The organism is Bacillus sp. FSL R5-0443 (assembly GCF_038608285.1).
Classification (GTDB): Bacteria; Bacillota; Bacilli; order Bacillales; family Bacillaceae; genus Bacillus; species Bacillus velezensis.
On the sequence record NZ_CP152013.1, the window covers coordinates 1,339,541 to 1,570,226 of the forward strand.

Here is a 230,686-nt window from a genome sequence, read left to right on the forward strand (position 1 = left end):
GCTCCTGGGGAATCAAGGGACAAACTATTTATTTGAATATGCGCCGGAGGTTTTGGAATCATTTCCGAATAAACACGTGAACCGTGATTATTTCGTTAAATTCAACTGCCCGGAATTTACGTCGCTTTGCCCGAAAACGGGACAGCCGGATTTTGCAACCATCTACATCAGCTATATTCCGGACGAAAAAATGGTGGAAAGCAAATCGCTGAAGCTGTATCTTTTCAGCTTCCGCAACCACGGAGATTTCCACGAGGACTGCATGAACATCATCATGAATGATTTGATCGAATTAATGGACCCCCGCTACATTGAAGTATGGGGCAAATTCACGCCAAGAGGCGGAATCTCGATTGACCCGTATACAAACTACGGCAGACCGGGAACAAAATATGAAAAAATGGCCGAACATCGGATGATGAATCATGATATGTACCCGGAGACGATTGATAATCGGTAATTATTCCGTTGTGTGATACGGAGTGTGAAACGAAGTGGAGTCACACTAAAAGTGGGAAAAGTCACACCTGAAAATGGCTCTACTCATGGGAATTGTATTAAAAAGTGTGACCTGAGGTGCAACCTGAACTGTAACTTTTATGCAGTGAAAAATTGATAGTACACAAGCAGATTAAGGCGTACAATTTGTACGTCTTTTCTTTTTTATCCCAAAAGAAAAAATGCCTATCTAGAGATCATAGGCATTAAATATTATTATCAATATCTTCATTTATTTTTTGTCTAAGTTTCGAACCTTCTCTTTAACATTTGAAACAGCTCTTTTTTGAATTTCATCAAAGTTCTCCGCCCATGCCACTTCTGATTAGAACTTCACTTTCAAAATTGAATATCTCATTTATTTCTGACTGTTCTTCATCTGTGAGGTGATGGTATTGAAGTTGTTTAGCATTTACTTCAGCAGCTACATCAATTCTAACTTTAGTTGTTCTGGTTGTACAATTTCATATTCACCTTCTGCATACTCTTGTTCCGCATAATGGACTCCCCATTGACAGAGTTCCTGCAAGATAGGTTTAAGTGATTCTCCAAGTTCAGTGGATGAATATTCAACCTTCGGCGGTACTTGATTATACATCTTTCTGGTCACAAGTCCACTGGCCTCAAGCTCTCTAAGTGTTTGAATCAGCATTTTCTGAGTTATATTTGGGATAATGCGCTTTAATTCACTCGTTCTCTTTGGTCCATTCATTAAAAAGTATAATACAAGGCCTTTCCATTTTCCGCCAATCACTTCCTTTGTCACTTCAAACCCGCAGCTGAATTTTTTCATGTCTAAAGCTCTCCATTCCACATTTATTACTTTTTAGTTACTATATCACAAAAAAGTGGGTACTTCCGATAATGTGCTTACTGAAGGATACTATATCTTGTAGGTTGTTCTTCAAGTACTTAAAGGTACTAGACATAAAATAAAATCAATTCTAAAGGAGTGTTAAGTATGGGTAAATTTGAAGGTAAAATAGCGCTTGTAACGGGTGGAACAAGTGGGATTGGTCTTGCTGCAGCACAAAAATTTGTAAACGAAGGTGCATATGTTTATATCACGGGACGTAGACAAAACGAACTTGATAAAGCTGTTAACCAAATTGGCAAGAACGTAACCGGTGTTCAAGGTGATATTTCTAAGCTTGAAGACTTAGACAAACTATATGACATGATAAAGCAGGAAAAAGGTAAGTTGGACATTCTTTTTGCTAATGCAGGCACCGGCAACTTCCTTCCATTAGGTGAAATTACTGAAGAGCAGGTTGATAGAACGTTCGACATTAACGTTAAAGGAACCATCTTTACTGTTCAAAAAGCGTTATCACTATTCCCGGACAAAGTAGGTTCTATTATTGTAACGGGCTCTACTGCTGGATCAATTGGCAACCCAGCGTTTAGTGTATATGGAGCATCTAAAGCAGCATTAAGAGCACTAGTTCGCAACTGGATTCTTGACCTAAAAGGTACTGAAATCCGTGTAAATGTGGTGAGTCCAGGAGTTATTCTTACACCTGCATACGATGAGCTTTTTGGTGATGCACTTGAAGGAGCAATGGAAAATGCCAGAAATACTGTTCCAGCTGGAAAAGTTGGGACCCCTGAAGAAGTAGCAAACGCTGTATCTTTCCTTGCTTCAGACGAAAGCAGTTACTTGACGGGTGTTGAATTGTTCGTAGATGGCGGGCTAGCACAGGTATAATTTCACTGCGCAGAGATTACAAATAGTCCCCAAAAAAGGTTAAAATCAATCGTTTGGTAAGGTGTGAAATTGGTGTGACTTCATGATTAATGCTAGAGCAAGTACTTATGGGACAAGACTTTGACCTGCCTTTTCTTCCACGAGGACTGCATGAACATCATCATGAATGACTTGATCGAATTAATGGACCTCCGCTACATTGAAGTATGGGGTAAATTCACGCCTAGAGGCGGAATCTCGATTGACCCGTATACAAACTACGGCAGACCGGGAACAAAATATGAAAAAATGGCCGAACATCGGATGATGAATCATGATATGTATCCGGAGACGATTGACAACCGTTAATTTTCAGACGGGGTACGGTCTTGGGATATAACCAAATACCCCCGCCTTTTAAGCGGGGGTATTTTTCGTCTGTGCCGCGCCGCCAAAAAGGTGCATGATATTTGCACAGAACTTCTATAAGGAAAAGAGAAAAGAAAAAGACGAGTAAACCCGGGGGGAGTGTACTCGCCGCTTCAATACGTGACGGGTGCTGGATGGCAGCTCGTCTGTTTCATTATAAAATAGGGAACATACGTTTGTAAAGGCCTGCGCAGTTTTTTCTCATTCGGAGCGGATCAATTGTAAAGGAATGGTCAGCATGATAGCATGTCCTGTAAAAAGAAGGAGTGTTCGTTATGGAGCCGTTAGAGTTAAACGGTGTAAGGCTGAAAATGTATGATTGTAAAGAAAGTGCGGGCAAAAACGGCCGCATGATTTCATTCGTATTGAAGGTGACATCTGAAACGTATCATGATATTGCCGTCCTTTTGTATGAAAAAACATTTGACATCAAGGCGCCCGAGCGTGGACTTGAATTCCGCGGTAAAATAACCAACTACTATACATCCGTCACAAATCTTTACAATAAAGGTGAGACCGGTGATTTTTTTGTAGAAATGACCGAGATCTGAATTCATTTGAAAAAGCTGCCGGGCGGCAGCTTTTGTGCGGGATATGTAAATGGTTCGGATTGTTCGGGGGGTTTAATAGGAGTCTCTGATGATTTTATAATTCTTATGGTTGACGACAGTGAGGGAATCTAATTCAAGGTCACGATAATTATCCATGATGGTTACATCAACGATGACGGAGTTTTCATTTACTTTTTCAACAATACCGGTTAATCCGTTTTTAAATTCAATGACGTTTCCAACCTTAGCAATTTTCACGAGCTTCCTCTCCTTTATCATAAATCCTGTTTGAAAATATTTTGCAGTATTTTCTTTAAGAAGTAAAGCGATATGGGTATCAGCCCGCTCAATCATTGTCCCGGCGGGGGAAAGATGGTATATTGATTTTCGGGAAAAAGCCGAGAAAAGGAGGCTGTGTTCGTTGCTGCCTGAGGAAATTTCAGAATGTATCAACCAAATGCGCACCGGGGAAGTCAAAGAATTCAGGGTGCAGAAAGAACATTTTCTTGCATTTCGAGCAGTTTTATCGAAGCAGGAAGATTTTAAGCATTTCCGCGGTATTGCACAGCAGGGCGGAGATGTTGTTTTCCAGTATTTAGAACAGCCAAGAAGCTGACGGCTCCTCGCACTTGAGGAGTCTTTTTTTGTTTCTTAGTTTCTCATTTCATCTGGCTGTAACAGATGTAAACAAAATGTAAAATCCCTCCGATGGATACTTTTACTGCTATTTGGTTAATGTTGTGAAAATGACGGCTGTTTTCCTGCCAATAACAAGGCTGTTAACGAACTTCTTCCATCATAAAAGCTGATTGGGAGCACTGGAAAATCTTTAACCGTGAATTTGCGCACAGCTCTTGTTAAGGTAGTGAAGTATTTAAGGAGGAAATCGTATGACGACAAAATTTGCTGCCTTGGCTGTCTTTTTTCTATGTTTTATGCCTGCATCAAAAATTGAACATACAGAAGCTCTGTTTACTTTTGCGAAGAAGCCAAAGCAAGAACCCAGCACACTGGTTGCTGATTTAAATAAAAAAAGCTCGGTTCCGAAGCTTTCAAAAACGGATCATAAGCATTCTATCCAACCGATAAAGCTGTCATCTCACCAAGAGAAGAAAGCAGAACCGGAAGAGACGGCTTATCAGCCGCCGAAAAAAACGTATTCCCGCGCTGACAGACAACTTCTGTCACGTCTCGTTCACGCAGAAGCGAAAGGTGAATCTTATAAAGGGAAGGTTGCGGTAGCCAGCGTAGTGCTGAACCGCACTGAAAAAAACGGCTTCCCGGATACCATTCGGGGCGTGATCTATCAAAGGAATGCATTTGAACCGGTAGCAAACGGAAGTATTAATCAAAAGCCGGATAAGGATTCCATCGCCGCCGCAAATGAGGCGCTTGACCATCCGGGCAGAGAAACGGACGCGTTGTTTTTCTACAATCCGAAAACGGCATCTGACCACTGGATCCGTTCCCGGAAAATTATCGAACGGATCGGCAGACACGTATTTGCGATGTAAGCATAGCGGGATCAAAAATATCCCGGCTATGCTTTTTTCAATTTTGAGAAATCGAAAATATTTTCAGAACTTGTCTCATATGATGATGGAAGAACGAGAGACAAGGAGAGACACCATGAATCGATTTGTGAAAGGGATCATTCTTTTATCCATCGCCGCCTTTTTCGCGGAATGTCTGGAATTTGTCGTGAATATGATACTGGCGCGGGAGCTTGGCGAGCATGGGATGGGACTTTACATGAGCATTCTGCCCACCATTTTTTTAATTATCGTCATCGCCAGTCTGGAGCTTCCGATCTCCATTTCAAAATTCATCGCGGAATCCAATCAGAAGCTGCATGAAAGCATGCTCCGGCATGCCTTCAGAATGACCGCCGTTTTTACCGCGTTTTCAACCGCGGCCGCAAGCATCGCGCTGCCGTTCATTCCTGTATTCGATACGTATCACCCGTTTATTAAAGGGATTGTCATCGGGCTGATTCCAGTCGTCGCTTTTACATCCATCGCCAGAGGTTATTTTATGGGTGTGCAGCAAATGGGAAAAATCGCGGTTGCGAATGTCATGAAAAAAATCATTCAAGTGCTTTGTCTGTTTATCTTTTTTCAATGGTATTCTTTTGAAATTGATATGGCCGTGCTCATTTCATTATTTGTGCTGGTCGCAAGCGATGTCGTGGTGTTCGTTTACTTGTATACGCAGTTTATTTTGGCGCGGAGGGCGCTTTCCGGCCATCAGCACATTCATCTTCGCGGGAAAGACGTGCGGAAACGCCTCCTGGCCGTATCCATCCCGACAACGGGACTTCGTATATTTCATGCGGTGACAAACGCCATTGAACCCTTTTTAGTGAAAGGAGCGCTGCTGGCGTCCGGGGCAGCCGGGACAGCCGCGATTGATCAATACGGCATGCTTGCCGGTGTAGCGATGACAATCGGTTCGTTTCCCGCGTTTATCGCCCATTCGCTGATGGTCGTCATGATTCCCAGCATTTCAGAAGCGTATGCGCTGTCCCAATATGATATTGTGCTGAAACGGCTGAGACAAGCGATTTTTATTACATTCGGCTACGGCATTCCGGCAGTCTGGGTCATGTTTCAGTTCGCGGGCCCGCTGACCCATTTGTTTTTTCAGTCTCCGGAAGCGCAGTATTATTTGCAGCTTTTGTGGCCGTTTTTTCTTTTTCACCTGTTTGTGATGCCGCTTCAGGCCTGTCTGATCGGTATCGGCCACGTGAAAACGGCGTTTTATCATAACGTATGGAGCAGCATTGTAGGGCTTTCGATGATGTATGTGCTCGGTTCTATGCCGGAATTGCAAATGCTCGGCATTATACTCGGCATGAATACCGGCATGATTCTTCTGACAAGTTTACATTACGCGACGATCTGCAAAGACCTCGGTGTCTCCGTGTTTTTGACGGGCGGCGGAAGAACAGCGCCCCGGATCGAAAGCTGAAAAGGCTGATACATTTCAATAAGGAAGGGCAAGCTATCCGAAACGCGTGAAAGGAAGATCATATGCATAAAAACCGCCTAATTGTATGTGCAGTCCTTTTGATAGCTGCCGCCGTCTGGATGCCTGAAGCAAAAGCCTCATCAGAAAAACAGGCAGTTCCCGCCGTGTTTCTGATGAAGACGATTGAAGGAGACGAGATATCGATTCCGAATAAAGGGCAGAAAACGATTTTGCATTTTTGGACATCGTGGTGTCCGCCGTGCAAAAAAGAACTGCCTCAGTTCCAAACGTATTATGAACAGCATCAGTCCGATGATGTAAGCCTTGTAACGGTAAATTTGATGAATGCCGAGCGAAACAAAAATACCGTTCAAAACTTTGTCAGTCAGCACCATCTCACTTTCCCGATTGTTCTTGACACGAAAGGCGAGCTTATGAAGGAATACGATGTCATGACGATTCCCACGTCATTTCTGCTGAATGAAAAAGGAGAAATCGAAAAAAAGATCGTCGGTCCGATGACCGCCTCACAATTAAAAGAATGGTCAGAGAAATAAAAAGGTGCTGGAGGAATTCCTCCCGCACCTTTTTTGCATATAATGAACAGCTGAAGAAACACTAATGATAATTATTATCAAAAAGAAATTAAAACAATTATAATTGAAATCTTCCGCCGGCATGCTATAATAAAGAAAACACTGCGATAACACTGTGAAAATGCTGCCTGTCAGGCGGCTGTTTTGCTTTTATCGGGGAATTGAAGATGATTTGCGTTCTCAATTAGAGAGGAGATTCATAATGAATGAACAAGTGATGACACAAACCCATTCACAACAGCACATACAAGAAGAGCGGGCCGGAAAAAAGTGGCTCCAGCATGCAGAACTCATTGCGGCGCTCGTATCCGGCGTCCTTATTCTTGCGGCCTGGTTTTTTACCGAAACAAAAGGCCTGTCCGTCACTTTGTATATCCTTGCCTTCCTGATCGGGGGATTTGCAAAAGCGAAAGAGGGAATTGAGGATACCATTGAGACGAAGGCGTTAAATGTGGAACTGCTGATGATTTTTGCGGCTGTCGGCTCCGCCCTGATCGGTTATTGGGCTGAAGGCGCTGTTCTTATCTTTATTTTTTCGTTAAGCGGCGCGCTCGAAACATATACGATGAATAAAAGCAGCCGTGATTTAACATCTTTAATGAAACTGGAGCCGGAGGAAGCGACACTGCTTGCGGACGGACGGGAAAAGCGGGTGCCGGCTGCTGAACTTAAGATCGGTGACATGATCGTCATTAAGCCGGGCGAACGCGTAGCAGCAGACGGGATCATTGAGTCTGGCGTGACGAGCCTCGATGAATCGGCGCTTACGGGTGAAGCGATGCCGGCGGAAAAAACAGCCGGAGATTCTGTGTTTACAGGAACGGTAAATGGAAACGGCTCCTTAACGGTTCGTGTGACGAAAACAAATGAACAGTCTTTATTCAGAAAAATCATCCGGCTGGTGGAATCAGCCCAAAACAGCGTGTCACCGGCTCAGGCATTTATTGAGCGGTTCGAAAGTGTCTATGTCAAAGGCGTGCTGTTAGCCGTGGCTTTGCTTTTATTCATTCCTCATTTCGCTTTAGGCTGGAGCTGGAGTGAAACCTTTTACCGGGCGATGGTGTTTATGGTGGTCGCCTCCCCGTGCGCGCTTGTCGCTTCTATTATGCCCGCTGCGCTTTCCCTTATCTCAAATGGGGCCCGCAACGGATTATTGGTTAAAGGAAGTGTGTTTTTAGAGCAGCTGGGAAGCGTACGGATGATCGCATTTGACAAAACCGGCACGGTCACAAAGGGACAGCCGGCAGTCGCGACATTTCAAGCTGCGGAACATGTGAGTGAAGATGAGATCATGCAGGCGGTGTATGCGATAGAAAAGCAATCAAGCCACCCGCTTGCAAAAGCGATAGCTGAATTTGCCGAAAGCCGGGGCGCCGCGCCCGCAGGACATCTATCGATTGAGGAGACGTCCGGATTCGGTGTTCAGGCTGAAATAGAAGGCGTCAAATGGATGGTCGGAAAAGCGGGGTTTGCAGGTGAAGATGCGGCAGATGCTTTTTTGCAAACATCGGGAAAAGAATTAAAGGATAAAGGTTTTACACTGGTCTTTGTTAAAAAAGATGACCGGATTGCGGGCTGCTTTGCCTTAAAGGATCAAATCCGACCTGAAGCCAAAGCCGTGATGGCTGAGCTTGAATCACTGGGTATTAAAACAGCCATGCTCACCGGCGATCAGTCTGAAACTGCGGCTGCCATTGCAAAAGAGGCGGGCATGACGACGGTTGTTGCCGATTGTCTGCCGGACCAAAAGGCAAAAGAAGTGAAGAAGCTGAAAGAAACGTACGGCACAATCGCCATGGTGGGGGACGGCATTAATGACGCGCCCGCTCTGAAAACCGCTGACGTCGGTATTGCGATGGGCGGGGGAACGGACGTGGCCCTTGAAACGGCTGACTTAGTCCTTATGAAAAATGATCTTCACAAGCTTGTGAAAATGTGCAGACTCTCAAGGAAAATGAACCGAATTATTAAGCAGAATATTGTTTTCTCGCTCTCGGTCATCTGCCTTTTGATCTGCGCTAACTTTCTGCAGGTGATGGAACTGCCGTTTGGCGTGATCGGGCATGAGGGGAGCACGATTCTGGTCATTCTGAACGGACTGAGATTATTAAAATAAACATGACAGCCGCACATCGGGCGGCTGTTTTTTTAATGTTCGTTCACAGCATAAACGCCGGAAAACTGATAGAATGAATAAAGAGTCACTTTGGTAAGGAGGAAAAGCAAAAAATGAACAGATTAGAACGTGTTTCATCTTGGCTGAAAAAAGAAGGACATGATGCGGCATTTATACATACAAAGGAAAACGTATTTTATTTAACTGATTTTTACACGGATCCGCATGAGCGGTTAATGGGATTGTTCCTGTTTCAGGAACAGGAGCCGTTTTTCGTTTGTCCGGGAATGGAAGCCGGACAAGCCCGCAGCGCCGGGTGGGAGCATGGTATTATCGGCTACGGCGATCACGAAGATCCGTGGGAGCTGATCAAAGCCGAGCTCACAAAACGAAATGTGCGGCTTGATTCCATCGCGGTTGAAAAGGATTCGATCTCTCTTTCCCGCTCAGAACAGCTCAAACAAGCTTCAGGGGGCGCGGCATTTGTTTCGGCAGAAGAAACGCTCAACCAATTCCGTCTCGTGAAAGATGAGAAGGAAATCAGCATTCTCAGGGAAGCGGCAAAACTCGCGGATTACGGAGTTGAAGTCGGTGTCGCGGCGCTTAAAGAGGGTGTGAGTGAAACCGAAGTACTCGCGCAGATTGAGTTTGAGCTGAAGAAAAAAGGTGTGCAGGGCATGTCATTTTCAACGATGGTGCTGTTCGGGGAAAAATCAGGCCAGCCCCATGGAAATCCGGGTGCAGACCGGTTGAAAAAAGGCGATTTCGTTCTGTTTGATCTGGGCGTTATTCTTGATGGCTACTGTTCAGACATTACGAGGACATTCGCATACCAATCAATCAGCCCGAAACAGGAAGAGATTTACGAAACGGTGCTTAAAGCTGAACAGGCGGCGCTTCAATTAAGCAAACCAGGCGTCAGAATCGGCGATCTCGATTTAAAAGCCCGCGGCATTATTGAAAAAGCCGGATACGGAGACTATTTCCCGCACCGCCTCGGCCACGGACTCGGGATTTCGGTTCACGAATATCCATCAATGAGCAGCGCGAACGACACACTCCTCAAAGAAGGCATGGTGTACACGATAGAACCGGGGATTTACGTGCCGGATGTCGGCGGCGTGCGCATTGAAGACGATGTGTTCGTCACAAAAGACGGCGCCGAAGCATTAACGCAGTATCCGAAAGAATTAACGATTCTGAAATAGAAAGCTTTGTGATAAAAAAGGACGGTTCTGGAACGCAGCGTCCTTTTTTATCACCTTTTAAATGAAAAAATCATCAAAATGCTGAAATGGTTTGATGTCATGCTTTTCATTCAGGGGCCGCATGGCAAGGTAACTGCCGCCGACTATGGCCAGACACAAACCGATTAAGCAAAGAATCCCCATCGCTGTTCTTCTCCTTTCAAACGAATAGGCTGTTTCTGTTTCTAGCTTACTGTATGAAACGCATTCCAGATCAAGGGAAAAAGAAAGGGGGACGCCATGGCTACGATCAGAGACATTGCCGGCGCTGCCGGGGTTTCCGTTACAACGGTATCAAGAGTATTAAACGATCATCCTTATGTAAGTAAGGACAAAAGAGAAAGAGTGAAAAAAGCGATGCAATCGCTCGGATATACGCGCAACATTCATGCTGTACATTTATCCAAAGGTTTTTCCGATATGATCGGCGTTGTGCTTCCGTCGGTGAATCTGCCGTATTTTGCAGACCTTGTTGCAGGTATTGCCGAGGCTGCCGAAGCGTCAGGCGTGCATCTTTCTTTATACCAGACAGATTATCAGCAGCAAAAAGAACGTTTTGCTTTATCACAATTACAGGAGCGCCAAGTGGACGGCCTGATTATCTGCTCTAAAGCAATTCCTGATGAACATCTGCTTACCGTGAAAGAACCGCTCATCCTCTGCCAGTACACTGATGCGGCAGGGCTTTCCTCCATCAGTAATCCGCATCGGGAAGCATTTCGGCACGGTCTGGATTATCTGATAGAAAAAGGACACCGGAAAATAGCGATCAGCCTGGCCAGAAAAAAGGGAAAAAACAGTCAAGTCCGCATCGCCGCATACAAAGAAGCGCTCAAGAAGGTCGGGCAGCCTTACAGGGAAGAGCTGGTTGTGGAAAAGGCGCTGACGCTGCTTGACGGGAAAGCCCTTTTTCATAGATGGAAGAGCTGGGATGACAAACCGACTGCGCTGTTTGCGGCGAATGATCAAGTATCCGCAGGTCTTTACCTTGAAGCCAAGGCAAACGGGACGCGCATCCCGGAAGAGCTTGCGATTTTGAGCATCGACAATCATGATATCAGCAAGATGTTAGGTATTTCCACAATAGATATACAAACAAAAGAAATGGGAAAGCAGGCTTTTCACATGCTTGAGAACCGGATCAGCGGCGGGCCTCCGGCAAGGAAAGTTCTTGATTACCGCCTTATTGAACGATCAACCGTCTAAAAAAAGAATTGACGCGCTTTCCGTTCGTTTTGTACGATATGAGGTATTGAATGACAAAGGAGCTGAGGATCATGAAGGGGTCCTTTACAGTTGAAAAGGTATTAAATAACAATGTGCTCATCGCAACACATGATAGATACAGTGAGGTCGTCTTAATCGGAAAAGGGATCGGCTTTGGAAAAAAACAAGCGGATGTCATTGAAGATAAAGGGTATGACAAGATGTTCATCTTAAAGGATGAAAAAGAACAAAAACAATTTAAAAAGCTCCTCGGTTATGTGGACGAGACACTTGTCGACATCTCCAATGACGTCATTTATCATATCAAGAAGCGGACAAGCCAACCGTTAAATGAGCATATCCATATTGCGCTGACTGACCATATCGCCTTTGCGGTTAAGCGGCTGCAGCAGGGTTTTGACATTAAAAACCCGTTTCTCATGGAAACCGAAACGCTTTATCCGGAAGAATTCCAAATTGCCCGTGAAGTCGTCGGCATGATTAATGAAAAGACGGGAATCTGCCTTCCGGAAGGAGAGATCGGCTTTATCGCTCTGCATATCCACTCCGCCCTGACGAATCGGCCCCTTTCAGAGGTCAATCAGCATTCACAGCTGATGTCCCGGCTCGTTCAGGTGATTGAGGAATCTTTCCAGATGAAAGTGAATAAAGAAAGCGTCCACTATTTGCGGCTGATCCGGCATATCAGATTTACCATAGACAGGATTAATCGGGAAGAGCAGACAAAAGAACCAGAAAAGTTAATGTTATTATTGAAAAATGAATACCCGCTATGCTACAATACTGCTTGGAAACTGATAAAAATCTTGCAGCAAATACTGAAAAAACCAGTTCATGAGGCGGAAGCGGTTTATCTCACGCTTCATTTGTACCGATTAACCAATAAAATTTCATAATTTCAGTTGAAACCTTAAAAACGTGTCACTGATTCGATCAGGCATGAGTGATTGAGGGTAAAAAACGGGAAGAACGGTCCCGTTATTTTGCACACCCTTTTTACTCATGCCTTTTTTGTTGTGTAAAAGGGCAAATGTAAACGGTTAAACTGAAGACTTGCGCCAGTGAATTCGTTGTCATGAATTTTCGCTGTAAGGTCACACTAGCTAACAGAGGAGGTACATCTTTTATGTTTAAAGCATTATTCGGCGTTCTCCAGAAAATCGGCCGTGCTCTTATGCTTCCGGTTGCGATTTTACCGGCTGCGGGGATCTTGCTTGCGTTAGGGAATGCCATGCAGAACAAAGATATGATTCAAGTCATGCACTTCTTAAGCAATGATAACGTTCAGCTTGTAGCGAATGTCATGGAAAGCGCCGGCCAAATCGTATTTGACAACCTGCCGCTTCTTTTTGCAGTAGGGGTTGCGATCGGTCTTGCCAACGGAGACGGTGTTGCCGGAATCGCGGCTATTATCGGATACTTGGTCATGAACGTATCCATGAGCGCCGTGCTTATGGCAAACGGCAGTATTCCGTCTGACAAAATTGAACGGGCAAAGTTTTTTGCGGAAAACCATCCGGCCTATATTAACATGCTGGGGATACCCACTTTGGCGACGGGCGTGTTCGGCGGTATTATCGTCGGGGTTCTGGCCGCGTTATTGTTCAACAAGTTTTATAAAATTGAACTTCCGCAGTACCTCGGATTCTTTGCGGGTAAGCGGTTCGTCCCGATTATCACATCAATTTCCGCATTAATTCTCGGTCTTATTATGTTAGTGATCTGGCCTCCGATCCAGCACGGTCTGAATTCTTTCTCCACGGGTCTTGTGGAAGCGAATCCAACCTTGGCGGCCTTTATTTTCGGGATGATTGAGCGGTCATTGATTCCGTTCGGTCTTCATCACATTTTCTACTCGCCGTTCTGGTATGAATTTTTCAGCTATAAAGATGCGGCCGGAGACATCATCCGCGGAGATCAGCGGATTTTCATGGCTCAGATCAAAGACGGCGTACAGCTGACGGCGGGAACATTTATGACGGGGAAATATCCGTTTATGATGTTCGGTCTTCCGGCGGCAGCGCTTGCAATCTATCATGAAGCGAAGCCTGAAAAGAAAAAACTTGTAGCCGGAATCATGGGTTCTGCCGCTCTGACAAGTTTCTTAACGGGAATTACCGAGCCGCTTGAATTCTCATTCTTGTTTGTGGCTCCTATCCTGTTTGCGATTCACTGCGTATTCGCGGGGCTTTCCTTTATGGTTATGCAGCTGCTGCATGTAAAAATCGGTATGACCTTCTCAGGCGGTCTGATTGACTACTTCCTGTTCGGAATTCTGCCTAACCGGACGGCTTGGTGGCTTGTCATTCCGGTCGGCTTAGGATTAGCCGTCATTTACTACTTCGGTTTCCGGTTTGCGATCAGAAAGTTCAATCTGAAAACGCCGGGCCGTGAAGAAGAGGCTGCGGATGAAGGTGCGGGCGCCTCAGGCGAAGCCGGCGACCTTCCTTATGAAATCCTGCAGGCAATGGGTGATCAGGAAAACATTAAGCACCTTGACGCTTGTATCACGAGACTTCGCGTTACGGTCAACGACCAGAAGAAAGTGGATAAGGCCCGTCTGAAACAGCTTGGCGCCTCAGGCGTTCTTGAAGTCGGAAACAACATTCAGGCCATTTTCGGCCCGCGTTCTGACGGTTTAAAAACACAGATGCAGGATATTATCGCCGGACGCACGCCGCGCCCTGAACCGAAAGTATCCGCGCAAGAAGAAGTCAGCCAGCAGGTTGAAGAGGTTATCGCAGATCCGCTCCGAAACGAGCAGGGTGAAGAAGTGTTCGCTTCTCCGATCACCGGCGAAATCCATCCGATTACCGATGTGCCTGACCAGGTGTTCTCAGGAAAAATGATGGGTGACGGTTTTGCGATTCTTCCTGAAGAAGGAATCGTCGTATCGCCTGTCCGCGGAAAAGTGCTGAATGTTTTCCCGACAAAACATGCGATCGGCCTTCAGTCTGACGGCGGAAGAGAGATCCTGATTCATTTCGGAATCGACACAGTCAGTCTGAAAGGCGAAGGATTCACTTCTTTTGTTTCTGAGGGTGACCGGGTTGAACCGGGGCAAAAGCTGCTTGAAGTTGATCTTGAAGCGGTTAAACCTCATGTTCCTTCATTAATGACACCGATTGTCTTTACAAATCTTGCCGAGGGTGAAGCGATTTCGCTTTCGGCCGAAGGTACCGTAAAACGGGAACAAAAAGATATTGTGAAAATCGGAAAATAAGCATATAAATACGCCGTGCTTGTCAGATGACAAGTACGGCTGTATGATATAATATTGTGTAGTAAAATAGCTTTAATTTAAAGGAGAATGATAATCATGGCACAAAAAACATTTAAAGTAACAGCAGATTCCGGAATCCACGCTCGTCCTGCGACAGTTCTTGTACAGACTGCAAGCAAATACGATGCTGACGTAAACTTAGAATATAACGGCAAAACAGTAAACCTTAAGTCAATCATGGGCGTTATGTCTCTAGGTATTGCTAAAGGCGCTGAAATCACAATTTCCGCTTCAGGCGCTGACGAAAACGATGCTCTTAACGCTTTAGAAGAAACAATGAAAAGCGAAGGACTCGGCGAGTAATGCAAGAATTAAAAGGAATAGGCGCTTCAGCCGGAATTGCGATTGCGAAAGCATACCGGCTTGAAGAGCCGGACTTAACGGTTGAAAAGAAAAACATTGCTGATGCTGCGGCTGAAGTAAGCCGTTTTGATGAAGCGATTGTACGTTCTAAAGAAGAGCTTGAAAAAATTAAAGAGCATGCTTTAAAAGAACTGGGACAAGACAAAGCTGACATTTTCTCCGCGCACCTTTTAGTTCTGAGTGATCCTGAGCTGTTGAACCCGGTAAAGGAGAAAATCAGCACAGATTCAGTCAATGCTGAATTCGCTTTGAAAGAAACAGCTTCCATGTTCGTTACTATGTTTGAATCAATGGATAACGAATACATGAAAGAGCGTGCGGCGGATATCCGTGACGTAACAAAACGTGTGACGGGGCACCTGCTGGGCGTGGAAATTCCGAACCCGAGCATGATCTCAGAAGAGGTTGTTATCGTGGCTGAAGATTTGACACCGTCTGATACGGCGCAATTAAACCGCCAGTTTGTAAAAGGTTTTACAACTGATATCGGCGGACGCACTTCACACTCCGCGATCATGGCCCGTTCGCTTGAAATTCCGGCTGTTGTCGGCACAAAAGCGGCTACAGGGACAATTGAAAACGGTGTTACGGTAATCGTAGACGGCATCGATGGTGATGTGATCATCGATCCTTCCAGTGAAACGTTAAAGAAATATGAAGAAAAGCACAGTGCTTACCTGGCGCAAAAAGCTGAGTGGGCGAAGCTCGTCAATGAACCGACTGTTTCTAAAGACGGCCATCATGTAGAGCTTGCCGCAAATATCGGCACACCTGACGATGTAAAAGGCGTTCTTGAAAACGGAGGAGAAGCTGTAGGGCTTTACCGTACGGAATTCCTTTACATGGGACGCGACCAGCTTCCGACGGAAGACGAGCAGTTTGACGCTTATAAAACGGTTCTTGAGCGTATGGAAGGAAAGTCAGTTGTCGTGCGGACATTGGATATCGGCGGCGACAAAGAGCTTCCTTACCTGCAGCTACCTAAAGAAATGAACCCGTTCTTAGGCTACAGAGCCATCCGCCTTTGCCTTGAAGAGCAAGAAATCTTCAGAACTCAGCTTCGTGCGCTGCTTCGTGCAAGTACATACGGAAACTTAAAAATCATGTTCCCGATGATTGCGACAGTAAACGAGTTTAAACAGGCGAAAGCGATTCTTCTCGAAGAAAAAGAAAAACTCGTCGAAGCCGGCGTAGCGGTTTCTGACGATATTGAAGTCGGTATGATGGTAGAGATTCCGTCTACAGCCGTGATCGCAGATCAGTTTGCCGCAGAAGTTGACTTCTTCAGTATCGGAACAAATGACTTGATCCAATACACGATGGCTGCTGACCGCATGAACGAGCGCGTAGCTTATCTGTATCAGCCATACAATCCGGCGATTCTCCGTCTGATCACCCTTGTTATTGAAGCCGCTCACAAAGAGGGCAAATGGGTCGGCATGTGCGGAGAAATGGCGGGAGACGAAATTGCGATTCCGATTCTTCTCGGCTTAGGCTTAGATGAGTTCTCGATGAGCGCTACATCCATCCTTCCGGCAAGAACGCAGATCAGCAAGCTTTCTAAAAAAGAAGCTGAATCATTCAAAGAAACAATCTTGTCTATGAGCACGACAGAAGAGGTTGTCGCATTCGTTAAAGAAACATTCAATAAGTAATACAAAAGCCAGACGGTGTAAGCCGTCTGGTTTTTTTCATATTCGGAAAAAAGGGGGGAACAATAACTTTCAACAGGAGGGATTATTATGACAAAATCATTTGCAGCGGGGGATACGGTCTATGTGATTTACCGCAATCCGCATGCGGCCAATGTTGCCCATATTAAAGAGGCGGAGATCGTCCATCATCCGTATCATGAGGGAGAACTGTCTCTGTTTTTATACGAAACCTATCATCCGCTGGCCGAAGATGACGCGGTCTTTTCGACATATGAGGAAGCGGAAGCGCTTTACAGCGAGCTTTTTGAAGAAGACCGGTATCATTGATCAAAGGAAATGTTTACAACGCATATTCACTCTCTTTTAAACGGAAAGTAACAACATGAGAATATGTAAAGGGAGTGTCTGTCTATGTTGAAGCCGTTTGTGCCCCAGCTTGTTTATATTGAACCGAGAGCGCTCGAATACCCGTTAGGAAAAGAGCTGAAGAATAAGTTTGAAAACATGGGGCTTGAGATCAGAGAAACGACATCGCATAATCAAGTCCGGAATATTCCGGGAAAAAATCATTTGCAGCAATACCGGAACGCGAAATCAACATTGGTAATCGGCGTCCGGAAAACACTGAAATTCGATTCTTCAAAGCCGTCCGCCGAATATGCCATTCCATTTGCGACGGGCTGTATGGGGCATTGCCACTATTGCTACCTGCAGACGACGATGGGGTCAAAGCCCTACATTCGGACATATGTCAATGTGGAAGAGATTCTGGATCAGGCTGATGAGTATATGAAAGAACGGGCGCCGGAATTTACAAGATTTGAAGCCTCTTGTACGTCTGATATCGTAGGAATCGATCATCTGACACATACATTAAAAAGAGCCATTGAACATTTCGGACAAAGCGAATTGGGACAGCTCAGATTCGTGACTAAATTTCACCACGTCGATCATTTGCTTGATGCAAAACATAACGGAAAGACTAGGTTCAGATTCAGCATCAATGCGGATTATGTCATTAAAAACTTTGAACCGGGAACTTCTCCGCTCGACAAACGGATAGAAGCCGCCGTCAAAGTCGCTAAAGCGGGCTATCCGCTCGGTTTCATCGTGGCGCCGATTTATATTCACGATGGCTGGGAGGAAGGCTATAAGGAACTGTTTGAGAAACTTGATGCGGCGCTTGATGAAGACGTTCGGCATGACATCACATTTGAACTGATCCAGCACCGTTTTACAAAACCGGCCAAGCGGGTGATTGAGAAGAACTATCCGAAAACAAAGCTTGAGCTTGATGAAGAAAAGCGCAGATACAAATGGGGACGCTACGGAATCGGCAAGTATATATACCAAAAGGACGAAGAACATGACTTAAGGGAAACACTCGAATCTTATATCGAAACCTATTTCCCGAAAGCGAAAATCGAATATTTTACGTAAGGCGGAGCTGTCGGTACGACAGCTCTTTTTTTGCTGCGCCAAATGGCGGAAATTTTTGATATTTATTTCAAGGTTTATTCATTTTCTTAGCCGAAAGACCGATATAACTCTCAGGAGGGGATGGTTATGTTTAAAAAAATGCACATCAAAATTGCTGTGTTTGTATCGGCAATGCTTATCGTAACGGTTGTTTTTTTAACGGTTTCTTCATATTTGACATTAAAGCCGATGATGACGGAGGAAGCAAAACGTACGACAGAGAATGTCACCAATTCACTCGGTCAGAACATTGAGCTTCAGCTGAAAAATGATGAGACCGTATTAATGAGATTAGCAGGCGGTGAATTGTCCCGGTCTTTTTTATCAGATGGGAACAAAGAAACCGCGCGGCTTTTTAATGATGAGTTAAAACAGATCGGACAGAATGACAAATATGTCGCGCTTGCGTATGTCGGAACCGCAAACAAACAAATGTTTACATATCCAAAGGCCGACTTTGCCAAAGACTATGATCCGACAAATAGAACGTGGTATAAGATGGCGGCCGAAAAACCCGATAAGGTTGTCTGGACTGACCCTTACAAAGATGCAGTGACGGGAGACATGATCGTGACGGCGTCAAAAGCCATTCAAAACAGCGGAACCGTCGTCGGAGTGGCGAGCTTAGATCTGAAGCTGTCCTCCATTCAGAGCATGGTCAACGAGCAAAAGGTACCGTATAAAGGATTTGCGTTTTTGGCGGATGAAAACGGCTCTCTTCTGGCGCATCCGGAAAAACAGGGAAAAAATATTTCGGAAGATCAGACGTTAAAAGACCTCACTGCGGATAAAGAAGGCATCAAAGAGCTGCAGGGGAACATGGTCGTCTACCAAACGGTAAAAGAAACAGGGTGGAAAGTCGGAACGCAGTTTGAAAAAGATCAGCTGATGGGAGTAGCCGATAAAATGAACACGGTGAGCATTTTTATGTCACTGATTGCTCTTGTGATTACGATCGGCCTCAGTTATTTCCTCGCAAAAACGATAACCGGGCCGATTCAGCAGCTGATTGCCAAAACAAATTCAGTCTCAGCGGGAGATTTAACCGTCCGCGCTCAGACGAAATCAAAAGATGAAGTAGGCGAGTTAACAAAAGACTTTAACCAAATGGTTGAAAATATGAAAGAGATGGTCGAACAGGTTAAGGCCTCCTCAGAAAATGTGTCTGATACATCTGAGCAGCTAACCGTCATTTCACAAGAAACAAATGAAACGAGCGGACAAATCGCAAAAGCGATAGAGGAAGTCGCCGCCGGAGCGACAGAGCAAGCGTCAGAGGTTGAGACGATCAATGAAAAATCAGAAAATCTCTCAGTCAAAATAAAAGGAATCGCAGATCGCGCAGGCAGCATAAAACAACTCTCAAAATCTTCAGAGGATGCCAGCTACAAAGGATTGGACGCGCTCGGGCAGCTGCTGATGAAGTCAAACGAAGCCAATTCAGAAACGAAAAAAGTAGAGGCAATGCTGAATGACCTGGAAGAACAAACGAAAAACATAGAAGAAGTCGTGACGGCAATATCCGCAATTTCAGACCAGACGAACCTCTTGGCGCTGAATGCGAGCATTGAAGCCGCAAGAGCGGGAGAAAGCGGCCGGGGCTTTGCCGTCGTCGCGGAAGAAGTCCGCAAGCTTGCTGAACAATCAGCTCTTTCTTCCGGCCATATCAGTGAGACGGTCCGTCTGATTCAATCTGAGACAAAAGAAGCGTCACACGCGATGATTGAGGCAAGCAGAATGAATGATGAACAAAACAGCGCCATTCATGAAACGGGTGAGGTCCTCAATCTGATTACGACGGAAATGCAGTCTCTCGTTCAAGGTATAGATCATATTTACAATGACATTCAAAAAATGAGTGAAGAACAAGCCGCGATTCAAGAAGCGATTCAAAGCATCTCTGCCATTTCTCAAGAATCTGCGGCAGCGGCGGAAGAAGTGAATGCTTCTACTGATGAACAGCTCGTTACGCTTGAAAAAGTGAAGCAATCGACTGATATGTTAAAGAGCTCAAGCGAAGATCTGATCAGCGCCATTTCTAAATTCACTTTGTAATGCGGTCTCTATCAGCCTATAATATGGTAATATAGACATGAAAGAGTGATATATGAATCGCATCAGGGGAGGAAAGCGCAGTGAACAAAACGGTCGGATTTATCGGTTTGGGCGTCATGGGAAACAGTATGGCAGCGCACATTTTAGAAGCGGGCTATCCTGTTTTAGTCTACACGCGGACGAAACAAAAAGCGGAAGAGATTCTGAATAAGGGAGCGGTCTGGCAGGAGACGGTCAAAGACCTTTCAGAGAAAGCTGACATTATTATTACTATGGTCGGCTATCCGAGTGATGTCGAGGACATCTATCTCGGCGAAAACGGCATTCTCCGGCACGCAAAAGAAGGGGCGTTTGTCATTGATATGACGACATCAAAACCGTCTCTGGCGAAAAAGATTGCGGAGCAGGCCAAAGAAAAGTCCATTCTTGCCTTGGATGCACCCGTTTCCGGCGGAGACATCGGCGCGAGGAACGGAACGCTTGCCATTATGGCCGGAGGAGAAAAAGAAGCGTTTGAAGCATGCCTGCCGCTTTTCTCCGTTATGGGGGAAAACATTCAGTATCAAGGTCCGGCCGGCAGCGGCCAGCATACGAAAATGTGCAATCAGATCGCGATTGCAGCGGGAATGGTCGGAGTGGCTGAAGCGATGGCTTACGCTGAAAAATCCGGTCTGAACCCGGAACAAGTGCTGAAAAGCATTACAACCGGAGCTGCCGGAAGCTGGTCATTGTCCAACCTAGCTCCCCGTATGCTGAAAGGCGATTTTGCACCAGGATTCTACGTGAAACACTTTATTAAAGACATGGGAATCGCCCTTGAAGAAGCGGAGCTGATGGGAGAAGAAATGCCCGGATTAGCGCTTGCCAAATCATTATACGACAAGCTTTCCGCGCAAGGTGAAGAAAACAGCGGAACTCAAAGCATTTATAAGCTTTGGGTGAAATAAAAAAGATTGCCCGAACGCGATATTTTATGGATACGAGGAAGCGAAGGCTTACGGTATTGTTGATAGTATTTTGTAAACAATGATCTGCAAACCTTGATTCTTAGAGCCTTTAATGAAGACAGGAACTTGGCAGGGTAATGTATTAACATGTATCCGTTTATAGTATTCTACTGTTTGGAATCCCCCTCGTTTGTTTGATGCAGGCTGTCTATTATAAATCAAAAGGGGGATTTCCGAATAATGATTAGGATTAATACAACTTTCCAACAGTAGGATGTATCATGTTTGATTCAACTATGAATTCGAGTAACCCAAATGTACATAGCAATAAATCGAGTTGATTCCCGCAATTAAAACCTAATAATTCGGCATCCGAAACTCTACAGATTAGCTTTCTAGCAAAACTGAAAAATAAAAGAGGATGTATCGTAAAAAATCCAAGAGATTTACGAAAACATCCTCGATCCAGAGATTTTATCATTACATGTTGTTTTTTGAGAATTCCAGATAAAATCAACGTTAAATCCATTTGTTAGCAATATAAATTTTAATGTTGTACAGTAATATAGTGTTTCAGTTCTCCTATATGGGTTTGAGTTCCCCAGGTCAATGCTACTTGCACATCATACTTGCCTGCTGGAATATTTTTCGTCAAAAAGCTTACTTTAAAATTGCGAACATTATGTCTATCAACAACTATATATTTGACTATATCTCCTTTTTTATTTTCAAGAAAAACTGTAACACCCCAGTTTACCTCATATTTTGAAGGCACAGTACCTGTTACGACAATAGAAGTAGCGTGTTTGGAGTAAGTATTAGCATCTGTTTGGAATTTAATTGCTCCTTTTGAAGTCATGGCTAACGCTTCTGAACTGTTTGAGAAAATCCCGAATGTCAAAAGAGCAACTGTGAATAGTGTCATTACAATTTTTTTCAATTGAAACTTCCTTTCTCCATTTATTTAGAAATCCATTCAATATATTACTAAATTTTGAAAAAATATTCAACAGAAAATAGGTAAATTCTACTTTTTATTAAATAAAGTATTACTAAAGAAGCAAAGGCTAACAAAACCAATTTAATCATCACGTTTAAGATTTTACAAAAAAGCTCCCAGCACTTATGTGCCGGGAGCTTCAAAAGTTTATAAATTTATAAAGTGTCAGGCCCTTCTTCGCCCGTACGGATGTTGATTGTGTTGTGAATTTCAAAAATAAAGATTTTCCCGTCTCCGGGATTACGGGTTTTGAGCACTTTTTGCACCGTCTCAGTCACTTTTTCGACAAGCAAAAGATTGCCCGCAGGGGCAATCTTTTTTATTATTTATTTTCCGATAAATTGCTGTGTCCAGATGTTTCCTGATTCTACGTAACCGACACCGATTTGAGTGAACTCAGGATTCATGATGTTCTTTCTGTGGCCTTCACTGTTCATCCAAGCTTTGACAACGGCTTCAGGAGTCGGCTGGCCTTTGGCGATATTTTCACCGGCGGTTTTATAAGTGATTCCGAAAGATTTCATCATATCGAAAGGTGAGCCGTAAGTAGGGCTTTGGTGATCGAAATAGTTTTTGTCTTTCATATCTTGTGATTTTGCGTGAGCTGATTTGCTTAGTTTATCATCAATCTGCAGAGGTTTTAAACCTTGCTTTTGTCTCTCTGCATTTGTCAATTCAACGACTTTCTTTTCGTACGCACTGACAGAAGAAGGAGTTTTCTCGCTGCTGTTGTTTGTGTTATCTGTCTGCTTTGCATTGTCAGCAGCCTGGTTTTGCTGGTTTTGATCGGCTTTCGGTTTTTCGGCAGCTGCCGGTGCCGTTTTTGCCGGTGTTTCTTTTTGAACGTCTTTAACTGTCATATCAGAATGCTTTGCGTGTTTTTGCAGCTGCTGTTTCAGTTCTTTCTCATTTTTAACGTTTAGCTTTTTCACGCTCGTTTTCATATGTAGTTTTTCAACAGCCTCTTGAAGAGTCAGATGCTGTACGGTGTTTCCTTTTTTCACGGTAACGACGTGCTGGCATGACAGCTCTTTGGCAGATGCCTGCTGAATGCCTCCGAATGTAATCAAACTGACTGCCGCGGCGGCAGATAAGAGAAATGCTTTTTTCATAGTTAGTAGCCTCCCAGAGAAGTTTTTTTCTACATGAAAAATCTTATCACAGCTTTTTTGTCATAATGCAGGCAGCCATTTCCTTTGACAACAAACGTTTGTCATAATTGTAATTGAGCGCAGAAAAATGGCTCTATACCGGGAAAAACGATCTGTATTTATTTTTTAAAATCCGTTACATCTCTTCAAATTATTTGAAGTGTTAGATATATTTTAAGATAATTTGATCTTGACAGTTTTTTTTACCCGTTTTCGCTGTAACAACTTTTACAAAAATGTTACAATTAAAATCTGTTTATGTAAATATATTCAATGATTTGAGAGGTGTAACAGAAAGTGGCTGAAGTCGCGCGCGAACCAAAGAAAAAAACGAAACGTTACAGAGCGCTGAGAATGAATCTCTATTTTTTGATTGTTTTTCTTCTCTTTACGGCACTGATTTTTAAACTCGGCATCGTCCAGATTGTCGAAGGGGATAAACACCGCCAGGATGCGGAGAAGGCAAATGCAAAAACCGCCTATTATCCGACACCGCGGGGAAAGATGTATGACAAGCGGAACAGAGTGGCGGTTGATAACCAGGCTGTGCCTGAAATTGTATATGTTTCTACCTCAAAAACCTCGGCAAAGGACAAATTGAAAACGGCAAAAAATCTCGCCGCACTGATTCATATTGATACTGAATTTATGAAGGATCGAAATATCATTGATTACTGGCTTGCCGCACATCCGAAGAAGGCGGAAAAGCTTATGAAGGATTCAGAAAACAGCCTGAAATCCCAAGAAGTGTACAAACGCCAGATTGAACGCGTCCCGAAGCAGGAGATTGATGCGATCAAACAAAATAAAAAAGAGCTGGAAATCGCGGCGATTTATACGCGTTTTTCAAGCGGCAACGCCTATCAGCCGCAAGTCGTTAAATCAATGGACCCGAATAAGCTGAACGGAAACGGAAACAGCGGTTCACTGCTTGACGAGCATGAAAACAACAAGCAAAAACCAAAAAGCGACCTGACATATGAAGAAGTTTCCGTCGTATCCGAGCACCTGAAAGAGCTCCCCGGCATTGACGTAATCAATGACTGGACGCGGAAATATCCGTACGATAAAACGCTGTACTCTCTGTTCGGCGGTGTGACGACCCCGGAACAGGGATTGTTGGGCGAACGGAAAGATTATTATGTCACAAGAGGCTACTCACTGAATGACCGGGTGGGAAAAAGCTACATTGAATATCAGTATGAAGACTATTTAAACGCACATAAAGAAAAAGTAGAGTATGTGGAAAACAGCAAAGGTGAAGTCGTCAGCCAAAAGCCCGTCGATGAAGGCAGCAGAGGCTACGATCTGCAGCTCTCGCTCGATATGGAATTACAGTCGAAAGTCGAAAAAGTCATTGAAAAAGAGCTGAGAAGAAGCCGCGCTGCAGGCAACTATATGGTTGACAGAGGATTTGCCGTCATGATGGACCCGAACAACGGGGATATTCTCTCAATGGCGGGGAAACGCATCGATCTCGAAACAAATAAAACACAGGATTTTGCGATCGGAGCATTTACGACCCAATATGAGATGGGCTCTTCTGTTAAAGGAGCGACTGTTCTCGCGGGTTACCAAAGCGGCCTCCCGCATTATAAAACGTTTGTCGATGCACCGCTTGTATTTAAAGGCGACACGAAAAAACAATCGTGGACACAAATGGGAGCCATTACTGAGCTGACTGCGCTGCAAAGAAGTTCAAACGTGTATATGTTTCATGTGGCCATGCATATCGCCGGCATTACTTACGTCCCGCACGGTACGCTGCCTGCCGGATTAGACGATATTAAAAAAATGCGCAACTACTACGCCCAATTCGGTTTGGGTGTGAAGACCGGGATTGATCTTCCACAGGAATCAGCGGGCATGCAGTCAAATCCGCAATTGGTCGGGGGATTGCTGCTGGATTTTGCGATCGGACAGTTTGATACGTATACGCCGCTTCAAATGGCTCAATATATTTCAGCCATCGCAAACGGCGGGTATCGCGTCCAGCCGCGGATCGTCACAAGCATTCATGAACCGGACAGCAAAAACAAGATTGGAAAAGCGATTGAACAGCGAGATATTAAAATTTTGAACAAAGTAAATAACAGTCCGAGCGATTTTGACCAAGTTCATAAAGGAATGAAGTTGGTTACAAGCTCACCTCAAGGAACGGCTTATTCAACATTCCAAGGTTCCGGCGCTGATGTTTCCGGAAAAACGGGAACCGCGCAGACGCACTATTACGGCACGAACAAAAACTGGTGGGGGAAAGAGACGTATAACCTGACCTTTGTCGGCTATTATCCGTCAGAACATCCAAGAGTGGCATTCAGCGTCGTCGTTCCGTCTGTTCAGGATGATCACGATCATGTCAGCAAAAACATTGCCAAGGGAGCAGTTGACGCTTACAAAGAGCTTGAAAAGAAATACAATAAAAAATAACAAATGAAAGGGCGGCCGAACATCTCGTGCGCCCTTTCTTTCATTCAGGAAAATTGACGTTCACAATAAGAATAGAAGGAGAATGCTCATTTTTTAGCGAATCAATCTAGTGGAATTTCTTTTTATATCAGTCCGTGTCCAGCCTGCAGTGCGAGTATAATGCAAAGGAGGGATTCTGTGGAACAGGATACTCAGCATGTCAAACAGTTTCAATCGAAAACCGATCTTCATGCCGTTTTGACGTCTAACGGGCGTATTATGTATATTTCTGCAAACTGCAAATCGTACTTCAGTTATTCTCAGGAAGAGATGATCGGGTCATTTCTCAAAACGTTCCTGCATGAAGAAGATCAATTTTTGGTTGAAAGTTACTTCTATAATGAGCATCATTTGATGCCTTGCACCTTTCGTCTTATTAAAAAAGATCATACCATCGTATGGCTTGAAGCGGGTGTGGAAATTGTCACACCGCAAATGGAGGGGACGGATCGGGAAATCATCCTCAAAATCAAGGTGCTTGAGGAGAAGACGCCCCGCCGGCCTTATATGTATGAACAAAAGAAGCAAAAGGCAGAACAACAGTCGGAAGATGCGGCTGGAAACGGCGAATTCGAGCGTCTTGTCGAAATGCTGCCGAATCCTTTATATGTCAGCATCAACGGCACAATCGCCTACGCCAACAACGCGATGCTTGCCATGCTGGGAGCCGAAAGCAAAGACGAGGTAATCGGCAGGCGCTCTTATGAGTTTATTGAAGAAGAGTATCACGACATTGTGAAAAACCGAATTGTGCGGATGCAAAAAGGAATGGAAGTCGGAATGATCGAACAGACGTGGAGAAGGCTCGACGGCACGCCCGTTCATTTAGAAGTGAAGGCGGCACCGACGACATATAAAAATCAGCGGGCGGAATTGCTGCTTCTGATTGATATTTCTTCACGGAAAAAATTCCAAACGATTCTGCAAAAAAGCAGAGAGCGTTATCAGCTCCTCATTCAGAATTCAATTGACACGATCGCCGTGATTCACAATGATAAATGGGTATTCATGAATGAGTCGGGCATTTCGCTGTTTGAGGCTGAAACCTATGAAGATTTAATCGGGAAAAACGTCTATGATCAGCTTCATCCCTGCGATCATGACGGCGTAAAACAGCGGATCCAAAATATTATCGACCGAAAGACCGAGTCAGAAATCATTAAGCAGTCGTGGTTTACCTTTAAAAACCGGCTGATCTACACGGAAATGGTCTGCATTCCGACGACGTTTTTCGGAGAAACGGCCGTGCAGGTCATTCTGCGTGACATTTCTGAGCGGAAGCAGACTGAGGAATTAATGCTGAAGTCGGAGAAGCTGTCTATCGCAGGGCAGCTGGCGGCGGGAATCGCTCACGAAATCCGCAATCCGCTGACGGCGATCAAAGGATTTTTACAGCTCATGAAGCCGACGATGGAGGAAAACGAACATTACTTTGAAATTGTGTTTTCTGAACTGAGCAGAATCGAATTGATTTTAAGTGAGCTTTTAATGCTTGCCAAACCTCAGCAAAACGCCGTGAAAGAGCGTGTAAACTTAAAGAAAATTATAAGTGAAGTGACCGCTCTTTTAGAGACGCAGGCAAATCTTAAAGGGATTTTTATCAAAACGGATTATGAACATGACAGCATGTATATTAACGGTGATCAAAATCAGCTGAAACAGGTGTTTATCAATCTGATTAAAAATGCCGTTGAGTCGATGCCGGATGGGGGAACGGTTCACATCATCATGACAGAAGATGAGTATTCCGTTAATGTGACGGTGAAAGACGAGGGTGACGGGATACCGGAAAACGTGCTGAAACGAATAGGCGAACCGTTTTTGACAACGAAAGAAAAAGGAACCGGCCTGGGACTGATGGTCACATTCAACCTTATTAAAAACCACCAGGGAGCCATCCAAGTAGACAGCAAACCGGATAGAGGCACGGCCTTTCACATTACATTCCCGAAACAATAAAAAACAACGGCGTTATGCCGTTGTTTAAATAGTCTGCATGGATTCTCTCGTTTTTAAAATAAATGCTTCCAGCCGGTCCAAGCCTTCTCTCAATGTATCCAGTGAATATGCGAATGACAGCCTCACATACCCTTCACCCAACTTTGAAAACGAGCTGCCGGGCACAAGAGCCACACCTGCATCCTCTAAAAGAGCCATACTAAAATCAAACGATGACATTCCGAATGACTTAATGGAAGGGAAGATATAAAATGCGCCTGACGGCTTTACGACGTCAAGCCCCATTGAAACAAGACGGTCATATACATAGTCAAGCCGCTTTTTATACTGTTCTCTCATAATAAGCGCATCATCAACACCGTTTGTCACCGCTTCAAGAGCCGCTTTCTGAGAGATTGAAGACGCGCATGTCACACTGTATTGGTGAACTTTTAAGATGTGCTTGGCAATTTCTTTCGGTGCGAAAATGAAACCGATTCTCCAGCCCGTCATGCTGTGTGATTTTGACAGGCCGTTGATGACGATCGTCTGGTCTCTCAAATAAGACGCGATCGAATAATGCGGTCTGTCATAGGTTAATTCGCTGTAAATCTCATCAGACAGGACAAAAACATTTCTGCCCTTCAGGACGGCTGCGATGTTTTGCAGCTCTTCCTCAGACAATGTCACTCCGGTCGGGTTTGACGGATAAGGAAGAATGACGCATTTTGTTTTTGGTGTCAGCGATTCTTCAATGAGCCGCGCCGTCAGCTTAAATCCGTGTGTCGTCGTATCCACATGGACCGGAACGGCGCCCGACATGCGGATGATCGGTTCGTAGCCCGGATATATCGGTCCGGGGAGAATAACTTCATCGCCCGGAGATAAAATCGTCCGCAAAGCCGCGTCAATCGCTTGGCTTGCCCCGGTTGTGACGATGATTTCAGTTTCAGCTTCATAATTCAAATCAGCTTTTTTCTTCATATAAAGCTGTACGGCCTGTCTCAGCTCAAGGCCGCCCGCATTCGGAGTATATGCCGTTGCGTTCTCGTCGATTGCCTTTTTGGCAGCCGCTTTGACATGGTGCGGCGTGAAGAAATCCGGCTGACCGATCGTAAGCGAAATGACATTGTCGTGCTGAGCTACAAGATTTGAGAATTTGCGAATTCCTGAAATTTCAATTTCTTTTACATTCGGATTAAGCAAATGTTCCATAATTCATCACCTTATACTATATATTGAGTTTATCCTATTTTACCACTAGCTGAGCATTTGTCATCTTTTTATTGAACTATCCCGAGTATATGTCCGATATGTGAAAACATACCTTCTTTCAGAAAAAAATAAGACAACCAGCTGAAATGATTGTCTTCATTGTATCATGATCTATCTATTGTGATATGTGGCGAATGTCATTAATACCCGTATTCAAAGCTGACGTCTTCCCGCCATAAGATGTATGGATCGGGCTTGTCGGGACGCTCTTTCGCCTCTTTTTTCATTTGCAGGTAAGCCGTTTTGCTGATATCTTCTAACACCGTCATTTGATCTTGGTCGAATATGACTACTGTACCCATTTATTACACCCTTCTTCCTGAAAAATCCTTGACTATTTTACCACTCGATGTCAAAAAGTCAATGGGATATCAGAAAAAAGCATTTTTTTATAAAGAGTTCATGGCCAGTTGGACCGAATACATTCACTTTTTCCGTTTCCAGCCGATATATACAGTACAATACTGAATGCGGATAGCGAGGGATTGAATTGTCTTTACAACAATACGATATTTTATTGGATTCAGGCACAAACGAATTAGAAATCGTCAAATTTGAAGTAGGTGTCAATACATTTGGCATAAATGTGATGAAAGTCCGGGAAATCATTCAGCCGGTAGATGTCACATCTGTGCCTCAGTCTCATAAAGACGTAGAAGGGATGATTAAGCTGAGAGGCGAAATTCTTCCCGTCATCAGTCTGTATACCTTTTTCGGCGTTGATGCCGAAGGAGCAAAAGACGATAAATATATCGTAACGGAATTCAACAAGCGGAAAATCGTCTTTCACGTCGGTTCCGTTTCACAAATCCACAGGGTGTCCTGGGAGGCGATTGAAAAGCCGACTTCCTTGAACCAGGGGATGGAGCGGCATTTAACGGGAATCATCAAACTGGAAGAGACGATGATCTTTCTGCCTGATTATGAAAAGATCATTTACGATATTGAATCGGCATCCGGAGTTGAGACTTATCATGTCCATCAGGAAGGATTTGATGAAAGACGGGCGGGTAAAAAACTGATCATCGTTGAAGATTCGCCGCTTCTGATGCGTCTTTTGACGGATGAGCTGACTGAGGCGGGGTACAGTGAAATCGTTACGTTTGAAAACGGAAAAGAAGCGTATGATTACGTCGTGGAACTGACGGATAACGGAGCAAACCTGTCAGACCATATTGACATGATTATCAGTGACATTGAGATGCCGAAAATGGACGGGCATCGTTTGACGAAGCTCCTTAAGGATAACCCGCAAAGCTCTGATGTGCCGATTATGATTTTCTCGTCCCTGATTACGGACGACCTGCGCCACCGGGGCGAAGTAGTCGGAGCGGATGAACAGATCAGCAAGCCTGAAATCAGCGAGCTCATTAAAAAAGTGGATACGTACGTGATTGAATAGAAAAAGCCGATGCATAACGCATCGGCTTTTTTGCGGCGGAATTAAAAATAACTCTCACCAAGTTTTTTAAATACGGGTTTATGATAAGCGGGCTGCTGCCTGTTGGCGGCAAGCGGTTTTTCCTTTAAGCCCACATATTTTTGCAATACGTTTTTCGCTTTTGTCAAAGACATTTGTGCTTTAGGATTGCGGTACGATTGATTTAACGTACCTAAATGCGGAAGATGCTGGAAGTCTTCTTTTGTTGGAGGCATGTGAAAATAGTAGTCTCCGATAGAGATAAGTACGTCTGACTGCTGTTGGCTAAACCTGGGATTATTTGAAAAGTGAAGCCCTATTTTTTTCCCTTTGCCTTCTTTCACAAGCTTTTGTAATGCCCGTTTTTTCAGCAGATAAAGGTATTTAGGGTTGGGGGCGGTTTTTGCATGGCGGTTCACAGTATAAACAGCTTTTGAAAGATTCTCGATGGTTGGCTGCAGCTCTTTCGAATAAGCGTGGTCGTCCATTATTTCTCTCCTTTGCATTGATCAAGTTCATATATAGATTATACTTTTTTAGCGTTGAAATGCAAATATTGATTATAAAAATACGCCTTTTTCTGATGAAAAGGGCGCATCTTTTTCCTTTATTAGACAGGTTTCGCATGTTTTTCAGAATCAGCCTTTAATGATTGCTGCACATCGATCTCTGCTGCCTCGGCGCTGTATTTCGGAAGAGCGATAAAATAGAACACAAATACCGCTAAAATCACGATTCCCATGCCGTAATAAAGGTAATCAATATTGGTAACGAATTTCGGAAACAACAGGGCGACCAGTCCGAGTGTAATTGATTGGGCAAACATCATAAAAGGATCCTGCCAGCCGCTGACCCGGCCCATTATTTTCGGATGAACGATTTTCGGCATCCAGCCGCCGATGGCGATATTGACAGGGCCGATGCACATGCCGAGGACGAAAGCCGCCGCATAATAAATCCACAGCTTATCCGTATAGCCGAGGACAAAAATGAGCAGTCCGGCTGCCAAAATAGGAATCGACATCAAATGATGCGGTTTGACTTTTTTTGCGATCATCGTTCCGATCACACTTCCTGCAAGCAGGCCGAAGCCGAGTGCGACGGTGAAGATGGAAGTATGTGATTCGTAATGATCAGGCGCAAGTCCGTATTTCATCGTAAACATCGGCAGTACGGCAAAGCCGCCGTTGACAAAACCAAAGATAAAAAAGCCGAAAATAAGGGAAGCAAGCAATTTGTTTTTAACAATATATACGATCCCTTCCTTAAAATCAGCGACCGAGTCTTTCAGAAACGAATCTCCCCATTTAAAAGGGCCGTTCGGCTGACGGGCTTCTTTCGGAATGCGGCACGCGCGGATCAGAAAGCCTGATACAATAAAGCTGACAAAATCAAGGATAATGGCTCCGTGAATACCGATCGTTTTATACATAAACGCGCCTATACCGACGCCGAATACCATGAAGATGCTGAACAGGATCTGGTTAAGTCCCGCCGCTTTCGCGTAATGCTCCTTAGGCAGAATAGCTTGTACAAGGCTGGCTTCCGCCGGGAAAAAGAACTTGGTCACGGCGCTTCTGATGAACAAAATACAGAATACGAGAGGGATGCTCCCGGTGTATAATGCGGCAAACAATACGATCGTCAGTCCGGCTCTGATCCAGTCACAATTCTCTGCGACCTTTTTCCTGTCAAGCCGGTCAGCTGCGACACCGACAATCAGAAATACGAAAACTGTCGGCAGTGAATACATCAGCTCAGCCAAAGTCGTGTATGCCGGCTGGTTTGAAAAATGGTCCAGCAAGTAAAAAGCGAAAGCCATATTACCTACAGTCGTTCCCATTTGAGAAGCGAGTGCTGCGAAAAAGAGACGGACAAAATTGCGATTTTTAAATATATCCATAAACACGCTCCTTACCCTAAAGGTCCCACTGTAATATATTATCATCAGCTCGTTCCATTAACAAATAAGATCTTTCTATCTTATAATAGTCACCCTTGTTCCATTAGGAACGGTAGCGGCAAGTTCAGTGACGTCCTGATTATACATCCGGATGCATCCTTTTGATACCGCTTTGCCGATGGAGGAAGGATTATTTGTTCCGTGAATGCCGTAATGAATTTTAGAGAGGCTGAGCCAATAGGCGCCGAACGGGCCGCCGGGCTTAGGCTGGCGGTTCACGATGTAAAATTCTCCGGTCGGCGTGGTCGTCAATATTTTTCCGACTGCGATGGGATACGTACGGATGAGCCTGCCAAGGCGGTATAACTCCAGTTTCTTCGCTCCGATATACACGATGATGGAGTAGGGAATGGTGGATGGGTCGGGAAGATTCGGTATGATAATATGCTGTCCCGCGTATATGACCGATTGGATTGAGGGATTTGCCTGAAGGAGAGCAGCAGTGCTTATTCTGAAGTCTTGCGCAATGCTTGAGATGGTTTCTCCTTGTTTCACTTGATATGTCAGCAGTTTCATCACCCTCCTTTTTGCTCTTTTCCATATACATATTACGGAGGGGGTGTCTGTGCATCAGGATAAAAGTCTTATTTTTGCTCGGTTTTCAATGTGAACAGCGTGATTTCCGGTCTGGCTAAAAATCGATACGGCAGTCTTGTCGTACCGAGCCCGCGATTGACGTAAACGGCTGTGTCATGCAGTGTATACATGCCGTCGGTATACGTTTTTCCGTAAGGAGGCGTAATGAGAGGGCCGAAAAACGGGAGCTGGACCTGGCCGCCGTGAGTGTGTCCCGACAGCTGGAGGTTTACGGGATATCCGCCTATCTTAAGAGCGGCATCAGGCTCGTGGACGATTAAAATGGAAAACGCATCTTCGGAAAGGCGTGACAGGGTGCCTTCATAATCTGGTTTTCCGAGTATTACATCATCCAAAAACGCGAATTCAATCCGGCTTCCGTCTGTCAGCTGCACCTGACGGTAGCCGTTTCGAAGCACTTGAAAATCAGCCGCTTCCATCAGAGCCTTGTACGTGTTCGTACCGTAGCCTCCATGGTCATGGTTTCCGTAAACACAAAGTTTGCCGAAGGGAGCTTCAAGATTTTGCAGCACGGCGAGTGCATGCTGGTGATCATTAAATAAATGCGGCTTATCAATTAAATCTCCCGTAAAGATGAGCAGATCGGGTTTCAGCTGATTGATCTTTTCCGCTGCTTTATTCAAGTCACCGGATGTAAACACATCACTGAGATGCGTATCGCTGAATTGAACGATTTTAAAATTGTCAAAACCGCGGGGGATCAGGCGGCTGGTGATTGTATGCCGGGTGATCTCAATCATGCGCGGTTCAATATACCGGGCATAGCCGTAACCTCCGCAAGCCATTGCGAGAGCTGCACCCAAAATGCCGAATCCTCTTTTTAAAAATGTTCTTCTGGTCATTTTCTCCATATGTAAAACCAACCTTTGTCAGAGTTGTTCTATTATATCATCCGCCTGGCTGAAAAATCCCTTCTCAGCATGTAATGACGCGGATAGACATCTGTGATAAAATTATGAATGATTATTCATTCAATAAAAAGGGGTGGGTTTGTTATGGATAAGAAAGCGGTAATCATTACAGGCGGTTCAAGCGGCATGGGAAAAGCAATGGCGAAAAAACAGGCTGAATTAGGATGGCACGTCATGGTGACAGGGAGGAACCATGAAGCACTTGAGGAAACAAAAAAAGAAATTGAGACCTTTGAGGGACAGGTCGCCTGTTTTCAAATGGATGTCCGTTCTGATTCCGCCGCTTCAGACATGATTACAGAAGCGAAAAAAGTCTTTGGCCGGCTCGATGCGCTGATTAACAATGCGGCCGGCAACTTTATTTGCCCGGCAGAGAAGCTGACGCCCAATGGATGGAAAGCTGTTATTGAGATTGTTTTAAACGGCACATTTTTCTGCAGCCAAGCAGCGGCAAGGCATTGGATCGAGCAGGAGCAGAAGGGCGTCATCTTGAATATGGCCGCTACATACGCATGGGGAGCGGGAGCGGGTGTCGTTCATTCCGCTGCAGCCAAAGCGGGGGTATTGTCACTGACAAGAACGCTGGCCGTTGAATGGGGGAGCAAATACGGCATCCGCACAAACGCGATAGCCCCAGGCCCGATTGAACGGACAGGCGGTGCGGAGAAGCTGTTTGAATCGGAAAAAGCGGTGTCCCGCACTATGAACAGTGTGCCGCTCGGCCGGCTGGGCACACCGGAGGAAATCGCCGCGTTGGCAGCGTTTTTGCTATCTGATGAAGCGTCCTACATAAACGGGGACTGTATCACAATGGACGGGGGGCAATGGCTGAATCCTTATCCGTTTTAATTTTTCATATATTGATTATTTTGCGAAACAAGCGAACGTTAAAGCCGCCGTTCGCTTGTTTTATTTTCTATTCAAAATTATGATATAATTTTGAAAGATTAAGGGGCGATTAATTGAAGAAATTATGAAAATGGTTCGTTGTACTATTTGTAAGCAGTTTCGTTATCATCTTTAATATTTGGTACTTTATTATTTGTGCTTTTACTCCGGAGTATTATCAAAATACCAATCTTACATCTGATGAAATAATCAGATTTGAAAAGCTATTTCACATAGATTTTCCTGATGAAACGAAATTTATTAAAGCCAGGGAGTATTTGAGTGGGCTCGGAGGCGATACATCGGCTGTATTATATGTGTCTCTGCCAACCAAGCTGGCGGAACGATTTTATCTGATTATACGTATATGCCAATAAATCATACTGATCATGCCGGTTCAATGTATGGAGTTGACGTTTCCGAGAGTGTTGGCGGGTTAACAACTCTTACATGTGGCACTTTAGATAAAAAAGGAACTTTCTTTCAGTTGAAACATGATGATGATTGGATATATAACAGCACTGATTGGAGCCATTATTTTGGATAGATGCCGGTTATAATGCTCTTATATTTATCCTTTTATTTGTGATTGTGAAACAAATGAATAACGTCCTTAATTAACCGGTCTGAAGAGTGATCTTAAAAATGTCCCCCTTTTATTTAAAGCTGCGGCCATACTGCCTCCTTTTCCCCTAATCTAAACATTTGTGGTGCTGATATAATTGTGTATAATCAGACAAAGATAGAGAAGCAGGTGATAACATGTTGGACCCACTTGATATACTGACGAATATTGATGATGTCATTCCGTATTACCAAGCGATTTTTAACGCTGAGGAACAAAGAGTCGTAGGCTACGAAGTGCTTGGGCGGATTTTGGCAGATGCGGAGATTGAGAGCCTCGGGCCGTTTTTCTTAGATTCCGGCATTCCGGAAGAATATAAGCTTGAGGTCGATGACAGAGTCATCAGGCAGGCGCTGGAGCGGTTTAAAGAAGCTGACCGTGATCTGTTGATTTTTATCAATCAGGATGCGAATGTATTGATGCTTGACCACGGCGAAAGTTTTCTTGAGCTTTTGAAAGAATACGAAGAGCAGGGCATTGAATTGAACCGTATTGTGCTTGAGATCACCGAGCACAATTTCGAAGGCGACATTGAACAGCTGTACCATATGCTTGCCTACTATCGTACATACGGCATTAAAATCGCGGTGGACAATATAGGTAAGGAGAGCAGCAACCTGGACAGAATCGCGCTCCTTTCACCGGACCTTCTGAAAATAGATTTGCAGGCGCTGAAGGTATCTCAGCCGTCACCATCATATGAGCATGTGCTGTACAGCATTTCATTGCTGGCGAGAAAAATCGGCGCCGCGCTGCTGTATGAAGATATAGAAGCTGATTTCCAGCTCCAGTACGCATGGAGAAACGGAGGCCGATTTTTTCAAGGCTATTATCTGCAGGCGCCGAGCGGGGATTTTATAGACCGGAGCCTGTTAAAAGCACGCTTGAAAACGGAGTTTCAGCAATTTATCACGAGAGAAAAAAAGAAGCTGGAAACGGTATATGAACACTCTGAGAATTTTTATAAGCGGGTCAATCAGGCAGTTTCCGAACTGAAGAAAACCCATCAGGCGGACGATGAGTTTATTAAAAAACTGGCGGAAAACCTGACGGACTGCTGTTTCAGAATTTATATGTGTGATGAAGAAGGCTATCAGCTGACGGGAAATGTGTTCAAGCAGTCCGGCGAATGGCTTTATCAGCCTGAATACATGGAGAAAAACTGGAGCTGGCGTCCGTACTTTTTAGAAAACATCATGAAGATGCGGAATTCAAGAAAAGGTTTTTTCAGTGACCTGTACAGTGATATTGAGACAGGTGAGATGATCAGAACCTTTTCATACCCGATGGATGACAATATGTATTTATTTATCGATCTGCCTTACTCTTATTTATATGAACAGGACGGGTTACTTTAAAGCGGCTGCTGTATGCCGCTTTTTTTGTTCATTTGAAAAAAGTTTTAAAAAACGATTGACAATGATACTGATAATCATTATCATTTAGTTATAGAGAGAAGTTACTCTCTGTTCCCCAACCCCTCTATCAGATCAAGATCCGAAAAAACTTGGCGCTACCCCCGCCAAGTTTTTTTATGCTGTCTCCTCATAAAAGGGCTTCTCCTTACATACATCTGATAAGGCGGCTCAAAAAGCGAAAAATTATTTTTGAAAGGTGTATGACATTCCGAAAAAAGCTTCAAACTATTCGAAAACACGGTTTTTCCCGTTTATTTCTTTTTGAAAATCCAGCGGGAAAATGCCATCCCGGTCTACTTTATGGTATGATGCTCTGTAGAACTTGTATTATAATAAATACTTGTTGATTTGAAGTTGTTTTTTGAAAGGAGTCTTTTTTTAGAATGTCACAATTAATGGGTATCATCACGCGGCTGCAAAGTCTGCAAGAAACAGCGGAAGCGGCTAACGAGCCGATGCAGCGTTATTTTGAAGTTAACGGCGAAAAAATTTGCAGTGTTAAATATTTCGAAAAAAATCAAACGTTTGAACTGACGGTTTTCCAAAAAGGTGAAAAACCTAACACATATCCGTTTGATAACATTGACATGATTTCTATTGAAATTTTTGAGCTCCTTCAGTAATTTGATTTGATTTTTCAGGCTGACCAAGCTTCCGGTCTTCCGCAAGCGGAGCTTTATTAAATTATGCAAAGGAACGTGCTTGTTCGTTTGGTTGTAGACTCTGGAAAGAGGAGTGTCCGTACATGGCTGATTCTTTTCTGTTTTATAATCTTTCTGAGGCACAGATGACCTTTCAAGACGTGACGGAGCGGCTGAAACGCTTTGTCAATAAAGACCCCCGTTCAGCATACGTGCTGTCTGTAGGGACTGATTCACAAGTTTACCGCGACTTCACAAAGTTTATTACGGCTATACACTTGCACCGTACAGGCAAGGGAGCTTGGGGCTGTTTGAAAAATCACGATCTTGCAAGACCGATACATAGCCTTCGCGAAAAAATTTCGCTGGAAACCGCGTTCAGCCAGGAGATGGCTGCGCATATCCTCGACGGCCGTCTTATGGAACTGACAGATTTGCTCTTGCCTTTTGCGGATGAAGGGGCGGATCTTTCATTTGAAGTGCATCTGGATATCGGTCAAAAAGGGCTGACAAAAGAATTGATACAAGAAATGACCGGCCGCATTACCTCGATGGGCATTGAAGCGAAAATCAAGCCCGATTCCTGCACAGCATTCAGTTATGCCAATCGTTACACAAAATAATATTTCATACAGAATCCGCAAAATGTCGAATTATGCGGTTGACGATTTTTTTCTGTTTACTTATTCTAGCGGTAGAGCTGAAAGCAAATTTCACGTTGCTTTCGGAGGTATTCAGTTAAAAATAGGGGGCCTGATTACGTATGAGTCTTATCGGTGAACGATTTACGGAAGAAGAACAGAAACTTCTGCTGAATATCCTGATCAATCAAGAATATGCCATTGAGCTTTTGACCAGCGAAATCAACGATATAGAAGCAGGGTCAAAAAGCGTCGATGGAACCACTTATAAAAAACTCGTAACGCTCTATGACCGTTTTCGGAATGAAAATTAATCAGCGGCCTATAAATTGATACTCGATTGCAAAGAGTATCTTTTTTATTGACGGAAACTTTTCGACAAAAAATGATAATGTTTATATTATTGCAATATAGGGAATACATGCTTTGATGAAAAATGTAAAGGGGTCGAAGTGACATGATTAGCTTACAATCAGATCAGCTTCTTGATGCAACAGTCGGACAATTTATGATCGAGGCGGATAAAGTGGCGCACGTTCAAGTCGGAAACAACCTTGAGCATGCTCTATTAGTGCTGACGAAAACCGGCTATACCGCCATTCCCGTCCTTGACGCTTCGTACCGTCTGCACGGTTTGATCGGGACAAATATGATTATGAACAGCATTTTCGGACTTGAACGGATCGAGTTTGAGAAGCTGGATCAAATTACGGTTGAGGAAGTCATGCTGAAAGACATTCCCCGTCTCCACATCAATGATCCGATTATCAAAGGGTTCAGCATGGTCATTAACAACGGCTTTGTCTGCGTTGAAAATGATGAAGGCGTCTTTGAAGGCATTTTCACGAGAAGAGTCGTATTAAAGCAGTTGAGCAGCCATATCAGATCATTGAATAAGTAGGCTCGCACGATCAGCCTATTTGTTCTTTTGCATGCCGGAAAAAGAAAACGCATACATATGAGTGGCGCTTGCCTCGGCAGCCTTTATTTTATTAGAATGGTAGATAAGAAATACGAAAAGGCATTGAAAAGGAGGACGACATGCAGCTTCAAGAGCTTCATATGCTCGTAGTTTTAGCTGAGGAATTAAACATGAGGAAGGCTGCCGAACGATTATTCGTGTCACAGCCGGCTCTGTCCCAGCGATTGCAGACCATTGAAAAAGCCTGGGGAACAAAGATCTTTCTTAGATCTCAAAAAGGACTTACGGTAACGCCGGCAGGAGAAAAAATCATACAATTTGCAAATGACGTCACGGATCGGCAAGAAAGAATCAGAGAAAACATTGATGAACTTGAGGGTGAGATTCACGGCACATTAAAGCTTGCCGTCGCCTCGATTATCGGGCAGCACTGGCTTCCGAAAGTGTTAAAAACATATGTGGAACGATATCCGAATGCAAAGGTCTCTCTCATTACAGGGTGGAGCAGCGAAATGCTGAAAAGTCTGTATGAAGATCAGGTACATATCGGCATTATCCGGGGAAATCCGGAATGGAAAGGCCGGAAAGATTATTTAATGACCGATCATTTATATTTGGTTGATACGGAAATTTCCTGTATTGATGATATTGCCCATACCGACCGGCCGTTCATCCAATTCAAAAGTGACAGTACATATTTTCAGGAAATTCAGCATTGGTGGCATCAAAAATTCAAAACCTCGCCGAAACAGACCATCCTTGTCGATCAGATTGAAACGTGCAAGCAGATGGCGCTGCACGGGATCGGTTATGCCATTCTGCCGTCAGTCACCTTAGAAGAGGAAGATAAAGTAAATAAAATGCCTCTGCTTGATACAAAGGACCATCCGATCGGCCGTGACACATGGCTGCTCGGTTATGAGCCGGCATTTGAATTAAAACAGGTGCAGGCTTTTGTTTCTGTCATTAAAGATATGCTGAAGCAGGAACGCCCATTTTAGAAAGACAGCAATCATGCTGTCTTTTTTTTATTTTTTATTGACAATGAAAATCATTATCATTTAAAGTGTTATATATGTTAATGAAAATCATTATCAATTACGAGGTGGTCATATGCAGAAAGCATTAATGATATACGCAAGCATGTCGGGGAATACAGAGGATATTGCCGGCATTATAAAAGAAACACTGAGCGGGCATCAGATAGCAGTTGACTGTCTTGACATGGACGAAGCAGATGCGGATTCTCTCGAAGCATATGATTATGTTTTTGTCGGCACGTACACATGGGGGGACGGTGATCTTCCTTACGAAGCGGAAGATTTTTACGAAGATATTCTGCACAGCCAGCTCAACGGACTGAAAACGGCCTGTTTCGGTTCAGGCGATCACGCCTACCCGAAGTTTTGCGAAGCGGTCACGCTGTTTTGCGATGCGTTTGAACAGGCCGGAGCCAATTTATATCCGGAAACGCTGAAAATTGAGCTGGCGCCCGAGACGGCTGAGGATCAGGAATGCTGCAAAGAATTTGTCCGCGGTTTTCTTGCATGGGCCGCTCACCACGGAGACCGGTGCCATGTTTCATAAAGGCGCGACGGCTGTGATGGCATCAGTATCTTCGGGATTTTTTGTGGCTGTGAAAGGCGAAGGTATTTTTCATTTTTCGGCGGAAGAAGGCTGGAAAAGACTGTTCCGAGTGAAAAGCAGAATTCATGTGCTGACTTACATAGGGCCCTACATATTCGCGGCTGGAGAAAAAGGCGCCGTCCTCAGATCAGCCGATCAGGGAAAGACCTGGACGGCCTCCCGGTTTCCGACCAGCGCCTCCGTATGGGCCGTTGCCGGGCGGAATGACGGGTTTGTCTGTGCGCACGGCACATACTGCCTCTACTTATCTGATGATTTCGGCGTCACTTGGCATGTGGCTAAGCCCTTTTCACAATTAAAGGAGCCGCCTGTCATCCGTTCGCTTTGTTTACACGGTCAGACGATTTATATCGGCACCCGGATTCATATGAATCATGGCGGCATTTGGGCGTATGATCTGACGGAAGAACGCATCCGGCGTATAAGCCGCGAAAGGCAGCGCATGACGGCTTCAATGATGATGTATCAGAATGACTGGCTCATTGCAGCAAAGGGCGCGGCAAAGGGAGAACGGGGGGAGGTTGCCGTCCGAAACGTGCGGACGCAAGAGGAGTTTGCCATTACAGCAGGACCCGCCGTACGGGAAAAATCATTTCTCGACGTTTCTGAGGATAACGGGATTATTTATGTCACATCGACACAGGACGAAAACGGATTTTCGCGTATTTATCAAGCTGATCTCGCCGCCGGTGAATTAAAGTGGTTTGATACGATCCGCGGTCACGGATGGCGGGTGGCCAACCGGGAAGAAAACTTTTTTTGCGCGGGCCTTTACGAAAGTAAGTTTGTCAGACCGTATGAGGCGGTTCGGCTCGCACATTAGTTTTTATGCATAAAGGAGAGACGAAGATGGGGAATGTATTGCTTGTTTACGCCACAATGTCAGGAAACACCGAGGCGATGGCGGATTTAATTGAAAAAGGGCTGATCGAAGCACAAGCATCCGTAGACAGATATGAAGCGATGGATATTCATGCCGAACTTTTTAATGATTACGAGTATATTTTATTAGGCACATATACGTGGGGAGACGGGGATCTTCCTGATGAAATGCTCGATATTGCTGAAGATATGGAAAACCTGGAGTTTACGGGAAAAACATTTGCTTTGTTCGGTTCCGGAGATACGTCCTATGAGTTTTTTTGCGGGGCGGTTGACGAATTGGAAAAAGTAATCACGGCCCGCGGCGGGCGGGTGGTGCTGCCGTCGGTCAAAATTGAAAACAACCCTGAGGGCAGTGAGGAAGAAGAGCTCCGGGAATTCGGAAGACAGTTTGCCGCGCTGTGCAGCCAGCCGGCAGAATAAAGGCTTGTTCCTTTTTTTCTTGTCTTTGTATCCTTCCTTTGTTACAGTAATGAGGTAGAAAATCAGAGGAGGACAATACATATGAAAATGATGGATGCAAATGAAATTATTTCATTTATTCAAAATAGTACAAAATCAACGCCTGTAAAAGTGTATGTAAAAGGCGATCTTGAAGGAATCAGCTTTGGCGATTCCGCTAAAACATTCCTGAACGGCCAATCCGGCGTCGTTTTTGGCGAGTGGGCTGAAATTAAAAGCGTAATCGAAGAAAACAAAGACAAAATTGAGGATTACGTCATTGAAAATGACCGCCGCAACTCTGCGATCCCGATGCTTGATTTAAAAGATGTTAAAGCGAGAATCGAGCCCGGCGCTATTATCCGCGACCAAGTCGAAATCGGCGACAATGCCGTTATCATGATGGGGGCATCTATTAATATCGGTTCAGTCATCGGCGAAGGTACGATGATTGATATGAACGTTGTTCTCGGCGGACGCGCGACTGTCGGCAAAAACTGCCACATCGGAGCGGGTTCTGTATTAGCGGGCGTTATTGAGCCGCCTAGCGCTAAGCCTGTTGTCGTGGAAGACGACGTTGTGATCGGCGCAAATGCGGTTGTGCTTGAAGGCGTAACAATCGGTAAAGGTGCGGTTGTCGCTGCTGGAGCCATCGTTGTAAATGACGTCGAGCCATATACCGTTGTAGCGGGAACACCTGCGAAAAAAATCAAAGATATCGATGAAAAAACAAAAGGCAAAACAGAAATCAAACAGGAATTACGCCAGCTGTAAGGAATGGTTTGATAGAATGGGCGTGGATGATAAAATCCACGCCTTATTCTTATCTCAAGGAGGAATACATATGGAAAAAGAGCGGCTCATTGCCATCCGAAGAGATCTGCACCGCATTCCGGAGATCGGGTTTCAGGAATATAAAACCCAACAGTACCTGCTGAATCTATTGAACCAATATCCGGAGGAAAGAATTGAAATTGAAACTTGGAGAACCGGCACCTTTGTCAAAGTCAACGGCACGGCTCCGGAAAAAATGCTCGCCTACAGAGCGGATATAGACGCTCTGTCGATTGAAGAGCAGACGGGGCTTCCGTTTGCATCTGAACACCCCGGTTTTATGCACGCATGCGGCCACGATATGCACATGACCATCGCGCTCGGCATTATTGATCATTTTGTCCATCATCCCGTCAAACATGATCTGCTCTTTTTATTCCAGCCGGCTGAAGAAGGACCGGGCGGAGCGGAACCGATGCTTGAAAGCGATGTGCTGAAAAAATGGACGCCGGATTTGATTACCGCTCTCCATATAGCACCTGAGCTTCCTGTAGGCACAATCTCCACCAAAAGCGGCTTGCTGTTTGCCAATACGAGCGAACTCGTCATCGATCTCGAGGGGAAAGGCGGGCATGCGGCATATCCGCATACAGCAGACGACATGGTCGTCGCCGCGAGCACGCTTGTCACGCAGCTGCAGACGGTCATATCCAGAAATACGGATCCGCTTGACAGCGCTGTGATCACTGTCGGAACGATTACCGGGGGCACGGCGCAAAATATCATCGCAGAGCATGCTCATCTGGAGGGAACCATCCGGACGCTTTCCGAGGAATCAATGCGTATGGTGAAAAAGCGGATTGAAGAGCTTGTCAAAGGAATTGAAATCGGCTTCCGATGCAAAGGAAAAGTCACGTATCCGTCCGTTTATCATCAAGTTTATAATACAAGCGGCCTGACCGAAGAATTTATGCAATTTGTCAGCGATCATCAGCTTGCTGACGTGAGAACGGCGAAAGAAGCGATGACCGGAGAAGATTTCGGATATATGCTGAAAAAATATCCCGGCTTTATGTTCTGGCTGGGGGCCGATTCATCCCACGGGCTTCATCACGCCAAGCTGAACCCGGATGAAGATGCGATGGAAACCGCGGTAAATGTCATGGTCGGATATTTTTCGAAGTATGCCAATTAAATCCGAAAAGAAGAATAATCTAACAAAAATTGAGCATTCTACATAACGGAGGTGTTCAATATGACGAAAAAAATTGGAATTGAACAATCTTTATCGGATGTAGAACAGGCGTTAAAACAAAAAGGATATGACGTAGTGATGATGAAGACTCCTGAGGATGCGAAGAATTGTGACTGCTGTGTTGTAACCGGACTTGACAGCAATGTCCAAGGAATTGCCGATACGTCAACTCAGGCTCCCGTCATTACGGCTTCCGGAATGACCGCCGACGAAATCTGCAGCGAAGTGGAAAAAAAATTTCATTAAAAAGAAAAAACCGAAGCTTACGCTTCGGTTTTTCTATTCGGCGGAAGCGGCGTTTTTAAAACGGTCGAGCGCGATTTTTATTTCTCTCCGCAGTACGCGTTCAACCCGCCATTGCTCCATATTTTCTGTTTTGGCAATGATTCTGATTACCATTTCTGACGTGCTTAAATCCTGAACCCCGATGACGTCCGGCCCTTCCTTAATCTGCGGGAACTCAGCGGCTGCTTTGTCACACGCGGTTTGCAGGATTTGAATGGTTTCATCAAGATTTTTTTCAAGCGGCACTTTAATATCGACAAGCGCCTGCATCGTTCCGCGGGAATGGTTGCTCACATTCGTAATGCCCCGGTTGGGAAGATAGTGAAGCGTGCCGTCAAAGCTCCGGATTTGTGTCGTACGGAGACCGACCTGCTCGACAATGCCGCTGTAGCCGGCAACCGTAATATAATCGCCGACGTCGATCTGTTTTTCCAAAAGGATAAAAAATCCGGTGACGATGTCACTGACAAGCCCCTGAGCCCCGAAGCCGACTGCGAGACCGACCACGCCGGCGCCGGCAATGAGAGCGCTCGGATTGTAGTGAAATAAATCCAAAATCATTACGATAAAAACGAAAATCAGGATGTATCCATATACATTAAGCGCGAGGCTTCGCAAAGTATAAGCGCGGCCTGTGGAGAGGTTGTTTTGTTGCTCGAATTTCTGAAACAGATGCTTGATCAGCTTTTTTCCTGCCGCCCGGAAAATAAAGTACGCTAAAATAATGAGAGCCAGCTTTATGATGAAAATCCCGGCAGATGTGAGAAGCCCGGCCCAGTCAAAGTGTTTTAAATCAATCATAGTGATGTCTTCCTTTCAAGTCTTTTGCGGAAAAAGCTAAAAGTGATATACCCGTTTTTAAAAAAAATAAACCTTTTAATAGAAACCAGTTATTTCATTTATGATTTGTTCATATTGCCCGGTTTCAATATCATCATTTTTGTGAAGATATGAACTAAGGAATCGCCACACTCATTTTAACATGGTGATTCAGCCAAATCATATCCTTTGGAGGGAAAACAGGAGAACGTTGCCCGGCGAAACTGAAAGCCCCGGCAAAAAACCTTTTTCATAAGGAGGGAAATAAGATGAAATTACGTCAGCAAATGCCTGAATTGACAGGCGCTAAAGCATGGATTAACAGAGAAGTCACGAAGGAACAGCTGGTCGGCGGAAAGCCGGCACTGATTCACTTCTGGTCCGCCAGCTGCCGCATGTGTAAAGAAGCGATGCCTGAGATGAACGAATTTCGTGATAAATATAAAGATCAGCTGAATGTGATGGCCGTTCACATGCCCCGTTCCGAAGACGATCTTGACCTTGAGAAAATCAAGGAAACAGCGGCTGAACACGATATCTCTCAGCCGATTTACGTCGACAGCGATCATACGCTGACTGAAGCATTTGAAAATGAATATGTGCCGGCTTATTACCTTTTCGATAAAACCGGACAGCTCCGCCATTTTCAAGCGGGAGGAAGCGGGATGAAAATGCTTGAAAAACGCGTCAGCCGAGTACTTTCAGAAACGGAGCGGGCTTCTGAGTAATCGGGACAATCTCCGTCGGACTATTGTCTCGGTTCTGCAAACCCTTTGCCGTTTAGGTAACAGGGTTTTTTTGTGCCTATTGGATAAAAAATTCCAATATGACATGAGCGGCTTTAAAAATAAGAGAAACAGCCGTAAACACGCTGTACCGCTTGTTTTATCGATATCATTATCTTTTACATATTATAGTCGAAAATTGTAGATATCACGCTAATTTTCATTAAACAAGTAATTTCAAGTTATATTTTGAAATGGTTGAATAAATTGGAACTTTGTCCAGAATCCCCTATATGACAAGGGATTTTTGTATATAAAGTACCATTTTCAGAAAATAAGCAATTTTTCATAGAGTAAATAAAATAGTAAAATGATAAAATAATAGTTGATAAAATTACTTTTGTAATCTAATATCTTAATAAAAGCGTTTAAATTTTTGACAGGGGGTTTTACACATGTTTAATGAAAGAGAAGCGCTACGCTTACGTTTAGAACAATTGAACGAAGCAGAGGTAAAAGTCATTCGTGAATATCAAATAGAACGTGATAAAATATATGCAAAACTGAGAGAATTAGACAATACAGGCAGCCTGTCCGATACAAAAAAAGAGTTTCGTCCGGAGAAAAAAAGTGACTCTCTCCCTGTGCTTGCAGAGCTTGCAGCACAGGAAATGAGAAGCTATCAAAAGCCGCAGGCACAGCCTCAATCCTCCCAGCCGCAGATGCAGTCTATTACGTCTCTTCCCGCCGGCATTCCAGACGGTTCTACAAGAAGAAGAAGAGGGACGGCGAGACCGGGATCAAAAGCGGCAAAACTGCGCGAAGCAGCGATTAAAACATTGAAACGCCACAATGCAGCGATCAAAAGTTCCGAACTGCAAAAGGAAATTGAAAAGGAAAGCGGCCTTGAAATTCCTAATATGACAACATTTATGCAAAGCTTAATTAAAATGTATCCGGAAGTGAAAAAACCATACCGCGGCCAATATATTCTTGAGGGAGAAATTTCTCAGGAAACAGCAGAAACGGCAAATGATACGGCTGCTGAATAATAAAACAGTAAAAACTGCTTGCGTTACTCAAGCAGTTTTTTTGCGTTTTCCCGCTTATTCTGCGGAAGTGACGCCTCTTTTCCAGGCTTTTTTTCAAGCTTGACGACATATTTTTGGAAAGGCTTTTCGCCGTCAGCACGTTCTTTCAACGCATCCAGTTTTTCATCAAACGACTGATCGCGTGACTCTGATTGTACAAATTGTTTTTGCAGGGAGATGACTTGTTCGGTAACGGCTTTAAGCAAGTCTTCTGCCTGAACAGTCTCTTTGGAAACAGAAGGGATTTCCAGAGCTTGTTCCGCCGGTTCCGCCGTGCGGCTGTCAATATCAGCAAAATGGCCGGCAATCCAAGCATCACTTTCGTCCAGCTGCCGTTTATACGAAAGAATGGTTTCTTGAAATAACTTTTCTTTCGTTTTTTCTATTTCTACAAGCCGTTCTTTTGTTTCTAGTATTCGATCTCTCATATGATTAATTTCTATTTTAATATGTTTGAGCTGGTATTCTTTTTCTATCATTTGTGTTTGAAGCCGGGTATTTTCGTCTGCAGCGGCATGATAACGCTGTTTCATATCTTCGTGAGAAGTCCGTTCAGTTTGAATGGCGGTCTCAAGTGAGCGGATGCGGGTATGTAAGTTTTTATTTTCTTCTTCAAATTTTACATTTGTAAGATGCAGACGGTGCTTTTCTTCCATCTCATTTTTCCGCCGAAACGTTTCCTGCTGAAGTAGTTCTTGCAAAATGACGATTTTATCGAGCAGCCCGGCTCTGATTTCATGCAAAGAACGTTCCGTGTCACTTGTCTGTTTGTGTTTTTGAGCCATGGCTTCCAATTCGTCAGAAAGCTTGTGAAGCCGCTCTTTAATATTGGCGTTTTCCTCCTGAAGCTTATTATTTTTCTGATGGAAGTAGCTTGCTTCAAATTCTGAAATTAATTTTCTGCATCTGGAAAGTTCGGATTTCAAGTAAAGGTTCTCTTGAGAAGTGTCGTGGAAAAACGGACCGGATATTTTCATAAGAACCATCTCCCTCATGATGTTAACACTACAATATGGGAAAGGATCAACGGCTATTCCTCTTAATTAAACAGACAAGCACCGTAATATTGTATTTCGGCTGAGGCGTTTGCTATGCTTTTATATAGAATGGGAGAGAGATGACATGAAACGGGTGAATGTAATATTAGCAGGGGGAGCTTCCCGAAGATTCGGAGAACCGAAAGCTTTTGCAAAGTGGAAGGGCGGCATGTTTTATGAACAGGCGAAAAAAGCCTTCGGCGGCGGAGAAACGGTAATTATCAGCCGCCCTGAGCATATAAAAAAGTTCTTATCAAACAGGGAGCGGCATGTTTTGGCCGATGAGCCGCGGTTTCGGGGAATGGGCCCGCTTGCCGGCATCTATACGGCAATGAAACAAACGGAAGGCGAAATATATACGGTCATATCCTGTGACACGCCGCTCGTGACAAGAAAAACGATGGCTGCGCTTGAAATGAAGCTGACCGGAAACCTGGACGCTGTCATACCGGTTTGTGAAAACAGAGAGCAGCCCCTCTTGGCGGTTTACCATAAACGGGTGCAGGATGTGCTTTTTGATCAGCTGACACAAAACAAACTGAAAATGACAGACACGCTGAAACGGCTGTCTGTCTGTTATGTGCAGGCTGAAGACATCGGCGCCGGGCCGGAGGAGTTCGCTAATATCAACACACAGGACGATTACACCAGACTTTTGGCGCATGTCGAGTCTTCAAATCAAGACTGATCGGGAAGAAACATGGTATGATGGAAATAAAAATGCAAGGGGACAACACAGATGGAAGAGCGCTATTCGCGGCAGACAAGATTTAAGCCGATAGGGGAAAAAGGGCAGCAGGCGCTGGCTGACAGCAGTGTCCTGATTGTCGGAGCCGGAGCCCTCGGAACAGCCGCGGCAGAGGGCCTGGCAAGAGCCGGAGCGGGCCGTATGGCGATTATTGACCGGGATTATGTGGAATGGAGCAATTTACAAAGACAGCAGCTGTATACAGAAGAAGACGCGAGACAGCGCCTGCCGAAAGCAATGGCGGCTAAGGCGCGTCTTTTGGCGGTAAACAGTGATATACATATCGATGCTTACGCGGCGGAAGGTACGGCGGAAACGCTCGAACCGCTGATCGAACAAGCGGATTGCATCGTGGATGCGACAGATAATTTTGAAACGAGAATGGTCATCAATGATCTGGCGCTGAAAACGAAAACACCTTGGATTTACGGTGCCTGTGTCAGCAGTCAGGGAATGTGCATGACGATTATTCCGGGGGTTACGCCGTGTTTATCCTGCCTGTTTGAGCAAATGCCCGTGGGCGGAGCGACATGTGATACAGCAGGTATCATACCTCCGGCGGTTCATATCGTCTCCGCTTATCAGCAGGCTGAGGCGCTGAAATTGCTGACAGGAAATCATGCGGCGGTAAATCGGCGCTTTTTCACGTTTGACGTGTGGAATAACACCAATATGAGCATAAATGTGGATCAGATCAAACGGGATCATTGCCCTTCCTGCGGCGCGGAGCCCGTATATCCGTATCTGCAGCCTGAAAACAGGCCGAAAGCAAGCGTGCTGTGCGGAAGAGACACCGTTCAAATCAGATCGGAAGCCTTAAAGAGGCTGGATAAAGAAGAACTTGTCAAACGTCTGAAGCAGATCGGTAAAGTGGAAGCAAATGAATTTCTGCTGCACATGGCGTATGAGCGCTTCAGAATCGTTATTTTTCAGGACGGACGGGCTTTGATTCACGGTACAAACGATATAAAAGAAGCAAATTCAGTTCTGGCCAGGGTGATCGGCCTGTAGGAAGGGGAGATATTGCTATGCTTGAAAAAAGAACGCCGATTCAGGTGGACGAAGCAGTCCGCCGGGTGAGCCGGTATAAAAAACAGGGGGATACCGAATGGGTGGCGCTTGAGGACAGTCTCCACCGCTATTTGGCGGAGGATGTTAAGGCGGATCATGATGTGCCGGCCTTTAACCGTTCCCCGTATGACGGGTTTGCCATCAGGGCGAGCGATTCAAAAACGGCTTCCCGTGACAATGCCGTCACCTTTGAAGTCATTGACCATATCGGGGCCGGCGCCGTGTCAGAAAAAGAACTCGGGCCTTATGAAGCGGTCCGCATTATGACGGGGGCGCAGATTCCAAAAGGCGCGGATGCCGTAGTGATGCTTGAGCTGACAAGAACGTTTTCTGAAAACGGGACGAATTACATGTCAGTGAAACGCCCTTTCCATGCGGGCGATAATATTTCATATCAAGGAGAAGATGCGAAAAAGGGCAGCCCGCTATTAAAAAAAGGGACGAAAATCACGCCGGGCGTAACCGCTCTTTTAGCAACCTTCGGCTATGCTTCCGTTCCCGTGGTCAGAAAGCCGGTTGTCGGCATTATCGCAACGGGGACCGAGCTTCTTCATGTCAGCGATCCGCTTGAGCCGGGGAAAATCCGCAACAGCAACGCTGCGATGGTGTATGCCCAGGTCATTGAAGCGGGCGCGGTGCCGCTGAACTTAGGGAAAATTTCCGATGATTTTGATGACAGCTATGATGCGGTGAAGGAAGCTATGAAAAAAGCTGATTTTCTGATCACGACCGGCGGCGTGTCAGTCGGCGATTTTGATTTTCTTCCAGACATTTATAATAAGCTCGGAGCGGAAGTTCTTTTTAACAAAGTGGCAATGCGCCCGGGGAGCGTGACAACTGTCGCCCGGGCCGATGACATGCTGCTGTTCGGCCTTTCAGGCAATCCGTCCGCATGTTATGTCGGATTCACCCTGTTTGTCAAACCGATGATTCAGACGTGGCTTCTGAATGAAAAACCTCATTCCGGATGGGCGGAAGCCGTGTTAATAAACGACTTTCCGAAGCCGAATCCGTTTACGAGATTTGTGAGGGCGTTTGTTTATCATAAGGACGGAAAGATGATGGCGTCACCGGTCGGCCTCGACAAATCAAGCTCAGTCACATCTCTAGCCGAAGCAAACGCGTTTATCCTTCTGCCGGGAGGAACGAGGGGATATGAAGCGGGCCGGACGGTTCACGCGCTCCTCATCCGTGATGAGAATGGAAGTGAATGGCCGTGGTCAATTCTTTCCCGATCGTCCAGATCGTAGGTTTTCAAAACAGCGGTAAAACAACGTTTATTGAACGTGTGCTGAAAGCGGCGCCGAAAGAGTGCGATATTGGATGTTTAAAACATCACGGACATGGCGGAGAGCCGGAACCTTTTTCTGACGGAAAAGACTCGGAGCGTTTTTCAAAAGCCGGGGCCGCGGTTACGGCAGTAGAAGGGGACGGCGTCCTGCAGCTTACGGCGCGAAAAAAATGGGATCTGGCGGGTTTAATCAGTCTGTATGAACGTCTGGGAATTGACGGTCTTCTCATAGAGGGATTTAAACATGCGCCGCATCCGAAAATCATTATGATCAAAGACAGCGAAGATTGGCAAAAGCTGAAGCATTTGGAGCGCGTGATCGCGGTTGTCAGCAGAAATACGGAGCATATGCCGGCAGATGCAGGCATGCCCGTATTCCATGCGGACGATCCGGCTGCCATGATGTTTGTGCTTTCGCAGCTGAAAGGGGAATCTGCATAAATGGAACGTTTTCAAATTACAAGGGAACCTATCATTGCGGAAAATATCGTAAAAAAAGTTGAAAAGCGTGAAGCCGGCGCCATCACAACGTTTATCGGCACGGTCAGAGAGTGGACTGCAGGACGGCGGACGGTGCGTCTCGAATATGAAGCGTATGAACCGATGGCTGTTCAAATGCTTTCTCAAATCGGCAGTGAAATCAGCGCGAAATGGGAAGGAGCCGAAGCTGCAATCACTCACCGTGTCGGCGTCCTTGATATCGGAGAAGCCGCGGTCGTAATCGCCGTGTCTTCTCCGCACAGAAAGGCGGCATATGAGGCGAATGAATATGCAATTGAACGGATAAAACAGATTGTGCCGATATGGAAAAAAGAAATCTGGGAAGACGGAGAAGAATGGATAGGCGATCAGCTGGAAACAACGCCCTATCCGAACGGAAAACCGGATTTGGATAAAGGGGAATCGCGATGATTAAAGTATTATTGTTTGCCGGGCTTGCGGAGCAGGCGGGAACACCGGTCATTGAACTTGACGAAAAAGAGACGGCGGCGTCTGCTGTAAAAACGCTGCTAAAGGAACGGTACGGCCTTCAGACGATTGACAATGCCATGATCGCAATCAATGAAACATATGTAAAAGACAACAGCATCGTAACAGAAGGTGATACCATTGCCTTTATCCCTCCTGTAAGCGGAGGGTGAAAAAAGAGCCGGATGTGCATCATTGCCATCCGGCTTTTTTGTATATAGGCGCTGAATTCCAGAGAATATCTAAATGGGATTTAAAGGGATTTGCGATTGAGCTGGTTTTGACTGCATGAATAGGCTGAAGACAGTGCCTTCACAAGGCTTTGAGCCTCCCGTCATACCGGTCTGACAATGCTTTTTTTTACATAATTATGGAACGTAAAGCTGAGAATTTGTGTTACAATTTAGCATAAATACGCAAACGGCAAAAAAATTGAAACTTCTCTCAGCCTAAAGCGTACGTATAAACAGAATAATACATAGGAGGCATCAGCAATATGGAACCAAACCTGGAAAAAGGCAATACGGCAGTAACGGAAAAGCCGTCAATTTTCGGCGTCATTACAAGTCCTGTTGTGCAGTTTAAAAGATTAAAAGAAAAGCCGGTCATCGGCATTCCTCTCCTGATTGTCATCATTCTCATCGCGGCCGGCAGTATTTTGCGCGGACTGGGGATGAATTATGAAGAAGTGCTGAACAGCCCATCTCTTGACGGTTTGACGGATGATCAGATTGAAATGACCAAAACCTTCGCTAAATTCGGCACGATGTTCGGAGGAATCTTCGGGGGCATTATCGCTCTGTTTATCGTTCCGCTCATTTACTGGCTGTGCGTCAAAATTTCAGGCGGCGTGACAACTTACAAAAAAATGCTCTCACTCAGCCTGTTTACGGCATTTATTACCAATATCGGCTTAGTTATTAACGGTCTTGTTACTTATTTTACCGGTGCGGGCTCATTGTATGCCGTAACATCTTTGGCGAGTGTCATACCGGCCGGAGACGGCGTCGCGGTCTTTTTAAGCGCGTTCGACATTTTCAGCATCTGGAGCTATATTCTGCTCGCTTTGGGACTTCGCTATACAGGCGGCATTTCGAAAAAAGCGGCCTGGACTTCCGCGATTGTCCTGTTTGTTATTATGCTTTTAGTTTCAGCAGTCGGAGGACTGTTAAGTTCAGTGACAGCAGGTGTATAACATGAAAAAAATTTGGATCGGAATCGGCATCGCCGTAATTGTTGCAGTATTCATCGGTATCAATATTTATAAGTCTGCCGCTCCCGCGGGCGGCAGCGCCGGGAAAAAAATCGAAACCGGAACCATTGAAAATAGAGAAATCTCCTCTACGGTTATGGTTCCGGGAACACTTAAATTCTCTAAAGAACAGTATGTTTTTTATGAAGCGGATAAAGGAACTCTTGATAAAGTGAAAGTAAAAGAAGGCGACAAAGTAAAAAAAGGATCGTCGTTAGTCACGTATACAAATGAGCAGCTCAATCTTGATAAAGAACAAAACGAGTTGACAGAACAATCAAAACGGATGCAAATCGAACAAGTTGAAGAAAAACTCAGAGCATTAAACAGCAAGGAACAAGATCTGGCAAAACAAGTGGGAGAAGCGGAAGCCAAAAAACAAATTGAATCCGAACGGACTGATCTGCAGCTTCAGCAAAAAACGGCGGAAATCGAATTAAAGCAATCTGATTTGCAAAAGCAGTCTCTTGAAAATCAGGTGGCGAATCTCAATGTTAAGAGTGAGATGGACGGGACGGTAATCTCGGTAAATCAAGAAGCGGCTTCTAAAAAATCGGATATTCAAGAACCGGTTATACATATAGGAGACCCGGAACACCTGATCGTTGCCGGCAATTTGTCCGAATACGACACGCTGAAAGTGAAAAAGGGACAAAGCGTTACGATTACCTCAGACGCCATCCCCGGTAAAACGTGGAAAGGGAGAGTGGCGGCTGTCGGCCTCGTTCCTGATCAAAAGTCAAGCGCTGCTTCGGGGGAAAGCACGGAACAGGCTGTGCAGTATCCGTTTCAGGTTAAGCTGATCGGAAACCTTCCGGAGGGCAAGCCGGGGTTTAAATTAATTATGAACATTGAAACCGACAAACGGAAAGCCGATACGCTGCCGTCCTCCGCGGTCAAAAAAGACGGAGATGAGCACTGGGTCTTTACGGTAAAAGACGGGAAGGCCAAACGCGTGAAAGTTAAAGTCGGCGATACCGCAAATCAGCTTACGGAGATAAAAGAGGGGCTTTCAAAGGATGATAAAGTCATTCTGAATCCGGCTGACGGTTTGACTGACGGAACGGATGTGAAAGCATAGATGATTCAGCTTTCAAAGGTGAAAAAAAGCTATCAGATCGGCAAGGAGACGTTTGATGTTCTCCGTTCAATCGACTTGACGATTGAAGAAGGAGAATATGTGTCAATTATGGGACCGTCGGGATCGGGAAAATCTACGATCATGAATATCATCGGCTGTCTGGACAGACCGACGTCCGGCAGTTACAGGCTTGCGGGCGAAGATGTTTCTTCATGCACCGAAAAAGAGCTTGCGGCGGTCCGGAACAAATCAATCGGATTTGTCTTTCAGCAATTTCAGCTGCTGCCGCGATTGAATGCAAGAAAAAATGTCGAACTCCCCATGATCTACGCCGGTATCGGCAAAAAAGAGCGTGAGGAACGGGCTGAGCATGCGCTGGAAAAAGTCGGTTTGGCGGATCGGATGCGTCACATGCCGAATGAGCTGTCCGGCGGCCAGAAGCAGCGTGTCGCGATTGCAAGAGCCATTGTGAACGAACCGAAGCTCATTTTAGCTGATGAACCGACCGGCGCGCTGGATACGAAAACAAGCATTTCCATTATGGAGCAGTTCACAGAGCTTAATGCAGAGGGCGTGACCGTGGTGCTTGTGACTCATGAGCCTGAAGTGGCGGACTGTACAAACAGAGTGATTTTCGTCCGTGACGGCATGATCGTTTCCCGCGATGCTGAGCAGAGGAGAGTGGGGGAATGAGCCTGTCAGAAAATCTCCGGATGGCCCTCAGTTCCGTAAGAGCTCACAAGCTGAGATCGATTCTGACAATGCTCGGAATCATTATCGGCGTCGGTTCAGTAATCGTTGTTGTGGCTGTCGGCCAGGGCGGAGAGCAAATGCTGAAGCAATCCATCAGCGGGCCGGGCAATACGATTGAATTGTTTTACATGCCCAGTGATGAAGAATTAACAGCCAATCCGAACGCCTTACAGGAAGCGAGTTTTACAGAAGAAGATATTAATGGATTAAAAGGAGTGGACGGCGTAAAGCAGGTTGTCGCTTCCGCGGTAAAATCCATGACGGCCCGTTACCATGAAGAAGACACGGATATTACGCTGAACGGCATTAACAGCGGCTACATGGACGTAAAAAAGCTGGACGTTCAAGATGGACGGACATTTACGGACAATGATTTTCTTTCCGGGAAAAGAGCAGGAATCATCTCGAAAAAAATGGCTGAAAAGCTGTTCGGGAAAACGTCTCCGCTCGGAAAAATCGTCTGGGCCGGCGGACAGCCCGTAGAAGTAATCGGCGTACTGAAAGAAGAGAGCGGCTTTTTATCGTTAGGACTCAGTGAAATGTATGTGCCGTTCAACATGCTGAAAACGTCTTTCGGTACTAACGACTACAGCAACGTTTCCGTTCAGACGGAGTCCGCTGATCAAATCAAATCAACAGGAAAAGAAGCGGCCCGTCTCTTAAATGACAATCACGGTACAAAAGAGGCCTATCAAGTCATGAATATGGAAGAAATCGCGGCGGGCATCGGTCAGGTCACGACCGTCATGACGACGATCATCGGTTCGATCGCCGGTATTTCTCTCGTTGTCGGCGGGATCGGGGTCATGAATATTATGCTCGTATCAGTGACGGAACGGACAAGAGAAATCGGCATCCGCAAATCGCTCGGTGCCACGAGAGGACAGATTCTGACACAATTCTTAATTGAATCTGTTGTGCTTACATTAATCGGCGGCTTAATCGGAATCTGTCTCGGCTACGGGGGAGCATCACTCGTTTCCCTTATCGCAGGCTGGCCGTCGCTCGTTTCCTGGCAGGTGGTTTGTATCGGTGTGCTGTTCAGTATGCTGATCGGTGTCATTTTCGGCATGCTGCCCGCCAACAAAGCATCTCGCTTAGATCCGATTGAAGCGTTACGGTATGAATAACCCGTACCCCATGCAGTCTGCATGGGGTTTTTTGTGTTTTAATGATTGAATGAATATAATAGACTTTTTTCATTTATGATAAAAAGAAAATGTCATACAATTGTCCCCCTTTTTGTCGAATTTACAGTTTACAAACCCTATGTACATACGTTAATATGAACAAATGTGAAAGATTTTGATAGTTATTGAATGAATTTGAGTGATTTTAGTTGCTAGAAGTAAAAAAAGCGTTTACAATTATCTTGCAGCCGAAATGAATACGTTTCCAAAGGAGGCGGAATATGCTCACTCCTGAAAGGTATCAGCTGATTATGGATCAGATTGAAAAGCGTGATGTGGTGAAGATTCAAGAGCTGATAAGCATGACAAATGCTTCTGAATCAACGATCAGAAGAGATTTATCAACACTTGAAGAGCGCGGATTTTTAAAGCGCGTTCACGGCGGGGCGTCTAAACTTTCCAACAGCAGGCAAGAACCCGATATGCTTGAAAAATCCTCCAAAAACCTTCAGGATAAACTGAAGATCGCAGAAGAAGCGGCATCTTTATTAGAAGAAGGTGACTGTATTTATCTTGATGCGGGAACAACTACATTGCACATGATTGATTTTATAGATCCATCTAAGGACATTGTGGTTGTCACAAACGGAGTTATGCATATCGACGCTTTAATAAGGAAAGGGATCCCCTTTTATCTTCTCGGAGGATATGTGAAGCATAGAACAGGTGCGATGATCGGCGGCGCCTCATTAACGGCGGTCAGCCAGTACCGTTTTGACAAAAGCTTCCTCGGGGTGAACGGCGTGCACATTGAAGCCGGCTTTACAACACCCGATCCGGATGAGGCTCTTCTGAAGACAAAGGCTGTGAGACAGGCGAAAAATGCGTATGTTTTAGCCGATCCTTCTAAATTCGGCGAGATTTCTTTCGCAGCGTTCGCCGCCTTGGGCGATGCCGCTATCATTACCACTGAAGCTGAAGAACTTGCATTCGATAATTACCAAGAAAAAACTGTCGTAAAGGTAGTGAAACCATGATTTACACTGTAACCCTCAATCCGTCTGTTGACTATATCGTTCACGTTGAAGATTTTGCCGTAGGCGGTTTAAACCGTTCCAGCTATGACACGAAGTACCCCGGCGGAAAAGGCATCAACGTTTCGAGATTACTGAAAAGACACCATGTGCCGTCAAAAGCATTGGGGTTTGTCGGCGGATTTACCGGAAATTATATCACGTCATTTTTGCAGCAGGAAGGTCTGGAAACGGCTTTTTCTGAGGTGGATGAAGACACGCGTATAAATGTAAAACTGAAAACGGGCGATGAAACGGAAATTAACGGACAGGGCCCGACGATTTCAGACGAAGTGTTCAATGCCTTTTTAGAACAGTTCTCCGCTCTGGAAGAGGGAGACATCGTCGTTTTAGCGGGAAGCATTCCTTCTTCCCTGCCGCATAACACGTATGAAAAAATTGCTGAGGCATGCAGAAAGCAGAATGCCCGGGTAGTGGTGGACATCTCCGGTGAAGCGCTGATGAAAGCGACAGAAATGAAACCGTTTTTGATGAAGCCGAATCATCATGAGCTTGGGGAAATGTTCAATACGGTCATTGATTCAGCCGAAGCTGCCGTTCCTTACGGTAAAAAATTGATTGAACAAGGCGCTGAACATGCGATTGTTTCGATGGCTGGCGACGGTGCGCTTTTATTTACGAAAGAGGCGGTTTTCCTCGCCAATGTTCCTAAAGGAAAGCTTGTCAATTCGGTAGGCGCGGGTGATTCCGTCGTCGCGGGATTCCTTGCGGGAATTTCAAAACAGCTGCCTTTGGAAGATGCGTTCCGTTTAGGAGTTGCTTCCGGAAGCGCGACGGCATTTTCTGAAGAACTCGGAACTGAAGAGTTTGTACAGCAGCTTCTTCCTGAAGTTAAAGTCACACGTCTATAGAGGAGGAAAGAAAAGTGAAGATAACTGAGCTGTTAACAAGAGATACAATTCATCTCAATATAGAAAGCAAAGAGAAAGAAAACGTTATCGATGAAATGGTGACAGTGCTTGACAAAGCCGGCAGATTAAATGACAGAGAGGCTTACAAAGCAGCCATTTTAAATCGTGAAAGCCAAAGCTCAACGGGAATCGGCGAAGGCATTGCCATCCCTCATGCGAAGACGGCGAGCGTCATTAACCCGGCCATCGCATTCGGCCGTTCAAAAGATGGTGTGGATTATGAATCATTAGACGGTCAGCCGGCACACCTGGTCTTTATGATTGCGGCAACCGAAGGAGCGAATAATACGCACCTTGAGGCATTATCAAGACTTTCAACGCTTCTCATGCGTGAGGAAATCCGCAAACAGCTTCTTGAAGCTGAATCAGAAGATGCGATCATTGACATCATCAATCAGCATGACAAAGATGACGATGAGGAAGAAGAAGAGCAGGAAGAACAGGCAGCGCCGTCAGGAAAGGGCAAAATCCTTGCCGTTACGGCATGTCCGACAGGTATCGCCCATACGTTCATGGCAGCTGACGCACTGAAGGAAAAAGCGAAAGAGCTCGGCGTTGACATTAAAGTCGAGACAAACGGCTCAAGCGGTATCAAACATAAGCTGACGGCTCAAGAAATTGAAGACGCGCCTGCGATTATCGTGGCGGCTGATAAACAGGTTGAAATGGAACGCTTTAAAGGCAAACATGTTCTTCAAGTGCCTGTAACTGCCGGTATCAGACGTCCTCAGGAACTGATTGAAAAAGCTGTTAACCAAGATGCGCCGATTTACGAGGGCAGCGGCGGAGGATCTTCCGCTTCAGATGAAGACGGCCCGAAACAGAAATCAGGCACAAGCATCGGAAGTACTTTCTATAAACACTTAATGAGCGGTGTCAGCAACATGCTGCCATTTGTCGTCGGCGGCGGAATTCTCGTTGCGATTTCATTCTTCTGGGGAATTCATTCAGCTGATCCGAAAGACCCGACATACAACACGTTTGCCGCAGCGCTGAACTTTATCGGCGGCGATAATGCGTTAAAGCTGATTGTTGCAGTTCTTGCCGGATTCATCGCAATGAGTATTGCGGACCGTCCGGGATTTGCGCCGGGTATGGTCGGCGGATTTATGGCTACGCAGGCGAATGCCGGATTCTTGGGCGGACTGATTGCCGGATTCTTAGCAGGTTATGTCGTAGTCCTTTTGAAAAAGCTGTTTGTCTTTATTCCTCAGACTCTTGACGGATTAAAACCTGTATTGATTTATCCGCTGCTCGGTATTTTTATCACCGGTGTCCTGATGCAGTTTGTCATAAACACACCTGTCGCAGCGTTTATGAATTTCTTAACAAATTGGCTTGAAAGCCTTGGAACTGGAAACCTTGTCTTAATGGGTATTATTTTAGGCGGTATGATGGCTATCGACATGGGCGGCCCGCTCAATAAAGCGGCGTTCACTTTCGGTATCGCGATGATCGGGGCCGGAAACTATGCGCCGCATGCGGCCATCATGGCGGGCGGAATGGCTCCGCCGCTTGGAATCGCACTGGCGACAACATTCTTTAAACACAAATTCTCTAAACGTGACCGTGAAGCCGGTATTACGTGCTACTTCATGGGAGCAGCTTTCGTTACAGAAGGCGCCATCCCGTTTGCAGCGGCTGATCCGCTTCGCGTCATCCCTGCAGCCGTTGTCGGTTCTGCGGTAGCGGGCGGACTGACAGAGTTTTTCCGGGTAACGCTTCCTGCACCGCACGGAGGAATATTCGTTGCATTCATTACGAACCATCCGCTGCTTTACTTAATGAGCATCGTGATCGGAGCGATTGTAACGGCGGTTATCTTGGGAATCGTCAAAAAACCGGTAGTAGAGAAATAAGCAAAAAGCGTCCATTACGGGCGCTTTTTTCAATCATGTGCGCATAGAAGCGTTATGTATTTTATGATGAGTTATGATAAAGTAAAGATGGTACATGAACTGATAACAGTGATCGTCTAGGAGGAACCACGTTGACTGAAGAACAAAAACCTACTTCTGAAAAATCGGTAAAAAGAAAATCCAACACATATTGGGAATGGGGAAAGGCCATCATTATAGCGGTTGCACTTGCGCTGTTAATCCGCCATTTCCTGTTTGAACCGTACTTAGTGGAAGGATCATCAATGTACCCGACATTACATGACGGTGAAAGGCTGTTTGTCAACAAAAGCGTCAATTATATCGGAGAAATCGAGCGGGGAGACATCGTCATTATTAACGGCGATACGTCGAAAGTCCATTATGTAAAGCGGCTCATCGGAAAACCTGGAGAAACGGTGGAAATGAAAAATGACACGCTTTATATAAACGGCAAAAAAATCGCAGAACCGTACCTCGCGAGCAATAAAAAAGAAGCGAAAAAACTGGGAGTCAACCTGACGGGAGATTTCGGCCCCGTAAAGGTTCCGAAAGGCAAATACTTCGTCATGGGCGACAATCGGCTGAACTCAATGGACAGCCGGAACGGACTCGGTTTAATTGCCGAAAACCGGATCGTCGGCACCTCGAAGTTTGTGTTCTTCCCGTTTCATGATATGCGTCAGACAAAATAAAAACGCCGCGCTGCCCGATTCGGACGGCCGGCGTTTTTTATTTGGCAAACGAGGCGGCGATGGCGATGAACATTACCGTGGCCAGCACTGATCCGACAATGGCCAGAACACTGAAAAAAAGATTCACCTGCTGCTTCTCTTTGCCGCGTTTTTCAAGCATCCGTTTTGAAAAGAGATGTGAAAACGTATAAATGAGGGCGATTCCGACGTACAAGCCGATGTCACGTGCGGTAAAGCCTGTGACGGCCAGAAAAACCCCGGTAAAGAAAATCATAAGACAATATTCTGTGAGTGTTAAAAGCTTCAACTTGTTCCTCCGTGATGAATATGTATATATATCTATTGTATCACAGCGCTCCGGGTTTGACGCCTGCATCTTTTCAAACCCGTATATTCGCAGGGAAACATTTCTCTTCCCCTTTATTCATGGTATACTTTTAATGATGATAGACACGATGGAGGATTCTAAATGATTGCTGTAAATAATGTGAGCTTGCGTTTTGCGGATCGCAAGTTATTTGAAGATGTCAATATTAAATTTACGCCGGGCAACTGCTACGGATTAATAGGCGCAAACGGTGCCGGAAAATCAACATTTTTGAAAATTTTATCCGGTGAGCTGGAGCCGCAGACCGGCGATGTCCATATGAGCCCGGGCGAACGTCTTGCCATTCTGAAGCAGAACCACTTTGAATATGAAGACTTCGAAGTGCTGAAAGTCGTCATTATGGGACATAAACGTTTATACGAAGTCATGCAGGAAAAAGACGCGATTTATATGAAGCCTGATTTTTCAGATGAAGACGGCATCCGCGCCGCTGAGCTTGAAGGAGAGTTTGCGGAATTAAACGGATGGGAAGCTGAAAGTGAAGCCGCTATTTTGTTAAAGGGCCTGGGCATCTCTGAAGACCTGCATACGAAGAAAATGGCGGACTTAGGCGGTTCAGAAAAGGTGAAAGTGCTTTTGGCGCAGGCGCTGTTCGGCAAGCCGGACGTTCTGTTGCTTGATGAACCGACCAACCACTTGGATCTGAAAGCGATTCAGTGGCTGGAAGAGTTTTTAATCAACTTTGAGAACACAGTCATCGTCGTATCCCATGACCGTCACTTTTTAAATAAAGTGTGCACGCACATCGCCGATCTTGATTTTAATAAAATTCAAGTGTACGTCGGCAACTATGATTTCTGGTATGAATCCAGCCAGCTTGCTTTAAAGCTTTCTCAGGAAGCCAACAAGAAAAAAGAAGAGCAGATTAAACAGCTTCAGGAGTTCGTGGCCAGATTCAGCGCCAACGCCTCTAAATCAAAGCAGGCGACATCAAGAAAGAAACTCCTTGATAAAATCACGCTTGATGATATCAAACCGTCATCACGCCGTTATCCTTATGTCAATTTCACGCCGGAACGTGAGATCGGAAATGACGTGCTGCGGGTTGAAGGCTTAACAAAAACGATTGACGGGGTTAAGGTGCTTGATAACGTCAGCTTTATTATGAACAGAGAAGATAAAATCGCTTTTACGGGACGCAACGAACTTGCCGTTACGACATTGTTTAAAATCATTTCCGGGGAAATGGAAGCAGACAGCGGCACATTTAAATGGGGCGTGACCACTTCCCAGGCGTACTTCCCTAAAGACAACAGCGAATATTTTGACGGCAGCGATGCGAACCTTGTTGACTGGCTCCGCCAATACTCGCCGCATGACCAAAGCGAAAGCTTTCTGCGCGGTTTCTTAGGACGCATGCTGTTCTCAGGAGAAGAAGTCAACAAAAAATCAAACGTCCTTTCCGGAGGAGAAAAAGTGCGCTGCATGCTTTCAAAAGCGATGCTTTCCGGCGCGAACATTTTAATTCTGGATGAACCGACCAACCACTTAGATTTGGAATCCATTACGGCGCTTAACAACGGCTTAATCAGCTTTAAAGGCGCTATGCTGTTTTCATCTCATGACCATCAGTTTGTACAGACAATTGCCAACCGCATTATTGAATTAACGCCTAAAGGCATTGTTGACAAACAAATGTCTTATGACGAATTTCTTGAAAACGCGGATGTGCAGAAAAAGCTTGAAGAGCTATACGCGTAATAAAGAAGCAGGGGAGACTCTGCTTTTTTATTTATGAAAAAAGTTTTCAATCTTCTGACTTCCCGTTACAATAAATGAATACATAACTTGAAAAGAGACGGAGGAATGCATCATGAAGTTTTTAGTTGTCGGAGCTGGGGGAGTGGGCGGATATATCGGCGCGCGTCTTGCAGAAAAGGGAAATGACGTGACGTTTCTCGTTCGCAAGAAACGGGCGGAGCAATTACAAGAGACGGGATTGACCGTCAAAAGTGAAAAAGGTGATGTTTCAATCAAGCCGAAATTAATCATGGCGGGCGAAGAAGGAGCATTTGACGCGGTTATCATCGCTTCAAAAGCGTATTCTTTGCAGGACGTCATTCGGGATGTCAAACCGTTTGTCCAACCTTCGTCGGTCATCATTCCTTTTTTAAACGGATACAGGCACTATAACCAGCTGTTTGAAGCTTTTTCAAAACGGCAGGTGCTGGGCGGCCTCTGCTTTATTGAGAGCGCCCTTAACGACAAAGGGGACATTCTTCATACGAGCGCTGCCCATCGCTTTGTTTTCGGTGAATGGAGCGGGGAACGCACGGAACGTATGAATGAGCTGGAAAACGCATTTGCAGGTGTGAAAGCGGATGTCATCATCAGCCGGGATATTGAAAAGGACATTTGGAAAAAATATATGTTTATTGCCGCGCAGGCGGGAGTGACCACTCTGTTTCAACAGCCGGTCGGACCGATTTTAGAAACAGAAGGCGGCCGCAACACGGCAAAGCGCCTCTTTGCTGAAATCGGTGCCATTTTCAAGGCTGCCGGCATCCCGAAAGATCCTGGTCTGGAAGAAGAGAGTTATCGCACATTGACAAGCATGTCTTACCATATGAAATCGTCGATGCTGAGAGATATGGAAAAGGGCAGGGTGACGGAAGGTGATCATTTACACGGATTTTTGCTTGAGAAAGCGAAAGGCTTGTCAGTTGATACACCTGTTTTGGAAACCGTCTGCGCCAACTTGCAAATGTATGAAGCGAAATAAAAAAAGGAGGCCTGATCGCCTCCTTTTTTTATTAAAATGCCCAGTTTCCGTTTCTGAAGATCGGTTCTCTTTTGCCGTCCGCAGTAATGCCGTCGATATTCATATCTTTGGAACCGACCATAAAATCTACGTGTGTAATGCTTTCATTTAAGCCCTCTTTGACAAGCTCTTCCCGTGTCATTTGTTTGCCGCCCTCAATATTAAAGGCATACGCACTGCCGATCGCCAAGTGGTTAGAGGCGTTTTCATCGTACAGTGTGTTGTAAAATAAAATATTTGATTGTGAAATCGGTGAATCGTACGGCACTAAGGCCACTTCACCGAGATAGTGTGAGCCTTCATCGGTTTCGACGATGCCTTTTAAAATCTCCTCGCCTTTTTCAGCTTTCACATCAACAATGCGGCCGTTTTCAAAGGTAAGAGTGAAGTTATCAATAATGTTGCCGCCGTAGCTCAGCGGTTTCGTGCTGGAAACCGTGCCGTTCACCCCGTCACGCTGCGGGAGGGTGAAAACCTCTTCTGTCGGCATGTTGGCCATGAATTCGTGCCCGCTCTCATTCACGCTTCCCGCGCCTGCCCATACATGTTTTTTAGGCAGTTCAATGGTTAAGTCTGTTCCTTCAGCCTGATAATGCAGGGCGCTGTAATGTTTTTTGTTTAAGTGTTCCACTTTTTCATGAAGGTTTTGATCATGTTTTTTCCATGCTTCCACAGGGTTTTCTTCATTTACGCGGGTCGTTTTGAAAATTTCTTCCCATAAAAGCTGAACGGCTGTTTCTTCCGGCTGATCCGGGAACACTTTTTTCGCCCAGCCTGTTGAAGCGGCTCCGATCACCGTCCAGCTGACCTTATCTGATTGAATATATTGTCTGTATGTATGCAATGCTTTTCCGGCGGCTTTTTGGAACGCTGCAATCCGTTTGCCGTCAGTGCCTTTTAACAGGTCGGGGTCGGATGAGACGACAGAAATAAACGCAGCCCCTTTTTTCGCGAGCTCTTCTTTGCCTTTTGCTTCCCATTCAGGATACTCTTCAAACGCTTCAAAAGGTGCCATCTCGTATTTTAATCTGGACAGTTCATCGTCCTGCCAATTTACGGTGACGTTTTTTGCGCCTTTTTCATAAGAATGTTTGGCAAGCAGTCTGACAAGTTCCCGGACATCAGTTGAGGCATTGATTACGACATGCTGTCCTTTTTGGACATTGACGCCGACTTCTACCGCCAGCTGAGCATATGTATGTAACTTTTCAGTAAACGAACTCATCGTTCATTCCTCCTCATCGGTTTTTCTCATCATATCAAATATCGCCTCATAAAGGAAAGAAAGGAGCACAAACGAAAAAGACACAGCTTTTGCTGCGTCTTTACGGGTGATTCAGTTTTACGGCGCCGCCGGCCGGAGAATGGGGCATATTGGCCAGTGATATGCTCATACCCCCCAAAATAATTCCGCTTAAAATGACGGCTACTGCTACGCGTCTTCCCACATCTCTAAGCATATGCTTCCTCCTTAATGTTTCTCCAGTTCTCACAATATGAGCCGGCCGGAGAAAAAAGAAGCACAATCTTATTATTTAATCGCTTTTTGCAGCTTGTCGATGACGTCTAATGAACGTCCCGTGCCGATAGCCACTGATTCAAGCGGATTTGCCGCCAAATGAACGGGAACGACGATTTCATCTGTCAGCCATTCTTTCATCCCGTTTAAAAGGGAGCCTCCGCCGGTTAACACGACGCCGCGGTCAACGATATCACCGCTGAGCTCCGGCGGACAATCTTCAAGTGTCGCTCTGATCGCTTCAAGAATATGCAGGAGCGACTCACGCATCGCGTGCTGAATTTCATTAGATTGCAGTCTGATTGTCTTCGGCAGACCGGTTACAAGGTCACGCCCGCGGATTTCCATCGTTTCCGGCACATGTTCGATCAATGCAAAACCGATTTCCATTTTCACTTGTTCTGCCGTACGTTCCCCGATCAGCAGGTTGTATTTTTTTCTGACGAACGAGGCGATATCTTCATCAAGCTGGTCGCCGCCGATTCTGATCGAATGGCAGGATACGACGCCCCCGAATGAGATGATGGCGACTTCAGTCGTACCGCCGCCGATATCTACGACGACGTTTGCGACCGGCTCGTCAACAGGGAGGTCGGCCCCGATTGCAGCGGCTACGGGTTCTTCAATCAAGTGAACGTTTTTCGCTCCGCAGTTTTTGACAGCGTCACTGATGGCGCGTCGTTCAACGGCTGTTGAGCCTGAAGGCGTGCAGACGACGACATTCGGTTTGCGGAAAGTCATTCCGATTTTTTTTCCGGCTTTTTTCATAATGTGTTTTAATAAGTCAGTTGTCATATCATAATCAGCAATGACACCGTCTTTCATCGGCCGAACGGCGACGATTTTCCCCGGCGTCTTTCCGATCATGCTTTTGGCATCCGTTCCGATGGCAAGCACCGCTTTCGTTGTTGTATCTACAGCGACAACGGAAGGCTCGTTTAAAATAATTCCTTTATTTTTACTGTAAACAAGTATATTAGCGGTTCCTAAGTCGATTCCGATCTCAGTTGATTGAAACATGTTTTCACCCAATCCCTATCCTGATTTAATTGATTCTACATTTAAAGTTTCTGAGAAAAACCACGATTTTTGGGGGTTTCCGCCGGGAATGAAATGTTTTTGTAAAAAAGGAGGGAAAGTCTGTATCCCATATTTCAAAAGGATTTTCTTTTGTAAAAAAACATTCAGTTCCGGATGCTGAGAAACTTTTGCTCCGTTCCTTTCGTCTACGTTTATGAAGGATTTTCCTTGGACATAAAGAAGAGACATTAAAGGAAGTAGGGGATTTCTATGAAATCAATTGGTGTAGTAAGAAAAGTAGACGAACTCGGGCGTATTGTCATGCCGATTGAATTGAGAAGAGCATTGGATATCGCTATTAAAGATAGTATTGAATTTTTCGTTGACGGAGACAAAATTGTCTTGAAAAAATACAAGCCGCACGGCATTTGCTTAATGACGGGGGAAATTACTCCCGAAAATCAGGAGTACGGCAACGGCAAAATTATTTTAAGTCCTGAAGGAGCGAAAATGCTGCTTGAGGAAATCGAGGAAGCGTTAAAAGATAGATCATAATCAGCAAAAAGGGCGGAGCATCATTCCGTCCTTTTATTATGAACTTGTGCAAAAACTCACGGGAAAAGTAAGCGAACCTGCTCAATTAATTGGGAATAGTTATCATTTTTTAGTCAATAATGCAGTCAACAATGTTACAATATATGTAGAAATGCTAGCGGCAGGTGGGACTATGGGAAAATATCAAGCGCGTATCATTTCCTTAATCTTGGCAATGATTTTTATTATGTTTTGGGATTATTTATTTTATATGATTGAACGGAATCCGATTAACTGGCCCGTTGACATCACCTTTACCGCCGTCACATTAATCAGCGTCTGGCTGCTGGCTTATTATGTGGATAATAAAAAGCAGCTGCTGGCGGAGCTGAAGGACAGCGAGCAGAAAGCAAAGGCGCTTTCAGATGAGAAAAACCGGATCATGGACAATCTGCAGGAAATCGTTTTTCAGACGGATGCACAAGGGAATATTACATATTTGAATCAGGCCTGGACGGCGATTACGGGCCACTCCATCAGCGAATGTATGGGCACGATGTATAATGATTATTTTATAAAAGAAAAACATATCATTGATTATATTATCTCCCAAATCAAGCAGCAGTCCCCGTCAGGAATGTTTACGGCCAAATATATTAAAAGAGACGGCTCGATCTTTTGGGGAGAAGTCCATTATAAGCTGTATTATGACCGCAGACAGAAATTTGTCGGAAGCCTGGGGACGATGTCTGATATCAGTGAACGGAAAAAAGCGGTCGACGAGCTTCTGGAAACGAACGAACGCCTTGCCATGCAATCTCAAAAGCTGGCCATTGCCGGGGAGCTTGCGGCAGGAATCGCCCATGAAGTAAGAAATCCTTTAACGTCAGTCAGCGGCTTTCTCCAGCTGATGAAAGCCCAGTATCCGGAAAGAACGGATTATTTTGATATTATTTTTTCGGAGATTAAAAGGATTGACCTTGTGCTGGGGGAGCTGCTTCTGCTCGCCAAGCCGCAGACCGTGACGTTTACCGCTCATCATCTCAACCATATTTTACGGCAGGTGGCAACGCTTCTTGACACGAACGCGGTGCTGTCGAACACTGTAATTGAGAAGGATTTCAGGCAGACTGAGTCCTGTATGGTCAACGGTGACGAAAACCAGCTGAAACAGGTATTTATTAATATTATTAAAAATGCGATTGAAGCGATGCCTGACGGCGGGAATATTCATATTTATACAAAACGGGATGAAGAATACGCGGTGATCAGCATACAGGATGAAGGAAACGGCATGTCGAAAGAAAAGCTTGAAAACATCGGGAAACCGTTTTTCTCAACAAAAGATCAGGGAACGGGTCTCGGTCTTCCGATTTGTTTACGAATTCTGAAGGAGCATAATGGTAAACTTAACATTAAGAGCAAAAATGGAGAAGGCAGTACGTTTCAGGTGATTCTGCCGTTAGAAGCGGCTGCTGTCCAAAAGGAGGAAAAATAACTTGCTTCTTTTTGTATACGGTTTGTTACGGAAGCGTGAAGAAAACCATGAACTGCTGAAAGGCGCTCCGTGTGTGTGCGAGCAGGCTGCGATAAACGGCGTGCTGTACGAAACGGATAAAGGTCAGCCTGCGGCGTCTTTAGCAGAAACAGCTTTTGTGTACGGGGAATTGTATGAAACAGATCATCAAATGATCCGTAAGCTGGATGCGTATTATGCTGATTTTGATCGAAAAGAGGTTGCCGTGACGACGGATACCGGGAATAAAACCGCCTTCGCATATGTCGTAAAGCCCGACCAGTGTGCTTCATTCAGCCGTATCAAAAGCGGAGACTGGAAAGAATACCGTTTTATGAAACGGGAGGATGACAGTCCGGTTTATTATTTCGCTTACGGCTCCTGTATGGACAATGCCCGGTTTAAACAGGCGGGGGTCGACCACTTTTTTGCCGAGCCGGTCGGAGGGGCGGTTGTTGAAGGGTATTCGACGAGATTCACATTAAGGCGTCCTGACGGTTCCAGAGCCGATCTTGTTGAAGACGGGGGACGAACTGAAGGCGTGCTGTACAAGCTCCCGTTTGAAGCGGCAACCTATCTGTACAAAAGAGAAGGTGTTGATAACCACACATACCGTCCCGCGTTCATAGAAGTGTGTGCCGGCGGCCGTGTATACAGAGGCGTCCTGACGTTTCTCGTTCTTGATAAAGCTGAGGAAATTGCGCCTCCGGGTCACTATCAGGAAGAAATCGAACGCGGAGCGGACCTGTATTTATCGCCCGCCTTTTCAGAAAAGCTTAAACGCTATATGAACTCATTGCCGAAAATGTGATACTATTCCTATTAGAGATATTGTTTAAAGGAGTACTGTTATGAGAAAAGAGTTTGCCGTTATCGGTCTCGGACGCTTCGGCGGAAGTATTTGCAAAGCATTAAGTGAAGAAGGCCTTGAGGTCATGGCGATGGATATTGATGAAGATAAAGTAAATGAATACGCCAAAATCGCATCACACGCGGTCATCGGCGATTCAACCGATGAATCGGTGCTGAAAAACTTAGGGCTGCGCAACTTTGACCACGTCATTGTGGCAATCGGCGAAAATATACAGGCGAGCATTTTAACGACGCTGATCTTAAAGGAACTCGGCGTGAACACGATCACTGTTAAAGCGCAGAACGATTATCATGAGAAAGTGCTTGCGAAAATCGGGGCCGATCACATCGTCCACCCTGAACGTGACATGGCAAAACGCATCGCCCACAACATCGTATCAAATAATGTGCTTGATTATTTGGAGCTGTCCGACGAACACAGCATTGTGGAGATCGTGGCCAACAGCAGGCTTGCGGGCAACACACTGCTTGATCTGGACATCCGGGCGAAGTACGGCATTAATATCGTGGCCATCAAGAGAGAAAAAGAAGTGATCGTATCTCCGCTGGCGACTGAAATGATCCAAAAAGAAGATATTCTCATCGTTATCGGCTCTCTTACGGACATTTCCCGATTTGAAAAAAGAGTGCTTCACACAAAGTGAAAAGCCGTCCGTAAAAGGACGGTCTTTTATTATGTCAGAATAGAAAGACATTTATCATGTAAGCGGTATTTTCTGCAATTTTTATTGACTATGATCAGGCGATCCGATAGCATATTGTACCATATACAGAAAAAGAGGAGGCCTCATTTTGAACAAAGAAACACTGGCTGAACGGCTGAATGCATCAGCCGGCAGACAAAAAGCCGATACCGTCATTAAAAACGGAAAAATCATGGATGTATTTAACCAGGAATGGATTTCTGCAGATATCGCCATTACGGGCGGAGTGATCGTCGGGCTGGGCGAATATGAAGGGGAAGAAGTCATTGATGCAGAAGGTCAAATGATCGTTCCAGGCTTTATTGACGGACATGTTCATATCGAGTCCTCTATGGTTACTCCGATTGAATTTGCTAAAGCCGTCCTCCCACACGGAGTGACTACTGTCATTACTGATCCTCACGAAATTGCGAACGTTTCCGGAGCAAAAGGCATTTCTTTTATGATAGAGCAGGCGAAAAAGGCGCCGCTGAACATCCGTTTCATGCTTCCTTCCTGTGTTCCCGCCGCTAGCTTTGAACGCTCAGGAGCCGTATTAAAAGCCGAGGATTTAAAGCCTTTTTATCAGGAGAAAGAGGTGCTCGGACTTGCGGAAGTAATGGATTATGTGTCTGTTGCGGAAGGTGAAGAGGATATGCTTCAGAAACTGCTTGATGCCAAGCGTCACGGAAAACGGATCGACGGGCATTTAGCCGGACTGTCTTCAGATATCATCAATATATACAGAACCGCAATGGTGTCAAATGATCATGAAGTGACGACAAAAGAAGAAGCGCTGGACAGAATCAGACGGGGAATGTATGTCATGCTGCGCGAAGGATCGGTGGCAAAAAATACGCTCAATGTGCTGCCGGCGGTGAATGAAAAAAACGCGCGGCGCTTTTTCTTTTGCACGGATGATAAGCATGTAGATGATCTGCTTTCAGAAGGAAGTGTGAACCACCAAGTCAAAATGGCGATAAAGGCGGGACTTGATCCATTCCTTGCGTATCAGCTCGCCAGTTTAAATGCGGCTGAGTGCTACGGTCTTGAAACAAAAGGGGCGGTAGCGCCGGGTTTTGACGCAGATCTGCTGTTTATTTCAGATGTACGGGAGGCTGTCGTCACGAAGACCATGGTCGCCGGCCGGACCGTTGCCGAGAACGGACGCACGGTTTATGAACAGTCTGCCGGTTCCTATTCGCCGGACCAGGCGCTGTTGGATACAGTGCGGCTGAAAGCGCCGCTGACTGAATCGGATTTTCATATACCGATTCAAGAGGGTAAGAAAATGAATGTAATCGAAATGATACCGAATCATTTGGAGACGAGAAAAAAAGAAGTGCCTGCACCGTCTGCTGACGCGTTTTGTCCTGATACAGAAAATGATTTATTAAAAATCGCCGTCGCAGAGCGGCACAGCGGCGAAAAAATGATAGGACTCGGGATTGTACAAGGGTTCGGGTTAAAAGAAGGCGCCATCGCCACAACCATTTCTCACGATTCCCATAATATCATCGCCGTCGGTACAAACGATGCCGATTTGGCAAAAGCAATCAACAGGCTCCGTGACACCGGAGGAGGATTAACAGCCGTGAAAAACGGAGAATTGCTTCATTCCGTTCCGCTTCCGATCGCCGGGCTTTTGTCTGATAAGTCGGCGGAATGGGTCAATGACAGCTTGGGCGTGCTTCATGAAAAGCTTCCTCTGCTCGGATTCACCGGTGATTTCAATCCGTTTCTCACATTATCGTTTTTAGCGCTTCCGGTGATTCCGGATATTAAAATGACAGCGGCCGGTCTGTTTGATGTCAAAGCCTTTCAGCATATTCCGCTGCAATAAAAAAACTGCACTCATTACGAGTGCAGTTTTTTTAGACCTCCATAATGATCGGAAGGATCATCGGGCGGCGTTTTGTTTTTTCGTATAGGAACGGAGCAAGCGTATCGGTAATTTCGTTTTTAATTTCGGACCACTGCGTTGTTTTCCGATCCATTACTTTCTCCAGATGATTCGAAATCAGCTGCTGCGCGTCATTGATCAAATCACCGGATTCTCTCATGTATACAAAACCTCTTGAGATTAAATCAGGCCCCGCCGAAACCTTAAAGTCGTCCATATTGATGCTCACAACAACGATAACAAGGCCTTCTTCTGAAAGAATGCGGCGGTCGCGGAGCACGATATTGCCGATATCACCGATTCCACTTCCGTCAATGTAAACGGAGCCGGACGGAATTTTGCCTGCCACAGCGGCTTCTTCGCCTTTGAGGGCCAGCACTTCGCCATTATCCATGATAAAGCAGTTTTCTTCGGGTATGCCGCAATCAGTCGCGAGTTTGACGTGCATTTTCTGCATTCTGTACTCACCGTGAATCGGCATAAAGAACTTCGGTTTGATCAGGCGGAGCATTAATTTCTGCTCTTCCTGTCCGCCGTGTCCGGATGTATGAATGTCATTCAATGAACCGTGAATGACTTCTGCGCCCGCACGGTACAGCTGGTTGATGGTGCGGCTTACGCTGATTGTGTTTCCGGGAATCGGAGAGGAAGAAAAGACGACCGTATCTCCGGGATTAATGGAAATCTGCCGGTGCGTCCCGTTAGCGATGCGTGATAACGCCGCCATCGGTTCACCTTGGCTTCCCGTACATAAAATCGTTACCTTATTGGCAGGCATACGATTGATTTCGTTATGCTCAATAAACGTATTTTTAGGACAGGTAATGTAACCGAGATTTTGTCCGATTTCAATAGCCGATTCCATACTGCGTCCGAATACGGCAACTTTTCTGCCGTTTAAAACGGCTGCTTCAATCACCTGCTGAAGACGGTGTATATTCGAAGCGAATGTCGCAAATATAATTCTGCCGTCCACTTTTCGGAAAATATCGTGAATGCTTTCGCCTACGCGGCGTTCTGACATGGTGAAATCAGGAACCTCACTGTTTGTACTGTCAGAAAGCAGGCACAGAACGCCTTCTTTCCCGATTTCAGCCATCTTTGTCAAGTTTGCCGGTTCGCCTACCGGTGTGAAATCGAACTTAAAGTCCCCGGTATGTACGATATTGCCCGGCGGTGTTTTGACGACGATTCCGTATGAATCCGGAATGCTGTGTGTCGTTCTGAAGAAGGATACTGACGTCTTGCGGAACTTCACGATGTCGTCTTCACCGATGATGTTTAATTTGGTCTGTCTTAACAGCCCGTGCTCTTCAAGTTTATTCCGAAGTAAGCCGATCGCGAGTTTACCGCCGTAAACGGGAATATTTACTTGTCTGAGCAGGTACGGAATACCGCCGATATGGTCTTCGTGACCGTGGGTGATAAACAGACCTTTAATTTTATCTTCATTTTTTACTAAATACGTGTAATCGGGGATTACGTAATCAATGCCGAGAAGTTCATCTTCCGGGAACTTGATTCCCGCATCAATCAGTACAATTTCATCCTGAAACTGCACCCCGTACGTATTTTTTCCGATCTCGCCCAATCCGCCGAGGGCGAAAACGGCAGTCTGGTCATTTTTTACAAATTTCATTCCGCTCATAACTCCAATACTTTAAAATTTTCGCTCTGCTTCTCATATTCTAAAAAAGCACCGTCCACAGGCTGAACAAATTCAATGTTGTATTTCTGATCTTTCAGTTTCGTTCTGACGTCCCGTTCTGAAACGCCCTCAATGTAAAGTGAATCTGTTTTTTCCCGAACAGGTACTTCGTCAGCCTTCTCTTGATAAAATACCTTATAAATCATCCAAATCTCTCCTTAAATGCCGTATGTTAGACTCGCTTATTCTATTATATTCGAAAACGGATTATAAGGAAAGTCTCGAGCAAAAAAGGGACTTTCAAAAACCGAAAGATCCCTTCTACGCGATGACTTTTTTCCGGAGCATTCCGCCCCACTGTCTTCTGAGTTTCTTCCGTAATCGGCGCAGCATCGTATACCTCCTTTAAAGCCCTTTATAGCAGTAGTATGCGGAAAAAATGAATTTGTTTTCGTGGGTAAAACTGGAATTTCATCAAGGCGGTTTTCCGGAAGAAAAACTTTCTGTATGATGATATTGAAAAAGACACGACTGATAAACGGGAAAAAGGAGAAATTGACATGAAACCAAAATTGATCTTTTTTGATATTGACGGCACGATCTATGACCATGATAAACATATTCCCGATAGCGCAAGAAACGCCGTGAAGGCGCTTAAAGAGGCTGGCCATCACGTTTTTATCGCCAGCGGAAGGTCCCCGTTTATGGTAAAACCGATTCTGGAAGAGCTTGAGATTGAATCATTTATTTCATACAACGGCCAGTATGTCGTATTTGAAGGTGAGGTCATTTATAAAAATCCGCTTCCTGAAGATGCGGTTGCGCGTTTATTAAAGCAGGCGGCAGAAGGGGAGCACCCCGTCGTATTTATGGCGGAAGACACGATGAAAACGACCGTCCCCGGACATCCGCACGTCTCGGAAGGAATCGGCAGTCTGAAAGCGCCTTATCCCGAAGTTGATGAAACATTTTATAAAGGAAAAGAAATTTATCAGCTGCTTTTATTCTGCCGCGGACATGAAGAAAAAGCATATGCCGCTTTTCCGGAGTTTGATTACGTCCGCTGGCATGAATTGTCAACGGATGTGCTTCCGAAAGGCGGTTCAAAAGCGGAAGGCATTAAAAGAGTGCTTGAGCGGCTTCCGTACGGCATAAGTGACACTTATGCATTCGGCGACGGACTAAATGATCTTGAGATGATTCGTTTTGTCGGCACCGGGGTGGCGATGGGAAATGCGGTTCCGGAATTAAAAGCTGCCGCTGATTTCGTCACAAAGCCGGTGGATGAGGAAGGAATCAGCTGGGCCGTCAAAGAACTGGGCCTTTTGAAATAAAGAAAACCGGCACTTTGGGAAGTGCCGGTTATTTTTAACGGTCAATGGCAATGGCGTTTTCAGGTTCTTTGAACGGATTTTCTTTATCAATATGGTCGTAAAACATCACGCCGTTCAGATGATCGATTTCGTGCTGAAACACGATGGCCGGAAAACCTTTGAGGCGGATGTCAATCTGTTCTCCTTCAAGCGTCACCGCCTTTACGCGGATGCGGGCGTAGCGCGGCACATAGCCGGGAATGGGTTCGTCTACCGACAGGCAGCCTTCTCCGCTCGTCAAGTAGCTTTTTTCCACTGAGTGGCTGACGATCTTAGGGTTAAAAAGAGCATAGCTGTATAAAGTGCCTTTCGCATCTTCTGCATGGACGGCGATCATCCGTTTTTTTACGTCTGTTTGGGGAGCGGCAAGACCGACGCCCGGACGAAGCTTGTATTTCTCGGCTAATTCAGGATTTTGGCTGTTTTTCACAAACTCAATCATATCAGCAAGATGCTGTTTTTCTTCGTCAGAAGCGGGAAGCTGAACCTCTTCAGCGATCTCTCTGAGCGCGGGATGTCCGTCGCGTACAATATTTTCCATAGTAATCAAGAAACTTCACTCCTAAAGCTTAATATGTAAATTATAGCGAATTTCTTTATCGCGGCGCAACGAAACAATTGGCCGGCCATAGCAGGCCGGCCGATGTTCATGGTGTATAATGTCAGCAGCCGCAGCCTAAATAAGCGGCACCGACGATGATTAATAAGATAAACAATACGACGATTAATGCGAATGTGCGGCCGTATCCGCCGCCGCAGCCGTAACCGTAACCGCCGCCATAACCATATCCGCCGCCGCAACAACCGCCGCCAAATCCGCCGCCAAATCCATATCCGTACATAAAAAAACCTCCTCTTTTAATTACGCTGACCCTCTGTCAGCAGGGCCGGCGTCTACTATAAACTATGTAAAAGCCAAAAAGATGTATGGTCATCCGCCCTGTTTTCTCAATTTTTTACGCAAGTATTCTTTGAAAGCACCGTAAGCGTCTTTACACGGTCATGCCAATTACAGCTCAGCTATTGTCAAAAAGCGTTCGGGCTTCTATAGTGGAAATTGTCAAGATTGGGGGATTTTAAGTGAATATGATTCAAAAAAAGGTATTAGCAGGAATCGGAGCGCTCGGCGCCGCAAGTATGCTGCTTGCCGGCTGCGGGGGAAAAGATCCGGTTGAATCGCTTCATGACTCGATGGAAAAAGCCGTTCAAGCGGAAAAACCGTTTCAAAAAGAGCAGAAAACATTAGAAAAATTGGAGAAAAAAGAGCATAAGCTATACGACAGCGCGGTTAAACTGAATATGGATGATTACCAGAAAATTGTCACACTGTCTGATCAGGCTCTGAGCAATGCAAATCAGCGAAAAAAACATCTGAAAGCAGAAAAAGACAGTATTGATGATTCAAAAAAAGCGTTTGAATCCGCAAAAAAAACTTCTCAAGAAATAAAGGATAAGAAAGTAAAAGAAAAAGCCGGGCATGCTGTCGCTTTAATGGAGAAAAGGTATGCATCTTATGATCTTTTGTACAAAAAGTACGAAAAAGCCATTTCACTTGATAAGGACCTTTATAAACTGATTAAAGATAAAAAGCTCACATTAGCGCAGCTGGAAGAGCAAATCAGCAAAGTAAACTCAGTTTACGAAAAGGTGCATAAACAAGCAGATGAGTTCAATCAATTTACTAAAGACTACAACAAAGAGAAAGAACTATTATTCCGCAAATAGTATAGTGAAGGCATATCGGCATGGGCTGATGAACTGATAACAACCGAGTTCAGCCGCCTGTAAAAAGGCGGCTGAAGAATTGGTATATACGTGTGTTTCCCATTGACAACAAGTAAATCATGGTATAGTATTTATTTAGGGAAATATTCACATAAAACCAATCGTTGTTTCGGCACGTTGGAATGTTTTTATTATATTGATATATATATATAACAGAATGAAAATGTGATTTTAATTATCGGAAAATTCCGTTTATTTATATTTACGGCGATATGATATTTGTACATGCTTTTTGCTTTTAAACCTTTATCCGGCATAAAGGTTTTTTTATTTTGCTTCGTAATGCTTATTAAGTAAGGGTGCTGAGAGTAAACGACAATTTTAAAATTGAAGTGAAAAACGTTAATCAAAATCGGAACGAAAAGAAACGGCAGAAATACGGAACAGGAGGAAAACAAATGCTTGCTTACGTCTTTCCCGGACAGGGAGCGCAGTTTAAAGGAATGGGCAGAGACTTATTCGATGAATTCAGTGAGCTCATTAAAAAGGCAGATCATATTTTAGGATACTCCATAAAGGATTTATGCCTTTCAGATGAAAAAGAGAGGCTGACTGATACGAAGTATACACAACCTGCAATTTATACAGTGAGCGCACTGCAATATTTAAAGGGTTTAAAAGAAGGTCATACACGCCCTGATGCTGTTGCAGGACATAGTCTGGGTGAATATACTGCGCTTTTTGCGGCCGGCGTTTTTAATTTTGAAACAGGTCTCCGGCTGGTTGCTAAAAGAGGCGAGTTAATGAGTGAGGCTTCCGAAGGCGGAATGGCTGCCGTGATCGGACTGGATGAGCATCACATAAAAAAAATACTTCAAAAGTATGAACTCGGCCAAATAGATATCGCCAATTACAATACATCTTCACAAATTGTGATAGCAGGGGCTTCAGAAGAGATAAAACGGGCAGCCTCTTTTTTTGAAAAAGAAGGGGCGAAAGCTTATATCGTATTACAAGTCGGCGGAGCTTTTCATTCTCGTTTCATGGAAAGTGCACAGCGCGAATTTGCGGAATTTATCGAGGAGTTTCATTTTTCTGAATTGAATTTCCCGGTCATTTCTAACTATACGGCAAGACCTTATAAACAAGAAGATATCAAACGGAATTTAATTGAACAAATAACAAACTCGGTAAAATGGACTGAAAGCATCAGGTATTTAATGGGACAAGGCGTCACTCTGTTTGAAGAGATCGGTCCTGGAAACATTCTGACTAAATTAATTCAAACCATACAAAGAGATGAAGAACCGCTTACTATCAGTGCGCCGGAAGACAGTCTCTTTTTTTCTGAAGGGAACACGGACAATTCGGAAAGCGGGAAAGAGCATAGCCTCTTGGCCGAAAATATAGAGAGCGGTGCAGCTTCACCGGTGTCCCGATTGGGTGATCAATCTTTCAAAGAAGATTACGGTTTGACATACGCGTATTTGGCAGGTGCGATGCATAGAGGGATTTCTTCCGCTGAAATGCTGATCCGCCTCGGGAAGAAAGGAATGCTGGGGTTCTTTGGCACAGCGGGTTTACCTATAAGGGAAATTGAACAGGCCCTTATTTCTATTAAGAAGACACTCAAAAATGGCCAGCCCTACGGAATGAATCTGCGATTTGAGCCGGATCATCAAGATAGAGAAAAGGAATTGATAGATTTATATATCAAGCATGACGTACGAGTAATAGAAGCGTCTTCGTATTTTTCCGTCAGCGCGCCATTAATTTATTACAAAGCGCATCAGTTGAAGATAGACAAAAGCGGCACGGTCATACCTCATAATCGGATCATTGCCAAAGTTTCACGGCCGGAAGTTGCGGCCGCATTTCTGAGTCCGCCTCCTCAAAGTATCGTAAAGAGAATGTGTCAGCACGGTATGCTGACGGAAGAGCAGGCGGAGTGGCTCAGCCGTATTCCGGCAGCAGACGATATCATTATTGAAGCAGATTGCGGAAGTAATACTGAACAGGGCTCATTGCCAGCGATGCTGCCGTTTTTTGTTAACCTGCGGGATGAAATGATGGAAACACACAAATACGCAAGGAAGATAAGGATCGGGGCTGCGGGAGGAATCGGGACTCCCGAGTCTGCCGCGTCTGCTTTTTTAATGGGCGCTGATTTTATTATGACGGGATCCATTAATCAATGTACAGTTGAAGCCGAAACAAGCGGTTTTGTTAAAGAAATGCTGAGTGAGACAGGAATATGCGATACTGCTTATGCGCCTTCGGAGACTCTGTTTGAGTTCGGAACAAAAGTTCAGGTGCTGAAAAAGGGCACGCTGTTTCCGGTCAGGGCAAATAAATTATTTCAAATCTACCAACAATATGAGTCTTTGAGTGAGATAGATGAAAAGACAAAGATTCAGCTCGAAAATGATTATTTTAACAAAACTTTTGATGAAATCTACGAAAGCTTAATAGAAAAACAGCCGAACCTCGCCCAAAAAGCTGAGCGCAATCAAAAATATAAGATGCTGTTACTATTTAAGTGGTATTTGCAGAGAGGATGTCTGCTTGCTTTGGAAGGGCAGGAAGAACAAGAGGTGAATTTCCAAGTTCATTGCGGCCCGTCTTTAGGCGCTTTTAATCATTGGGTAAAGGGCACGGATTTGGAATCATGGAGAAACAGACATGTCGATGACATTGGTGAAAAATTGATGAATGAGACCGAAAGTCTGCTAAGGCGCAGATTGGATACGTTATTTCTACACTAAAGAAGGGGCGGGTGGAGGCCAATGGTTCATTTGAATAAACAGAGTGCGGATATCGCGATAATCGGGGTTGCTTGCAGATTCCCCGATGCAGATCATTATCATGAATTCTGGGAAAACATAAATAGCGGCAAAGATTCCATCCGGGAAGTGCCGATTGAACGGTGGGATCCCGATCTTTATTATTCAGCTGATATCAGTATACCGAACAAAACAATCAGCAAGTGGGGAGGTTTTATTCATAAAGCTGACCATTTCGACCATAAGTTTTTTAATATCTCTCCCCGGGAAGCGAAAAACATGGATCCTGAGCAAAGAATCCTCTTAGAAGAAACTTGGCGGTGCATCGAAGATTCCGGGGTTTCTTTGCAGGATCTCCAGCGTAAAACCACTTCTGTTTTTGCGGGTATTATGAATTCTGACTACCGGCAGACAGGTCATGCTGAATCGGAAATCGACAGTTATGCCTGTTTAGGAAGTTTCGAAGCTATGCTTTCCAACCGGCTTTCATACACATTCGGTTTGACCGGAAAAAGCATGTCTGTAAATGCCGCTTGTGCATCATCGCTTGTTGCTTTACATGAAGCGGTTAAGTCATTGCGGACAAAAGAAAGCGATTATGCAATCGCATCGGGAGTAAACTTGAATTTCCAACCCGGAAAATATATTTCTTTTTCCAAAGCCAGAATGCTGAGTCCTGACGGCAAATGTAAAACCTTTGACGCAGCAGCGAACGGGTACGTTCCCGGAGAAGGGGCAGGCGTTGTATTGCTGCAGCGCCTTGGTGATGCAGTAAAAGCCGGTCACCATATATACGGGATCATAAAAGGGACAGCTGTTAATCATGGCGGTAAATCCCGTTCCATAACCGCTCCCAGAGCAGAAGCGCAGTGCCGGGTCATCTCAGAAGCTTTACACAACGCTGCTGTCGATGCTGCGACGGTTTCTTATGTAGAAGCACATGGCACAGGTACATCTCTGGGCGATCCGATAGAAATAGAAGCATTGACAAAAGCGTATCGGCAATATACTGAGGATACTCAATATTGCAGGATCGGAAGTGTGAAAACAAATATCGGTCATACAGAAGCAGCGGCGGGAATGGCCGGATTGATAAAAGTTCTAATGATGATGAAACACCGGAGGGTGCCGAAAAGCCTGAATGTACATACGGTAAACCCAATTATACAGTTTGAAAAAACACCGTTTAGGCCGGCGCTTGATTCAAGTGATTGGAAGGCGGCAGACGGGGCTCCGCTCAGGGCGGGAATCAGCTCCTTCGGTTTTGGGGGTGTCAACTCTCACGTCATCATCGAAGAATTTATACATACAAAAGACGAATCTGACAGGAAAGGAAGGGTACCCTTCCTTTTTTCCGCTAAAAGTGAAGAAAGCATGAAACAAATGATACATCATTGGAGAACCTTTGCTGACGATTCTGAGGAATTTTGCAAAATATCAAATGAAGTGATCAGCAGCACCCTTTTAACGGGGAGGACATCGTTTGATTACAGGGCTGGTTTATTGGCAGGCAGCAAGGAGGAATTTAAAAATCAGCTTAAAGAGGGATTGAGTTTTCGGAGGAAACAAGATTCTGAATGGGCGCTTGCCATCGGTGACTTCAAATGGGAAAGTTATAAACAATTTGCCGTTTTGAAACGGGTGTTCCCTGATTTAGAAAAGAACGTAAGGCCGGTGCTGAAGGGTATACCAACATTGCACAGTTCATTTAAAAGAAAATGGACGCCTGAGAAAATCCGCTTGTATTCTTTAGTTATCAATACGGAAATCATAAAAAGTATCCTGGCATCCGGTTTTAAGCCAAGCCTCATTACAGGCGCCGGAGACGGATATTACGTCGCTCTTGCAGCAGCGGATATCATCAAAATTGAAAAGGCCATTTCTGTCATCACAGGCGCTGAAAAACCTTCGCATTTATCCTGTGAGCCGCCTTCCATGCCATTTGTCAATCCGTACACTTCAAAAACGTACCCGCCGGTTCGATTAAATGAAGAATATGTAAGGATGCTGCTGAACGGTCTGAGCTTCCCGGCTGATTTTGCAGACCGCCTGTACGGGAAAACACGGCTGCTTCTTGAGCACCAATATACGTTTAAAGGGTTTTTAGAAGAGTGGGATAAAGCGGGAAAGACTCAGGAAATCGAGATTTTATCTTATATTGTGAATCGCACGGCGGATAAAAGAAACGCATTGCCGGCTGATGAGGAAGCGGCGATCATGGCTATCCTTGCCTCTATGAGAAGACTGTATAAGAGATGGGATTTAACAGATTATGATGGATTCTTTAATAATGATTATGTACTGGAAATATTAAATTTACTGGATGAAGGAATCTTGTCTAAAGAACTTTTTCTGAGCATGTTATTGAAAAAGCAAGACGGAATTAAACAGGCTGTTGCTTGTATTAATGAGCAGCCGGCAGGTTTTTATGATAAAACTCGTTTTCCGTTGATGACAGAATACAATCAAATGGATGCCGTGTCTCAGGAGATAGCTGACCATATGCCGCTTCACACGGAAGAAAAGGGAACGGAGCCGGATGTAAATATTTCTGATTTTTCAGTTTTTCAATTCGGATCGCTCCCTCCATCAGCAAAACTAAACAAAGCGGCTGCTTTTGAAGCGGACAAACCAGCCGATGAGGCTCTATATCATTCATTTATGCAAATGTGGCTTTCAGGAGAAGAGATTGAATGGGCGAAACTAGGTGATTATCATAAAAGAAAAGCACCGCTTCCGCCTTATCCGTTTGAGCGCTCTCAATTTTCTTTAAACCCTCAGCCGGTAAAATCAGACGCGGCTTTTTCAGAAAAGAAGAATCAGGCACTTTATACGCCGGTATGGAAAGAAACCGCACTTGAGAATGAAGCGGGCAGCCGACAAGCCTGTACTATTTTGTTGTTCTCCGGGAATAAAGACTATTTTGAAGAGCTGAAAAAAAGAGAGAATACGTCCGCATATCTTATTATGCCCGGTGACCGTTTAGAGCAGATAAGCGACAGTGTTTTCACGATCAACAGGCAGCGTCCCGAAGATTATCAAGGTGTCATTCGTCTGTTGAAGGAAAAAGGCGCAGCGCCCGATGCAATTTTGCATACGTGGTCTGAAAAACAGCCTGAACTGGAAGAAACACTCGAATCAGGAATTTATTCCGTGTTTTATCTGACTAAGGCTTTAATCAGCGAGAACCTTATAAACAAAGTAACGTTCATTTATACATTCAGCGCAGATCAAAAAGAAAAATTGCCGTATTTTGAAGGTGTGAACGGTTTTTTAAAATCGGTAAAACAAGAATACCCGCAGCTGCATTGTAAGACGGTTTGCTTTGAACATGATTCTGCATCCGTTTCATTTTCAGAAAGGGCTGACATTCTTTATAAAGAAATAAACACAGCGCCTGATCGGCATATTCATATCACTTACAGAGGCTGCGTAAGATATGCACGGATGTTAGTGAAGCAGAGAGAAACAAACAGAAAGACCATTCAATACCCTGAAAAGGATAAAGTGTATTTAATTACAGGGGGATTCGGGGGGATTGGCAGTAAAGTCGCTGAATATTGCGCGAAAACTGAAAGATCCACCATTATCCTATCGGGGCGATCTGTTTTAAACGAAGATAAGCAGAAACATTTAGAATACCTGAACAGCTTTAAAGCCAAGGTTTATTATATACAGGCGAATATATCCGATAAAGAAGCGGTAAAAAAAATGATTGACGGTATTACCGATCAGCATGCAGGTCTTCATGGCGTCATTCATTGTGCAGGAGTTATCAGAGACTCGCTGCTTTTTCGAAAAACAAAGCATGAACTTTCAGAGGTGATGGCTCCGAAAGTTCATGGTGCATTGAATCTTGATCATGCAACGAGGTCGCTCGAATTGGATTTTTTCGCCGTTTTTTCTTCAGTCGTCTCTATTGCAGGGAACGAAGGCCAATGTGATTATGCATATGCAAACGGCTTTTTAGATCATTTTGCCGAATATCGGGAACAGAAACGGCAAAATTCTCTGCGCAGCGGCCGCACGCTGACAATCAATTGGCCTTTATGGCAAGACATCGGAATGGGGGCGAACCTGTCAGGTCAAGGGCGGACGTCTCTTTTTCATGATTCCGGGCTCGAAGAACTTCCTGCTGAAGACGGAACGGAATGGTTTTCGCGGATTGTAACTTCGGGTCAGCTGCATAATATTGCAGTCTGCGGTGATCATGAGCGCTTTGAACAATTTATGCGGCAGAGATTTTTGACGAACGAAACAGAGACAGGCAGTGCCATTCCTTTGGCTCAAGGCGATATTTTGGATCAGACAGTTTTGTTTTTAACCAATATCATCTCCTCTGAGATCGGTGCAGAACGGGAAGAGATCGATCAAGATGTGCATCTGGCTGAATATGGAATGGATTCGGTTATGATTCATCAATGCAACACAAAGCTGGAGCAGTCACTGGGAGCAATTTCGAAAACGCTTTTATTTGAATTTCATACAATCAGAGATTTAGCAGATCATCTTGTAAAGGAATATCCGGATCGGCTGGGGCGTTTATTTTCACGGGAGGAAAAAGGAAAACAGATTCAGAGCATTACCCCCGCCAGACCGGAACAAAACATCACTGCACCTGCGGCGGAGGAAAAAGAACATCTTGACGGGATAGCGGTAATCGGTATCAGCGGCCGTTATCCCGGGGCTGAAAATATCGAAGAATTGTGGGAGCTTCTATCAAAAGAGAGAACCGCAATCACAGAAATTCCGAAAGAACGATGGAATTATGAGACCTACTATGATCCAGACCCCGCTAAAGCGCATGAGGGGAAAATTTATTGTAAATGGGGCGGATTTTTAAAGAATGCTGAATCATTTGATTCTTTGTTTTTCCAAATATCGCCGAGAGAAGCAGAAGCGATGGATCCTCAGGAACGAATATTTCTCGAAACCGTGTGGAAAGCATTTGAAGATTCGGGATATACCATTGAAGGGTTGAGAAAGCAGACCGAAAAACATGTCGGTGTATTTGCGGGAGTGACGACCAATTCTTACAAGCTGCTCGGCGAAAGAATACCGACGGACAAAAACGATGTACTTCCAAATTCGTTCCCATGGTCTCTCGCGAACAGAGTGTCTTACACATTTGACTTTACAGGTCCCAGTGTCCCTGTAGATACGGCTTGTTCTTCATCCTTAACGGCAATTCACATGGCTTGCCAAAGTTTAACAAAGGGTGAGTGCTCGGTTGCGGTTGCGGGAGGAGTAAATTTGTATCTTCATCCTTCTGACTATTTATACCGATGTCAGATGGGAATGCTTTCAAAATCGGGAAAATGCAGAAGTTTTGGAGAAGGCGGCGACGGTTTCGTGCCCGGGGAAGGTGTCGGGGCTGTTATTCTTAAACCGCTTAAAGATGCCATACGTGATAATGATACTGTGTACGCCGTCATTAAAGGAACGGCAATTAATCATGGCGGAAAGACAAATGGCTATACGGTGCCTAATCCTGCCGCACAGGCGGATTTAATTCAAGGAGCTCTTAAAGCGGCCGGTTGGAGCGCCAGAAGTGTCAGCTTTATTGAAGCCCACGGCACGGGAACGCCGCTGGGTGACCCGATTGAAGTCCGAGGCCTGACCAAGGCGTTTAGAGCTTATACCGAAGATGTTTCATATTGCTCTCTCGGATCGATTAAATCTAACATCGGCCACCTGGAAGCGGCCGCGGGTATTGCCGGCCTGACAAAGATTATCTTACAAATGAAGTATAAAAAAATAGCCGCAACACTGCATGCTGAACGGGTGCATCCGGATCTTTATCTGGAAGAGACACCTTTTTGCCTCCAGCAGGAAACCGCCGACTGGATAAAACCCGCGAATGAAAAACATTCTGACAGCAAATATCCGCGGCGTGCGGGATTAAGTTCTTTCGGAGCGGGCGGGGCAAATGCTCATATCCTTGTGGAAGAGTATGAGTCTGCTGCTGACTGTCATACGAGGCGTGAGGAAAGTGAGGAACTTATCGTACTCTCAGCCAAGCATTCACTGAGTTTACGGGAATCAGCAAAACAGCTGGAGGAATATCTTCAAAAGGCCCGTCATAAGCAGGGCGAGTTTTTACAGCAAGCGGGAACAAACAAGCCGCTTCACCTTTCTGATATTGCGTATACCCTTCTTGAAGGGCGTGAAGCCATGCCGGAAAGGCTTGCTGTCATTTCAAATAATATCGATGATCTGATGTTGAAATTAAATCACTTTTATAATGGAATTGATGATCACGAAATATTTAGAGGGAAAAAACCGAATCATAAACGCAGACAGCAGCAATCGGAGCTTCCGCTCAAATCCGGCAGCACCACATTAGCCGAAATGGCTGAATTCTGGGTATCAGGAGGCAATTTAAGCTGGGATGACTTCCGCACCGGCAGAAAACCGGCAAAAATTGCCCTGCCGACTTACCCTTTCTTAAAAAACAGACTGTGGGTGTCAAATAAGGCACAAACAACATCAGCAGCTGATAAAGCTCCTTTATTTGATTTTTCAGCAGGTGAGTGCCGATTTTATAAAACGCTTTCTGATTCTGAATATTATGTAAAAGACCATGTTGTACATGGGAAAACGGTTCTGCCCGGAGCGGCAATCATCGAAGCGGCCAGAGAAGCGGGAGAGAGGCTGTACGGAAAATCAGTCATAAAACTGAGTCAGGTTGTATGGGCGGTTCCGATAACCGTTGAAAAAGAAAAGACGATAATGATAGATCTGCTGCCGAACCAAAAAGACGGCAGATTTGTGGTGAAAACCGATATGCAACCTGAAGCGGCAGTTCACTGCCAAGGAAACATTATCACATGCGGAGATCAAGATGCCTCTCATACAGAGCATTTTCAATTGGACAGCTGGTTAACCGGACAGAAAAGATTAATCAGCGGCGCTGAGTGTTACAGGGATTTCCGGCAGAGCGGTTTGGACTATGGAACCAGTTTTCAGGTAATAAAACAGCTGTTTATCCATGAAAATGCTGTTCTTGCACGAATATCACTTCCTGAGAGCATTCATAAAAAATCCGGCACGCTGCTGGAACCGTGTTTATTGGATGGCATTTTTCAATCCACAACAGGGTTTACGTTCGGTCAGCAAGACGATCACACCGCATATTTGCCTTTTGAATTAGGTGAGCTGGAGATTCTTCAGGCACCTTCGGCAAACGGCTATGCTTACATTACAGCTGCCGATGAAAGACAACATGATGATGTCAAAAGGTTTCATATACTATTTATGGATGAAAACGGATCTGTAAGTCTTAAAATAAAAAACTTAGCGTTGAAGGCATTAAGGGCTGCACCGCAGACTCAGGATGAGCGGCATTCAGTTAATTATTACACTGATATGTGGAAGCGGGCCCCTCTGCTTCATCAGCCTGAAGCCAGCGGTTTAAACAGCTGCCTTGTGATTTCGCTCCGTCGGGATATATCAGAACCGCTGATCCGCCAGGCATATAAAGATATCGGCCTGAACATGATCTTTGTCCGCCATGGCGGCAGTTTTCAAGAAAAAGAAGCTGATTCCTTTGAATTGAACAGCGTCAAACTTGACGGCTATCAGAAATTGCTGGCGATTCTTAAAGAAAGACAAGTGACAATTGACCGCGTCATTTTAATCGGGATGAGCCCTGAAACGGGAATTGAGCAGAACGTTCGTGAAAAGCTGGAAGAGGCTGTTTTGCCGGTTTTCAATGTAACGAAAGCTCTGTTAGCAACAATCCCAAGACATAAAATCCTGATATCACATGTATTTTTCACAAGGGAAAATCAAATCTTACCTTATCAAATGGCAATCAGCGGCTTTTTTAAGTCGCTTCATTTAGAACATCCTATGTTGTCCGGTAAAAATATTGAAATACACAGCGACGAAATTCAGTTACAGCTGAACACCGGTCTGCCTGAATTAAAAAACCTTGTGAAAGAAACAATCATCAGCGATGATACTTCAGAAATCAGATACAGAGATGGAATCAGGCAGGTAAAGCACTCTGCAGAAATTGAAAGTGCCGAGCCCCCCGAAAAGATGGAAGTAAAAGAAGGGGGAGTTTACCTCATTACAGGAGGAACAGGCGGTCTGGGACTGATTTTCGCCAGACATCTTGTGCGAAAAGGGAGAATAAAACTTGTCCTTATCGGCAGGTCAGAGCTTTCTGAGGAAGCCGTAAGCAATGTAAAAGAGCTCGAAAAAAACGGATCAGAGGTTTTTTATGTAAGAACCGATATTTCTGATAAGGAAAATGTCAATAACCTGATAAAACTCGTCAAAAACAAATTAGGTCCTGTTAAAGGAATTATTCACAGCGCCGGTGTGATAAAAGATTCATTACTCATCAATAAGCGTGAAGAGGATCTCGATTCAGTCTTGGCCAGCAAGGTTTACGGAACGATATGGCTTGACCGGTATACAGACAGTGAACCTCTGGACTTTTTTGTTATGTTTTCATCTATCAGCGCAATAATCGGGAATGCCGGACAAACTGACTATGCTTATGCAAACCGGTTTATGGATTATTTTGCGGAAATGAGAGCGGCGGAAAATAAACCTGGAAAAACAGTCTCGATTAATTGGCCTTTATGGAAAGAAGGCGGTATGCAAATTGATATTCATTCAGAGAAGTTCCTTTATGACCGTTTCGGAATGCTGCCTCTGGGAAAACGGGAAGGCCTTGCAGCATTTGATCAAGCAATGACAGGGTGTGAACATCAAATAATGGTATTTAGCGGTAATGAATTAAAGCTGGAACGAATGATAACGATTGACAGCGGAAAAAGTGATCCGGCAATCGCCGACGAAAATCACGAACCGAAAGAGCTGTCAATAACTGAATCTTTAAAAAGCACTTTGACGCGCATCATCACCGGCGTATTAAAAATTGAAGAACGGGAATTTGATTTTGAACTGCCGATAAGTGAATACGGATTTGATTCAATTATGTTTACAATGCTGGGCAACGAATTAAACGAAACTTTAGGAATATCAATGATGCCGTCAGATTTTTTCGGTCTTACTGATTTTAATGAACTTCTTGAGTTTTTAAAGAGTGAGTATTCCGAGGAGCTTCATCTCTGCGGTTCTTTTTCTTCAGATGAATCTGCGGCGAAAGACCGGAGAGAAAATCTGATTGAGGGCATCGCAAAGATGATGTCAAGCATTTTGAAGATTGACAGAAAGGAAATAGAAGAAGAGACTTCATTCGGCGAGTACGGATTTGATTCGATTACGTTTACCAGACTCGGAAATGAAATCAATCAACAATATGGTACGGAATTATTGCCGTCCATTTTCTTTGAATGCAATTCACTGGCTGAAATGACTGATTATGTAATCGAGCAATACGGAGAAATCCTTTTTGCTGAGACAGAATCTTTTTCTGCAGCTGACGAAAAAACATTGTACAGCACGCCTCCGCCGGAATCTTATGAACATTCCCCTGAGCCTGAAAACAAAACTTGGCAAGAGGAAAGACATATGAATGAGCCGGTTGCAATAGTGGGAATAAGCGGCCGTTTCCCCCAAACAGATACGCTGGAAGACTTTTGGGAAGGAATTGAAAAAGGGCGGGATATGATTACAGACATTCCTGAAGACCGTTGGAACTGGAAAGAGTTTGACGGCGATCCGATCAGGGACGTCAATAGAACAAAAATAAAAAAAGGCGGATTTATCAAAGGCGCGGACAGTTTTGATCCGTTGTTTTTCGGGATTTCTCCCGCCGAAGCAGAATTAATGGATCCCCAGCAAAGAATTTTTATGGAGACTGTATGGAAAACAATAGAAGATGCGGGCTATAAGCCATCTGATTTGGCAGGGACGAAAACCGCGGTGTTTGCAGGGGTCGCCACAACGGATTATGCTGAACGTCTGAATGAAAATGGCGTCTCTGTTCAGGCGCAGACCGCAACCGGTTTAAATCATTGTATATTGGCAAATCGTATTTCTTACCAGCTGAACCTGACGGGTCCGAGCGAACCGATTGACACTGCCTGTTCAAGTTCGTTAGTTGCACTCCATCGTGCGGCTGAGGGGATTCAAAGAGGCGATTTTGAAATGGCGATTGCAGGCGGAGTGCATATTATGACAAGCCCTACTCTGTTTATAGCTTTTGATAAAGCAGGTATGCTTTCCAAAGACGGAAAGTGCAAAACGTTCGATAAAAGCGCTGACGGCTATGTAAGGAGTGAAGGGGCGGCTGCAGTATTGCTTAAGCCGCTCAGCAAAGCACAGGCAGACGGTGATCATATATATGGTTTGATTAAAGGGTCAGCTGTAAATCACGGCGGCCGCGCCAATTCTTTGACAGCTCCGAATCCGAACGCACAGGCGGACTTATTAACCGAAGCTTGGCGGAAGGCGGGGGTCAGCCCTGCCACTGCGGGATATATAGAAGCGCATGGCACAGGGACAAGTCTTGGCGATCCGATTGAAGTAAACAGCATCATAAAGGCATTTAAAACGTTATATCAAGAATGGGACATTCCTTTTGCGAAACAGAAATGCTGCGGAATCGGGTCTGTGAAAACAAACATCGGCCATCTCGAAACCGCTGCCGGAATAGCCGGAGTGATGAAAGTGTTACTGGCATTTAAATATCGCAAACTTCCGGGACTCGCCCATTTTTCAGAACTCAATCCATACATCAAACTGGAAAATACACCATTTTATATCACAGAAACCGCTCAAAAGTGGAATCCGATAAAAGATGAAGAGAACAACGATCTGCCGAGGAGAGCGGGTGTCAGCTCATTCGGATTCGGCGGTGTGAACGCGCATATTGTTTTAGAGGAATATAGGGAACCTCAAAAAGAAGTGCCGGAAAACAACGGTAACACACATATTTTTGTTTTATCTGCGAAAACCAAAGATCAATTACTTGAGTATATCCGGCTTATGCTTCAGTACTTGGATCGCGTGATTGCCGGTGACATGACCGTTAATGCCAGTGACATGGAATTTACATTGCAAAACGGCCGGGAAGCAATGAACGAAAGAATTGCCGTATGTGCAGCGAGTCTGACTGAGCTGAGAGATAAATACGTCAGCTTTCTTGATGACAGCAAGGTGCAAAAAGGCGTATTTATAAGCGAAAACACTGAAGAGCCCACAGCTGTTTCTGAATATATGATTGAGGAGGCTCTTCAAAGCGGAAAAGAGGAGCTGCTCGCACAATGGTGGGCCAATGGAGCCGAGTTTGAATGGAAGACAATCGGCAATAAGAAATTGAATAGAGTGCCGCTGCCAACTTATCCGTTTGCAAAAGAGAGTTATTGGTTCACCCCGAAAAAGAACAAAAGTGAGGTTAAGGTTAATAGCAAAAGTCTTCACCCATTAATCAGCGAGAATGTCTCAACATTAAAGAAACAAGCATTTAAAACTGTTATTTCCGGAACTGAATTTTTCGTCACTGATCATCTTGTTTCAGGAGACTATGTGCTGCCGGGAGCCGCTTCGCTTGAAATGGCTCTTGTTTGTGCGGAAATAAGCGGAGAAAGTAAAGTATATAAAATAAAAGACGTGATGTGGAACAGACCTATATTATATAAAGGAAAAACGCTGCACATTTATACCGACTTGGAAATGAAACAAGATAAGTTGAACGTAACGATATGTAAAGAGGGTCCGGATGGCGTGCAGCAAATCTGCACACAAAGTGAAACAGTATTCGGAGACATAAACAGAAATGCTGAGTATGTCGATATTGATAAGTTCAAACGCAGCAGTAAGGCTGTCATAAGCCGGGAAGAGTGTTATCACCGCTTCAGTCGTATGGGCCTGACATATCATAGCAGTTTTCAAACGTTGAAAGCCGTATACCGCGGTGATATGGAGTTAATGGCAGAATTGGAGCTTCCGGCTCATTTAGCGAACGGGTTTTCACATTTTACACTTCATCCTTCATTAATTGACGGCGGTTTTCAAGCGGCGGCATTTTTGTTAAGAGATAATGAGAAAGACGGCTTATTTGTTCCATATTCACTTAGAGAGCTTCATATTAAGAGGGCGCTTACTGCCCGATGCCATGTCTCGGTGAGAGAAACCGGTTTTTATACGTATAACATTGATTTTATTAACGAGAGCGGCGAAATAGCCGTGAGCATGAAAGACTTTTCTGTCAGAAAAGTGACCGGGGGAGAATTAACCGCAGGACGTAAAAATGAAGATCAGGAAATTCTCTTCTTATTAGAACAATTGAAAAACGGTGAACTTTCTGCTGACCAAGTTTATCAGCTGCTGGAGGGAAAATAGTGCAGATCAAACAAATACTTTCCTTAATTGAAGAACAGCAAATGTCTCCTGATGCAGGACTGGAGCTAATTCGCACTTACAGAAAAGAACAAATGGAAAAAAAGGCGGAGCCGGAATCACAAGCTCCGTCCCCAACCATTTTTTTTAAGAACGATTGGGTAAGGACAAATAACATTGATATGCCGAATCAGCAGGCACCGGGGAATATGCTGATTTTTGATCAGGATAACCGTCTGTTTCAGCATGCCGAGATGATGAATGGAGATCATAACCGTGTCATTCTCGTAACGCCCGATTCTGATTATAGAATTGAACGGAATAGATGCACAATCAATCCTTCTGATGAAAATCATGTCGAAATGCTGCTGTCTGATTTGGCTGTAAACGGATTTACACCTGATGTCGTGCTTTATTTATGGAACGAAGAAATCAGAGAATTCACTGAAGAATCCGTTAATGAAACTCTTCGCAGAGGGATCAACTCGCTCTTTTTATTATCAAAAGCTTTAATGCGGAGAAACGAACCTGTTACATTATTGCATATTTATTGGACAAGCGGTCTGAATCAGCCGTTTCAGGAAGCTGTCGGAGGGTTCATGAAAACGGTAAACATGGAAAGCTCCAAGCTTCAAGCGAAAACCATACAGATTCGCCATGAGGATTCTGACAAAAATCCTCCGGTTTCCGAGATGTGGGATGCTGCAATCAGTGAAATACAGCGCTTTCAAACGGATGAATGTGAGATTTTAATAGACTCACATACCCGTTATGTGAAAGGGCTGCAGCATATTGATAATCCGGAACACGATAACGGATCTGTAACGTATCAAAAAGGCGGTATATATATCATTACCGGAGGAGCGGGAAAACTCGGGCTGCTGTTTGCGGAACACATCGCTAAAGAAAACCAAGCCGTGATTATACTTACAGGCCGTTCTTTTTTAACCGCTGATCAAAAAGAACGGATCAGTAAGCTTAATGAGAGCGGCTCTATTGTTGAATATCAGCGGACGGACATCACAGATCGAACAGAGGCAGAGCGATTCATTTTCGGCGTTAAACAGCGGTACGGCAGCATAAACGGGATCATTCATGCTGCCGGCATCCTTCGTGACTCATTTCTTGTAAATAAAAGTCTCAGTGATTTTACGGACGTACTGAAACCGAAAGTTTACGGGACAATCTGGCTGGATGAGCTGACAAAAGACGAAGATCTTGATTTTTTTGTTCTCTTTTCTTCTTTTTCCGCTTATGGAAATGCCGGCCAAAGTGACTATGCGTACGCAAATCATTTTATGGACAGTTTTGCAGTGCTTCGATCCCAGCTCTCCCGAAACGGAAAAACCCTTTCAATCAATTGGCCGTTATTGAAAGATGGGGGGATGAGTCTCGACAGCAATGGAATCAACCAAATAAAAGAAAAATACGGAATGACTCCAATGCGAACTTCCTCTGTTTTCGAAGCGTTTCTAAAAATGCTGCGGTCTTCATTTACCAGCTTAATGCCTGCAGAAGGAAAGCGGGATAAAATGATAAAAGCGCTTTCTATTCAAAGAAATACAGCTGCAGCAGATCAAGATACACTCACGGCGGAACACGATGAAGAAGAGGAATATGCTGCGAAAGAAAAAGTCAATGACTATTTAATCAAGATCATCAGCGGTGTCTTGAAAATCCAAGCTCATAAAATAAATGCGAAGGACTCTTTTGAGAAATTCGGAATCAACTCACTTATGATCATGTCACTTATTTCAAAGCTTGAAGATACTTTCGGGGATCTTCCAAAAACAATCTTTTTTGAATATCAGAACATTGAAGAGCTTTCAAACTTCTTCCTAACATCTTTTAAAGAAAAAGTGCTTAAGGCCGCAGGGGCAGCTCCGGTAACAAGAGTGCCGAAGAAAAGAGAAAATCTGAGTAAAAAACAGCACCGGCAGCAGAGGGTTGCATCTGCACCGAGCATGGTTCAGCCGGGTGAGGATATTGCCATTATCGGTGTGAGCGGAAGATATCCGAATTCCGATACTCTTGAGGAGTTCTGGGAAAACATTGCCGGAGGGAAAAACTGTATTATTGAAATCCCCGAGGAACGTTGGGATTTCAGATCGAATTACAGTCCCGACAGAATGGAGAAGGGGAAAATCAACAGTAAGTGGGGCGGTTTTATCAGCGGTGTTGATCAATTCGATCCGCTGTTTTTCCACATTTCTCATAAAGAAGCTGAGCTGATGGACCCTCAGGAGCGAATTTTTCTCGAAACCTCCTGGCATACGTTTGAAGATTCAGGATATACAAAAGAGAAGCTTAACGGTATGAAAGCCGGTGTGTTTGTCGGAGCCATGTACGGACAATATCAATTATTCGGCGCAGAAGAAACTGCGCGGGGCAATCCGATTGCGCTCAGTTCCTTCTTTTCATCTATTGCGAACAGGGTTTCATACTTTTTTAATCTCTCCGGCCCGAGCATTGCACTGGATACGATGTGTTCATCATCGCTGACGGCCATTCACTTGGCATGTGAGAGCATTAAAAGAGGGGAAAGTGAAATTGCGCTTGCGGGCGGCGTTAATGTGTCCATACACCCCAGCAAATACCTTTGGCTGAGTCAAGGTAATTTTGTTTCCACCGAAGGATTGTGCAGAAGTTTCGGAGAGGGCGGAGACGGCTATGTCCCGGGAGAAGGTTCAGGAGCCGTCCTTTTGAAACCTTTGGAAAAAGCAATTGCTGATCAGGATCATATATACGGAGTGATTAAAGGAACATCTGTAAATCATGGCGGAAAAACCAATGGATTTACGGTTCCGAATCCGAATGCACAAGCTGAGCTGATTGCTGAAAATTTCAAGAAATCGGGCATCAGTCCGCGATCCGTCAGCTACTTGGAAGCACACGGAACGGGTACCTCGCTCGGAGATCCGATTGAGATTGCAGGATTGACAAAAGCGTTTGAGAAATTTACGGACGATAAACAATTTTGTGCCATAGGTTCAGTGAAGTCTAATATCGGACATCTGGAGTCTGCCGCAGGTATAGCAGCCCTTACAAAAGTTCTTTTACAATTTAAGCATCAGAAATTGGCGCCATCCATTCACTCGGAACAGCTGAACCAAAATATCCGATTTGAAAAGACGCCTTTTTACGTTCAGCAGAAAGAAGAAGAGTGGCGGAAAGAATCAGGCGCCTCCAACAGGAGAGCAGCAATCAGTTCGTTCGGAGCGGGCGGAGCAAATGCCCATGTCATTGTGGAAGAATATCAAAACCATGCGGACACACAAACAATAAGCGGTCCGTTTGCCGCAGTTCTCTCTGCCAAAAATGAAGACAGACTGAAAGAATACGCTCGGCGCCTTCTGCAATTCACAGAGCGGGAGACAAAGGCCTCGGCAGCTGATATCGCTTTTACATTGCAGACATGCAGGGAACCGATGGAAGACAGACTTGCTGTTGTAGCTTCCGATTTGCCGGAACTAAAGGAGAAACTGAGAACTTTCTGTACTGAAGGAACAATTGGGGAGGGCGTATACAAAGGGAATGTTACGAAAGATTTTGATAAAGTCTTTATCTTTCATGATCAAAAGATGAAAGATAAATTCCTCGAGGTGATGATGGAGACAAAGGACTTGAATCTTCTTGCAAAATTATGGTCTTTCGGGGCTGATATTCAATGGAGAGAGTTATATGAAGAATATACCCCGCAAAAGGTCAAGCTTCCTTTATATCCATTTGCTGAGGAGTCTTACTGGGTGCCTCGAAACCAAAGTGCAACATTTCCGGAAATATTGCCGCGGCAGTCTTCACTGCACCCGCTTCTGGATTCGAATGAATCTACTCTGGAACAGCAGTTTTTTAAAACGACATTAAGAGAAAAAGAGATTTGGTTAAAAGACCACATCGTAAAAAACAAGAGCATTCTCCCGGCAGCTGCTTTTCTTGAAATGGCATGTGCAGCGGGAACGCGGTCATATCGAAAGAAAAAGGTCACTCGTTTAAAAAACGTGATATTTGCCAGACCGGCCATGCTTTTGAAAGAGAGCCTGACCATTTACACTCACATTTCCGTAAAAGACGGCAGCATATTATTTAACATGTCACCTGACGAGGATGCTGCTGTAAGGACTGGATTTGTGACGGGGGAATTAGATTATGATCATCATTACAGTGATGATGATATAGAGAACATCGACAGACAAGAGATGATAAACAGAAGTGCTTTTGTCCGTGAACAAGATGAATGTTACGAGTATTTTCGGGAAAACGGGTTCCTGTATGGGCGCGCTTTTCAGCCGATTCAACGTTTATGGGGCGGAAAAACAGAAGCGGTTGCACACTTATTGCTGCCAAAAGAAGCCGAATATGCTCTTGGACATTATACATTGCATCCGTCTTTAATTGATGGGGCTCTGCAATCTTTGTTCGGAATTACCGACGGAAGAGAAGAGGCATCTGTTTATGTTCCTTTTTCAATAGGAGAGGTTACGGTTCGGAAAAAGGTTTCAGCAGAATGCTGGGTTTATGCGCGTAAAACAGGCCAAAAAGGTCAATCCGAGCTTATTTACGATATTCAGCTGCTTAATGAACAAGGAGAAAGACTTGCAGGTTTGAAGGATGTAACCATTCGTAAAAAAGAAACGTTTTCCGCGGAGGCACAGACTCGTGCAACAGCGGATTCCAATGGAAAGAACGAGAGAGTAAAAGAGCTCCTCAGACAATTAAAAGCGGGCGAACTGACTGCGGAGGAAGCAGATTATGCGCTGGAGCGTATGCAGGATTAGTTTATCATTTTGCGGCAGTGCCATTTGTAAAGGGGATGAAGATTTTTATGAAAGAAGCCCGTCATATTAGAAAAAAAGTACTTTCTGACATAGAAAGCGGCAACATTTCTTTGGAAGAAGGAGTAAAGCGGATACAGCAGCTTGGTTCTCATTCCGCAGGGGGTAACGGACAGGCGATATATTATCAGACGGTCTGGCAGCGGACAGATCTCAGCATTCATGTAAAAGGCGGCCGACGTGAGGGCAGCCTTTTATTATTTGATAAAAATGAAGATGTGAGTAAAGAACTTGCTGCATTGCATGATACAAGGGTTATCTTGGTTAAGCCGGGGAAAGAGTTTCGAAAAACCGGGGACGGTGTATTTGAAATCGACCCCCGCTCTGAAAGAGATTACATAAACCTGTTAGGATGGCTTATAGAAGAAGAGAAGTCAGATATACGGGAAGCGGTGCATTTGTGGTCAGACATGCCGTTTGAAAAGACAGAGAGAGCGATTCGTGAACAATGCGACAGCGGAGTCTATTCTTTGTTTTTATTACAACAGGCGCTCTTCAAAAATAACTGCCGCAAACCGATCAAACTGTTATATGGATATTTTTCACATCTTTCTGGAGAACAGCCTCTTTACGCGGCGGCAAGCGGATTTTTGCGGACATTGCAGCTGGAAAATCCGTTAATCTCAGCAAAAAGCATTGAGATGGAGCAGTCAATAGCAGCTGTTCACGCAGCTGATATCATACGCAATGAGCTGAGTGATTTCCAGCCTTCAGATGTAGAGATTCGTTATAAAGACATGCAGCGTTATGTCAAACAGCTCAAAACGTATGAACCCGAAAAAAATTCCGGAAGCGGAGATGTGCCGCTGAGAGAAAATGGAGTATATATTATCGCAGGAGGCGCGGGCGGATTAGGATTTACCTTTGCGGAATATTTGGCTTTTCAAACAAAATGCTGCCTTGTTTTAACGGGGAGATCTCCGCTTTCAGATCATATAAGAAAAAAGCTGAGACGATTAGAGGATGCCGGTTCTTCAGCTGTTTATGTTCAGGCTGATATTACCAATAAGGAAGAAGCCGAATATGTAGTCAAAAAAGCCAAAACTTCTTATGGAAAAGTAAACGGGGTCATTCAGGGCGCGGGAATCATCCGTGACTCTTTCCTTCTTAACAAGTCACGAGAGGAATTTGATCAGGTAATCAGACCGAAAGTATTGGGTACGATGTGGCTGAATGATGCTGTTGAGAAAGAAAATCCTGACTTTTTCATTTGCTTCTCCTCTACTTCCGCAGTGTTGGGAAATGTCGGGCAATCTGATTACGCGTTCGGAAACAGTTATATGGATCATTTCATGAATATGCGTTCTGCCCAGGATTCTGATACGATTTCTCTCTCTCTGAACTGGCCGCTGTGGAAAGAAGTCGGCATGCAAGTGGATGAGCGCACGGTAGAGACAATGAAAAAGGCGGGTTTTTATCCTTTAGAAAAAGAGGAAGGTAAAGAAGCGTTTGCAGTCGCATTGTCCTCCGGTTTTTCGCAATTTACTGTATTTTACGGAGATGAGCAAATTGACAATCATGTTCAGCAATTATATGAACGAAAAGACAATATTCAGGCAGATGAAGGAACAGGGAGAAATATCGAATCATTTGATTCAGAGAAACTGAAAGCTGAAACATCTGATTTCATCATAAAAGTGATTGCTGCAGAATTCAGGATGCCTGCGGACAAAATAGATGCAGAAGAGGCATTGGAAAAATACGGACTTGATTCCGTTATGATTATCAATATGACGAATGAGCTTGAAAAACATTTCGGCGCGCTCTCAAAAACGCTGTTATTCGAATATCAGACTGCGGCAGAATTGTCACAGTATTTCGTTGAGGAGCACAGGGATACTCTTCTTCATAAACTCCGGTTAGGAGAAAACGGGAGCAGCACCCCATCACAGAAGAAAAAAGATCATGAACAGACAGCCGATGTTAACGGGAAACAGAAAATCCAGATGAAAAATCAGGTGCAGCAGGAGAAGTATCATGACAATGATATCGCGATTATCGGTATCAGCGGACGTTACCCGATGGCAAATGATCTTGATACTCTGTGGGAAAACTTATTGAACGGTAAGGACTGTATAACTGAGATACCTGAGGATCGGTGGGATTCGGGGCTGCACTATCAGCCTGCGGCGGGCGACGAAGTAAAAAACCAAAGCAAATGGGGGGGATTTATTGACGATGTGTATCATTTTGATCCGTTGTTCTTTAATATTTCTCCTGCCGAAGCTGAATTAATTGATCCGCAGGAGAGACTGTTTTTAGAGACGGTTTGGCACACCATAGAAGATGCGGGGTACGCAAAGAAAACGCTTGAAAGAAAAAACGTCGGTGTTTTTGCAGGGGTTATGTACGGCCAATATCAGCTGTACAGCGTTGGTCACGAAGCGGCCGTTTCTTCCTCATATGCATCAATCGCCAACCGGGTATCGTACTTTTTTAATTTCAGCGGGCCAAGTATTGCTTTGGACACGATGTGTTCCTCATCATTAACGGCTGTTCATTTTGCCTGTGAAAGTTTAATCAGGAATGAATGTGAAATTGCAATTGCAGGAGGCGTCAATTTATCCATTCATCCTCATAAATATGAACTCCTGACTCAAGGCGGATTTTTATCCAGTGATGGCCGGTGCAGAAGCTTCGGTTCAGGAGGGGACGGCTATGTGCCGGGAGAAGGGACAGGTGCCGTGCTGCTGAAACCTGTAAAAAAGGCTATTGCGGACGGTGATCAGATTTATTCAGTTATTAAGGCAACAGCCATCAACCACGGTGCTAAGACGAATGGATATACCGTGCCAAATCCCAAAGCTCAAAGTGAGGTCATTACGAGAGCCTTAAAAAAAGGATTTATTGATCCAAAAAGCATCAGCTATATAGAAGCTCACGGAACAGGCACCGCCTTAGGGGATCCGATTGAAATCACCGGTCTGACCAGAGCATTTTCAGGTGCCGAACGCGATAAGAAAACATGCGCGATCGGGTCGATTAAATCAAATATCGGACATCTTGAGGCTGCTGCAGGCATAGCGGGCATTACGAAAGTTATTCTTCAAATGAAACATAAAACGATTGTTCCGTCACTGACTCATTCTGCTGAATTGAATGAAAATATACCGTTTCAAAAAACACCTTTTTATGTACCGGACAGTGCCGAAAAATGGGAGTCATCCGTTCCCAGGCGTGCCGGAATCAGTTCTTTCGGGGCAGGAGGAGCTAATGCCCATGTTATTTTAGAAGAATTTGCGGATGAAGCTATCTCTCCTCTCGCGGCTGAAGAACCTGAACAGCTTTTATTTGTTTTTTCTGCAAAAAATGCCGACAGGCTGGCAGAGTATGCAAGACGCGCAAAAGAACATATAGCAGCCAGAGATTATTCATTAGAAACACTTAGAAATACAGCATTTACTTTACAAACCGGCAGAGAAGAAATGCCGCACAGATTGGCTGTTATTGCCTCCACAAGAGATGAATTGCTTAAAAGACTGACAGACTATATTTTCGGAAACGCGACGGATCATATTTTTACAAGCGGCAAAGACACAACAGAAGCTCAAAGGATGAATAAAGTTGAAATTGAAGAAGCAGCCGCAAACAGGGATCTTTTGAAGATTGCTGAATACTGGGTTGGCGGTAACGGGGTTGATTGGCCGTCACTTTATAAAGATGCCACTCTGAGACGGGTATCAGCACCCGGATATCCATTTGCCAAAGAGCTGTGCAGAATAGATGCGCAAAATATGGGAAGCCGCCGGATGAACGTTAATAACGATCTGCATCCTTACATTTCATGCAATATATCTGATTTTAAAGCACAGAAGTTTCTTATCAATGTAAGCGATACCGGTTTGTATATAAAAACAAAGTATCAAGACAAGGAAATGTTTCCGTTTCTCAGCCAGATTGAAATGGCGAGAGCTGCCGGAGCGATGGCTTCAGGGAATCCGATTATTAAATTAACAGAGCTCTCCTTTAGAGAACCGATGTTACAAAGCGGAAGCAATGAGCAGATCCGGATTGTATTAACCCCGGATAATCAGGGTGCATCGTATTCTATAGAAAAACAGAGCGACTCATCCATTTATTCCTCAGGGCGGCTCGAATTAGAAGGCGGGGCGTACGAGAACGGAAATGTTCATCTTGAGCCGTTTCTGTCTCAGCGCGCAGACCGCATACCGTACGAAGCGTTTTATCAGCGGCTTGCCGAATTCGGATACAGCTGCAGTGACAGTCTGAAAGCGGCAGAGTACTGCGTCAGCAGGAACGGACAGGTACTTTTAAAAATAAAAGCAAAGGCCGGGCCGAAAGGGTGCATAATCAAACCGGAAGTTATTGAGAGCGTATATCAAGCCGTCATATACCTTGCGGGGGAAAATGCCGGAGAGCTCCCGGAAAACATTAAAGAATGTACGATTTTTGATCATGAGACTGAACCCGTTTATGTATATGCAGAACAAACTGGAGAAAGCGATTCGGCTTATGATGTGTATGTATTAGACAATGCCGGCGGGATTTTGATGGAACTGAGCGGGCTGGTTTTTGGCGAAAAGCCTAATAAAAATGTACGTTTTTATGAGCATAAGTGGAATCAAAAAAACCCTCTGATTGAAATCAAAGATAGGGAGCCAAAAACAATTCTGGTCTTTGCAAAAGATGAAGTATTGGCTGGAGCTCTGAAAAATCAATCAGACAGCCGTGTCATTCTCGTCACGCCGGATCAGCGGCAGACCGATCAGGACCTGCTGACATTCTATGTAAACCCGGAAGTGACGTCAGATTACATTCGTTTATTCGAAGAATTAGAGAAAAAGGGGTTTTCTCCTGATGTCATCTTGCACACGGGAGAAACATTTTACGCGGGTGACCACCTTCTTAGCGGCCTGGAATCAATTTTTTATTTATTAAAAGCCCTGAGCGCCCGCAGTGACGCCTCTCTTTATCTTCATTCTTTGCTTCTTGTTCACTCTTTTAAAGAAGGCGTGAATGATCCGTATACGGGCGCTCTTGCAGGCTGTTTAAAAACGGCAAATATGTTGGTGCCATCCGCAGAGAATGTGAAGTCAATCGGTTTTTCAGAACGTATATCAATTGAAAAAATGGCTGAATTTTGTCTTAACGAAATGGTTTCAGTCATGGAACGGCAGGCGGAAGAAGTTAAATATATAAAGAACAAGAGGTATGTTAAGACATTAAAGGAGTATGTGTTCAATCATACAGAGCACTCTCATCAGCTGAAACAGGAAGGGATTTACCTCATAACGGGCGGTTTGGGCGGTCTGGGCCTGATTTTCGCAAAATATTTGGCCTCTCAATATCAAGCAAAATTAGTATTGACGGGAAGGTCACCGTTAACTGCTGATAAACGCCATAACATTGACCGGCTGCAGGCGCTTGGAGGAGATGCGGTATATTATCAAGCTGATGCCGCAGATCAAAAGACGATGGGGCGGGTCATAGAAGAAACGAAACGGACTTGGGGCTCCATTCAAGGCGTTATTCATTCAGCTGGTCATGCCGATGATCGGTTATTTACAGAGATGAATCTGGCTGATTTTTCAGATGGCATGACTGCTAAAATTGAAGGCACGGTATGTTTAGATGAATTAACGAAAGATGAGCCGCTTGATTTCTTTATCGTATTTTCTTCTATTTCTTCGGTCTTCGGAGATTTTGGACAGGTTAACTATGCGTTGGGCAATTATTTTCAAGATCAATATATAAATTGGAGATCCGAACAGAGCCGCCGGCAAGAGAGACAAGGCAAGAGCATTTCGATTAACTGGCCGTTGTGGCGTAAAGGCGGAATGCATTTAAACAAAGAAGCTGAAGAAGCATATCTTTCCGCATCCGGGTTTGATTATTTGGAAACGGAAGAAGGGATAGCGGCTTTTGAGACGATTTTGGCAAGTGACTGTCCGCAAATTTCGGTTGTTACCGGGGATGCCGAAACGACACCAGCAAGAAAAGATCTGCCGCATCAAAAAGTAAATACGCTTCCGGTTCGTCAAGAGGAAATTTCTTATACAGCACCGGCTTATACAGACAATGTCCTGGAAGAACTGAAGCAAATGGTATCGGAATTATTGAAAATTAACATTGAACAGCTGGATACGGCAGAGAATTTCGGCAATCTCGGCTTTGATTCTATCAGTTTGAAAACATTAGCTGTCCGACTGAATAAAAAATACAAACTTAAGCTGACACCTGCCGTTTTCTTTACTTACAGCCATATTAAGTCTCTTTCAGAATTTCTAAACAGTGAACTGCGTACTGTTGCAAAAGGGAATACAGATGCAGAAAAAAACATTTCTGAAAAAAGGAAAGTAGTGCACGCTGGGGAAACCACCGGGAAAACCGTGAAGCCGCCGCGAAGTTTTCCGTTTGAAAAAAAGACAACAAGACAGGCTGACCATCATCCAGAGAAGCAGCCAGTTGCCATTATCGGGATGAGTTGTGTTTTTCCGGGATCAAAAAATGCAGATGAGTTTTGGATCAATTTAATCAATGAAAAAGATTTGATTCAGGAAATTCCCCCGGATCGCTGGGATTGGAAAAAATACGCCGAAGGCAAAGGAAGCAGCGAAGTACATTCGAAATGGGGCGGCTTTATCACAGATGCCGATAAATTCGATGAGGCGTTTTTCAATATTAATCCGCGGGAAGCAGAACTCATGGATCCTCAGCACAGAATTTATTTGCAGGAAACCTGGAAAGCGATAGAAGATGCGGGTTACAAAGCTTCAAAGCTGTCTGGCAAAAATATCGGGGTGTTTACGGGCATTCAATTTAATGATTACCGCCAGCTGCTGATGAGGCATTCGGACGGGGCGCACGCGTTTGCGGGAACCGGAAACAGCCAGGCGCTCATCAGCAATCGTGTATCCCACTATTTTAATTTCAGAGGTCCGAGTGAGTCCATTGATACAGCCTGCTCAAGCAGTCTTGTAGCAATCCACAGAGCTGTGCGCTCGATTCAAAATGGTGAAAGTGAGCTGGCGGTAGCAGGCGGGGTTTCGCTGCTCTTAGATCCAGTCACGCATATGTATACTGATAAACTCGGTATTTTGTCTAGGGACGGCCGGTGTAAGACGTTTGATAAACTTGCCGACGGTTATGTCCGCGGTGAAGGTGCAGCTGTTCTGTTATTGAAACCATTGCAAGCGGCAATGAATGACAGAGACAATATTTACGGGGTCCTGAGAGGAACTGGAGAAAATCACGGAGGAAGATCTGCTTCATTGACCGCTCCGAACCCGGAAGCTCAGGCAGAACTGTTAACGTCTGTTTACAAAAATGCCGATATTCCTGTTGATACGATATCTTACATTGAAGCACACGGAACCGGGACAGAACTGGGAGATCCGATTGAGATTGAAGGCTTGAAAAAAGCGTTTGGATCTTTTGAGCCGCGTTCAGGAAAGAATCATGATCAATATTGCGGCATCGGTTCAGTAAAAACGAATATCGGTCATTTAGAGCCCGCCTCTGGAATGCCGGGGCTGATTAAAGTATTACTATCCATGAAGTATAAAACACTGCCTGCCACACTACATGTCAAGGAACTGAACCCTTACATTCAATTAAGCGGAACACCGTTTCATATTGTCAATAAAACTATGAAGTGGGCCAGATTAAAAGATCGAAAAGGAAATGAAATTCCGCGCCGTGCCGGAGTCAGTTCCTTTGGATTCGGCGGGGCAAATGCTCATGTCATCGTGGAAGAATTTGAATACGGACAAGATAAAGCAGTAACTGGCGAGCGGGAACAAATCATTGTTCTATCGGCCAAAACAAAGGAAAGACTGATGGTTAAAGCCAAAGAGTTAACAACGTTTTTACATGAAGAACTATCAGTTCAATTCAGTCAGCAAGAGGTACAGGAACGTGATTTGCAAGAGGCGGTTCGGGAAGCGGCAGCGGGTATCCTGCGTTTAGATACCGCAGATATAGATGCAAAGACACCTCTATCGGAATTCGGATTTGATCCGTTGGCTTATTCCGAATTAATCTCTTTTATAAACCAAATGTACGACACAGAAATATCACTTGACATATTTCAGGAATTAAAGACACTGAGCGAGCTGTGCCGCTATATCAGCAGCATCCGGAATCGATCAGCTGATAAACCGTATAACAGCAATTTTAGAGAAAAGTCCGGATTCGGTCTTGAAGAAATAGCATATACGCTGCAAACTGGAAGGGAACCATTTGAATGCCGCCTTGCGATCACTTGCTCGAATACAGGTGATCTTCTTGAAAAATTAAACGGTTACATTCAGGGGAGCAGGCTGCAAGGTGTTTATGAAGGAAATGTAACGGATTTTGATAGTCTGTACGCTCCTTTATTCGGCGGCCCCGAAGGTCATGCATATGTTCAATCACTAATTCAGCAAAACAAGCCGGCCAAACTGGCTCAGTTGTGGACGATTGGTTGTGAAATCAGCTGGGAAGACTTGTATGAGGAGGAACTCAAACCGGTTAAACTGTCTCTTCCTCTTTATCCTTTCAGCAAGAACAGACATTGGATTCATTTAAATAAAGATGAAGCGCAGAAGGCTGAGGCTTTCTCGAACACTGAGCTTCACAACTCAAATAAAGATTCAGCAGATGGAGAAATCATGTCGCTTCTTGAAAAAGCACAAACAGGTGAGATGAATACGAAAGAGACGTCAGAGCTGATAGAGGAGTTGCTTTTCCATGAATGAAAAAACGATGCAAATTGAGCAAATCGTGAAAAAGGTGAAAGAATGCAGCCTGACGCCTGAAGAAGGGCTGGAATTAATTAAGAGCTTGGGGACAACCCATCTATATGAAATGGTATGGGATAGACATGAATTTAAAGGCAGTAAAAAATTCCCGCATACGAAAGAGCCAATTTTATTTTTTTGCGAAGACGACAGCATGTATACCGTAATGAAGAGACAGCTTGAAGGTTATGAGGCGCCTTTCATTTACGTGACTTCCGGCGAGCGTTTCGAAGATTGCCGGAACGGTCGTTTTACAATGAACTTTGCAAAAGGTGAGGATTATGATGCGTTATGCGGGGTTCTGCGTTCTCAAAATATAAGACCCCGCCATATTATTCATTTTTTGGCTGCCGGGCTCTTCAAAAATACAGAAGATGCAATGAGAAAGCAGCTCAATAAAAGTCTGTATTCCTTGTTTCAAATGTTTCAGGCCTTCATGGCGAACAAACTTTGTCCGAAAGCAGAAATTTTGTATCTGTATGAAAATGCCGAGGGCGAGGTTCAGCCGATTTATAACGCGGTTGAAAGTTTTCTTAAGACCGTACAGGCCGAAAATCCGAATTTCACATGTAAGGCTGCAGAGCTGAAATCAATGTTTGACGAGCCGTTTACAAAGCAGCATATTGCAGATGTCATCTCTTTTGAATGGAACAACCAATGTAAAACGGACCACTTTACCTGCTATGAGCCGAGGCATTATTATAAAAGGCAGCTTCAAAGAGTAAAAAAAGAAGATGGGGAGAAACATAGTTTCAGTGTAAAAAAGAACGGTGTGTATTTAATTACGGGAGGAGCCGGCGGTCTCGGGTATCTGTTTGCTGAATATCTGGCGAAACAGGCAGAAGTCAAGCTGATATTAACCGGGCGTTCCCCGGCCTCCCGTGAAACGGCGCAAAAATTGAGCGCTCTTGAAAATCTCGGCGCTGAAGCCTTATATGTCCCGGCAGATATTTCAAAGGAAAAAGAGACGGACGCTTTGATTAAGCACATTAAGCAGACATTCGGAGAATTAAACGGAATTTTGCACAGTGCCGGACTTGTTAAGGATGCATTTATCATAAAAAAAACGAAAGAAAGCATAGAAGAAGTTATAGCGCCTAAAGTATTCGGAACCGTTTGGCTGGATAAAGCAGCTGAAGAAGAGCCTCTAGATTTCTTCGTTATGTTTTCATCCCTTTCGGCCGTTCTGCCTAATGCGGGTCAAAGCGACTACGCCTTCGCTAACGGATGTATGGACGGATTCACCCAGTATCGAAGCATTAAGGGACGTCCCGGGAAAACACTTTCTATTAATTGGCCGTTATGGGATGCGGGCAATATGACAGTCGGGCCGGGAGAGCTGCAGGCTTTAAGACATGCAGGGCTGGAACTTTTATCCGTCCAAGCAGGGCTTGCCGCTTTTCAGGACAGTATGAGCCGCTCTGCTTCTCAGCTGGCTGTTATCAGCGGAGACAAAGATAGAATAAGTGAATTACTCTCAACTGACCATAAAAAGATAGAGACTGTGCCTGAAAACAACAGTAACCTGCCGCAATTACATGAAAAAGATCTGAAAAAGCAAACGGTCCGTCTTTTGACAGAGATCGTCGGAGCGGAAACGGGAAGACCGGCGGACAGTATTTTACCCGAGGATACGTTTGACCGTTACGGAATTGATTCTCTAACGATTTTAGGTCTTAACTCCCGTCTGGAAAAATATTTTGGAAGAGTGTCTAAGACTCTTTTCTTTGAATACAGCAGTGTTGAAGAGCTGTCAGAGTATTTTCTTGAACACTATCAGCATGAGTTGCAGAAGGCGTTTTTACCGGCAGCCGAACAGCGAATTGATCATTCGGCTCCGGCGAAACGGGAGAAGCTTTCCGTTTCCCGCATACCATCCGCACCTTCCGAGGAAGATATTGCGATTATCGGTATAGCCGGCCGCTACCCGATGGCGAAGGATGTGGAAGAGTTTTGGGAAAATATTTCTTCCGGAAAAGATTGTATAACGGAAATACCGAAAGAGCGCTGGGATTTTCGGAAATATTATCACACAGGTGACAATGCCCGTCATGACAGCAAATGGGGAGGTTTTATAAAAGACGCTGATAAATTCGATCCGCTGTTCTTCTCAATTTCGCCTCGTGATGCCGAGTTAATTGATCCTCAGGAACGGTTATTTTTAGAGACGGCATGGCACACGTTTGAAGATGCGGGTTACACAAAGAAAAAGTTGAAACGGCATAAGACAGGTGTATTTGTCGGTGTCACCTACAGCCACTATCAGTTATTTGCAGCCGGTGCTTCAGATGATGAGGAACGTCAGGCGCTCTTGTCTTCTTATTCGTCTATCGCAAACCGGGTGTCATATTTCTTTGACCTGCACGGACCCAGCCTTGCAATTGATACAATGTGTTCTTCTTCACTTTCTGCTGTTCATTTTGCATGTGAAAGTATAAAAAGAGGAGAATCCACCCTCGCTATTGCCGGAGGCGTGAATTTATCTTTACACCCGGATAAATATACTTTACTTTCCCAAAATCATTTTGTTTCAAGCGATGGGCGCTGCAGAAGCTTTGGAGCGGGAGGAGACGGATATGTGCCGGGAGAAGGAGTCGGGGCCGTTCTTTTGAAATCGCTTTCTGCCGCGAAGGCTGACGGGGACAGGATTTACGGTGTGATTAAGGGAACATCTGTAAATCACGGCGGAAAAACAAACGGATACACTGTGCCAAATCCGGGCGAGCAGGCAAACGTCATCAGTGAAACTCTTGATAAGGCGGGGATTGATGCAGACAGCATTAGTTATATTGAAGCGCATGGCACCGGGACATCTTTGGGAGACCCGATTGAAATTTCAGGTTTAACCAAAGCTTTGCACAGCTCGAAAAGCGATTATCGTTGTGCAATTGGTTCGGTTAAGTCAAATATCGGACACCTAGAAGCTGCGGCGGGAATTGCTTCTATTACAAAAGTGCTGATGCAAATGAAGTATAAACAGCTTGCTCCTTCCCTTCATTCCGATAACTTAAATCCTAATATTGATTTTGAGGAAACACCGTTTTACGTGCAGTCTGAACTGACCGATTGGGAGACGCCGCAAAATCAAGCCAGAAGGTCAGGCATCAGTTCTTTCGGCGCTGGAGGATCTAATGCCCACATTATCATCGAAGAGTATAAGAATGAAGAAAAGATGGAAACGGTAAAGAGCAACAGGACGCAAATTATTCTGCTTTCTGCCAAAAATGAAGAACGGCTCAGACTCTTGATTGATGCATATATAAAAGAACTGGAGCCAAAAACGTCACTAGCTGATGCCGCGTACACCTCGCAGACCGGGAGAAACGCTATGGAAGAGCGGCTCGCTGTTGAGGTTAGCAGCATTGACGATCTTCGCAATAAGCTGACGATGTATTTGCGGTCAGATCATAAGTTAAACGGTTTATATAGGGGAAAGGCCCGCCGAGGCGCTGGTCAAAAGAATGCCCTGTCAGCCGCCCGCTTTAAAAGTGCAAGAGAAATGGCCATTCACTGGGTGAACGGAGGAGACGTTCAATGGGAAGAGATGTACACTGCGGAATTACCGAAGCTTGTCTCTCTTCCTGCATATCCTTTTGAACGGAACAGATATTGGGTGCCTGCCGCAAAAGCTGCACAGAAACAGAAAAAAACAGGTGTACCGCAAAGTCTGCCACACGCACCGACTGACTTATCATTTGATGTATTAAAAAAATCGTGGAAAAAACAAAAGGCTGCGCCTTCCGCTTTTACGAAAGGACAGGTGATGATCCTGGCTAATAGTGAAAGTGAGCGGCTTGCATTCGAATTGTTTGATTCAGATCCTCTGATTGAATCCGCTGTCATTTGTGCAGATAACTGGGATCATTCGGATGGAGAAGCCAAAAAAACGGCTCTAGCAGTCATAGAAGAAAATCCGGAAATCATCGGCATGATTGACCTGTCAGATTTGCGGAGTGATCAAAACGGGGCACGCACCGGCACAATCGGGAAGCTGACACTGCTGCAGGAAATCATAAAGACACGTAAACAGCTTTTCGTTTTACATGTGACCAGAGGGCTGCAGACATTTCTGAATGACAAGCCGTCGTTAGCCGGAGCCGAAACAGCCGGACTATATAAAATGCTGAGTGCGGAGTATCAAAAGATAAAATCAAAAACAATAGATGTAGACGGTCATGTCGGGACTGCGGCGGAATTGAGACAGGTAATCACAGATGAAGCTTACGCTGACGGGCTGTATAGTGAAATCTGCTACCGGAACGGTGAACGTTATATTCCATACGTCGAGAAATTACATGCAGCGGAAATAAACCGGAAACTATCCGGTCTGCCAGTATGCCGTACGGATCAAACCCTGATTATTACAGGGGGAACAAGAGGGATCGGAGCAGAACTTGCCAGACATTATGCCGGCAAGGGAGTCAAAAAACTTGTGTTGATGGGAGTAACCGACCTTCCGGAATCTGATAAAATAGCCGGCATGTTAAAAGACACCGATGAAAAGTCACCTCTTTATTCGAAATTACAACTGCTGCATGAGTTGGATCAAAAGGGAGTTCAGGTGGAAGTGTATTCCGGGCCGCTCACGGAAAAAGAAACATTACAACGCTTCTTTTCAAAGGTGAGACTGAAGTTCGGCAAAATCGGCGGGGTGATTCATTGCGCTGGTGCAGCCAATCATTCGAATCCGGCTTTTATTCATAAATCTGATCAAGAAATAAGAGAAGTATTTGAGCCAAAGGTACAGGGGATGCAGGTACTTCATGACATTTTTATTGATGACAAACTTGATTTCTTCATTTTGTTTTCATCTGTTGCGAGCGCCTTTCCTTTATTAGGCGCCGGAACAAGTGACTATGCCGCAGCGAACGCTTTTATGGATTATTTTGCGGCGTATCAGCATGCAGCCGGCAGAACGTATTATCAATCAATTAACTGGCCGAGCTGGAAGGACATTGGGATGGGCGAGGTGACAAGTCCATCATATCAGGCACTTGGTTTACTTTCACATTCAACAGAAACAGGTATTGCCATGCTGGATGAAATGATGACGATAAACGGATACCCATGCCTTATACCGGCAAAGACACATCCGGAGAAGTTCATGCTGCAGCAGCTGCTCCAGACAAGAATTCAAGCTGCTAAAAATAACCCGGATGCTGAGGAAAAAGTGATTTCTGGTCAGAGAGACAATGAAGCTATAATCAGGAAGTTAATGGAGATTTTTTCCGCGGAGCTGAAAATACCTTACGGGAATTTAGATCAGGATACGTCTTTTGCGGATTACGGAGTTGATTCAATCTTACTGGTTCAGCTTGTCAAAAAAGCGGAAGCTGCATTTCAAATAAAAATTGAACCATCAGCTTTTCTGGAGTATCCGAGTTTTTCACAACTGGGCGTCTATTTAAACGAATTATTTGCAAGTGAGGGGATCAGTCCTCAAATTGATTCAGAAAACATTGAGGTTCGGAAAAAAGAGCAACATATAAATCAAAATGCTTCCGAAGTACGGGACAGCGGATCTCAAATACAACAAACCAGTCTGAACCAGATCGCTATTATCGGAATGGGCTGTGAGTTTCCGGATGCTCCGGACACAGAAACGTTCTGGACAAACTTGAAGAAAGGACAAAATAGTGTCCGCGAAGTCCCGGCGTCGCGATGGGATATTTCTTCATACTACTCTGACACCTATGAAAAGGGAAAAAGTATCAGTAAGTGGGGCGGATTTCTTCAAGATATTGAGTCTTTCGATCCCGCGTTTTTTAATATGAACAAAAGTGAGGCATCAGAGCTTGATCCGTTAATCAAAAAATGCCTTGAGGTCAGCGTCCAGACATTGAGAGACGGCGGCTATACAAAAGAAGAAGTATCAAACAAAGAAGTCGGCGTCTTCATCGGTTCGCGGACCGGGACGTTTATGTCCAAAATAGGTTCCCCTTCAAAAAATACGATCGTGGGTATAGGACAAAATTTCATAGGCGCGCATATCTCACACTTTTTTAATCTGAAAGGACCGAATCTGGTTGTAGACACGGCTTGTTCTTCTTCATTGGTCAGCGTCCATCTCGCTTGTCAAAGCCTGATGTCAAAAGAGTCAGATATGGCGATTGCGGGCGGAGTTGACATTTTGCTGGATCAAAAGCCTTACGTCATGCTGAGTGAGGCTCGGGCGCTTTCACCTGAAGGAAAATGTCATACATTTGATGAGAAGGCAGATGGCTTTGTACCGGGAGAGGGATGCGGCGCAGTCCTTTTGAAAAGACTTGATGACGCCCTTGCCGAAGGTGACAGAATTTACGCGGTAATTGACTCATCCGCGGTTAATAATGACGGACAGACAATGGGAATGACAACACCTAATCCGAAAGCGCAAAGCGCAGTGATAAAAAAAGCCCTGAAAAAAGGCGGAATCGATGCAGATACTCTCAGTTATGTCGAGACGCATGGCACCGGTACGATGATAGGAGATCCGATTGAATTAAAAGCGCTGACAGAAGTGTTCCGGGAGGTTACGGAAGAAAGGCAATTTTGCGGAGTAGGCAGCGTAAAAACGAATTTCGGACATTTAATGAGCGCAGCGGGGATAGCGAGTATTATAAAGGTTGCCTTATCCATAAAAAATCAGATGCTCCCGCCGACATTACATTGTAAAACGCCAAATCCGCGTTTTAAATTTGATCAGTCGCCATTCTTTCCGAACACGTCTTTAAAAGAATGGCGTCCCAGAAAAGGGGTTTTGAGAGCCGGAATCAGTTCTTTTGGATTCGGGGGCACGAACGCACATATGATATTGAGCGACAGCCATCTCACATTAGGATATGGAGAGACAAAAAGACACCCGCTTTCTCCGATTATATTCAATAAGGAACAATGCTGGATCGACAATGGAGAAACTCCAGAAAAGGAAGAGTCAGAATTGCTGATTCCTTTACTTGATTTCAAAGAATTATAAAGAAAAGAAAAGGAATGAGACAGGTGGCCAGTAATCAAAACTATCAGTTCACATTAACAATTAAACATACGGACTATATTGTCAGGGATCACCGGGTGCATGGCACCCGGATTATACCCGGTGTCACATTTTTAGATATGATATACCGTATGGCGCTGAGCAAAGGTTTGCCTATTGAAGAACTCGAGTGTCAGAATATTTTGTATTTGGAACCTGTAGCAACATCGGATACCTTTGACAGAGAAATCCGCATCCGTTTTCAGGGATTGGAACAGGGATGGGAAATTCAGGCGAAGAGCAGAAAGGTAAAAGATGACCGCATCCTGGATGAAAGCTGGGATGAGAATATGACCTGCAGGCTCATGCAGAAATTCCCGGAAAGCATGAGTTCAATCAATATTGATGAAATTAAACATGCCTCCGCCCGTGAAGCCGATATGGAGATATGTTATGACTATTTAAAAAAGGTTGATATAGAGCATTTTGAATTTATGAAGAGTCTGGGGAAGGTTTATGCGTCTGACCATTCTGTACTTGCAGAGTTGTCGCTCAGCCAAATTGCCAATCAATATACCGGCTATTTTCAATTGCATCCCACTTTTCTTGATGCGTCTACCATCATATCGATCCTTTATCAGGCATGTCCCGAATATTTTACACAAGGATCTCCGGCAAGCCGGATGAAGACGTATATTCCCATCCATATTGAATCGTTCCGTATGAAAAAGCGCCTGGAAGACAGGTGTTATGTGTACATAGAGAAGCAAGTCCAAAATCATGATTCAGGGGATGTCATCCAAGTAAGTTACGGTTTGTACGATGCATACGGGGAGATGATCGCTTATTTTACGCGGCTGTCTGTGAAACATATTCGCTCAAAAGATTTAATTGAAAACCTAAAGCAGACTCGTTTGGAAACTGAAGCGGCTTCTCAGCCAAAAGACAGCCTGATCAGAAAAGATTCAATCATAAATCGAAGCGAAAGCATTGAGACACACCTTAAAGAATTAATATCCGGGGTTTCAAATATAGATCTGCGTGACATAAGGACAGACATTGGTTTTTATGAACAGGGCCTGGATTCAGCTTCTTTGCTTGCCATTGTCAAAGAACTTGAAAACAAAACAGGGGAACAGCTGTATCCTACACTCCTGTTTGAGCAGAAAACGATCCGGGAACTCGCCGCGTATATTAAAGAAAATCAAAGAATGTCCAGTTATTTCTTAACGCGAAATCAATCAGCTGAAAAGCCCGACATGAAAGAAAGTAAGAACGAAAATCTTTCCGCTCTTATAACAGAAGGAGACATTCAGCAGCTGATCGCAGATATCAAAGGGACTGCCCCTGAAACACTCTCTGTGGTAAAAGGTTTTTATGAACAAGGCCTCGATTCCGTAACACTTATGCAAGCCGTAAAGGCATTGGAAGAGAAAACAGGCAGGGAACTGTACCCTACTTTATTGTTTGAGTATCCGACGATTCAAAAACTTGCAAACTATTTTGCAGAGAGCGGCGAAAAAACTTCCGTTGAAAAAGACCTCCCTCTTCATCATGGAGAGAATCATACGGCTCTGACCTATTTAACGCCGCATTGGAGACAAAAGGCTGCCGCTTGGGACCCGAATTGCGGAAATAAAAAGAAAAGAACATGCCTGCTGTTTCAATATGACAGAGAGCTTTTTCATTTTATGCGGGAAAATGCTGAAAATGGATTCGAAAATACACAGATCATTCTCGTTTTATCAGGGAATCGTTTCTCCTATCACGGAGACGGTGTTTATGAGATAGATCACAGGGAGGAAGCTCACTTTGACAGGCTTGCAGCTGATCTGAAAAAAAGGGGGCAAATGCCCGACAACGTGGTTTACGGGTGGCCGGAAGGGTCATTTGCCGGCCTGGAAAAAATAAGTGAACAGCTTTCTAAGGGGGCTTACCCGCTATTCTTTTTCAGCCGGGCATTGATGCGCAGCAAGACGGAAAAAAAGGTTGTATCGCTTTTCCTTTATCCGGCGGACCATAAATATGATCAGCCGCTTTACGCTTCAGTCCATGGCGCAGGGCAGTCTATTGTGCTTGAGAACCCGAAACTGGCCCTTAAGACAATCGGGATATCAGTTTCAGACAAGTCATCGTTGACGGAACTTACAGCTGAAATCATCAGAGTCGAATCTACGGAAGCTCATCCGGGAGAAACCGATCTTTATTATGAAGGAAATGTGCGCTGGGTCCGTGCCTTACGGGAAGCGGAACCGGCTCCAAACTCAGATTTCTCCTTTAAAGAAAACGGAGTATACATGATTACAGGAGGGGCCGGCGGCTTAGGCCTTATATTTGCTGAACATATCGCAGCCCAAACGAAAGCCAATATTATTTTAGCGGGCCGTTCTGAACTTACGGAAGACAAAAAGAACAAAATCAGCCGAATGAAAGCAGGCGGTTCTTCGGTTCAATATATAAGAGGTGATTTTTCAGATAGCCGTGATGCAGAGCGAATCATAAAAACCATTAAAAGGCAATTCGGAGAAATCAACGGTGTGATACACAGTGCCGGTGTGACGCACGACGCTTTATTGATTCAAAAATCAAAAGATGAAATTCAGGAAGTAATCGCGCCGAAAATAAATGGGACGGTCTTATTGGACAGCTTGCTGCAAACCGAACCTTTGGACTTCTTTGTGATGTTTTCATCAAGCACCTCGATGTACGGGAATATCGGACAGACGGATTACGCATTGGCCAACCGGTTCATCGATCTTTTCGCTGAGTGGCGTGAAGGAATGAGGCGGAAAAAAGAACGCTCCGGCGTCTCAGTAGCCATCGGCTGGCCGCTATGGGAAGACGGCGGCATGAAAGTGGATAAACAAACTGAAAAATGGATGAAACAAAAAATCGGTATGGTTCCTCTTAGTAAAACCAATGGGATCAAAGCTTTTCAAGATTCACTCTCTCTGAACGCATCACAGCTGATCGTGTTTGAAGGTGACAAAGAAAAATTGGAATCTGCACTTCAAGATACCTTCATAGAGGATGAAAACTGCGAGATCCAAATAAATGAGAAAGCTGATACAAGGCATGAGGACATTGCCATTATCGGATTAAGCGGAAAGTATCCGATGGCTGAAGACTTACCTGAATTTTGGGAGAATTTAAAGAGCGGAAAAGATTGTATTACAGAAATCCCGCCTGACCGCTGGAATATGGATGATTTCTTCAGCGAAGACAGAGATATGAAAGGGAAGTCTTACAGCAAGTGGGGAGGTTTTATCAGCGGAGCCGATCAATTTGATCCGCTTTTCTTTCATATTTCCCCAAGGGAAGCAGAACTTATGGATCCCCAGGAAAGGCTCTTTTTAGAAACGGCCAAACATTGTTTTGAAGACTCAGGGTACCCGAGAAACATGCTGGAAAAGATGAAAGTCGGTGTATTTGTCGGTGCAATGTGGGGCCAATATCAACTATTTGAAGGAGAAGAAAATGGAGTGGCTTTCTCGCCGGCGTCCGTCTATTCTTCAATTGCCAATCGGGTGTCTTATTATTTTCATTTAAAAGGTCCGAGTTTGGCTCTGGATACAATGTGCTCTTCATCACTGACCTCTATTCATTACGCATGCCAAAGCATACATTGCGGAGAGAGCGATATGGCATTAGCCGGCGGAGTGAATTTGTCAATACATCCGAATAAATATAAGTTCCTCAGCATGGGACAGTTTCTATCAAGTGACGGCAGATGCCGGAGTTTTGGAAAAGACGGAAGCGGTTATGTTCCCGGTGAGGGAGTCGGGGCCGTATTGTTAAAACCATTGAAAAAAGCAATAGAAGATCAAGATCAAATATACGGTGTGATTAAGGGAAGCGCCGTTAACCATGGAGGAAAGACGAGCGGATATTCCATACCGAATCCGGATGCGCAGGCGGAGGTCATTTCAGAAGCGCTTCGTAAAGCTGACATTGATCCGAATACCGTCAATTATATTGAAGCACATGGAACAGGGACGTCATTAGGCGATCCGATTGAAATTCAAGGACTGAAAGATTCCTATCAATTGAACCATCCTTGCGCCATCGGTTCGGTGAAATCAAATATCGGACATTTAGAATCTGCGGCAGGAATCGCTGCGGTAACGAAAGTGCTTCTCCAAATGAAGAATAAGCAGCTTGTTCCTTCTCTGCATTCCGATATTGTTAATCCGTTTATAGATTTTGATCAGGTTCCTTTTCAAGTGCAGCGGAAAGCGGCTGAATGGAATATTCCGCAAAACAGCAATGCTGTTCATCCTTTGAGAGCCGGGGTAAGCGCTTTTGGGGCAGGAGGAACAAACGCGCATCTTATATTGGAAGCGTATGAGCCGCCAAAAGCTTTTGATCATCAAAGCGGCCGAGTGATCTTTGTTTTATCGGCTCAAGACAAACAACGGCTGATAAAATATGCGGAGGTTATGGCTGATTTTCTATCAGAAAATGAATCGAAGGATAACAATGATAAACTGCGTCTTCAGGATATTGCCTATACACTTCAGACGGGACGCGATCATATGGAAGAACGGCTGGCGATAGTGGCAGATTCCGGGCGGGTCATTGCTGAAGAGCTCTCAGCTTATATCAGGGGTGAAAAAAGCAGCTTGAGCTATACCGGTAATACATTCGAATCAGAAGTTCACAATGAAATGCCTCACGTTTGTTCAGATTACGCCGAAGCAGCATCCAAATGGGTAAATGGAAGAAAGATAGATTGGGAGACTTTTGAGGTGAATCGGAATGCTCGCAGGATTTCTATTCCGGGACAACCGCTGATCAAACAGCGGTATTGGATAGCGGAAAAAGGGGAAGCACTTGTTTCAGCGGATATGAGTAAGCCGGGTCACCCTTTCTTGGGGAGTAACACGTCCGATTTTAATCAGTTCAGTTTCACGAAAAAAATCACCCGTAATCATCCGTTCGCACTAAGTCTGTCTGAAGGAAACGTGTCCTTTTTCCCTTATGCATCTTTGGCTGAAATGGCTATCGTCAATGCAGCGGCGGCATTTGGACAACCAGTTCAAACATTGACTGATTTATTGTGGACCGAAAGCATGAACGGAATAACTGATATACGGGAACTGATAATTACGCTGACGCCTGAGCGCGACTTTGCGCGGTTTGACATATATGCAAACACAAAAGATGAGAATAAAGTACGTCTTGCCAGGGGAAATGCGCATATTGCTAAGCCTGAAAGCGGTATGCTTCCTGAAGCGCTTGATATTGCTGAAGTCAAATCAAAAATGACTGAACATCCGGCTGAAGCGCCTTTTGTCATTGAATCAGCGAAAAACAGTGACGGAATGCTGGCGCTTCATTCATTGCCGGATGAGCTTTATGCAAAAAGAGAGAATTTTACGATCTCTCCTGAAGCGCTTGAGTCCGCGATTCAAGCCAGTGCGTTTTTTGTCAGCGGAGAAACCTTCCCGGAATTGATCGGAATGGGAGCGGCGGATGTCTATCACCCTCTCGCTCAAAATTTTTATGTCTATACTCAAAAAGAGAACCGGCAGAACAGCCGTGATGTAACGTGTCATATGACGTTTACAGATAAAAACGGAAGCATTCTGGCAGAGTGCAGAGATGTGAGATTCAGATATGGTCATGAAAAAGACACTGTTCAGACGGACGACGAACTCATTCGTCTCCTGCGTCAATTGGAAACCAATGATATTGATCAGAAGGCTGTATTGAAACAATTAATGGGGGAAGAATGATGAACGGAAAACGTGAACAACTCAGCGATATTCTTGATCTGATTCAAACAGGACAAATGTCGGCTGACGAAGGCTATGCCCGTGTGACATCCATTCAGAATCAAAAATCACGGGCATCGAACCATCCGCTTTTATATTACAAGCCGGAATGGACAGAATCGTTCATTCCGAGTAAGAAGAGCGTACCCTTGACGGGATTGCTCCTGATTTTTGCAGAAAATGAACGGCAAATACAAGAATTGAGCGGTTTGTTTAAGGACTGTACTCTCTTGTTTGTTATCCGCGGAAAAGAATTTGCTGTTTTACATGATGATACGATTTGTATGAACCACGTGAAAAAAGACGATTATCTAAAGCTGTTCCGATACATTCATGATCATTATCAGCTGCCCGAAAAGATTCTTCACTTGTGGTCTGATTCTCAGGCTGACATGAGTAAGGAAGGTATACAGAAACAATTGGAAAACGGATTGTTTTCTCTTCTGTATATTACACAGGCGCTGATTGAACTAAAATGGAAAAAGATAATAAAGCTGACGCATATTTTTCAAACAGAGAATAAAGAACAACTGCCGCTGCATCATGCTCTCGGCGGATTGGTGAAAACCGTTCACCAGGAACACCCCAATTTTCACTATCAGATTATCAATATTACGCAATCAGAGGGTGCGGGAGCCGCTCTTCCAGCGATAGCGGATATATATCAGAGAGAGTGTGACGAAAAACGGGATATCCATTTTGAAGTGCGCTATGAAAACGGGAGACGTTTTACGAAAAGCTATAATAAAGCCGGCTCATTCGATTTAACCCAGCCGCTGAAACATCATGGGAACTATCTGATTACAGGAGGCCTGGGCGGTCTCGGTTATATTCTGGCAAAACATCTGTCGGAACAATGGAAAGCGAATCTCATATTGACAGGGCGCTCTGATTTAACTGAAGAGCAGGAGAAAAAGATCGAATATTTAAGAAGTTCAGGTTCAACAGTTGAATATATCCGATCTGATGTTTCAAAACAAAGTGATGCTGAACGGATGTTTGCTTTTGCAAAAGAGCAGTTCGGCACCTTACATGGAGTATTTCACAGTGCCGGCGTACTCCGTGACTCTTTTATCTTAAGAAAGACAAAAGAAGAAATTGATCAAGTCACAGGTTCGAAAGTTTATGGCACGCTGTGGCTGGCGGAAGAAATCAAAAAAATGAAAGTTGAATTACTTGTCTTGTTTTCATCCACATCGGCAGTCTTCGGCTCAGCCGGCCAATGTGACTATGCTTTCGCCAATGCCTGTTTGGATCAGTATGCAGCAGTTATGACCGCAAAAGAGTCTGCCGGAAGGGTAGTGTCAGTCAATTGGCCGCTATGGACTTCCGGCGGGATGAATATTGACGATGAAGGAATATCCTACATGAAACAGGAACTCGGTCTTGACCCGTTAGATGACGGTGACGGAATACAGGCTCTGGAGAACAGCTTGTGTCAATCATCTGAACAGCTGATTGCCCTGAAAGGCCGTAAAGAAAAGATTGAGGATGTGCTGAAGCGTGCCGGCACAATCAGCTTACATTCAGACCAGCAGGAAGATGCCGATTTGCAAAACGATGAATTAAGACAAAATATCATCAGTTATCTGAAAAATATAATGTCAGAGGAATTGAAATTACCGGCCTCACTCATAGATGAAAAACAATATCTGGAGAAATACGGCATTGATTCAGTGATGATCATGCGTCTGACCAAAAAGCTGGAGCAAAGTATCGGCAGATTGTCGAAAACATTATTTTTTGAATATCATTCAATATCGCAGTTAGCTGAATATTTCCTGAGTCATCACAGCGAACGAATGATGAAACTGCTGAAACCGGCCGGAACATCTGAACTTGTCTCATATCAAAAAAAGCCAAAAAGAAAACCAGTGGAAACAAAAGCGCCGGTACGCTCTGAAGGAGAAGATTCAAAAGAGCACATGGCGGCCGATCCCCTTTCTGCTGATATAGCCATTATCGGTGTCAGCGGCAGGTATCCGGGTGCGGAAAACATCAGGGAGTTCCAGAATGTGCTGATGAATGGACGGGATTGCGTAAGCGAAATTCCTGATGACCGGAAAGAAATGCTGGAGGGAAGCTGCTATAAGTGGGGAGGTTTTCTGAAAAATCCAGACCGGTTTGATCCTTTATTTTTCCGGATATCACCGAAAGAAGCGGCTTTTCTTGATCCTCAGGAACGTCTCTTTTTAGAGACAGTGTACAATACCATAGAGGATGCGGGTTATAAACCTTCAGATCTGACCCGCAAAAAGGTCGGAGTATTTGCAGGCGTCACATATGGAAGCTATCAATTTTTCGGCGTTGAAGAATCACTTAAAGGAAATGAACTGGCCGTCGGGTCTCCATTTTCTGCAATAGCAAACAGAATATCATATTTCTTTAACTTTAAGGGGCCGAGTATGGCGGTTGATACAATGTGTTCATCCTCTCTTAACGCCATTCACTTAGCCTGTGAAAGTATACGAAGAGGAGAAAGCACACTTGCTGTTGCCGGCGGGGTCAATCTTACGCTTCATCCGAATAAATATACATTATTAAATCAAAGCCGCTTCTTTGCAAGTGATGGCCGATGCCGGACATTCGGCGAGGGCGGTGACGGTTATGTACCGGGAGAAGGAGTGGGATCCGTACTTTTAAAGCCGGCGGCGGAAGCGGTAAGGGACGGAGATCATATTTATGCGCTGATTAAAGCGACAGCGGTCAATCACGGAGGGAGAACAAACGGTTTTACGGTTCCTAATCCAAATGGTCAGTCTGAACTGATACAGGACGCGCTTCAGAAAGCTTGTATTGATCCTCGTACAATTAGTTATATTGAAGCTCACGGAACGGGAACTTCTCTTGGAGACCCGATTGAGATCACCGGGTTAACAAAAGCGTTTCGGGAATTTACGGAGCACACTCAATATTGTTCCATCGGTTCTGTCAAATCAAATATCGGCCATCTTGAGGCCGCAGCGGGAATTGCCGGTTTGACAAAGGTTCTTTTGCAAATGAAACTGAAAAAACTGTTTCCTTCCATACATGCGGAGACGTTGAATCCAAATATTGATTTTAAAGCCTCTCCCTTTTATGTACAGCGGTCATTGCAAGATTGGAAGAAACCGAAACTGCAGGAAAACGGAAAAACAGTAACTGTTCCGAGAAGAGCGGGGATCAGCTCATTCGGAGCGGGAGGAACGAATGTTCATATCATTATAGAAGAATATGAAGAAACAAACGTCTCAACAGAACATGTTGAGAACGAACCGCATATTGTCCTGTTATCTGCCAAAGACAATGAACGTCTTCTTGAGTATGCCGAAAACATGAGAGATTTTATCCAGCGTTCACTAAGTCCTGAAGTAAAGGATAAGCAGCCTGATATGAGAGAAAAGGTGTATGAAGTACTCAAACCGTTTGTTTCGGAATTGCTTCATATCCATCCGGAAGAAATTAATATTGCTGATCACCTGAGTGAATTTGGCGTAGGGCCTTTGGAATTAAGTCGGATGGCGGATTTTATTAACGAAATGTTTCATATTGAACTCACGATGTATGAATTAACTGTTTGCCCCTCCATTCAAGCGGTTACTGAATACGTATTGAAGGAATATGCCGGAGCGATAAGAAACCTGTTCCCGAATGAAGTGATGGAAGGCAGCCAATCGGAAAGCGTCGTTTTACGGGATCTGGCATACACTACACAATCGGGCAGAGAAGCGATGGAGGCCAGAGCGGCGATTACCGGTACCTCTCTTAAAGAAATCAAAGATAAATTATTTGAGTTTTGCCGCGGTGACAAGCAAGTTCCAGGCGTATATGTTCATCAGCAATCAGCAGATGCATTTGCTGAAAAAATGAAGGCGTTAACGGAAGGCACAGCAGGTGAATTGTTTGTAAAGACCATTATTGAGAACGGTGAAGCGGAAAAGCTGGCTCAATTATGGGTTTGGGGGGCGGATATCGACTGGAAATCCGTTCATCAACATTTACAGCAGCCGGGTAAACGGATCTCAATTCCGACTTATCCGTTTGCAAAAGAACGTTATTGGGTTCCGTCCAGGACTGAGAAGACAGAGATCCCTCAGCATTCTTTTCAACATCACTTGCAAAAAAAATGGAGGGAGAATCCGTTTGTAAATTCATCCGAAACAAAAGAGTACGGACTGACAGTAGCATTTGTAAATCAAGACACAGAATCAATTGCCCGCACCATTTGTTCGGATATAGATCAGGAGAATCTGATTGTCATCAAACATCACTCTTCATTTATAAAACACTCTGATCAAATGTTTGAGTGTTCTTTATTAGATGAAAACCACGCATACGACGTTATCCGTGAGATCTTCTCGGGCGGTGAGCGGCTGGTCGAAAATATATTTGATTTCTCAGATATCGGAAACCAGAGTGACAATCAGAACGGCATCCCATATTGTAAATTCTTATTTATACAAGAAATAATTAAGCGGAGTAAAAAGGAAACACCATTATCCATTTTACAAATCACCAATGGCTTGCAGGTATTTAAAGCGGAAAAACCAAAGCTGACGGGGGCAGAATCAGCGGCTTTTCTGAAAGCCCTTTCTGCGGAATACGGCTTTGTTCATGTGAAAACAATAGATATAGACAGCATGAAAGAAACGCATGAGCTGAAACAAATCTTTGAGAATGAAAGGGCGCAATGTACCGGAGAGAATGAAGTATGCTACCGCAGCGGCGTCAGATATGTTCCGTATTTTGAAGAAGAAAGAATCCATACCGGCGGGCCTGTTTCATTTCCTGCGGATAAAGCCATCGTGATTACCGGCGGGACAGGGGGCATTGGCAGAGCAATAGCTGAAGATTTGGTGAAACGGGGAGTGAAAAAACTCGTGCTGACGGGTACGCGTCCATTACCTTTGCGAAGTGAATGGGATCATTTGCTGAAAGAGGGCAGACAGGACGAAAAGACAGTCAGCAATATAAAACTGTTTCAAAGTTTTGAAGAGAAAGGTGTCAACTATCTGTATTACAGCGGTTCTCTCACAAATGAAGAGAAGCTGCGTTCATTCTTTCACCAAGTAAGCCTTGAATTTAAAGATATAAGCGGTGTCATACACTGTGCCGGACTGCACAGCGGCGGAAATCCGGCCTTTATTCATAAAAGAATGAGTGAATTTAAGACGGTGTACGGGCCGAAAGTCACTGGACTTCAGAATTTGGAGCGGATTTTTAATAATAGGCCGCTGGATTTCTTTATTCTATTTTCATCAATTGCAGCACAGTCACCCAAACTGTCGAAAGGAATGACTGATTACGCGTCTGCAAACGCATATATGGACTATTTCGCGGCTTATCATTTTCAAAAGGGGAGAACGTATTTCACGTCCATCAATTGGCCGAGCTGGAAAGAAGTCGGAATGGGTACTGTGACGAGTCCTTTATATGATGAATTGGGATTGGACTCTCTTTCCACACGGGAAGGACTGGCGATTTTGTATCATGCACTGGAGAGAAAATCGGCCAATATCATTCCTATCGTGAAAAAAGGAACAGTGTTTCATGCAGACAGTCTCCTGAACATCAATAAAACCGGCGGAGCTTCGGTTCCAGTCCGAAGACAGGAGACTCCCGACACTTTTGATCATTCAGAAGGGCTTGTCAGTGAACTTTCTGCCGTATTTGCCGAGGAATTGAGCATTCCCCTTGAAAAGCTTAACCCAAATACGGATTTTCAGGAATACGGTGTGGATTCTATACTACTTGTCAGCATTATACATCGAATAGAAGCAATGATTCAGAAAAAAATTGACCCTACTGTGCTTCTTGAACACAACACGATTCATGGTCTTGCGGAATATATCGGTAAGACGGCGCCGCCGTTGAAGAAACAAATCGAACAGACTGATTCTCAAAGCAGCAATCAGCAAGATATGCAATCTGTGACGAGCCGAAATACAGAACCGCAGACGGCTTCCTCTGCAAAGATAGCTGTTATCGGAATCGGATGTAAGTTCCCTGGAGCGGCTGATAAAGAGGAATTTTGGGACAATCTGAGAAAAGGGAAGAATCATATTAAAGAAGTACCTGATTCCCGGTGGAATATAGAAGAAAATTACTCTCCGGTGCAGCAAAAGGGAAAAAGCATCAGCAAATGGGGAGGATTTATCAATGGAATCGGCAGCTTCGATCCGGAGTATTTCCGCATGGAAGAGGAGAAAGCCATCCAAACGGACCCGCTGATAAGACATTTCTTAGAAACGAGTGTACAGACTGTACGGGATGCCGGTTATGAAGAAACAGAATTATCGGGAAAAAAAGTCGGCGTATTTGTCGGTTCCAGAATGGGCGGTTACGGTCACAAACTGCCGAAAGAAAGCAGCAGCCACATCGTCGGGCTTAGTCAAAACTTTATTGCTTCACATGTGTCGCATTTCTTTAATTTTCACGGTCCAAGCATGGTTTCTGATACCGCTTGTTCTTCTTCATTAGTCAGCATTCATTTAGCCTGCCAAAGCATAAAAAACGGTGATTCAGAGATGGCGCTGGCAGGAGGGGCGGATCTGCTTTTGGATGAAATTCCTTACCTGATGTTAACAGAAGGAGGAGCTCTTTCGCCGGACGGTCAGTGTTTTACTTTTGATGAAAGGGCAAACGGCTTTGTACCCGGAGAGGGTTTTGGCGCTGTTCTGTTAAAACCGCTGGAGAAAGCGAAAGCTGACGGAGATCGGATATACGGTATCATTGAAGCATCAGCTATTAATAACGACGGTGCGACAATGGGAATTACGACTCCGAATCCTAAGCTTCAAGAGCAGGTTATTCAAGATGCATTTGAAAAAGCCGATATCACTCCCGGATCAGTCAGCTACGTCGAAACTCACGGCACAGGCACGATGATTGGAGATCCGATTGAGCTTCAGGCTCTGACAAAAGTATTCCGAAGAGACACAAACAAAACGCAATTTTGCGGAGTAGGAAGTGTGAAAACCAATATCGGACACTTATTAAGCGCTGCCGGAGCGGCAAGTTTCATTAAAGTGATTTTATCAATATGGCATAAGGAAATTCCGCCTACATTGAATTGTGAAACGCCAAATCCGCGCTTTGAATTTGAAAAGTCGCCTTTTTATCCGAATACAGAGCTGAGAAGCTGGAAGGATGGAAAACGGAGGGCGGGCATCAGCGCTTTCGGTTTTGGCGGAACAAACGCCCACCTTTTGGTAAGCGGCCTGGATGATTCATATCATTCCGTCAGAACTCCGCTGCCGCCTGCTGAGTTTGTCAGAAAAGAGTACTGGCCGGATTCAAATCGGAAAAAACAAATCAAACAGAATAAAAAACGGCTTCTTGAAATTATTGATGAAACAGAGTAGCACCTGCTCTGTTTCTTTACTTTGTAAAAGAAGAAAGGTTGTCGAGTTGCATGAGGTTCAGCGTATTAGTCAAACATGACGATTATATTGTTTCAGACCATGTCCTTCATCAAGTGCGTACGATACCCGGCGTAACGTATCTGGATTTAATAACACGATTTTTAGCTGAGAAAGGGATATCACCCCGAAGTTTTGAAATCAAACATGTTTTATTCCGTGAACCTGTTGCGACGTCAGTCCATTTTGATAAAAAAGTCACCTTCCAGTTTACGGAACAAGAAAACGGCTGGCTTGTTGAAACAACAAGCAGGAAATGGGTCGCTGAAAAGGCGGAAGGTGAAGCGTCAGTCAACTTGCAGGCGGAAATCATAAGAAAAAATGCGATAAACGAAAAGACAATTTCAATCGAAGAATTAAAGAAAGGGGCCGTCCGGACTTCGGATGCTGAATCCGCCTATCGTAATTTGCGCAGAGGCGGCCTGATTCATAAAGATTTTATGAAATTGGAAGGTAAGGTATATGAAGGTGAAAATTATATTCTGGGAGAGGTCAGTTTAAGCGGACTTTCAAAAGAATATACAGATGACTTTTACATGCATCCCGCATTTTTGGATGGGTCTCTCAGCTTGTTGGGAATCCTTACATCAGACTTGCCGGATGAAGGAACAAATGCGTTTATCCCTATATATATTGAGACATTCCGGGCACTGCATAAAACAACTGGGTCTTGTTTTGTGTATATTAATAAAACCAGTATAACGCAGCCGCCTTCTAAAGACATTTTATATGCGGACATAGAAGTATACAGGCCTGATGGAGAGCTTGCTTTTTATTATGAGAGATTCGGTGTGAAAAGAGTCAGAAATGAAAAATCAATACAAAGGCTGGAGCATTCCCAAAAAGCTAAAGAGGTCGGCAGCGCAACGAACAATAAAGAAATGATCAGAAATAATTTGATCCAAGAGATAGCCGGCATGATTGAAAAACCTGCTGAAACAGTGAAGAATGATATTTCCTTTTACGAGATGGGCTTGGATTCTAAACAATTATTAGACTTATCCAAAAAATTAGAACTGATGTTAGGTTCAAAGCTGTACCCGACTTTATTATTTGATTACTCCACAATCGGTGAATTGACGGAATATCTGCAGGAGAAATACGGAGCCGACATTACAGACTCTATCTCTGATACAGTTCAGCACCAAGACAGTCATAAAACATTAACAGATGAGCTGTCATCCATTATTGGAGAGGCTACAAACACACCGCCAAATAAAGCGGACAAACACCAATCTTTTTACGAACTGGGTCTTGACTCAAAACAGCTGCTGCATATATCGAAAATGCTCGAGGAAAGATTGGATACACAATTGTATCCGACATTGCTTTTTGATTATAACAATATTCATGATTTAGCGGCTTATTTAGAAGAAAAATATGATGTGCGTAATACGCCGGCCGCAGCTTTTAAAGAAAAAACGCAAACGAAAGAGCCGTCTGAAAAGCCGGTGCTTGATTCCTTGTATTTACAAAAAGAATGGATAGAATCTCCATTAAAGTCCGGAGAAGTACCTAAGGAAAATACATTGATTTTCGATTTCGGCAGTTCATTGAGTGATGAAATCCGAAAGTACATCGGCAGTGAAAATGTTATTTATGCGGAAGCCGCCGCTGAATATGAAATGGTAAATGAAAAGCATTATAAATTTAATCCGGAGCAGTCTGCTCATTACACCAGACTGTTAGAAGATCTTAAAAAGTCCGGAACGTTTCCGGCGTCAATCATTCATTACCTGTCAAAAAAAGCTTATACTGAGGCAGCGTTAGATCTGACTCACAGCTTTTATTCAATCCTTTATTTAAGCAAAGCATTGATCCGTCAAAAAACAAAAGAAAACATCAACATTTTGTACGTACATGACAAGGGTCAATATACAAATCCGGTTTACGCCGCGATTGGAGGCTTTTTTAAAACGCTGAATGCGGAGCAGCCGAATATAAAGTGTAAAACGGTTGAGATTTCTTCAAGACAAACCATTGAAAAAGCACCTTTGCTTCTCAATGAATTAAGTGCCGGACATCATCAGGCTGTGAAATATGACAGCGATCAAAAAAGGCGGGTGACAGCATATAAAGACACTTCGCCGCAAACAGGACAAAAGGCCGCAAAGTTTGCAAAAAACGGGGTGTATCTCATCATCGGAGGATTAAGCGGCATCGGCTGGATTATTTCAGCGTTTCTTTATGCAAATCACGGAGCCAGCGTTATCATTGCCGGGCGATCGAAAATGACAGCAGACATGGAAGAAAAATTAGACAGCATCCGATATGACGGGGCAAGCATTTCTTATATCCAGGCTGACATGTCAGATAAGCAGCAGGTCATCAAGTTAGCGGAAAAAATTCATGCTGATTATTCCGAAATCAACGGGGTCATTTACAGTGCAGGCGTGTTAAAAGACTCACTCATTATGAATAAAACAGACGCGGAAGCTCAAGCGGTGCTGCAATCAAAGGTCAATGGTGTGATTCATTTGGATGAAGCGCTCAGAAATATGCCTTTAGACTTTTTTGTTTTGTTTTCTTCCATCTCCTCAGAAATCGGAAGTCTGGGTCAAGCCGATTACGCCTATGCCAATCGTTTTCTGGAGCATTTTGCCGAGTGGAGGGAATGTATGAGAAAGGCGGGGGGAAGATCAGGAAAAACCATCGCTGTAAATTGGCCTTTCTGGAAAGACGGAGGCATGTCAGTTGATCCCGGCATTCAAGACATTATGAAAACGGAGTACGGACTTCACCCATTAGAAAATACTGCCGGAATCAAAGCTTTTGAACACTCGCTTCTCGGCCGAGGCCACCAGCTGATCGTGTTATACGGAGAAAAAGAAAAAATACAAAACGCTTTCAAGCCGTTATCCGCCCGTTCAGCACCGCCTCTGGTAAGAGATTCAGCGATTGCAGCCGATTTTGATGCTTCGTCAGTCGTTACGGAAGAAGCCGAGAGTCCTTTCCGAATACTCGGCACGGCTTCCAATCGTCATCTCGACGATTATTTGCATTATTGGAGCAGACTGAAGAAAGGAGCCCTTCAGCACAATCAAAGCGATGCCGCAAAAAAACTCATCGCTTTTTACCAGACAGAAGAAACGGAAACCGTTCATTTTCTGGCAAACACAGAAAATGCCCGGCATATGGAAATATTGATGAGCGGTAAGGGTGAAACAATTTTACTGATTTGCGGTTTTGCTACCACTGCTTACATGTGGAAAGAACAAATGAAGGAGTGGGCAGATCAATTTAATGTAATTGTCATACACACACCGGGTTACGGGCTGAGTGAGGGGAGCGCCGATTTTACACTGAGCGGGCTGGCTCAGACTTTTATCGAAGTGCTGAACGAGATAGGGGTTGCTTGGCCGATCCACATTGCGGCAGCTTCTTGGGGAGGCATGATAGGGCAGAGGATAGCCTATGAATACCCTGAAAAAGTAAAAACGCTCATTCTTTCCGGAAGTTACACCGCATACGAAGAAGACCCTGAAAGCAGTGTCGAGGAAAAACTGAAAAATGATTTTATAGCTATAGGAAAGTCGCATGAATATGAAAGTTTATACAGTAATCAATTCTTAAATGCTTCTATTGAACGTTTTATGAAGATACATCAACAAGAAGGCTATTCTACGATCGGCTTTTTAAAAGACATTTATACAAGAACGCTTATCCTTACGGGTGAGAAGGAAAGCGTAGTTGATCAGAAAGAAACAAAAAGGCTGCAGAAACTGCTGAGCAATGCAGAATTAAAGAAAATTAAGGGAGCGGGGCATCTTCCGAACATCACACATCCGGAAGAATTTAATAAAGCGGTGTCAGAATTCATCAAGAAATCAGTAAGTAAGGGATGAAAACGATACATACAGTACAGGGGGAGAAAACAATGAAACAAACATTAAGCAATCCGGCATTTGATATGAAACAAATTAACGCTCTTAACGGCCATTATCAGACGATGATAGACAATGGAGATCTGCAATGTGCGAGTTATATGATGTCAAGAGGAGGTGAGGTTTTTGCAGCTGAGTCGTTAGGGGAATTTACCGGCGGCCAAAAAGAAAAGCAAACATTTCAGCTTGATACAATCAGAGAAATCGGTTCTTTGACAAAAGTGTTTACCGCTGTAGCCGTCATGCAGCTCGTCGAAAAAGGTTTGCTCGATCTGAAAATGCCGGTCAAGCTCATTTTGCCAGCGTTTGATAAACCGGGTTTCGGAGAAATTAAAATTTTGCACCTTTTGACTCATACGGCGGGATTAAGTTTTGAGCTGGATATTCAAAAGGCTGAAGGCATTGACTTAACGAATGAGGAAGAATGGATAAACTATCTGGTCAGTACGCCTTTGGAGTACGGAGTGGATGAAGCATGGAACTATTCCAGAACCGGCTTTGTTATACTTGGCATCATTATTTCAAAAGTAACAGGCGTATCCTACGAACAGTATGTAACAAAGCATATTATTGAAGCGCTCGGATTAGAAAGAACGTATTTTTATGTGCCTGATGCTTTAAAAGAAGAAGTTTGTGTGATCAATGAGCACGAGTGCGTACAGCTGGAAAAAAGTCATCACCCGTATTTTCCGAATAAAGCGACAAGCGGTCTGTACTCTTCGTTGCGAGATATTTGGAAGTTAGCTGAAATGTTTAGAAATAAAGGCAGATTGAAAGATAAGAAGCTGCTTGGAAGAAAAACAGTCGAGGCGATGCTGAGAAATCAAATAAAGCCCGGTCTTCCTTTTTACTTCTTCGGAGCGCCCAGAGAGGAAGGCGGCTTTGGTTTAGGCATTAATTTGTGGCCGGCCGGTGACCATTATTTCATGACAGAAGGCACCTTCTCACATCTTGGAATGGGGTGGTGCGGCATGTTTTCTGATCCAGCCGAAGATTTTACGTATGTATTTTTCACTCCGATTTCCGAGTTTCATCCTCATGCCGTGCTGACGCCGCTGAATATCGTGTGGGCGGGTATTGAATAATTAGACAAAAGCATCGTCCCGTCTGTTCGGCAGGCGGGACGATTGCTAACTGCCCGTTTTTATCCCGCGGCATCTTTTCAAAGCCTGACCCGAAGTTAAATAACTTAATTTACTCTTTGTAATTTTTTTTAATTATAGTACAGTAGAGCATTTTTATAATACAGTTTAAAGTCTTTTATAGTACAGTTTGGCGCAATATGATCTTATGTTTTATAAGCGGTTTCAAAATGACGTTATAAATAATTGACGGCTTTGTTTAATTACTGTAAACTATGGTTGTTGATCATATTGTACTAATAAAAAATCTTTTTTTATTAGTACAGTTTAAACGTCATTATCTTTGCTTAAGCGCTATGTGAATTTCTGAATGATTAATTTTAGAATTGCAGAGCATGATAAGACTGTTTTTAATACGGATGGCTAAACGGTATCCTAACCCTGTTAAATCAAAAGAAGAGGTGGTTTAAAAAATGGCTGCAAAGACAAAAACTTCAATTGTTGATAGCAAAAAACAATTTGATGCTATTCATAAGCAGTTTGAAACGTTCCAAATTTTAAATGCTGAAGGAGAAGTCGTAAATAAAGACGCAATGCCTGATCTTTCAGATGATCAGTTAAAGGAATTAATGAGAAGAATGGTGTATATCCGCATTTTAGACCAGCGTTCAATTTCTCTTTCCCGTCAAGGACGTTTAGGTTTCTATGCACCGACAGCGGGCCAGGAAGCTTCTCAAATTGCATCACACTTCGCGCTTGAACAGGACGACTTTATCCTTCCGGGTTATCGTGACGTTCCTCAGCTGATTTGGCACGGTCTTCCTTTACATCAGGCATTCCTGTTCTCACGAGGCCATTTTAAAGGTAATCAGATGCCTGAGGGAGTAAATGCTTTATCACCTCAAATTATTATAGGTGCTCAAATTATCCAAACCGCAGGTGTAGCTTTAGGTCTTAAAAAGCGCGGTAAAAAAGCGGTAGCTATTACTTACACTGGTGACGGCGGAGCTTCTCAAGGTGACTTCTATGAAGGAATGAACTTTGCCGGAGCATTTAAAGCGCCAGCGATCTTCGTTGTTCAGAATAACCGCTATGCGATTTCAACTCCTGTAGAAAAGCAATCATCCGCACAGACAATTGCCCAAAAAGCAGTTGCCGTCGGTATTACAGGTGTTCAAGTAGACGGAATGGATGCACTTGCCGTTTACGCTGCAACCGCAGAAGCACGCCAGCGCGCAATTAACGGTGAAGGTCCGACTCTGATTGAAACTCTTACATTCCGTTACGGACCTCATACAATGTCCGGTGACGATCCGACTAAATATCGTACGAAAGAAATAGAAAATGAATGGGAGCAAAAAGACCCGCTCGTACGTTTCCGCAAGTTCTTGGAAAACAAAGGACTATGGTCTGAAGAAGAAGAGAACAAAGTGATTGAACAGGCCAAAGAAGAAATCAAACAAGCTATCAAAAAGGCTGACGGCGAATCAAAACCGAAAGTAACAGAGCTGATTGAGAATATGTTTGAAGAGCCGACGTTCAACTTGAAAGAACAACTTGAAATTTACAAAGCGAAGGAGTCGAAGTAAGCCATGGCGCAAATGACAATGATTCAAGCGATCACTGATGCGTTACGCACAGAACTGAAAAACAATGAAAACGTTCTGCTTTTCGGGGAAGATGTAGGCGTTGCCGGAGGCGTATTCCGTGCAACTGAAGGCCTTCAAAAAGAATTCGGTGAGGACCGCGTATTTGACACGCCGCTTGCTGAATCCGGTATCGGCGGTCTCGCTCTCGGTTTAGGCCTGCAAGATTACCGTCCTGTTATGGAAATCCAATTCTTCGGATTCGTATATGAAGTAATGGATTCAATCTCAGGACAAATGGCTCGTCTCCGCTACCGTTCCGGCGGACGCTGGACTTCTCCGGTGACAATCCGTTCTCCATTCGGCGGAGGGGTTCATACACCTGAACTTCACGCTGACAGTTTGGAAGGCCTTATCGCTCAGCAGCCGGGTATTAAAGTTGTTATCCCATCCACTCCTTACGATGCAAAAGGACTGCTGATTGCCTCTATCAGAGACAATGATCCGGTTGTTTTCTTAGAGCATATGAAACTTTACCGTTCTTTCCGTCAGGAAGTTCCTGAGGAGGAATACACAATTGAGCTAGGCAAAGCTGATGTGAAACGCGAAGGTACTGACCTTTCTATCATCACATACGGCGCGATGGTTCATGAGTCGCTTAAGGCTGCTGAAGAGCTTGAAAAAGAAGGCGTTTCTGCTGAAGTTATCGACCTTCGCACTGTAAGTCCGCTTGATATTGATACGATTATTGCTTCTGTTGAAAAAACAGGCCGCGCAATTGTCGTGCAAGAAGCTCAAAAACAAGCCGGCATCGCTGCCAACGTTGTAGCTGAAATCAATGACCGCGCGATTCTGAGCCTGGAAGCTCCGGTTCTGCGTGTTGCGGCGCCTGATACAGTATTTCCTTTCTCGCTTGCTGAGAGCGTATGGCTTCCAAACCATAAAGACGTTCTTGAAACTGCGAAAAAAGTTCTTGAATTTTAATCAGGCATCATAAAAGACGGTAAAGAGAGTCCTTTTCTCTTATATGAAGGAGTCTGTTTACTAGGTTCAATGCTTGCGAATGCATAACTAAAATTTGCTTAATCAACTAGGAGGTCGAAAACTGTGGCATTTGAATTTAAACTTCCGGATATCGGGGAAGGTATCCACGAAGGCGAAATCGTAAAATGGTTTGTTAAGCCGAACGACGAGGTAGAAGAAGACGATGTTCTGGCTGAAGTGCAAAATGATAAAGCAGTGGTAGAAATTCCTTCACCTGTTAAAGGAAAAGTATTAGAATTAAAAGTTGAAGAGGGAACAGTTGCAACTGTTGGACAAACGATTATTACGTTTGACGCACCTGGTTACGAAGATCTTCAATTTAAAGGAAGCCATGATTCAGGAGATGCGAAAACTGAAGCTCAAGTTCAGTCGTCTGCTGAAGCAGGGCAGGATATCTCTAAAGAAGAGACTCCTAAAGAGCCTGCAAAAGAAACCGGTGCAGGACAGCAGGACCAAGTGGAAGCTGATCCGAACAAACGCGTGATCGCCATGCCTTCCGTACGCAAATATGCCCGTGAAAAAGGCGTGGATATCCGTAAAGTAACAGGTTCAGGCAATAACGGACGTGTTGTAAAAGAAGATATCGACAGCTTTGCAAATGGAGGAGCGGCTCAAGAAGCGGCACCGCAAGAAACAGCTGCACCTCAGGAAACAGCTAAACCTGCAGCGGCTCAGGCTCCTGAAGGCGAATTCCCTGAAACACGCGAAAAAATGAGCGGTATCCGTAAAGCGATCGCGAAAGCAATGGTGAACTCTAAGCATACTGCACCGCACGTAACTCTTATGGATGAAGTTGACGTAACAAATCTTGTTGCTCACCGCAAACAGTTCAAACAAGTTGCTGCTGATCAAGGCATCAAGCTGACTTATCTGCCTTACGTCGTCAAAGCATTAACATCCGCTTTGAAAAAATTCCCTGTTTTAAACACATCTATTGATGATAAAACAGATGAAGTGATCCAAAAACATTACTTCAACATCGGAATTGCAGCGGATACCGAAAAAGGCCTGCTTGTGCCGGTAGTGAAAAATGCCGACCGTAAAGCCGTTTTCGAAATCTCTGATGAAATCAACAGCCTTGCTACAAAAGCGCGTGAAGGCAAGCTTGCACCTGCGGAAATGAAAGGCGCTTCTTGCACGATCACAAATATCGGTTCTGCCGGAGGCCAATGGTTCACACCGGTTATCAACCATCCAGAGGTTGCGATTCTCGGTATCGGCCGTATTGCTGAAAAAGCGATCGTCCGTGACGGTGAAATTGTAGCTGCTCCTGTCTTAGCTCTTTCTCTCAGCTTTGACCACCGTATGATTGACGGAGCAACTGCACAAAATGCGTTAAACCACATCAAGCGTTTACTGAACGATCCACAACTTATTTTAATGGAGGCGTAATGTTATGGTAGTAGGAGATTTCCCTATTGAAACAGATACTCTTGTGATTGGTGCGGGACCCGGCGGCTATGTAGCTGCCATCCGCGCTGCTCAGCTTGGACAAAAAGTAACAGTCGTTGAAAAAGCAACTCTTGGAGGCGTTTGTCTGAACGTCGGCTGTATTCCTTCAAAAGCGCTCATCAATGCAGGCCATCGTTACGAGAATGCAAAACATTCAGATGACATGGGAATCACTGCTGAGAACGTAACGGTTGACTTTACAAAAGTCCAAGAATGGAAAGCTTCTGTTGTAAATAAGCTTACCGGCGGTGTTGCAGGTCTTTTAAAAGGAAATAAAGTGGATGTTATAAAAGGGGAAGCTTATTTCGTAGACAGCAACTCTGTCCGTGTAATGGATGAGAACTCTGCGCAAACATACACATTTAAAAACGCAATCATTGCTACCGGTTCTCGCCCTATCGAATTGCCAAACTTCAAATATAGCGAACGCGTTCTGAACTCTACAGGCGCACTTGCGCTTAAAGAAATTCCGAAAAAGCTCGTTGTTATCGGCGGCGGATATATCGGTACTGAGCTTGGAACAGCGTATGCGAACTTCGGAACTGAATTGGTTATTTTAGAAGGCGGAGATGAAATTCTTCCTGGCTTCGAAAAACAAATGAGTTCTCTCGTTACCCGCAGACTGAAGAAAAAAGGCAACGTTGAAATCCATACAAGCGCCATGGCTAAAGGCGTTGAGGAAAGACCTGACGGCGTAACAGTTACATTCGAAGTAAAAGGCGAAGAAAAAACGGTTGATGCTGATTACGTATTAATCACTGTCGGACGCCGTCCGAACACTGATGAGCTCGGCCTTGAGCAAGTCGGTATCGAAATGACTGACCGCGGTGTCATTAAAACAGACAAGCAGTGCCGCACAAACGTACCGAACATTTACGCAATCGGTGACATCATTGACGGACCTCCATTGGCTCACAAAGCGTCTTACGAAGGTAAAATCGCTGCCGAAGCTATTTCAGGAGAGCCGGCTGAAATCGATTACCTCGGTATTCCGGCGGTTGTATTCTCTGAGCCTGAACTGGCTTCTGTCGGTTACACTGAAGCACAGGCGAAAGAAGAAGGCATTGAAGTCGTTGCAGCTAAGTTCCCGTTTGCAGCAAACGGACGTGCGCTGTCTCTTAACGAAACTGACGGCTTCATGAAGCTGATCACTCGTAAAGAAGACGGTCTTGTAATCGGTGCGCAAATTGCCGGCGCAAGCGCTTCTGACATGATTTCTGAATTGAGCCTGGCGATCGAAGGCGGAATGACTGCTGAAGATATCGCAATGACAATTCACGCTCACCCGACATTGGGCGAAATCACTATGGAAGCTGCCGAAGTAGCAATCGGAAGCCCGATCCATATCGTAAAATAATAATGTAACAAAGAAACAGCCCCCGTTTGTAAAAGCGGGGGCTGTTTTTATTGTGCAAGCACATGCTGCATAGGTTTGATGATATCCTCTTTTTTCTTTACGGATCCCTCAATCTTCATGACCACATGCCGATGATTGATCACCATCAGCGCAGGGAACGTGTTGATTTCCTCTTCCCATCCCTTTCTGTTGTCATAAACCTTCATTTGATCGACATGATGGGGATATTTCTTTTCTAAATCAAGAATCGCATCGTAATAAGGCACTTCTTTATCTATATGATTTTCATCGGAAAAAAACAAGATTTGAGTGTGATGAATGCTGTCGATCCGGTTTTTTGTGAATGGACTGACAGTAGAAACCGAACAGCTTGACAGAACGAACAGCATCAAAAAAAAGGGAATCACCGTACGGTAGCGCATCTATCTTACTCCTCTGTTTTATATAATATATGGGTTCATCCATTTATAAGGACTATATCAAGTGTATCACGAGAGGTGAAAAACCTAAGGCTTGTTACTGAATTGTTATATAATTGAAACCGTTTTTAATGAAGAAATAATACGTGTGACAACTTGCGCAGCCGATGTGTAAAAAAGGCACATTGTTTTTCGTGAGAGCGCTGTTTTTTCGTTATACTGGGAGCAAAACCATATCAGGAGGGATTGTCATGTATAAAGCCGCTGCAGCCGTCATATGTATGTGCTTACTCGCCGGCTGCCAATCAAATGAAAAGATGCAAACAAACAAACCCCATTCTCAAGCCGCGGCCAATCATGCCAAACGGGAAAACCACCATACAAAAGAGGAAAAACAGAAAAAACAGAAGGCGGAGCCCCGTTACTATATCAATCCGAATAGCTTTTCTGTGGAAAAAATGGATGAACAGAAAGAGAAAAAACCGATCGCATTGGTAACGATCGATGACGCGCCTGATCAGCATGCCGCTGAGATTGCGGACAAACTGCACGATCTCAATGCGTCAGCGATCTTTTTTGTAAACGGACATTTTTTGAAAAAAGATGAAAATAAGAAAGCGCTTAAGCATATTCATGAGTTAGGTTTTATGATCGGTAATCATACAATGACTCATCAAAACTTAAAAGATCTTTCCGAACAAAAACAATGGGAAGAAATCATTGGCGTCAATAAAGCGGTTGAAAAGGTAATAGGAGAGAAACCCGCATTTTTCAGGGCGCCTTTCGGAAGCAATACGGACTACAGTGACAGACTTATAAAAAAAGAAGGTATGGTGAAAATGAACTGGACCTTCGGGTATGATTGGGATCAGAAATATCAATCCAAAAAAGCGCTTACCGATATCACACTGAACAGTCCTTATCTGCGGGACGGGGCCAACATATTGATGCATGACCGGAAATGGACGGCGGAAGCCATGCCGGACATTGTAAAAGGATTGCGTCATAAAGGATATACTGTGATTGAACCTCGAGCTATAAAAAGACCGTAAAAAATAAATGTGTTATACAATTTATCAGTTGACATATTAAATGTGACATAATAATATAATAACAACAAGTGAAAATTAAGCGTTTTCAAATTCTGAGAAATGGGGAATGACAGATGGGTACAATTGTTTGCCAAGACTGTAACGAAGCGATTCATTACTTTGAGGATGAGAAGGTCACGACGTTATACGGAACATGCTGCGGACAATGCCAGTGTCATCTTGAAGAAGAGTAAAAAGCGTAAAAAGGCCCGAAACGATTTCGTTTCGGGCTTCTTTATGTTTATTGGATGGCTTTTTGCTCTTTGATGACTCTGATCATTTCAAGCGTTGCATCTTCGGGACCCTGCACAGGAAGGCCGGCGTCCAAGTTTTTAAAAATGTAGCTGATATTTTCTTCAGTAATGATCTCGCCCGGAATAAAGATCGGAATTCCCGGCGGGTACACCATGACAAACTCTGCGATGATCCGTCCCGCGGATTCTTTTAACGGAATGACTTCCGTATTTGCGTAAAACGCGTCTCTTGGCGTCATCGCTAACAGAGGAATTTCAGGAAGCAGAACTTCGGTTTGCTGATGAGCATAGTCATTGTCGGAAGCCTGCTTTGAAATGTCTGTAAGCGCGCTTACAAGACGGTCGGCATCTCCCGCTCTGTCGCCGGGGGTGAAAATACATAAAATATTATACAAATCGGACAGCTCGACTTCGATATTATATGATTCGCGGAGCCATTTTTCAACGTCATGACCCGTCAGGCCGAGGTTTTTGACCGAAATGATTAATTTAGTCGGATCATAACTGAATGCAGCTTTAGACCCTGTGATTTCTTCGCCGACACAGCGGATGCCTTCAATTTGATTGAGGCGTTTCCGTGTCTGATCCGCCAGCAGAATCGTATCTTCAAGAAGGTCGCGGCCTTCTGTAGCGAGGCGTTTTCTTGCGACATCCAGTGAAGCGAGAAGCAGATAGGATGTTGACGTTGTCGTCAGCATGCTTAAAATCGACTGTACTCTTTCTTTGGAAACAAGACCTTCTCTCACATTTAAAATGGAGCTCTGCGTCAGGGAGCCTCCCAATTTGTGCACGCTTGTGGCTGCCATATCAGCGCCCGCCTGCATGGCGGACAGAGGAAGCTTATCATGAAAATGAATATGCACGCCGTGCGCTTCATCGACAAGCACAGGCACATCGAAAGAATGCGCGAGCTTTACAATGCTGCTCAAGTCAGCTGCCACACCGAAGTACGTCGGATTTATGACAAGCAGGCCTTTTGCGTCAGGGTGCTCCGTCAAAGCCCGCTCGGCGGACTCAAGCGTAATGCCGTGAGAAATTCCGAGCTCATCGTCAATTTCCGGGTGAATAAAAATCGGCACCGCTCCGGAAAATACAATGGCCGACATAATGGATTTATGAACGTTTCTCGGGATGATGATTTTATCTCCGGGTCCGCATACGGCCATGACCATCGTCATAATGGCGCCGCTCGTCCCTTGTACGGAAAAGAAGGTATGGTCTGCGCCGAATGCTCGAGCGGCCAGATCCTGGGCTTCTTTAATGATGCCCTTTGGCGCATGTAAATCATCCAGAGGTTCGATATTAATTAAATCTATGCTTAACGCGTTTTCTCCGATAAATTGTCTGAATTCCGGATCCATTCCCGCGCCTTTTTTATGGCCCGGAATGTGGAATTGGACAGGCTGTCTGTCCGCGTGCTTTTTCAGTCCGCTGTACAGGGGTGTTTCATGTTGCGGCAATTGTTTTCCCACCTTTATCATAATACCTACGGATTAGTTTGTATTACATTCAGTTTTATTACCCGTTTTTTAAACGTAAAACAAATGAATTATATTATGAACTTGAAAGAAAGTAAAGAACAATTTATGATCTATGGAAGATGCTTATTTTGAGCATGATTATAAAGGAGTGAAGACATTTGGAATATCAATATCCGATGGATGAGGACTGGACGACAGAGGAGGCCGTGGATGTCATTGCTTTTTTTCAGCAGGTGGAAAACGCCTATGAAAAAGGAGCTGACCGAGACAGACTTCTGAATGCGTACCGCCGCTTTAAAGAAATCGTTCCCGGGAAAGCGGAAGAAAAGAAAATCTGCAGCCAATTTGAAGCTGACAGCACCTATTCCCCGTATCGGACTGTGAAACAGGCGAAACAATCAGATCAAGCGATTATCAAAATGTAGACAAAGCGAGCCGGCAATCGGCCCGCTTTTTATGTTATGAGACTTTCTGAGTCAGTGTGTATAAAAAGGAAAGCTTCCTAAAAGCATCTTCAATGGTTTGCAGGAATTCATTGTTGTTCATGTTGATCACGTCTTCTTTTTGCAGCTGAATGCCGCACAAAAGCTCTGCTTTTTTCACTGTCTGCAGGCGTTCAAATAATGTTTTCAGCTGCTCCTGATCCATGTCGGACTGCTTGTACGCACCTGGCTTCGTATGATCCGGCGACCATACAAAATGACCGGGAATCTGTTTTGTGATGTCCTCCTGCTTCGCTTCCAGCAATCTGCCGTATTCCTCTTTTATCGGAGATTCATAAATGATGGCAAACCATACAAACATATGGGTGTCCCATAAACCGATCTGAAAGTGAGGGAGTTTCTTATACCCGCGTTTGCTGTTGGCAAAGGCAACCCAGCTGTCAGCCGGCGGGTTGACAGATCTTCTCGCGTGCTTGGCGACATGCGGGAACATTTCATCTCCTGTCAATGCTGACAATGTCGGTGCGAAATGCTCTCCTAACAAGGTCAGCTTCGGACGGACTTGTTCTTTTAACACCTCCATGCGCGGATCTAAACCTTCTATTGTAAATGTATCGAAGTCTTCTTTTGTAAAACGCATCTGAGTCATCTTTTTCCTCCTTATCGTAAGTATTCATATTTTACCACAGCCGCCGCCGGCCGCAAAAACATTGAGAACGTTTGAGCCGAGAGGATTGGTGGTAAAAAACGAATAGGTAAACACACAATTTTAAGAATGTTGTTACAGCCGAATATAAGTTTCCATACGATATAAGAAGTATCATTAATAAATTGGAAAAATGGGATGCTTTTTTAACAAATGATCTCTGGAAGGGGCGAAAGACAATGAGGCAAGTGGTGAAGGAAGGATTCAGGGAGGAAAAAAATAACCGTGTAGCTGTCTGGAGACTAGAGGTTGATTATGAATTGGCAACCCTGTATGAGGCCATGCAAAAAGAGAATGCAGATCAAATCGATCTCAGCAAAAGAAAACTGGAACGTCTCAGAAAAGAATGGATTCGGCTTAACGGATAAAGAATAGTAAAAACGAACCGCAGGAAATGGTTCGTTTTTACGTGAGAAGGCATTTTTTTCATTTTCCTTGCTTTTTCATCGCCTTTATCAGTATGCTATAGAATAAGCTATACATAGAAAAGAGGTACACGGTATGACAAATTGGACGGAAATTGATGATATCGCAAAACAATGGGTAAAAGAAGCCGGAACGAGAATCAGACAATCCATGCAGGAAAGCTTGACGATTGAAACAAAATCAAATCCGAATGATTTAGTCACAAATATTGATAAAGAGACGGAACGCTTTTTCATTGACCGTATACAGGGAACTTTTCCCGGACACCGGATTCTCGGAGAAGAAGGGCAGGGAGATAAGCTCCGCTCCCTTGACGGAATCGTCTGGATCATTGATCCGATTGACGGAACGATGAATTTTGTCCATCAAAAGCGGCATTTCGCGATCTCCATCGGCATCTTTGAAGACGGAAAAGGCAAAATCGGCTTAATTTATGATGTGATGCAGGACGAACTGTATCACGCATTCAGCGGAAAAGGGGCTTATCTGAACGACACGCCGCTTGCTCCTTTAAAAGAAGCTTCCATTGAAGAAGCCATTATTGCAATCAATGCCACATGGGTGACGGAAAACAGAAGGATTGACCCGAGTATTTTGGCGCCGCTCGTAAAACGGGTCAGAGGAACGCGTTCCTACGGTTCGGCGGCACTTGAGCTGGCCAGTGTTGCGGCCGGCCGCATTGACGCATACATTACGATGAGGCTCGCGCCGTGGGATTACGCTGCCGGCTGCGTGCTGCTGAACGAAGTCGGGGGCATTTACACGACCACAGACGGCGAACCGTTTACGTTTTTAGACAACCACAGCGTGCTTGCGGGCAATCCGGCAATACATAAAATTATCTTTGACGACTATTTACATGCTGACAGGTAGAGATTTTGAAGAAGAAGAAGATCTCGGGTTTCTGGAGCAGCTGGCGACATCACACCCGGTGTGGAAAAACGAAGAGTTCGGAACAAAAAATGCGGCGGAGTTTATGCTTGCATACTCCATGTACAATGGAACATGGCTCGTATGGGAGATTGACGGCGCTCCTGCCGCCGTCAGTTTTCATTTGGAATGGGCGCCTTCAAACGGAAAACCGTGGCTCGGAACCGTGGCCGTCGCTCCGGAAGCAAAAGAGAAAGGAATCGGACGCGCGGTCATTGAAGAGATTGCGGGCCGGCTGAGAGGGGAGCATAAAGCGATGTTTTCAGCCGTTCCCCTGGACAGGCAGGAATGGGTTTTGTTTTTAAGCCAATGCGGCTTTGAACAGCTTAAGCTTGAAAAAGACGATCGTGAAAAGACATATATGATCATGGTGAAGCCATTGTGAAATGTTTCAGATATAAAAAAGAGACCGGATTTCTCCGGTCTCTTTTCTTGTTTACAAGCCGACCGCATTCCAGGCCGCTTCTACGCTTGCAGCGTCTTGAGAGCCGTAAAGGTCCCGCGCTGATTGAATCAAAGCTGCTTTTGCATCTTTAAAGTTTGATGACGGAGTGAGATATACCGTTAGTGCGCGATAGTAAATCTGCTCCGCTTTTTTCACGCCGATTTTTGTAATCGTGTTGTAAGCGGCTTTGTTCGGAATTCCGCTGTTTGTATGCACGCCGCCGTAGTCGCCGGCATCAGTGTTCGGAAGGTTTTGATAATTTTTGTAATGGTCGGGCTGTCCGTATTTTGTCGGAGTGGATAAACTGCGGAGAGCCGGCTGGCTGACCGTAATATCTTCACCGATATCCCAGTCCTCAGTATCATTGAAGTATCCGAATACATCAGAGAAGGATTCGTTTAAAGCGCCCGGCTGATTTTCATAGTTCAGGTTGGCTGTTTCCTGTGTAACACCGTGTGTCATTTCATGGGCCGTTACGTCCATTGAACCGGAAAGAGGCGAGAAGAATGAGCCGTCACCGTCACCGTAAATCATTTGGTCGCCGATCCAGGCCGCGTTATTGTATTTGCTGCCGTAATGAACGGAAGATACGATTTTGCCGCCTTTATTGTCGTAGCTATTGCGTTTAAACGTCTGATAGAAATAATCGTACACTTTGCCGAGATTGTAATGCGCATCAACGGCAGCGCGCTGAGAAGAAGTTGTGAACTGGTTGGTAGTGCTTGATACGAGTGTGCCCGGCAGGTTATATTGTCGGTTTTGCAGATCGTACGTAATAATTTGCGTTCCAGTAGGTTTAGAAAGATCACGCATTACATATTTGCCGCTTTCAGAAGAAATATTTAATGAGACCGTTTTTCCTTTAAGAGTCGTACCTGTTCCGGTTGCAGCGGCATGCTCCACTTTGTTTTGCTTTTTCAGGACTTTCCCTGTTTCCGCATCAACGGTTACTTCCCAGTTAGCTGGTTCCGGTTCGATGTAGCGGATGGTTACATCATAGGCGAGGCGGTATTTACCGTCTTTTGTGGCCGCTGCTTTCAGCTCGGCTTTGTTTTTGTTTGTAACGTTGCCGTTAGAGACGGCTTCAGGTGATTTGCCGATTACTTTAAAAGCATGATCCAGCGCCTGATTTGCAGATAATTTTTTGCTGTTAGCCGTTTTGGCAGAAGCATCGTTGTTTAATTCACCGTTAATCGCATAGACATTGTTGGATTTATCGACGTGAATAATGACTTGCGAGTCTTTCACAGGCACACCGTTAACGACAGGCACATAACGGAAGTGCTTGTAGCCGAGATCATCGGTCGTGTGGTCAATCAGCTTCAGTCTCTCAGAAGGGTTGCCTTTGAAGACTTTGCCGTTTTGTTTCAAGTATTGCTTGATTGCTTTGTCACTGACTGAAGGCAACTCAGACTGCACCAAAGAATGCTTCGGCACAAAGTTCGTCAGGTTTTCTTTAAGCTGAGGATTCTCAGCGGCCTGAACACCCGGAAGACTGATAGTTAAACTCATAAAGGAAGCGGCGACAGCAACAGACAATTTCTTACCTAAACCCACAATAAATCCCCCTTTTTGAAAATAATGAAAACTTATATTGTTATAATAAACCAGCATTCTCTCATTCTGCAATATAAAACTAGACTCCGCTGATGAATTGATAGAATCGTCCCGGAAAGGCTTCCGGCGGCCAGCATCGGGGGATAAGCCGAGAGGCACGTGTTGAATCAGACATGAGTCGAATGATGCGATTTATTCTGAAAAAAATGACAAATGAAGTCGGGAAAAATGATAGGGGAAAAATGTTCCGATCTGTAAAACTTTTTTTATAGCCGTTTGTCTAAACGGGTGAGGCCTTAATAAACGAAAAGGATTGTTTCAGATGTCAGAGATTTTCAGTCATTTTATTCAGCATTTCGACAGGTATTTCAAGAGCTGTCTTACGAAGAGATTGCTGATGTTTTGGACTGGAGTCTTTCGAAGGTGAAGAGCACCCTGTACAGGGCGAGAATGCAGCTGAAACAGCACTTTGGGGAAAAAAGGAAGGACGGACAGATATGACTTGCTGTTTAGTGAGAGATTTACTCCCTTTATATATTGAAGGCGATTGTGAAACAGAAACGGAGCGGTTTATTTCCCGCCATCTTGAATCATGCGGTAAGTGCGGGAGTTTATATCATATGATGAAGGAGCCGCTTGACCTCGGCAGCCCTGAGATGAAGGCGCCAGCCTGTTATGCAGAAGAAGAAAGGCGGTTTAAGGAACGGTATTACGGGAAACTGCTGATAAAAGCAGCCTGTTTGTTCGGCGCTGTATTTCTTATCATGCTGGTCCTTAAACTGCTGATTTAAAAAAACGCCCGGCTGAATGACCGGGCGTTCTAATCCGTTTACTCAGCCGGATGAAAGGCTGTATAAATGCCTTCAAGCAATTCCTGGGGCAGTGAATTAAAGAATCCGGCACACAGCTTTGCTTCTTTTTTTCCTGCTCCTGCTTTTTCAGCAAGTTCCTGATCAAATGTATACACACCGTCTTCTTCAATCAGCGCAGATTGAAGGATATGAAGACTTTGGGAAAAAGCGGTGAACAGCTGATCAACGATAAGGGCCTCTTTTTCCGTAAAGCCGAGCTCCACCGCTTTTTCTTTATTAAATGTATATTCGCCGTCCGTTTTCTCAATACATTGGGAAAGTACGGTTAAAAATTCGGTTGAACTGTCCCACAGCTTTTGAATGATCTGGGCTTGTTCTTGATCTAATCCCAATTCAACCGCTTTTTCGCCGTCAAAATAATAGACACCGTCTTTTTCGTAAATCGATTGGCTGATGATGTCAATGAGTTTTGCCGCGTCTTCCGGTGTTTTCTCTGCGGAAGCCTGCAGGGCATGCGGTTCATTTGCCTGGATCGTTTTTGCGCCGGCAGAATCAAGCGGACTGAATGCAAGCAAGGCGGCTGAGGCGGTTGCGGCGGCAGTTACAGCGGTTTTCTTCAAAAAAGATGTTTTCATTTCGTTCTCTCCTTGTCATGTGTATTTGCTTACAGCCACAAGTATAAAAAGACAATGATGGAATTGAAATAGGAGGTATGGTATTTTCTGCATAACGATGCCGGACTATTTCAGACTGCATATTCTGAGGGAATCTGCTGATGTAACTAGAATGGGAGCTGTCATTTCCGGCTTCCTGACTAGGCGGCGGGGGAGATAAGCCTTACATCTCAGCCTGTTTTGAGGATGTAAAAAAGCCTGAATCTTTGATTCAGGCTTCATTAGATATTTTCTTTCCATGTTTACGGAATTTTGCAAAGGGTCATGCTTTTAATCAAGCAGTCCCTGTTCGCGCATTTTTTTCTTTACGGTGAAACCGCTTCCCATCATGGCGATAACGAGAACAATGCTTCCGATGATGCCCCATGCGCTTTTCTCAGCGATTGATACGCCGATCAGCATCATGCTGAAGACTGCTGCGAATGCAAATAATAATAAGAGCCAATTCAATTTTTTCATATTTCCATCCCCTTTAACGTCATACTTTCAGTTTACAGAAAAACGTAACGCTTTTAAAGAGGATGTGTGGTATAATATGAAAGTTATCTAATTTTTTTAGGAGATGAAAATGTGAAACTTCGAAACGATCTTCGCAACATCGCGATTATTGCCCACGTTGACCATGGGAAAACGACTTTGGTAGACCAATTGCTTCACCAAGCCGGAACATTCCGTGCCAACGAAAATATTGCCGAACGCGCAATGGATTCAAACGATCTTGAACGTGAACGCGGTATTACAATTCTTGCGAAAAATACTGCGATTAACTATAAAGATACACGCATTAATATTTTGGACACTCCGGGACACGCCGACTTCGGCGGAGAGGTAGAACGGATTATGAAAATGGTTGACGGTGTTCTGTTAGTCGTTGACGCATATGAAGGCTGCATGCCGCAAACCCGTTTCGTACTGAAAAAAGCTCTTGAGCAGAACTTAAATCCGGTTGTCGTCGTAAACAAAATCGACCGTGATTTCGCCCGCCCGGAAGAAGTCATTGATGAAGTGCTTGATTTGTTCATCGAGCTTGACGCAAACGAACAACAGCTTGAGTTCCCTGTCGTCTACGCTTCTGCGATTAACGGAACGGCAAGTCTGGATCCGAAAAAGCAGGACGAAAATATGGAATCACTGTATGAAACGATTCTTGAACATGTACCTGCCCCGGTAGATAACGCCGAAGAGCCTCTTCAATTCCAAGTGGCGCTGCTTGATTACAATGATTATGTCGGCCGTATCGGTATCGGACGCGTTTTCCGCGGCACGATGAAAGTGGGTCAGCAGGTTTCATTGATGAAACTTGACGGAACGGTAAAATCATTCCGCGTAACGAAAATCTTCGGTTTCCAAGGATTGAAACGCGTGGAAATTGAAGAAGCGAGAGCGGGAGACCTCGTTGCCGTTTCGGGCATGGAAGACATCAATGTCGGTGAAACGGTTTGTCCGGCTGACCACCATGAGCCGCTGCCGGTTCTGCGCATTGATGAGCCTACGCTTCAAATGACATTTGTCGTAAACAACAGCCCGTTTGCAGGCCGTGAAGGCAAATATGTCACAGCCCGCAAAATTGAAGAGCGTCTGAACGCGCAGCTTCAAACAGACGTCAGTCTTCGTGTCGAACCGACTGCATCACCTGACGCATGGGTTGTTTCAGGACGCGGTGAGCTTCACCTGTCCATTTTAATTGAAAACATGCGCCGTGAAGGCTATGAGCTTCAAGTGTCTAAACCTGAAGTTATCATTAAGGAAATCGACGGCGTAAGCTGCGAGCCTGTTGAGCGCGTGCAGATTGACGTGCCTGAAGAGCATACCGGTTCTGTTATGGAATCAATGGGTGCGAGAAAAGGCGAAATGCTTGATATGATTAATAACGGAAACGGCCAGGTCCGCCTGATCTTTACCGTACCTTCACGCGGACTCATCGGCTATTCTACTGAGTTTCTGTCACTGACACGCGGTTTCGGTATCCTGAACCACACGTTTGACAGCTATCAGCCGATGCAAAAAGGCCAAGTCGGAGGCCGACGTCAAGGTGTGCTCGTTTCCATGGAAAACGGAAAAGCGACATCTTACGGAATTCAAGGTATTGAAGACCGCGGCGTCATCTTCGTTGAGCCCGGGACAGAAGTATATGAAGGCATGATTGTCGGTGAACATAACCGTGACAATGACCTTGTCGTCAATGTCAGCAAAATGAAACAGCAGACAAACGTCCGTTCCGCTACGAAGGATCAAACGACTACGATTAAGAAAGCGCGCATTATGTCGCTGGAAGAATCACTCGAGTACTTAAACGAAGATGAATACTGTGAAGTAACGCCGGAATCCATCCGTTTAAGAAAGAAAATCCTGAATAAAAACGAACGTGAAAAAGCGGCGAAAAAGAAAAAAACAGCAGGAATGTCTTAATCACTTGCAGAATTTGAAAAGGTAGAACCCGAACGGAAAAGGGGAGGGGGATCCTTTTGAATGAAGTAAGTGAACGGCTGTCGTTCTTTGCGGCTCTTTACCAAGTGGATGAGCATCCGCTGACGGGAATGTGGCTGTTATACGGAACGATCGTCGTGCTTTCGGTAATTGTATTTAAACTCGGCTTTGCCAAACGGCTGCCGGTGTTGAAGGCTGCGGCAGTTTATCTCTTTCTCGTGCTCGGCTGCACCGTACTGACTTTTTTCGGTGTGTTTCTGCCGGTCGGAGAAGGGCTTGTTGTCGCCGCCTTGATTTTGATCATTTACAAAATCCGTCTGCACCAGTCCAAAAAAAGCCAGTCAGCTAAACCGCAATAAAAAAATGACCTTGCCTTCCGGCGGGTCATTTTTTATTCGGTTTATTTTTTCAGTTTATCTTTTTTCGCTTTTTGTCCGGGATGAAAGGAAAAGTGTCCGGTATTCAGCCGCGCCTCCGTTTTGACTTTGATTCGGTCATGGCATTCCCGGCACATATATGTATGAATCGGACGATTGCGGAGGCGTTTGGCTGTCAGTGTTTCATCATCAATTTGTTCGATTTTGTCGCAAATGGAACATTTTACTCTCATTGATTTTTCACCTCTTTCACTATGACAAGCATTATATCATGGATGCTCCTCCTGCCAAAGGGAAAGAAAGCAGCGCCCTTCCTTTGGAGCGGGCGCTGCTTTTTACCGGCGGTTTTTCATATGATGATCCGATTGATCGTTCTGTTCGTTTTGCAGCTTGTTCTGGTCTCTTTGGTTCAGCTGATCATCATTCGATTGAGTCGGTGATTCTTTTTCATTGTCGGTCACATCATTCGGGACTTCCGGCATGACACGGCCGACGATGGCGGCAAGTTCGTCCAAAATGCCTGAAACGGGGCGGCCGGCCTTAATGTCGCTGCCCATGCCTCTCAGACGGGAAACCGTATCAGGATCAGCCACGACAACGGCATTGGCGCCGTAAGGATCGTTTTTTAACGCCTGGGCAACCGTGTATTTAATGCTCTCCACTTTGCTTCTTTCTAAATTGTCATCCACATCGATACCGACAACGGAGTATCTTCCGAGTACAACCGCGGTGGCATCTGAAATGCCGGGGATTTTTTCGGTTACCTCGACGAGATGCTTAGCGATGTCTGTCCGGCCGGGATTTTCAGCTGTCTCAGGAGCCGTATTTTTCACATGGATCGGTTTTGCATCGCGCTGATCGGCTGATTCGTTCTGAATATTGCGGCCGCGGCCGTCCTGTACAGCAGTGCAGCCGGTAAGGATAAACAAGGCTTGTATGATAATGAAAAGAATTCGCACGTCAGATTTCCTCCTTGAATGCTTTCATTTATTTTATTGTTGAATTAACCTTCTATCTTTATTCACCAAATCATATATTTTAGCAGGCATCCCCGTTTTTCGCGGAAAGAGAAGCACACGATGGGCTTTGATCCTTATTTCAGGAGGCTGAGACTTGAGTAAAATTTATGTGTTAGATACGAATGTACTTTTGCAGGATCCTAACGCCATTTTTTCCTTTGAAGAAAACGAAGTTGTCATCCCCGCCGTCGTGCTGGAAGAGGTCGATTCAAAAAAGCGGTATATGGACGAGGTCGGGAGAAATGCGAGGCACGTATCTAAGCTGATAGACGGGCTCAGGGAGAAAGGAAGGCTGCACGAGAAAGTTCCGCTTGAAAGCGGAGGAACGCTCAGAATTGAACTGAACCACCGGTCATTTCACCAGCTCCAAGAAATTTTTATCGAAAAAACGAATGATAACCGCATTTTGGCGGTGGCAAAAAATTTAAGCCTTGAGGAGGAAACGAAAGAAAACGGCCGCCTCGTCATCCTGGTCAGCAAAGATGTGCTTGTCAGGGTAAAGGCGGATGCCATCGGGCTTTTGGCGGAGGACTTTTTAAACGACAGAGTCGTTGACCATGATGAAATATATAGCGGGTACAAAGATATATTTATGAATAAAGAGCGGTTTGCCTCGTTTTATAAAGACAAACAAATTTCAGTCAAGGAGCTTCAGCAGCATCAGGTTTATCCGAATCAATTTGTGCTGATGAAAGATGAATTAGGAGGATCTTCGTCTGCGGTCGGCATGACAGATAAGAAAGGCGAGACCGTAAAAAGACTCGTTTTCGATGATGAGCACGTATGGGGTATCAGGCCGAAGAACGTCCAGCAGACAATGGCGCTTGAACTCCTGCTGAGGGAAGATATCCCGCTCGTCACCCTGATCGGAAAAGCGGGAACGGGAAAAACCTTGCTTGCTCTCGCGGCAGGGCTTCTGCAGACGGAGGATCTCGGTATTTATAAAAAACTGATCGTCGCGCGTCCCATCGTCCCGGTGGGAAAGGATATCGGATATTTGCCGGGCGAAAAAGAGGAAAAGCTCAAGCCGTGGATGCAGCCGATCTTTGATAATCTTGAATTTTTATTCAATGCGAAAAAGCCGGGTGAACTTGAAGCGATTTTGGCAGGAATCGGATCGATTCAGGTGGAGGCGCTGACATACATTCGGGGAAGAAGCATTCCGGATCAGTTTATTATTATTGATGAGGCTCAGAATTTGACGAGGCACGAGGTCAAAACGCTTTTGACTCGGGTGGGAGAGGGCAGCAAAATTGTCCTGATGGGCGATCCGGAGCAAATAGATCACCCATACTTAGACAGTTTAAACAACGGACTTGCTTATGTTGTAGAACGGTTTAAAGAACAAACCGTCTCCGGCAGCGTGAAGCTTCTGAAAGGTGAGAGATCCGGCCTTGCACAGCTCGCCGCCGATTTGTTATAAAACTTCGATTTCTGTGACGCCCGTTATCGGGTTTTCAAAGTCTCCGTCCACGTAAAAATGGACCGGGCCGCCGTCTTGAAGGGGTTTCCCTGCATCGCTGAAATGCGCGATTGCGTCCATCGCCTTTTCGAGCGCCACTTCGGTTCTTTCTGATTTTGAAATAAATGCGCACAGGACAGCGCTTTCTTTCGGCTCGGCATTTGCTAAAACAGCGCCGAGCTTCATGGCGAAGCTGCCGTTCATCAGTCTTTCTTTTTCATAACGTTTTTCGCTTTTTAAAGTCGGCGGCGAAATGCGCCCTTCTCTGATCACCCGTTCCGGATCAAGCGTATGCTCCTGGGTTTCTGCAGAGCCGTCCGGATGAACAGGCTGATTTTTTTCAAACGGAAACTTACGGTCATCGAAAATCCAGACACTCGGATCAATTGTAATCGGGTATGTAACATTGCCTTTTACTTGAATAACGCTCATGGTGAAGCCCCCCTTTACTTAAAGTATAAAAGTTTTCGCATGAATTGTCACTTTGCGTCGCAAATTAGATGTATACAACGGCAGCGAAGTGAGGATGATCGACATGGTATGCCGGCATTACCAAGAGCTGGACGCATTAGTTCAAGAAGCGAAAAAAAGGACCGAAGAAGGCAAAGTGGCAGACTATATTCCGGCTCTGGCTGAATCTGAACAAGACAGCCTTTCGGTCACAATTTATCATGCGGAAAATACATGTCTGACGGCAGGAGACGCCGACCGGACATTTACGCTGCAGAGCATTTCGAAAGTGCTTTCTCTGGCGCTCGTACTGATGGATTACGGAAAGGAAAAGGTGTTCAGCTGCGTGGGTCAGGAGCCGACCGGCGACCCGCTAAGGGTGTAGAACATAACATTAATAATAGCATTGATGCCACCTTGCCGACCGTTTTCTCTTTTGATTTGGAAACATGGAAGCATAACATTAATAAAAGGATTAAAGAGGGGTTCTCAAAGTGGATTTATCAATTGGAAGGTAGAAAAATCAGTGGAATGGATCTCCACAGAAAAACTGGAATGAGCGTGTCGGAGGTCTATCTTTACTTAAATGGGACAAGAATGCCGAGTAAAGCAAAATTTGAAAAAGTATTCGGTGCGTATGACACAAACCTTTGTTCTTTTCTTGAGTTTCTTGATCTTCGATATATCAGTGAAACAACATTCTATGATCGAGCATTAAAAAGACGTGATTAATTCATGTCTTTTATTTTTTCCAACTGTTTATTGTACTAAATATTCAATGTGAAATTTTATTTAAGGCTGCACTTAAAAGTTTTTAGATAAATCAACTATCCAGACTTCTGAAAGTGGACTTTTACCACCATCAGAGCAAAGAAGATATGTTAACTAACTGGGTGAACGAATTGTTCAGTCTGCAAAGTTCGGTGTGTTAAAATATGGATGGGCGTTATCTATAATAAGTGAGAAACGAAGGAGGGTACTGATGGATTCAAAAGATTACTTTAAAGCAGCTATTAAGTCATACTGCAAGCGACAAAATATGTCACCGCAAAAATCAAGATTTACAAAGCACGATGGAGTTGTGACTATTAGTGTGAAAAACCATTTTGAAAATGGGATAGATATAGACTGTTTTAAAATCCTTGATTTAATCTATAACATACTTGGGCCGAGAAAGATTGAATTTAGTCAAACAACATTTATGTTTGCAGACACTGACAGAGTAGATAGGGTAACTGTTTCAATTAAAGAAAAAGATTATAAAGCCTTTAACGCATTGTTTTCATGATAGGATAAAGTAATTGGGATATAGATGACATTAACATACATTGTATTTAACTAGGTGAATAAAAAATATATAGGAAATAACAGAAAAATACTTAAGAATAGTTTGAAATTAATTAGGAACATTCATGAATATTTAAAAAACATTTGTTAAACATTTTTTCTAACATATGCTATACTAAGTGTAAAGCATATGTTAGAAACACAAAAAAACAGGGTGCTACCAACACCCCGATAAAAAGTTGCCTTTGAGCCGTATGCTCATAAGTAATTCATTGTAGACCTAACCCTTTAAGGTTCCTAAGCTCAAGGGAAGGTCTATTTTTCGTTTCCAATTAACACAAATAAACCTACTGCATTTAACAATAGTGCAGAGAAATTAATCATTATCATGATAGATTCGTAAATCGACATCAATGGTGCATCACCTGCCTCATCCCGTTAAAATTAACCGTTGAAATTAAATGGGAGGAGCATGGCTCATTTGTTCATAGGCAACTTATTTATTTTGATTCTATCACAAATTCAGGAAAAACAGAATAAGTTAATTGCCAACATGTAACAAGATGCAAAAAAAGAGGTCAGGTTTAATTTCCGTCCTCTTTCAAAGTGTAAACGGTTAAAGAGAGCAGAAGTGGAGTAACGAAACGGGATGCCGTCGTATATTGTGACACTGTGGATTGTGCAGTCAGTTAAAGCAACTCAAAACCATTGAGCTTAACATTTGCATTGATTAGGGTGTATTTAGCTGTATTTGGGGCGCTGGAGCGGTTTTAAAACATCATGCAAAAAATGGGTATGGTTTTCTTATCGCCGCTCTAATCGCAATAAAATAAGTATTTCATTTAAACAGGGAAATAGCAGGTGAGAAGTTAAATTAGGCAAGTTTAGATTCGTGAACAAAAGTTTCAAGAACTTAGATGAATGATTCAAATAATTATATATTGAATATATATTTGTAATGCATTTCATTGTAGATATGTTATAATCGGTGTATGAAATAGGTTTACGAACGTAAACCCATATTAAAAAGCCAGGGTGCAGCGAACACCCCGGTAAAAAGTTGCCTTTGAGCGGTATGCTCAAGAGAATATTTGTTTAGACCTAAACCCTTAAGTTTCTCAGGCTAGAGGGTTAGGTCTGTTTTGCGTTTCCAATCAACACAAATAAACCTACTGCATTTAACATTAACCCGCTGAAATTAATCATAATCATCATTGTTTCATAAACTGTCATGATCATCACCTCATTATTAAAATAGGTGAGCAAACCAAGGCAACTTTTTCATATGTTTATATTAGCATAGGTTAATAAATACAGGTAGTCTAGACTTTTCTTCTTTTTACGTATTGAACCTATTTGTTTTTTGTTTCACTTCCAATATATCATCAATTAGAAAAAAGACAGGGACTTTAACTCCCCCGTCTTCAGTGTCTATTCAATCTAACTCCGCTTAATCTTCCGCTTTCCATACCGTGAAGATATCGACATACTCACTCTCAAGGAAAGCAAGCTCACTAACTTCAGATACCATGCATTCAATCACATCAACGGTAGGACATTTCTTGATAATCCACTCTATGATTGAATAAAGATGATCTTTGTAATTGCATGTAAACCTTTCTTTTAACAATTTATTTCGCCTATCATATGCTTTAAATTCATAAGTGGTATATGTGTTTTTCATTTCAGTTATCCCCTTGATTAAATTGTAATGTTTAAATACAATGGGAGTGTACTAACCCATCAGATTAGGAGAGTGCTGGTGACACTCTTCCTAATCACCCAAACCACGCTATGCATAATATACTTAAAGCTGGTATAACTACGATCAATCCCCCAAATACAACCTGACAGAACCGCTCGTTATGTAAATCCGTCTTACTCATTCCCATGTCTCAAATGCTTTGATATTTTCTGTTTCCCATTCATCGACTGCTGCTGTAACAATATCTCCACCTTCTACCATCATTGAGAGGTAAGGCATGACAATATTTAATGTGTGAAGCAGTTTCTTATAGTACTGCTGTGTTTCTTCTGCACTCCGGAATTTCTTTGTTGTGCGAAGTGAAGCACTCATTTTAATGTCAAAATGAACATCGAATTCTCTTTCACCTTCATCTATACCTAAGCTGTCTAGTGGGTTAATTGCTGCAATACTTCTCAAAGCTTCTAAGATACTTTCTTCCGAGCCTTTTAACAATTCTCTATTATTCAATACTTGTTGCATGTCCAATTCCTCCTAGTGTTTGCTTATACAATCTCGTCAAAGTGTTTTTCATCATATGTACCGTCAAAATAGCAAATTTCAAATGTGTTTGTTTCAGGGTAGATGTCAACAATTGTTCCCCGCTCAACTCCTGAGCGAGAAACTTTTGATTTTACGGATACTTCTTGATTAATTTGCATATTGATTGCGCTCCTTATGTTTTGAATATTCAATTATTTTTTGACCATCTAATTCCACGTGAGAGCAATTAAGGTTTCCGCAGTTCTCCAATAACTCTAAACCGCTCATATCGTTCAAAGCGTCTACAAGGCTTTTAATGTAATGAAAATCGTCTCTGACATGTTTGCCTTTGTCTAAGTCTCCGATGTACTCAGATTCAATGTAACGGCTCATATTGCGGTTTATCGGCTTTACATTGATTAGAACAGTTGATAAGCCTTGTTCAGCATAGATAGCTAAGTTGTCTTTAATCAAGTAACCCTTAAAAACATCTACATCACTATTGTCATGGTATTCAATTGTAATGCGTTTCACTTGAATTCCTCCTGTCAGGTATTGAAAATAGGTCATTAGACACCTGTCTATAGTAATACGATAGTTCATTTAAAAGGTTTCATTATGAAAGTTAATTTTTAATTAAGTGAATATTAAGAGCTAATAAACTTTGTTTTTATCAAGAATCTGATAGCCTTCCGGTGTAACAAGCTCCCTATTATCAATGAGAGCATCCCATAATCGTGTACTGAGCAACTTATCAATTACTGCATTGGTTAAACTTCTGAGGTTTTTGTATTTGATGTCTTCGGCCAAGAATACTGAATGGATGCTGTCGTATTTCCCATCCTTCCTTTTAAGGACTTGATACAGATGTACTTGACCATCTTCGCCAGAAATGGCGAAATGCTTGTAAAACAACATTGCTGGAAAATTACCCAAATCACTTCTACGAATGAATATTCGTTTCAATTGTTATCACCTCTGGTTAATCACTATTTGTTTAACTCTATGAGTTAATAATATATCATCATTTGTTTAACGTCAAGCGTTAAACTCGTTATTTTTTGTATTGAATTGTGGTATTATTATTTTGAGGTGAAAACTCTTGATCAAATTTAAATTAGATAAGCTTTTGAATGAACAAGATAAAACAATGTACTGGCTTTCTAGAAAAACAGAAATCAGACCAAATACAATTAGCAAATGGGTAAACAACGAACAATTACAAGAAGATGAAAAGGTAAAGTCTATAAACGTTGATGCATTAAATAAAATTTGCAAGGTGCTAAATTGTAAAATTGAAGATATCATTGAATTCATTGAGGATGATTCCGAAGAGTCTTAAGCAAAAGTATTGCTTTTATTTTTTTTTAATTCGTTAAACAAAACCATTGAAATATTCTATTGTCGGAATTTCCGAAAATCAAAAGTATTGCAATTGCTGTTATACTGTACGGAGAGGTGAATGGGATGGAAAACAACATGCTTCAAGCGATATTAGATGAGATTAAGAAAATTGATAACAAGATCGACGGTGTATCATCTGAATTAAAGTCATTTAAAAAAGAGATGAACGAATTCAGAGAAGAAACAAAGAAGGAATTTAATCAGATTAACGTTAAGTTAGACCGCCTTGAAGAGAACCAGCCAAAAGATATTACAGCCCACCTTACACAGCTGCAGAACGTAGATAAGAAGACAGACGTTCTTAACAAGCGTGTATTTGAGCTTGAGGCAAGAATCAATAACTGATGCCACTTGTGGCAACGAAAGAGAATAAACGAAACGAGGGATAAATGATTGAGTATTGAAAATAAAAAGGGGATACTGAAGACTGCGGGACATACTTTTATGGCACTTGTAGTTATTTCTTTATTTGTATACACATTTTCTTCTAAGTCATTTGGACAATTTGTCAAAATAGAAGCTATTACATCGTTGACACTGGGGTACATTTGCTATGCAATAGTATCTTGGAAAGAAAAATGGTTTGTGGTGGCTTTAATTGTTTCGTGGATTGTAATAATATTTTGGGTATTTTAAAAGCAGGTATAGAACCTGCTTTTTTGTTTTGTATTGATTTATCTAGGGGTTCTAAAGACTTTATAGTCATACCCAATTTGTTTAGAGTATTTGCTATCACTATATACGTACATGTCTACAATAGTGTATCTATAGTTCTTGTCATAAGCAAGATATTGAGTTGTTGAAAAGTAGCGTGTCGGTTTCTTATGATAGAATGTTCCAAACACTGCTTGTGCAAATATTCCAGCCCAAGAATATTTAAGACCAGGCAGACCTACTGCAATCCGTGCAGTTAACTCTGCAGCATTATCCATGTTTTTTGAATTACCTCTGAAATGATCTACAGTTTTCCATTTGTTTGAAGGCGGGACAGCTTGAATTGATGCTTGTCCGTCTTCATCAATTACCGATACTGAAGATGTGTTAGCAAGTTCCTGAATTGTTAGGGGGTGTGATACAACTGCCTCATTAGTTTTCGCAGATTGATCGGATCTGCCTTCAGCATGTGTTGTCAAGGGGGTTAATGTTGTTAATAAAAGCCCCGTAGACAAGGTTGATAGAACTACTTTTTTCATTTTTACTTCATCCTTTCGTTTTTCATAGTGATTTATGACTGTCTAGGATGCAGGATAATATTAACATATATATCTATATTTGGGCAAATGAAAACCCCCATCACTGATATAGGTGGGGGAATTACTTGTCATATGGTCTGTATTTCTTTCTTGATTCTTCAAGTTCTTTTTTCTTCCGCTCTATATCTGAGCGAAGGAATAAACTTACTCCTCTAAGCTTTTTTATGGGCGTTAACTTTCCACCTGATATTAATTGACTCATACGTGTTGTGGTTACGCCTAATATTTCTTTGGCTTCAGGAGTAGTAAGGACTTCGGTTTTGATGAAGTCCTCAACTTCCTGGCGACTCTTTAGGTGATATTCCATGTTATTTTCTCCTTGAAATCATGTCTTTAATGATGGCATAAATCGTTAACAAAACCACAATAGCCATTACTGCTGTTGTAAAAGAGTTTGTCCAGAATGAGCGTATGCCAATCGCTGCAACAGACAATAAAATTAATGAAAAGATGAACTTTTGATTTTTCTTCATTTTTTATGCTAGACTGATTATAATGATATTGAGAAGCGAGTTAGTGGCTCGCTTCCCTTATCTCTGGTTAGTCCTTCTTATTTTTCTTCTCGCTATCGTTTGATTGTTGTGCAATCCATCCGATAGATACAACGTAGAAGATAATTTGAAGGACTTTTATCATATTGTCTAGCATTTCCTCACCTCCTTATACATTTATTATAACATACCTATTAATAATTGTGAATAGATTTCGTGGTATTTATTTTATTTTTATCCTTAAAAGTTTTTCCCTGAGTTTCTTCACTTTTTGAACAGAGGGAATGTAATATTGATTTGAGACATTGATAAGGGAGAGTGTGGCAATTGAGTTATCAAAAAGAGCTGATTATTTCAAAGGATGAGTTAGAAAATCGAGCGGTTAAGATGGGCTTTACACTTATAGAAGGGGATATGGATACTGAAAATCAAAAAATTCTATTGCCAAGCCAAGAGGGCTTTTTAGACTTCCATAAACATGTGGACAATAATTTATTATTTTACATGTATGATTATGAGGACAAAGAGGATTATTATATCCCTGAAGAGTATCATACTTGGTTTGAGGACTCAGAAATCCAGCGTTTGTTGTCTGAAAAGGTTAATGAGTACAATGAAAAATTAGATAATATAAATTTTGATCAACCATCTGAACTTATTATGTTTTATGTGAAAGATGGCTTTGTCTTTTATAACTCCACAATAAGAGAAGAACTATTCGAACTTTCTGATGGCGATACAGTGGGGTATGCCTTAGTGGAGGAAGTGGGAAATGCGATTCCCGAAGAAAAAATCATGGAAATAACAGAGAAGCGGAAAAAAGCACTTGATCAAAAAACACAGGAGATCAAAGACAATATTTTTAACGATCCAGAATTTAAGAATGCCACAAACGCAAGTTTAAGAAGATCATATGCTTTACGTTACTTTAAAGATCATCCAGAAGATAGTGAGCTACTACGTACAACACATCTTCCCCCAATCTTATTCATAGAGAAAATTTGGAAAGAGTTTAAGAGTTTGGGACTTCATAAGTAATATGCTTCAAAAGGATGAAGCCCCATATACGGGGCTTATTTTATTTCTATGCTATTCAAAAGTTTATTTCTGCTTTCCAAAACTTCCATAAGCATATTGGCATTTTCAGCAAGGCGTTGTGTTAATGCCTCTTTTGATTTTCCTTCAAACGAAGAGAGAAGGGCAAGATATACTTCAGTAATGGTTTCTTGAGCCGATGCAAAGTCAGTTGCCTGTTTTAAATCTGTTTTAATTTCTGAACAATGAGATTGCAATGCCACTGCCACTTGCTTCTTTAGTGATTCATTCTGCTGAAGCTTCTTATAAAACTCATCTGTATCCATGTTTACCCCATATGGTGTCAATTCACAGCCTCCTTATAATCTTAGCCATTTTGCTAATTCTTGATCTTTTGCGTCCATATCCTGAGCCATTTTCACAATGAAGTTACAGATATCTTCTAAATCCCTTATTAAGTAATGGAGCATTGCTTCAGTTTGTAGTTGTTCATCTGTATTGTAGAAAACAGGTGATCCACCAGAAGAGGAGGGAGCATGATAAAGAATAGCTTGATTAACGTCATCAGAGGTCAAATCTTCATAAGGGTTTGATCCCATTTTTGATTGAAAAGAACGCTTTACATCATTAACCATACTGTCATGTTCATAGGGGAATTGTTCAAGCTTCTGTTTTTGGGTTTTTAGATCATCAATAGCTAACTGAAGCTTTTCCGCCAATTGCTTTGCATATGTAACATCAACTTTAATCGTTTGTCCATTCATCCCTGAATAAGCAGTCATAGCATTAATGTTTTGATTGAAAACCTGTTCACTGCCATTAACATTAATTATGTTCCCGTGTTCATCAAATTTAAAGTTAGCGTCAATCATACTATGAGTATCAGGATTTTTAGCGAATGCCTGACCATAGAATGCAGCGATTAAACTGCTTAATACACCTGTGATACCTTGAGCGGGACTTAATCTCAATGAGCGGCTTGCACGTGAAAGAGAAGGGTCTTTAGTGTATATGGTTGTTCCATTATGCCGCTCATACTCTAAAAACCATCCTGAGCCCACCATATCATCAGGGTTAATAATTGCCTTATGATATGCATCAAACTCGCCATTCCTTATCTTTTTTTGAGTTTCTTTATCATGAAGCTTAACAATGGAGGGATTATTGAAAGCGACACTGTATATATTATTGTTTACGCCGGCATATTCCGCATCCGCTCCTCCAAGTGAATGTCCAGTGGTAGAGATAACTGTATTTTTCCCTGCATATTTCTTTATTTCATTGGCCAGCAGTTTATCACCTTGATCAAACTGGGATGTTTTTGTGACCACTTTGTACTTTCCGCTTTCCACCATTGCAATTTGTCCCATGCTTGCTGTATACGGCGCAATTGCTTTTGAATAGGGCGGAGCATCCTTTTTCATAAGGTATTGAACTTTCTTTTTTGGGTCTATACCCATAACAACGTTCTCGCCATCTGCTTTAATGATGTCTGCTTTTATTTGCTCCTGGTTTGTTCCTTGGAATCCAACGACAACGTTTTCTGGTTCGCTTGGTTTAACCCACTTGCCACTTCTTTTCACGGCTTGAACAAAGACATAGACATCTAGGCCTGTATCTGGATCATTTTTAATTTTATCTATGTAAAACCGCTTCCCTGAGATGGTGTTAACAGGAATCTTTTTCGAGTAGTGTTTCTTTAAATAATCATGTCGATAAGTTAGTTGACTGATAGAGTAATACTCTTGATCAGATAATGTGGGTACACTGATCTTCTTGCTCATGTACAATCACACACTCCTCATGTAAAATAACACTTGAAAGGATGGTTTTATGAAAAAATACATTATTATCCTGCTGTTAATAATCATCATTATAGCATTCGGGGGAATATTCATGAAACATCAATATGATGAAAGACAAGAAAAAAATAAAACTGCTGAATTAGAGTTATTTGAAAAAGCAAAGAAGCGTATGACTGATTACATAAATGCTAATTATGAAGGTATAGAGAAAATAAGTTTTTCAAATGATTATAAAATGGATCCTATGGGCGGAATTAACGCAGAAGGGTATCTGAATGACGATAAGTCTAAAGAATTTTGGGGGATTTATGACAAGTCAAACAATGTCATAACTTCATCATATGTTGATGCAAAAGAAAAGCCTGGTTGTGAAGAAAAGCCATGTAAATATTAATGAAAAAAATACCCCAATCCTAATAGGAGAGGGGCTTTTTGTTTAGATATTGTACTTAATCGTGTGCATATCACCAGTATGAGTGGTATAAGGAATACTAGCAGTATGCCCACGTCTGGCCTCATGCATTTCTGATGGACTTGAAGCAAAATAAAGTCCTAAAAAACCAAGTAGTACAATAAACAAGATAAATACTGATGCAGCTTTAAATTTCATAAAGACAATCCCCTCTCTGAATTTGTTTTTGGGCATAAAGCACTTTCTCATAAAATAATCCAGCCGCTTTATGGTCTTCATTTTTTGTATAATACTTCGCTGCGTCGGTTGCTAAGTCCTCCACATCGGAAAACATTGTTTTAAATTCTAAATAAGTAAGAATCTCATTTAGCGTTTCTTTGTTATCGTCAATGTAAAGGGCATTTAGGAAATCAAACATTTTGGTTAATACTTCATCATTTAAGTTTTTAGCCAATGACAGTCCATGATTATAAACAGCTGTTCCTTCAGTTTTCTTATTTACCTTAAAGTTCGTTTTCGCTAACATGAAAAGAATGTCTAATAAGCGGTTAGCATGTTCATATCCGTTTTGCTCATAGACCAACACTCCTTCTTTGAAATACTCAATAGCCTCATCGAACTTTTCTTCAGAAAAAGAGGAAATCCCTAAATTATATAGAGCGGATCCAGCTAATCTTGGCATATCAATTTCAAGTGCTTTTTTATAAGCTTTTTGAAAATGAGGGGTGGCCTTTTCTGGATACTCCATGTCTAAATAATTCAGACCAATGACGAATGAACATTGAATTTCTCTAACAGAATAGGTTTCATGCGCTCTGTAGCTTTCAATTGCTTGAACAATATGGTGCATCGACATGTGTGTTTGTTTCATGTGATAATAAATTTCAGCGACTTTGTAATGAAACTCCGCTCGCTCAATTTCGTCGGCTACAAGTGACAGCTTCTTTTCCGCTTGTTTGTAAAAACTTATCGCTTTAAGATATTCGTATTCTTCAAATTCATACATCCCACGGAAAAAGTTAAAGTAATATTCAAGAATTCCTTTCAATTTAGCTTGGCTACTTTCGATCTTTTCTAATAAGTCTGAAATCTCGGGTCGTTCTTCATTCATGGTTTTTGGCTCCAGATAATCAAGCATTAATTGATGCCTAAAACACATGAGGGAATAGTACAACAATAAATCCTGATTTTCTTCCATAGCGTTTATTTCTTGTTCCACTTCTGATTTCAGCACCTCTGCATCAGGAACACTAAACATACGAATATACTTGTACCACTCATTAATCTTCACGCCGACTTTTGATGAGGAGATTAACTGTTTCAAATTAAAGCCTCCTATTCATAAACACAATTTACGAAATATGTAACATTTTATCATATTATTTCCATTTGGGAAGATAAACATTTCCTTAACATTTCATTATCTGACGAAAAAAAAGGATATCAACATAGATACTCCTTGATCAAACAATATCAAGAAATATATTTGTTGATATCCGTACATTTTAAGACAATATTTTTTTCTTTTGGCTCTCATATTCAGCCTGAGTTAATAGGTTATCTTTATATAGAGCGGCTAGTTTTGTCAGTTCGTCAGCTACTCCCGTTTGAACTGGATTTTCTTTAGCATCTTTTTTGAGTATATGCGTCAACAAATTGAAACAGTGAATAAGACGATCATTTAAAGGCTTGTAAAATTGATTATCTTTTGATTGCGGTTGTTCAAAATGAATAAATGTTATTGTGTAAAATGACTTCTCTTTATTGTTAACAACCACTCTCAACTGTGCTTTTCTAATCTTCTGCGATGATACTGATTCCCCTGATAAACCTCCAATAATAGCGCCGACCCCACCGCCAATTAAACCGCCTAAAGCCGCTCTACCGATCTGACTTGATGTAGAGGTCTTATTGACTGTTACACCATCCTCTAACATTTCCACTTGAAGAATATCCTCAAAAGAGAATACTTTATGTAAATAATCATATTTGCTAGTCGTTTTAGAGAAATGCATTGCATTAACATGTTTATTTTCAATTAAGAGAACTTTTTCGTTTGTTTCGTCTATTGCAATTAAGCTATCAGCGACAGGTGAGAGAAATTTATGATCGCTCTTAAAGTCAGGTGTATTTTTCAAAAGGTTTTCTAATTCATTGAATTGATTTTTTGCAAATGTGCTTTCTCTTTTTCTTTGCAAATAAGCGGTTAATATGATGGTAGCAAAAACTCCGAATAAAGCAAGCCACATTCCAGGTATGTTGTCATGATTAGCTAAAACCACGGCAGTAATAAAACAAATGAATGCAATTAAACTTCCATAAACAAGAGGGGGCATGGATACACTTCCTTTTTTCTTTTATTATATTACAAAATTGGAAAAGAGAAATGTTTTTCTCTCTAACTATTATCGTATGAAAACGGTCAAGTCTTTGCATAAAAGGAGAATTTTATTTAGAAAGAAGTTGAAATAAAAAAAAGACGCATCCAATAAGGATACGCCTGTTTAGTTTACATGCCTATATGCTTCCCAGATATACTTGATGTTTAATTTATTCCCTCTTTGATTGCTGTCTGAGCCTGTTATAAATCCAAGCTCGTTTATACTTCCGTATGTAGAGTTTCCTCCAACCAGGTATATTCCCATTTCATTTACCTGATACGTATAACCCCCTGTCTCATCAATTAATAGCATTGAATCATTGGAAGACACTGGCCACACTTTCATATGTGTTGGAGTGAAAGGCAGCAATATTTGTTTACTAATTGTTCCATCACCCACATACGTTCCTTTAGCCATCTGAGGAACATCAAAGGATAGCGCATATTCTGAGTGTAGTTTACCCCCAAGAAACTCAGCGTTGCCATCTATGGAACCTATAATGATTCCTTGGTCATTACGTACAGGTATTGTATTAGGCGTGGATAGCGTTGAAGTCGTGTAACCATTTAATGAATCAGCCGATCCCGCAGAAGACACAATCCACTCTTCGCCATTAAAAAGCTCTTGTTTATTAGTCGTTGGATCGATCCAAATCGTTCCCGCTTCTGGCGCAATAGGCTTTGTCTCTGTAGATATTGTATAAAGTCCATTAACTTTTCCATCGAGACTGCCTTTAACTTCTACAGTAGAAGAAGGGAGGTAGGGGTTTTCTGAAGGGAATTTAGGCTGTACAATATCAGATAGTATTCGACCACTACTATCAATGGATGTCTCTACTGTACGATAGGCTTGGACTCCAAATGTATAGTGCTTATTTGAAACTTGACCGGTTAATGTTGCAATTCGTTTATCATAACTAACTGATAAATATTGTTCAGCTGACATCTTTGAACCAAAGAGGTATGTTTCATCTGATGTGTCAGAGTAGCAATGGATAAGAAAACCATCGATATTGTATTTGTCCTCATCAGAGTCTGGAAAATCCCATTCAATTGATACATCTACAGATCCATTATCATTTACAACATGAGTTATAGCAGTCCCGTCATTACGGATAGTTGGGTTTGCAACGGGTGCAGATATACGATCATTTCGTGCATTGTAATTGGTCAGTAGGGTATCATAATCAATTTTTTTCTTATTGAATTCAGTTGATGCTTTCTTAGCAGTATACAATGAGCGTGCAAAGTCTTGTTCTAACGTAGTAGCTCTTTTTCCATTGGAAAGTGTTACTTGTATACTTTGCTGCTCAAAATCAAAATTCATTCCTGTAAGTGTTGCTTTGACATCAGTTCTAAAACTTTTATTTGTTAATCTGATTACATCCCCCAGGTAAATTCTATCCCAATAATCCTTTTCTTTGTTGACAGTAAATAGATTCACAATATTTGTTCTGATGTCTACCGGAGGTGCATTTTTCTCTCCAAGTTCATAAAGTCCTTTTTCATACAGCTCTGTTTCATCAAAAATGTTGTCATTAGACCAATCTTCTTCATGGATAAAATAAGACAACTTTTTCATTAGCTTTTCACCGAGAAACTTATCCATAGATAACCGATCTTTTAACACTGCTATTTCTTCAGTTATCTTGGAAATCTGATTGGCAGTGGTGGATATTTCAGCTTTCTTTGATGTAACTTCTAGTTGCTTAGCATCTCTTTGCTTGATAAGGTCTTTCGTGTCATCTCCAGCTTTTTTTGCTACTGTGATCTTATCTAAGATTTGTTGCAATTCAATTTTTTCAAGGGTGAAGAGGGTATTCTCCTGTGTCGTTTTTGTTGCTTCCAGATCTTTTTTCTGATTTAAAAAGAGGTAAAAAGAAGAGCCTTCTTTATTTACAAGTTCATTGTAATCTAAAATTGCATGGCATAAATCATCATCCATGTAATCACTATGCTTAATGACATTTCTTTTTTCATCACGTTCAAAAGGGTAGAGGAAATAAGAGAAATCGTCCAAGTAACTCTGGCCAGTAGGATTGACTGAATTAATAACAATTCCATCTTTACCGGTAATATTTAAACGTGTTACGACTTGATCAATATCAATGGTATCTTCCATATCAATCATGAATCGTTCAGGGGAGAAACGGACACCTTTGTACTTGGACAAAGTTTCTTTTTTATAAAATGATACTGTGTTTTTCACAGTATCAAATATGGGCACAGCCTCAAAAGTTTCCCAAATGTTCTTTAAAAACTCATATCGGGTAGAAGTAACATCAAATGAGCGGCGTTTTTCATTAAAAGAGGGGTCAATAAAGTCTACAGTAAAACAAGTTCCCTTAAGACAATCTGTGGCAACTTCCAACAGATTTTTAGAGATGCCTTCATATGATTTGATTTTGCTTTTATGAAGAATGTAGGGGAGACCTTGAGCTCTAACTTGTATTGTTTGTTCCTCATTCTCTGACTTTGTCAATCCGGTTATTACAAACCATTCAACTCTGTTTAAGAACTCTGCCTTAATGAGATACCAGCCTTTTACGATCTCTGCCACGTGGTTTGATTTCATTGTTAAATTATATCTCGCTTTAGTCGGGATATTAAAAGTTAGATCATGCAGCTCTGTAAAGTTTAAATTAAGAGATACGTTTGAAAAGTCAACTATATTAGCGATTTTCTTTTTATTTGGTTTTGCTAAAGAAAGTTTAATATGACCTGGTTTAAGATCGTAAATCAATAATACATCCCCTTACAAATATTTATATCCATCACAAAAAAGCAAGCTGAAGAGCCTGCATTATACAGACTCTTACATGCTTCCATTTAATTTTATAACTTCTTTCTTGATGGTTTCGAGCATTGTTCTGGCTCCAGTTTCCCCACCAGTAAGTTTATCAACATTGAAAATAATTGGTGTGTTAATTGTTTTATCACCATTAGAATTAACGGTTGTGGTAGGGGGCAGGTTAGTGGTTTTCACGTTTGGTATCAAACTATTAGAAAGACTTGATTGATTAATATTCGGAATTATTGATGGAATAGTGGTGATTCCTTTGTTAATCAAGGCTGCTAATTTCCCACCTTGACCCCATTTAGGCGTCTCTTCACTTGGAGTATTGTTCTCACGTACAGCTTTTACTGTATCCAAGATGTTTGCAGTATCAGTTTTATTAAGGATGAGCTCTTTATCGTGTAGGAAGGCGAGTTTACCTGCGCCGAGTCCTGTTCCTGTATATCCACCTGATGCAAAAGAAGATACCTTTTTTCCAGTTTTATTACCTTTGGTCACAGTATTAAGGGCATTAGAGGCTTCTTTAAGCTTATCGATAAGGTTATTGGAGATGCTTTTCCCTATGGACTCCATATTGCTGTTAATGAACTTAGAGAATTCATTCAGTTGCTTAGCAATATCAGTAATCTTTCCGTCCATCAGCTTCTTCTCAAGATCTTTAAAGGCACGCTCGTCATTTGTTAGGTTATCATATTTGTCATTTATGGCATCCTGATCTTTTTCAAGCTGATCCTGTAACGATTCTTTTCGCTTGCTGCTTTCACGATCTTTAAGAAACTCATCAAGATCTAACTGTTCCTTTTGTAACTGCTCAGTTAATTCCTTAACCTTTGACTTGCCAAATTCTGAGTCATCAAGAGAATACTGATTAATTTGGTCAGTGAGTTTTTGGATACTGTCTTGCTTCTCTTTTAACTGTCTTTGAAATTTAGCTTCGTCATCAGTCTTATCAATCTCATCGATCAAGTCTTGCGTAGCTTTTTGATGCGCTTTTAATTCAATATCACGCATCTTTTCGTACATCTCTTTGTATATAGAGACAACTTCATCAGCAAGGGATTTATAGATGTCCTTGATCGATTTTTTGGTGTTATAAAGCTCAAGATTATAATCTTTCTGCTTATCTTTCCAATTTTCGATCTCCTCTGTGATTTGTTTCTGGATGTCAGGAAAGCCCTTTGCTGCTTTTTTCTGTTCCTCTAATTGCTTGATGTATTTTTTGGCCTCAGCCTGTTGTTGCTGTACTAATTTTACTTGTTGGCTGTAGTACTTAACTTTATCTTTGTCTTCTGTAGTCATCTGAATCTTGTTGTCAATATCTTTGATTTTGGATTCAGTTTTCTTTGAAGACTTTTCGATTTTGTTAAGCGTTTCATCAACTTCTGACTGAATGAGCTGTCCTCGAAGTTCTCTTACTTCTTCTTGAAAATTGATGAGATCAATCTTAGCTTGTTTTAATTCCTCAGCAAGCTGTGCTCTTTGAGCAGAATTCAGAGTTTTGTTTGTTTTGATTTCTTTTTCAATAAAAGAAACCTTCTGACTCTGAATCTTTTGCTGTTCAGTTAAAGCTTTTTTCTGATCGTTTGTATACTTGCGGAATTCTTTACTGTCGCTCAGATAATGACTAGCAAGGGCTTTGTCTTTAGCGATTCTTACATCAAAATCACCAATACGTTTGTCATATTCATCGAGCTTCGATTGAACGATCTCATATCTGAGCTCTTGTATCTGATCATTTACTGAATCAATATCACCTTGGAGGGAGAGGAGGTCAGATTTCGCTTGGGCTATTGCTTGTTGTCGTTCTGCTTCAGCTTGGGATGCATCTGAAATAGATGTACCGACACCATTTAAGTATTTCTTGGGGTCAATCGTCTTTCCGTTTTCCTCAATTTGAAGATGAAGGTGATTTCCTGTTGAATTACCCGTACTGCCAACTTTACCGATGGTCTGACCAGCTTTAACAGTTTGACCGGCTTTAACAGAAGGGGTGTCAAGCATGTGCATATACTTAGCAACTTTTCCGTCATCCTGTTGAATGACAACCCAGTTACCAGCAGTTTTACTATAACCAGCAATTTGAACTTTTCCACTTTGAACCGATTTAATTGCAGTTCCAGCTTTCGCTGCGAAGTCGATACCTTTATGTGGAGTTGATCGGTACGCACCGTCTTGTGCTTTATAGTCAGAGCTGACTCTAAATGAACTGTTCTTCAGGTAGTAGCTTGCAACGGATGAATTAGCAGAAGTCATTGACTTGGTGTAGTTGGACATGATCTTCTGAACATAATTCTGTGTTTCTTTGAAGGGAGGGACTCCGCCATATTTAATTACATTACCAGGTCCTGCGTTATAAGCAGCAAGTGCTTTCTCAACATTGCCGCCAAATTTGCTTAGTTGTTGGGCTAAATATTTCGTGCCACCCATAATACTCTGATAAGGATCATAAACATTGTTTACGCCTAAGCTTTTAGCAGTGGAAGGCATCAACTGCATCAAGCCAGCAGCTCCGGCTCCAGAACGAGCTCTTGCATTGAATCCTGATTCTTGTTGGATTACAGCTGCAATTAGAGCTGGATCAACACCGTATTTGCTTGCGGCAGAATTAATGTAGCTGGAGTATTTACCGGAGTAAGACCCACCGCCAGAAGGATACGAACCACCGGAAGTTGAACCAGTGGAGAGGGAAGAGGTTACTATACCGTATTGTGCAATGTTCCCTGACTTAATTTGATCCTTGAGGAGTTTAGCTTGCTCCTGCATAAGTTTTTTCTTTTGTTGGAGAGCTTTGATTTCTTTCTGCAGGGCATTTCGATAACTTTGAGAATACTTTGGATAGTCGTTTACTTGCTTATTGTACTTTTCGACTTCAGCGTTGACTTTCTCCAGAGCTTCCTTGTATTTATCAGCCACATACATGGATGTTTTAGTTTCTTCATTAGCTTTCTCTTGGCCATCAGAGTAGTCCTCAAGAGAAGTGCCAGCCTCGTTGAGAGAAGATGAAGTTATATCGAAAATCTTGTTCATGTTCTCAAGACTATCTACGAGCTTTTTATAGTTTTCGTAGTTCTGTTTAGCACCACTGACATGTTGAATACCGCCATTGTTAATGTTCTTTAAGGCGTTGTCATAAGCCTTTTTGAATTCAGCAAGTTGCTGTTTGGCTTCTTTCAACGAGCTAACAGTAATCGGATCTTTAGAGTGGTTCTTCGACATTTGAGCCGTATATTCGTTTGCTTGAGCTAAAATTAATTCCTTAACAGCTTTAATTTTATCTTTATAGGAGGCAACAAATTCATCTCTGCTTTTTATTACAGCTTGCCGGTTGATGTTAACCATGCCGTTTTGAACAGAAATTGCCTTTGAAAGACTCTTTTCTTTTTGAACAAGTTTCATTGCTTCAGAAGCTGATATGCTTTTACCTTCAGCCATTTTCTCAAGAAGGTTATTGTATATTGAAACTTTATCTGCAACTTCGTTATATCCTTCTTCTTGAAGGACAGAAGCAGCGTGATCGCTTTGTTTGGAATTTACCAGGTCATCAATTACATCTAATGTTGCTTCGACGTCGCCTTTTACTTCTTTGAGCTTGTCAGATAAGTTCCCGACCTGCTCACCTAATGCATCTACACCTTCACCATTTTCATCCCAGGTTACTTTTGCAGTTTGTGCAGAATCATTTGTAGAGTCAATGGCAGTTTTAAGGTCATCATAAGACAATGTTAGGCTATCTGTTTTGTCACTGCTGCTCATGTATTGATTAACAAGCTCCTGAAGGCTCTTAGATGCGGAAGCAAATCCGTCTTTATCACCAGAGTTCAGTGCTTCTTGTATTCTTACCAAGTCATTAGAAACAGTTTTAGAAAAGGAGGTAAGTTCATCAGCGCTGAGCTGTGAAAAATCAATTTTACTAAATGCATCGTTAATTTCTTTCTTTATGTTCGGGTCAATCTTAATTGAGTTGTAAGCATCTACAGTTTTCTTAACTTGTTCCCTTATTTCAATCTGAACACCAGATAGACTTTGACCTAATTTTTTGATTTCTTCCTTTGCTTTAACACCTGCATTTTTGTAATCATCATCACTAGAGAAAGGACTCTCTAGGAAAGACCAAGCAGTTTTACCTTTGGAATACGTATCTGCCATTTTCTCATACTGGCTAATCTGATCATTTAATTTATTCAACTCTTTGAGCTGGTCTTTAAAATCACTTTTGGCACTTGTTTTGATGTCTTCTTTGTTTAATTCTACTAAGTCTTTGGTGTACTTAATAGCATCCTTTAATGCCTCATTATTTTTGATAATAGCATTGCCCTGAGAATCATAACCAGAAACCAACATAGGAAATGTTTGCGCCAATTGCTGTGTTACTTGTAGATATTCTTGCTCCTGATCGGCTGATAAAGCTCCATCATCTTTAGCTTTTTGCAGTTCTTTGTATTGACTAATTAGTTTATCAGTTTCATCTTTATTAGTTGTAATTGCTTCAATACTTGTAGACTTTGATTGCTCAAAATCCTCTTTAGCTTTTTTTGCGTCTGCATACCCTGATGTTATCTTTTCTAATACCAGCCCAAAACCCATTAATACAACGCCAATCGCAGTTGCAGATCCAATACTCTTGATGCTTGCCGAGAAAACTTTAGATGCAATTGCCGCTCTAGACATTCCAGATTGAAGAGCTAAAGTAGCACGTTGAGTTTCTGTAAGTGATTCAGCCCCAAATATGAGCGCAGTTTGAAGAGCACGGATATTCTTATTAAAACCAACAACAGCTAAATTGGCTGTCATAAATGCAATAGGTAAAAACCCAATACCCTTAACTAATCCAGAAATAGCAGTTAGGGCATTCCCCGCAACAGATACAGCCGCAATCAACCCATCACTTACAAAAGCATCTCCTGAAGCTACTGCTAGTTCAGTAAACTTGTTTTGGAGTGTGTTTATTCTGGCCTGTAAACTGTCAGCGTATTTCTGCTGTTCACTCCAAGCGCTTCCTGCGGAATTAGCAGCGGTCGTTGCGGCACTCTGGGCAATAGAGAAGTTGTTCATCAATGCATTAAATCTTGAAAGCTGATAAATGCCCGCTACACCGATTGAGGTATTTTGCTTTTGTGCGTCAGAAAGTGTGCCCCATTTTTCTGCAACTTCGCCAATAAGGTCACTTGCTGACTTAGCTTCTCCACCAGCAGTTTTCACAGAAATACCAATCTGTTCTAAGGCTTTAATTGAGCTATCATTATTCCCAATACGTGCGAAAATGGTTTTAAGTGAGTTCAATTCTGTTACTTTCACCTTAAAGGCTACTGACCACTATGTGTGGCGGTGTGATACTTCAATCACACTCTCTATGTTTCCATAGATGTTCAGACTGTCGCTTCGCATTTTAGCGTCTCTTCGCTCAGTCGTTCAGGCTGCAATAACGCTTGCCCCTTGTCGTCCTCGTCTTAACGTTAGGAGTTCCAAGTCAATCAGAAGAGATTTAAAGTCAGCAATCACTTTACCGACTATATTTCCACTTTCACGAGTTGTACTTGCAATTGCTGTAGTATCACCGATTAAATCATTTAGTTCAACTCCGAAAGTCGAAGCTGTTGAACCAGCTTTTCTAATACTGTTAGCAAGATCCATTGTGGTCACAGCATAGTTGTTATCGACTTCATTAAGCTTATCTGCGATTGAGATAGAGTCGTTGGCGGCGATATTGAAATTCAGCATTGCAGCAGTCAAAGTGTTAACTGTGTCGTCAGGAGTTAAATCAGAGACGTTTTGTAGAACCTGGGCGGTTTTTGTTAGAGTGGACAGTTCACTTTCATCAAAACCCATACGCCCAAAATCGCCAGTCATTTGGAGTATGTCAGTGATCTTGTTTGAAAGGGTGTCGCCTAGATTTATTGATTCCTGTAGCAACTCATTAAATTTATATTCTGGCTGATCCATTACACGACGTATGTTAGTCATGAGGGTATCAACTTGTATTACTTGATCAACTAGTGATTTTGCTCCTTGAACCGCTCCATAAAAGAGTGTCCCACTAATCAGGTATGTCGACATATTTTTAAAAGCTTGAGTTAGCTCCGCACCAAATGAAGAGGCTTGACTAGCTGCTGTCTGAGCATTTGAAGCCAATTCCCTAAATTGCATGTTCAAGCTTTGCATTTGTGACCTTACATTGCTTCTACCAGAACTTACATTAAGACTATTAACTGCATTGAGGTACTCTTGGATAGCTTGTCTATTTCCAGCGCCCATCGTATCGCCATAACGCGTATTAAGGTTTTGTACGTTTACTTGTGCTTGGCGTTGATAAAGCTCAATAGTTTTTCTGAGTTCATTATTTTTGGCCACAGCAGCAGACTTATCATCGAGCATTTTAATTCTGTTTTGTAATGCTTCAATTTGTTGCGCTGTTTGAGCGGTATTTAATTTCCGCCCAAGGGAAGAGAGGGTGGTGTCAGTTACAATTCCTTGCTGTCTAAGTTTTTCTAAATCCAGTTTTAATTGTTCAATTGCTTTTCGTTGTTGATCATAGTTCGTTGTTACTTTTGATGTAGTAGCGTTTGTTTTTGGGTCAGTTGTATAAGTAATATCATCGAAGCCATTGCGATTCTTTTGAGTAACCTTCGTTGTTTGTCCTTGAGAATTCTTCTGTTCTGTTCTTTTCTGTACCTGACCTAGTTTTTCAGTCGCTTGAGCAAGCCTGTTAACTTCTTGTGTTTGTTCACGTAGTGATTGATTACGATTGTCTATGGTCTTTGTTTCACGCTGAATGATTTCGCCATTTTTCTTATACTGCTGAGTAAGCTTTTCAACAGTACCATCAGCATTTCTTGTAATCGTTGTGGTTTCTTTAACTGTTTGATTGAAGGATTTGAGATGTTTTTGATAAGTTTCAACTGAAGAGGAGAAGTCGTTGAGTGTCTTTAAAGCAGAGGCATCAATATTTGTCTTTAAATTAAGGGAGTTAAGCTTTTTCTCTAAAGATTTAATTTCCTGATTCAACTTTTCAACAGTCTTGGAAGAAGTATCAGCTTTTGGGGTCAATATTATTTTTAAATCTTGGCTCATTTTGTTTAAACATCCTTTCTAAAAATAATAAAAGAGCCGCTTGTAGTAAGCCGCTCCGTAATGTGTTTTGATCTAAATTAACCCCCCATAAAGGGTGTTCGTAATTTCAGTCTAAAAATGCAAAAAAGCCTACTATATCAACGATAATAGGGCGTGATTAAGGTGAATGTAATAAGCGTTATCGTAAAAGCCTGTAATATCAATGTTTTAGGGCTTTATTTGTTGGAATTCATTAAAAATAGAGGGTGAAAAGGTTGCAAAAACGTTGATTTCATGGGGTTTTACGATAGCGATTACGATAGGGAATAACCCCTAAAAAATAAGTTGGGTGTGGAAATGGAAGTGCTAGGGGTACATTTGTTCCTGTTTTTTAGTGTTTAGATGTTAATATACCCCCTATATATTGGTAGTGGATTCCCTATATAACATACATTATACGTGCATTTCACGGGGTTTTTATGGATTTCCTCAAAATTGAATGAGGAACACACATTGAAATAAAAATCAAGAATAAATTTTAAAAACTTTGCATTTTTGTCTGTATAACGGTGTATATTTTTTTTATCGTTTATCGTGATCGTAACGAGGTTATTTAAATCGAACACTTATTATTATGCATATTTATGAATATTGAATACACACTTTGTGCTGCTTCATAATACAATTTGCAATTAGGTATGAATGTAGAAAGAGGGATTGTTTTTTAGTTGCTATTATAATAGAAGAAACTCGTCACAGTTAGTCATTTAAATGGACGAAGAGGTACTTAAATGAGCCACAGAAGGGTAAATGTGAAGTTGTTCTAATACTTGTTCATTTGCAATTATGGTTTTACAATCAGGGTCAGTGATACCCAATAGATCAAATATATGCTCATAACTGATTCGTTTAAAGGCTCTGAAGCCAAATTCAGAATACATCTTGCGTAACACTTTATCAATGTCACAATCCATAATGATATTATGCCTTTTAATCTTATCCTTAAAATAGGCATCAAATGAATCCTTATTATAATACTTCCGCTCACTGATCTGTTCCTTCGCTTTCGTCATTTCCTTTGAGAAGAAGTCACAGCATATCGAAATCTTATCTCTAAGCTTAACATGTTTATAGTCCAGCAAGGTTTGTTGTAAAGCATCCAGTTGAATAGGGGTTAACCCTTTTGGTTTTCTTGGTATCCATGTGGGATCTTTTTTCATGCTGATTAATACGGAAACAAAATCTTTTGGGACAAGAATGTTTTTGAACATAGGAACAGAAACACCAAGTTTAGTCAATTGTCTTTTATAAGCTGATGATTCAAGGATAGCAAAGCCAACTTGATTATACCATCTGTTTAGTAAACCAGGCAGCCGATCATCCGTTGTTATCTCTGAATTCTGAAGAGAGTTCATCATCCATTTATCAACATCAGACTTTAAGAAATAAACACGTTTGCCTATATTGCTATGTAATGATCTTGCTTTATCGAACAGCTCTTCCGTCAGACATCGGAGAACATAGGATTGAGTATATTTATAAACAACACCTTTTGTGTTCTTTCCTTTGGTTACTCTTCGGTCATTTCTCCTGCTTGGCTCTTCCAATGGATTGCTTATGTTATAAATTGTGTGGTGTTTCTTATATTCTTCAATTGTCTCAAACTCTAATACACTAAGTTTACATTTTGTATCATGAGTGGATATAGTGACAAACTCAAACGATCCTTCTCCATACTTATCCCAATCTCTCTGTAGTAAGTAATTATGATGTTTCCCATTTCTTAAATCTCTTTTGTGTTCTTGGTGTCTTGATTCAATATCAACCGAGCTACCAATGTAAACTTTATTATTGACTGTGTTAACAATCTTATAGATACCACGTAATTTTTTATGTGCCATTAGGTTTGTTGCTCCTTTGCTGAATAGAATAGAAGGTTTGACATAACTTCGCATAACTGTAATTATGCGAAATAGATCATTTACTTATGCGAAACAGAATGATATGATTTAATAAAATAAAGGGTGATTTAAAGGGAGACTCAATTTCGCATAAGTAATATGAGGGGTGGAATAATGCAAGAATATAATAGTAAGCTTATAGAGGAATATATTTTCCAATTGAGGAAAGCTGAAAATACGAAACAAAGCTATAAACGTGATCTTCAACTTTTAAATAAATACTTGAGTGATGACGACTTAAAGATTGACCGCTTATCGTCTACGATTGTTCAGCTGTTTATTGATGCTTTAGAAAACGGCACAATTAAAACAAATAAAGGGGAGCGGTACAAGGCAGCAAGCATAAACAGAATATACGCCAGCATACGCTCATTTTGTATTTACACTGAACAATTTGAAGCCTTTAAGGATATTCGTATCACTAAGACACAACACATCTCCGAATTAACTCCAAAATCCGTTGATATTAATTACATTGAATCAATAAGAAAACGGATAGGAGACAGAAAGAATAAGCCTAAGCTAATCAATTATAGAGACTTGGCCATCATTGATATGTTGCGTCTTACTGGTATGAGGGTTTCAGAGCTTGTTGATCTAAAGAAAGCAGACCTGACTTTGAAGGGAAATCCTTATCTAATTCACATTAATAAATCAAAAGGGAAGAAAGTTAGAGACATTCCAATAAGTAAAGAAAAGTTTCAATATATTCGCCGGTATCTTGAATCAAGAAATGATGATTCCGAATATGTCTTTGTTAGTAGATCCAATAAGAAGCTAACAACAAGGACGGTTCAAATGCTCTTGAATGAATATGAAATAACACCACACATGCTACGTCATACGCTTGCTACAGAATTAGCCAAGAGAGGTTGGGACTTATCTACGATTGCAAGGTTTTTGGGGAACACTGTGGCGGTTGTACAGCGTTATACAATACCTACAGAAAAACAAATGGCAGATGCGGCTGCTGATATATACACGATTAATTGACCATCGGAAATTCCGGTGGTTTTATTTTGAAATTAAAATACACATAACTTCATGATTAGGATAAAATAGGAATAAAGCTTATGATAACTGAAAGGAAGAATTAATTTAAATGGCTAAGACTAGAACATATTACGATTTACTCATTTCATGCCCTTCCGATGTAAAAGAAGAATTGCAAATCATAAACGAACAGGTTGATAATTTCAACAGAATGTTTGGGCGCATAAACAATATTTCTATTGATACGAAACACTGGAGCAAGGACTCTTATCCTCAATCTGGTGGGATGCCTCAGGAGCTGTTGAATCAACAATTTGTATTAGATTGTGATGCTGCAGTGGCTGTTTTTTGGACAAGGTTCGGAACACCTACGGACGAATATGGTTCAGGTACTGAAGAGGAAATAGAAAAGCTAATCCAAAGTGGTAAACAAGTTTTTCTTTATTTCTGTGAGAAGGAAGCTAAACTATCTGACGTTAATTGGGAACAGTATCAAAAAATCCAAGAATTCAAGGAAAAGTACAAAGGCAAAGGCATTTTCAGTACTTATTCCACCTTAGAAGAATTTGAGCAACAATTCCTTAATCATTTAACTCTCTATTTTTTAGATAAACATGTTAAAGGTGGTGAAGAACCTTCAGAATCAAAAAGTGAATTATCAATTAAAGGTGTATCAGATGGTGAGCCCATGGAAAATATGAAGGTAACTAGATCATCTTTTTCAAATAGTGAATTTATTGCACATCTAAAGACAGAAATAATGAAACAATTTGATTCCATAAAACAGTGTCATTTGATTAGTGAGCAAGAAGAAGCTAATAAAACTAATTCCTGGCCAACTGTAACTTTAGCTTTTATGGAAGGTGTTACACAGGAAGTTTGCGTTAGCACCATAAAACAAAAAACAATTTGTGATTTTGCAGAAAATAATGATATAGAAATTAATCAAATTAGCTTTTTTGATCTAGGGGGGTTAAAACAGAAAGAAAGTCATATACTCACTGGTTCGGTTACATATGTTGGAACTGATAAAGCGAAAGAGAAATTAAAGGAAATTGACAGGCTCTTTGATAATATTAAAGAATACGATCAATGGATTAGTTACTTTGAAAAATTAGATTCAAAGTATTACTTAAGGTTATGTTTATCTAATCAAGGCAATCGTTATGATGAAGACATTGATGTTAAAATATTTATTAAAGAAGGTTTACTATGCAAACCTGAAGATATTCCCGTACCAGGGTATCAGATAATTGAGGAATGCGAAAAAATTATTTTACCGGTTTTTCATGATAGCCCATCTTTATTAATAAACGCTTATGATGAATATCCAATTGAACCAAATATTCCAGTGATGCCATATTTTTCGGTTGAAGAAAATGCTAAACAATTGAAAGAAAAATTCAAAAGAAGGTTAAACAATATTTTTATTTATGAGTACTATAACCAGAACGGTTATGACATTCTTACGTTTAAGCAACCTTATCTTAAACATAAGAATAATGTTCTCTTCCCTTCAGTATTAGTATTTAACTCTGAGCCAGATAGTATACGATTTGAAATCCAATGCAAGTTTTCATCTGACATAGTAACCAGTGAAATTGAATTCAATTAAAAACGATAACACCGCTCTAATGAACGGTGTTTTTTGTTTATAATGAAGTAGAACCTCTTATTAATTTGCATAAAATATGGATTTTAATTGATTATCACCATTCAGAAATCTTGCCAGAACTGTACGAATAAAGCTTTTCGTCAGTGTTGTCTATGTAAACTAAAGAATCGAGCGGGTTTTCAGTTTCTACTTTGAATCCGTATGTTTGTTCTATTCGATACAATTCTTTTAAGAATGCCTCTAAATCTCTCTTACGGTTCATAATAACCTCCGATACCGTTATTCTGTTTTAATACCACTTGCATTTAAATCTTTTTTCATAGCAGCAACTAATCGTCCATCTTTTAACGATTCAGCGGTATTCTTCATAAATGGGCGAGGTTTTCCATAACCATAACCGTATTTATCTGGATACGTATATCCTTGACCAGTCTCAACAACCGTGGCAACATCCTTACCGTTGTCTTCACGAGTATTGTCTAATGAAATTCCGTTAGATTCGTTTTGAATGACGAAGGAGTCCTTCAAAAGAGACGTACGTTCATATGCAAGAGGGTCGTATGTGTCATATACATCAGATTGCACATGCTCTTGACCCGTTTTAATCATCGTATTTTTTGTGTTGGATTGTTTTTGAACGGCTTGCTTTGCGGCAAATTCAATTAGTGCTGCTATTTCCTTAATGTTCTTGGCCACTATTCAGCCTCTTGTTCATTTTCAATCTCTTCGACTTTATTAAGGATGAGGTTATTTATTTCTTCCTGAGATATGTTTGAAAGTTTATCTAAATTCTCTTGCAACATCTTTGTTGTTTCATTAAGTTTCTTTATGCTCTCTTCAGGGAAGCTTCTCAGAATCAAAGGGAAAAATTCAGATTCTACGAGGCTGTGAAACCATTTGACTTTGTTCTTGATATCATTTGGAATGCCTAAATCCGCAAATTCTTTAATAAGTGAAAAAGCTATCCAATCAACAAAATTGATTTTGTTAAAGTCAATCCCTTTTTCTTCAGCTTGTTTTTGGTCTGAAAGTATCTGTTTAAACAAGTTGGATAAACGAGAAGGGGAGAAGTACGGGTAAATAAAGACATGAACGTCATCAGTAAGTTGTACTCGTTCTTTCTTGTCATATTTACTTACACTTTCTTCGATCAACCCAAGATTTAATTTTTTAGATGTCATTTAATTTCTCCTTTGTTCTCATTATTTTCGTATGGTTTTCCTACAATTTCTTCATACTGTTCGGGCGTAATGCGCTTACCGACAACGTTATAAACTTGTTCCTCATCCCATAGTTTTTTATCAAAAAAGCCTTTAATATAGCCGAACCAATCCATTTACTCACCGCCTGTTGCAACAACATAGAACAAATCAGCAAATTGCTTTTCCAGCAACTCAAGCTCTGAAGGTTCGGGTTCTATGGGTTTGATGCTTTCTTTGTATTCGTCAGTAGCAGCTTCAATCCAGGCGTTTTTCTTCTTATCGAAACGTGGATTAAGGATTGAAGGATCCCATTTAATATTTGTACTATTAGGGGGCAAAACATCTGAATTAATTTTTCCCTCTCCAGCGTACATAAAGTTCTCATCGTAATAAAGAACATGCATTCTGTGTCTCTCCTTTACCATAATGGGATTGATGCATTAAATGAAACTCTTGCAGAAGAATTAGAAACACTCATCCCATCAAAACGTAATTCCCCATCGGGTGTATACGCAAATCTTGCCGTTCCATATGATCCAACCACTTGAGCACCAATATCATACAAAGCGGAGGCCTTGTATGCGAATTTAGCAACAACTGTTCCTGCAGCTGGTAAAGATCCAAATGAACCACGAAGCTCTATTCTGTTATTAGCTACAGAAAACTGAAACGGAAGGTTTGAATATTGCTGTGCTCCATTAATTAGGCTGACATTATTCCAGGTTGCATTCCAAGGGCTGTTCCATTTGTCTTTGTCATCCTTAGTTACATGAATATCTGTATTATCCGAGTGAGCGGCTAAACGCTTAATTGATCCCTGTTCTGTTTCATAATTTACCCAATCAGACCATACGCCGCTCGATAAAGACTTTCTCCATAAGCTTCCATCATTGCCGAAAGCTATAGCTTCTCCATACGTTGAGGAAGAGTAGAGGTACATTCCACGGGTTGGTACGGGTGGTGTATTAATACCAGTTTCCGCCGTATAGAAGGTAAATGTCTTTCTCTGGCCTATTGCGACACTCTGAAAATCAACTCCTTGGGAGACATTGATTAGAACAGAGCCGTTATCCTTGGTTATTTTAGAGAGTTGAGCAGCGTCCCATCTATCCCGATCAGGCTTACTGATATGAACATTAGTGTCATTCAGATGATTATCAAATTCATTTTTAGCAGCTTGCTTTACATTGTCTACCTTCTCAAGCCCAACCTGTGCAGCAGTAACATTGTGAGGATTTGAGGTATCTGAGGTGTGTTTGTCAAAATCCGCTTTCTTTGCTTGTACGTCGTTAGTTACGGCTGATAACCCTATTTGTGCTTTTGTTACACCATGTGGGTTGTCTTTATCTTCTAAATGGGCATCAAAATCAGTTTTCGCTGCTTGCTGTACATTATCAACCTTAGACAAGCCAACTTGGCTTTTAGTAACTGTATGGGGATTTTCTTTATCATTCAGATGAATGTTAAAGTCCTCTTTGGTGGCCTGTTCTTCATTGATTAGGTTTGATAAACCGACTTGTTCTTTTGTGACATGATGGGGATTCTCAGTGTTCAGAGTGTGCATTTTTAAATCGAAATTCTGCTTCTCCATGAAATCATCAACTTTTTCAGATAAACGGTTTTCATGAGCAGACATATGAGCTTCAGTTCTGTAAAATTGATCTTTAAGGTTATTAATTTGTATATTGTTTTGTTTAAGCTGACCTATAAATTGTGAATTAGACATAATCATTCCTTTGAATTAGTTAAATTAAAAAGCTCCGATTAAATAACATTTGTATATTTCTTTTCTTTTAATATTTCTGAAACCGCTCTATATGACTTATTAAATGTGACACTAATAAACCGTGCTACATTGAAAAAGTCTTCCGGGTCAAACATGTTATAGCCCTCATTTTCAAATTGTTGTCTAAGTGAGATGATTTTCTTTGCGGTATCTAATCTGTTTTGAAGTTTCTTTCTCTGTATAGTGATTTTTTCACAAAGGTTGTCTTTCCTTGAAAGGCTTGTGAGGTTAGCGGGGTTATTATTGAATGTAAAACCGTCAATATGATGAATATCAAGATTATTTTCTTTTAAATAAGAGAGCGGCATATTTTCTTTAGCACTCCAGATAACTTTATGTAAAGCAACATTGATGACCTTCTTATTATCATCAATTAAATTAACGTAAACGTAACCTGTGTTGTTTGGGAAATGGGATAAGTACATTTTTGTTTTAAGGGAGTACACCCTACCGTAACCTGAAAAATCAACACGGTAGCCGGAAAACGTGGAGTTTCCAGTGGGTGGGATTGAGTGTAAATCGGGGAAGATTGAGATAGGAGTATTCATTTTTATTCTCCTAAATTCCAGTCGTATCTTTATTTAAGTTGACCAAGGCGTTTTCAACTTCAGCAGATACATTGCACTTTCCATTGAAATATCTTGAGATAAGGGAAGGGGTGCGATAAACTGATGCTGCAATTTCTTTAATTTTCATTTTTCTTTGTTTTGTAAGTTGCATATGAAGCAAATAACGCTCCTCAATGTTTAGCAAATTTAAATCCTCCTGTATAAATTAAATTTATGAATGAAATTAATTTAATGAAAAAAAGGTGATCAGCAACCCCAAGCTTAAAGTTGCTGATCGAGCCAAGCCCTTAAATGCACCTCTAAGACCTAAAGGTGATAGTGCTTCCTATTATTGACTAGAGATCGAGAACTGGAAAGGCAAAACAGTATAAAGAGCAGCTTCAAAAAGACGAAGATTCAAAACGCTCTCATTAGATGAAGGACAAGAATACCTTCAAGCTGATATAGCAAGTGGAAACGCAAAGGTTAGAGACAGTGTCCTCTCAATTTACTCAACAATTGCAGACATTCCCTCGCTCAAGACTGTTCAAGACGCTTATAAAATGAAGTCTGAGCTTGAAGACAACAAGAAAAAGATATACGACGAACTAAAAAAGGGAACAGTGGTGCGCTGCAGTTCCTACCGAATAACCTAAATATTTGTCATCAACTACTTTATCTGAAACAGGGACGCCAATAATAGGAAGCTAGGGGGAGCGAAGCATTCTCCCCTTACGTCCATTATCTCGGCTGAAATGAGAAGTTGAAAACCATTGATATTAAAGGGTTTTTGCTATTTGAGTACATCTGAAAACAGTCTACTAGCGTTAATTTTTTTATTTTTTACCCTTTGATTTGTCTTTTTGGCTTTACGGATTGTTTGACAAGAAGTGCAACGAACTCGTCCTCCTTTGTTGTCAATCTCACAACCACAAGCCAAACAAGTATTGATGTTCTGTACATTCCTTTTTAAATTCCGTAAAAGAACATTGCCAAAGCTACGCCATAGGGTTAATTTATAAGGCGCTTTGTCCTTTGTAGAGTACAAATAGGTCACAAGCGTATTCACTACAAAGTCAATATCTTTATTATGCTCATTACCTTTATCCAAAAGTTTTTCCTTAATATGATCGTAAAAGAATTGATTCATTTCACTTTTTTTCTTATCTCTATATTCTTTATTCTTCCGCTTATCTTTAAGATACTTCCTTTTGCTGTCTTTGAGCTCACAATAAAGATTTACAATTGCCTGTGCTGCTTCTATGTCTTCCTTTGAATTAGAACCCTTCTGAACGTTTAAAAGGTTTTTGTAATCCAGTTTCTTTTTAATATCTCTAAAGTAGATACGTGAAGGGTTAATAATTTGCCTTAAACGGTTTACTACAGAACTATTTAATGGCTCAACTTCATCTTTCGCTTTTCCTTTTGCATACACGAAGAAGTGGGGAAGATTAAGTTTTGTATACCCACTTATTTTATTTTTAGCCTCGTGAGGTCTTTCAGGCATCCATAAGGTTTTAGCGTAATCAATAGTTGCATTTGATTCCATGCATAAGAATTTGACTACATCCAGTTTTTCAGCATCAAGTGCCGCTCTTTCTTTATCAGTGGCATTTTCTTGAGCAACATAGTTCCAAACCTTGCTTATCTCATTTGATACAATGCCTATTTGTTTTGAATAGGCAGCAACTAAACCATCATAGATATTCTGTTTATTTAATTCCTGTGACTTTGCCACAGAAAGCTCATACTCAAGCGGAACAATCCCTTTCATATGTCTTTTAGCAATATCGATAAAGCGCCTATTGCTAACAATTAAAGCATCGTCTCCGTCTACATCAAACATTAATAACTTTGAGATTAAATCATGGATACTGGTGTAAATGCTTTTAGAGACGAACCACTTTGCTTTCTCTTCACCCAATGTGTTTTTTCTTATAGCGTGTTCTCTGAAGAGGTGAGGGGAGCGGAGGACATCTAACTCCTGTTCTTCAAAGAGGCTACAATAAACTTCACCATTCTTTAAAAGACCGGCCGGCTCCTGGTGTTTTAAGAAGAGCCATTGGGCAAAAGCAAATACATCAGGAGCAATATAGGTTCTTTTTGAATTTTTAAGCTTAATTTTACCCGCTCTAGCATTATTGATCATACTTCTTTTAGAGTCTTTAATGATCTGTTTTGAATATTCATCTGAAAGCAGAGGGGGATATATTGCTATTGCGCTTTGATAAAAATCCTTTTTTTCATTTGAATCATCAGCCCGTAAAAAACGGAGCATTGTTTCTTCTGATTCACCAATTTTTGATAATTCATCGTTTGTATTTTGAGCAAAATACGTTAAATCTTCATCACTCATGTCACCTAAAGTCTGTAACACTTGGTAGTTGAGCGGTTGATCTTTGAATTTATCAGGTTCAACATCACATTTTGAAGCTTCACAGTCCTCACTAATAAATGTGTTTTTGTAATGCTGCCATGAATCATAACACTTCCACATTTTAAACTGACTTTTAGTAAAGATGATTTGGATATCATCTTTGATAATGTCCCAGTCTTTACCGTAGATATCTTTGACTAAACATGAATCTTCCTCGACATATTCAGCTATAAAGTCATCAAAAGGGAAGGGGACAAGCAATCCTTTAAAAAAGGGCAATCTAAACTGAAAGCATTTATTATTCTCAGTCACTTTGGGCAGCATTATTCCCGCTCCATCCATATGTTCAATAGCAATGTCCATGCGCTTTCTTTGAATATTATACTGCTTATCTATGTAATCGACATTTCTCCCTTTTAGGACTGTCTTAAAATCATCAACAACAATGCACTTGTTAATATCAAAACCCCGCCAGACAGTGCTTGCAGTAAGGCAAAGGGCTAAATAGGCGTTGAACTTGTTAACATTCATGCCGCCTTTATTATTAATAACATCTTCATTAAGACCGCACATTATTTTATTTTTATGCTTTTTTAAAACAGAGGAGCGGATGAAGATATTCTTTTTATTGCGAATCATTCCAGCACTTGATGTGAAATATTCATATTTTTGATTATTGTACTTGAACCCTTTAGTGACAATATCCTTGAATACAGCATAACTGAATACCTCAACAGATATGATATCCTTTGTAATTTCGTTTTCTTTAATACCTAATGTCCGTATTAAGGAGGAATCAAATTGGTTTATAATACTCTTCATATTAAGGGCATCAGGACGAAGAGAGCGGATTTTCTTGTTCTTTGGATAACATTTTTTTAGCTCTTTAGTGCAATCATCAATTGCAGTTTCGCACACCTCAAAATACTTGTACAGACGGGAATCGGAATTGGGAACAAGTTTTCGCTTGTCTATGCTGCAAATGACGTACTCAAGAAAAATCTCGTTGTACTTCCTATGATTAAAAGTTTTCTTCTGAAGGTCATGAAGCAACTGCTTATCATGTTGATTTATTTTATTTTTATCCCTAATAATATTATTGTATTCCCAAATAAACTTGTCTAACCGCTTCTTATACTTCTTAATTCTGCCTTTCATGTTCAAATACGCATCTTTTTTTACTTGATACTCGTGTTCTTCAGGTGTGTGGAATGCTTCGGTTCTTACTGCATACATGTAAATTTGCTTAGAGAGGTTTTGAGTTGTTTTATTCAAGGGCTTGGCTCGACTCCTTATTTTTGATTTTTAACAATTAATTTAGGAAAGCTCAATTTCGGCATATGGTCTTCTGTGATACCGTATTGTGCTTTTAGTTTTTTGTTGCTCGATATCTTTTTAAGATCATAGCTGTCTAAAAGACCGCCAATTGACTTCTTAATTAAGTCTGTTTTTAGTTGCTTTTGGCCTCTGAAGTATAGCGCTGTTTCATCTATTACTTCTTTTTCTGTAGTCCATCCTTTAGATTGAATTAATTTATTCAAAGTCAATGTCAGATGGCTTATAACGTCATCATGGAGTTGAGGCAATTTAGCGTTTTTATCTTGAGGGAATATTCGATCTGCTTCGGCTTTTCCAAAATTCCGGTATATCCCTTCACGATTCATGCTCTTAGTGGTTAATCCTTTTTCATTCCATTCCCGGCAGCGACTATTAATCTCTTGAAATAAAAATGAACCGTAATTGCAAATTTCATACGTATTGTTTCGACGTTTGAACTTGTTATTTCTTTGATTCCTTTTTTGAATCTTCAGGATATGTGGCGGGATTTCATTGTCTTCCAATTTGCATAACATTTTAAGAAATACAAAAAAAGTAATACGGCTGGAAGTAGTGGGTTCGCTTCTGTTTAACCTTTCCGCAATGGTTTTTAACGAATGAAAAAACAACTTTCTTTTATCGTGTATATCCCCTGATAAATTCTCTTTTGCAAGGTCAAGAATTATGTAAAAATCATCAATATATCTGTGTTTATTTAAAAGTTTAAAAGCGTCTGGATACATTTCTTTAAAGTCAGGAGACTGCAAAATGTATTTATACTCATCAATTTCCGCTTTTAGTTCCATTTGGAGCTTAGATTCTTTAAGAGTGATCTTAAATACATTCATTAAGAATTTTTTTATATCCAACCGTTTTAAACCTGTTAGTCGCTCAACCACTTCAAATATTGTTCCGCAAAATGGGGAAGAGGATGAATGACATTTATACATCCAGTGTCCAGTACCAGTGTTTGATTTATAAACGCTTGCACTAGGTGATTGTTCTTCATGGAATAAGTCATGAAAAGAATTAGAATTGACTCCTAAAAACTTACGCAAATCCTGCTTTTTTATGTAATCATTAATTTGAGTTAGGTTATGTAATTCAATTGGCTGAGGGTTCAGTATGTTAGACAAGGTTATAGCGTCAAGGTTCTTTATTAACTCTACATTCGTTCGTTCTTTGTATACACTTATTTTATTTTTACTCTTAATGATTTCATGACTATCCTTCTTATAAGGTATTGACCCTTGGTTTAAGTATAATAGATTATAACCATATATACTTAACCAAAGGGTTGGGTTTATAGGTAAGGTGTTCTTATAGTTGAAAATATGTAAATCAGTACCGCCGAAAAATAACCTGCTTCCTTGATTGGAGATCGGATCAGCCATCGGGAAGATATTTAATAGCTGTTTAATGGTGTTTTTGCATTCATTTAGATTAAGGAAAGGTTGTTCAAAAATGAAACACACTCGAAATTTAGGGTGATCTTCCTTAAAGTTAAATGTTTTGTACGCAAAAGCAGCATGTTTTTTAAAGAATGGATTTTGCTGTGCTTCTTCCCAAGTCATTTTAATGTCTTTTATTTTAATTTTATCCTTACCCTTTTTTATAAACTTCTCATTGTCAAAATCAAGGGCAACGAATTGTTGTGTTTTCCAGTATTCTTCTGTCCTTTTAATGTTCTTTCCTTTTGGATAGAGGAGAGAAGTTACTACCGATTGACCGCTTGATAAGGCTTTTGCTAAATCTTCTATAGATATAGTAGCTGGATTTCTAAGGATGCGGTTATTAATCTGAACAGTTTCTTCCTTTGATGGTTTGTGATTGAACTTTTCAGGATGTACCATTAATCTGATTGTTGTTTCTTGGGACATTTAATTCCTCCTTTTTTTAATTTGATTCTAAATTCGTATGGAGTTGTCAAAGAGCGGGGCAGGGCTGAGAGATATTTGCTTTAAATAGAAGAAACTCAACATAAACTATTTTAAATTTACTCTAAAAATAGTTACAGTGATTCCTGCCTAATTGAATTATAACACCGTTTAGATGACGATAAAAGTGAAAAATAAGGATTTTTAGAATAAAAATAAAATAACTTATTGACTCTAAGCGGGAGTCTGAGGTATATTGTTAACAGAGACAAAAACAAAAAATAAGGATGGTAAAACGAAGAGATAAATTCATATTGAGAATCAAAAAATTGCTACTGACCTTGTATGAGCCTTTGGAAAAAAGAGAAGAGGGGCGTTACAATTGATCAAAGAGAAACAAACAAGCCTTATAAATGCACATCGTGGTGTTGAGCATTTCATCAAACAGAACCGCAATAATAATTCTAAGTACGAGCTGTTTTCCACATACGCAAAGGCTTTAAAGCCCGATTCTTATTACATATTAGAAGCATTAGAGTATGCTGATACAAATAATTGGCACGACATATTTGATTTATTAATTGAAAGAGCAACCAACAAAGAATGGACAGAGCTTTATAAACTGAAGAAGCGATCTCAGTCATTGTCAATTGGAGAGATGGAATTTCAAATCAAAAAAATCAATCCAAAATCAGACGAAATGAAAATATTCTCTAAGCTTATTATGGTTTATAAAACTTGTGATACAACTAATTTTAAATTGATGAATAAGTACGCTGACAGCATTGATACAGAAGAAATGGAAGATGGTTTTATCAAAAGCTCATTTAGATCAAGGCTGCTGGTTCTCTTGGCAAACACTTTCCTGTTTGAGGGAAATCTTTACGCAGCAAGATATTATGCAAGTCTTGCAATCATAGAGTCAAATATTGATAGGTTTTCAGCGTTCGGATATCTTCACATTGGTAACTCATACATGCTGACAGATTACAAAACAGCTAAGGATAACTTTTTAAGCGGTTTAAAATTTGCTAAGCCAGGGGACAACCATTATAAGCAATTAATACGGTCATTAAGCTTCTTAGAAAACTATTGGGAAAATGATCACAAATACACTGATTTTCAAAGTGGTTGCACGGAGGATGTACATGAACAAGCGTTCTATTGGATTAAGAGAAATGAGCACGAAAAGGCTCTGAACTTATTGAATGGAATGGATAGAAGCGCCTTATCAAATGGACAACTTGCATTTCATTATTTTTATAGAGGTTTAATTTCTTCTGATAAGTCTGATTTTTATAATTCTATAAAATACTTTAAATTATCTGGAGATAAGTTCTTTGTCGAATGTCCTTTAAGAGAGTTGAACAAGCTTGGAGAGGATAGAAAAATTGTAGACATCTTTGCAATTTAATAAAGAAAACTTGAGGGGAGGTGAGCACATGAAGAAAAAAATAACTATGTCAGTATTAGTATTAGCGGCTATCGTAACAGTCGTGTTAGGGTCTGTTCAACATCAAGAAGCAAAATCACATACAGTTAATCAGTTAGCTGACCCAGGTCGAGGGGGATAAGCTACATAGTGTATCCAACTAAGTACCGGAGGGCTATTTCTTAGCTCTCCCCTTTATTACAGATTTTTAGAATAAAAATAAAATAACGATTTTATTCAAAAATGGAATAAGAGGATTTTATAATATGGGGTTTTAAGACAGGTTAAGAGTGATTAAAACCCGCTCTTAAGGTGTGTTAGAATCCATCCAAGAGACGATATCTAACAATAAACAAGAGGAGTGTTTACAATGAAAAATGTCTTTGAATTAAAACAGCAGTTTATAAATGAATGTAATACCTTGGAAAAATTAGTTCAGGAAGGAAAAGAACTTCTTCAAAATAAACAAGAATTGCAAAAGAGATTAGTGGAGCTCTTTCAACAAACAAACAAGAGCCTTATGACAAATGTCAGTGTTAACTTTTCAAATCCTGATAAAATAGTGCATGACTATGATGATTTTCAATGTGAAACACAATATAAGAGCATCAAGCAGCATATGGAATTGTTTAAAAAGAAGAATGAAGAGTATTCACCATTTAATGTATTATCTGTGTATAAACGATTTTATCGGGAGTATAAGAGAGTTAACAATCAAGATATAGCATTACAGATCAATAGACATTTAGTTAAAGTATCACTTGTCTTTATAAAACTTGCTAAGAATCATGATTTATATATTGAAGAACTATTAGAGGATCCTAAGAAGGTACGATATGATTTAGTTAAATATGCTAAAGAACAAAATATGGATATTGAAGAATTAATAGCAGAATCTGTGAACGTTTTCACTGAACTGATTAACTTTGAACCTCTTTTCATTTCTGTAATGCCGTATATTTTTTCGGTTTTTAATGTACTAGACAATAAAGTAAAGAAACACGATATTCTCAATTTCCTTTCCCTGGATAAAAGTTGTGGTACATTAAAAAAAATCAATAAATACCCTGATTACATAACGTTTGAAGAGTTTTATAAGATGATTATTGATGGCATTGAGTCGGATAAAGAGGCATATGTGTATCATTGCATAGCAAATATGGATGAGAAGTTGTTAAATGAAGAAGATGAGAGACAAAATTCACTTAATTTTGAGTGAAATAATAAAAAGGCTAAATACATGTTGATCAATACAAAAAAGGTAGCTAAGGAATTTGGATTTGTTCAAAGTACAGATGAAAACACTTTCTATAACGAATCTTTGAATGCAGAGATGATCTTTTCAAACAAATATCCTGGGACATATGTAACAATATTTAAAGAACTTGGTGACAAAAGGGTAACCATTGATATGCCGTACATCTTAAAACACGGAGTATGCAAGAAAATAAAATATAGACATTATGAAGAAAATCTCAAAAAAGACATTAGAGCAATGTTGAGCGCTTTTAATTCCTTTACTGAAGATGGTTTTCACGAAATGGAGTTATGGCAATTGGGGAAAAACAAGGATTATGGATTTGTAAGGTCTGAATATTGCCCTAAAGCTTTTATGGATAAAAATAAAATTAGTGAAGAGTTGATGGACGAGATAAAAAGGGATGGGCATTATCAGAAGAAGTTGTTATGTAAAGTTGAAACAGACGAAACAGGTCAGCCATACGTGGCTGAAGCAATTAACATTAAAAATAGCTTATAAGAATTGGAGTGTTTGAATGGAGGAATTAACTATTTATGAACAGATAATGAAAGACCCGTCTTTTCGTAAAGCAGCCCTTGTTAAATTTGGATTCGGACAAGTGTCACCGGTTAAAGTTGAAAAGTGGTTTAAAGGATATTATCCGCCTAAATATCATGAGTTTAAGCAACTGGCAAAGCGGTCAAATGTAACTGAGCTACATAGGGAAGCAATGACAAAAGAACAAAGGAACAAGATATCAGATTTGGAGGAAATATACAATGGGGAATTCACAAAAAAATAAGAGAGGAGCACACCTTACTAGGTTTGTTGTAGGGCGGTGGTAAAGAGCATGAACAATTAAAACTTATAATTAACGATAAAAATAAAATAAGTGGAGAATTTAAATGGGAACTCTTATAAATTTTCATAAGAAAACACTTGAGAATAAACAAGCAACTCTCAAGGATTTGCAAAAACAAATAGACGACGAATATGAGTTAGAGCCAAGAATCCCGCTCGAACAAAAAGAAGTTGAATTAAAAAGAGAGATTGAAGACCTAAAACAATTGATTAAAGGTGAAAACAGAACTGTGTTAGATATTGTGATAAGCGGCATGCTTGATGGCCGATACTATGAGCACATGAAAAAAGTTGCTGGCTACACAGTGGATTACATAATTGATGACTGTTTCATCATGGAATATGCAGAAGGCTCAACTGCAGATGACGTGGAAAGAGTCCAGGCGATAAAGAAAGCTTTGTGGGATAAGTTAGAAGAAGATTCTCCTATTAAGACAAATAGGAACATAGATGACCGGATTTTTTATATCCCGATCAGAAAGGGATTTGAGGGTGAAGGTATAAGAAAATTCATCAGTATATTTGAAAATGAAATCGGCAGTGAGATCACAATTTTATTTAAAAAGGAGCTTACATAATGAACGCAACATTGATTGAGAAAGAGTTTAAAGAAGTTATGATTGAGAATCACGATTTGAAGAAGAGTGAAAAGCTTTGGAAAACAATGTTCAGTACAATTGAAAGTCAACTTTTTACCTCGTGCGAAATTGTTAGAGACTTCATGAAAGCCAAAGGTGTAACCGATGAATTTAAAAGCTATGTTAAATCAATGATTGAATCAGACAAATTAGATGAAAGATATCGAGATTTCTTTGAAGCGATGTTAGATGATTTTTCATCATGGCAAACAGATTTAAAACAAAACGGAGAATCCCTGGAAGGGAAGAGCATTTAAGCACTAGATGGGAGCAAGAAAGTCATTGAGCATTTTAAAATCATTTCAAAGGAGAATTTAAAATTGAAATTAAACATTAACACTAAAGAAAATAAATCATTAGAGCAAAAACACAAAGAACTGCAGAAGCAAAACAACAACCTTGTTAATGATTTTTATGAATTTAAAGAGTATATCACCAAGTATTTTATTGAAAACGGCAAAGAAAAAGAGTTTCTTACGCATATCTTGAACTCATTTGAAAATAGTGAGGTTCGCGCAGAGGATATTACACACTATACAGAAATTATGGATTGGCTTGATGACGAAATAAAATTAAAAGAACCAAAAAATCGAGGATTTATTGGCAGACTAAAAGAGGGCATTAAAGAAGAAGGATTCAATAAAATTATTGTTGAGCCCACAGTGGACGCAATAGGCCGTGAATTTGTTCAGGTAGGTATCGTGAATGAGGAGTCGCCGGCCGAATATGCACCTACTACTCTGGCTTTGTTTATTAATGAAGGAGAAGCATTTAATTATGCTGCCGAACTATTCCAAAGTCTTTATATTGAAAGGTTGGCTTATTGTCCAATGGATGATCTGGGGAGGGAATATGAAATTTATACACAAAAGGATATTGCTGAGTTACGTGCAATGAGGGTTATTTTAAATCGTTAATCAAGTGACTTACTCTTAAATGAATGAGTCCTTACTTTAAAACATGTGAATTGAGGATATAGTTTCGGTTTGGATGTGCGACTAGTACAGTACTATGGTATGAGTGTTGTATCGAAAGTGGAATAGTCGCATAACTAAAGAGATAATACAGCCGCTCGTTCGGCATGAGTTATAAACTACATCTTTAAACTAAGCGAGGTGAACAAATGGGAGGAGTCCGAAATAGACCGAAAATGGGGGAGATTATCTATAGTGATAATGAGAACGAGAAATATGAACAGTTCGTTAAACAAGTCAGCAGAATGGTTATTGATTACATAGATAAAAAACAAAAAAATGAAGGGTGAGCTTTAATGGCTGCCCTTTTTAATATTATATAATACGTATAGTTGAATTTTGGGGTGGGGTTAAATTGACTGACATTAAAGACGTTTTTAAACATCATAAAAGTCGTGTCGATAAAATTGACACAATAGAGGAAAAGACAAAGAAAGACACTTACGGTGTTTTAATTAGGGTTTCTGATGTTAAACAGGTAACTAAGGATTCAATACCGATGCAGAGAGAAAGAGCCTACAAGTTTATCAAGGAGCGTGATGGCATTCTTTATAAAGAGTATATTGAAGAAGCGGTATCCGCATCAAAGAATTCAATTAAACAAAGGCCAGTGCTTCAGGAACTTCTTAAAGATATAGAAGATGGAAAGATTAATAAAGTAATTGCGTATAAAAGGGACAGGTTATCCAGAATACAAAAAGATTGGCTTACTATCCTTGATACAATCTTTAAAAATAATTGTGACATTGAATTTACATCAGCGGAAGAACAACCGATTTCCTCAAACCCAATGGTAAGGGGGATAATGGAACCAGTTTTAGGTTTCTTGGCAAACATGGAGTCAAACAATACCTCAATGCGGGTAAAAGAGACAAGGGCTAGTATAGCAGCAAAAGGAAGATGGACAGGCGGAACATTGCCATATGGATATGATTTAAATAAAAACAGGGAAATTGTAGTCATAAAAGAAGTTATCCCTTCATTAATTGAAATTGAGGATCTTTATTTAAATGGTATTGGAGTAGGGTCAATTACAAGGTATATGAACGGGCACGAAGTGAAGCATTTGGGTAAAAGAAAGAAAGGAGCAGATATAAAAAGAGTTGTATATAAGGGGAGAAAAACGTACTGGACTGAGAGTGCAGTTGAAGGTGTTCTTTTCAACCCTTTTTATGCTGGTATCATAGAGTATTCAAAAGAAGGCAATAAACACCTACAGTATGACCAAGATAAATTTGTTCGAGAAAAAGGATTCCATGAGGCGATAAGAACACTGGACAAACAAGAAAAGATTTATGAAATGAAATCTAAGAAATCCATATCAGCTCCCCGTAAATTTAGTACAACTTTTTTACTAACTGGATTAGTATATTGCTCCGAATGCGGAAGCCCTATACAATCAAGAACTGTTTTAAAAAAAGAACGTAACAATGAAAAGTATTGCTATTATGTCTGTGCTTCTAAACAGAATAAAGACAAAACAAGCAGAAATGAAATATGTCCAAGTAAGAATTTTAAACAGAATATCCTTGAGGATTTTGTTGTCAGTAAATTACTTGAAATGTTTGACGGCTTTAATAAGGACAATTTAAAAGAAGAAATACTAAAAGGGATAGACCAAGGAAAAAGCACAATTGAAACGGATATCGTCTCCGCTCAAGCTGAGTTAAAAGAGCTTCAAAGTGAGCTTGTTTCTATAATGAACTTGATGAAAAGGGTAAGCCCAGAGAGCCCACTTTATGAAGAAATAATAACTGATTACGAAAAGAGTTACACTGAAACACTTTTAAAGAAAAAAGAAATTGAAGAAAAGTTGGAGTCTCTGCAGCAATCAATAAAAGAGAACAATGATAAAGAGATTGAACAAAATATTGTATTAGATGCATTAAAGAATTTCTCTATTGTGTTTAAGGAAGCCAGTCAAGTTCAGCGGAAAACATTGCTGGATTCGATAATTAAGCGAATAGACATATCGCAAGATGGGAAACTAAATATATTGTGCAATTTTGAAATACCCAAAGATAAAAAAAGTTATGTTCATTCCATTAACCGGCGACCCGTTTAATTCCATGATTAAGCTTGAAACAGTGAATCCGGGCAAGCCTTTAAATCCGATGATTAATGCGGGCGCTCTCGTCGTTACGGGTTTCATTAAAGGGCATTCGCCGAAAGACCGCCTGGATTACCTGCTCGGATTCATCAGAAGACTTGCGAATAATCAGGACATTACATATTGCAGACATGTCGCGGAATCGGAATTCAGTTCATCCATGATTAATCGGGCCATGTGTTATTACATGAAGCAGTATGACATTTTTGAAGGCGATGTAGAAGAGGTCATGGATTTGTATACAAAACAGTGCGCGATTAAGATGAGCAGTCTGGATTTAGCCAAAATCGGCTGTGTATTCGCCCTTGACGGCAAGCATCCGGAAACCGGGGAGCAGGTCATTAAAAAAGATGTGGCGAGAATCTGCAAGACGTTTATGGTGACATGCGGCATGTATAATGCGAGCGGGGAATTCGCGATTAAGGTCGGCATTCCCGCTAAAAGCGGCGTTTCGGGAGGGATCATGGGCATTTCGCCGTACAACTTCGGAATCGGTATATTCGGCCCGGCGCTTGATGAAAAAGGCAACAGCATCGCGGGTGTGAAGCTTTTGGAAATCATGTCTGAGAAATACAGGCTGAGTATTTTTTGAAACATTTTTTATCATAACATCTGCTTAAATCCTCTTGCAATTTCATCTGATACCCTTTATGATAAATAGAAGAATTAGGTACTCGCCTGGGGAACGGAGGGATACTTTTGGCTTCAGAGATTATAGTTGACCATCAGCAGAAAGCATTCGAGCTGTTGAAGTTAGATGCTGAGAAGATTTTGAAGCTGATCCGAGTACAAATGGATAACTTAACGATGCCTCAATGTCCTCTGTATGAAGAGGTCTTGGATACTCAGATGTTCGGACTGTCGAGGGAAATCGATTTTGCTGTCCGCCTGGGATTAGTTGACGAAAACGACGGCAAAGAGCTGCTGGACAGACTTGAAAGAGAACTGTCTGCTTTGCATGACGCGTTTACAGGAAAATAAATGATCAAACTCAAACTATTCAACGGTTTGGGTTTTTTTATAACCGTAAACCGTTTTTTTTGCATCTTCTTTTCGTAAGACGGTCTCTTAATCTGCATTTCATCCGAAAAACTATAAAGAAACTGCGTAAATTGTTTATGAATTATAGTAAAATATAATACGCTATAGGTATTAAACGTAAGCTTTAAGCAGGAAAGAGGATGTTATGTTTAAAAGAATGTTAAAATCTTACGATTATTCATTGATATGCGCTATCATTCTGCTGTGCTGTTTCGGATTGGTAATGGTATACAGCTCAAGCATGATTACCGCCGTTATGCGTTACGGCGTGAGCAGCGACTATTTCTTTAAACGGCAGCTGTTCGCCGTCATCGCAGGGTTTGTGCTGTTTATCATCGCGGCCGTTTTTCCGTACAAAGTGTTCGCCCATCAAAAGATTCAGAAATTCATACTGCTTGCGTCAGTGGCTGCGCTTTGCGCGCTGTTTGTTTTCGGACATGTTGCCGGAAATGCGCAAAGCTGGTTTAAAATCGGCGGAATGGCCATTCAGCCGGGGGAATTTGTCAAGCTGACCCTGATACTCTACCTTGCCGCGGTATACGCAAAGAAACAAAGCTATATCGATCAGCTTTTGACGGGGGTTGCACCGCCGGTGATCGTCACCGTAGTCATTTGTGCGCTTATCGCCATTCAGCCTGACTTCGGAACGGCGATGATTATCGGCCTGATCGCGTTTTGCGTCATTATGTGTTCGGGATTCAGCGGAAGAACCCTGCTCAGGCTGGTTCTCATGGCGGGAATCGTATTGCTCCTTGTCAGCCCGATCATCTATCTGAAATGGGACGATATTTTGACACCCGGGCGTATGAGCCGGTTTGAAAGCCTTGAAAATCCATTTAAATACGCCAGCACATCAGGCCTGCAGATTATAAATTCGTATTATGCGATCGGCTCAGGCGGTTTTTTCGGTCTCGGTCTTGGAGAAGGCATTCAAAAATACGGTTATCTGCCTGAATCGCATACAGACTTTATTATGGCGGTTATTTCAGAGGAGCTCGGCATTTTCGGCGTCCTGTTTGTCATTGTGCTGCTGGCTTTTGTCGTGTTAAAAGGTTTTTATATTGCGAGAAAATGTGAAGATCCGTTCGGGAGCCTTTTGGCAATCGGGATATCCAGCATGATTGCGATTCAGACCTTTATCAATCTCGGCGGTGTCAGCGGCTTAATTCCGATTACAGGTGTTCCGCTGCCGTTTATCAGCTACGGGGGCTCATCAATGTTGTTGTTATTAATGAGCGCCGGTATATTGGTGAATGTCAGCATGCATGTCAAGTACTCAGAAAAGAAGAAAAAGAGGGAGCCCGTTCCGTCTAAGGGGGTAAAAAGACGGCAGACGGAAAAATCTGTGTATCTCTAAAAAACAAGTGTATACACAGGACGGATATTCCTTTATTATAAACTACATATTTATTAGGCCAAGGGGGAGAAAAGTTTGTCACAACAATCCATCCAAAAAGTGTTAGTAGCAAACAGGGGAGAAATTGCGATTCGGATTTTCCGGGCGTGCACAGAATTGAACATCAGAACGGTAGCCGTTTATTCAAAAGAAGATTCGGGCTCCTATCATCGCTATAAAGCGGATGAAGCTTATCTTGTGGGAGAAGGCAAAAAACCGATTGATGCGTATCTTGATATTGAAGGGATTATTGAGATCGCAAAAAGAAACGGCGTAGATGCCATTCATCCGGGCTACGGATTTCTCTCTGAAAATATCCAATTTGCGAGACGCTGTGAAGAAGAGGGCATCGTATTTATCGGACCGACGTCAGCGCATTTGGATATGTTCGGAGATAAGGTAAAGGCGAGGGAGCAGGCAGAAAAAGCCGGCATCCCCGTTATTCCGGGGAGTGACGGACCGGCTGAAACATTAAAAGATGTCGAACAATTCGCAAAAGTCCACGGATTTCCGTTTATTATTAAAGCATCGCTCGGAGGCGGAGGCCGCGGAATGAGAATCGTCCGAAACGAAAGCGAATTGAAAGAATCGTTTGAGCGGGCCAAATCAGAAGCGAAAGCCGCATTCGGAAACGATGAAGTGTATGTTGAAAAACTGATCGAAAATCCTAAGCATATTGAAGTTCAGGTGATCGGAGATAAAGAAGGCAATGTCGTCCATCTGTATGAGCGGGACTGTTCCGTTCAGAGACGCCATCAAAAGGTCATTGAGGTGGCGCCTAGTGTATCTTTGCAGCCTGAATTAAGGGACGAAATCTGTGAAGCGGCTGTGGCGCTTGCGAAAAATGTCGGCTATATCAACGCAGGGACCGTGGAGTTTCTCGTAGCGGGCGGTGAATTTTACTTTATTGAAGTGAACCCGCGCGTGCAAGTGGAGCATACGATTACGGAAATGATAACGGGGGTTGATATCGTTCAGACGCAAATCCTCGTGGCGCAGGGCCACGGACTGCACAGCCGTGCCGTCAATATCCCTGAGCAGAAAGACATTTTTACAAACGGGTATGCGATACAATCACGTGTGACCACTGAAGATCCGCTGAATGACTTTATGCCTGACACGGGTAAAATTATGGCTTACCGCTCAGGCGGCGGCTTCGGCGTCCGCCTTGATACGGGAAACAGCTTCCAGGGCGCCGTCATCACGCCTTATTATGATTCACTGCTTGTCAAGCTGTCGACATGGGCGCTGACGTTTGAACAGGCATCAGCGAAAATGGTCCGCAACCTGCAGGAATTCAGGATCAGGGGCATTAAGACCAATATTCCGTTTCTTGAAAACGTGGCAAAGCATGAAAAATTCCTGACGGGCCAATATGACACATCGTTTATCGACACAACGCCTGAGCTGTTTGTTTTCCCAAAACAGAAGGACCGCGGAACAAAAATGCTTTCCTATATCGGCAATGTCACGGTGAACGGTTTTCCGGGAATCGGGAAAAAAGAAAAACCTGCATTTGATAAGCCTCAGACCGTTACGTTAGGTATCGAAGAAAAGCCGGCAAGCGGTACGAAACAGATCCTTGAGGAAAGAGGCGCCGAGGGGCTTGCAGACTGGGTGAAAGAGCAAAAATCCGTGCTCCTGACCGATACAACGTTCAGGGATGCCCATCAGTCCCTGCTTGCAACCCGGATCAGATCAAATGATTTGAAAAAAATCGCGAATCCGACGGCTGCCCTGTGGCCTGAACTGTTCAGCCTTGAAATGTGGGGAGGCGCGACATTTGATGTAGCGTACCGTTTCTTAAAAGAAGACCCTTGGAAACGCCTTGAAGATCTTCGCAAGGAAGTGCCGAACACATTGTTCCAGATGCTGCTTCGTTCATCAAATGCCGTCGGTTATACAAACTATCCGGACAATGTCATCCAAAAATTTGTCCGGCAGTCAGCGGAGTCAGGTATTGACGTATTCCGGATCTTTGACAGCCTGAACTGGGTAAAAGGGATGACGCTGGCCATCGATGCCGTCCGTGAAACCGGAAAAGTGGCGGAGGCTGCGATTTGTTACACGGGAGATATTCTTGATAAGACCCGGACGAAATATGATTTGCAATATTATCTTTCTATGGCGAAAGAGCTTGAGGCGTCTGGTGCGCACATTCTCGGCATTAAAGACATGGCCGGTCTTTTGAAACCTCAAGCCGCATACGAACTTATCTCAGCGCTGAAGGAAACGATTGATATTCCCGTTCATCTTCACACGCATGATACGAGCGGCAATGGCGTCTTTCTCTATGCCAAAGCTGTTGAAGCGGGTGTGGACATCGTGGATGTCGCCGTCAGCTCAATGGCGGGTCTGACTTCACAGCCGAGCGCAAGCGGATTTTATCATGCCCTTGAAGGAAACAGCCGCCGTCCTGAAATGGATGTCCGGCAGGTGGAAAGACTGTCGCAATACTGGGAATCCGTCCGTCAATATTACAGTGAATTTGAAAGCGGGATGAAGTCTCCGCATACTGAGATTTATAATCATGAAATGCCGGGCGGCCAGTACAGTAATCTGCAGCAGCAGGCAAAAGGAGTCGGCCTGGGTGATCGCTGGAATGAGGTGAAAGACATGTACAGCGTCGTCAACCGCATGTTCGGCGACGTCGTGAAAGTAACACCTTCTTCCAAAGTCGTCGGAGACATGGCGCTTTACATGGTGCAAAACAATTTAACAGAACAAGATGTTTATGATAAAGGCGAAACGCTTGATTTTCCGGATTCAGTCGTTGAGCTCTTTAAAGGGCAGATCGGCCAGCCGCACGGCGGATTTCCGGAAAAACTGCAAAAGCTCGTTCTGAAAGGACAGACGCCGATCACGGTAAGACCGGGTGAGCTGCTTGAACCGGTATCTTTTGAAGGTATTAAAGAAGAATGGAAAGAAACGCATCAGATGGAATTGAGTGATCAGGACGCAATCGCGTATGCTCTTTATCCGAAGGTGTTTACTGAATATGTTAAAACGGCGGAACGCTTCGGTGATATTTCCGTATTGGACACACCGACTTTCTTCTACGGCATGACACTCGGTGAAGAAATCGAAGTGGAAATTGAGCGCGGAAAAACGCTGATCGTGAAGCTTGTATCTATCGGTGAACCGCAGCCAGATGCGACACGTGTCGTTTATTTCGAATTGAACGGCCAGCCGCGCGAGGTGGTCATTAAAGATGAAAGCATTAAATCGTCCGTACAGGAAAAATTAAAAGCAGATCGGACAAACCCGAGCCACATTGCGGCATCCATGCCGGGAACCGTCATTAAATTGTTAACGGAAACCGGGGCAAAGGTGAATAAAGGCGATCATCTGATGATTAATGAAGCGATGAAAATGGAGACGACGGTACAGGCGCCGTTCTCCGGGACGATACAGCAGATTCATGTGAAAAACGGTGAACCGATTCAGACAGGCGATTTACTGATCGAAATTGAAAAAGCGTAAAAAATGAACCTAAAAAAACCTGATCCGCCCCCGTGTGCGATCAGGTTTTTTATGTGTAAAGGCCGAAGCTCTAATGCTTCGGCCTTTTCATGTGCCTCAGATGTTCCGCTGTTTTGATTCATAGCGGAAGCGGGCGATTAATAATAAGAAATAGCATAAGACGCCGAACAGGCCGGCAATAAAGAGCGAATGGGCAAGTGCAAAGCCGGTGGCCATTTCTGAATAAACAACCATGATTCCGGAGAGCGCCTGTAATACAACAAAGGCAACAGCCGCTATCCAGCCCCCAAGAATCTGTTTTTGGTCTTTGTAAGAGCGCACCGCATGTGCAAAAGCGACAAGAATCCATACGAACAGAAGCAGCGCTGCCGTTCTGTGGCCCATCTGCACCCATTCCTGAAAATGGGACGGAAGCCCGTGATTCAGCCTGCTGCAAAGCGGAACGTCAGGGCAGGCAAGGCTTGATTTCGTATGGCGTACATAAGCCCCCGTATAAACGACGATATACGTGTAAATCGAAAGGCCGATCATATGAAACTGCATTTTTCTGCCGATTCTGAGCGGCTTGACGAGCTTTTTGTCTGATTTATCAGCTTCGAATATGAGCAGCGTCAAAATCAAAACAGAAGCGAAAGAAATCAGCGATATGCCGAAATGAAGCGCCATAACGAGCGCATTTGATCCGAAAACAACCGCTAATGCGCCGAGAAGCGCCTGTAAAAATAAAAAGATAATGGACATAATGGCGAGAAAGGTTGTTTCACGGAAAACAGGCGTGACTTTTCTCCATGCCCAAAAAGCGAGACTCAGCACGAGAACGATTGAGACACCGCTTGCGAGTCTGTGGCTCCATTCAATGATAGAAGCGGCGTTAAGCTCCGGGAAAAACCGGCCGTGGCAAAGCGGCCACTGCCTTCCGCATCCGAGACCCGATCCTGTCTTTGTGACAAGAGCGCCGCCGATCAGCACGACGAGCATAACGAATGTCGTCAGCACGCCGAGCGCTTTCAAAGCTTTATTCATTTTACATTCACCTTCTTAACAAACTGGACAAAATGATATACGTACCAAGTGTAAGCGAATATGTGTTTTGTGGCAATTCTCAATTCTGTTTGTTCACAAAAATATAATAGAATCAGGACTTCTTAGATAATGGGGTTGATTATTCCAGATGGGTCTGATAGAAATAAAGTAACCGCTTTATTATGAAACCGGCGGATTTGGTAAAATTCATAAAAAGTTCACAAATAAATTCCTGTTTCTCGTTTAATATTTAAGAGGATGTTTTTTTACAGGTCATTATCTTGTATGATAGAGTTGCAGGTCTTAAAAAACCTGCTTTAGGTTTGTAAGGGAGGTTTACGTTATGGCTAATTCCAGAATTTTAAACGATACAGCTATAGACGGACAGATTGAAGAGACGACGGCATGGAAGGATTTCCTTTCGCTTATTAAAATAGGAATCGTCAATTCGAATTTAATTACGACTTTTACCGGCATGTGGCTTGCGTTACATATATCCGGTCTGAGTTTTTTAGGCAATTTAAACACCGTGCTTCTTACATTAATAGGATCTTCTTTGATCATCGCCGGTTCTTGTGCGGTTAACAACTATTACGACCGTGATATTGATCATTTAATGGAACGCACGAAAGTAAGACCGACGGTAACCGGAAAGATTCAGCCGAATCAAGCGCTGTGGTCAGGAATTTTACTCATTGCTTTAGGACTTATCATGCTTTTGATGACCACCGTGATGGCAGCAGTCATCGGTTTTATCGGCGTGTTTACGTACGTTGTTCTTTATACAATGTGGACCAAACGCCGTTATACGATTAATACGGTTGTCGGAAGTGTATCAGGCGCCGTGCCGCCGTTAATCGGCTGGACAGCGGTTGAAGGGCACATCGGTGTTGTCGCGTGGGTTTTATTCATGATTTTATTCATCTGGCAGATTCCGCACTTTTTAGCGCTTGCGATTAAAAAGACGGAAGATTACAGAGCAGCGAATATTCCGATGCTTCCGGTAGTGCACGGCTTTGAAGTGACGAAAAGACAGATTATCGTCTGGGTCGCATGCCTGCTGCCGCTGCCGTTTTTCCTCGGCAGTCTCGGTCTTCCGATCGTCATTCTCGGCACTTTGCTGAATGTCGGATGGCTTGTTCTCGGACTGATGGGATTCCGCATGAAAAACATCATGAAGTGGGCAACTCTTATGTTTGTCTATTCGCTTAATTACATGACCATTTATTTTGTAGCGATGGTGGTCTTCACGCTGTTTTAATTGAATAATGAGCTTGTTTGATCGCCAAAACAAACAATGACAACTAGTAAACGCCGCCTTGACCTTTTGTTTAATCAGGCGGCTTTGCTTTTATACATAGATGGAATTTTAAGTAAAAAATCTCATATTTTAAGAAATGAGGAAATGAAGTATTTCGGCTGGAAGCAGTTTTACTGCTTGTGCATCTCGTACTGATTCAAAAAAGGGGTTGGGTGAAATGTTAAAGCGTTGGCGTCTTTTATCATTATTAGCCTTAGTGCCGCTTTTATTGAGCGGCTGTGGAAAACCGTTTCTGTCCACACTCAAGCCTGCCGGCGAAGTGGCTGATAAACAATATGATCTGACGGTGCTCAGCACACTTATCATGGTTGTCGTCGTTGCGGTCGTAGCAGTTATTTTCTTTTACGTCATTGTGAGATTCAGACGGTCGCGTATAGGGGAAGACACGATACCGAAACAGGTGGAGGGGAACCGTTTTTTAGAAATCACCTGGACCGTTATTCCGATCCTGCTTCTGATTATTCTTGTCATTCCGGTTGTCATCGATACATTGGCGCTGGCGGATACGTCGCCGATGGATAAGAAAAACCGTAAAGCAGAGGATGCGCTCGTGATTAATGTAAGGGCGAATTTATACTGGTGGGAATTCGAGTATCCTGATTACGGGTTTGTGACAAGTCAGGAGCTGATCGTTCCCACAGATGAACGCGTCTATTTCAAGCTGAAGTCCTCAGATGTGAAACACTCTTTCTGGATTCCGTCAGCCGGGGGAAAAATCGATACGAATACGGATAATGACAATACTTTCTTTCTGACCTTCGATTCTAAACGCAGCAAAGAAGCGGGAGAATATTTCTTCGGGAAATGCGCAGAGCTGTGCGGACCTTCACATGCGCTGATGGATTTCAAAGTGAAACCGCTGCCGTCAAAAGAATTTAAACAATGGACGAAAGCGATGAAAAATTATAAGCATACAACAGATTCCGGTTTAGCCGCGCAAGGAGAAGAGCTGTTTAAGGAAAAAAACTGCCTGAGCTGTCATGCGGTTGAGCCCAATGATAAACGGGCTGAAGCGGCAAGAACGGCTCCGAACCTCGCTACCTTCGGTGAACGGGTCAAAGTGGCCGGCATTAAGGATGCGAATAAAGAGAATATAAAAGCCTGGCTGAAAAATCCGGACAGCATTAAACCGGGCAATAAAATGACAGGCACTTATCCGAAGCTCTCGGACGCTGAAACGGATGCGCTGTATGAATATTTAAAAGGGCTGAAAGCGGAGAACAAGTGAGGACAGGGAGATATCAGGGGGGAGGTCGTAAATGATGAATACGCTTACAGGACAGCAAAGAAAAAGCTCTTTGCTTTGGGATTATTTGACGACGGTTGACCATAAGAAAATCGCGATTTTATATATGATCGCCGGGGGATTTTTCTTCGTCGTCGGCGGACTTGAGGCCATGCTTATCAGGATTCAGCTCTTGAGGCCGGGGAACGATTTTATGGGTGCGCAGCAGTTTAATGAAATTATGACGATGCACGGCACGACAATGATCTTCCTGGCGGCGATGCCGCTGTTATTCGGGCTGATGAACGCGGTTGTGCCGCTTCAGATCGGGGCGCGTGACGTATCGTTCCCATTTCTGAATGCGCTCGGATTTTGGCTGTTTTTCTTCGGAGGCATCTTTTTGAATCTGAGCTGGTTTTTAGGAGGCGCTCCTGATGCAGGCTGGACGTCGTACGCGTCGCTTGCGCTGAATTCGAAAGGGCACGGCATAGACTTTTTCGTGCTCGGCCTGCAAATATCAGGCTTAGGTACGCTGATTGCGGGGATCAACTTTCTCGCCACGATTATTAATATGAGGGCGCCGGGTTTGACGTATATGAGACTGCCGCTGTTTACGTGGACGACATTTGTGGCGTCGGCACTCATTTTATTCGCATTTCCTCCGCTCACCGTCGGTTTGGCGCTGATGATGCTGGATCGTTTGTTCGGAACGAATTTCTTTAATCCTGAATTGGGCGGCAATACGATAATCTGGGAGCATCTGTTTTGGATTTTCGGGCATCCGGAAGTATACATTTTAATTCTTCCCGCCTTTGGGATTTTTTCAGAAATCATTCCCGTATTTGCGAGGAAACGTCTGTTCGGTTATTCATCTATGGTCTTTGCGATCGTGCTGATCGGCTTTCTCGGGTTCATGGTTTGGGTTCACCATATGTTTACGACGGGACTCGGACCGATCGCTAATGCGATATTTGCGGTTGCGACGATGGCGATCGCGGTGCCTACCGGCATTAAAATTTTCAACTGGCTTTTGACCATCTGGGGAGGAAACGTCAAATTCACTACGCCTATGCTGTATGCCGTCGCCTTTATTCCTTCTTTCGTACTCGGAGGAGTCACGGGTGTCATGCTGGCGGCCGCAGCGGCAGATTATCAGTTCCACGATACGTATTTTGTCGTAGCGCATTTCCACTATGTCATTATCGGCGGCGTTGTGTTCGGCATCCTGGCGGGCGTGCATTTCTGGTGGCCGAAAATGTTCGGGAAGGTGCTTCATGAAACGATGGGGAAAATTTCGTTCGTCTTATTTTTTATCGGGTTTCATCTTACCTTCTTCATTCAGCATTTCCTCGGTTTGATGGGAATGCCGCGGCGAGTTTACACATATCTGCCCGGCCAGGGGCTTGATACCGGCAACCTGATCAGTTCAATCGGCGCGTTTTTCATGGCGGGCGCGGCTGCTTTACTCGTCGTCAATATTATTTATACCTCAATAAAGGGGAAATACGTCGAGAACGACCCGTGGCTGGACGGTCGTACGCTTGAATGGGCGGTCTCTTCGCCGCCGCCGGAATATAATTTTAAACAGCTTCCGTTTGTCCGGGGACTTGACCCGCTGTGGATTGAAAAGCAGGCCGGAAATGAAGGGATGGCGCCTGCAGAGCCTGTAGAGGACATTCATATGCCGAACGGCTCCATCATGCCGTTTATCATATCTTTCGGGCTGTTTGTCGCAGCGTTCGGGTTTTTATACCACTCCGATTATTCATGGGGGCTTCCGGTTATCTTCATAGGGCTCGGCATCACATTCTTTACCATGCTGCTTCGCTCTGTGGTCGATGATTACGGCTATCATATTCACAAAGAAGATCTGCCGAATGATGATAAAGGGGTGAAGGCGTAATGCAGCTGCAGGAAAAAATGACGGCTGAAACCTTTCCGGCTTCTCCTGAAAAAGCAACGCTGGAGGGGAAAAATAAGTTTTTGGGATTTTGGCTGTTTCTCGGCGGGGAAACGGTTCTGTTCGCCTCGCTATTTGCAACATTCCTTGCTTTACGGGAATCTAAAGCCGGAGGGCCGTCAACGGCTGAGATGTTTGAGCTGCCGATCGTATTTATCGCGACGATGCTTCTTTTAACGAGCAGCTTAACGAGTGTGTATGCGATGTATCATATGAAAAATTTCTCCTTTAAAAAAATGCAGGTGTGGCTTTTGGTTACCGTTTTATTGGGAGCAGGATTTTTAGGGGTAGAAATCTATGAATTTATGCATTACACTCACGAATTCGGCTTTACCATTACAAGCTCTGCGCTCGGCTCAGCGTTTTACACGCTCGTCGGCACACACGGAGCACACGTGGCGTTCGGGCTGTTATGGATCAGCGCGCTGATGATCCGAAATGCGAAAAGAGGGCTCAGCCTTTATAATGCGCCGAAATATTATGTGGCCAGCTTATATTGGCATTTTATCGATGTCGTGTGGGTCTTTATCTTTACCGTTGTATATTTGATGGGGATGGTGGGATAACGATGGACGATAACAAAAACAGAGGGACTGTCAGTACGGATCTCGAATATCGGAAAAAGAAAAATGCCGAGGAGATGAAATATCAGGTCATATCCTTCGGCTTGATGATCGGTCTTACGCTTGTCGCGTTTTTGACGGTGGCTGCAGACGGCATTGCCGGATGGTTTACGATGCCGTTTCTGATCCTGCTTGCGGTCATCCAGGTCATCTTTCAGCTGTTTTACTTTATGCATATGAGCCAGAAGGGGCATGAAGCGCCGTCATTATTTCTGTATTCGGGAATATTTGTCGCGTTTATCACCGTGCTTGCATTTGTCACGATTATTTGGTGGTAATCGGGACGGCGGGGAGTGAGAGATTTGATTAATTTGGAAATGTTCGGGTTTCGCGCAATGTGGAGCCCGTATCTGTTTTGTATAACTGCCGTGATAACAGGTGTTTACTTTTACTGGTGCAGCCGGCATAAAGGACGTGTGTCCGCTAAGGAGAAGGTGCTGTTTGTGCTTTCCGCGCTGTTTTTTTACGCGGCTGCGGGAAGTCCGGTTGATTTATTGGGCCATGTGATGTTCAGTGCCCATATGGCGCAGATGGCGGTTCTGTTTTTAGTCGTACCGCCGCTGTTGATTTCCGGAATTCCCGGCTGGGCATGGAAAAAACTGATCTTCCGTCCTGTCGTAAAGCCGCTGTTTTCGTTCTTTTCAATGCCGCTTATCGCATTAGTGCTGTTTAACGGTATTTTTTCACTGTATCACATCCCGTTTATATTTGATTTCGTCAAAACGGATTCGCTGTATCACACGCTGATGAACGGACTCATCTTTGTAACGGCGTTTTTTATGTGGTGGCCGCTTGTGCATAAGGTGGACGGTCTGCCCCGTCTCAGCGGTTTAATGAAGCTGGGGTATATTATGGCAGACGGGATTCTGTTAACGCCGGCCTGCGCGCTCATTATGTTCAGCGGGGCGCCCATGTATGCCACGTATACAGATCCGGCGGCTTGGGCCGAAGCAATGAAGCTTTGCGTTCCTTTAGATTTGCTGGAGGAGATCCCTTTATCCGGACCGGAGATGTTCAACACGCTTCCTCCTCTGGAAGATCAGCAGCTTGGGGCAGTACTGATGAAAATCATTCAAGAGGCGGTCTACGGAACATATTTGGCTGTCATCTTTTTTCAGTGGGTCAGAACGGAACGGGAAAAAGATACGCTGTCAGAGCCGCCGTATATCGAGCATACCGTCTCATGAAAAAAAGTACAGCAGAATATGCTGTACTTTTTTATTACATTTGCACTGTTTTTAATGACTCTTCCAATTCAAGCAGTAAAGCTTTGCTTTCAGCGACGACATGTTCCGGAAATTCTTCAGCGCTGCCGTATTCTACGCCGTGCGGATAATAATGCTTTCCTAAAAGAGGGGCCTTCAGCTGAATCACGGCCCGGCTGCCGCCGACATCGCCCTCTTTTGCCGTTCCTTGAATCCGCAGATAAAATGTCCCCTCAGGTACTGAAAACTTTTTGTCGTAAGTCACTCTTTCATAATCCCATTGTCCAGCCAGAATGAGCCCTTTACCTTCCATCAGATCATTCAAGCGGCTGAGCTCCGCTGTTACCCCTTCAAGACCGCTGTTTTCAAACTTCAAACCTTCCCCCTCCTTTTAAAAATGCCCTTTCCTGACAATCATAGTATGAAAGCGTTACACTTTCAATGATTCATACGGTGAAAGTATGCAAAAAGAAAAATTTGACGACAATAGTAGCAGAAAAAAGGAGGAATTCCGCAATGACAAAGATCAATAAGCTCATGACGTCAGACTTGCAATATTGTACAGTATTAGATAATGTATATGAAGCTGCGGTGAAGATGAAAGACGCAGATGTCGGCGCCATTCCGATAGTGGATGAAGACGGCGCCACACTTGTCGGGATCGTGACAGACAGAGATCTCGTATTACGGGGAATTGCTTCAAAAAAGCCGAACTCTCAAAAAATAACCGACGCAATGACAGAGCGGGTTATCAGTGCAGAAGAAGACGCCTCTGTGGAGGAGGTGCTCCATTTGATGGCTGAACATCAGCTCAGAAGAATTCCCGTCACAAAGGATAAAAAACTGGTCGGCATTGTTACGCTCGGCGATCTTTCGTTGGCCGAGCAATCAAATGAGCAAGCAGGCCGAGTGCTGTCTGACATTTCTGAAGACGGCGGTCCGGAGGGGTTTATCCATTAAACATAAATCACGGACGATGCAAATAGGCTGTACTGTATAAGAGTAAACAAAAACAGAACGGTTTGAACATATGGGGGTGAGAGGTTGAAAAATATCGCAAGGGCTCTCGTTATCCTTTTGCTTATTTACGGAGCGTATGTTCTGTTTATACAATATGGATCGGCTCCTCAGAAAAAGACGGATCAGGAGGAGCCTCAGGTTTCCAATGAAGAAGAGAGCGGAAAACGGCTGAAAATGCCGTCATCCGGACTGCTTTCTCTCATGGGGAAATCTGCCGCCGATGTGAAAAAGAAACTTGGGGAACCGTCCCGGAAAGATCCTTCTGCCTACGATTACGAGTGGTGGGTGTACAACCAGGGGAAAGACCAATACGTACAAGTCGGTATTTTGAATGATAAAGCCGTGACTTTATACGCTTCGGGAAGCGGCATCAACGCAAAACCGTTTAAGATCGGCGAATCGACGGGCGAAGTTTTTAAAACGACGCAGGTTTCTCCTTTTGTCAATGTGACTGACAAGGGAAACACGTATCGGTTCGAGTTTTCTGAAGAAGATATCAATACCCGTCCCACCGTTAAGATAGGCGGAATGTATGTTCAGCTGTACATGGACAAATTTGACGGGAATCTGTCAAGCATCAGGGCATTTGATGCGGAAACACTTGTGAAACAAAGGCCGTATGAAGTCATGTACAGAGGAAAGCTGACAGAACCCGAGCCTGTTTCTGATAAAAAATGGAACGACATTGAACGAGCGAGTGAGCAGCAGATTCTCGATATTACAAATGTCATCCGCGTAAAACACGGACTTGCAAGGCTGAAATGGGACGAAGGCGCCGCAAAAGTGGCATTCGGTCACAGCAAGGACATGAAGGATAACAAGTATTTCTCTCACGTCTCAAAGAAATACGGGACTCTGAAGGACCGCTTGGAAAAAGGCGATGTGAAATACCGGGAGGCCGGTGAAAATATTGCCTACAACTATGTGGACGGTCCTGCAGCCGTGGAGGGCTGGCTGAACAGCGAAGGCCACAGAAAGGCGCTGTTAAGCCCGGATTATACGCACCTCGGTGTCGGCGTTGATCAGAAGTATTATACGCAAAACTTCATTAAGCCTTGGCAGTAAAAAACCGCAGAGGGGCGCGTCCCCCGCGGTTTTTTTATGTTTTTTCGCGAGCGGTGCTTCTGGCGAAAAAAACAATTTTTATATATACCTGCTTTTTTTCGCAATTTAGGCGAACATTAAGGCGCATGAACCGATACATTATAGCAGGCAAAACTTTTCGGAGGGGGTGAGAATTGTGGCGAATCAGCAATCACGGCAATCAATCGATGATTTTAAACAATTCGTAAAAAAGCATCCCAAACTGATCCAAAATGTTCGCAAGGAACAAAGAAGCTGGCAGGAAGTCTATGAAAACTGGGTTCTTCTGGGCGAGGATGATCCGATATGGAACCCTTTTAAAGACGAGGCCGTTCAGCCTTCTTCCGACGCGGAAACCAAACAGGAACCAGCTGAAAAAAACGATTTCGTTTCAAAAATGGTCACTGCCGTCAAAAAGATGGATATCAACCAAATGAATGAGCAGATCAATAAAATGAGCCAATCCATTTCATCATTGCAAAGCCTTTTAAGCCAATTTTCGGGGAGCAGCACGAAGCAGCCCCGGCAAGGCTCCGGACAACATCCTTTTTCGTTCAGGAAGGATTAAAGAAGGGGATCGTGTATGCGAAAAGAGGTTCAGGAATTCATATCCGCAGATGAGGAACGGAAACGGTTTATACGGCAGCGTCCCGTCTGGTACCGCAGACTTGCGAGAAAACCGGACGATCTCAATTCCTTTCAGCTTGACATGATGAATTTTTATGAAAAGACGATACCGCATCGGGTAAGCCAATTCTCAAACGGGATTCAAATGGCGCAGATGATGATGCAGATGGTTCACGCCATGCGTTCACAGGATTAAAAAGCGTTTAAACGCCGCATTTTCCAATTGGGTGGTTTCATGGTAAACTAGCAACTGGAGGTGCGTATTTATGTATGCAACAATTGAGTCCGTCAAGCTTCAAAGTGAAGCGGAGCAGCTTGCCGGCATGATTCTGCAGTCTGAGACGGCTGAAAATTACCGCGATTGTTACAAGCGTCTCCGTGAAGATGAAGAGGCAGGGCGGATCATTCGTTCTTTTATGAGCGTTAAAGAGCAGTATGAGGATGTGCAGCGCTTTGGCAAATACCATCCTGATTATAGAGAGATTTCCCGCAAAATGAGAGAAATGAAGCGGGAACTGGATTTAAACGATAAGGTGGCCGAATTTAAAAAAGCGGAGACTGAGCTTCAGTCGCTGCTTGACGAGATCAGCATTGAACTCGGAACGGCCGTCTCGGAGCATGTAAAAGTTCCGACGGGGAATCCTTATTTTGACGGCCTGTCATCCTGCGGCGGCGGGTGCGGTTCCGGCGGCGGCTGCGGATGCAAAGTTTCCTGACGAGACGGCCGTCTCGTCTTTTACATAAAATGAACAGAAAGTCAGGCGGGTGATCATGATGGAAAATAAGCGCCAAGGCATAATCGTATATCTGCATTCCTTAAAACACAGCAAAATGCTGAGAAAATTCGGCAACGTTCATTATGTTTCCAAGCGGCTGAAATACGTTGTGCTGTATTGCGATATGGACCTAATCGAAAAAACAATGGAAAAGATTTCTTCTTATTCTTATGTGAAGAAGGTAGAGCCTTCTTATAAACCTTTTTTAAAGCTGGAATTTGAATCAAAGCTTGATAAGGCGAAAGAGTACGATTACAAAGTCGGTATATAAAAAAATCCCCGCAGATACCTGCGGGGTCCTTCTATTCCTTAACAAGTTAAGGAGAAGGAAAAGGGAGAGGAGAAACCGGAGGAAGAACTTATGGGGAAACGTAAGTCTTCTCCGCGGTTGGCAACAACATCATTCATTGATGCTGTTACACGTAGTCTTGACAGGAATGTGAATATGTATACACGTTTTTCACGTTCATTGTTTGAAAGAATGCTTTATGATAAGATAGGGATTGTTTTGATACATAACGGCTCAGCCGATGAGTAACATCAAAGTTTTCAGAAAAAGTGGTGTGAATAATGAGAGTAATTTCCGGTTCAAGAAAAGGACGAGCCTTAAAGGCTGTGCCGGGCACATCAACAAGGCCGACGACGGATAAAGTAAAAGAGTCTATTTTTAATATGATCGGCCCGTATTTTGACGGAGGAACGGGGCTTGATTTGTTTGCGGGGAGCGGCGGTCTCGGGATTGAAGCGCTGTCGCGCGGATTTGACCGCTGTATCTTTGTGGATCGTGATTTCAAAGCCATCCAAACGGTAAAAGCGAATATCAAAGCGCTTGATCTGCTGTCTTCAGCGGAAGTATACCGCAATGATGCAGAGCGGGCCCTCTATGCCGCGGCGAAACGGGAAAAAGGTTTTGACGGAATTTTCTTAGATCCTCCGTATAAGGAACAAAAGCTGAAAGCGCTTATCGAAATGATTGATGAACAGAACATGCTGAATGAAGACGGTTTTGTCGTAGCCGAGCATGATAAAGCCGTTGCGCTTCCTGAAGCCGTCGGCGCGCTTTCTGTAACAAGAAGGGAAATTTACGGGCTTACAGGAGTGACGATATACCGAAATAGGGGGTAATGATGTGGCAAGTATAGCTGTATGTCCCGGAAGTTTTGATCCCGTCACCTACGGACATCTGGACATTATCAGACGGGGGGCAAACGTGTTTGAGCAGGTGTACGTATGCGTGCTCAATAATTCTTCTAAGCAGCCGCTGTTTACAGTTGAGGAACGATGTGAGCTGTTAAGAGAAGTGACAAAAGACATACCGAATGTTACGGTCGAGACGTCACAGGGACTGTTAATCGACTATGCGAAAAAAAAGCGGGCGAAGGCGATTATCAGGGGGCTCAGAGCCGTTTCTGACTTCGAATATGAGATGCAGGGGACTTCCGTCAACCGCGTGCTCGACGAATCAATAGAAACTTTTTTTATGATGACGAACAATCAGTACTCTTTTTTAAGTTCAAGCATCGTAAAAGAAGTCGCAAAATATAACGGGCCTGTTTCAGAGTTTGTTCCTCCGGAAGTTGAACAGGCGCTGATGCAGAAATTTAAAGGATGAGAAGCGCTGATTGGCGTCTCATCCTTTTTTTGTCCGTGCTGACAGCCTGTAACAATAAATCAATGCGTATACGGCGAGAGCTGTCAGCGTGATGGCGGGCCCGGTTTCAACAAGTGTATTCCAGCCGCTGACGGCAGCAGATACCGCTTCCTGATCGCGGAAAGGGAGGAATACGGACTGGTAAGGTTCGTCCAATGCAAGGTAAAGCGGCTTCCACAGTAAGAGAATAAAGAGTGCGGCATAAATGCCCTGAAGGATACGCGCCGCGAAAAACGGTTTAAAGCGGATATCTGTTTCCGATAAAATGCCGGCTACCTGGGCCTGTACGGAAAGGCCGCTGAACCCGAGAATAAAACTCACAATCATGGCTTTCGGCAGCAAGGCGGCATCAGCTTCACTGACCAGCTTGCTCCCAAGTGTAATTTCAAACATTCCGCTGATAAGAGGGATGTCCAGATTTGCCGGAAGATGAAAAAGCGAAAGCAGCGCGTTTGTAAATACAGAAAGCACATCCATGACTTGTACGATTGATAATAACCGGCTGAAAACCGAAAACAATATAATAAAACCGCCCACCATCAGCAAGGTTTGTACAGAAGAGGTGACGGCGTCGCCCAAAATTTTTCCGAGCGGCCGCTTTTCCGAAAGCCGCGCCTTGTGGAGGGCCAGAAATGCTTCCTTCAGAGAAGGGAGAGCGATCGTCTTTTTACCGGTATACGCCGCTTCTTCTTTCCGTCCGTATGAACGCATCGTCAGGCCGACGGCGATGTTTCCGAGATAGTGAGCCGATGCCAGCAGAATGCCGAGAGACGCGTTATGAAAAAAGCCGACTGCCACAGCAGCGAATATAAATAACGGATTGGATGAATTGGTAAAAGAGACGAGGCGTTCAGCCTCTACTCTGGAGATTTGTTTATCCTGGCGCAGCCGTGCAGTCAGCTTCGCGCCGGCCGGATTGCCTGAAGCCATGCCCATAGCCAGTACAAATCCGCCGACCCCCGGCACTCTGAAAATGGGACGCATAAAGGGTTCGAGTAAAAGGCCGACAAACTTGACAATGCCGAATCCGATTAAAAGCTCAGATAGAATAAAAAACGGAAGCAATGAAGGAAAAACTACCTCCCACCACATGGAAAGACCGGTTTTGGAGGCTTCGAATGAGGCCTGAGGGTGTGAAATAACCGTAGCCGTCAAAAAAATGAAAAACAATGAAATCAAAAATGTATGAAACTTAGACAAATTCATTCTTACCTCCCCGATGCTAAAATTGCACACTGACATTTATATCATGATAAAATATAGAACAGACCTTAAAGGCGGCCGGGCAAGTACCTATTTGTCATCCTGTACTAATATACGAGCATAGGGGTTCAATTTAGACCATAGAATTCATGTATAGGATGTCTATTAGGGGGTTCGTCGCGTTGGCCAAACCTACAATCGGGTTAGCGTTAGGTTCGGGAGGGGCAAGAGGCATCGCTCATCTCGGAGTGTTATCCAGTTTACATAAGCATCAGATTCCAATTGATATGATTGCCGGCAGCAGCATGGGAGCATTAGTCGGAAGCTTTTATGCGGCCGGGCATGACGTGGCCACGATGAAAAAAGTCGCTAAAGCATTTAAGCGGCGGCTGTACGCGGATTATACGATGCCGAAGCTCGGATTTTTAAAAGGAGACCGCATCAGGCAGCTCGTTCATGCCTATACGTACGGCAAGCCGATAGAAGAACTGCGGATCCCGCTCGGCATCGTGGCCTGCGACCTTCAGACCGGCGAAAAACTCGTTTTTACGAAAGGTTCAGTGTCCGAAGCCGTCCGCGCGAGCATCAGCATACCGGGCGTTTTCGTCCCGCAAAAAATGAACGGACGTATGTTAGTCGACGGCGCGGTGGTCGACAGAATCCCGGTTTCCGCCGTAAAAGATATGGGTGCTGATATCGTCATCGCCTCTGACGTCTCCCGGGTGAAAAAAACGGAAAAGGCGGCACATATTTTTGATGTAATCATGCAAAGTATGGATATACTGCAAAATGAATTGGTCCGTCACCAGACCATTGCCGCAGACGTCATGATCCGCCCTTCTCTTGAATCATTCAGCTCAAGTTCTTTTGCCAACATTGATCATATGATCACAGCGGGCGAAGAAGCCGCAGACCGGATGATCGGCCGGATTAAACAAGAAATAGAGAACTGGGAGGGCTAACTCATATGAAAGCAAAACATTTTTGCTGGGTGTTTATCATCCTGATCTTATTAATCGCTGTTACATTTATTAAGCTTCCGTATTACATCACACAGCCGGGAGAAGCATCAGAGCTGAGACCGCTGATTAAGGTGGACGGAGGCTATCCTGAAAAAGGAAGCCTTTCCTTGATGACTGTCAAAGTAGGCCCCGCCAATCCGTATACATATCTTTGGGCGAAAGTGCATCCTTACGAAGAAATCGTCCCTGATGAAAGCATAAAAGAAGAGGGCGAATCGGACTCGGATTATATGAAGCGCCAGCTGCAAATGATGAAAAGCTCCCAAGAAAACGCGGTCATTGCCGCTTATCAAAAAGCCGGGAAACAGGTGAAATACTCATTTAACGGAATTTATGCCAGCTCAGTCGTCTCTGACATGCCGGCAAAAGGAAAAATAGAGGTCGGTGATAAAATCATCAGCGCGGACGGGAAAACATACGAATCCGCTGAAAAGCTGATTGATTATATCAGCAGCAAAAAAGCAGGGGAAAAAGTAACGTTTCACATTGAACGGGACACGAAAGAAAAGACCGTTGACATTGTGCTGAAATCATTCCCGGACGACCCGAAAAGAGCGGGAATCGGTGTCGCATTATATACGGACCGGAACGTGAAAGTGAAGCCGGATCTTCATTTCAGCATTGAAAACATCGGCGGGCCTTCTGCGGGTCTCATGATGTCTTTAGAAATTTACAACCAGCTGACAAAACCTGACGAAACAAAAGGCTATAATATAGCCGGGACGGGGACAATCGACGTGGACGGCAAAGTCGGACCGATCGGCGGAATCGATCAGAAAGTCGTCGCCGCAGACAAAGCGGGAAAAGATATTTTCTTTGCGCCGAATCAAAACGGAGCTGAAAATTCTGATTACAAAAATGCGGTAAAAACGGCGAAAGCAATCAAGTCCGATATGAAGATCGTCCCTGTCGACACCATGCAGGACGCACTTGACTATTTGGATCAGCTGAAAGTAAAAAGCACCTGATACAGACAGGTGCTTTTTTACGCATTCAAAAAACGCTTTTCGTCTTCATCATAGCGGATCGGCGCTTGTGAAAATTCCTGTTTCTCAAACAATGTGCGTTCAGGTTCGTTTATCGGCAGGCTGTAAACCCGTCCCGCCAGTATGTCCAGATCCAGAGCGGGATGAGAGAAAGAAGAGAGCTTGCTGACGAGAGGTGCGGTAAGCTCTTTTTTCTTTGCCGACAGGTACGCCTGTCCTTTTTTCGTCATTCCGAGAAGACGGATATAAGGAGCGCTTGAAGGCTGCAAGAGCCGATGCATGTCTTCTTTTTTCGTCCGTGTCAGAATGTGCGTGTTCATCCGCTGCAGCCTCGTCCACGTGTATCGTTTTGTTTTCAATCGTTCCATCATTTCGCGATAGGATCGGGCTTGTCTGATGGTGCGCAGAATTCTGTGCTCAAGGCCTTCTTCCACTTCATAGATTCGGCTCAATTCTTCAGCGGAAAGAGTGCTGAGGCTGTATTTTACATATGAAAAATAGTCTTCCGTGCTGTGCCATATGCCGTATGAATTTCTGTATGCCTCCAGCTCACGCGCAGACGCTTCCGGGAGAAAGCTCCTTGCGGCCGCCGTTCCTTTTTCTATCAGCGCTTTCCGGATGCTTGTTGCGCTGGCTATACGGCTGTTATCTCCGGGAAGCTCGGCGTCATGATACTGGGAAGCGATTCTGGCTGTCGTATAAGGCTTCATAGCGGAACAGGAGGCGTGTATGGCTCTAACGTAGTGAAAACCGAGAATATTGTTCGGCTTGGACAAATCGAGCATGTCCCGCCCTTTGAATATGTGTGAAAAAGCTTTTGAGGCGGCGGCCGGATAGCTGAGACCCTTTTTCAGCTCCTCTTTCAGAATTAGGCTGCAGTCATCTTCCTTTCGGCTGAACGCTTCAGACGCTTCAAGAAAGGATTCGATCCGCCCGTTTTCGCTGCCGAAAAACAAGCTGCTGCATCCTAAATGATGAAGAAGCGAAACGCTGCCGCGCGCGAATAATTCCGCTTTTTGTACGGCATATATATAAGGGAGCTCAATGACGATATCCACGCCGTTTTCCAGCGCCATTTTTGTCCGGGCCCACTTTGAGACGGCGGCCGGTTCCCCGCGCTGCAAAAAAGGGCCGCTCATCACTGCCGCCGCGACGCTGCTGTCCGTTTTGATTTTTGCTTGTTCCGCATGATAGCGGTGTCCGTTATGAAAGGGATTATATTCAACAACCAGGCCGACTGCTTTCATATTTGTCCCGCCTTTCTTGCTATGTTTTGCTTCGTGTGGTACATTTGCAAATGAAGTGCATATTTTAGTCCGTTTCGTTTAGTGTATGCATAGCCTATCCGGCTGTCAACGATTGCATGACGGCGGCATTATGCTGTAAAGAAAAAATATTGACAAAAACATTCTGAAAAGCTATAATCATGTTTGTTGCTTTCCTGAGGTGATACAAATGAAATGGACGATTTATCAGCTTCATCAAATCGCGAAAAAGAGCTTTGAATTTGATGAAACAGTTGAGTTAAATGAGCTGACAAAATTGAATTCTGACATTCGCCGCATTTCTCCCGTCCGGGTGAAGGGCCGCGCGGAGATTGAATCCAAGCAAGTTTCGTTTGACTTTACGATTTCAGGCGAAATGGTTTTGCCGTGCTCAAGAACTTTAGTTGATGTGCCGTATCCATTTACAATCGCGACAAAAGAACTGTTTAGATTTCATAAGTCGGATGATATAGAAGATGAGGACGTTCATTTTGCTGAAGACGATACCGTCGACTTAACTCCGATCATAAAAGAAGAGATTCTTTTAGAAATTCCTATGCAAGTCTTTTGTGAAACTGAACAAAAAGAAGGAGCCGCTCCCCAAGTGGGGAAGGATTGGCAAGTGATTTCTGAGGAAGACAAGAAAAATCAAATCGACCCCAGACTTGCGGATCTGAAAAAGCTCTTAACACAAGATGATGAATCTTAACTCTTTAAGGAGGTGGGAATAATGGCTGTACCTTTTAGAAGAACTTCTAAAATGAAAAAAAGATTGCGCCGTACACATTTCAAACTAAATGTACCTGGTATGACAGAATGCCCGTCATGCGGAGAGATGAAATTGTCTCACCGTGTATGTAAAGCATGCGGATCATACAACGGCAAAGACATAAATGTTAAAAGCAATTAATGTATGAAGAAAAGCGCGGGAATCTCGGTTCCTGCGCTTTTCTTTTTTTTTGCCCCTCCGGCCTGCTTCCGCCGAAAAAATTGTGAGCCCCAGTAGTCTATCTAATCTATCAGCGGCATATGTATGAGGTAAATGAGCAAATATGGAGGGAGATACGATTGACGATAACGAGACAAGACGCGTGGACGCAAGATGAAGATTTGCTGCTGGCCGAAGTGGTGCTCAGGCATATTCGGGAAGGCGGGACCCAGCTTTCCGCTTTTGAAGAAGTCGGCAGAGCGCTGACGAGAACGGCTGCCGCCTGCGGGTTCAGATGGAATTCTTATGTCAGAAAACAATATCAGTCAGGGATAGAACTGGCGAAAAAACAGCGGAAGGAATTAAGAAAGCAGATAGGAGTGCATTCCGCCAATCTGCCGGGAACCGTCAAACAGCCTCCGATCCGCAGGGCTGAAGGAGAAAAAGAGCTGTCCATTGATGATGTCATTTTGTTTCTGCAGCAATTTAAAGAGTCGCCAGCCGCAGCGGATATGCGTCATGAAAAAGAAAAACTCACAGAACAGCTGACCGCGCTGCAAAAAGAAGTCGAGGATCTGCGTGAGGAAAATGAAAGCTTGAGAAACAAGCTGGAGATGACGGAAGAAGATTATAAAGCGTTAATTGACATTATGGACAGAGCGAGAAGGATGTTCAATTCAAAAGAAGACGACAGAAAATCGGCGCAGAGCCTGTAAAATGAACCGGCCTGGGGGCGGCGCCCCGCCGGTTTTTTATTATGCCGTTTCTCCGGATGTCATTTCACCGTCCATATCGGGATGCCAGATATAAGGATTTTCTCCTTTATCACGCGCCATATCATATTTAACGGGCTCAAAATTCATCTTATCCCAGAAATCTGCTGATTTCATGCGTGAATTTGTCCTGATCGGCATTCTGAAGGATTTGGCAAAATCAACAAGCGCTTTTCCGTATCCGTTGTTTTGATAGCCCGGAAGAACCTCAAGCTTCCAAAGTTCCAAAAAGTCCTGACGGTGATCAAAATACGGATTCGCGCCTCCGTTTACCTGATATAAACTCATTCTCGCCACTAGTTTATCCCCGAAGTAAATCCCGTAAAAAGGCGAGGTGCTGTCATTTTCAATGATATTATCCTGAAGATCTTCAAGCATCGACAGCTCCTGCATCCCGTATTCCTTAAACCTTTTAAATTCTTCGAGTGTCTTAAAGTTGATGAGCAGTCGCTCTATTTTCAACACAAACTCCCCCTTTGTTGTGTTCTACCATTATTGTAAACGCTTTAATTGAAAATTCCAACTATAATATGCTTGCCAGTCTTTTTGCTCAAAACGAAATTGAAGTAATTTGCGGCGGCTTCTGCTATGATAATATGGAAAAATGCAGATATAGGGTGTGACAGTGTGAAAATCGGAATTATCGGCGGCGGAGCGGTAGGCCTTTTATGTGCTTACTACTTATCGTCCCGCCATCAGGTAACGGTCATTACGCGGCGGACGGAGCAGGCTGATGCGATTAACTCAGGCGGTATACGGCTTTTGAAAGACGGAATAGAATGTACGGCGGCATGCAGAGCGCAAACAGGCATCACTTCCGGATTCGACCTCTTAATCGCAGCCGTTAAACAGCACCAGCTAAGTGCTGTGTTGCGGGATCTTGAGACGATAAAAGGGACGAATGTGCTGTTTTTGCAAAACGGCATGGGACACATACACGACATTAAAGATTGGCATACGGATCATTCGCTTTATGTCGGCACTGTTGAGCACGGAGCAAAAAAGATATCAGATCATGCCGTTGAACATACGGGAGCGGGAGCCGTAAGATGGAGTGTATTCAGCGCATCCCGGCCGGAAACGCTCAAAAGCATCTTTTCCGGCATGCACCGGGATTTTCCCGTATATGATGAAAACGACTGGTATCGGCTTTTAACGGGAAAACTGATCATAAATGTATGCATCAACCCGTTAACTGCATTGCTGCGCGTGAAAAACGGAGAGCTGTTAAGAAATGACGCTTACAAAAAATATATGAGAAACGTGTTTGAAGAAGCGGAGACAATACTTGGCCTCGCCGATAGAGAAAAAGCGTGGAACAAGGTTTGCGAAGTTTGCAGACTGACGGAAAAAAATCATTCTTCCATGCTCGTCGATATCATGGCAGGCAGGCGGACAGAGGCCGATGCGATTATCGGCTACCTTGTAAAAGAAGCGGAAAGCCGCGGATTGCCGGCCGTTCATCTCCCGTTTTTACACCGCAGCATAAAAGCGTTAGAAAGAAACTGAAACAAAGTCTTTTGAGGTTTTCCGGTAACATGCTATACTCATTTCGGAAACCTAACTATTTATTGGAGAAAGGAAGTTCCAGACAGATGCAGCTAACTGAACTTTCCATCAAAAGTCAAAATAAGTTTGTGCAGCACTATATAGATGGAGAAAACATGTCTTCATTTTTTGATTATGATATTCATTCAGAGGACGTATGGCAAAAGCGGCTTCATGACCTGTCTTCGCGGCCGTTTGCCAGAGAAGAATTAGCGGATTATTTATCCTCCTATCACGAAAAATTTCACTCCGCCGCCATGCAGGCCTCCATCGAAAAACTGAGAGATCCAAAAAGCGCAGCGGTAGTAGGCGGCCAGCAGGCCGGTCTTTTAACGGGGCCTCTTTACACCATACATAAAATTATCTCCATTATCGTACTTGCCAGACAGCAGGAAGAGGCGTTGCAGATTCCTGTCGTTCCGATTTTCTGGGTGGCGGGTGAAGATCACGATCTGGAAGAAATCAATTTTGTGCATACGTCAACAGAGAATAAAGGTCCGGTGAAAAAGAAACTGCCGCAGTCGTACTGGAAAAAAACATCGGCGGCTAAAACCGAGCTTGATCAGGAAAAATGCGCGGCTTGGATTGATGAAGTGTTCGCTGCTTTTGAGGAAACGGATCACACAAACACACTCCTTCAAAACGTGAAGCGATGTTTACGCTCATCAGAGACATTCACGGACTTTTTTGAGCTGTTGATCGCCGACTTGTTTCAAGAAGAAGGCCTTATTCTGATGAATTCGGGAGATCCGGGGATTAAAAAGCTGGAAACGGGTATGTTTCAGCAGATTTTAAAACACAATCGTGAGCTTGCCAAAGCCGTGTCAGACCAGCAGCGTTTTATGCGGGAAGCCGGTTATCACCCGATTATTGAATCGGACAAAGATCAGGCCAATCTGTTTTACGAACATGAGGGAGAGCGTTTCTTAATTGAAAAAGAAAACGGCGTTTTTGTCATTAAGGAGCTTGACCTGAAGTGGACGAACGACGAGCTTCATACCCATATGGAAGAAAAACCGGAATGTTTCAGCAATAACGTTGTGACAAGGCCGCTTATGCAGGAATTTCTCATCCCGACTCTGGCGTTTATCGCGGGACCGGGGGAGATCAATTATTGGGGTGAGCTGAAGCGGGCTTTCTCATTAATGGGCTTTCGCATGACCCCGGTAATGCCGAGACTGAACATTACGATTCTTGAGCGGCATATTGAAAAGAAGCTTTCAGAACGGAATATCCCGCTTCAGGAAGCGATCGAACACGGCACCGGACACCTGAAAGACACTTATTTTGAAGAGCAGATTCCGGAAGAGTTTTCTTCTGTAATGGAACAGGCGAAGTCGCAGATTGAAGCTGTCCATAAACGCGTAAGGGACGAAGCGCTGAAGGTCGATTCAAGCCTTGAGCCGCTCTTACAGAAGAATGCCGCCTTCATTCAAGATCAGCTCTTGTTTTTAGAACGGACGGTAACGAAAAGAATTGAAGAAAAAGAAGGTTTTGTGCTGCGTGACTATGAAAGAATCCAAAACAGCATCAGACCGCTCGGCGCTCCGCAGGAACGGATTTGGAATGTGATGTATTATCTGAACCGCTACGGTCCAAAATTCTTCACAACCTTCAAAGATCTGCCATTTTCTTTTCAAAACCAACATCAGATTGTCAAACTTTGAAATAAAGTTTTAAAGAACCCTGAATAGTTCAGGGTTTTTTTTTATGTGTAAACAGTGTAAAATGAGGTTGTGGAGAGAAGTGGCGGATAGTGGTGAGTTTAGGGGAGAAAGTGGGGGTCCTTATCATGTTTATGGGTGAATACCGGCATACTGTTGATGCAAAGGGCCGCATGATCGTACCCGCAAAATTCAGAGAAGGCCTCGGTGAGCAGTTTGTGCTGACAAGAGGACTTGACCAATGCCTTTTCGGCTATCCGATGAATGAATGGAAGCTGATTGAAGAAAAGCTGAAGGCTCTGCCGCTCACCAAAAAAGACGCCCGCGCATTTACCCGATTCTTTTTTTCCGGTGCGACCGAATGCGAACTGGACAAGCAGGGAAGGGTTAATATTGCGTCATCTCTTCTGAATTACGCAAAACTGGAAAAAGAATGTGTTGTCATCGGGGTTTCCAATCGAATTGAATTGTGGAGTAAGGTAATATGGGAACAATACACAGAAGAGCAAGAAGATTCATTCGCTGAAATTGCTGAAAACATGATTGGATTTGATATATAATGGATCTTCGTGCATCACAACAACAACTGACAATTCAATTCATTCCTGATAAAGGTGGGACCGACACAAATGTTTCAGCATAAGACAGTACTTCTTCGTGAAACCGTCGACGGTTTAAATATCAAACCGGACGGAACCTATGTGGACTGCACCCTTGGCGGCGCCGGGCACAGTACATATTTATTGCAGCAATTATCAGAAAAAGGACGCTTGATCGCCTTTGATCAAGATGACACGGCACTTGAAAACGCAAAGAAAACATTGTCCGAATACAAAGGACAGCTTATTCTGGTGAAAAGCAACTTTCGTTATTTAAAAGAGTGTTTACATGAACACGGCATTACGAGTGTCGACGGAATTCTATTTGATTTAGGAGTATCCTCTCCGCAGCTTGATACACCGGAACGGGGATTCAGCTATCATCATGACGCACCGCTGGACATGAGGATGGACCAGTCGGCCGCCCTTACGGCGAAAGAAGTCGTAAATGAATGGCGGTATGAGGATCTTGTGAGGATTTTCTTTAAATACGGAGAAGAAAAATTCAGCAAGCAGATCGCCCGAAAAATTGAAGAGGCAAGAGAAAAATCGCCTATTCAAACAACCGGCCAACTGGTCGATCTAATAAAGGACGCGATACCGGCTCCGGCAAGAAGAAGCGGAGGTCATCCGGCCAAACGTGTATTCCAAGCCATACGAATCGCCGTAAACGACGAGCTTCAAGTATTTGAAGAGGCCCTCTTGCAAGCGATAGAGGTGCTGAAGCCGGGCGGAAGGGTATCTGTGATCACTTTTCACTCGCTGGAAGACAGAATGTGCAAGACGACATTCAAGGAAAAATCATCACTTCCCGAACTGCCTCCGGGTCTTCCTGTGATACCGGAAGAATTTGAACCGGAATTAAAACTGATTACAAGAAAGCCCATTACGGCATCAAAAGAGGAGCTTGAAGAAAATAACCGCGCCCGGTCAGCGAAGCTCCGCATTGCGGAGAAACGAAAATAACGGGCAGCAAATGACAACATTAAAGGAGGTCATCAGCCTATGAGCAACTTAGCTTACCAGCAGGAAAAACAACAACGGCCAGTGATAAGTCCCGAAAAAAAGGTGATTGTCAAAAAGAGGGCTTCCATTACACTCGGGGAAAAGGTGCTGCTCGTCCTGTTTGCCATTGCCGTTCTCTCCACATCAATGTTTATCGTATCAAAGGCATACGCGGCGTACCAATCCAATATTGAGGTGCAACAACTGGAGGAGAAAGTATCTGAGAAGAATAAGCAGATCGGTGATCTCGAAAAGACGGCTGCTGACTTAAGCCAGCCGCAGCGCCTGATGGATATCGCTAAAAAGCACGGTTTGAATCTGAAAGATAAAAAAGTGAAAAACATACAGGAATGATAACCCATGCCGAAAAAAAATAAGTTTATGAACAGAGGAGCAGCGATACTCAGTATTTGTTTCGCTCTCTTTTTCTTTGTCATTCTCGGGAGAATGGCGTACATTCAATTAACCGGTAAAGCAAACGGTGTAGAACTTGCAACAAAAGCGACCGAGCAGCACGAAAAAAAGCGGACGATAGAAGCGAGCCGCGGCTCTATTCTTGACCGGAACGGCAAAGTGCTTGCAGAGGACACGGCGACATATAAGCTCATTGCCGTGCTTGATAAAAAAATGACGAGTGATCCGAAGCATCCTCAGCATGTCAAAGACAAAGAGAAAACGGCGGAAAAACTGGCGACCGTTATCAATCTTGATAAAAGCGAGATTCTGGACATCTTAAACAGGGATGGCGCGAAGCAGGTGGAATTCGGTTCAGCCGGCCGCGATATCTCTTATGCGAAAAAACAAAAGATCGAAAAAATGAATCTTCCGGGTATTTCTTTCTTAAGAGATACGAAGCGCTATTATCCGAACGGTGTATTTTTGTCAAATGTTCTCGGCTATGCCGATGTGAATGAAAAAACAAACGAGATACAAGGCTCTTTAGGGCTTGAAAAAATACTGAACAACTATCTGACGGAACGCGACGGATCCGTCACTTACGAAAGTGATAAATCCGGCTGGAAACTTCCGAACAGCAAAGAAAAAATCACCGCACCTAAAAACGGTGACAATGTATATTTAACCATTGATCAGAAAATTCAAACCTTTTTAGAAGACAGCATGACGAAAGTAGCGGAAAAATATAAACCGAAAAAAATTATGGCGGCTGTCGTAGAACCGAAAACAGGCAAAGTGCTTGCGATGGGGCAGCGTCCGAGTTTTGACCCGAATATCAGAAACGTCACCAATTATTACAACGACTTAGTGTCGTACGCGTATGAACCGGGTTCAACGATGAAGATCTTTACGCTTGCCGCGGCGATTCAGGAAAATGTGTTTTCTGCAAACGAGAAATATAAATCAGGAACATATAAAGTGGGAGGCAAACCTGTTAAAGATTGGAACGATGGCGCCGGTTGGGGTATGACAAGCTTCCATGACGGCCTCATGAGGTCATCGAATGTTGCTTTCGCCAAACTGGCCAACGAAAAACTGGGGTTTGACCGGTTTAATGAGTACCTGCACAAATTCGGGCTCTATCAAAAAACAGGGATTGATCTGCCCGGTGAAGTATCAAGTAAAATTAACTACAAATATGATTTTGACAAAGCGTCTACGGCTTACGGCCAAGCATCGGCGATAACGCCGATCCAGCAGCTTCAGGCCGTCACGGCGATTGCCAATAACGGCAAAATGATGAAACCTTACGTCATTGATCATATTGTCGACCCCGATACGAAAAAAGTCGTCAAGCAGACAAAACCAGAGCAGGCAGGCACGCCGATTTCAGCCGATACGGCTAAAAAAGTCCGGAATCTGCTCGGAGAAGTCGTGACGTCAGACATCGGAACGGGAAAACCTTATAAAATTGAAGGATTTGACGTCGCGGGTAAAACGGGAACCGCACAAATTGCCGGGACGGGCGGATATTTAAGAGGAACGAGCAACTATGTGTTTTCATTCATGGGCATGGCGCCGAAAAATGATCCTAAGCTTGTCATCTATGTAGCCGTGCAGCAGCCGCAATTAAAAGCGGGGCAAAGCAGCTCTGATCCTGTCGCGGAAATCTTTAACCCGACGATGAAAAACAGCCTCCACTACATGAATATCGAACCGACGGAAAAAACAGATTCCGGTCAGGAAGAAACGAAAAGCCAAAAGATGCCTGACCTGACAGATAAGACGGTCAAGAGCGCTGAGAAGGAAGCGAAAAATGAACATCTCACACCGATTGTCATCGGCAGCGATGTTGCCGTAAAAGAGCAGTATCCGACAGCCGGAGAAGATGTGATCACCAATCAGAAAATCTTCTTAAAAACAGACGGAAAGATGACGATGCCGGATATGTCCGGATGGTCGAGGCGGGAAGTGCTTCAATTCAGCAAAGTATCAGGCATTCACATTGATGTGAGCGGTGAAGGTTACGCTTCAAGCCAAAGTGTGAAAAAAGGCAAAGAACTGAAAGAAAATACCGTGATCAAGGTGAAATTTAAAAATCCTGATTAACGGGACAGAGAAGTCCGCGGATGCCCGCGGGCTTCTTTTTTATGCGCCGCCGTTCTATGTGTCCAAGCTGAGGCATAAATTGAAACAAGCCTAAATAAGGAGTGGACGGTCCCTTGCGCGTTTCAAATGTAACGGTTCGAAAACGTTTATTACTGGTTTTGCTTTTTGGCGTAATCATTTTTTTGATCATTGACAGCAGATTAGGCTATGTTCAATTTGTGATGGGAGAAAAGCTGACTTCACTGGCTAAGGATTCCTGGAGCCGGAATTTGCCGTTTGAGCCTGAGCGGGGAGAGATTCTTGACCGAAACGGCGTGAAGCTGGCTACTAATAAAAGCGCGCCGACCGTCTTTGTCGTACCGCGCCAGATCCAAAATCCCATCAAAACGGGCAAGCTTCTCGCGTCAGTTTTAAATATGTCGGAAGAGAAGGTCTACAAACATATTACTAAGAAAACCTCCATAGAAAAAATCTCACCCGAGGGGCGGAAAATTTCCAATAAAAAAGCGAAAGAAATCAAAGCGCTCGACTTAAAAGGGGTTTATGTGGCTGAAGACAGCATCCGCCATTATCCGTACGGAAGCTTTTTGTCCCATGTTCTCGGTTTTGCCGGTATTGATAACCAGGGTCTTCTCGGTTTGGAGGCTTATTATGATGATGACTTAAAAGGTGTAAAGGGATCCGTGAAATTTTATACGGATGCCAAGGGGAAGAAAATGCCTGATGAAGCGGATGATTACACCCCTCCGAAAGACGGACTTGATATGAAACTGACGATTGACGCCAAGGTTCAGACGATTATAGAAAGAGAGCTCGACAATGCAGCGGCGAAATATAACCCGGACGGAATGATTGCGGTCGCAATGAATCCGAAAAACGGGGAAGTGCTCGGCATGTCAAGCCGTCCTGATTTTGATCCGGCTGACTATCAATCGGTGGATCCGTCTGTTTACAACCGGAACCTGCCGGTATGGAGCACATATGAACCGGGTTCGACCTTTAAGATTATTACGCTTGCGGCGGCTCTTCAAGAGCAAAAAGTAAACTTGCAAAGAGACCACTTTTATGACAAAGGTTTTGCCGAGGTCGACGGCGCCCGCCTCCGATGCTGGAAAAAGGGCGGCCACGGTTCGCAATCTTATCTTGAAGTCGTTCAAAATTCCTGCAACCCCGGGTTTGTACAGCTGGGGGAACGGCTCGGAAAACAAAAGCTGTTTCAATATATTAAGGACTTCGGCTTTGGAAAGAAAACAGGCATTGATCTGCAAGGGGAAGGAACGGGGATCTTATTCCCGCTTGACAGAGTCGGCCCGGTCGAACAGGCGACAACCGCTTTCGGACAAGGGGTTTCCGTCACGCCGATTCAGCAGGTGGCAGCCGTTTCCGCAGCAATAAACGGCGGAACGCTTTATACTCCATTTATCGCCAAAGAGTGGGTTGATCCCGTTACGAAAAAAACCGTTAAGAAACAATCGCCGATTGCGAAAAGGCAAGTTATTTCCCAGGAAACGTCAAAGCAGATCAGATATGCTTTAGAAAGCGTCGTCGCTCAGGGAACGGGGCGGAATGCCTTCGTGGAAGGATATCGCGTCGGCGGAAAAACAGGTACCGCACAAAAGGTCAAAGACGGCAAATATCTCGAAAACAACCATATCGTCTCTTTTATCGGTTTTGCGCCGGCCGATGACCCGAGCCTTGTCGTGTATGTCGCGGTTGATAATCCGAAAGGCACGATTCAATTCGGGGGAACCGTCGCCGCGCCGATTGTCGGAAATATGATGAGAGACAGTCTGCCTGAGCTCGGCGTGAAACCGCGAAAAAATCAAATCGAGAAAAAATATCAATGGAACGACACAAAAACAATAGAGGTTCCGAATGTTGTAGGGATGTCTGTCTCTGATCTTGAGTCGCTGCTTGTCAATTTGAATATTGACTCCTCAGGAAAAGGAAGCAAAATTGTGAAACAATCACCTGCAGCCGGAACGAAAGTAAAAGAAGGCTCAAAGATCCGTGTTTACTTGAGTGAAGAATGAGTCTTTTTGAGGCAGCCGATTGTTTTCGGCTGCCTCTTATCATAAAGAGAAAAAAAGAAGATAACTTTTAAGATTAACTGGATGTATCCTTTTATTTACGCTAAAATATGAACTGTATGTTTAAAAGCCATTCTGACTTTTATAAACGGTTATCATGATAAAAGAATGAATAGAATTTCTGAGAGGTTTGATACAATGAAACTTACAAAGCTGCTTACATATTTAATGGCCGAACCTGTTCAAAATGACTTTCATGACCCTGACATAACTTCAATTGAGATGGACTCCAGGGAAGTGAGAAAAGGGAGTCTTTTTGTGTGTATAAAAGGGTATACGGTAGACGGACATGATTTTGCCCAAAAAGCCGCAGAAAACGGCGCAGCGGCCATCGTTGCCGAGAAAGAGCTTGACGTCGATGTTCCTGTCATTATTGTCCGCCGGTCACAGCGGGCGCTCAGCGTTCTTTCTGACGCGTTTTACGGGCAGCCGACAAAGCAGCTTCAGCTTATCGGCATCACCGGCACAAACGGCAAAACATCAACGACGCACATGGTTGATGAGATTTTCAAAAAAGCGGGAAGACAGACCGGTTTAATCGGAACGATGTACATTAAAATCGGGGATGAGACATTCCCGGTCAAAAATACAACGCCCGAAAGCGTCACACTGCAAAAAACGTTCAAGAAAATGAATGATGAGCATGTTGACACAGCTATTATGGAAGTGTCTTCTCACGCTCTGTCACTCGGCAGGGTTCACGGCTGCGATTATGATATCGCCGTATTCACGAACCTGACGCAGGACCATTTAGATTATCACAAGACGATGGAAGACTACAGACAGGCTAAAAGCCTCCTGTTTTCCCAGCTGGGCGGCTCCTTTAATCACGAAAAGCCGAAGCGGGCCGTTTTAAACGCAGATGACAAAGCCAGTGCTTATTTTGAAAAAGTGACGGCGGCGCACATCCTTACATACGGAATCGAGAATGATGCCGATGTCATGGCGAAACAAATCGAGATCTCTGCGCAAGGCACAAGCTTTGAGCTCGTTACGCCAAAAGGAACAAAGCAGATCACGGTTTCACTCGTCGGCCGCTTCAACGTGTATAACGTACTGGCTGCAGCGGCGACAGCGATCGCAGCGGGTCTGCCGTTTGATACGATCACAAGCGCTCTTGAAGAGCTGCAAGGTGTCAGAGGCCGGTTTGAACTGGTGAATCACAATCAGCCGTTTCCTGTGGTCGTCGATTACGCGCACACGCCTGACAGTCTGGAAAACGTCCTGAATACATGTAAAGACATGACAGAGGGCAAGCTTTTCGTCGTCGTCGGCTGCGGCGGAGACCGGGACAAAACGAAACGCCCGAAAATGGCGGAAATTGCGGTGCGGATTGCCGACGAACCGATTTTCACTTCAGATAACCCGAGAAGCGAGGACCCGCTGGCCATATTAAGAGATATGGAAAGAGGGGTAGAAGGCACTTACTATCACAGTATCGCAAACCGCGAGCAGGCTATCTTTTTTGCCATTGCCAACGCGAAAAAGGGAGATGTGGTTCTGATTGCCGGGAAAGGGCATGAAACCTATCAGCAGATCGGCAATGAAACATTCGACTTTGATGACGCCGAAGTAGCGGGAAGAGCTATTGTTGAGCTGAATAAAAAGTAAAACAGGAAAGAGTGTTAGAATGAGGGAAATGAAAAGAATTACGGGGACACAATGTGAATATGATAAATACGTATGTCGTTTGAACGAAACGGGAGGAGAAAAGAGCAATGCTTGAGCAAGTGATTTTATTTACAATAATAATGGGATTTTTAATCAGTGTTCTGATATCTCCGATTCTTATCCCGTTTTTAAGACGTTTAAAATTCGGCCAAAGTATCAGGGAAGAGGGGCCGAAATCACATATGAAAAAATCAGGGACGCCGACGATGGGCGGGGTCATGATTATTGTATCCATCGCCATTACGGCGATTGTCATGACGCAGAAATTTTCGCATCTGAGCGCGGAAATGTTTCTTCTGCTGTTTGTCACGATCGGATACGGCCTGCTCGGCTTTCTGGATGACTATATTAAAGTAGTAATGAAACGGAATCTCGGATTGACGTCGAAGCAGAAATTGATCGGCCAGATCATTATTGCCATTGTATTTTACGGAGTATATCATTATTGCCATTTTTCAACCGGCATCAGGGTGCCGGGCACACATCTGTCAATCGATCTCGGCTGGGGATACTTTATCCTCGTTCTCTTTATGCTTGTCGGAGGTTCAAATGCCGTCAACCTGACAGACGGTCTGGACGGTCTCTTGTCCGGTACCGCGGCTATCGCATTCGGCGCTTTCGCCATCCTTGCGTGGAACCAGTCACAATATGACGTTGCGATTTTCTCGGTTGCCGTTGTCGGCGCCGTTCTCGGTTTTCTTGTATTCAACGCCCATCCCGCCAAGGTATTTATGGGGGATACCGGTTCGCTTGCGCTCGGAGGAGCGATCGTGACCGTTGCCATTCTGACGAAGCTTGAAATTCTGCTCGTCATTATCGGCGGAGTATTTGTTATTGAGACCTTATCTGTTATCTTACAAGTCATCAGCTTTAAAACGACAGGAAAACGAATCTTTAAGATGAGTCCGCTTCACCACCATTACGAATTGGTCGGATGGTCTGAATGGAGAGTTGTCGTCACATTCTGGACTGCGGGACTGCTGCTTGCCGTTTTAGGAATTTACATCGAGGTGTGGTTATAAGTGGAAAACGAACTTTTTTTGCAAAAACAAAACTTTCTGGTC

The 230,686-nt window shown here is 43.1% G+C and carries 189 protein-coding genes and 9 pseudogenes (2 of these 198 cut by a window edge); 136 read left to right on the forward strand and 62 right to left on the reverse strand.

Annotation, left to right across the window (positions count from 1 at the left end; genetic code table 11):
• Positions 1-460: the 3' portion of a preQ(1) synthase gene (queF, locus tag NYE28_RS06980; RefSeq protein ID WP_003154673.1), read on the forward strand. It extends 35 nt beyond the left edge of the window; only the last 460 of its 495 coding nucleotides appear in the window; the start codon falls outside the window, past its left edge; it ends in the stop codon at positions 458-460.
• Positions 461-922: 462 nt separating this feature from the next.
• Here the strand turns inward: queF and NYE28_RS06985 are convergent, their stop codons facing one another.
• A complete protein-coding gene (locus tag NYE28_RS06985; protein WP_168985026.1) occupies positions 923-1,291 on the reverse strand; it encodes a winged helix-turn-helix transcriptional regulator in 369 nt (122 codons plus the stop codon).
• Between the two features lie 168 nt (positions 1,292-1,459).
• Between NYE28_RS06985 and NYE28_RS06990 the strand changes: the two genes are divergently transcribed.
• The 3 genes and pseudogenes from NYE28_RS06990 to NYE28_RS07000 all read left to right on the forward strand — a co-directional run bounded on the left by NYE28_RS06990 (position 1,460) and on the right by NYE28_RS07000 (position 3,165).
• Positions 1,460-2,206 (forward strand): glucose 1-dehydrogenase, encoded by a 747-nt coding sequence (locus NYE28_RS06990; RefSeq protein ID WP_160223015.1) that lies wholly within the window; start codon positions 1,460-1,462, stop codon positions 2,204-2,206.
• Positions 2,207-2,341: 135 nt separating this feature from the next.
• Positions 2,342-2,554 (forward strand): annotated as a pseudogene (locus tag NYE28_RS06995) (7-cyano-7-deazaguanine reductase); the annotation flags it as partial.
• Positions 2,555-2,889: 335 nt separating this feature from the next.
• Positions 2,890-3,165 (forward strand): DUF3219 family protein, encoded by a 276-nt coding sequence (locus NYE28_RS07000; protein ID WP_059367106.1) that lies wholly within the window; start codon positions 2,890-2,892, stop codon positions 3,163-3,165.
• Between the two features lie 72 nt (positions 3,166-3,237).
• Here NYE28_RS07000 and NYE28_RS07005 read toward each other — a convergent pair whose 3' ends face one another.
• Positions 3,238-3,423 (reverse strand): YkvS family protein, encoded by a 186-nt coding sequence (locus NYE28_RS07005; RefSeq protein ID WP_003154669.1) that lies wholly within the window; start codon positions 3,421-3,423, stop codon positions 3,238-3,240.
• A 163-nt stretch (positions 3,424-3,586) separates the two neighbouring features.
• Here NYE28_RS07005 and NYE28_RS07010 point away from each other — a divergent pair, with 163 nt between their 5' ends.
• The 6 genes from NYE28_RS07010 (at position 3,587) to NYE28_RS07035 (ending at position 10,055) form a co-directional block, all read left to right on the forward strand.
• Positions 3,587-3,781, forward strand: coding sequence for a hypothetical protein (locus NYE28_RS07010; protein ID WP_059367104.1), 195 nt, complete (start codon positions 3,587-3,589; stop codon positions 3,779-3,781).
• Positions 3,782-4,055: 274 nt separating this feature from the next.
• The gene (locus tag NYE28_RS07015) at positions 4,056-4,679 is read left to right on the forward strand and encodes a cell wall hydrolase (protein ID WP_025284651.1); all 624 of its coding nucleotides are present in this window, start codon (positions 4,056-4,058) and stop codon (positions 4,677-4,679) included.
• Positions 4,680-4,794: 115 nt separating this feature from the next.
• Entirely contained in the window at positions 4,795-6,135 is a 1,341-nt protein-coding gene (locus NYE28_RS07020) for a polysaccharide biosynthesis protein (RefSeq protein WP_007409593.1), read from the forward strand.
• A gap of 62 nt (positions 6,136-6,197) precedes the next feature.
• Positions 6,198-6,692, forward strand: a complete 495-nt coding sequence (stoA, locus tag NYE28_RS07025) for an endospore biogenesis thiol-disulfide oxidoreductase StoA (protein ID WP_007409594.1) — start codon at positions 6,198-6,200, stop codon at positions 6,690-6,692.
• 241 nt (positions 6,693-6,933) lie between these two features.
• Entirely contained in the window at positions 6,934-8,847 is a 1,914-nt protein-coding gene (locus NYE28_RS07030; RefSeq protein WP_337681107.1) for a heavy metal translocating P-type ATPase, read from the forward strand.
• Between the two features lie 113 nt (positions 8,848-8,960).
• A complete protein-coding gene (locus tag NYE28_RS07035; protein ID WP_007611047.1) occupies positions 8,961-10,055 on the forward strand; it encodes a Xaa-Pro peptidase family protein in 1,095 nt (364 codons plus the stop codon).
• A 57-nt stretch (positions 10,056-10,112) separates the two neighbouring features.
• On the opposite strand, the gene NYE28_RS07040 is transcribed toward NYE28_RS07035, so the two are convergent.
• On the reverse strand, positions 10,113-10,238 hold the full coding sequence (locus NYE28_RS07040) for a hypothetical protein (RefSeq protein WP_014721086.1): 126 nt from the start codon (positions 10,236-10,238) through the stop codon (positions 10,113-10,115).
• 96 nt (positions 10,239-10,334) lie between these two features.
• Between NYE28_RS07040 and NYE28_RS07045 the strand changes: the two genes are divergently transcribed.
• The 9 genes from NYE28_RS07045 (at position 10,335) to NYE28_RS07085 (ending at position 21,103) form a co-directional block, all read left to right on the forward strand.
• On the forward strand, positions 10,335-11,300 hold the full coding sequence (locus NYE28_RS07045) for a LacI family DNA-binding transcriptional regulator (RefSeq protein WP_251257126.1): 966 nt from the start codon (positions 10,335-10,337) through the stop codon (positions 11,298-11,300).
• A 50-nt stretch (positions 11,301-11,350) separates the two neighbouring features.
• Positions 11,351-12,217 carry a ptsGHI operon transcription antiterminator GlcT gene (gene glcT, locus NYE28_RS07050; protein WP_012117426.1) on the forward strand — a complete coding sequence of 289 codons (867 nt, stop codon included), beginning with the start codon at positions 11,351-11,353 and terminating at the stop codon, positions 12,215-12,217.
• 230 nt (positions 12,218-12,447) lie between these two features.
• Positions 12,448-14,544, forward strand: coding sequence for a glucose-specific PTS transporter subunit IIBC (gene ptsG / locus NYE28_RS07055; protein ID WP_007409599.1), 2,097 nt, complete (start codon positions 12,448-12,450; stop codon positions 14,542-14,544).
• Positions 14,545-14,640: 96 nt separating this feature from the next.
• The gene (locus NYE28_RS07060) at positions 14,641-14,907 is read left to right on the forward strand and encodes a phosphocarrier protein HPr (protein ID WP_003154654.1); all 267 of its coding nucleotides are present in this window, start codon (positions 14,641-14,643) and stop codon (positions 14,905-14,907) included.
• Positions 14,907-16,622, forward strand: a complete 1,716-nt coding sequence (gene ptsP, locus NYE28_RS07065; RefSeq protein ID WP_015417356.1) for a phosphoenolpyruvate--protein phosphotransferase — start codon at positions 14,907-14,909, stop codon at positions 16,620-16,622. Before NYE28_RS07060 ends, ptsP begins: the two co-directional genes overlap by 1 nt.
• A gap of 87 nt (positions 16,623-16,709) precedes the next feature.
• Positions 16,710-16,949, forward strand: a complete 240-nt coding sequence (locus tag NYE28_RS07070) for a transcriptional regulator SplA domain-containing protein (RefSeq protein WP_003154646.1) — start codon at positions 16,710-16,712, stop codon at positions 16,947-16,949.
• An 84-nt stretch (positions 16,950-17,033) separates the two neighbouring features.
• Positions 17,034-18,062 (forward strand): spore photoproduct lyase, encoded by a 1,029-nt coding sequence (gene splB / locus NYE28_RS07075; RefSeq protein WP_015417358.1) that lies wholly within the window; start codon positions 17,034-17,036, stop codon positions 18,060-18,062.
• Between the two features lie 126 nt (positions 18,063-18,188).
• The gene (locus NYE28_RS07080; RefSeq protein ID WP_337681106.1) at positions 18,189-20,156 is read left to right on the forward strand and encodes a methyl-accepting chemotaxis protein; all 1,968 of its coding nucleotides are present in this window, start codon (positions 18,189-18,191) and stop codon (positions 20,154-20,156) included.
• 80 nt (positions 20,157-20,236) lie between these two features.
• Positions 20,237-21,103 carry an NAD(P)-dependent oxidoreductase gene (locus NYE28_RS07085; protein ID WP_094032394.1) on the forward strand — a complete coding sequence of 289 codons (867 nt, stop codon included), beginning with the start codon at positions 20,237-20,239 and terminating at the stop codon, positions 21,101-21,103.
• A 547-nt stretch (positions 21,104-21,650) separates the two neighbouring features.
• On the opposite strand, the gene NYE28_RS07090 is transcribed toward NYE28_RS07085, so the two are convergent.
• The 3 genes and pseudogenes from NYE28_RS07090 to NYE28_RS07100 form a co-directional block, all read right to left on the reverse strand.
• The gene (locus tag NYE28_RS07090) at positions 21,651-22,043 is read right to left on the reverse strand and encodes a hypothetical protein (protein WP_337681105.1); all 393 of its coding nucleotides are present in this window, start codon (positions 22,041-22,043) and stop codon (positions 21,651-21,653) included.
• Between the two features lie 215 nt (positions 22,044-22,258).
• A pseudogene (locus NYE28_RS07095) lies at positions 22,259-22,390 on the reverse strand (P-II family nitrogen regulator); the annotation flags it as partial.
• A 39-nt stretch (positions 22,391-22,429) separates the two neighbouring features.
• Positions 22,430-23,215 carry a CAP domain-containing protein gene (locus tag NYE28_RS07100; protein WP_039251620.1) on the reverse strand — a complete coding sequence of 262 codons (786 nt, stop codon included), beginning with the start codon at positions 23,213-23,215 and terminating at the stop codon, positions 22,430-22,432.
• A 336-nt stretch (positions 23,216-23,551) separates the two neighbouring features.
• Here NYE28_RS07100 and NYE28_RS07105 point away from each other — a divergent pair, with 336 nt between their 5' ends.
• The gene (locus tag NYE28_RS07105; protein ID WP_342490344.1) at positions 23,552-25,684 is read left to right on the forward strand and encodes a penicillin-binding protein 2; all 2,133 of its coding nucleotides are present in this window, start codon (positions 23,552-23,554) and stop codon (positions 25,682-25,684) included.
• Between the two features lie 177 nt (positions 25,685-25,861).
• Positions 25,862-27,682: a PAS domain-containing protein gene (locus tag NYE28_RS07110; RefSeq protein ID WP_015417363.1), complete on the forward strand. Its 1,821-nt coding sequence runs from the start codon at positions 25,862-25,864 to the stop codon at positions 27,680-27,682.
• A gap of 24 nt (positions 27,683-27,706) precedes the next feature.
• Here NYE28_RS07110 and NYE28_RS07115 read toward each other — a convergent pair whose 3' ends face one another.
• Together NYE28_RS07115 and NYE28_RS07120 are read right to left on the reverse strand one after the other, a co-directional pair.
• Positions 27,707-28,876, reverse strand: a complete 1,170-nt coding sequence (locus NYE28_RS07115) for an aminotransferase A (protein WP_181467537.1) — start codon at positions 28,874-28,876, stop codon at positions 27,707-27,709.
• A 200-nt stretch (positions 28,877-29,076) separates the two neighbouring features.
• Positions 29,077-29,238 (reverse strand): hypothetical protein, encoded by a 162-nt coding sequence (locus tag NYE28_RS07120; RefSeq protein ID WP_195182964.1) that lies wholly within the window; start codon positions 29,236-29,238, stop codon positions 29,077-29,079.
• A 188-nt stretch (positions 29,239-29,426) separates the two neighbouring features.
• Between NYE28_RS07120 and cheV the strand changes: the two genes are divergently transcribed.
• On the forward strand, positions 29,427-30,338 hold the full coding sequence (gene cheV / locus NYE28_RS07125; RefSeq protein ID WP_039251615.1) for a chemotaxis protein CheV: 912 nt from the start codon (positions 29,427-29,429) through the stop codon (positions 30,336-30,338).
• Positions 30,339-30,379: 41 nt separating this feature from the next.
• On the opposite strand, the gene NYE28_RS07130 is transcribed toward cheV, so the two are convergent.
• The 4 genes from NYE28_RS07130 to NYE28_RS07145 form a co-directional block, all read right to left on the reverse strand.
• The gene (locus NYE28_RS07130; protein WP_003154622.1) at positions 30,380-30,844 is read right to left on the reverse strand and encodes a YkyB family protein; all 465 of its coding nucleotides are present in this window, start codon (positions 30,842-30,844) and stop codon (positions 30,380-30,382) included.
• 122 nt (positions 30,845-30,966) lie between these two features.
• Positions 30,967-32,259 (reverse strand): MFS transporter, encoded by a 1,293-nt coding sequence (locus NYE28_RS07135; protein ID WP_015239757.1) that lies wholly within the window; start codon positions 32,257-32,259, stop codon positions 30,967-30,969.
• Positions 32,260-32,334: 75 nt separating this feature from the next.
• Positions 32,335-32,829: a L,D-transpeptidase family protein gene (locus NYE28_RS07140; RefSeq protein WP_088462390.1), complete on the reverse strand. Its 495-nt coding sequence runs from the start codon at positions 32,827-32,829 to the stop codon at positions 32,335-32,337.
• A 74-nt stretch (positions 32,830-32,903) separates the two neighbouring features.
• Entirely contained in the window at positions 32,904-33,767 is an 864-nt protein-coding gene (locus NYE28_RS07145; protein WP_337681103.1) for a metallophosphoesterase, read from the reverse strand.
• Positions 33,768-33,911: 144 nt separating this feature from the next.
• Between NYE28_RS07145 and fadH the strand changes: the two genes are divergently transcribed.
• From fadH to NYE28_RS07215, 14 genes and pseudogenes are all read left to right on the forward strand, one after another.
• Entirely contained in the window at positions 33,912-34,676 is a 765-nt protein-coding gene (gene fadH / locus NYE28_RS07150) for a 2,4-dienoyl-CoA reductase (protein ID WP_003154618.1), read from the forward strand.
• Positions 34,677-34,840: 164 nt separating this feature from the next.
• A pseudogene (locus NYE28_RS07155) lies at positions 34,841-35,336 on the forward strand (hypothetical protein).
• A gap of 141 nt (positions 35,337-35,477) precedes the next feature.
• Complete coding sequence (locus NYE28_RS07160) at positions 35,478-36,698, forward strand: EAL-associated domain-containing protein (RefSeq protein ID WP_007409615.1); 1,221 nt, start codon at positions 35,478-35,480, stop codon at positions 36,696-36,698.
• Positions 36,699-37,141: 443 nt separating this feature from the next.
• Complete coding sequence (locus NYE28_RS07165) at positions 37,142-37,381, forward strand: DUF1797 family protein (RefSeq protein ID WP_003154613.1); 240 nt, start codon at positions 37,142-37,144, stop codon at positions 37,379-37,381.
• Positions 37,382-37,503: 122 nt separating this feature from the next.
• Positions 37,504-38,022 carry a ribonuclease H-like YkuK family protein gene (locus tag NYE28_RS07170; RefSeq protein WP_020955744.1) on the forward strand — a complete coding sequence of 173 codons (519 nt, stop codon included), beginning with the start codon at positions 37,504-37,506 and terminating at the stop codon, positions 38,020-38,022.
• 140 nt (positions 38,023-38,162) lie between these two features.
• Positions 38,163-38,354 (forward strand): antirepressor AbbA, encoded by a 192-nt coding sequence (abbA, locus tag NYE28_RS07175; RefSeq protein WP_007409618.1) that lies wholly within the window; start codon positions 38,163-38,165, stop codon positions 38,352-38,354.
• Between the two features lie 143 nt (positions 38,355-38,497).
• Entirely contained in the window at positions 38,498-38,941 is a 444-nt protein-coding gene (gene cbpB, locus NYE28_RS07180; RefSeq protein ID WP_003154608.1) for a cyclic-di-AMP-binding protein CbpB, read from the forward strand.
• Between the two features lie 140 nt (positions 38,942-39,081).
• Positions 39,082-39,963 carry a transcriptional regulator CcpC gene (ccpC, locus tag NYE28_RS07185; RefSeq protein ID WP_007611101.1) on the forward strand — a complete coding sequence of 294 codons (882 nt, stop codon included), beginning with the start codon at positions 39,082-39,084 and terminating at the stop codon, positions 39,961-39,963.
• Positions 39,964-40,075: 112 nt separating this feature from the next.
• Complete coding sequence (locus NYE28_RS07190; protein WP_012117440.1) at positions 40,076-40,549, forward strand: flavodoxin; 474 nt, start codon at positions 40,076-40,078, stop codon at positions 40,547-40,549.
• Positions 40,539-41,432, forward strand: a complete 894-nt coding sequence (locus NYE28_RS07195; protein ID WP_209783430.1) for a sialidase family protein — start codon at positions 40,539-40,541, stop codon at positions 41,430-41,432. Before NYE28_RS07190 ends, NYE28_RS07195 begins: the two co-directional genes overlap by 11 nt.
• Positions 41,433-41,458: 26 nt before the next feature.
• Positions 41,459-41,914, forward strand: coding sequence for a flavodoxin (locus tag NYE28_RS07200; protein ID WP_007409622.1), 456 nt, complete (start codon positions 41,459-41,461; stop codon positions 41,912-41,914).
• Positions 41,915-41,995: 81 nt separating this feature from the next.
• The gene (gene dapD / locus NYE28_RS07205; protein WP_012117443.1) at positions 41,996-42,706 is read left to right on the forward strand and encodes a 2,3,4,5-tetrahydropyridine-2,6-dicarboxylate N-acetyltransferase; all 711 of its coding nucleotides are present in this window, start codon (positions 41,996-41,998) and stop codon (positions 42,704-42,706) included.
• A 70-nt stretch (positions 42,707-42,776) separates the two neighbouring features.
• Complete coding sequence (locus NYE28_RS07210; RefSeq protein ID WP_038463797.1) at positions 42,777-43,901, forward strand: N-acetyldiaminopimelate deacetylase; 1,125 nt, start codon at positions 42,777-42,779, stop codon at positions 43,899-43,901.
• A 60-nt stretch (positions 43,902-43,961) separates the two neighbouring features.
• Positions 43,962-44,207, forward strand: coding sequence for a YkuS family protein (locus tag NYE28_RS07215; protein WP_003154596.1), 246 nt, complete (start codon positions 43,962-43,964; stop codon positions 44,205-44,207).
• Positions 44,208-44,240: 33 nt separating this feature from the next.
• Here NYE28_RS07215 and NYE28_RS07220 read toward each other — a convergent pair whose 3' ends face one another.
• Positions 44,241-45,047 carry a mechanosensitive ion channel family protein gene (locus NYE28_RS07220; RefSeq protein ID WP_160223022.1) on the reverse strand — a complete coding sequence of 269 codons (807 nt, stop codon included), beginning with the start codon at positions 45,045-45,047 and terminating at the stop codon, positions 44,241-44,243.
• A 287-nt stretch (positions 45,048-45,334) separates the two neighbouring features.
• Here NYE28_RS07220 and NYE28_RS07225 point away from each other — a divergent pair, with 287 nt between their 5' ends.
• Together NYE28_RS07225 and rok are read left to right on the forward strand one after the other, a co-directional pair.
• Positions 45,335-45,793 (forward strand): TlpA disulfide reductase family protein, encoded by a 459-nt coding sequence (locus NYE28_RS07225; RefSeq protein ID WP_038463805.1) that lies wholly within the window; start codon positions 45,335-45,337, stop codon positions 45,791-45,793.
• Positions 45,794-46,245: 452 nt separating this feature from the next.
• Positions 46,246-46,842: a transcriptional regulator Rok gene (gene rok / locus NYE28_RS07230; RefSeq protein ID WP_012117447.1), complete on the forward strand. Its 597-nt coding sequence runs from the start codon at positions 46,246-46,248 to the stop codon at positions 46,840-46,842.
• 23 nt (positions 46,843-46,865) lie between these two features.
• On the opposite strand, the gene NYE28_RS07235 is transcribed toward rok, so the two are convergent.
• Entirely contained in the window at positions 46,866-47,858 is a 993-nt protein-coding gene (locus NYE28_RS07235; RefSeq protein ID WP_043021218.1) for a hypothetical protein, read from the reverse strand.
• Between the two features lie 145 nt (positions 47,859-48,003).
• On the opposite strand from NYE28_RS07235, the gene NYE28_RS07240 reads away from it, so the two are divergent.
• The 14 genes from NYE28_RS07240 to lepB all read left to right on the forward strand — a co-directional run bounded on the left by NYE28_RS07240 (position 48,004) and on the right by lepB (position 60,790).
• A complete protein-coding gene (locus NYE28_RS07240) occupies positions 48,004-48,606 on the forward strand; it encodes a molybdenum cofactor guanylyltransferase (RefSeq protein ID WP_130571042.1) in 603 nt (200 codons plus the stop codon).
• A gap of 51 nt (positions 48,607-48,657) precedes the next feature.
• On the forward strand, positions 48,658-49,677 hold the full coding sequence (locus NYE28_RS07245; protein ID WP_007611113.1) for a molybdopterin-synthase adenylyltransferase MoeB: 1,020 nt from the start codon (positions 48,658-48,660) through the stop codon (positions 49,675-49,677).
• Positions 49,678-49,694: 17 nt separating this feature from the next.
• Entirely contained in the window at positions 49,695-50,987 is a 1,293-nt protein-coding gene (glp, locus tag NYE28_RS07250; protein WP_192452972.1) for a gephyrin-like molybdotransferase Glp, read from the forward strand.
• Positions 50,948-51,469, forward strand: a complete 522-nt coding sequence (mobB, locus tag NYE28_RS07255; RefSeq protein WP_337681102.1) for a molybdopterin-guanine dinucleotide biosynthesis protein B — start codon at positions 50,948-50,950, stop codon at positions 51,467-51,469. Before glp ends, mobB begins: the two co-directional genes overlap by 40 nt.
• Positions 51,470-51,940, forward strand: a complete 471-nt coding sequence (locus NYE28_RS07260) for a molybdenum cofactor biosynthesis protein MoaE (protein WP_003154579.1) — start codon at positions 51,470-51,472, stop codon at positions 51,938-51,940.
• Positions 51,937-52,170, forward strand: coding sequence for a molybdopterin converting factor subunit 1 (moaD, locus tag NYE28_RS07265; protein WP_007409633.1), 234 nt, complete (start codon positions 51,937-51,939; stop codon positions 52,168-52,170). The genes NYE28_RS07260 and moaD overlap by 4 nt, the downstream gene beginning before the upstream one ends.
• A 323-nt stretch (positions 52,171-52,493) precedes the next feature.
• Positions 52,494-53,192 carry a Yip1 family protein gene (locus NYE28_RS07270; protein ID WP_043021215.1) on the forward strand — a complete coding sequence of 233 codons (699 nt, stop codon included), beginning with the start codon at positions 52,494-52,496 and terminating at the stop codon, positions 53,190-53,192.
• A 1-nt stretch (position 53,193) separates the two neighbouring features.
• Positions 53,194-54,330, forward strand: coding sequence for an efflux RND transporter periplasmic adaptor subunit (locus tag NYE28_RS07275; protein ID WP_060561748.1), 1,137 nt, complete (start codon positions 53,194-53,196; stop codon positions 54,328-54,330).
• Entirely contained in the window at positions 54,331-55,023 is a 693-nt protein-coding gene (locus NYE28_RS07280; protein ID WP_007409637.1) for an ABC transporter ATP-binding protein, read from the forward strand.
• On the forward strand, positions 55,020-56,213 hold the full coding sequence (locus NYE28_RS07285) for an ABC transporter permease (RefSeq protein WP_007409638.1): 1,194 nt from the start codon (positions 55,020-55,022) through the stop codon (positions 56,211-56,213). The genes NYE28_RS07280 and NYE28_RS07285 overlap by 4 nt, the downstream gene beginning before the upstream one ends.
• Positions 56,214-56,494: 281 nt before the next feature.
• Entirely contained in the window at positions 56,495-57,250 is a 756-nt protein-coding gene (locus tag NYE28_RS07290; protein ID WP_007409639.1) for a DeoR/GlpR family DNA-binding transcription regulator, read from the forward strand.
• Entirely contained in the window at positions 57,247-58,158 is a 912-nt protein-coding gene (gene pfkB, locus NYE28_RS07295; RefSeq protein WP_003154572.1) for a 1-phosphofructokinase, read from the forward strand. Before NYE28_RS07290 ends, pfkB begins: the two co-directional genes overlap by 4 nt.
• 14 nt (positions 58,159-58,172) lie before the next feature.
• On the forward strand, positions 58,173-60,077 hold the full coding sequence (locus NYE28_RS07300; RefSeq protein WP_045207295.1) for a PTS fructose transporter subunit IIABC: 1,905 nt from the start codon (positions 58,173-58,175) through the stop codon (positions 60,075-60,077).
• A gap of 131 nt (positions 60,078-60,208) precedes the next feature.
• Positions 60,209-60,790, forward strand: a complete 582-nt coding sequence (lepB, locus tag NYE28_RS07305) for a signal peptidase I (protein WP_003154568.1) — start codon at positions 60,209-60,211, stop codon at positions 60,788-60,790.
• Positions 60,791-60,827: 37 nt separating this feature from the next.
• Here lepB and NYE28_RS07310 read toward each other — a convergent pair whose 3' ends face one another.
• A complete protein-coding gene (locus tag NYE28_RS07310) occupies positions 60,828-61,097 on the reverse strand; it encodes a hypothetical protein (protein WP_015239771.1) in 270 nt (89 codons plus the stop codon).
• Between the two features lie 162 nt (positions 61,098-61,259).
• On the opposite strand from NYE28_RS07310, the gene NYE28_RS07315 reads away from it, so the two are divergent.
• Both NYE28_RS07315 and NYE28_RS07320 read left to right on the forward strand, forming a co-directional pair.
• A complete protein-coding gene (locus tag NYE28_RS07315) occupies positions 61,260-62,879 on the forward strand; it encodes an ATP-binding cassette domain-containing protein (protein ID WP_007409642.1) in 1,620 nt (539 codons plus the stop codon).
• 112 nt (positions 62,880-62,991) lie between these two features.
• Positions 62,992-63,900 carry a ketopantoate reductase family protein gene (locus NYE28_RS07320; RefSeq protein ID WP_337681101.1) on the forward strand — a complete coding sequence of 303 codons (909 nt, stop codon included), beginning with the start codon at positions 62,992-62,994 and terminating at the stop codon, positions 63,898-63,900.
• Positions 63,901-63,931: 31 nt separating this feature from the next.
• Here NYE28_RS07320 and NYE28_RS07325 read toward each other — a convergent pair whose 3' ends face one another.
• The 3 genes from NYE28_RS07325 to mreBH form a co-directional block, all read right to left on the reverse strand.
• Positions 63,932-65,164, reverse strand: coding sequence for an aminopeptidase (locus NYE28_RS07325; protein ID WP_007409644.1), 1,233 nt, complete (start codon positions 65,162-65,164; stop codon positions 63,932-63,934).
• 100 nt (positions 65,165-65,264) lie between these two features.
• Positions 65,265-65,399, reverse strand: coding sequence for a protein YkpC (locus NYE28_RS07330; RefSeq protein ID WP_003154559.1), 135 nt, complete (start codon positions 65,397-65,399; stop codon positions 65,265-65,267).
• A gap of 71 nt (positions 65,400-65,470) precedes the next feature.
• Positions 65,471-66,478 carry a cell shape-determining protein MreBH gene (mreBH, locus tag NYE28_RS07335; protein WP_003154558.1) on the reverse strand — a complete coding sequence of 336 codons (1,008 nt, stop codon included), beginning with the start codon at positions 66,476-66,478 and terminating at the stop codon, positions 65,471-65,473.
• Between the two features lie 270 nt (positions 66,479-66,748).
• On the opposite strand from mreBH, the gene NYE28_RS07340 reads away from it, so the two are divergent.
• The 5 genes from NYE28_RS07340 to ade all read left to right on the forward strand — a co-directional run bounded on the left by NYE28_RS07340 (position 66,749) and on the right by ade (position 71,927).
• Positions 66,749-67,033: an AbrB/MazE/SpoVT family DNA-binding domain-containing protein gene (locus NYE28_RS07340; protein WP_003154557.1), complete on the forward strand. Its 285-nt coding sequence runs from the start codon at positions 66,749-66,751 to the stop codon at positions 67,031-67,033.
• Between the two features lie 172 nt (positions 67,034-67,205).
• A complete protein-coding gene (locus NYE28_RS07345) occupies positions 67,206-68,510 on the forward strand; it encodes an ATP-binding protein (protein ID WP_007409646.1) in 1,305 nt (434 codons plus the stop codon).
• Between the two features lies 1 nt (position 68,511).
• Positions 68,512-69,339 (forward strand): gamma-glutamylcyclotransferase, encoded by an 828-nt coding sequence (locus NYE28_RS07350; RefSeq protein ID WP_337681100.1) that lies wholly within the window; start codon positions 68,512-68,514, stop codon positions 69,337-69,339.
• Positions 69,340-69,379: 40 nt separating this feature from the next.
• Positions 69,380-70,045: a Ktr system potassium transporter KtrC gene (gene ktrC / locus NYE28_RS07355; protein WP_003154554.1), complete on the forward strand. Its 666-nt coding sequence runs from the start codon at positions 69,380-69,382 to the stop codon at positions 70,043-70,045.
• A 148-nt stretch (positions 70,046-70,193) separates the two neighbouring features.
• Positions 70,194-71,927 (forward strand): adenine deaminase, encoded by a 1,734-nt coding sequence (gene ade / locus NYE28_RS07360; RefSeq protein ID WP_012117460.1) that lies wholly within the window; start codon positions 70,194-70,196, stop codon positions 71,925-71,927.
• A gap of 31 nt (positions 71,928-71,958) precedes the next feature.
• On the opposite strand, the gene rnjA is transcribed toward ade, so the two are convergent.
• Complete coding sequence (gene rnjA, locus NYE28_RS07365) at positions 71,959-73,626, reverse strand: ribonuclease J1 (protein WP_003154550.1); 1,668 nt, start codon at positions 73,624-73,626, stop codon at positions 71,959-71,961.
• 5 nt (positions 73,627-73,631) lie between these two features.
• Positions 73,632-73,841, reverse strand: a complete 210-nt coding sequence (locus NYE28_RS07370) for a DNA-dependent RNA polymerase subunit epsilon (protein ID WP_003154548.1) — start codon at positions 73,839-73,841, stop codon at positions 73,632-73,634.
• A gap of 354 nt (positions 73,842-74,195) precedes the next feature.
• On the opposite strand from NYE28_RS07370, the gene NYE28_RS07375 reads away from it, so the two are divergent.
• On the forward strand, positions 74,196-74,969 hold the full coding sequence (locus tag NYE28_RS07375; RefSeq protein ID WP_253599878.1) for a Cof-type HAD-IIB family hydrolase: 774 nt from the start codon (positions 74,196-74,198) through the stop codon (positions 74,967-74,969).
• Between the two features lie 34 nt (positions 74,970-75,003).
• On the opposite strand, the gene def is transcribed toward NYE28_RS07375, so the two are convergent.
• On the reverse strand, positions 75,004-75,558 hold the full coding sequence (gene def, locus NYE28_RS07380) for a peptide deformylase (protein WP_003154544.1): 555 nt from the start codon (positions 75,556-75,558) through the stop codon (positions 75,004-75,006).
• Positions 75,559-75,670: 112 nt separating this feature from the next.
• Positions 75,671-75,850, reverse strand: a complete 180-nt coding sequence (locus tag NYE28_RS07385; RefSeq protein ID WP_007409651.1) for a YjcZ family sporulation protein — start codon at positions 75,848-75,850, stop codon at positions 75,671-75,673.
• A gap of 244 nt (positions 75,851-76,094) precedes the next feature.
• Here NYE28_RS07385 and NYE28_RS07390 point away from each other — a divergent pair, with 244 nt between their 5' ends.
• The 14 genes from NYE28_RS07390 to lpdA all read left to right on the forward strand — a co-directional run bounded on the left by NYE28_RS07390 (position 76,095) and on the right by lpdA (position 135,887).
• Positions 76,095-76,733 carry a YkyA family protein gene (locus tag NYE28_RS07390; protein WP_032865273.1) on the forward strand — a complete coding sequence of 213 codons (639 nt, stop codon included), beginning with the start codon at positions 76,095-76,097 and terminating at the stop codon, positions 76,731-76,733.
• A gap of 458 nt (positions 76,734-77,191) precedes the next feature.
• Positions 77,192-79,498 (forward strand): ACP S-malonyltransferase, encoded by a 2,307-nt coding sequence (gene fabD / locus NYE28_RS07395; protein WP_337681098.1) that lies wholly within the window; start codon positions 77,192-77,194, stop codon positions 79,496-79,498.
• Positions 79,499-79,519: 21 nt separating this feature from the next.
• Complete coding sequence (locus NYE28_RS07400) at positions 79,520-91,783, forward strand: SDR family NAD(P)-dependent oxidoreductase (protein WP_099320048.1); 12,264 nt, start codon at positions 79,520-79,522, stop codon at positions 91,781-91,783.
• A complete protein-coding gene (locus tag NYE28_RS07405; RefSeq protein ID WP_038463830.1) occupies positions 91,783-96,555 on the forward strand; it encodes a type I polyketide synthase in 4,773 nt (1,590 codons plus the stop codon). The genes NYE28_RS07400 and NYE28_RS07405 overlap by 1 nt, the downstream gene beginning before the upstream one ends.
• 47 nt (positions 96,556-96,602) lie before the next feature.
• Positions 96,603-105,311, forward strand: coding sequence for a type I polyketide synthase (locus tag NYE28_RS07410; protein WP_160223451.1), 8,709 nt, complete (start codon positions 96,603-96,605; stop codon positions 105,309-105,311).
• Positions 105,304-112,308 carry an SDR family NAD(P)-dependent oxidoreductase gene (locus NYE28_RS07415; RefSeq protein ID WP_342490345.1) on the forward strand — a complete coding sequence of 2,335 codons (7,005 nt, stop codon included), beginning with the start codon at positions 105,304-105,306 and terminating at the stop codon, positions 112,306-112,308. Before NYE28_RS07410 ends, NYE28_RS07415 begins: the two co-directional genes overlap by 8 nt.
• A 23-nt stretch (positions 112,309-112,331) precedes the next feature.
• A complete protein-coding gene (locus tag NYE28_RS07420; RefSeq protein ID WP_038463839.1) occupies positions 112,332-118,043 on the forward strand; it encodes an SDR family NAD(P)-dependent oxidoreductase in 5,712 nt (1,903 codons plus the stop codon).
• Positions 118,043-125,425: an SDR family NAD(P)-dependent oxidoreductase gene (locus NYE28_RS07425; RefSeq protein WP_160223029.1), complete on the forward strand. Its 7,383-nt coding sequence runs from the start codon at positions 118,043-118,045 to the stop codon at positions 125,423-125,425. Before NYE28_RS07420 ends, NYE28_RS07425 begins: the two co-directional genes overlap by 1 nt.
• 50 nt (positions 125,426-125,475) lie before the next feature.
• On the forward strand, positions 125,476-129,327 hold the full coding sequence (locus NYE28_RS07430) for an alpha/beta fold hydrolase (protein WP_160223030.1): 3,852 nt from the start codon (positions 125,476-125,478) through the stop codon (positions 129,325-129,327).
• Positions 129,328-129,359: 32 nt separating this feature from the next.
• The gene (locus tag NYE28_RS07435; RefSeq protein WP_007409662.1) at positions 129,360-130,451 is read left to right on the forward strand and encodes a serine hydrolase domain-containing protein; all 1,092 of its coding nucleotides are present in this window, start codon (positions 129,360-129,362) and stop codon (positions 130,449-130,451) included.
• A gap of 470 nt (positions 130,452-130,921) precedes the next feature.
• Positions 130,922-132,037 carry a pyruvate dehydrogenase (acetyl-transferring) E1 component subunit alpha gene (gene pdhA, locus NYE28_RS07440; protein ID WP_007611171.1) on the forward strand — a complete coding sequence of 372 codons (1,116 nt, stop codon included), beginning with the start codon at positions 130,922-130,924 and terminating at the stop codon, positions 132,035-132,037.
• 3 nt (positions 132,038-132,040) lie between these two features.
• A complete protein-coding gene (gene pdhB / locus NYE28_RS07445) occupies positions 132,041-133,018 on the forward strand; it encodes a pyruvate dehydrogenase complex E1 component subunit beta (RefSeq protein WP_003154528.1) in 978 nt (325 codons plus the stop codon).
• Positions 133,019-133,141: 123 nt separating this feature from the next.
• The gene (gene pdhC / locus NYE28_RS07450) at positions 133,142-134,470 is read left to right on the forward strand and encodes a pyruvate dehydrogenase complex dihydrolipoyllysine-residue acetyltransferase (protein WP_012117474.1); all 1,329 of its coding nucleotides are present in this window, start codon (positions 133,142-133,144) and stop codon (positions 134,468-134,470) included.
• 4 nt (positions 134,471-134,474) lie between these two features.
• On the forward strand, positions 134,475-135,887 hold the full coding sequence (gene lpdA, locus NYE28_RS07455; protein ID WP_007409663.1) for a dihydrolipoyl dehydrogenase: 1,413 nt from the start codon (positions 134,475-134,477) through the stop codon (positions 135,885-135,887).
• A gap of 47 nt (positions 135,888-135,934) precedes the next feature.
• Here the strand turns inward: lpdA and NYE28_RS07460 are convergent, their stop codons facing one another.
• The gene (locus tag NYE28_RS07460; RefSeq protein WP_007409664.1) at positions 135,935-136,309 is read right to left on the reverse strand and encodes a hypothetical protein; all 375 of its coding nucleotides are present in this window, start codon (positions 136,307-136,309) and stop codon (positions 135,935-135,937) included.
• Positions 136,310-136,557: 248 nt separating this feature from the next.
• Here NYE28_RS07460 and NYE28_RS07465 point away from each other — a divergent pair, with 248 nt between their 5' ends.
• Positions 136,558-137,358, forward strand: coding sequence for a polysaccharide deacetylase family protein (locus NYE28_RS07465; RefSeq protein WP_038463848.1), 801 nt, complete (start codon positions 136,558-136,560; stop codon positions 137,356-137,358).
• A 113-nt stretch (positions 137,359-137,471) separates the two neighbouring features.
• Complete coding sequence (locus NYE28_RS07470; RefSeq protein ID WP_003154518.1) at positions 137,472-137,591, forward strand: GapA-binding peptide SR1P; 120 nt, start codon at positions 137,472-137,474, stop codon at positions 137,589-137,591.
• 47 nt (positions 137,592-137,638) lie between these two features.
• On the opposite strand, the gene NYE28_RS07475 is transcribed toward NYE28_RS07470, so the two are convergent.
• The gene (locus tag NYE28_RS07475) at positions 137,639-139,111 is read right to left on the reverse strand and encodes an aminotransferase class I/II-fold pyridoxal phosphate-dependent enzyme (RefSeq protein ID WP_007409666.1); all 1,473 of its coding nucleotides are present in this window, start codon (positions 139,109-139,111) and stop codon (positions 137,639-137,641) included.
• Between the two features lie 179 nt (positions 139,112-139,290).
• Between NYE28_RS07475 and NYE28_RS07480 the strand changes: the two genes are divergently transcribed.
• Positions 139,291-139,557, forward strand: a complete 267-nt coding sequence (locus NYE28_RS07480; RefSeq protein ID WP_038463851.1) for a UPF0223 family protein — start codon at positions 139,291-139,293, stop codon at positions 139,555-139,557.
• A 34-nt stretch (positions 139,558-139,591) separates the two neighbouring features.
• Here the strand turns inward: NYE28_RS07480 and NYE28_RS07485 are convergent, their stop codons facing one another.
• The gene (locus tag NYE28_RS07485; protein WP_007409668.1) at positions 139,592-140,224 is read right to left on the reverse strand and encodes a DUF1054 domain-containing protein; all 633 of its coding nucleotides are present in this window, start codon (positions 140,222-140,224) and stop codon (positions 139,592-139,594) included.
• Positions 140,225-140,460: 236 nt separating this feature from the next.
• Between NYE28_RS07485 and NYE28_RS07490 the strand changes: the two genes are divergently transcribed.
• From NYE28_RS07490 to NYE28_RS07500, 3 genes are all read left to right on the forward strand, one after another.
• The gene (locus NYE28_RS07490) at positions 140,461-140,649 is read left to right on the forward strand and encodes a hypothetical protein (RefSeq protein ID WP_007409669.1); all 189 of its coding nucleotides are present in this window, start codon (positions 140,461-140,463) and stop codon (positions 140,647-140,649) included.
• Between the two features lie 133 nt (positions 140,650-140,782).
• A complete protein-coding gene (suhB, locus tag NYE28_RS07495) occupies positions 140,783-141,580 on the forward strand; it encodes an inositol-1-monophosphatase (RefSeq protein ID WP_007409670.1) in 798 nt (265 codons plus the stop codon).
• The gene (locus NYE28_RS07500; RefSeq protein WP_342490346.1) at positions 141,567-142,022 is read left to right on the forward strand and encodes a GNAT family N-acetyltransferase; all 456 of its coding nucleotides are present in this window, start codon (positions 141,567-141,569) and stop codon (positions 142,020-142,022) included. Before suhB ends, NYE28_RS07500 begins: the two co-directional genes overlap by 14 nt.
• Before the next feature lie 51 nt (positions 142,023-142,073).
• Here the strand turns inward: NYE28_RS07500 and NYE28_RS07505 are convergent, their stop codons facing one another.
• Positions 142,074-143,639, reverse strand: a complete 1,566-nt coding sequence (locus tag NYE28_RS07505; RefSeq protein WP_342490347.1) for a M4 family metallopeptidase — start codon at positions 143,637-143,639, stop codon at positions 142,074-142,076.
• Positions 143,640-143,996: 357 nt separating this feature from the next.
• Here NYE28_RS07505 and NYE28_RS07510 point away from each other — a divergent pair.
• Positions 143,997-144,140 (forward strand): annotated as a pseudogene (locus NYE28_RS07510) (sigma factor-like helix-turn-helix DNA-binding protein); the annotation flags it as partial.
• Entirely contained in the window at positions 144,137-144,430 is a 294-nt protein-coding gene (locus NYE28_RS07515) for a zf-HC2 domain-containing protein (RefSeq protein WP_025284687.1), read from the forward strand. The pseudogene NYE28_RS07510 and the gene NYE28_RS07515, both read left to right, overlap by 4 nt.
• 38 nt (positions 144,431-144,468) lie before the next feature.
• On the opposite strand, the gene NYE28_RS07520 is transcribed toward NYE28_RS07515, so the two are convergent.
• Positions 144,469-145,086: a hypothetical protein gene (locus NYE28_RS07520; protein ID WP_038463860.1), complete on the reverse strand. Its 618-nt coding sequence runs from the start codon at positions 145,084-145,086 to the stop codon at positions 144,469-144,471.
• A gap of 309 nt (positions 145,087-145,395) precedes the next feature.
• A complete protein-coding gene (locus tag NYE28_RS07525) occupies positions 145,396-145,584 on the reverse strand; it encodes a YlaF family protein (protein ID WP_003154504.1) in 189 nt (62 codons plus the stop codon).
• Positions 145,585-145,695: 111 nt separating this feature from the next.
• Here NYE28_RS07525 and typA point away from each other — a divergent pair, with 111 nt between their 5' ends.
• On the forward strand, positions 145,696-147,534 hold the full coding sequence (typA, locus tag NYE28_RS07530) for a translational GTPase TypA (RefSeq protein ID WP_007409675.1): 1,839 nt from the start codon (positions 145,696-145,698) through the stop codon (positions 147,532-147,534).
• A 56-nt stretch (positions 147,535-147,590) separates the two neighbouring features.
• Positions 147,591-147,911, forward strand: a complete 321-nt coding sequence (locus tag NYE28_RS07535; protein ID WP_015239793.1) for a YlaH-like family protein — start codon at positions 147,591-147,593, stop codon at positions 147,909-147,911.
• Positions 147,912-147,952: 41 nt separating this feature from the next.
• Here the strand turns inward: NYE28_RS07535 and NYE28_RS07540 are convergent, their stop codons facing one another.
• Both NYE28_RS07540 and NYE28_RS07545 read right to left on the reverse strand, forming a co-directional pair.
• Entirely contained in the window at positions 147,953-148,162 is a 210-nt protein-coding gene (locus NYE28_RS07540) for a YlaI family protein (RefSeq protein ID WP_007409677.1), read from the reverse strand.
• A gap of 102 nt (positions 148,163-148,264) precedes the next feature.
• On the reverse strand, positions 148,265-148,888 hold the full coding sequence (locus NYE28_RS07545) for a YhcN/YlaJ family sporulation lipoprotein (RefSeq protein ID WP_012117484.1): 624 nt from the start codon (positions 148,886-148,888) through the stop codon (positions 148,265-148,267).
• Positions 148,889-149,042: 154 nt separating this feature from the next.
• Between NYE28_RS07545 and NYE28_RS07550 the strand changes: the two genes are divergently transcribed.
• Positions 149,043-150,371, forward strand: coding sequence for a PhoH family protein (locus tag NYE28_RS07550; RefSeq protein ID WP_342490348.1), 1,329 nt, complete (start codon positions 149,043-149,045; stop codon positions 150,369-150,371).
• On the opposite strand, the gene NYE28_RS07555 is transcribed toward NYE28_RS07550, so the two are convergent.
• Positions 150,366-150,842: a hypothetical protein gene (locus NYE28_RS07555; protein ID WP_038463864.1), complete on the reverse strand. Its 477-nt coding sequence runs from the start codon at positions 150,840-150,842 to the stop codon at positions 150,366-150,368. The two genes, NYE28_RS07550 and NYE28_RS07555, sit on opposite strands and share 6 nt — an antisense overlap.
• Positions 150,843-150,945: 103 nt before the next feature.
• On the opposite strand from NYE28_RS07555, the pseudogene NYE28_RS07560 reads away from it, so the two are divergent.
• Together NYE28_RS07560 and NYE28_RS07565 are read left to right on the forward strand one after the other, a co-directional pair.
• Positions 150,946-151,233: pseudogene (locus tag NYE28_RS07560) on the forward strand (glutaminase); the annotation flags it as partial.
• 609 nt (positions 151,234-151,842) lie between these two features.
• A complete protein-coding gene (locus tag NYE28_RS07565; RefSeq protein WP_342490349.1) occupies positions 151,843-152,148 on the forward strand; it encodes a hypothetical protein in 306 nt (101 codons plus the stop codon).
• A gap of 1,169 nt (positions 152,149-153,317) precedes the next feature.
• Here NYE28_RS07565 and NYE28_RS07570 read toward each other — a convergent pair.
• The 6 genes and pseudogenes from NYE28_RS07570 to NYE28_RS07595 all read right to left on the reverse strand — a co-directional run.
• Positions 153,318-153,380, reverse strand: a pseudogene (locus NYE28_RS07570) (putative holin-like toxin); the annotation flags it as partial.
• Between the two features lie 217 nt (positions 153,381-153,597).
• Positions 153,598-153,831 (reverse strand): hypothetical protein, encoded by a 234-nt coding sequence (locus NYE28_RS07575; RefSeq protein WP_106503129.1) that lies wholly within the window; start codon positions 153,829-153,831, stop codon positions 153,598-153,600.
• Between the two features lie 198 nt (positions 153,832-154,029).
• Positions 154,030-154,374, reverse strand: coding sequence for a hypothetical protein (locus NYE28_RS07580; RefSeq protein ID WP_215532438.1), 345 nt, complete (start codon positions 154,372-154,374; stop codon positions 154,030-154,032).
• A gap of 23 nt (positions 154,375-154,397) precedes the next feature.
• Positions 154,398-154,553, reverse strand: a complete 156-nt coding sequence (locus NYE28_RS07585; protein ID WP_165913834.1) for a hypothetical protein — start codon at positions 154,551-154,553, stop codon at positions 154,398-154,400.
• A complete protein-coding gene (locus NYE28_RS07590) occupies positions 154,543-154,908 on the reverse strand; it encodes a hypothetical protein (protein WP_258398795.1) in 366 nt (121 codons plus the stop codon). The genes NYE28_RS07585 and NYE28_RS07590 overlap by 11 nt, the downstream gene beginning before the upstream one ends.
• 120 nt (positions 154,909-155,028) lie before the next feature.
• Positions 155,029-155,340, reverse strand: a complete 312-nt coding sequence (locus NYE28_RS07595) for a hypothetical protein (RefSeq protein WP_113766294.1) — start codon at positions 155,338-155,340, stop codon at positions 155,029-155,031.
• Between the two features lie 136 nt (positions 155,341-155,476).
• On the opposite strand from NYE28_RS07595, the gene NYE28_RS07600 reads away from it, so the two are divergent.
• From NYE28_RS07600 to NYE28_RS07610, 3 genes are all read left to right on the forward strand, one after another.
• The gene (locus tag NYE28_RS07600) at positions 155,477-155,716 is read left to right on the forward strand and encodes a helix-turn-helix transcriptional regulator (RefSeq protein WP_095353220.1); all 240 of its coding nucleotides are present in this window, start codon (positions 155,477-155,479) and stop codon (positions 155,714-155,716) included.
• A 125-nt stretch (positions 155,717-155,841) separates the two neighbouring features.
• Entirely contained in the window at positions 155,842-156,123 is a 282-nt protein-coding gene (locus NYE28_RS07605; RefSeq protein ID WP_014417668.1) for a hypothetical protein, read from the forward strand.
• Between the two features lie 48 nt (positions 156,124-156,171).
• Positions 156,172-156,414, forward strand: coding sequence for a hypothetical protein (locus NYE28_RS07610; protein WP_113766293.1), 243 nt, complete (start codon positions 156,172-156,174; stop codon positions 156,412-156,414).
• 38 nt (positions 156,415-156,452) lie between these two features.
• Here NYE28_RS07610 and NYE28_RS07615 read toward each other — a convergent pair whose 3' ends face one another.
• Both NYE28_RS07615 and NYE28_RS07620 read right to left on the reverse strand, forming a co-directional pair.
• Positions 156,453-156,971, reverse strand: a complete 519-nt coding sequence (locus NYE28_RS07615) for a hypothetical protein (RefSeq protein WP_342490350.1) — start codon at positions 156,969-156,971, stop codon at positions 156,453-156,455.
• A gap of 121 nt (positions 156,972-157,092) precedes the next feature.
• Positions 157,093-157,338, reverse strand: coding sequence for a helix-turn-helix domain-containing protein (locus NYE28_RS07620; protein WP_041481754.1), 246 nt, complete (start codon positions 157,336-157,338; stop codon positions 157,093-157,095).
• A gap of 502 nt (positions 157,339-157,840) precedes the next feature.
• On the opposite strand from NYE28_RS07620, the gene NYE28_RS07625 reads away from it, so the two are divergent.
• A complete protein-coding gene (locus tag NYE28_RS07625) occupies positions 157,841-158,560 on the forward strand; it encodes a hypothetical protein (protein WP_342490351.1) in 720 nt (239 codons plus the stop codon).
• A gap of 35 nt (positions 158,561-158,595) precedes the next feature.
• Here NYE28_RS07625 and NYE28_RS07630 read toward each other — a convergent pair whose 3' ends face one another.
• Together NYE28_RS07630 and NYE28_RS07635 are read right to left on the reverse strand one after the other, a co-directional pair.
• Entirely contained in the window at positions 158,596-158,904 is a 309-nt protein-coding gene (locus NYE28_RS07630) for a hypothetical protein (protein WP_342490352.1), read from the reverse strand.
• Positions 158,905-158,916: 12 nt separating this feature from the next.
• Positions 158,917-160,341, reverse strand: coding sequence for a lipase (locus tag NYE28_RS07635; protein ID WP_342490353.1), 1,425 nt, complete (start codon positions 160,339-160,341; stop codon positions 158,917-158,919).
• Between the two features lie 49 nt (positions 160,342-160,390).
• On the opposite strand from NYE28_RS07635, the gene NYE28_RS07640 reads away from it, so the two are divergent.
• Complete coding sequence (locus NYE28_RS07640; protein WP_342490354.1) at positions 160,391-160,756, forward strand: DUF1433 domain-containing protein; 366 nt, start codon at positions 160,391-160,393, stop codon at positions 160,754-160,756.
• 42 nt (positions 160,757-160,798) lie between these two features.
• Here the strand turns inward: NYE28_RS07640 and NYE28_RS07645 are convergent, their stop codons facing one another.
• The 6 genes and pseudogenes from NYE28_RS07645 to NYE28_RS07670 all read right to left on the reverse strand — a co-directional run bounded on the left by NYE28_RS07645 (position 160,799) and on the right by NYE28_RS07670 (position 174,899).
• The gene (locus tag NYE28_RS07645) at positions 160,799-160,972 is read right to left on the reverse strand and encodes a hypothetical protein (protein WP_342490355.1); all 174 of its coding nucleotides are present in this window, start codon (positions 160,970-160,972) and stop codon (positions 160,799-160,801) included.
• Positions 160,962-162,098 (reverse strand): aspartate phosphatase, encoded by a 1,137-nt coding sequence (locus NYE28_RS07650; RefSeq protein ID WP_342490356.1) that lies wholly within the window; start codon positions 162,096-162,098, stop codon positions 160,962-160,964. The genes NYE28_RS07645 and NYE28_RS07650 overlap by 11 nt, the downstream gene beginning before the upstream one ends.
• Before the next feature lie 181 nt (positions 162,099-162,279).
• Positions 162,280-163,110: an SHOCT domain-containing protein gene (locus NYE28_RS07655; RefSeq protein WP_342490357.1), complete on the reverse strand. Its 831-nt coding sequence runs from the start codon at positions 163,108-163,110 to the stop codon at positions 162,280-162,282.
• 168 nt (positions 163,111-163,278) lie between these two features.
• On the reverse strand, positions 163,279-165,897 hold the full coding sequence (locus NYE28_RS07660) for a phage tail protein (protein ID WP_342490358.1): 2,619 nt from the start codon (positions 165,895-165,897) through the stop codon (positions 163,279-163,281).
• Positions 165,898-165,969: 72 nt separating this feature from the next.
• Positions 165,970-173,019, reverse strand: a pseudogene (locus NYE28_RS07665) (phage tail tape measure protein).
• A gap of 746 nt (positions 173,020-173,765) precedes the next feature.
• Positions 173,766-174,899, reverse strand: coding sequence for a GIY-YIG nuclease family protein (locus tag NYE28_RS07670; protein WP_265463553.1), 1,134 nt, complete (start codon positions 174,897-174,899; stop codon positions 173,766-173,768).
• 174 nt (positions 174,900-175,073) lie between these two features.
• On the opposite strand from NYE28_RS07670, the gene NYE28_RS07675 reads away from it, so the two are divergent.
• A complete protein-coding gene (locus tag NYE28_RS07675) occupies positions 175,074-175,952 on the forward strand; it encodes a tyrosine-type recombinase/integrase (RefSeq protein WP_342490359.1) in 879 nt (292 codons plus the stop codon).
• 109 nt (positions 175,953-176,061) lie between these two features.
• On the forward strand, positions 176,062-177,567 hold the full coding sequence (locus NYE28_RS07680) for a hypothetical protein (RefSeq protein ID WP_342490360.1): 1,506 nt from the start codon (positions 176,062-176,064) through the stop codon (positions 177,565-177,567).
• A 94-nt stretch (positions 177,568-177,661) separates the two neighbouring features.
• On the opposite strand, the gene NYE28_RS07685 is transcribed toward NYE28_RS07680, so the two are convergent.
• The 10 genes from NYE28_RS07685 to NYE28_RS07730 all read right to left on the reverse strand — a co-directional run bounded on the left by NYE28_RS07685 (position 177,662) and on the right by NYE28_RS07730 (position 186,677).
• Positions 177,662-177,829 (reverse strand): hypothetical protein, encoded by a 168-nt coding sequence (locus tag NYE28_RS07685; RefSeq protein WP_265463556.1) that lies wholly within the window; start codon positions 177,827-177,829, stop codon positions 177,662-177,664.
• 17 nt (positions 177,830-177,846) lie between these two features.
• Positions 177,847-178,263: a hypothetical protein gene (locus NYE28_RS07690; protein WP_342490361.1), complete on the reverse strand. Its 417-nt coding sequence runs from the start codon at positions 178,261-178,263 to the stop codon at positions 177,847-177,849.
• Positions 178,263-178,748, reverse strand: a complete 486-nt coding sequence (locus NYE28_RS07695; protein ID WP_265463558.1) for a hypothetical protein — start codon at positions 178,746-178,748, stop codon at positions 178,263-178,265. The genes NYE28_RS07690 and NYE28_RS07695 overlap by 1 nt, the downstream gene beginning before the upstream one ends.
• A complete protein-coding gene (locus NYE28_RS07700) occupies positions 178,745-178,903 on the reverse strand; it encodes an XkdX family protein (RefSeq protein WP_257730849.1) in 159 nt (52 codons plus the stop codon). Before NYE28_RS07700 ends, NYE28_RS07695 begins: the two co-directional genes overlap by 4 nt.
• Positions 178,904-179,173, reverse strand: a complete 270-nt coding sequence (locus tag NYE28_RS07705; RefSeq protein ID WP_265463559.1) for a hypothetical protein — start codon at positions 179,171-179,173, stop codon at positions 178,904-178,906.
• A 14-nt stretch (positions 179,174-179,187) separates the two neighbouring features.
• Positions 179,188-180,495: a hypothetical protein gene (locus NYE28_RS07710; protein ID WP_342490362.1), complete on the reverse strand. Its 1,308-nt coding sequence runs from the start codon at positions 180,493-180,495 to the stop codon at positions 179,188-179,190.
• A 38-nt stretch (positions 180,496-180,533) separates the two neighbouring features.
• Positions 180,534-181,103 carry an HNH endonuclease gene (locus tag NYE28_RS07715; protein WP_342490363.1) on the reverse strand — a complete coding sequence of 190 codons (570 nt, stop codon included), beginning with the start codon at positions 181,101-181,103 and terminating at the stop codon, positions 180,534-180,536.
• Between the two features lie 10 nt (positions 181,104-181,113).
• Positions 181,114-181,308: a hypothetical protein gene (locus tag NYE28_RS07720; RefSeq protein WP_057079931.1), complete on the reverse strand. Its 195-nt coding sequence runs from the start codon at positions 181,306-181,308 to the stop codon at positions 181,114-181,116.
• Between the two features lie 588 nt (positions 181,309-181,896).
• Entirely contained in the window at positions 181,897-184,755 is a 2,859-nt protein-coding gene (locus NYE28_RS07725; protein WP_342490364.1) for a hypothetical protein, read from the reverse strand.
• Positions 184,756-184,772: 17 nt separating this feature from the next.
• Positions 184,773-186,677 (reverse strand): hypothetical protein, encoded by a 1,905-nt coding sequence (locus tag NYE28_RS07730; RefSeq protein WP_342490365.1) that lies wholly within the window; start codon positions 186,675-186,677, stop codon positions 184,773-184,775.
• Between the two features lie 379 nt (positions 186,678-187,056).
• Here NYE28_RS07730 and NYE28_RS07735 point away from each other — a divergent pair, with 379 nt between their 5' ends.
• The 13 genes and pseudogenes from NYE28_RS07735 (at position 187,057) to pyc (ending at position 199,849) form a co-directional block, all read left to right on the forward strand.
• The gene (locus NYE28_RS07735) at positions 187,057-188,088 is read left to right on the forward strand and encodes an AimR family lysis-lysogeny pheromone receptor (protein ID WP_342490366.1); all 1,032 of its coding nucleotides are present in this window, start codon (positions 187,057-187,059) and stop codon (positions 188,086-188,088) included.
• Positions 188,089-188,116: 28 nt separating this feature from the next.
• Positions 188,117-188,248: a hypothetical protein gene (locus tag NYE28_RS07740; protein ID WP_342490367.1), complete on the forward strand. Its 132-nt coding sequence runs from the start codon at positions 188,117-188,119 to the stop codon at positions 188,246-188,248.
• 228 nt (positions 188,249-188,476) lie between these two features.
• Positions 188,477-189,325, forward strand: coding sequence for a hypothetical protein (locus NYE28_RS07745; RefSeq protein WP_342490368.1), 849 nt, complete (start codon positions 188,477-188,479; stop codon positions 189,323-189,325).
• Between the two features lie 21 nt (positions 189,326-189,346).
• On the forward strand, positions 189,347-189,865 hold the full coding sequence (locus NYE28_RS07750) for a hypothetical protein (RefSeq protein WP_342490369.1): 519 nt from the start codon (positions 189,347-189,349) through the stop codon (positions 189,863-189,865).
• A 16-nt stretch (positions 189,866-189,881) separates the two neighbouring features.
• Complete coding sequence (locus NYE28_RS07755) at positions 189,882-190,148, forward strand: hypothetical protein (protein ID WP_342490370.1); 267 nt, start codon at positions 189,882-189,884, stop codon at positions 190,146-190,148.
• 103 nt (positions 190,149-190,251) lie between these two features.
• Entirely contained in the window at positions 190,252-190,785 is a 534-nt protein-coding gene (locus NYE28_RS07760) for a hypothetical protein (protein ID WP_342490371.1), read from the forward strand.
• Complete coding sequence (locus NYE28_RS07765; protein WP_342490372.1) at positions 190,785-191,102, forward strand: hypothetical protein; 318 nt, start codon at positions 190,785-190,787, stop codon at positions 191,100-191,102. The genes NYE28_RS07760 and NYE28_RS07765 overlap by 1 nt, the downstream gene beginning before the upstream one ends.
• 63 nt (positions 191,103-191,165) lie before the next feature.
• Positions 191,166-191,762 (forward strand): hypothetical protein, encoded by a 597-nt coding sequence (locus NYE28_RS07770; protein WP_342490373.1) that lies wholly within the window; start codon positions 191,166-191,168, stop codon positions 191,760-191,762.
• Positions 191,763-192,174: 412 nt separating this feature from the next.
• Positions 192,175-193,362 (forward strand): annotated as a pseudogene (locus tag NYE28_RS07775) (recombinase family protein); the annotation flags it as partial.
• Positions 193,363-193,836: 474 nt separating this feature from the next.
• Positions 193,837-194,521, forward strand: a pseudogene (gene glsA / locus NYE28_RS07780) (glutaminase A); the annotation flags it as partial.
• Positions 194,522-194,628: 107 nt separating this feature from the next.
• Positions 194,629-194,910, forward strand: a complete 282-nt coding sequence (locus NYE28_RS07785; protein ID WP_003154494.1) for a YlaN family protein — start codon at positions 194,629-194,631, stop codon at positions 194,908-194,910.
• Between the two features lie 205 nt (positions 194,911-195,115).
• Entirely contained in the window at positions 195,116-196,327 is a 1,212-nt protein-coding gene (locus NYE28_RS07790; RefSeq protein ID WP_015239798.1) for an FtsW/RodA/SpoVE family cell cycle protein, read from the forward strand.
• 75 nt (positions 196,328-196,402) lie between these two features.
• Positions 196,403-199,849, forward strand: a complete 3,447-nt coding sequence (gene pyc, locus NYE28_RS07795; protein WP_099566726.1) for a pyruvate carboxylase — start codon at positions 196,403-196,405, stop codon at positions 199,847-199,849.
• Between the two features lie 96 nt (positions 199,850-199,945).
• Here pyc and ctaA read toward each other — a convergent pair whose 3' ends face one another.
• Positions 199,946-200,872 carry a heme A synthase CtaA gene (ctaA, locus tag NYE28_RS07800; RefSeq protein WP_015239800.1) on the reverse strand — a complete coding sequence of 309 codons (927 nt, stop codon included), beginning with the start codon at positions 200,870-200,872 and terminating at the stop codon, positions 199,946-199,948.
• A gap of 343 nt (positions 200,873-201,215) precedes the next feature.
• Between ctaA and cyoE the strand changes: the two genes are divergently transcribed.
• The 6 genes from cyoE to ctaG all read left to right on the forward strand — a co-directional run bounded on the left by cyoE (position 201,216) and on the right by ctaG (position 207,188).
• A complete protein-coding gene (cyoE, locus tag NYE28_RS07805; protein ID WP_003154486.1) occupies positions 201,216-202,133 on the forward strand; it encodes a heme o synthase in 918 nt (305 codons plus the stop codon).
• A gap of 217 nt (positions 202,134-202,350) precedes the next feature.
• Positions 202,351-203,421, forward strand: a complete 1,071-nt coding sequence (gene coxB, locus NYE28_RS07810; RefSeq protein ID WP_003154484.1) for a cytochrome c oxidase subunit II — start codon at positions 202,351-202,353, stop codon at positions 203,419-203,421.
• Positions 203,422-203,452: 31 nt separating this feature from the next.
• Positions 203,453-205,321: a cytochrome c oxidase subunit I gene (gene ctaD / locus NYE28_RS07815; protein WP_337681092.1), complete on the forward strand. Its 1,869-nt coding sequence runs from the start codon at positions 203,453-203,455 to the stop codon at positions 205,319-205,321.
• Entirely contained in the window at positions 205,321-205,944 is a 624-nt protein-coding gene (gene ctaE / locus NYE28_RS07820) for a cytochrome c oxidase subunit III (RefSeq protein ID WP_003154482.1), read from the forward strand. The genes ctaD and ctaE overlap by 1 nt, the downstream gene beginning before the upstream one ends.
• A gap of 2 nt (positions 205,945-205,946) precedes the next feature.
• Positions 205,947-206,279 carry a cytochrome c oxidase subunit IVB gene (gene ctaF / locus NYE28_RS07825; protein WP_007409686.1) on the forward strand — a complete coding sequence of 111 codons (333 nt, stop codon included), beginning with the start codon at positions 205,947-205,949 and terminating at the stop codon, positions 206,277-206,279.
• A gap of 24 nt (positions 206,280-206,303) precedes the next feature.
• Entirely contained in the window at positions 206,304-207,188 is an 885-nt protein-coding gene (ctaG, locus tag NYE28_RS07830; protein WP_015417413.1) for a cytochrome c oxidase assembly factor CtaG, read from the forward strand.
• 34 nt (positions 207,189-207,222) lie between these two features.
• Here the strand turns inward: ctaG and NYE28_RS07835 are convergent, their stop codons facing one another.
• Complete coding sequence (locus NYE28_RS07835) at positions 207,223-207,582, reverse strand: YugN family protein (protein ID WP_007409688.1); 360 nt, start codon at positions 207,580-207,582, stop codon at positions 207,223-207,225.
• Between the two features lie 140 nt (positions 207,583-207,722).
• On the opposite strand from NYE28_RS07835, the gene NYE28_RS07840 reads away from it, so the two are divergent.
• From NYE28_RS07840 to coaD, 8 genes are all read left to right on the forward strand, one after another.
• Entirely contained in the window at positions 207,723-208,166 is a 444-nt protein-coding gene (locus NYE28_RS07840; RefSeq protein WP_017417724.1) for a CBS domain-containing protein, read from the forward strand.
• Between the two features lie 84 nt (positions 208,167-208,250).
• A complete protein-coding gene (locus NYE28_RS07845) occupies positions 208,251-209,291 on the forward strand; it encodes a CAP domain-containing protein (RefSeq protein ID WP_007409690.1) in 1,041 nt (346 codons plus the stop codon).
• 175 nt (positions 209,292-209,466) lie between these two features.
• On the forward strand, positions 209,467-209,877 hold the full coding sequence (locus NYE28_RS07850) for a YlbD family protein (RefSeq protein ID WP_025284691.1): 411 nt from the start codon (positions 209,467-209,469) through the stop codon (positions 209,875-209,877).
• A gap of 15 nt (positions 209,878-209,892) precedes the next feature.
• Positions 209,893-210,132 (forward strand): YlbE-like family protein, encoded by a 240-nt coding sequence (locus NYE28_RS07855; RefSeq protein ID WP_003154475.1) that lies wholly within the window; start codon positions 209,893-209,895, stop codon positions 210,130-210,132.
• Positions 210,133-210,202: 70 nt separating this feature from the next.
• Positions 210,203-210,652, forward strand: a complete 450-nt coding sequence (locus tag NYE28_RS07860) for a YlbF family regulator (protein ID WP_003154472.1) — start codon at positions 210,203-210,205, stop codon at positions 210,650-210,652.
• Positions 210,653-210,710: 58 nt separating this feature from the next.
• Positions 210,711-210,983, forward strand: coding sequence for a YlbG family protein (locus NYE28_RS07865; RefSeq protein ID WP_003154470.1), 273 nt, complete (start codon positions 210,711-210,713; stop codon positions 210,981-210,983).
• Positions 210,984-211,282: 299 nt separating this feature from the next.
• Entirely contained in the window at positions 211,283-211,837 is a 555-nt protein-coding gene (rsmD, locus tag NYE28_RS07870; protein WP_007409693.1) for a 16S rRNA (guanine(966)-N(2))-methyltransferase RsmD, read from the forward strand.
• A gap of 4 nt (positions 211,838-211,841) precedes the next feature.
• Positions 211,842-212,324 (forward strand): pantetheine-phosphate adenylyltransferase, encoded by a 483-nt coding sequence (gene coaD / locus NYE28_RS07875; RefSeq protein WP_007409694.1) that lies wholly within the window; start codon positions 211,842-211,844, stop codon positions 212,322-212,324.
• Positions 212,325-212,342: 18 nt separating this feature from the next.
• Here coaD and ylbJ read toward each other — a convergent pair whose 3' ends face one another.
• Positions 212,343-213,569: a sporulation integral membrane protein YlbJ gene (ylbJ, locus tag NYE28_RS07880; protein ID WP_012117492.1), complete on the reverse strand. Its 1,227-nt coding sequence runs from the start codon at positions 213,567-213,569 to the stop codon at positions 212,343-212,345.
• A 179-nt stretch (positions 213,570-213,748) separates the two neighbouring features.
• Here ylbJ and NYE28_RS07885 point away from each other — a divergent pair, with 179 nt between their 5' ends.
• A complete protein-coding gene (locus tag NYE28_RS07885; RefSeq protein WP_007409696.1) occupies positions 213,749-214,528 on the forward strand; it encodes a patatin family protein in 780 nt (259 codons plus the stop codon).
• A 5-nt stretch (positions 214,529-214,533) separates the two neighbouring features.
• Complete coding sequence (locus NYE28_RS07890; RefSeq protein WP_342490374.1) at positions 214,534-215,556, forward strand: SepM family pheromone-processing serine protease; 1,023 nt, start codon at positions 214,534-214,536, stop codon at positions 215,554-215,556.
• Positions 215,557-215,573: 17 nt separating this feature from the next.
• Here NYE28_RS07890 and NYE28_RS07895 read toward each other — a convergent pair whose 3' ends face one another.
• Entirely contained in the window at positions 215,574-216,821 is a 1,248-nt protein-coding gene (locus tag NYE28_RS07895; RefSeq protein WP_064107857.1) for a nucleotidyltransferase, read from the reverse strand.
• 208 nt (positions 216,822-217,029) lie between these two features.
• Between NYE28_RS07895 and NYE28_RS07900 the strand changes: the two genes are divergently transcribed.
• The 3 genes from NYE28_RS07900 to gerR all read left to right on the forward strand — a co-directional run bounded on the left by NYE28_RS07900 (position 217,030) and on the right by gerR (position 218,483).
• Positions 217,030-217,548, forward strand: coding sequence for a DUF177 domain-containing protein (locus tag NYE28_RS07900; protein WP_012117495.1), 519 nt, complete (start codon positions 217,030-217,032; stop codon positions 217,546-217,548).
• 21 nt (positions 217,549-217,569) lie between these two features.
• Positions 217,570-217,749, forward strand: a complete 180-nt coding sequence (gene rpmF / locus NYE28_RS07905; RefSeq protein ID WP_003154457.1) for a 50S ribosomal protein L32 — start codon at positions 217,570-217,572, stop codon at positions 217,747-217,749.
• 158 nt (positions 217,750-217,907) lie between these two features.
• Entirely contained in the window at positions 217,908-218,483 is a 576-nt protein-coding gene (gene gerR / locus NYE28_RS07910) for a sporulation-specific transcriptional regulator GerR (protein WP_012117496.1), read from the forward strand.
• A gap of 39 nt (positions 218,484-218,522) precedes the next feature.
• Here gerR and NYE28_RS07915 read toward each other — a convergent pair whose 3' ends face one another.
• Positions 218,523-219,005 carry an N-acetyltransferase gene (locus NYE28_RS07915; RefSeq protein ID WP_007409700.1) on the reverse strand — a complete coding sequence of 161 codons (483 nt, stop codon included), beginning with the start codon at positions 219,003-219,005 and terminating at the stop codon, positions 218,523-218,525.
• A 162-nt stretch (positions 219,006-219,167) separates the two neighbouring features.
• On the opposite strand from NYE28_RS07915, the gene NYE28_RS07920 reads away from it, so the two are divergent.
• The 10 genes from NYE28_RS07920 to murD form a co-directional block, all read left to right on the forward strand.
• Positions 219,168-220,049 carry a 2-dehydropantoate 2-reductase gene (locus NYE28_RS07920; protein WP_038462175.1) on the forward strand — a complete coding sequence of 294 codons (882 nt, stop codon included), beginning with the start codon at positions 219,168-219,170 and terminating at the stop codon, positions 220,047-220,049.
• Between the two features lie 86 nt (positions 220,050-220,135).
• Positions 220,136-221,755 (forward strand): bacillithiol biosynthesis cysteine-adding enzyme BshC, encoded by a 1,620-nt coding sequence (bshC, locus tag NYE28_RS07925; protein WP_160223034.1) that lies wholly within the window; start codon positions 220,136-220,138, stop codon positions 221,753-221,755.
• Positions 221,756-221,880: 125 nt separating this feature from the next.
• Complete coding sequence (mraZ, locus tag NYE28_RS07930) at positions 221,881-222,312, forward strand: division/cell wall cluster transcriptional repressor MraZ (protein ID WP_007409703.1); 432 nt, start codon at positions 221,881-221,883, stop codon at positions 222,310-222,312.
• A 69-nt stretch (positions 222,313-222,381) separates the two neighbouring features.
• Positions 222,382-223,317, forward strand: a complete 936-nt coding sequence (gene rsmH, locus NYE28_RS07935) for a 16S rRNA (cytosine(1402)-N(4))-methyltransferase RsmH (RefSeq protein WP_007409704.1) — start codon at positions 222,382-222,384, stop codon at positions 223,315-223,317.
• Positions 223,318-223,356: 39 nt separating this feature from the next.
• Positions 223,357-223,710 carry a cell division protein FtsL gene (gene ftsL / locus NYE28_RS07940; RefSeq protein WP_015239815.1) on the forward strand — a complete coding sequence of 118 codons (354 nt, stop codon included), beginning with the start codon at positions 223,357-223,359 and terminating at the stop codon, positions 223,708-223,710.
• A 6-nt stretch (positions 223,711-223,716) separates the two neighbouring features.
• Positions 223,717-225,861 carry a penicillin-binding protein 2B gene (gene pbpB, locus NYE28_RS07945; RefSeq protein WP_015239816.1) on the forward strand — a complete coding sequence of 715 codons (2,145 nt, stop codon included), beginning with the start codon at positions 223,717-223,719 and terminating at the stop codon, positions 225,859-225,861.
• Positions 225,862-225,974: 113 nt separating this feature from the next.
• Entirely contained in the window at positions 225,975-227,894 is a 1,920-nt protein-coding gene (locus NYE28_RS07950; RefSeq protein WP_003154438.1) for a stage V sporulation protein D, read from the forward strand.
• 195 nt (positions 227,895-228,089) lie between these two features.
• Positions 228,090-229,562, forward strand: a complete 1,473-nt coding sequence (locus NYE28_RS07955) for a UDP-N-acetylmuramoyl-L-alanyl-D-glutamate--2,6-diaminopimelate ligase (protein WP_003154436.1) — start codon at positions 228,090-228,092, stop codon at positions 229,560-229,562.
• Positions 229,563-229,669: 107 nt separating this feature from the next.
• Positions 229,670-230,644, forward strand: coding sequence for a phospho-N-acetylmuramoyl-pentapeptide-transferase (gene mraY, locus NYE28_RS07960; protein ID WP_007409707.1), 975 nt, complete (start codon positions 229,670-229,672; stop codon positions 230,642-230,644).
• A protein-coding gene (gene murD / locus NYE28_RS07965; RefSeq protein ID WP_337681091.1) for a UDP-N-acetylmuramoyl-L-alanine--D-glutamate ligase crosses the window boundary here: on the forward strand, positions 230,645-230,686 show its 5' portion. Its footprint extends 1,314 nt past the window's final position; only the first 42 of its 1,356 coding nucleotides appear in the window; the start codon lies at positions 230,645-230,647; its stop codon lies beyond the right edge, outside the window.

What these genes read in the sequence shown, in the direction of transcription:
- NYE28_RS06985 (WP_168985026.1), bottom strand. Translation starts at nt 1,291, where the DNA reads ATGAAAAAATTCAGCTGCGGGTTTGAAGTGACAAAGGAAGTGATTGGC.
- NYE28_RS06990 (WP_160223015.1), top strand. Translation starts at nt 1,460, where the DNA reads ATGGGTAAATTTGAAGGTAAAATAGCGCTTGTAACGGGTGGAACAAGT.
- NYE28_RS07000 (WP_059367106.1), top strand. Translation starts at nt 2,890, where the DNA reads ATGGAGCCGTTAGAGTTAAACGGTGTAAGGCTGAAAATGTATGATTGT.
- NYE28_RS07015 (WP_025284651.1), top strand. Translation starts at nt 4,056, where the DNA reads ATGACGACAAAATTTGCTGCCTTGGCTGTCTTTTTTCTATGTTTTATG.
- NYE28_RS07020 (WP_007409593.1), top strand. Translation starts at nt 4,795, where the DNA reads ATGAATCGATTTGTGAAAGGGATCATTCTTTTATCCATCGCCGCCTTT.
- stoA (WP_007409594.1), top strand. Translation starts at nt 6,198, where the DNA reads ATGCATAAAAACCGCCTAATTGTATGTGCAGTCCTTTTGATAGCTGCC.
- NYE28_RS07030 (WP_337681107.1), top strand. Translation starts at nt 6,934, where the DNA reads ATGAATGAACAAGTGATGACACAAACCCATTCACAACAGCACATACAA.
- NYE28_RS07035 (WP_007611047.1), top strand. Translation starts at nt 8,961, where the DNA reads ATGAACAGATTAGAACGTGTTTCATCTTGGCTGAAAAAAGAAGGACAT.
- NYE28_RS07040 (WP_014721086.1), bottom strand. Translation starts at nt 10,238, where the DNA reads ATGGGGATTCTTTGCTTAATCGGTTTGTGTCTGGCCATAGTCGGCGGC.
- NYE28_RS07045 (WP_251257126.1), top strand. Translation starts at nt 10,335, where the DNA reads ATGGCTACGATCAGAGACATTGCCGGCGCTGCCGGGGTTTCCGTTACA.
- glcT (WP_012117426.1), top strand. Translation starts at nt 11,351, where the DNA reads ATGACAAAGGAGCTGAGGATCATGAAGGGGTCCTTTACAGTTGAAAAG.
- ptsG (WP_007409599.1), top strand. Translation starts at nt 12,448, where the DNA reads ATGTTTAAAGCATTATTCGGCGTTCTCCAGAAAATCGGCCGTGCTCTT.
- NYE28_RS07060 (WP_003154654.1), top strand. Translation starts at nt 14,641, where the DNA reads ATGGCACAAAAAACATTTAAAGTAACAGCAGATTCCGGAATCCACGCT.
- ptsP (WP_015417356.1), top strand. Translation starts at nt 14,907, where the DNA reads ATGCAAGAATTAAAAGGAATAGGCGCTTCAGCCGGAATTGCGATTGCG.
- NYE28_RS07070 (WP_003154646.1), top strand. Translation starts at nt 16,710, where the DNA reads ATGACAAAATCATTTGCAGCGGGGGATACGGTCTATGTGATTTACCGC.
- splB (WP_015417358.1), top strand. Translation starts at nt 17,034, where the DNA reads ATGTTGAAGCCGTTTGTGCCCCAGCTTGTTTATATTGAACCGAGAGCG.
- NYE28_RS07080 (WP_337681106.1), top strand. Translation starts at nt 18,189, where the DNA reads ATGTTTAAAAAAATGCACATCAAAATTGCTGTGTTTGTATCGGCAATG.
- NYE28_RS07100 (WP_039251620.1), bottom strand. Translation starts at nt 23,215, where the DNA reads ATGAAAAAAGCATTTCTCTTATCTGCCGCCGCGGCAGTCAGTTTGATT.
- NYE28_RS07115 (WP_181467537.1), bottom strand. Translation starts at nt 28,876, where the DNA reads ATGGAACATTTGCTTAATCCGAATGTAAAAGAAATTGAAATTTCAGGA.
- NYE28_RS07120 (WP_195182964.1), bottom strand. Translation starts at nt 29,238, where the DNA reads ATGGGTACAGTAGTCATATTCGACCAAGATCAAATGACGGTGTTAGAA.
- NYE28_RS07130 (WP_003154622.1), bottom strand. Translation starts at nt 30,844, where the DNA reads ATGGACGACCACGCTTATTCGAAAGAGCTGCAGCCAACCATCGAGAAT.
- NYE28_RS07135 (WP_015239757.1), bottom strand. Translation starts at nt 32,259, where the DNA reads ATGGATATATTTAAAAATCGCAATTTTGTCCGTCTCTTTTTCGCAGCA.
- NYE28_RS07145 (WP_337681103.1), bottom strand. Translation starts at nt 33,767, where the DNA reads ATGGAGAAAATGACCAGAAGAACATTTTTAAAAAGAGGATTCGGCATT.
- fadH (WP_003154618.1), top strand. Translation starts at nt 33,912, where the DNA reads ATGGATAAGAAAGCGGTAATCATTACAGGCGGTTCAAGCGGCATGGGA.
- NYE28_RS07160 (WP_007409615.1), top strand. Translation starts at nt 35,478, where the DNA reads ATGTTGGACCCACTTGATATACTGACGAATATTGATGATGTCATTCCG.
- NYE28_RS07165 (WP_003154613.1), top strand. Translation starts at nt 37,142, where the DNA reads ATGTCACAATTAATGGGTATCATCACGCGGCTGCAAAGTCTGCAAGAA.
- NYE28_RS07170 (WP_020955744.1), top strand. Translation starts at nt 37,504, where the DNA reads ATGGCTGATTCTTTTCTGTTTTATAATCTTTCTGAGGCACAGATGACC.
- abbA (WP_007409618.1), top strand. Translation starts at nt 38,163, where the DNA reads ATGAGTCTTATCGGTGAACGATTTACGGAAGAAGAACAGAAACTTCTG.
- cbpB (WP_003154608.1), top strand. Translation starts at nt 38,498, where the DNA reads ATGATTAGCTTACAATCAGATCAGCTTCTTGATGCAACAGTCGGACAA.
- ccpC (WP_007611101.1), top strand. Translation starts at nt 39,082, where the DNA reads ATGCAGCTTCAAGAGCTTCATATGCTCGTAGTTTTAGCTGAGGAATTA.
- NYE28_RS07190 (WP_012117440.1), top strand. Translation starts at nt 40,076, where the DNA reads ATGCAGAAAGCATTAATGATATACGCAAGCATGTCGGGGAATACAGAG.
- NYE28_RS07195 (WP_209783430.1), top strand. Translation starts at nt 40,539, where the DNA reads ATGTTTCATAAAGGCGCGACGGCTGTGATGGCATCAGTATCTTCGGGA.
- NYE28_RS07200 (WP_007409622.1), top strand. Translation starts at nt 41,459, where the DNA reads ATGGGGAATGTATTGCTTGTTTACGCCACAATGTCAGGAAACACCGAG.
- dapD (WP_012117443.1), top strand. Translation starts at nt 41,996, where the DNA reads ATGAAAATGATGGATGCAAATGAAATTATTTCATTTATTCAAAATAGT.
- NYE28_RS07210 (WP_038463797.1), top strand. Translation starts at nt 42,777, where the DNA reads ATGGAAAAAGAGCGGCTCATTGCCATCCGAAGAGATCTGCACCGCATT.
- NYE28_RS07215 (WP_003154596.1), top strand. Translation starts at nt 43,962, where the DNA reads ATGACGAAAAAAATTGGAATTGAACAATCTTTATCGGATGTAGAACAG.
- NYE28_RS07220 (WP_160223022.1), bottom strand. Translation starts at nt 45,047, where the DNA reads ATGATTGATTTAAAACACTTTGACTGGGCCGGGCTTCTCACATCTGCC.
- NYE28_RS07225 (WP_038463805.1), top strand. Translation starts at nt 45,335, where the DNA reads ATGAAATTACGTCAGCAAATGCCTGAATTGACAGGCGCTAAAGCATGG.
- rok (WP_012117447.1), top strand. Translation starts at nt 46,246, where the DNA reads ATGTTTAATGAAAGAGAAGCGCTACGCTTACGTTTAGAACAATTGAAC.
- NYE28_RS07235 (WP_043021218.1), bottom strand. Translation starts at nt 47,858, where the DNA reads ATGAAAATATCCGGTCCGTTTTTCCACGACACTTCTCAAGAGAACCTT.
- NYE28_RS07240 (WP_130571042.1), top strand. Translation starts at nt 48,004, where the DNA reads ATGAAACGGGTGAATGTAATATTAGCAGGGGGAGCTTCCCGAAGATTC.
- NYE28_RS07245 (WP_007611113.1), top strand. Translation starts at nt 48,658, where the DNA reads ATGGAAGAGCGCTATTCGCGGCAGACAAGATTTAAGCCGATAGGGGAA.
- glp (WP_192452972.1), top strand. Translation starts at nt 49,695, where the DNA reads ATGCTTGAAAAAAGAACGCCGATTCAGGTGGACGAAGCAGTCCGCCGG.
- mobB (WP_337681102.1), top strand. Translation starts at nt 50,948, where the DNA reads ATGGCCGTGGTCAATTCTTTCCCGATCGTCCAGATCGTAGGTTTTCAA.
- NYE28_RS07260 (WP_003154579.1), top strand. Translation starts at nt 51,470, where the DNA reads ATGGAACGTTTTCAAATTACAAGGGAACCTATCATTGCGGAAAATATC.
- moaD (WP_007409633.1), top strand. Translation starts at nt 51,937, where the DNA reads ATGATTAAAGTATTATTGTTTGCCGGGCTTGCGGAGCAGGCGGGAACA.
- NYE28_RS07270 (WP_043021215.1), top strand. Translation starts at nt 52,494, where the DNA reads ATGGAACCAAACCTGGAAAAAGGCAATACGGCAGTAACGGAAAAGCCG.
- NYE28_RS07275 (WP_060561748.1), top strand. Translation starts at nt 53,194, where the DNA reads ATGAAAAAAATTTGGATCGGAATCGGCATCGCCGTAATTGTTGCAGTA.
- NYE28_RS07280 (WP_007409637.1), top strand. Translation starts at nt 54,331, where the DNA reads ATGATTCAGCTTTCAAAGGTGAAAAAAAGCTATCAGATCGGCAAGGAG.
- NYE28_RS07285 (WP_007409638.1), top strand. Translation starts at nt 55,020, where the DNA reads ATGAGCCTGTCAGAAAATCTCCGGATGGCCCTCAGTTCCGTAAGAGCT.
- NYE28_RS07290 (WP_007409639.1), top strand. Translation starts at nt 56,495, where the DNA reads ATGCTCACTCCTGAAAGGTATCAGCTGATTATGGATCAGATTGAAAAG.
- pfkB (WP_003154572.1), top strand. Translation starts at nt 57,247, where the DNA reads ATGATTTACACTGTAACCCTCAATCCGTCTGTTGACTATATCGTTCAC.
- NYE28_RS07315 (WP_007409642.1), top strand. Translation starts at nt 61,260, where the DNA reads ATGATTGCTGTAAATAATGTGAGCTTGCGTTTTGCGGATCGCAAGTTA.
- NYE28_RS07320 (WP_337681101.1), top strand. Translation starts at nt 62,992, where the DNA reads ATGAAGTTTTTAGTTGTCGGAGCTGGGGGAGTGGGCGGATATATCGGC.
- NYE28_RS07325 (WP_007409644.1), bottom strand. Translation starts at nt 65,164, where the DNA reads ATGAGTTCGTTTACTGAAAAGTTACATACATATGCTCAGCTGGCGGTA.
- NYE28_RS07330 (WP_003154559.1), bottom strand. Translation starts at nt 65,399, where the DNA reads ATGCTTAGAGATGTGGGAAGACGCGTAGCAGTAGCCGTCATTTTAAGC.
- mreBH (WP_003154558.1), bottom strand. Translation starts at nt 66,478, where the DNA reads ATGTTTCAATCAACTGAGATCGGAATCGACTTAGGAACCGCTAATATA.
- NYE28_RS07340 (WP_003154557.1), top strand. Translation starts at nt 66,749, where the DNA reads ATGAAATCAATTGGTGTAGTAAGAAAAGTAGACGAACTCGGGCGTATT.
- NYE28_RS07345 (WP_007409646.1), top strand. Translation starts at nt 67,206, where the DNA reads ATGGGAAAATATCAAGCGCGTATCATTTCCTTAATCTTGGCAATGATT.
- ktrC (WP_003154554.1), top strand. Translation starts at nt 69,380, where the DNA reads ATGAGAAAAGAGTTTGCCGTTATCGGTCTCGGACGCTTCGGCGGAAGT.
- rnjA (WP_003154550.1), bottom strand. Translation starts at nt 73,626, where the DNA reads ATGAAATTTGTAAAAAATGACCAGACTGCCGTTTTCGCCCTCGGCGGA.
- NYE28_RS07370 (WP_003154548.1), bottom strand. Translation starts at nt 73,841, where the DNA reads ATGATTTATAAGGTATTTTATCAAGAGAAGGCTGACGAAGTACCTGTT.
- NYE28_RS07375 (WP_253599878.1), top strand. Translation starts at nt 74,196, where the DNA reads ATGAAACCAAAATTGATCTTTTTTGATATTGACGGCACGATCTATGAC.
- NYE28_RS07385 (WP_007409651.1), bottom strand. Translation starts at nt 75,850, where the DNA reads ATGTACGGATATGGATTTGGCGGCGGATTTGGCGGCGGTTGTTGCGGC.
- NYE28_RS07390 (WP_032865273.1), top strand. Translation starts at nt 76,095, where the DNA reads ATGATTCAAAAAAAGGTATTAGCAGGAATCGGAGCGCTCGGCGCCGCA.
- fabD (WP_337681098.1), top strand. Translation starts at nt 77,192, where the DNA reads ATGCTTGCTTACGTCTTTCCCGGACAGGGAGCGCAGTTTAAAGGAATG.
- NYE28_RS07400 (WP_099320048.1), top strand. Translation starts at nt 79,520, where the DNA reads ATGGTTCATTTGAATAAACAGAGTGCGGATATCGCGATAATCGGGGTT.
- NYE28_RS07410 (WP_160223451.1), top strand. Translation starts at nt 96,603, where the DNA reads ATGAAAGAAGCCCGTCATATTAGAAAAAAAGTACTTTCTGACATAGAA.
- NYE28_RS07415 (WP_342490345.1), top strand. Translation starts at nt 105,304, where the DNA reads ATGAATGAAAAAACGATGCAAATTGAGCAAATCGTGAAAAAGGTGAAA.
- NYE28_RS07425 (WP_160223029.1), top strand. Translation starts at nt 118,043, where the DNA reads ATGAACGGAAAACGTGAACAACTCAGCGATATTCTTGATCTGATTCAA.
- NYE28_RS07430 (WP_160223030.1), top strand. Translation starts at nt 125,476, where the DNA reads ATGAGGTTCAGCGTATTAGTCAAACATGACGATTATATTGTTTCAGAC.
- NYE28_RS07435 (WP_007409662.1), top strand. Translation starts at nt 129,360, where the DNA reads ATGAAACAAACATTAAGCAATCCGGCATTTGATATGAAACAAATTAAC.
- pdhA (WP_007611171.1), top strand. Translation starts at nt 130,922, where the DNA reads ATGGCTGCAAAGACAAAAACTTCAATTGTTGATAGCAAAAAACAATTT.
- pdhB (WP_003154528.1), top strand. Translation starts at nt 132,041, where the DNA reads ATGGCGCAAATGACAATGATTCAAGCGATCACTGATGCGTTACGCACA.
- lpdA (WP_007409663.1), top strand. Translation starts at nt 134,475, where the DNA reads ATGGTAGTAGGAGATTTCCCTATTGAAACAGATACTCTTGTGATTGGT.
- NYE28_RS07460 (WP_007409664.1), bottom strand. Translation starts at nt 136,309, where the DNA reads ATGCGCTACCGTACGGTGATTCCCTTTTTTTTGATGCTGTTCGTTCTG.
- NYE28_RS07465 (WP_038463848.1), top strand. Translation starts at nt 136,558, where the DNA reads ATGTATAAAGCCGCTGCAGCCGTCATATGTATGTGCTTACTCGCCGGC.
- NYE28_RS07470 (WP_003154518.1), top strand. Translation starts at nt 137,472, where the DNA reads ATGGGTACAATTGTTTGCCAAGACTGTAACGAAGCGATTCATTACTTT.
- NYE28_RS07485 (WP_007409668.1), bottom strand. Translation starts at nt 140,224, where the DNA reads ATGACTCAGATGCGTTTTACAAAAGAAGACTTCGATACATTTACAATA.
- NYE28_RS07490 (WP_007409669.1), top strand. Translation starts at nt 140,461, where the DNA reads ATGAGGCAAGTGGTGAAGGAAGGATTCAGGGAGGAAAAAAATAACCGT.
- suhB (WP_007409670.1), top strand. Translation starts at nt 140,783, where the DNA reads ATGACAAATTGGACGGAAATTGATGATATCGCAAAACAATGGGTAAAA.
- NYE28_RS07500 (WP_342490346.1), top strand. Translation starts at nt 141,567, where the DNA reads ATGCTGACAGGTAGAGATTTTGAAGAAGAAGAAGATCTCGGGTTTCTG.
- NYE28_RS07515 (WP_025284687.1), top strand. Translation starts at nt 144,137, where the DNA reads ATGACTTGCTGTTTAGTGAGAGATTTACTCCCTTTATATATTGAAGGC.
- NYE28_RS07520 (WP_038463860.1), bottom strand. Translation starts at nt 145,086, where the DNA reads ATGAAAACATCTTTTTTGAAGAAAACCGCTGTAACTGCCGCCGCAACC.
- NYE28_RS07525 (WP_003154504.1), bottom strand. Translation starts at nt 145,584, where the DNA reads ATGAAAAAATTGAATTGGCTCTTATTATTATTTGCATTCGCAGCAGTC.
- NYE28_RS07540 (WP_007409677.1), bottom strand. Translation starts at nt 148,162, where the DNA reads ATGAGAGTAAAATGTTCCATTTGCGACAAAATCGAACAAATTGATGAT.
- NYE28_RS07555 (WP_038463864.1), bottom strand. Translation starts at nt 150,842, where the DNA reads ATGAGCGTTATTCAAGTAAAAGGCAATGTTACATACCCGATTACAATT.
- NYE28_RS07565 (WP_342490349.1), top strand. Translation starts at nt 151,843, where the DNA reads ATGGATTCAAAAGATTACTTTAAAGCAGCTATTAAGTCATACTGCAAG.
- NYE28_RS07575 (WP_106503129.1), bottom strand. Translation starts at nt 153,831, where the DNA reads ATGAAAAACACATATACCACTTATGAATTTAAAGCATATGATAGGCGA.
- NYE28_RS07580 (WP_215532438.1), bottom strand. Translation starts at nt 154,374, where the DNA reads ATGCAACAAGTATTGAATAATAGAGAATTGTTAAAAGGCTCGGAAGAA.
- NYE28_RS07585 (WP_165913834.1), bottom strand. Translation starts at nt 154,553, where the DNA reads ATGCAAATTAATCAAGAAGTATCCGTAAAATCAAAAGTTTCTCGCTCA.
- NYE28_RS07605 (WP_014417668.1), top strand. Translation starts at nt 155,842, where the DNA reads ATGGAAAACAACATGCTTCAAGCGATATTAGATGAGATTAAGAAAATT.
- NYE28_RS07615 (WP_342490350.1), bottom strand. Translation starts at nt 156,971, where the DNA reads ATGAAAAAAGTAGTTCTATCAACCTTGTCTACGGGGCTTTTATTAACA.
- NYE28_RS07620 (WP_041481754.1), bottom strand. Translation starts at nt 157,338, where the DNA reads ATGGAATATCACCTAAAGAGTCGCCAGGAAGTTGAGGACTTCATCAAA.
- NYE28_RS07635 (WP_342490353.1), bottom strand. Translation starts at nt 160,341, where the DNA reads ATGAGCAAGAAGATCAGTGTACCCACATTATCTGATCAAGAGTATTAC.
- NYE28_RS07640 (WP_342490354.1), top strand. Translation starts at nt 160,391, where the DNA reads ATGAAAAAATACATTATTATCCTGCTGTTAATAATCATCATTATAGCA.
- NYE28_RS07645 (WP_342490355.1), bottom strand. Translation starts at nt 160,972, where the DNA reads ATGAAATTTAAAGCTGCATCAGTATTTATCTTGTTTATTGTACTACTT.
- NYE28_RS07655 (WP_342490357.1), bottom strand. Translation starts at nt 163,110, where the DNA reads ATGCCCCCTCTTGTTTATGGAAGTTTAATTGCATTCATTTGTTTTATT.
- NYE28_RS07670 (WP_265463553.1), bottom strand. Translation starts at nt 174,899, where the DNA reads ATGGCACATAAAAAATTACGTGGTATCTATAAGATTGTTAACACAGTC.
- NYE28_RS07675 (WP_342490359.1), top strand. Translation starts at nt 175,074, where the DNA reads ATGCAAGAATATAATAGTAAGCTTATAGAGGAATATATTTTCCAATTG.
- NYE28_RS07680 (WP_342490360.1), top strand. Translation starts at nt 176,062, where the DNA reads ATGGCTAAGACTAGAACATATTACGATTTACTCATTTCATGCCCTTCC.
- NYE28_RS07685 (WP_265463556.1), bottom strand. Translation starts at nt 177,829, where the DNA reads ATGAACCGTAAGAGAGATTTAGAGGCATTCTTAAAAGAATTGTATCGA.
- NYE28_RS07695 (WP_265463558.1), bottom strand. Translation starts at nt 178,748, where the DNA reads ATGACATCTAAAAAATTAAATCTTGGGTTGATCGAAGAAAGTGTAAGT.
- NYE28_RS07700 (WP_257730849.1), bottom strand. Translation starts at nt 178,903, where the DNA reads ATGGATTGGTTCGGCTATATTAAAGGCTTTTTTGATAAAAAACTATGG.
- NYE28_RS07705 (WP_265463559.1), bottom strand. Translation starts at nt 179,173, where the DNA reads ATGCATGTTCTTTATTACGATGAGAACTTTATGTACGCTGGAGAGGGA.
- NYE28_RS07710 (WP_342490362.1), bottom strand. Translation starts at nt 180,495, where the DNA reads ATGTCTAATTCACAATTTATAGGTCAGCTTAAACAAAACAATATACAA.
- NYE28_RS07715 (WP_342490363.1), bottom strand. Translation starts at nt 181,103, where the DNA reads ATGAATACTCCTATCTCAATCTTCCCCGATTTACACTCAATCCCACCC.
- NYE28_RS07730 (WP_342490365.1), bottom strand. Translation starts at nt 186,677, where the DNA reads ATGTCCCAAGAAACAACAATCAGATTAATGGTACATCCTGAAAAGTTC.
- NYE28_RS07740 (WP_342490367.1), top strand. Translation starts at nt 188,117, where the DNA reads ATGAAGAAAAAAATAACTATGTCAGTATTAGTATTAGCGGCTATCGTA.
- NYE28_RS07745 (WP_342490368.1), top strand. Translation starts at nt 188,477, where the DNA reads ATGAAAAATGTCTTTGAATTAAAACAGCAGTTTATAAATGAATGTAAT.
- NYE28_RS07750 (WP_342490369.1), top strand. Translation starts at nt 189,347, where the DNA reads ATGTTGATCAATACAAAAAAGGTAGCTAAGGAATTTGGATTTGTTCAA.
- NYE28_RS07755 (WP_342490370.1), top strand. Translation starts at nt 189,882, where the DNA reads ATGGAGGAATTAACTATTTATGAACAGATAATGAAAGACCCGTCTTTT.
- NYE28_RS07760 (WP_342490371.1), top strand. Translation starts at nt 190,252, where the DNA reads ATGGGAACTCTTATAAATTTTCATAAGAAAACACTTGAGAATAAACAA.
- NYE28_RS07765 (WP_342490372.1), top strand. Translation starts at nt 190,785, where the DNA reads ATGAACGCAACATTGATTGAGAAAGAGTTTAAAGAAGTTATGATTGAG.
- NYE28_RS07790 (WP_015239798.1), top strand. Translation starts at nt 195,116, where the DNA reads ATGTTTAAAAGAATGTTAAAATCTTACGATTATTCATTGATATGCGCT.
- ctaA (WP_015239800.1), bottom strand. Translation starts at nt 200,872, where the DNA reads ATGAATAAAGCTTTGAAAGCGCTCGGCGTGCTGACGACATTCGTTATG.
- cyoE (WP_003154486.1), top strand. Translation starts at nt 201,216, where the DNA reads ATGGCTAATTCCAGAATTTTAAACGATACAGCTATAGACGGACAGATT.
- coxB (WP_003154484.1), top strand. Translation starts at nt 202,351, where the DNA reads ATGTTAAAGCGTTGGCGTCTTTTATCATTATTAGCCTTAGTGCCGCTT.
- ctaD (WP_337681092.1), top strand. Translation starts at nt 203,453, where the DNA reads ATGATGAATACGCTTACAGGACAGCAAAGAAAAAGCTCTTTGCTTTGG.
- ctaE (WP_003154482.1), top strand. Translation starts at nt 205,321, where the DNA reads ATGCAGCTGCAGGAAAAAATGACGGCTGAAACCTTTCCGGCTTCTCCT.
- ctaF (WP_007409686.1), top strand. Translation starts at nt 205,947, where the DNA reads ATGGACGATAACAAAAACAGAGGGACTGTCAGTACGGATCTCGAATAT.
- NYE28_RS07840 (WP_017417724.1), top strand. Translation starts at nt 207,723, where the DNA reads ATGACAAAGATCAATAAGCTCATGACGTCAGACTTGCAATATTGTACA.
- NYE28_RS07855 (WP_003154475.1), top strand. Translation starts at nt 209,893, where the DNA reads ATGCGAAAAGAGGTTCAGGAATTCATATCCGCAGATGAGGAACGGAAA.
- NYE28_RS07860 (WP_003154472.1), top strand. Translation starts at nt 210,203, where the DNA reads ATGTATGCAACAATTGAGTCCGTCAAGCTTCAAAGTGAAGCGGAGCAG.
- NYE28_RS07865 (WP_003154470.1), top strand. Translation starts at nt 210,711, where the DNA reads ATGGAAAATAAGCGCCAAGGCATAATCGTATATCTGCATTCCTTAAAA.
- rsmD (WP_007409693.1), top strand. Translation starts at nt 211,283, where the DNA reads ATGAGAGTAATTTCCGGTTCAAGAAAAGGACGAGCCTTAAAGGCTGTG.
- ylbJ (WP_012117492.1), bottom strand. Translation starts at nt 213,569, where the DNA reads ATGAATTTGTCTAAGTTTCATACATTTTTGATTTCATTGTTTTTCATT.
- NYE28_RS07890 (WP_342490374.1), top strand. Translation starts at nt 214,534, where the DNA reads ATGAAAGCAAAACATTTTTGCTGGGTGTTTATCATCCTGATCTTATTA.
- NYE28_RS07895 (WP_064107857.1), bottom strand. Translation starts at nt 216,821, where the DNA reads ATGAAAGCAGTCGGCCTGGTTGTTGAATATAATCCCTTTCATAACGGA.
- NYE28_RS07900 (WP_012117495.1), top strand. Translation starts at nt 217,030, where the DNA reads ATGAAATGGACGATTTATCAGCTTCATCAAATCGCGAAAAAGAGCTTT.
- rpmF (WP_003154457.1), top strand. Translation starts at nt 217,570, where the DNA reads ATGGCTGTACCTTTTAGAAGAACTTCTAAAATGAAAAAAAGATTGCGC.
- bshC (WP_160223034.1), top strand. Translation starts at nt 220,136, where the DNA reads ATGCAGCTAACTGAACTTTCCATCAAAAGTCAAAATAAGTTTGTGCAG.
- mraZ (WP_007409703.1), top strand. Translation starts at nt 221,881, where the DNA reads ATGTTTATGGGTGAATACCGGCATACTGTTGATGCAAAGGGCCGCATG.
- rsmH (WP_007409704.1), top strand. Translation starts at nt 222,382, where the DNA reads ATGTTTCAGCATAAGACAGTACTTCTTCGTGAAACCGTCGACGGTTTA.
- ftsL (WP_015239815.1), top strand. Translation starts at nt 223,357, where the DNA reads ATGAGCAACTTAGCTTACCAGCAGGAAAAACAACAACGGCCAGTGATA.
- pbpB (WP_015239816.1), top strand. Translation starts at nt 223,717, where the DNA reads ATGCCGAAAAAAAATAAGTTTATGAACAGAGGAGCAGCGATACTCAGT.
- NYE28_RS07955 (WP_003154436.1), top strand. Translation starts at nt 228,090, where the DNA reads ATGAAACTTACAAAGCTGCTTACATATTTAATGGCCGAACCTGTTCAA.
- mraY (WP_007409707.1), top strand. Translation starts at nt 229,670, where the DNA reads ATGCTTGAGCAAGTGATTTTATTTACAATAATAATGGGATTTTTAATC.